Genomic DNA, 230,686 nt, shown 5'->3' with positions numbered 1-230,686 from the left:
TTTCCTTTTACCACCGAATTATTCGCCTATGATTTACAAAAACATCAACGGTTTGTATAATCATGCTGGTCTGCTTTTGAAGCGAATAATTTCCGAGGTAACGGCAGAATCTAAAGAGAAAACTCGTGCGATCCAGAGGTCCTACCGGCAATTGACGGCCCACCTGGAAAAGACAAATCAGCTTTCTCAATATCAAAGAGAAGAGTGGAAATACCATCGTCACTCAGAAGAAGCGATGGTCGCTTTTCAACTCTCGCAACGAAAACTGGCGGCTTTCCAACAAATTGCTTATCATCTTGGAAACTTGCAGTATGTACAAACAAAAGCCTCTGATTTCACTAACGAAGAAAAAGAACTTTTGCTTGCACTTACGGAGGAATTCACGCATGTACTTAGTGACCCAACCCACTCGATTAACGAAAGACAGTTCGAGATGGTCCATAAGCTGGATGATGCATTCTGGAAATGGAAAGAAGACCATGTGGTAAAGCAGACGGGTTACCGGCATCACTTACCACCACAGACGATCTTAATTTACGAATTGCTTTGTTTTCATGACGTATTGGAAGAATTGCAAAATTTGTCGCAAAAACAAGATCAGCTCGTGAGGAAATGTTATCTGCCAGATCAGTCATAATGTGGTAAAGAAATTTTAAAATTAGGAGGGAAGTCAGTAATGAATCAAGTAACTAAAGTATTTTACATTTCAGTAGTTGTCGCATTCTTATTCATCGGCTGGGGAGTTATCCCTGAAAGTGTTCTACCGACTTGGAACTTACAAAACGTAACATCTAACATTCAAGGTTTCCTGACAGAAAAATTTGGATGGTTCTATTTATTATCAGCTACAGGCTTCTTAATTTTTGTTATCTTCTTGGTATTCTCGAAATATGGAAATTTAAAATTAGGAAAACCGGATGACGAACCGGAATATCCATACATTACATGGTTCGCCATGCTCTTTAGTGCGGGTATGGGAATTGGACTAGTTTTCTGGGGCTCTGCAGAACCCCTTTCTCACTTCCATACACCACCAATTCCGGGACAAGAGCCTATGAGTGAAGAAGCAGCTCAGTCCGCTATGAAGTACACCTTCTTCCACTGGGGACTTCATCCATGGGCCTTTTATTCTGTATTGGCTCTCGCTCTTGCTTACTTTAAATTCCGAAAAGATGCTCCTGGTGTAATTAGTGCCGCTCTCACACCTGTACTGGGTGAAAAGAGAGTGAAAGGTCCACTTGGTACACTAATAGACTTTATCGCTGTTTTTGCAACGATCTTTGGTGTAGCGACCTCTCTAGGTCTGGGTGCATTACAAATATCAAGTGGTCTGGCCTTTACCATTGACGGTTTAGAAGATACGTTCACATTGCAGCTTACCATTATTGCTATCGTAACTGTCCTTTTCATGGTTTCTGCTATGACTGGTTTGAACAAAGGGATTAAATACCTTAGTAACACAAACGTTGTGCTCGCCATCGGTTTGATGGTATTCATGCTATTTGCAGGACCAACAAACTTTATCATGGATTACTTCACGACATCATTCGGGTCTTATATCCGCGACCTGCCTTATATGAGCTTTCGGATGACACCTTTTGCGGAAGATAGTTCATGGGTCCAAAACTGGACCATTTTCTACTGGGCTTGGTGGATTTCCTGGGCTCCATTCGTAGGAACATTCATCGCCCGTGTATCCCGCGGACGTACGGTTCGTGAGTTCATTCTAGGTGTTCTATTAGTACCTACAATCTTTGGAGCTCTATGGTTCTCAGTGTTCGGTGGAACAGCAATTTCACTTGAATTCTTCAATGATGTAGATATCTATTCCGATGTTAGTGAACTCGGTTCAGAAGTCGCTCTCTTCTCTATGATGGAAAATGTACCATTAGGCTCAATCATGTCTTTCGTAGGGCTATTACTTATTAGTACATTCTTCGTTACATCTGCCGATTCCGCAACGTTTGTCCTGGGGATGCAAACAACGAACGGTAGCTTGAATCCTAAAAATCAGGTGAAATTCACTTGGGGAATTATCCAAGCAGGAGCAGCAGCCGTACTGCTTTGGCAAGGTGGATTAGGTGCTCTCCAAACAGCAGCGATCATCGCCGCCTTCCCGTTCACCTTTATTATGATACTCATCTGCTTCTCCTTGTTTAAGACCTTCCAGGAGGAAGGGAAAGTAGTTGATCTTAAGAAGAAAAAGAAATAATCAAACCTTCAGGAACCCAGAATATAATTTCTGGGTTCCTTTTTTATTCTACATGCTCCCATTCCTTACTAGATGCACGTCTAGCATACATTTCCTCTCCGAGCACCCTTTCCCCTCTTTCTGTTTTTCACATCCTTACACAAGCTGTTGCACGATTCTATATAGGCGTCTACAAGGTCACTCGGGTAATAAACGGTTTTACAGCAGATGTCACAATACAACATAAGACTATCAATTCCATGACAAAACGATAACATCAAAAAAATCTCTCTCATTCCTTGTTACACTGAGAATGGATTAAAGACAAGGGAGTGGGTCGGACCATGATGAATCGTATATTCCTATCTTTCTTAGCTATATTCTTACTCGCGGGATGTCTACAGAAAGGCGAAACCATTCAAGTACTTAAGGCTACACCTGAGAATTACGAATTATACTTATACACCGAAGCGGACCAACAGGAATCCGCACAAGATTACTTAAGCGCCCTCCTTGATTGGAAATTGAAACAGGATGACGGTGCTGAATTGCAATTCGAACAAACCGAAAAGGATCTAAATGACCTGAACATCCCAACAGATGATTTACCCGTACTCGTAGTTAAAGAAGAAGGAAAAACGGTGACCACGATATCTGGAAACAACCCACGTGAAAAGATTTTAATGACATTGGAAAATCATATAGCCATGGTTAGATAAAATCGAGCCTTCCTTATCCTCAGGGAAGGCTTTTTTATATAAAAACAGCTTACAGAGATCTGTTAATCCTGCGCTTAAAAGTCATGAACCCTTCTTTCCTATAAAAAAAAGCCCGCCAGACTCACGTGAGTCTGGCGGGCTTTCTAAATAGTATTATTTAACGATGTGGATCGGTTGATCGATCGCAACTTCAGCTGCTTCCATCGTGATCTCCCCTAGTGTCGGGTGAGCGTGGATGGTAAGTGCTAAGTCTTCAGCTGTCATGCCGGATTCGATAGCTAAGCCAAGCTCAGCAATCATGTCACTAGCATTCGCACCAGCGATTTGAGCACCGATGACAAGACCGTCTTCTTTACGTGTCACGAGTTTCAGGAAGCCGTCACTTTCGTTAAGAGACAGTGCACGTCCGTTTGCTGCAAATGGGAATTTGGATGCTTTGACCTCGTAACCAGCATCTTTTGCTTCCTGCTCTGTGTATCCAACAGAAGCTAGTTCTGGATCAGAGAATACAACGGCTGGAATTCCAAGGTAGTCGATCTCAGACTTCTCACCAGAGATCGCTTCTGCAGCGATTTTACCTTCATAAGAAGCTTTGTGAGCAAGTGGTGGTCCATCAACGATATCTCCGATAGCATAGATGTTATCAATGCTTGTACGGCACTGTTTATCGATTTCGATGATTCCTTTATCGGACATCTTGATTCCAAGATCCTCAAGACCGATTTCGTCTGTGTTCGGACGACGGCCAACGGTTACAAGTACGTAATCAGCATCAATGGATTTTTCTTCACCTTTAGCTTCATACTTCACGGTAACTCCGTTTTCCGTCTCTTCTACACCTTGAGCCATGGCTTCAGTCACCACGTCTACGCCTTTTTTCTTCAGACGCTTCTTAACGATGGAAGACATTTGCTTCTCGAAGCCACCAAGGATGTCTTTAGTACCTTCAAGAATCGTTACTTTTGTACCGAAGTTTGCATACGCTGTACCAAGTTCAGTACCGATGTAACCTCCGCCGATAACGACCATTTTCTCTGGGATTTCATCCAGATTCAAAGCACCTGTAGAATCCAGAACACGATCAGAGAATTTGAAAGAAGGAATCTCAATCGGACGGGAACCAGTTGCAATGATGCAATTGTTGAACGTGTATGTTTGAGAGTTCTTTTCATCCATAACACGAACCGTGTTTTTATCTACGAAGTATACTTCGCCTTTAACGATGTCTACTTTGTTTCCTTTAAGAAGACCTTCAACACCGCCAGTCAGTTTGTTAACAACGCCGCCTTTCCACTCTTGTACTTTAGAGAAGTCGACGGTTGTGTTTTCTGACTTGATACCCATGTCCTCAGCACCTTGAGCGTGTTCATAACGGTGACCTGCTTGGATCAACGCTTTAGAAGGAACACATCCGACGTTCAAACAAACGCCACCCAGGTTACCTTTATCGACAATGGTTACATTTTGACCGGATTGTGCAGCACGGATAGCGGCTACATAACCGCCAGGACCCGCACCAACAACTAACGTATCTAGTTCAATTGGGAAATCTCCTACTACCATACTTTACGCCTCCATCATGATTAGTTGTGGATCGTTCAGTAAACGCTTGATGTTGTTCATTGCGTGCTGAGCTGTCGCACCATCGATGATACGGTGGTCGAAGCTTAGGGAAATCGCAAGAACGGGAGCTACTTCAACTTCACCATCGCGTACGATTGGCTTGTCTGCAATACGTCCGATACCTAGGATCGCTACTTCTGGGTGGTTGATGACTGGTGTAAACCACTGGCCACCGGCAGATCCGATATTCGTAATTGTAGTGGAAGCACCTTTCATTTCTTCAGATGATAGTTTACCGTCACGAGCTTTCACAGCTAGTTCGTTGATTTCGCTTGAGATTGAGAAGACGGACTTGCGGTCTGCATCTTTTACGACTGGAACCATTAGGCCTTTCTCTGTATCAGCAGCGATACCAATATTATAATAGTGTTTCTGAATAATTTCATCCGTATTGTCGTCAATTGACGTATTAAGGACAGGATATTTCTTCAGAGTAGATACAAGAGACTTCACAACATATGGAAGGTAAGTCAACTTGATGTCCTGCTCAGCTGCAACTGCTTTGAACTTCTTACGGTGGGCAACTAGTTCAGATACATCCACTTCGTCCATCAAAGTTACGTGAGGAGCTGTATGCTTGGAGTTCACCATAGCTTTGGAGATCGCTTTACGGATTCCGCTCATCTTCTCACGAGTTTCTGGGTAAGCTTCGCCTGCAGCTGGAGCTGCTTGTTGTGTAGAAGCTGCTTCTTCCTGCTTCTCTTCTGCTGGAGCTTCAGATGCTGCTTCCGCTTGTCCGCCGTTCATGAAGCTTTCAACGTCTTCTTTTAGAACGCGGCCGTTTTTGCCGGATCCTTGAACTTTACGGATGTCGACATCATTATCACGAGCAAATTTACGCACAGAAGGCATCGCTACAACGCGACGGTCTTCATCAACGTCACCTTCGTCTGCAGATGCAGCTGGTTGTTCAGCTTTTTCTTCTTTGCTTTCTTCTTTAGATGCTTCTTCTTTTTCTTCCTTCGGCTCTTCTTTAGGCTCTTCAGAAGCAGGAGCATCTTCAGATCCATCATCGATTGTGATGATGACTGTTCCGACTGTAGTCGTTTCACCTTCATCCACATGGATGTCTTTGACCGTTCCATCTACTTGGGAAGGGATTTCTACAACAGCTTTATCGTTTTGTACTTCACAAAGTACATCGTCTTCTTTTACTTCGTCGCCAGGCTTGACGAACCACTTCGCAATTTCACCTTCGTGGATACCTTCACCGATATCAGGCAGTTTAAATTCGAATGCCACGGTTATTACCTCCTAGTATTAGAGATGATTAAAAGTTCATAACGTCGTTGACTTTTTCAACGATCGTGTTGTGATTTGGCAACCATACTTCTTCTGCTTGTGTGAATGCATAGACAGTGTCTGGTGCAGCTACACGCAATACAGGCGCTTCAAGGTGAAGGATGGCTTTTTCTTGAATTTCAGAAACAACGTTCGCTGCGATACCCGCTTGCTTTTGAGCTTCCTGGACAACAACAGCACGGTTTGTCTTCTTAACAGATTCAAGGATTGTTTCGTAATCTACTGGAGATACAGTACGAAGGTCAATGACTTCTGCACTGATTCCGTCTTTCTCAAGCTCTTCTGCAGCTTTAAGAGAAGAGTGAACCATTGCACCGTAAGCAACAAGGGTAACGTCTGTACCTTCACGCTTAACAGCGGCTTTATCAAGATCCACTGTATATTCTTCTTCCGGCACTTCTTCACGGAAAGAACGGTAAAGCTTCATGTGCTCAAGGAAGATGACAGGATCGTTATTACGGATGGAAGAGATCAAAAGACCTTTTGCATCGTATGGATTAGATGGGATAACCACACGAAGACCAGGCTGCTGAGCCATTAGACCTTCAAGGCTGTCTGCGTGAAGTTCTGGTGTGTGTACGCCACCGCCGAATGGAGAGCGAACAGTAATCGGCATTGGACGAGTACCACCAGAGCGGTAACGATAGCGAGCCATTTGACCGCTGATTGCGTCCATGACTTCGTATACGAAACCGAAGAATTGAATTTCAGGTACCGGACGGAAGCCTGTAAGAGCAAGCCCGATGGACATACCGCCGATTCCGGATTCAGCTAGTGGTGTATCAAATACACGATCTTCGCCGAATTCTTTTTGAAGACCTTCAGTCGCACGGAATACTCCGCCGTTTTGACCAACGTCTTCACCGAAAACAAGCACGTTTTCATCATTTTTAAGTTCTGTGCGCATCGCGTCTGTGATGGCTTGGATCATTGTCATTTGTGCCATGATTTACTTCGACTCCTTTTCCTTGTATTCTTCCATCTGCTCTTTCAAGTTAGAAGGAAGTTCCTCATGCATGATACCGATTAAGTCGGTAACCGTTTGTTTTGGAGTATTGTCAGCTTCTTTTACTGCTGCTTTAATTTCTTCTTTTGTCTTTTCGATCAATTCGTTTTCTTCCTCTTCAGACCATAGGCCTTTCGCTTCAAGGAACTTACGGAAACGAACGATTGGATCTTTCTTCTCCCACTCGCTGTCTTCATCTTCCGTACGGTAACGAGTTGGGTCGTCTCCGGCCATTGTGTGTGGGCCGTAACGATAAGTAAGTGTCTCGATCAATGTCGGACCTTCACCGTTTACAGCACGCTCACGAGCATCTTTCGTTGCGGCATAAACAGCAAGTACGTCCATACCGTCTACTTGAATGCCTTCGATTCCGGCAGCCACTGCTTTTTGAGCAATTGTTTGCGCTGCAGACTGCTTTTCAACAGGTACAGAAATCGCGAAACGGTTGTTTTGAACAACGAAAATCGCTTGGGCACCGAAAGCACCAGCAAAGTTGATACCTTCATAGAAGTCACCCTGGGATGCACCGCCATCACCTGTATATGTGATTGCTACAGCATTTTCACCACGTTTTTTATAACCAAGACCAACACCGGCTGTCTGCGTGATTTGTGCACCGATGATGATTTGCGGGCTCACTGCGTTCACACCTTCAGGCATTTGGTTTCCTTTATGGTGTCCGCGGGAGAATAGGAATGCCTGGTAAAGCGGCAGACCGTGCCAGATCAACTGTGGTACATCACGGTATCCTGGAAGAATAAAGTCTTCCTTCTCCAATGCAAATTGGCTTCCAAGCTGAGATGCTTCCTGTCCAGCAGTTGGAGCGTAGAAACCAAGACGTCCCTGGCGGTTAAGCGCGATAGAACGCTGGTCAAGGATACGCGTATAAACCATACGGCGCATAATTTCTTTCAGATCTTCATCAGATAGGTCAGGCATAAAATCTTCGTTTACGATTTCGCCTTCTTCGTTAAGGATTTGAAACGTTTCGAACTGATTTTCAATGTTCTCAAGAGTTCGTTTCAAAGTCATTCACCCTTTCCTTTCGTATTTTAAAATGGATGCTGTGAGTAGCTTTCCCAATTATGAAAAAAAACTGTACCGATTTGCTCTTTACGTTTTACCCTGAACACTTCTTTATTAATCATGCAGGGACGTTTATAGAAACTGTTACATTCTTCAAGTAAGATTCAATGGTACAATGTCAATCCATTATGTAGTTTAGCTCAAATCGTCATCATTCGTCAATCACTTCGCTACATAATATCTATACATAGTCTTAGAGGCTTCTGACAGCAGTCGGAAAATGACTTATTTTGTTATTTCATAACACAATACTGTATCACCACAAAATTAAGCCTGTATTAATCTTACGTTTTTTCTTCCATACAATCAACTGAATTGTTTGACCCAGGGGACTTCATGTGTCTATCCTGCGTTTCCTTCATTAATAAAAGAAAGGATGGAAAGTAAGTAAATGATTGACCACCTTCCTGGTTAACGGAGGTAAGTGATTGAGCCTGTCCAATGTTTGATGAGCATCGCTTCATATAAAAAGCCGCTGACGAATAGTCGTCAACGGCTTACCCTCTACTCTTCTGAAGTTGAGGATTCTTCTTGCTGTTCATAAGTAACATCAAGTTCCATGGCTTCATAAAGTTCTTTTTTCAATGCATTATACTCTTCTGTATGTTTGTTGAACGTCTCATTCTGTTCAATCACTTCATTATACTTTTGATTAATTTTATCGATTTGCTCCTGAAGCTTTTCTTCTTTCAAATCCTCATTCTGCATCATCTCATAGAGTTTGGCATCCAAAGTCAATGCTTCGTCATAAGCTGAATATAAATCCTGGTAAGAATCGTACCGGGCATTCATCGTTTCGACTAATTGCTCCGCTTTTTCTTTGGCCTCTGCGTTCTCTTCATCAAGATCCTCAATTAAAGGTTCAATTTCATCAAATTCCTCTTTTGCGGAATCGATGCTCTCTTTTTCAAGTTCAAGCTTTTCTCTTCGCTTTTCAACAATGGAAGCCGCCTGCTTGGACTTCTCCTCGATTTCATCAAATTGATCCATGTTCAAATTGATGATTTCCTCATATAATTGTTGTTCTTCTGTCTCAAGATCAACCATCGGCTGCTGCTGTTCGCGGAAAGCATCTTCTAACGTTACCGCTTTTTCAAGATGTTCATAAATCTGTTCTTCTGCTGACTGACCTGTACAGGCAGACAAGAAAGCTGCTACTGCCAGGAGCATCACTAGCTTATGTAATCGCACACCTTTTCCCCCTCGAATTCCGTGAAACATTATTGTAATCTAAACGTATCTACAATAGTATAATAAATGATATCAAATTGAAAGGACCATTTTCACATATGTTACCATTGACATAGAGATGAAAAAGGTCTATTTGAGAGAGCTCATTATTCCATTCATTATAAATACTGAAATCAATGAGGTAGAGCTTTTTTTTGAAAAATGTTTAGTCTGAAAGGATGTTGCTTAATGATCACAATGGACGATATTGTTCGTGAAGGTCACCCGGCTTTGCGTCAAGTGACAGAGGAAGTGCCCCTCCCCCCTTCTGAGGAGGATAAAGAAACGTTAGAAGAAATGATTCAATACTTGAAAAATAGTCAGGATGAGCAAGTTTGTAACCGTTACGGACTACGTCCAGGTGTCGGCTTAGCTGCACCGCAAATCAATGTAAATAAGCGGATGCTTGCGGTCCATTTCACGGATTTGAAAGATAAGTTGTACAGCTACGGTTTATTTAATCCTCGCATTGTCAGTCATTCAGTGGAAAAAACGTATCTTTCTACAGGTGAAGGATGTCTGTCGGTCGATCGCGAAGTGCCTGGATATGTTCCTCGCTATCGTCGTATTACTGTAAAAGCTACAGATCTTGAAGGTAATGATGTGAAGCTGCGCTTGAGAGATTATGCTGCTATCGTATTCCAGCATGAAATCGATCATCTTCATGGAATCATGTTTTATGATCACATTGATCAGGAGAATCCTTTTAAAGAGCCTGATAACGCCACACCTGCCGATCGATAAAACCAAAAGCTCCACCGTCGTTGACGGTGGAGCTTTTTTATACTCTCAACTTCCATACAAGCTAATTGCTTTTAAAGATTCTGTTTCGAAACGATCATGTGGTTCTAGGGGCTCCGGGAAAGGGCTCGCTTTCCATGGGGCGGGCGGTGAGCCTCCTCAGGCTACGCCTTCCGGGGTCTCACCTGTCCCACACGTCCCATAGGAGTCTCACCATTTCCCTACGCCCCTTTTCCATAGAAGAATCTCGAAACCACTTCTATTAAGGTTAATGGATGATTAAACCATCTCCACTACACGTAAGCTTGAACCGGAGCGCTATCCAACTTAGTAAAAGAGATCGTAACCACCCTACATAGAATGGAATGGTTGGGAAGCTGGGAGACTCCAGTAAGATAAAGAGTATAGGCGAGACCCCTAAGCGATGGAGCTCGACGAGTAGATTCCTACCCCTTGCCGCTCAACAGTAATAAGCCCCGGAGACATCTTGAAACTGTCCCTTCAAGAATCCTGCCAGTTAGTAGAAAAAAGGTTACTTCAACAATCCTAGTTCATAAATGGCATGGGAGAGACCGTCTTCCCCTACATCTTTAGTCACGAAATCGCTGACGGCTTTCGTTTCAGGAACGGCATTTCCCATCGCGACTCCTGTTCCAACTTCACGAATCATTTCGATATCGTTCAAGCCGTCGCCAAAGGCGTAGGTGTCCTCCATATGAAGACCTGCTGCTTCAATCATCTTTTTAATTCCTTCTGCTTTTGAACCACCTTTAGGAAGGACATCGCAGGAAACGGGATGCCAACGGATGTAATCGAAGGAATCATAAGCTTCTCTGTATTCTTCGATTTCTTCACCTTCACAGAATAAAAGGGACTGATAAATGTTTCTCCCTTTGAAAAAAGAGGCATCAGCACTAGGGTGCTCGATATATAGCGTACCCAGGCTCTCTTCAATATGATCGTGATCGGGAACGGAAGCTTTCATTTCTTCATGGTTCATGAAGACCATCGGATGATTATTGTGCTCTGCGTGCTTATGAAGGCGCTCCAGCTCTGGTTCAGACAGTGGATTCGTGTAGATTTCTTTTCCTTCGAAAACGACATACTGCCCATTGAAACTTACAAAGGAATCGATTCCAAGTTCTTCTCTCAGCTTCTTATACATAAAAGGAGCCCGTCCGGTTGCAATGGCGCAGTAAACCCCTTCATCTTTGAGTGCCTGGATCGCTGCCTTTGTTTTCTCCGGGAGTTTTTTATCGTGATCCAGTAGTGTTCCATCAATATCAAAAAAAGCAATTTTTTTCGTCATTTCTTTGTTCCTCCTCGTCGGCCTGCGTACAATTTCTCCTATGTATCATAGCATACCCCACTCTTTGGCTATACTGTAGCATGAGTGGATAGGTTTGAGAAGAAAAACACACGATATATACAAAATCTAATATGTAAATGTTTCATTCTTCCACAAACCGTATTATACTAGAGATAACAGGGATTGGGCGGTTTAACGTTTTTTTGTTTTCTTCTTTAAGTATGAAAGGGGATAGATGCAGATGATGAAGCGTCTACGAAGGAAGCTTAGAAAACGTTGGAAAGATTTCATGAAACGAAAAACATACGCGTAAACCATTGTTTTTGGGTGTACCGAGCACCCGCACATACCATTATCATTCCCATATAGGAAACAATCGTGCTATGATGATGACAGGACAAGAATGTGGAAATTATATCTAGTTAGGAGCGATAGAGTAATGATATTTAAAGTACTTTATCAGGAACTGGCGAGCGAAGTTCCTGTCCGTGAACGTACAGACAGCATGTACGTGGAAGCGGAAACAGAAAGACAAGTTCGTGAAAAGTTAAAAAATGAAGGATTCAATATCGAATATATTCAGGTGCTTGATGAGGATCATCTTGAATATGAAAAGCAATCCGAAGATTTCAAAGTGGAGAATTTTTAACTTATGAAATTCGTAAAAAATGACCAGACAGCCGTATTCGCCCTTGGCGGACTCGGTGAAATTGGTAAAAACACGTACGGAGTACAATTCCAAGACGAAATCATCCTCATTGACGCTGGTATTAAATTCCCGGAAGACGAGCTGCTCGGTATCGACTATGTTATTCCGGATTATACGTACCTCGTCCAAAATCAAGACAAGATCAAAGGGCTGTTCATTACGCACGGTCACGAAGACCACATTGGTGGAATTCCTTACTTGCTGCGTGAAATCAACATTCCAATTTATGCGGGCAAACTGGCGCTCGGCCTGATCCGCAATAAGTTGGATGAACACGGTCTCTTGCGGAATGCGAAACTGAATCCTATTCAGGAAGACGATGTCATCAAATTCCGTAAAACATCCGTATCGTTCTTCCGTACGACGCACAGTATCCCTGATTCCTACGGTGTGGTAGTTAAAACTCCACCAGGAAACGTCGTACACACAGGGGACTTTAAATTCGACTTCACCCCTGTAGGAGAACCAGCTGATCTTGCTAAGATGGCTGAAATCGGTAAAGAAGGCGTGCTTGCCCTATTATCCGATAGTACCAATGCAGAAGTTCCTGGTTTTACTAAGTCCGAACGAATCGTAGGACAAAGTATCGATGACATCTTTTCGCGTATGGATGATGGTCGATTAATCTTTGCAACCTTTGCATCAAACATCCACCGTCTTCAACAAGTGGTGGAATCTGCCGTTAAGAAAGGCCGTAAAGTGGCTGTTTTCGGACGAAGTATGGAATCTTCCATCCGAATCGGTCAGGAACTTGGATATATCCGTGCCCCTAAGGATACATTCATTGATGCCCAGCAGATCAACCGACTTCCAGCAAATGAAGTCGTGATCCTTTGTACAGGCTCACAAGGTGAACCAATGGCTGCCCTGTCACGTATCGCCAACGGAACTCACCGTCAAATTCAAATTCAACCTGGCGATACCGTCGTGTTCTCTTCTTCCCCAATCCCTGGAAACACGATCAGTGTCAGCCGTACGATTAATAAACTCTACCGCGCCGGTGCTGATGTCATCCACGGCCCATTGAATGACATCCACACATCCGGTCACGGTAGCCAGGAAGAAATGAAGCTGATGCTTCGTTTGATCCAACCGAAATTCTTTATGCCGATTCACGGGGAATACCGTATGCTTAAGGAGCACACGAAGCTCAGTCACGATTGTGGCGTCGAGCCTGAGAACTGCTTCGTCATGGATAATGGTGACGTCCTTGCTCTTGGTAAAGAAGAAGCAAGTGTCGCAGGTAAAATCCCGTCCGGGTCTGTCTATGTCGACGGAAGCGGAATTGGTGACATCGGTAACATCGTCCTTCGTGATCGTAGAATTCTTTCTGAAGAAGGTCTTGTCATCGTAGTCGTCAGTATCAACATGAAAGAATTCAAGATCGCATCAGGTCCTGATATCATCTCGCGTGGATTCGTCTACATGAGAGAATCAGAAGACTTGATCAAAGAAGCACAGAATCTCGTCAGCTCCCATGTTGAAAAAGTGATGGAGCGTCGTACGACTCAATGGTCTGAGATCAAAAATGAAATCACAGATACCATTGCTCCATTCTTATTTGAAAAGACGAAGCGTCGTCCGATGATCCTTCCAATCATTATGGAAGTGTGACCTTAAAAAAATCCCCGCTGGATTTCCAGCGGGGATTTCTTTTTATGTCAGTCGTTTCAATGCTTTTTTCATGTCCGGTAAGTCGAGGTTTCCGGATTCAAAAAATTCTTTGACGATATACTTGGAAAAGTTAACGGCTGACTGATAATCAATCTTCCCAGGGAGTGGCGCCTGGTCTTCAATGACGACATCAATCAGTACAGGTTTTTCGGAAACGAAGGCCTGCTTCATTTTTGTAGAGAGCTCTTCAAAGGACTCCACTCGATAGCCTTCTCCCCCACAAGCTTCCGCAAACTTAGCGAAGTCCACTTCTCCCAAGTTTGTCGCATAATTCAAATGCCCCATCTGTTCTTGTTCGTACTTAATCATCCCGATTTTACTATTGTTCAGCACGATCATCTTGATTGGCAGCTCATATTTGACGGCCGTCACAAAATCATGCATCACCATGGAGAATCCACCATCACCGGAAACTCCGATTACCTGCTTGTCCGGATACGCTTTTTTCGCAGCAATCGCTCCAGGAAGTCCACTTCCCATCGTTGCCAACCAGCCAGACAAAACGAACTTTTGGTTCACAAGATGCAGGAAGCGGGAAAGCCATACGGTCACGTTGCCTACGTCGCCAGAGATAATAGCCCCCGGTTCCATATGTTTTTCAAGTTCGTACATCACCTGAGGCGCATGTAATGGGTTCTCTGTGGATCTTTTCTCCTCTTGAAGAGCGATTCTCCAGTCATTCATTTTTTCCTGGTAATATTCGAGGTACTCTCTCTTCTCGACAGGAGCCGTAAGCTTGGCAAGAGCGGACATTGTTTCTTTACTGTCCCCAGCAAGCCCGACTTCAATGGGATAATACTTCCCAAGGTTTTCAGGCTTATTGTCGATTTGAATGGCTGCGACATCATCAGGCAGGAAATAACGGTATGGAAACTGTGTGCCTACGAGAATCAGCAGGTCCGTTTCCTTCATGGCATGGTAAGCCGGCTTTGTACCGATTTGACCATGCTGTCCGAGGCAGTAGGGATGATTATCAGGAATCACTCCTTTTGCAAGCAGACTTAAAATAATGGGAGCTTTAATCGACTCGGCAAAATCGATCAGTTCATTCGGGGCATTTCTCGTTCCCTGCCCTGCCAAAATGATCGGTTTTTCTGCTTTTTCAATAAGTTGCCTTGCTTCGTTTAATTGTTTTTGTGAAGGGAAAATTTCTGGTCTATAATAATCTCCGGAAGTGAGGCGGACCTCATCTGTCTGCTTGGCCGCGAATAAATCATCAGGGACAATCAGGACAGATACCCCTTTATGTGCGTAGGCTTCTTTAATAGCCTGGTCAAGCAGGTCTGGGAGCTGTGCTTCCGTCTCTGCCCGGCGGTTGAATACCGCGACATCATCGAACATTCTCTCCAGGTTGATTTCCTGGAATGCCCCTGTCCCTACTTCTTCACTATGCACTTGTCCAACAATCGCAAGAACAGGCGCGCTGTCCGCTTTGGCATCATAAAGGCCGTTAAGTAAGTGAACCGCTCCAGGTCCAGCGATAGCGGCTGTAACTCCGATTTTTCCTGTCAGTTTAGCATAAGCAGCTGCTGACAGGGCTCCGGTTTCCTCGTGGCGGACTTGGACGAATTCAATTTCATCCTGCCTTTTCCTTAAATCATCGATTAACTCGTTGATCGAATCTCCCGGCATACCATATATGTGATCGACACCCCAATTAATGAGTTGTTGTGTCATAACTTCACCTGTTCGTTTATTGAACATCCAAATCATCCTTTCAAGCTCCATATTATCTTCTATAACCTTTCTTATTTCCTTTTCCCGCTTTTCTTAAACAAAAAGATGGATGAGCAAACCTAATCACCCATGTACTGCCTATCTGCTCTTATCGTTTCTCATTTTCGATCTATGTACTGATGAAATAAAAGAAGCGCTTCGAATGATCATTCGAAGCGCTTTCTGAACTACTTTTTATTCTCCTTGTCTTCCAGTTCGAGTATTTCATTTCCCAGCTGATCAATTTTCTCCTCCAGAGACTTCATAAATAGAATTTTCGAATCCAGTTCTTCTTCGTATTCGAAAGTCTGACCAAGGATCTTTTTCATTTGCTCATCTAAAAAGGTTATCATATCTTCGGAAGCATCCCCTGTTTCATTTGAAAAAGCATGCAAGTATTTTTGATTGAGTTTCACCAGTTTTTCATTCTCAGCCTTCCATTGATGCAAAGACTGTTCTTTTTGCTCCAGTTCCGAGCGGGCGGCAGATAATTTCTTTTCTAACTGCCCTTTCGTCCGCTCCCATTCTTCCTCTTTCTTCTTCCATTGCTGACATTCTTTTTCGTAAACCTGATTGTTCGTCTCGAACTGCTCTTTTTCTTTTTTTAACTGTTGAAGCAATTGGTCATTTGCTTTTTGCTGACCCATTAATTTGTCTTTTTCCTGCTTCAATTTTTGAATCGAGTCTTGTAAAGTCGGCAATTTCTGCTCAAACGCTTTACTCGTGGCCCTTCGTTTTTCAAGCTCATTTTTTAAATGTCGAATCGTGGCCTGCTGTTCGGACTTTTCTTCTAAAGAATTCTTTAACCTGCTTGCCTGCGATTCATTTTTAGCAAGGAGTTTATTGAATTTTCTATCCTTATCTTCATAGGCAGCTTTCAGTTTTGTATACTCTTCTTTCTCTTTCTCCTGTTTATTCATCAATTCAGCATAGGTTTCTTCTGCCTGATGTAAGGATTTTTTGTACGTATCCATTTGTTTGTCTCTTTCCACTTGTTGAGACTCTAACCCCTGGACCTTTCCATTTAATTCTTCTTTTTCTTGAAGGATCATTTCCATGCTTTCTTTCAACGATTGGTTTTCTCCGGATAGATCAGCCAAGCGTGCCGCATGTGCAGATGCTTTTTCTTCATACTCCTGGATGGATTTTTTCCACTCTATTTTTATCTCATCCAGTTCTTTTTCTTTCTTATGGAGCCGATACTCGACTTGAGTGATCTCTTTTTTAGCTGAGGAAAGGTGTTGGGAAATCTCCGAGAAATTTTTTTGATACCGTTCCGCTTTTTCCCTCCACACAGCCGCTTCCTCTTGTAACGCTTCTTGACGCTTCTGGCTATTGGACAATTGGGATTCTATTCCTTGAATCCTGCGATGGGCTTCCTCTGTGGCTACGCCTTTTTCTTTAATCAGTTCTTCATTCTCCTGCAATAGTTCAGCATTTTCCTTCTTTAATTTACTTAATAAAGCATAATGGTAGTTTTCCTGATAATCCTTGACTTTCTCTTTGTATTTGGCGAGTTCTGACTTAAAATGAATGATTTTCTGTTGAAGAACGATTGTGTCTTTTTCCATTTTCATTCCTCCCATCAACAAATCCACTTACTCCTCCAACAAATCAAGAATGTCCTTGAGCTTTTTTTCTTGTTCTTCCATAAGGGACTCCCATTTTTCATCATCTAGAGGAGCGGAAGCCACAGGTTTATTCCAGGAATGTCCTTGATGGAACATCATCATTATAAATAGCATTTGAATGGTCTCCCCATCCAAAAACATGAAACTCTTGCTTGTATCGCCTTCCTTTACTTCTCCCAATTTACGAACCATCCATTGTTTTAGATACTTTTTCATTAAAATTTGGAGTTCCAGGTCATCCACCTCAGCCTTCCCCCTCCCTCACATTCGTTCCACTAACATGAATTTGATTCAAAGAAGCGATGCCATTTTCAAATCCATCCCCATACGTAAAACCTTTTATGCTCTCTGTATAATTCTCTTGAGGTGACCATTTCATTTGGAAATTATTAAACGATAAGAGGTTGCCAGGTTCTATCTGATTCACCTCTATTGGCTTCAACCAAAACTCTTCTTTATCGGATTTTTCATTCATCCTTTCCCAGGCTCCCGGCATGCGCATTTTCATGGTTGAGTCCTTGTAAACATATTTTCCGGAAAAGCGAAGGATGGAAGCTTCTTTAAGCTTCAGACAGATGTAGGGGTTACGGAAGGGTTCCATTTGATGATTATAGATATGAAAACTTCCAATAAGCATGCTTTCTTGAGCTGGGTCGTGGGAAAAATGAATAGAATATGTAAAATAACAGTACGTGGATGGAGCCTGGTGTTTTTTTAGTGCTTGAATCTTCGCTTTAATGGATTGAAGATACTGGTCATTCTTCCTCTTCCATTGTGAGATGTTGTCCTCCACATTGACCACCTCCTCTAGTCTCCATGACTTCCTATTAATGGAGGACCCGCCGTTTGAGGGTTCACCATTTTTTGCAAAAATAAAAAGAGAGGATCAGATCCTCTCTTTTAATCTATGCTTAATACTTAAGCATCATCACCATTGTCGCCATCAACATTTGGGAACAATACAGGGCATTGTGGTGGAATTGTAGGAGTCGGGCAAGGCGGGATAGGAAGAATATCACGCGGTTGGCAGAACTCTGCTACGATTTCAAGTGTGACATCGTATGTGGACTGAATGCTTTGGCATAGACGTACAGTCACATCAACATCAAGCTCGTCGACTTCTGTTCCGTTTTCTACACAGGAAGCTGTGCAAACGAAGCAGCTCAAGTCCGTATAATCCACATCAATGTCTGTTCCTTCTGGTGCGCAAAGAAGGACCTGCTCACAGCGTGTGAATGTAGCGCTTCCAACCTCAACGGTTCCTCCACCTAATTCAGGTGTAAGTTCAACAGAAATGGTCACTTCAAAGTTTTTACGGATGTTGACAAGCTGCAAAGTCAGCAACGTACCATCGACAACAAGTTCCTGATCGACTCGGCCAAGAACCTCGACATCCACAGGCTCCACTTCACATGTTACTGAATCGATGACGATATCGTCACATGTCAACTGAGCCCCATCTGGACCGACCGGTAGTTCAAGTCCATCGACACTCAAATCGAAAGTCGCTTCATTGATAATCCAATCATAAACTTTTTCTGTGTTGATACATAGGAGCTCCTGGCCCCCAGTAAGATTTTTTGCTTGCATGGTATGCAAACACCTCCGAATAAGATTTTTCTTTCATTCGTAGCATATGAACGGATGTACCGATGGGTCTAGTGCAAATGCTGATATTTCGTACGTTTTAGCATTTTGTGCGAACACCTATAGTAGATTCATGGACATGGATGGCTGTGACTGTCCTTATAAAAAGAAAAATCTAAAATAATCCTTTTTTCAAGGCATACAATGATTAGTACACGAATACAATTGCGGAATTTACGAAATAACCGGCACATATGTCACGTATTGGAAACACAAAAATAGTATATTAATGTGCTTGAAAAGGGTGATGAGTGATGGATCAAAAACGTCCGAACAACTCAAAAGAACTAGAATCTAAACTGGAAAAATTGTCGCTTTATAAAGAGATGCTGCAATCACTACAGAAAACCAATGTCATCGATGACTACCTTCTTATCAAACAAGAATCTCATGATTCTAAGAATCAAACAGAAGGAGTTTTAAAGAAAATGGATGAATACCATTACAACGCCGAGCAGAGATCCCAACAACTCGCTGCTCAAATACAATCCGTGAAGGAAACGGTGAACGGATTGCAAAAAGACATCGACTTTATTAAAGAGAAAATGGACCGTCTTCAAGTTCATGATTTAATGGAGAAAATGAATCGTTTCATGGATAATCAAGGGTCTGCTAAAAAAGCAGAGGAAGTGAACGAAGTCACTCGTTTGACTCAGGAAATCCAGCAGTTGAAGCAGCAAATGCAAACCGTTGAGCATCAGAAAGAAATCCCTGTTGCTGAACACCCTGTGAAGCAAAAAGGAAAAGTTCAAACCTCCGATTTTCGGAAGCTTCAAAATATGCTTCAATCAAAGAGGATCTCACCACAACGAAATGATTACCATCAGCCAATGAGTCACCAACATCCCTATACGTCCTACCAGCAAAACTACTCTGGCAATACACAGGGCTTCCAAGGCCCCTCATCGTTTCCTAAACCGACGAGAGCCAAAGCTGGAAAATCAAAAACTTACGTCAACCCTCAGTTCGACTTCAACCAGCAGACAACGATAAAGGCAAACTCAAAAAAAAACGATAAAGAAACCGCCCACGTCGGAATAAACAAAGAGAAGACCACAAAGAAAACGAATATACAATTTCAATTGATGAAACCTGAATCTGCACAAATGGCCATTTACCATGCAGAAGCACAGAAACCACGTATAATGAGAAATGAATCGAACAGTGAAAATAATCAAATAGAAACCAAGGATCATTCAAACCTTCCTTCCAGTAATGAATCCATGAAGAAAAAGGAACGATCCCTGCTTTCTATTTTCCAGCGGTGGAACAGCTGATATGAAAATCCTGAAGGACTTATATGATCAGATGATTCGCCAAGGTTCTGAAGCTCTCCCGTATGAAACGTGTGGTCTACTCAGTGGTGAAGTTCCCAGCGATATTCAAAAGTTATGGCCGTTAGAAAATGAATGGAAGTCGCCTCATCGCTTTTATGTGAGTAAGAAGGTCGTCGAAGAGACATTAGAGAGAATAACAGCAATCAATCAGACGGTGCTGGGCGTTTATCACTCTCACCCAACCACAGCACCAGTTCCTTCCTTTTATGATCTAAAGAATCATCCGGATGAGGAGGTTAAAATGCTGATTATCTCCTATAAAACCAGCCCTCCAACGATAAAATGTTATTCCATTAAAAATTTTACTTATGACGAACACCCTTTTTCCATAGAATAAACACCTGCCCTTCCCATTCAACCTTTTTTGATTATAATAAACTATCAAGGTTAAGGAGAGGTAAACGTGAAAGCCAGAAATGTGAAAAGACAAGTTCAAAACAAGCCTTTTATGAGAGCTTCCAACCAACCCATTGTCATTAACACATCTTCCAGTAAAACCGTTCGTCCACGTGGCGGATGCTGTGGTAAAAAGAGAACCTAATCCACTCGCCTCCGAATGAGAGGAATTGAGCGTTCTTATTTTATGTATCATAATCCAAAGAGACTCTTTCTCATCTCATGGGATTAAGACATCCCTGGGAATAAGAAGTCTATATGAATAATCCAAATGAATTCTCCATATAAGATGATAAAAAAAGGAAGAAGACGCCATCGGTACACTGCGTCCTCTTCCTTTTCTTTGTCTATTGATTTTGGCAGGAGCCACGGCCTAATCCTCCAATACCAGGTTCTTTTCAAAACGACTGATATCTTTATCCGCACCAATGACGATCAGCACATCACTTTCTTTAATTTCTTCCGTTGCCATTGGGGAGACAATTACATCCTTGTCCCGTTTAATCGCAACGACGTTACATCCATACTCTGCACGGATATCAAGATCCACCAGGGTTTGACCACCCATTTTGCTTCCAGCTTTCACCTCCACGACACTATGGTCATCAGAAAGCTCGATGTAGTCAAGAATGTTATTCGAGATGATGTTATGAGCGATTCGTTTCCCCATATCACGTTCCGGGTGAACGACTTGATCGGCTCCTATTTTATTGAGAATTTTTTCATGGTAATCATTTTGGGCCTTTACCGTAATCATTTTGATGCCCATTTCCTTTAGAATCAATGTCGTCAGCATGCTGGCCTGGATATTGTCCCCTATGGCTACAATGACATGATCGATGTTACGGAACCCAAGCTCCTTCAGTACATACTCATCGGTTGAATCAGCTATGACGGCATGTGAAGCAATATCCCGATATTCGTTTACTTTATCTTCATCAAGGTCAAGAGCAAGTACTTCCATGCCCTCACGGCTCAATTCACGGCAGATGCTGCCCCCGAACCGGCCGAGACCGATGACGGCGAATTCTTTTTTCATACGTCTACCCCCAACTGTCTCGCAAATTCTATGCTTTATTTTATCACATTCACCCTATCACAACATATGAAATCTCTATATTCTTATGAGATCACCCAAGGATGCCGCTATTCCTTAAAGATCGATCCCTGCCCTTTCTCATGAGGACCTGAAATCGATGGGGTCACCCGTTCATTTTTCTTTCAGAGCTTTTCATTTTTGCTCCTATTATAAAAGATGGGAGAGCATAAATGATGAAAAAGAAACCAAGAATGCCATAGACTGCGCCTTCAAAGCCCCTTATGTTAACATAACCGTGATAAAAAAGTATGGCAGCAGCAATTGTTAACAAGCTTCCGGGTAACATCCTGCCCCATAGGGAAAAGCCCTTTTTACTGAACAACCACGAGAGTGTTAATCCTATGATTCCTGGTACTAAAGATATGAGGAAAGGTCCATAAAGCATCATAAGAGCATCTCCTTTTCATTAGGATTTGAGTTCTCTACTAAAACCGGTTATAGGAACCTTATACGATACGAAATCGATTTTGTTTCAAAAGAACACTTTTTTTAAAACAAAAAGCATAGAGTCCGTAGACTCTACGCTTTTCATATCGTACGTTTATTTTTTCCCTTTTATATAGTCTGCATCGAAAAGGAAAAGTCTCATTAACAGGAAGAGTGATGGGATCAACAATAACAGTCCTGCAATAAAAACGATCACTAAAGCGATAGCCATAGAATCGTTGGTTACGCCACTGGTAATGGTAACGTAAGGATAAAGCAAATACGGTAAATGAGAGGCTCCATATCCGAAGAAGGCGATGAAAAATTGAATCATAACAGCAATAAAGGCCCATCCATAATACTTCCCTTGATAGACGAGAAAGACAGCAATCATGAAAAAGGCTACCGAGATTCCGAATACCCACCATAATTCAATGGCTCTTTGAAAATGATCCATATTCTGCTGACTGAGTGCTATGAATGTCGTAAGACTGGCAATGATCGTTGGAGAACTCCAGAATAACGCGTATTTTCTAAGGATTTCAAGCGCCGGTTGATCTCCTGCCCGGTTGGCATAGTAGGCAAGAAACATGGCGCTGATATAAAGGACACTGACAATAGCTAGAAAAACAACACTCCAGGAATATGGACTTGAGATTAATTCTCCATAAAGGAGTTGGACACCATTAGCCGTCTCTTCAATATATCCACCTTCGGATATCGTTAACGCCGTAGAAAGAGATGCCGGGATGAGCAAACCTGTCGCTCCATACAGGAACATATAAAGAGAATTATCTTTCGAGCCATAGTTTTCAAATGCATAAAAGGATCCTCTGATCGCGAGCAGGACAATAGCGATACTGCCAGGAATCAAAAGCGTTTGTCCAAAATAGTAGGCCATATCCGGAAAAAACCCAACGAGTCCTACAAAAAAGAAGACAAAGAAGACGTTGGTCACTTCCCACACAGGGGATAAATACCGGGAAATCAGCTGATTGATCAAATGGTCTTTCTTCGTCAATCGTGCATAATAGGCAAAGAAACCAGCACCGAAGTCAACGGAAGCAACGATCAAATATCCATAAAGAAAGAGCCAGAGAACGGTAATTCCTATCAATTCATAACTCATGAGTCACCCTCCCTGCTTGCAGCGGCTGTCTGAGGATAACGGTGTTCCAATTCCAATTCAGCCGGTTTTCCTTTGAAGATTTTCCGTAAAGTCATAAGACATCCCATAGCGAGTACGAGGTACACCGCCGCGAAAAGAATGAACATCGAAAATACATACGGAGAGGTTGTCGCACCTTCTGCAACGGTCATGAATCCACGTAAAATCCATGGTTGGCGACCTACTTCTGCATAAATCCAGCCAAACTCAATCGCAAACATGGTCAGAGGACCTGTAGCTACAATGCCCCATAAAAGGAGCGGGTTGTATTCGTTCCATCTTTTAAACTTCCAAAAAATGAGGAATAGAAGTGAAATGCCGAGTGTGTAGAATCCGATGCTGACCATGAGGTCGAACATGTAGTGGATCCATAGAGGCGGCCGTTCCTCTTCCGGTGTTTCATTTAACCCTTCAACCTCTGCATTAAAGTCGCCGTGAGCAAGGAAACTCAACGCATTCGGGATCCGAATCGCATTTTCTACTTCATTGTTCTCATTCAGCGTACCAAAGACAACTAGGTCCGCCCCTTCCTCTGTTTCAAAATGCCACTCCCCTGCTGCCAATTTTTCCGGCTGGTATTCAGCAAGGAATTTAGCAGAAAAGTCGCCGGCAACAGCTGTCAGAATCGCAAATAGAAACGTCATCGTAACCGTAAGCTTCAACGCTTTTTTATGATATAACGACCCTTTTTTCACGAGAATAATGAAGGCCGCAATACCTGCAAGTACAGCAGCGGCTGTTAAATAGGAAGAGGATATCACGTGAAACACTTTCGTCGGGGTGGCAGGGTTGAACATTGCTGCTATTGGGTCAACCGCTGTAAAGCGTCCATCCTCCATTTCGAAACCCTGAGGTGTGTTCATAAAAGAATTGACTGTGGTAATGAAAAAAGCGGACAACGTCCCACCGATGACCACAGGTATAGATAAGATCCAATGATAGATTGGTTTCTTAAACCGGTCCCACGTATATAAATAAATGCCAAGGAAAATCGCTTCAAAGAAAAACGCGAACGTTTCCATGAAAAGCGGCAACGCAATGACATTCCCTGCCAACTGCATAAAACTTGGCCAAATTAATGATAACTGCAGGCCGATCGCGGTACCTGTTACTACTCCGACAGCTACAGTAATCGTATAGCCGCGGGCCCACCTGCGGGCAAGCAATGTATAGTGTGGATCTTTTTTCTTAATTCCGATGAGCTCGGCAATCGATATGAGTACAGGAACACCGACACCAAGCGTCGCAAAAATCGCATGGAAAAGCAGTGTCATAGCTGTAAGCGCCCGGCTCAATTCAACGGTTTCAAAACCAAACATCTTTCTTCCCCCTAACTAAAATCGGTCATACTACCGTTAGTATAAAGCTTGAAAACGGTTCATGGTCAGATGGTTGTTGACGATTTTGTGACATCCTTCACAAAGTGTCTATTATATGAAAATATTACCCTAACATCTTCCTAGTGTCGAACATTATGCCTATTTCCCCTCTTCCCCATTGCTACATCCATGTAACTTAAGAATAGCAATTACAAACACACTCCTTCTTACTATAGCTCCCTTTAGTTGAAGACTCAGTTTCGAGACTTCTGGTGGGTGGAAGGGGGCTGCGGGGAATAGCTCGCTTTCCGCGGGAGCGCGGTGAGCCTCCTCGGACTGCGTCCTGTGGGGTCTCACCCTGCCCTTTTTTCCCGCAGGAGTCTCGCCATTCCCCTCCGCCCCTTTGCCAAGGAAGATTCTCGAAAACACTACTTAGAAAATTAGCTTATATGTTTATAGGAAATGGATAATATGTACTCTATCCAATGGACGTTTAGAATGCGTAATCGCTTGATACTAAGCCCTTTTTGCCTGCCTATAGGTGGGAAGGATTAGAACCTTATTTATAAGTGCAGGGGTTCTATAATCTGCCTATCAAAATCATAAGAGCTGCCCTTTTAGTGTTGGTTTCGAGAATCTATTCCGTGGCAAAGGGGCGGAGGGAAACGGTGAGACTCCTATGGGACGTGTGGGACAGGTGAGACCCCGGAAGGCGTAGCCTGAGGAGGCTCACCGCCCGCCCCATGGAAAGCGAACCTTTTCCCGGAGCTCCTAGAACCACACAAAAGTCTCGAAACTGAGTCTTCAACAATCCTGCCATTTAGTTGAACAAAAAAAGACACCGCTAACCGGTGTCTTTTTGAAGTATTATATAGCATCAAGCATTTGGAACTGGGCTTTTACAAGGTCGTAGTACTCACCTTCCTGATCCATCAGTTCATCATGTGAACCTTGTTCCAGGATGCGTCCATTTTCAAGGACGAAAATGTTGTCTGCTTCTCGTATCGTGGACAAGCGGTGGGCAATCATGATTGCTGTTCGTCCTTTCAGCAGTTTGCGAAGCGCCTGCTGAATTTTAAGTTCGGTTTCTGTATCGATACTTGCCGTTGCCTCATCCAAAATGAGAATTCTTGGGTTGGCAAGCAGCGCACGGGCAAAGGACAGGAGCTGTCGCTCACCGGCAGAAAGGATATTTCCCCGCTCTTCGACTTCTGTTTCATAACCGTTATTAAGACGTTGGATAAAATCATCGGCTCCAACCACTTTTGCCGCTTCCATGACATCTTCATCAGAAGCATCCGGGCGTCCGAAACGGATGTTTTCCATAATTGTACCTGAGAAGATGAACGTATCCTGCAGAACCACACTAATCTGCTGACGGACACTATCAATCGTAGCATTCTTCAGGTCGACCCCGTCGATTTTGACTGCTCCCTTGGTCGGATCGTAGAAACGACTGATTAAGTTCGCGATTGTCGACTTTCCGGACCCTGTATGACCGACAAGAGCGACGGTCTCCCCTTCTTTCATTTCGAGGTTGATGTCATGAAGGGCGATGCGTTTAGAATCGTAGGCGAATTGGACATGATCAAATTCAATATGGCCCCTCATGTCTTTCAGCTCAATGGCATCTTTCTTCTCCTCCACATTTGGTTCCTCATCCAGGAATTCAAAAATCCTCTCAGAAGCAGCCATAGCCATCAGGAGCTGGTTATACATCTGTCCTAAACGGGAAATCGGCTCCCAGAACATACCAAGGAAGAAAGCGAACATGACGAAGTCCCCTACCAGGATACTGGACTCCAGGATTAAGTGAGCACCATACGCGACTAGGATGACCGTTCCAACCGCATTGCTCATTTCTACAAATGGACGGAACATGGCACTTTTCCTTGATGCTGTGTTCCAGGATTCGAAGTTATCGGTATTCACACCATTAAAGTACTCTATGTTTTCTTTTTCCTGAGAAAAAGATTGAGTTATGCGAATCCCCTGGAGGCTCTCATTCAAATGTGAATTCAGCCTCGATTGTTGAATCCGTACATTCTGCCAGGAGCGGCGAATGTTACGACGCAGCTTCGTCGAGATATAGAACATGATCGGCAGAATGACTAGAATTGCCAGGGCAAGTTTTGGACTGAAGACTAAAAGAATGACGACAATTCCTGTCAACATGACCACGTCCATCAGCAGGTTGATGATCCCATTCGTGAACAATTCCTGCAGGGAGTTAATGTCGTTCATGATCCGGACGAGGATGGAACCTGCGGACCTTGAGTCAAAAAACTTATGCGAAAGTCGTTGGACGTGGGAAAATAAATGCTGCCTCAAGTCATAGATCACATTCTGACCGAGAATGTTCACATATTTAATTCTAAGTGCATTGCCGATATAGCTGAGTAAATACATGATGGCAATTCCAACCACAAGTTGGATCAATAGATTGGTGTTCCCATCAGCAATCGCCATGTTGATGGCTACTTGACCAATTAAAACGGGAACAACCAGTCTCACGATCGTGGATACGAGCATCGCAATGATCGCAACAGGCAGCAATGTTTTGGCATAGGGCTTCAAGTACTTGAGCAGCCGCCACATTTGAGCCCAGTTGAACGGCTTCTCAATCGCCTGGTCCTGCGTATATTTAAATCGATTCAAATGGGTGCTCGTTTCTGGTTCATGCTTGGGTTTGCGAGCCATGGTCTCCCTCCTTTTATGAAATATTAGATGTCTTTAAAATTTTCTCTTTGTCCTGATATTGAATATCGTAAATTCGTTGATAAGGTCCTCCATTTGTAAGAAGGTCTTCATGCACGCCACGTTCCTTGACGGCACCGTCTTCAAGTACGATGATTTCATCAGCATGTTTCAATGAAGAAATACGGTGGGCAATGATGAATGTCGTCCGACCTCTCATCACTTCCTGCAACGCTTTTTGAATCTTGAACTCTGTTTCCATATCAACAGCAGACGTTGCATCATCCAACACGAGGATCGCTGGATCAATAAGAATTGCCCGGGCTATGGCAATCCGTTGCTTTTGACCTCCGGAAAGACCCATGCCACGCTCCCCTAAAAGGGTGTCATAGCCTTCAGGCATCTCCATGATAAACTCATGAGCCTGGGCCCTCTTGGCGGCATCGATGACATCTTCAATCGTCGCGTCGGGATTTCCATAAGCGATGTTTTCTTTAATGGTCGTTGAGAAAAGGAAAGACTCCTGTAAGACAAAGCCGATATTCTTGCGCAGACTTTTCAAGCCATACTCCTGGACCGGGCGCCCATCGACGAGAACTTCCCCTTTTTCCGGTTCGTAAAAACGGGTGATCAATTGAGTGATACTCGTTTTTCCTGATCCCGTAGCTCCGATCAGTCCGATCGTTTTGCCAGGAGGTGCATCAAAACTTATATCCTTCAATGCAGAATCGTCATCTTCAACGTACGTGAGAGTGACATCATTGAATGTCACATGACCTTGTAAACGATCTTGATGAATCGCTGTATCCTTCTCACTAATTTCTTCTTCTGCCTCTAAAATTTCCAGTAACCGTTCCCCAGAAGCTTTTGCCTGTGAGAAAAGGTTAATGACGAAACCTAAGTTCATCAAAGGACCAAGGATATACCAGACAAGACTAAAGAAGGCGACCAGTTCACCTAACTGCATCGTATTGTTCATAACCATGGAGCCCCCGTAAGCCAGCAGAGCTACAACGGATACGTTGCCGATAAACTCCATCAATGGGAAGTAGCGGGCCCATATGTTGGATGTTGTAATGAACTTGGTACGGTAATCTTCACTTCTGTTCGAAAAGCGTCCGATCTCAAACTCCTCTCTCGAAAGAGATTTAACCGTATTCATCCCGCTGATATTTTCCTGCACTCTTGTATTCAGCTTCCCGAAGGATTTCCGAATCTTCCGGAAGGCCGGGTGGACTTTACGATCGAACCGGTACACCACAAGGGCTAAAAACGGCATGGCGGCCATTGTGACAAGGGCGAGGGGTACGGAGAAATAAAACATCACGCTCAAGCTGATCACAATCAAAAGGAAGATGCGGATCAGTTCCGAAAATCCAAAGGAAAGGAAGAAACGGAATCCTTCCACATCTGCCGTAAGTCTCGACATCAAATCTCCTGTCTTCGCATTGTCATAATAGCGGAAAGGAAGACGCTGCAGCTTTTTGTACAACTCGTCACGCATCGTAAATACGGAACGGATTCCGAAGAAGTCCCCTAAATACTGATGGTAATATGTAGCGAACCCTTTGATGATCATGAGTGCGATAAATGCGGTACATATATAAGGAATGAGACTGTACTCTTCAGCGAGAACGACATCATCGATGGTCACCTTCAACACGATTGGATAGACGACAGTAATGATGGTCACGAAGAATAATGAAAACAAGGACCAAAAGAAATATTTTCGATACGGCCAGTAAAAGGCCTTTAGTTTTTTAAACGTATCCAAAGGTTTCCCTCCTTCTTATTTTTTAACGTAATATTAAATATATCGGGTTCCGAAATAAATATCTACCCATTTGCAATAATTTTTAAAATTTTCTATCTAGGGGATGATTTTCTCTCCTTCTAAAGTTGTAGAACAGGTTATATTGAAAAAACTACAGGATGGTGTAAGACTCAAAATTACCACAAGAACGATAGGTCAGCCGCTTGATGATATCATCGAACCTGTTTTCTTAAGAAGCAGACTAAACAACTAACAGACAAGGCATATAGGTCTCCTTTTTGACGGCCGACTCCAATCATTTATCCGAGGGTTTTAAGCTTTTATCGGTGACTTTCACACGTTTATCAGTGACTTCTAGACTTTTATCGGTCATTTTCATACTTTTATCAGTAAGTGAAATATTTTGATCTGGGAAAGCGATGGATTCCCCCTGATTTTTCCATACTAAATCACAACTCTTCCACTCTTATGGAAATGGATCACCTTCTATACCTTCATCCTTCCTATGCACCTTACCTCTATACACCATGCTGCTTTGGTATCCCAGTAAAAATTTCGTGTCTTTAATTGTAAAACGTTGAATTTTAATGTCGGATTCCGATATTCTATTAGAGGAGACCGGAAGATGGAAAGGAGTTTATTCATGAACTTATTTGAAGAAGGATTAAGTTTTAATTTTGATGTACTGATTGAATGGCTGATCACAGGAGGACTGAAAATCGCGGTCATTCTGATTGCCTTTGCGATTATCAAACCTGTAGGTACGAAAGCGATTGAGGCAGCGATCAACCGCATGAGTCAGCAGCGCAATATTGCAGAAGGAAGAAATAAGACGTTACAGAAGATTTCTGTGAACCTGTTTTCTTATACGTTGCTTTTTATTCTGGTGATGATGCTTCTCAGTGCCGTGAATATTGAAATTGGGCCGTTGCTTGCTGGAGCAGGAATCCTTGGTTTAGCGATCGGTTTCGGAGCCCAGGGGCTTGTTTCTGATATCGTAACTGGGTTCTTCCTGCTGATTGAACGCCAGATTGAGGTGGATGATTACGTCACAGCCGGTGGATATGACGGAGTGGTGGAAGAAGTGGGTATTCGTACGACGAAGATCCGCAGCTTTGATGGGACATTGAACTTTGTACCGAACCGCAACATTGTCGGTGTCGCCAACCATTCCCGCGGCAACATGAGAGCCCTTGTGGACATTGGCATCGGTTATGATGAAAATATCGATGAAGCGCTGGCTGTCCTTCAGAAAGTCGCCGATCAATTCGCAGAGGACGAGCGTTTTGTGGAAGGACCGAACGTGCTAGGTGTTCAGAGTCTTGGGTCATCCGATGTCGTGATTCGTATTCTTGGTAAAACGGAAAATATGGAACAATGGGCCGTTGAACGCGATATGAGAAAAGCCATGAAAGAAGCCTTGGATGCTGCGGATATTGAAATTCCATTCCCACACCAAGTATTTGTTCAAAAAGAATCCTAAATACAAAAAATAACCCGACCTTGAGAGGTCGGGTTATTTTGATTCTTCTTTCCACATTTCCACTTTCTTAATCTGCCCTTTCACTAAATCAACGATCTTAAATCGATACCCTTCCCCTTCGACGATGGTTCCCTCTTTTGCTTCAAAGTCTTTCGTGTACATCCATCCTGAGATCGTATCAATATCCATATGATCCAATTGGATATCAAAGAAATCATTGATGTCCTGGATGGCCGTCTTCCCTTCGATCAGAAAGTGTCCGTTTTTCAGCCGCTTAATATCCCGTTCTTCTTCTGCATCGAATTCATCCCTTATTTCCCCGACAATTTCCTCAAGGATATCTTCCACCGTCACAATGCCGGATGTCCCTCCATACTCATCAATAAGCACGGCCATATGCGTGTGGTCTTTCTGCATTTTGACAAGCAGATCGTGGATGGGGATATTCTCAAAGACTTTCATGACCGGGCGTAAAAACGGACGGAGCGTACTCTGATTTTCTGCATCATCGTAGAGCAGTTCTTTCATATGAATGATGCCGATGATTTCATCTTTGCTTTTTTCAATGACCGGATACCGGGTATAGCGGTTATGCTTCACTTCCCTTACAGCATTCGTCACCGACTGTCTGGCATCGAGGACGGCCATTTCTGTACGCGGGATCATGATTTCTTTCGCTGTTCGATTATCGAATTCAAAGATACGATCGACATACGTGTACTCGGAGCGGTTGATCTCCCCTTTTTGATAGCTTTTCGTAAGGATGTGTCTCAATTCTTCTTCTGAATGGACTTCATCCGATTCCCGAGCGGTCTGAAAACCGAGCATGCGCACAAAGATATTGGCAGATCCGTTCAACAGCCAAATGAGCGGATACATCAATTTGCTGTATAGCATGAGCGGTCTCGATAAAAGCAGGGTGATACTTTCTGCCTTCTGGATCGCCATCGTTTTAGGCGCAAGCTCTCCGAGGACGACGTGTAAGAAGGTAATGACAAAGAAGGCGATTGCAAAGGAAAGCGTGTGGGTGATGCCCTCCGGTAAAGCGATTCTATCAAACAAAGGTCTCAACAATACTTCCAGTGTGGGCTCACCTAACCAACCAAGCCCAAGCGCAGTAATCGTAATTCCTAGCTGACAAGCACTGAGGTAATAATCGAGGTCATTGACAACACGGATTGCATTCTCGGCTTTTTTGTGACCTTCCGCTGCCTTTGCTTCGAGCCTTGTTTTTCTAACCTTTACGATGGCAAATTCACTGGCTACAAAAAAAGCAGTGAGTAGAATCAAAATGGCTACGGCGGTCAATTTAATTGTTGTTTCCATCAAGGCCACTCCTTATAAAAAAGAAGGAGGAATTCTCCTCCTTCTCTCATCTACCTTCTATTGTTAACTGGAATGGCCAACCTATGCGCGGTTTAAAGTTCCCGCAGGGTTTTTTCAACGATATGGACACCTACTGGAAGTGCTTCCTCCTTAGGTTTCAACGTCGATTGATGAAGACCTGCTTTAGATTCGACGCCAAGCCAGAACATAAACCCTGGAATCTCTTTAACCATATAGCCGAAATCTTCACCGGTCATCGCCATGTTGGCTTCCTTGTACTGATATTCCGTCTCTTTCACCAGCTTCTCAAACCGATGCACTTGCTCCGCATCGTTGAACACCTGGTGATAATTGGCTCCGTAATCGATGTGGATGCCACAGTCATTAGCGATCTCAAAACCGCGGGCTACCTTCTCGATCTCCCCTTTAACCTTTTGCATCGCTTCTGGAGACAAAGTCCGGATCGTGCCTTCTAAACGAGCAGCCTGTGCAATTATATTCTGTACCGTTCCCGCTTCAATTTTTCCGATTGTGATCACTGCACTATCCAATGGATCGACTCGGCGTGCGACGATCTGCTGCAAGTGGGAAACGAATGAACTGGCTGTGACGACCATATCGTGAGTCAAATGAGGAAAGGCGGCGTGCCCTCCTACACCTTTGAAATCGATGAACAGTTCACTCGTATTCGCAAACAATAATCCTGGCTTGGAAGAAACAGAACCGACCGGAAGATCCGGCGCCACGTGCAATCCGAAGATCACGTCAGGCCGGTACCTTTCCATGGCTTCCGATTGCAGCATCGGTTCGGCCCCGCCCGGACCTTCTTCTGCGGGTTGAAATAGGAAGATGATATCATCATCGGCCGGATCTTCAGCAAGCCTCGTCAAAGCTCCAAGCGCGATGGTCATGTGAAAATCATGACCACAGGCATGCATACGTCCATCATGGGTCGATTGGAACTCATATCCTGTCTCTTCCGTCAGGGGAAGTCCATCGATATCAGCACGGTAGCCAATCGTTTTTTTGCCGACTTTCCCTTTGACCCGTACAAAAATTCCTGTACGCCACGTTTCGATCGTCAAAGCTTTTTGAGGCAGCTTGTTGATATAATCCAATAAATACTGCTGGGTTTTGTATTCTCTAAAGCCGAGTTCAGGAATCTGATGCAGCTCTCTCCGGATTTCACTCAATGTTTCCTGATTCAAAAAAATCCCTCCCTATACGAAAGGCCCTGCTCCAGGAGCAAGGCCCTTCCTTCTATTGTTGTGTTGAGAAAATTAGTTATCCAGTTTACGAAGGGCCTGCATGATTTCAGTCTTCGACTTCGTCTGATCGTCGATTTTTTTGATCTGTTTCGCAGGTGTTCCGGCAACAAGAGTGTTGGCTGGAACATCTTCTGTTACAATCGCTCCAGCAGCGACGACTGCTCCTTCACCGACGGTTACCCCTTCAAGAACGACAGCGTTCGCACCGATGACGACACCATCCTCAATGACAACCGGCTTTGCGGAAGGTGGCTCGATCACTCCTGCAAGGACTGCGCCTGCTCCGATGTGGCAGTTCTTACCGACCGTTGCACGGCCGCCAAGAACAACGTTCATATCGATCATCGTTCCTTCACCGACGACAGAACCGATGTTGATCATCGCTCCGAGCATGATCACCGCTCCGTCTCCGATTTCAACCTGATCACGAATGACAGCACCCGGCTCAATGCGGGCATTGACTTTTTTCAAGTCAAGCAAAGGAATGGCTGAATTACGGCGGTCGTTCTCAAGCACATAGTCTTCGATTTCGTTTTCATATTTTTCGAGAATCGGCTGGATCACTTTCCATTCCCCGAAGATAACACCAGATTGGCCTGTGATGAAATCCTGCACTTGTTCACCAAACTCGATTTTTTCTAAATTTTCACCTTTCAAGTAAACTTTGACAGGTGTTGATTTTTCACTATTTGAAATGAATGAAATGATTTCATTTGCGTCCATTTGTTTCATGAGTAATTCCTCCTTTATGTATCTTTCATCCTTTACTTTATCAAAGGGTCCATGACTTTTTCAATCTTCTTTTTTTGGAATTCTGAGAATTAGTAGAAAACTAATAACTGCAAGTATGAGCAATCCCATATAGACGAAGTGTAACCCTGAAGTCAGGCCATCCTGCAAAACAAGGAGAGCTTCCTTGCTCAACTGCTCCCTCGTTTCCTCTCTAAGCAGCGAATTGGCTGAATCAACACTGAAAGAAGCGGGAAGACTTGAATTCTCAATCGCATCCGCCACCTGACTGTTCAAGATTCCTCCAAGCAAAGCCGCTCCCACAGCACTCCCAATCGTACGCATGAACATATTGGTGGCTGTCGCAATGCCACGTTTTTTCCAATCGACACTGTTCTGAATCGATACGATAAAAGAGGTCGAAGATAGCCCCATGCCAATCCCGATGAATAACGATCCCATGGCGGCAAACCAGGGACCTTTCTCCGGACTGAGCAGGGAGAAGATGACCCCTCCGACGATGAGTGATACTCCACCAAGGATCGAGGTTGGGCGAAAGCCGATTTTCAAGATCAAGCGCCCCGCGACGGTTGCTGCGATCGGCCACCCGATCGACATTGTTGTCAACGTAAAGCCGGCAACGGTCGCCGATTGCTCCATCACTCCCTGTACGAAGGCTGGTAAATAGCTGCTCACCCCGATAAGGATCATTCCGGTCGTTAGAGAGGTGAGGTTGGCATAGCGGATGGACCGGATGTGCCATAAATCCATCGGCATCATAGGATCATCCGTTTTTCTTTCATGAAAGAAAAACGCCAGTGCTCCAATCGACGCAACGACAATCATGGAGAACATCGACCAGGACTTCCACTCAATTCCTACCCCGCCTTCTACAAGGATGATCATCAATGTACTAACCGTGAGTACCACCCACATAGAACCGGCCACATCCACATTCCTCTTTTCTTTAGAAACCTCTTCCTTAAAGAAAAAGAGAATCCCGAAAAGGGCAAGAAGGCCGAGCGGGACGTTCATCCAAAACACATACGGCCAGGAGAGAAAATCCACAAAGAAACCACCCAGCGCAGGCCCTGTTACCGCTGATATTCCCCAGACGCTCGATAAATACCCCTGAATCTTTGCGCGCTCTTCTTTTGTATAAATATCACCGACAATCGTTGTCGCAATCGGCATCAAAGCTCCAGCCCCGAGCCCCTGAACGAGTCTTGCCCCGATCAGAACATTCATAGAAGGAGCAAGAGCGCAAAGAACAGCCCCACATAGAAACAGGCTGATTCCGAGCATGAAGATCGGTTTCCGACCGAAGACATCCGCTAATCGTCCGAAAAGCAGGACGGTCGCGGCATTCGTTAGCAGATAGGCAGAAAACACCCAGCTGTATAAGCTGAACCCTCCAAGATCTGCTACGATACTTGGCATCGCCGTTGAAACGATAGTCGCTTCAATGGCCGCGAGGAACATGGCAAGCATGATCGATGCGAGCACCAGCCCCCGATTTTGTTTATCGTTCTTCATATGTACATTCACCTTCAATACAAAAATAGATGACATCTCAGATGCCATCTATTCTATCATAATCGTTTTATTTACCTGCTTCTACCATTGTATGTTTAAAGGTTTCATGATAGTGCTTGCTGAATTGTTTAAGGATTGTCCGACGTGTCACAATCCCATCGAATTCACCCTGAGGGTTCGTCACACAGACAAAAGGATAGTCAATAAGCTTGTGCATCGCATCAATCATATTGTCACTAAGCTGTAAACAAGGCACTTCATCATCCATCACTTCACTGACTGTCATTTCAGATAATCGGTTTAATTCAAATTGTTCAATTCCCAACGTTTCTTCCAAGATTTTTGTTTTGCTGATGACCCCTTGAAATTTAAAGGTAGGATCCAGTACAGGCACCGCAGAATAACCAGACTTTACTAAGACCAAAAGCGCATGTTCAAGCGGGTTACCAATTTGCACATGAGCTACTTTCTCAGCTGGAATCATAAGTTCTGAAACGAGTGGGATCCTCAATGCTTCTTTTTCTAAACTAACCATGTTCTTGTTCACTCCTCTTTTTCCTGAACATTGAAGGAGCAGAAAGAGACGCTCTTAAGACCATTACATATTCTAACACAATTTCTCCCAAAGCACGAACGCAATATCCGACAATTCTCTCTCTAGCATTCTTCCGACTATCTAGTACCCTCATTTCTATTCTGGATAAACCTGTTTAAGCGTCCAGTCTTTATAAAAAAAGGAAACCGTCGTATAATGAAGACAGTTCACTACATTGGAGTTGAAAAAATTTGCTCACACACACTTTTACAAAGCGTGAAGAAATCGCGAATGCCATCACCCATGGCATCGGCGCCATCTTAAGCATCGCGATGCTCGTCCTGCTCATCGTGTTCGCAAGTATCGGCGGTAATGCCTGGCATATCACCAGTGTGACGATCTACGGGGTCACGATGCTCATCTTGTACGTATCGTCCACTCTCGTCCACAGTTTTCCACCGGGCCGTGCCAAGGATTTGTTTGAGATCTTCGACCATTCCGCCATCTATCTCTTTATTGCCGGAACATACACACCGATCATGCTCGTCCCGTTACGAAGCACGCTCGGATGGACATTATTCGGCATCGTTTGGGGAATGGCCATCCTTGGAATCATTTTCAAGGTGTTTTTCGTCAAAAGGTTTGTCGTGATGTCCACAGTATTCTATGTACTGATGGGCTGGTTGATTGTTCTTGCCTGGGGTCCATTGACAGCGGAAATCCCTGCAGCAGGGATCACGTATCTCGTCGTCGGGGGCGTCATGTATTCCATCGGATCGATTTTTTACGTCTGGCGAAGCTTTAAATATCATCACATGGTCTGGCATTTGTTTGTGCTCGGCGGTTCGATCCTACACTTTTTCTCGATTTTCTTCTATATTATCGGCTGATTCAAGACTCGCAGGTCCCTCCTGCGAGTCTTTTTTTGCAGAAACCCTCGTTTTCACCAACTTACAAGCAATAAAAATAGAACTCCAATGGCTTCCCATAGGAGTTCTATTTTTCACGAAACGGTTTCCCCATCTTCTACAATCTTCTTCCAGTTCTCTCCTCCATCTTCACTAACAAAGGCGGAACCATTAAAGGTGTAAATGGCCATTTTGTTGTCCGTTTCTGTAAAATACATAACCGCATCCTCTTTCATGTCTGGAAGTGGAACATCCGAGGTGCCGGATTCACCGATTAAATAAGAGGTCATCGTGGCTTCGCCGTTGTATAACCCATAAAATAATTCGTCTTCGTTAAAGTATAAGCCGCCAGCTTGTCCAGTCTCAGAAATCTTTTCAAAGCTCTGCCCACCATTTTCACTAAGGAACACTCCGGAATCTGTAGCAATAGCGACGGTCTCACCATTCGTAGGATGGACGGCCATTTGGAAAACACCGCCCTCGATGCCCTCTGCTAGAATAGACTCCCATGTGGCCCCAAGATCTTTACTCCTGTAAAATCCTTGATCCAGCTGAGAATTCGGCTGCTCATTAAACACGTAAACCGTCTCATTGGCAAATCCTGCTCCCATCACGTGAAAATCACTTTCTCCATTAAATGCAAGAGCTTCTAAACTCTCTTCCGAAACTTTGCCTTTTTGAAGACCCAGTGGATTCTCAAGATCACTGGAAGGGATCGGGTGTCCGGAAGAAAGGAAGCCGTCCTCTCTCACCTGGAAGCCCATGTAATCATGAGGATGATAAACCGCTTCTTTCCATTCCCCCTGCTGATAAATCTTGATGCCTGTGTGTGCCGCAAATGCGAATCCTTCTTCCATTACACCAAGGCCGTGGACATGGCCGAGGTTTCCTTGAAAGGATTGTAAGTATTCCAGATTCTCTACTTTATCTTCTTTGCTATCTTTAGGGTCTGCAGCTTCCTCTTCCACTTCCTGACTGCAGGCACTAAGAAAAGTGGAAGCTAAAAGTAAACTCAGTGCTGTTTTTTTAACGTTTCCCATGTCCGCTCACCTCTTTTTAAAAATACCCCCAGGCAGCTTTATACCTGGGGGTTCTATGTGCTATACCACGTCATAACCCTGTTCTTCGATGGCTTCTCTCATTTCCACTTTATTAGCGGTTTCTGAATGAGATACTTTTACATCTCCCGTGTCAAGATCGACGTCAACATCACTTACGCCATCCACTTCTTTCAACGCTCCTTCAACGGCACTCTTGCAGTGTCCACATGTCATTCCTTCTACTTTCAAAGTTGTTTCCATTTTCAACACCCTTTCATTTTTTGTAGGATTTCCTGCTTTAAATTGCAATAAAGCCTATATTTTAGCCCGCTTCAATCTTAATGAGTTCGTCACGACACTTACAGAACTGAAGGCCATAGCTGCCCCGGCTACCCATGGAGCGAGAAGCCCGATGGCAGCGACTGGAATACCTGCAGAGTTATAGGCAAGCGCCCAGAAAAGATTTTGACGGATGTTGCGCATCGTCTTTCTGCTCAATCGAATGGCCTGACTCAAATGAGCAAGGTCTCCACCGACAAGGGTAATATCTGCTGTTTCAATCGCAACATCCGACCCAGTCCCGATGGCGATGCCGATATCAGCCGTAGCAAGAGAAGGAGCATCATTGATTCCGTCTCCAACCATGGCCACCTTTTCTCCCTGTTTCTGCAGTTCTTTCACTTTTTCAGCCTTCTGCTCAGGAAGAACCTCCGCAAAGACTCCATCAATTCCGACTTCTTTAGCAATCGCATCGGCCGTACGTTTATTGTCTCCTGTGACCATATAAACGCTCAGACCAATATTTTTCAAATCGGCAATCGCTTGTCTGGAGGTTTCCTTGACTGTATCTGCGACAGCAATGTAGCCTTTCAATTCACCTTCAACAGCGATGAACATTGCGGTTTTCCCTTGTTGTTCCAGTGTAACCAAGGGCTCTTCATACATACCATAATCGATGTTTTCACGCTGCATTAATTTTCTTGTTCCAATATAGACCCGGTCGTCATCCACGACGGCTTTAATTCCATGGCCTGGAATCGCTTCAAACTCCACGGCGGCTGGCTTAGTCACACCCTGCTCTTCTCCGTATTGGACAATGGCTTCTGCCAATGGGTGCTCAGAAGATTTTTCTGCAGCCACGACGAGAGGCAGTAACTTTTCCTTCTCTTCAAAGGCTACAAAGTCGGTCACTTCCGGCTTCCCTTTGGTGACAGTACCTGTTTTGTCTAACAAAATCGTCGTCAAGCGGTGGGTGCCTTCGAGATATTCCCCACCCTTGAACAAAATCCCCTGTTCAGCTCCTTTGCCTGTACCGACCATGATTGAAGTCGGTGTAGCCAGACCAAGCGCACATGGGCAGGCAATGACCAGCACGGCAATGGCAGCTTCCAAGGCAGGTGGCCACTCTCCTGGAGAGACGATCAAGAACCACACAAGGAATGTCAAGAATGCAATACCGACGACAATCGGGACGAAAATGCCGGATATCTGATCGGCAGTTCTTTGAATCGGCGCTTTCGATCCTTGCGCCTCTTCTACAATTTTAACGATGCCGGATAGAGCCGTATCTTTTCCTACCTTTTCCGCTTTCATTGTAATAGTTCCATTTTTGTTGATCGTTGAGCCAATGACAGGTTCGCCTTCTTGTTTATCGACAGGGATCGATTCTCCTGTGATCATCGATTCATCAACAGAGGTAATGCCGTTGACAACCGTACCGTCGACAGGGATTTTCTCCCCTGGTTTGACGAGGATGTCATCGCCGACCTGTACCTCATCAACAGGAACTTTTTCTTCTTTTCCTTCGCGAATGACAGTCGCTTCTTTCGCCTGAAGATTTAACAATTTCGTCAGGGCAGCTGTCGTCCGGCCTTTAGCGAGTGCTTCAAAAAGTTTCCCTACGAGGATGAGGGTGATCAGGACGGCACTCGTTTCAAAATAAAGTTCAGGCGTGATTGATGGATTCAACTGCCAGCGGATCGCTTCAACCAAACTGTAAAAATAGGCGGCCGAAGTTCCAAGCGCAACAAGGACATCCATGTTGGCGCTTTTATTAGAAAGCGCCCGGTAAGCTCCTTTATAAAACTGGCCGCCGATATAAAATTGGACAGGTGTGGCAAGCAGGAATTGGAACCAAGGATTCATCAGCCACATGGGCACAGGAAGACCAATATCCCATGGGAGGTGACCGACCATCGTGTAAAGGAGAGGGAATGATAACAGGGCTGATATCCAAAGCTTCCGTTTTTTCGCTTGGATTTCCTCTTCCTTCTGCTCTTTTTGCTCTTCCCGGTTCTGCTTCGTCACCGCATGGTAGCCGAGCTTCTCCACTTTCCCAATAATGTCATCGACGGTCAGGGTGTTGGGATTGTATTCAATAACCCCCGCTTCTGTCGCTAAGTTAATGTTCGCTTCACTTACCCCACTCGTTTTGGACAATACTTTCTGGATCCTTGTAGAACAGGCAGAACAGGTCATCCCTTGAATATCCAGCTCTACACGTTCTTTCTGAACGCCATAGCCAAGTTTTTCGATCTTGGCTTCGATATCCTCCGGCTGTACTTTTGAATCATCATAGTGTACATTCGCCTTTTCCATCGCAAGGTTGACGTTGGCCTCCACTCCATCCATTTTGTTGAGGACTTTTTCAATTCGGGTGGAGCAGGCAGAACAGGTCATTCCAGTGACTCCTATATTCATCTGCTTCTGATCAGCCATCTTTACACCCCCTTATTTTGAAAACTGTTGGACGACTTTCATCAATTCATCAATCGCTTCATCGCCATTGCCTTTTTGAATGGCATCTTTGACGCAATGATGGGTATGACGCTCCAGCAAGTTGTATCCGACTTTATTCAAAGCGTTATTAATCGCTGATATCTGTACCAGAATGTCTACACAGTAACGATCATCTTCCACCATTTTCTGAATGCCGCGAACCTGGCCTTCGATTCGTTTCAAACGATTCAACACGGCTACCTTTTCATCTTCTGTTCTCGGCTTTGCCGGCTGTTTACCGCTGTCCTCGGGGAGAATACTCTCTGACATATCCACCGCCTCCTTTTGTCAATATTATATACCGGGTATAGGTATAGTAGTCAACAAATTAAGCTTATCAATCCTAAATATTTTTCGCGTTTATTTATTTACTACCTGAGGGTATAGATATTTAAACGTAAAAAAGTACAGAGGTGATTGGAATGTTGTCTACGATTTCTGTAATCGCTCTTGCGATTGGACTTTTATGTTCTCTTATTATTACCATCGATGTCCTGCGACACCCGCAAATGATGAAGATCATGAATGTTGTCTGGCCAATTAATGGATGGTTCATGGGCCCATTAGCCTTATGGACTTACTTTAAGTGGGGACGCTTGAAAAGTAAGGATAATGATAAAGAGGACCACCGCGGCAGACCCGCCAAAGTGTTCGTCTCCACGAGCCACTGTTCAGCAGGCTGCACGCTCGGGGATGCGGTCGGTGTACCGATCGTCGCTTTGACGGGCATGATGATTGCGGGGTCCACCCTGTTCGCTCACTACACCGTTGAATTTATCCTGGCTTACTTATTCGGCATCCTTTTTCAGTTTTATGCGATCTATCCGATGAATAAAGATCTCGGAAAAAAAGGAGCCGTCTGGGCTGCCATCAAAGCCGACTCGTTATCATTGATTGCTTTTGAAGTGGGGATGTTCGGGTGGATGGCTATCGTCCACTTCGTCCTTTTCCAGGAGCCGCCCAAGCCTAATGAAGCTACCTATTGGTTCATGATGCAGATTGCCATGATCCTTGGTTTCCTTACTAGTTATCCGGCAAACTGGCTATTGGTGAGAAAAGGAATTAAAGAAGAAATGTAAAAGAAAAAATAAGAACGGATGAAGGACATTTCTTCACCCGTTCTTATCCATTAAAAGAACCTACACCCTTTAACCGCTCATTTATAAACTTTACTGAACAAATACGCCTCTCTTAAGTTTTTATTTGCTGCTTCCGGTAAAACCCCACGTAAACTTTCTATGTAACAATACCCTCTCTTCTTAAAGTCAGCTTAAAAGCGTGTTTTTTCAAAGGGAATTTTCCTCGTTAACATTTGTGATATTTTCAAAACAAGTAGTGAATCGCCCCTTATTCCTTTCACATCCTAATCAGAAATAGTCGCATTTCACCTACGCTTCCAACTCCACACCCAAGATGATAGGACATATCACAATTTGGCATTTCCTTACTCCCACCATCGTAAGATATACGATGAGGGGGAGGTTGGAATGAGCAAACGCGTAGATCTTCACAGTTACGGAGAATTAAGTTATCCGAAAGACATGCTTTCTATTATTCAGGATGGATTGCCTGTTTTGAATGGGCCGCCCAAAAAAGTGGTCATTGTCGGTGCCGGCATGGCCGGATTGGTTTGTGCTTCCCTACTGAAACAAGCGGGCCATACGGTAAAGATCATTGAAGGCAGTGATCGGGTCGGTGGAAGAATCTACACGTTAAGGAAACCTTTTTCAGAAGGGCAGTACCTGGATGTCGGCGCTATGCGATTTCCGAACATCCATGAGCTGATCTTCGCTTACATTCGCAAGTTCGATTTACCCATCAATGCATTCAATAACGAGAATGACCTCTATTTCGTCAATGGTGTCCAGAGCACAAGTACGACATACACCCAAAACCCCAATGTTCTTAAATTTCCATTGGCGCCTGAAGAGCAAGGAAAAACAGCGAAAGAATTGCTTTCGCTCGCTGTTCAGCCTTACCTCGATTTATATGAGAGCGCCTCCCCCGCAGAAAAAGAACGCTTAAGAAGAAAGTTTGACCGGTATTCATTTGAAGGATTTCTCCGCTTTAATCCCTTAGGGGTTTCCTTATCTGAAGGAGCGATAAGAAAGGTCAAAGTCTTGTTGGGAATTGAAGGTTTTCCTGAACTGTCCTTCGTCGATATCTTGTTGGATATTGTCCGGACCGTGTTTAATCCAGATCTGAAATTCTATGAAATTACAGGAGGAAATGATTTGCTTCCTGAAGCGTTCCTCCCTGATTTAAGTCCCAATATCCTATACAAAAGGAAAGTGCAGCAAATCTTTCAGGAAAACGATGGAATCAGAGTTGTCGCTATCAACCGGAACACGTATGAATATGAAAATTACAAAGGAGATTATGTGATCGTCACCGTCCCTTATTCCGTCATGCAGTTCATCGATATCATTCCATACGACTCCATTTCTTTTGAGAAGTGGAAAGCAATCAAGGAGTTGTCCTACGTTTCATCAGTAAAAATCGGACTTGAATTCAAAACAAGGTTTTGGGAAGAGTTGAAGATTGCGAATGTCTTAACTGATATTCCTTTAAGGTACACCTACTCGCCCAGCCCAGGCCGTCAGGTGATGCTTGGAAGCTATAGTTGGGGTGCCAATGCAAATTTATGGAACAGTTTGCCTGAGAGAGAAAGGATTAATGAGGCTCTCTATGGGTTATCAAAAGTTTTCGGAAAAATAGTGTACGAGGAGTTCACGAGAGGGGCTTCGTACAGTTGGAGCCAAAATGAATTCTCAGCCGGATGTTTCACCTTGTTTGCACCAAACCAGGCGACTGACTTTGCCGACCGCCTTTATACACCAGAAGGACGAATCCATTTCGCAGGTGAACATACTTCCACGTTCCATGGATGGGTGGAAGGTGCCATCGAATCTGCCATTCGGGCTGCGAATGAAGTAAACAAAAGATGAAAGTATATTTCCACATAAAAAGGTTCCTGCCTATGCAAGACTGTGGCAGGAACCCATTTCAAAAGACCAGATCGGTCTATCTCAAAAACTTATCGTGTGAATCGATCATATCCGGATGGAGTCCGGTGCTTGTCTGCGCGTCTTTCTGCATCGATTGATTACAAGACTTGCACACATAGGACGCTTGAGGGTTTTTACTAATTTTCATATATTGTGGATCAGAGCGGTCTAATTTGTACGTCTTTTTACAAAAGAAACATTTCTTTTCCATGCGCGCTCTCCCCTTTTTTAAAAAGGAAATTTGTTCAGCCATTGTCCTCCATCAAGGGTGACGACTTCACCGTTCATATAAGATCCTTCTTCAGAAAGAATGAATTTCGCAAGTCCTGCGATTTCCTCCGGCTTTCCTAAACGGCCGAGAGGTACGGAAGCAAGCGTACGCTGCGCCGCTTTTTCCGATTGAAACAGTTTCTCTGCTCCACCCGTCCGTTCGATTGGTCCGGGAGCGATGGCATTCGCACGGATGCCGTATTTTGTTCCCCATTCCACTGCGAGTGTACGTGTCATTGTAAGCACGCCAGACTTAGCAGAAGCGGAATGGATGACACCAGCTCCGGCATTCCAGGCGTAAGTGGCTACGATATTCAGAATCGATCCTTTGATTTCATTTTCAATCCAATACTTTCCAACGGCCTGACTGCAGTAAAAGGTGCCATTCAAAACAATGTTGATGACGGAATTCCATCCGTTCGGAGACAACTCTTCTGCGGGTGCAATGAAATTGCCCGCAGCGTTATTGACGAGATGATCGATCCTCCCGAAAGCCTCCACGGTTTCTTTGACCATCCGCTCGGTATCTTCGACTTCACGGACGTCCATCTGAACGGTTAGGACATGATCTTCCTTTCCAGCGGCGATCTGCTTCTTCGCTTCTTCCAGCCTTTCCACATTCCGACCGGTAATCGCGACCTTCGCCCCTTCCTGTACAAACCTTTCTGCCATATGCAGTCCCATTCCACTGGAACCACCGGTAACGATAACGACTTGATTTTCCATATGTACAAACCTCCTCTTCTTGACTACTTATGTAATTCAACAAGAACAAACTGAATACCTGTTCATTTTCAAAAGAAAGTATAAAAATTCGACGTTATCTTTCCGTCACGCATGTTATAATGGCGGAAGAATTCAGAGGAGAGACGTCATGAAAATAACGAGAAGAACCTTCATCAAACGTACATTAGCAGGTGCTGCAGCTTTGATCGGCCTCAATGCGTTCGGCTATACGTATGCCCGTTACATGGAACCGAATATGCTCGCCATCCGCAGGCACGAAATCGAGCACGGGAAAATCCCCCGTCATTTTCATAATTTCAAAGTCCTCCAGTTTTCGGACACGCATGTCGGCTTTCATTATGAATTGGATGATTTAGAGCGCCTTGTTGAAAAAATTAATAAAGAGCAAGCGGACCTCATTTTATTTACAGGAGATCTTGTAGACGAACCACACACCTACTCTTTTCCACCACGCCTGATTCAAATACTGAAGAAACTGGAAGCGAAGCACGGAAAGTATTGGATCTATGGAAATCATGATCATGGCGGCTATGGAACAGAAAAAATTCGTGAGGTTATGGAACAGAGCGGTTTTCAACTTTTACAAAACGAACATACCCTCATTAAAAACGGATCCGCCTCCTTCACGCTTGCCGGTGTCGACGACGTCATGCTCGGTCAGCCTGACTTAGAACGAACACTTGAAAATGTTCCTAATGATTCTTTCACCTTATTAATGGTCCATGAGCCGGATGTGGCGCTTGAATACCAACACTATCCTGTAGATGTCCAATTGTCGGGTCACAGTCACGGTGGGCAGGTACAAGTCCCTTTTATAGGCTATCTGGTCACACCCCCTTTTGCTGAACATTTCGTTGAAGGTCACTATCCATTAGTGAACGATTTTAACCTATATGTAAGCCGGGGCATCGGCACGACAAGACTTCCTTACCGATTCATGTGCCGCCCTGAATTTTCAGTGTTTCATTTAATATCAACGCAATGAAACCAGTAGAACTCTTACATTTCTGTGACAGATGGAAAACATGTCTGTCCTTTTTCCTTTGGAGTGATAAACTAAAGACATTTAGAAAGTTGGAGGCTCTTATGAAACTAAGATTATGGATGAGCATCATTTTCCTTCTATCCATTACGGTGGCCTGTGCGTCAAAGGACGTCGGAGAATTATCAGCCGTCAATCAAAACGGGGAAGAGATATCCGTACCACAAGCCTATGCCGGAGAATACTGGGTCGCGGATTTCATTTTCACCAATTGTGAAACCGTCTGTCCTCCGATGACAGGAAATATGTCCAGACTCCAAGCTCAGTTGGAACAGGAGAATTTAGACGTTCAGCTCGTCTCGGTAAGTGTAGATCCTGAAAATGACACCCAGGATGAACTGCTTTCTTTTGCCGAGAACTATCAACCGAATTACGAGCAGTGGGACTTTCTTACAGGTTATTCCTTTAAGGAAGTGAAAGAATGGTCGATCAAATCATTCCACTCACCCGTCAAAAAAATGGAAGATTCCAATCAGGTCGCCCATGGAACAAGCTTTTTCCTCGTCGATCCTGATGGAAACATCGCAGAGACTTACAGTGGAACAAAAGCCGAATCTGTCGAAAAAATCGTCGAAGATTTAAAAAGATATAAAAACGAATCCTAATATTGTAAAATGTTGTAAATAAACAAAAAGAGAGCTATACTTGGATGGAAAGGAGATCATAGATGAAAGACAATCAAATATCCAACCGTGAAATAGCCGAATCCCTATTCATCGTCAATCGACATGCCAAAACAGCGCCCGAACCGAGGCATCTGTATGACATTAAGAAACATACAATTGACAAACTCCTAAATGAAAACCGCGCCAAAAAGGTCGGACTCCATTTCTCCGACCATCCGAAATTCAGCCAGCAGCACTCGACCCTCCTCATTGAAGTTGGTGGTTACTATTTCCATGTTCCTGCAACAAAGAAAGACTTTCAAGATTTGGAGCATTTAGGAAAAGTCGACCAGTCCTACCGGAACCCGAAACCCAAATTATCACTGTCGAGAGCCAAACGAACGCTTTATCATTACTTGAATTGGAAGCAGCCGAAAAAGCCTGCGTATTCCCTCCAAACTTCTTCTCAACCAAGTATGCTCGGCCAGCCGACAGGCAGTCCATGGAACCAGCGCAGACGAAGGCGCCCGTAAACCCTTTCCGAGGTTTCATTTCTTGAAAAATAAGGAATGGACAAGGAGAGGAGGATGATAAAAATGGCTGTAAGTGAAGTCGAAGATTTTTTATATCATTTAAAGAAGTATATGGAATACACAACAGAAATGCGTGCCTCCTATGAGCACCTTTCAGATCATCACAAAAATATCGTTGTAGAGTCATCACCAACAAAAGCGGGACCGGAAACATTGTCCAAGCATGCGTATGATTGGCATGATGAGTTGTTCGAGCGATTAAAAAACGAATAAAAAAAATCCGCCCAGGAGCGGATTTTTTTTATTCCTTCTTTTATATACCTCTCATTCATATGCAACAAAAGCTTTAGTTGAAGACTCAGTTTCGAGATGTTTCTGGGTTCGTTCCCTGGGTTGAGCGTCAGGGGTGGCTGGGAAGCAACTCGCTTTCCTGTGGGGGAGCGCCGAGCTTCCTCGGACTGCGTCCTGCGGGATCTCGCCTATCTCCTTCTCCCACGGGAGTCTCGCAGCTTCCCAACCACCCCATTCCATATGAGGAGTGAAACGAACCCCTATACCGAGAGAGTGTGTCTCTTACTCCTCTCTCCTAAGTAGGCATAAAGCTCTCTTTATCAAGCTTTAAGTTTTGGTGGGAAGATTTATATGATTATTTCGCTTCATCATTCAAGTTGATCTTTTAGAAGTGGTTTCGATAATGATCCTTGGTAAAGGGGCGAAGGGGAATGGCGAGACTCCTGCGGGAAAAAAGTGCTTGGTGAGACCCCACAGGACGCAGTCCGAGGAGGCTCACCGCGCTCCCGCGGAAAGCGAGCTATTCCCCGCAGCCCCCATCCACTTAACAAAAGTCTCGAAACTGAGTCTTCCACAATCCTGCCATTTACTTTAATAACAGAACACAGGTTCATTAATAGAACCTGGTTCTTAAAGAATTAAAGAATGTGATGATCGATGATTTTTACGAGTTCCACGATTTCTGGTTTGGACACTTGTCCATCAGCTCCAACGATTTCGCCTTTGTGTCGAAGGTCATCTGTGATCAGTGAAGAGAAAATGACGACAGGAAGTCTGTTCATATCGCTATGACCCTTCAACAGGCGAGTAAAATGGTGGCCGTCCATGCGCGGCATTTCAATATCAGTGATGATCAACTGATATTCTTCTTCGATCGTTTTCCCTTCTTCCAATAAATCTTCCAAATGTTCATAGGCTTCTTTTCCGTCCTCAAAGGTAATCGTATTTTCATAACCTGCTTCACTTAACGTTTCCTGAAGCATGGCACGAAGCATAGCGGAATCTTCAGCAATCAGAATTTTCTTTTGTGAACGTTCCCTTTGGCCAAGTTCGCGCAACTGATCAGCATGAATACTGGATTCTGGATTGATATCAGCGACCACTTTTTCAAAATCAAGCAGCAACAGCATGTCTTCATTCATTTTAATGACACCTGTAATCTGCGTTTCCAGCCCCTGGTACATTTTATTCGGCTTTTCAATCTGCTCCCACGAGATCCGGTGAATCTGCGTGACGGTGTGTACGTGAAAAACGATTTTCGTCTTATTGAATTCCGTCAGAATAAATTTATCCTGCCTCGGATTCTCAGATGGTGAAAATCTGAGGGCATGTGCTACATCGACGACCGGGACGACTTCCCCACGGATTTCAATGATCCCTTCCACTGATTTATGGGAATGAGGAATTTTCGTGACAGGTTGAGGGTTCAGAATTTCTTTTACTTTTATAACGTTTATGCCGAAACGATTATTCCCGATTCCGAATTCGACGATTTCTAATTCATTGGTGCCGCTTTCGAGTAATATGCCTTGGTCCTGCTTCATGAAGCATCGTCCTTCCTTTGATAGAATCCACTCTTTATATCGTCTATCAACGGCTAAATATAAAGCAGTTGTCCTATATTACTGAATGCCTCACACTTTTTCAATAGAAGCTCCCTTTAGTTGAAGACTCAGTTTCGAGACTTCTGTTGGGTGGATGGGGGCTGCGGGGAATAGCTCGCTTTCCGCGGGAGCGCGGTGAGCCTCCTCGGACCGCGTCCTGTGGGGTCTCACCCTGCACTTTTTTCCCGCAGGAGTCTCGACATTCCCCTCCGCCCCTTTATCATAAAAGGTTCTCGAAACCACTACTATAAGGACAGCTCGTATGATTATTAGGAATGGGTGAAAGAACACCTCCCCTAGCACAAAAAAGCCTAACCCAGAGCGCTTCCCCCCCTAACAGTTGGATAGTAGAAGACCATCAAACTTGGTAGAGGGGTTCGTTACACTCATACATCGAATGGGGTGGTTGGGAAGCTGCGAGACTCCCGCGGGAATGGATTGGCTGGCTGCGAAGCACGAGGAGGCTTGCCGTCATCCCCTCAGGAAAGCGAGTAGCTATCCCAGCCATCCCTGACGCTCAACCCGGGCAACGAACCCCGGAAAGTCTCGAAACTGAGTCTTCTGAGTCTTCCACAATCCTGCCATTTAGTTTAATAACGAAGAGCGCAAAAAAAGAGCGGGAGGCCCGCTCTTTTTTTAATCATTTCTTATGATAAGATAAACAATCAGCCCGACTAAGGGGAAGAATAATGTTGCGATAAGGACAACGAGACTGTAGGCGGTGCTTCTTCCTTTGCGGACAGAATCACGATACGCCCATACACTCGTTAGAATATTCAGGACCAGCAACCCGCCACCAAAGATCAGAAAAATGAGAAATAAGATGCCAATTTCCATGATGTTCCTCCTCTATTCCCGTTTCTCACCTATTCTACGATTCAGGAAAGAGAAAGTTTCAAAATCAAGCTGCTTTTCTTTTGCTTCGTTTCGATAAACGTACGTAGAGCTTACGCATCCACGTAATGGTAACGTAAACCAAACCGAAGCTGCTGATGGCGAGCAGACAGACCGACCAGTAGGAAGCGGGCAGCGTTGAAGTCGTATCAGACATGGCGTATCGATCGACAAGCTGAAGGAAGACCACTGCGAGAAGACTACTAGTCACATAGCTGGATAGAGTCTTCCAATGATTCAGCATCATCCATTCGATGACCGGCTTGACCACCCACATCAGGGACAGCATGAACAAAAAAACGAGCGAGAATTGAACATACTCAGGCTTCAGGCCAAAAACACCCAATAGATCATGATCAAGCCAGCTAATGGTCTCTTTTAAAAACGAGGGATCGAACCAATCCATAATATTCATCTTCTTCCGCTCCTTGTTCTTTTTGTACCATTATGAACAAGGTTCGAAAGGATTAAACTTCACCTTTCTAAAAGCTCTGGATGTTTGCTTTTCAGCCATTTCAATCCTTCTCTTCGGCTCAAAGGGCGCACTTCATTCCGTTCGAGGTAATCCATAACCGCCCGTGCATCCGTTTTGCTGTATTCACGAAGGGCCCATCCGATTGCTTTTTCAATAAAAAACTCTTTTTCATGCTTGAGGGCATCGATCGTTTCGAAAAGGAGTGGAGCATCTGTCTTTTCCTTATATTTCAACTGATGCAGGACGCTGGAACGTCTGACCCATAGGTGATCGGACTGTCTCCACTCTTCTGTGTATGGGCGAAGTTTATCTTCGTATCGAAGGAAGTAGCCCCCGCACAAAGTGGAAGCGATCATATCGACCGTGTCCCACCAAGGTTTCGTCATAAGCAGTTGCTTGTAAGTATCAATACTGTTTTCCGGTGCTTTTTTGATCCCTTTTTCAAGTAAAGCGAGAGCCGCGTAGTGACATTCTCTTTCCGGTTTCTCAAAAAGCAGAACCGCTGTTTCCAGACGCTCCTCTTCCGTGATATCTTTGTAGTTCTTCAACAATGGTGCGAGGATTTGTTTTCGCTCGGGGGCTTTAATTCCGAAGAAAGGGTAGTGATTCTTCATGTAGTTCTCCATAGGGATGCGTTGATCTTCATCTTTATGTTTTTCTAATTCTGACGTGACACTTTCACATATTTCAACAGGTCTGTTCATTCCCTCTCCTCCGTTTCTTTAAAAGGTGCACGTCTACGAGCAAGCACCCATCCATAAGGGCGCTTGTCATTTTTCCCCTCATCAAAAGAATGATGAGGGTACAAGCCATGAAGGTAACGGCAACCATGCCTATCAGCATCGTTCCCGCCTCCCTTTCAAACCATAAAGCCATCATCGTACTTGCAGGAAACGTTCCATTCTTGCAGCATGGGCTTCCGCTTCTTCATACCCTTGAGCATAAAGATTATGCAGACGATCACGGTTCCTTTCGATTCTGCTCACTTTCAAAGGCTTTAACGGTCGTATGACGAACGCCTCTCCATTTTGTTCTGCTTCCTTCACTTTCTGCAGCTGCTGATTATAACGAATATGCCTTTCCAGTAAAGCTTTGGCAAACAAAGGGAATTGCTTGTACTTACGGTTGAAGTACCAGCCGGCTTTCATCCTTCCCTTGGTGTATCCATCGTTTCGAGTAAGAACGACGACATGCTTTTTGTTCCCGTCCCGTTTGGAAGCCTCCATGGGAATGGGGTCGGCTATACCTCCATCCATTAATTCCCGACCGTCGTACTGAATGCTTGGGGCAACCATCGGCAAGGAGCTTGAAGCGCGTATGACTTTCAGAAGACTCTCCCTGTCAGGGAATTGGTCGTAAAAGACAGGTTCTCCTGTTTTCATATCTGTCGTCCCGACGACAAAACGCGTTTTTTGTTGAAGGAACGTGTCATAGTCGAACGGGACCAGTTGATTCGGAAGTTTATCAAATATGAAATCCATCCCAAACAACTGTCGTTTCGTAATCATCCTTTTGTACGATATGTATTCTGGATGCGCCCCGTATTCGACAATCACTTCATAATTCCTTCCCCTCTGTTTGGCAACATAAGAGCTGCCATTGCATGCGCCGGCAGATGCTCCGACCACATAGGGGACATGAATGTCTTCATCAAGGAAGAAATCGAGCACGCCCGCCGTATATGCGCCTCTCATCCCTCCGCCTTCAAGTACTAAACCGACATCATCCATAGGATTTAAACACCTTCCTTTTTTTCATTTTTTCCTTTCTCTATATTCTGCCATTTTCTATATGAAAAGTAAAAAAAGCAACCCGTTCTATGCGGTTGCTTTTTGGTGTGATATCATCAGTTTACATAAGCATCGGAATCGTTTTTTCTTGTATGTTTTTCATCTATTTGACGTTCGATTTTTTCGATTGCTTCCTGATCGTTCAACAATTGTCGCTTGTTACGATCCACTAAGTCTTCAAAGGAAATTCGTTTGTGACTTCTCATTATACAACTCCTTTCATGGGCTTATTTTAAATTATAACAAAATTCAACAAATTACACGCAATAATTGTTTGAACATTTTGTTAACTTTATGTAAAGAAGGAGAATACGTATTGGAAAACTTCATCAATCCCAAAGTGAAGCAAATTGAAATATCAGGAATCCGCCGTTTTTTTAATATGGTATCCCACTATGAAGACATTGTGTCATTAACTATTGGACAGCCTGACTTCCCTACACCTCCCGCAGTGAAAGAAGCAGGGATTCAGGCTATCAAGGATAATCGAACGACCTATACGCATAATGCCGGAATGCTCTCACTTAGAGAAGCCATCCAGCAGCACGTGAAAAATTCTTATGGACTCAATTATGAAGCAGAAAATGAAATCATCGTCACCATAGGGGCTTCCCAGGCTTTGGATATTTCCCTTAGGACCATCATCCAGCCTGGAGATGAAGTGCTGTTGCCCGGACCGGTTTATCCGGGATATGAGCCGCTCATCCGCCTGGCAGGCGGAAAACCTGTGTTCATCGATACAAGTGAGAGCGACTTCAAATTGACGGGAGATCAGATTAAAGAAAAGATCAGTCCAAAAACAAAAGCTGTTATTCTGCCTTATCCATCCAATCCGACGGGAGTTTCTTTAACAGAAGCAGAGCTTGCCGGAATTGCGGATGTGATCAAAGAGCACCACCTCTTCTTGTTAGCCGATGAAATTTACAGTGAACTTGTATATGACCGTCCGCACACCTCGATTGCAAGCTTTTCCGATGTTCGCGACCAGGTGATTGTGATAAACGGGGTTTCGAAATCCCACAGTATGACCGGGTGGAGGATCGGGTACCTGCTTGCCCCTTCCTGGTTATGCCGTCATTTATTGAAAGTTCATCAGTACAACGTCTCCTGCGCAACTTCGATCAGCCAGTACGCGGCCCTTGAGGCTTTGACAAATGGAAAGAAAGAGGCTGAATCGATGCGTGATGCATATAAGAAAAGAAGAGCATTCGTCATCAGCCGTCTCAAAGAAATGAACCTCTCATTTGCTCAGCCAGACGGAGCCTTCTATGTTTTCCTCGACTTTCCGCTGAATGGAAAATCCACGTTCGAGCGTGCCGTGCAGCTCGTGGAGGAAGCAGGAGTAGCTCTTGTACCAGGGGATGCTTTTTCAGAACATGGAAAAGGTTATATGCGCATGTCCTACGCCTACAGTATGGCTACATTGGAAGAAGGGCTGAAACGTTTGGAAGACTTCATCTCAAAAGAGAGATTTAAAAGGGAAACGTAATCAGCTTTCCGTAAGGGTCCTTGAAATACACCCATAAAAAGAACTCATGGATGCAGGTCCCATGAGTTCTTCTAATTCGGCTTATTTTTTTGTACTTCGTTCAAAAGGGCATCGAGTTGTTGACTGACCTTGACAGACTCGGGACTGGATAACCCTTTTTCAAACGCCACTCTTGTCATTTTCTTTCGCAAATACTCTAATTCAGCAATACGAGGATCCTTGTCGGCCACTTGCATCATCGACTACCTCCTGACTTGTTCTTCCTTCTTATTGTACACGATTTATAAGAAATGGAAAAGAATGTGTGTTCGTATCCAGATCTTGCACGGAAGAAATTATCTCAATTTTCTATACTTTTGTAAAGATAATCGGCAAAGGTTCTAATATTTCGACAGAGAAGGATAAAATAGGAGCAAGCCTATATAGAAAGTTTACAATTTCGTAAAAGCCTCCCCTCGTACCTTTTCTTTCCGTAGCGATATGGTAAAATTAAGGATGAGATATTCTATGTTCATCTAGAAAGGAAGATGAGTTTGTCTGAGCAATCCAAAAAAGAATGGTTGGAATGGTTGAAGGCTATCGCTGTTGCCATTACTCTCGCATTTATATTACGAACATTTTTCTTTGCCACATCCATTGTTGAAGGGGCCAGCATGGACCCGACTTTGAAAAACGGGGAACGCGTCATGTTTAATAAGATCATTTATTATGTAGATGAACCTGAACGCGGGGATATCGTCATCATTGAAAGACCAGTCAAAAGTTATGTGAAACGAGTCATCGGCCAGCCGGGAGATACGGTGGAGATCAGTAATCATGAATTGTATGTAAACGGTGAGGAGCAGACCCAGGAGTACTTGACGGAAGACGCTGCGTCATCCACGAGAGATTTCGGACCCATCGAAGTTCCAAAAGGGAAATATTTCGTTATGGGAGATAACCGTTCCATCAGTAAAGACAGCCGAAATGGACTCGGTTTTGTCGAAGAAGAAGAAATCATTGGACGTACAGAATTAATCATCTATCCATTCAATGAATGGGGACTAACAAAATAAACACAAGAACGACCCGCCAGTCATGACTGGCGGGTCGTATGTTCTTCTCGTTTAAGTTTCATTTAGTCGGCACGATTTTCTCCGGCAGTTGATGTAGTGTTTCAATCAGTTGATCAAGCTTCCCTTCTACCCGGTGCAGCAAGTAAAACGTCACCGCTACAGGGAAACCAACATCCGCTAAAATCGAAATCCACGCATCCATCCCCATCCTTTCACCTCTTCTCCTGTATTTTAGATAAGCTCCTTTTCTTGAAGACTCAGTTTCGAGCCGATTGTGTGGTTTTAGTGGCTCCGGGAAAAGGTTCGCTCCTTTGCCATAGGAGATTCTCGAAACCACTACTAAAAGTCAGCTCATTTGATAATGGAAAGTGGATAATCATCTCCACAGTACGTAATAGCTTGAATGCAGAGCGTTTTACACCTCTAACAGTTGAATAGTGGAAGGCCACCCAACTTGGTAAAGGGATTCGTTTCCCCCTTCCATCGAAAGGTATGTTTGGGAAGCTGCGAGACTCTCGTGGGAGATAGGACGGTGAGACCCCATAGAACGTAGTCCGAGAACGCACTCCCGCGGAAAGCGAGTTATTCCCTGCAGCCCCATCCACTCCATAAAAGTCTCGAAACGGAGTCTCCCAGATCCTGCCACACCCATGAATAACTGATCATGGGTGTTTTTGCTAAAAAGAGCCGCTACTTTTGGATAGCGGCTCTTTCATTTAGATGGTAATATCGAAGACGTTGCGTTCGACGATACGTGCTTCTTTCTTCTCAACAAGGTCTCCCCCGTTAGAATAGAAGCAATTCTGGGCAAGAATGGCGTCCATCGCTGCATTGACCTGGGCAGGATCGACAGGCTCTACTGGATCATCCAGGCTGATCGTTATGGTTTTGCCTTCTTCATTTAAAAATTTCAACTCCAGCTTTTTCATTTACTCTCCTCCTTCGAAATTATGATTCCGTCAAAACTGAGCGGTCATCACGAGCGATATCAACTAAAATGTGCTGCTGTAACGGAGATACAGCGATCGATACTTCATGCAATTGTTCATCAGTGGCATCTGTTTTAATGTTGTTGAATGATTTTCGTTTGAGCATCATGTTTCCGTCTTCATCTGTTCCTGTTGAAAAGACAAGCTGCAAGCGACTATCTACTTTTAAAGTATTTACGGCCATCTGCTTCACCTCCTCTCACTTCTATAATCGAAGGAGAAGAGAAAAAAGTGTCAATGGTTCGCGTTTTTTATAATAGAAGTCTCTGATTAAAAAAAGCGTCAGGGGAAGGAACCTGAAGTGGCTCCTTCCCCTGACGCTTTTTTCATTAAGTATCAACCGTTATCAAAAATCGTTAATCCTATGAGTCCTAACATTACAATAATACTTACAAAAAACATGACAATCTCCATCTCTGTTCCACCCCTCTTTCCTCTCTATCATAGCAAATATTTAAAGCGTTTGCTTTGGTAGTTCCCTAATCCTTGAATATTTTTATCTTTCCCTGAAAAGTAAATAGAAACACTCCACTTTTCACATTCCTGACATAACAAATTGAACAGATTGTGAAATAGTGAACAATGTATGGATAAACTTACCTCCTACACTTATACTTGAATTGTAAGAAAGAAACCTTCTTACATGACATCATGTGAAATGGTGAACAATCTTTTAATAAGGAGTGATTAACATGTTGAATGAATTATTACGAAACAACAAGATCGTTGCTATGATCCTGACCGTCTTCCGCGTTTATCTGGGGTACACCTGGCTGACCGCCGGCATCGGAAAAATCACAGGCGGATTTGAAGTGAGTGGTTTTCTGAATGGAGCGATTGCGAAAGCAGAAGGAGCACATCCGGCTGTCCAAGGCTGGTGGGCCGCGTTCCTTGAACAATTCGCCTTACCAAACCATGAGTTTTTCGCTTTCCTTGTCATGTGGGGAGAAGTTCTCGTAGGGATTGCACTTATCTTAGGATTATTCACGAACGTAGCTGCTTTCGGTGGCATTCTCATGAACTTCGCTTTCTTATTCAGCGGAACGGTCAGCACAAACCCGCAAATGGTTCTGCTCACGATCTTCCTCCTCGTTGCCGGGGCCAATGCCGGTCGCTATGGATTAGACCGCTGGGTTGTACCAATGCTTAAAAAACAAGGAACCAAACTCCCTCACAGAAGAGGAAGGCTTGCCCATCAATAATACACCAAGCCCTATGGATCGCTCATAGGGCTTTTTTCGTTTATTTTACTTTCGGATGAGGTATGATGATTTTATACATAAGTTTCAAAGATCGTATTGGAAAGAGGTGTCCTATGGCAACGTATATCTTCCGTTTTTTTATTTTTTGGTACATATGCGGAGTGTTTTTAGTAACGTTCGACTGGCTTCCCCCTTGGCTTGAATGGGCGAACAGCGTTTTTTTGATAACCGCCGGGGTCGTGGCTGGGATTTATTTTATGAAGATGTACGGCGTTTGGCGTGGAATCATCTACAGCCTGATCATTATTGTCGTTAGTATCTATGTGGAACACTTGGGTGTGAAATACAATTTCTTATTCGGAGCCTACCATTACACAGAAAACTTCGGATTGAAAATTGCGGATACACCGATTACCATCGGATTCGCCTGGCTTTTAATCATCGGATGTTCCCATGAGTTGGCAAGGGTGTTGTCGAGTGGGTGGAATCCTTGGACGAGCCGGTTCATTTTCGTTGTTACCGGTGCGTTAGCTGCGGTGACCATGGACCTTATTCTTGATCCGGTTTCTTTCAAAGTGAAAGAATATTGGATTTGGGAAGATCCTGGCTTTTATTACGATATCCCGTTTTCCAACTTCTTTGGCTGGTTTGTCCTGGCTGCCCTGTTTCACCTCATTTTCCTGTTCATGCATCGGGACATGGAAAATCGAAGCGTTCCCCCTTGGCCAGGGAGGATGGTCCTGACGTTCGGCCTAATCATCTTCCTGTTTCTGTGCATTGCGTTTACCGGCCGATTATACGGGGCGATTATGTTCGTGAGTGCTCTTACCCTATTATGGTATGGCTTGTATTTTTGGAGGAGATCAAATGTTTCAACCCGCACGTAAAACGTCATGGATCGAGTGGGGATTCACCCGCTTCAATCGGTTGTTTTTAAACTATCATTTCAACCACATTAAAATTCAACATCCATCTTCTGTACCTGATGAGAAGACTCTGTTTCTTATCAATCATTCAACATGGTGGGATCCCCTTTTCATCTTTTATATCAACGATCGACTTGTGAAATCAGACGGCTATGGCATGATGCATGAAGAAGGCATCGAACGCTTTCCATTTTTCAGGAGAATTGGAGCATTTTCTGTGAATGGCGAGGATCGCCGTCACCTCGTGCAATCCTTGCAATACAGTACCCGTTTGCTTGATGAGGGGAGAACGGTGTGGATCTTTCCTCAGGGGAATGAACAGCCCCTCGAGAAAAGACCGCTTGAATTTTTTTCAGGCGTCAGTTACCTCACCCAGCGCTGCCCGGACATCAATGTCGTGCCTGTTTCCCTATACTATGCCCTTGAGCACACGAAAAAGCCGAATGCCTACATACGGCTGGGAGAAGCCCTCCCTAGAGAGGACTACGAGACACTCTCCAGAAAAGAAAGAACACAGTATTTTGAAAACAGGGCCACCCAACAGCTGGATGAATTACGCAAGGACGTCATAGAAGAAAATCTTCACGCCTTTAAAAAGTTGTAAGAGAAAGGAGGATACGTCATGTCATTCTTTTTTATCGTCTTCATCATCACGATCGTTTTGAATGTGTGGACCATTTTTAACAGCTTCTTCCTCTACCCATTATCAGCCAATAGAAAGCTCGGAGAAACGCCCTCCGTTTCGCTGCTCGTACCGTTAAGAAATGAAGCAGACAATGTGGAAGGATTGATCCATTCCCTCCGCGCGCTTACCTATCCTGATGTGGAAGTGATCCTGCTGGATGATCATTCGGAAGATGGCACCTTCGAAAAACTGAACGAACAGGTCAGAGATGATGGACGCTTCACGATCATTCAGGGCAAGGAGCTGCCTGAAGATTGGAACGGCAAAGTCCATGCCTGTCACCAGCTCTCTCAGGCTGCCAATGGGGAGTATTATTTATTCCTGGATGCTGATGCGCGTGTCGCCCCTGGCATCATTCAACAAACGCTCGCCATGATGCAGGAGAAAAAGGCGAGCATGTTAAGCGGATTTCCGAATTACCCGAATGCCAACTTTCTTAGTCATATGCTCGTCCCGCTTCAGCATATGGTTGTGCTGCTTCACCTTCCTCTATTCGTTGCTAACCGGACGACGAAGCCGATGTTCACCGCTGCGTGCGGGATTTTTATTATGATTGATCGGAAAGCATATGAAGCCATCGGAGGTCATGAATCTGTCAAAAGCTCTCTTGTCGAAGACGTACATATTGCTAGAGAAGTGAAAAAACACGGATACAAGATGATTCTCGCTAACATTACAGAATCGGTCCTTTCCTACATGTACGATTCAGGTAAAGAGACATGGGAAGGCTTTAAAAAGAATGTGTACACAGGGATCGGTCGATCTGCTGGCATGGTCGTATTTTTGACCATATTCTATGCGGTTGTGTTCTTAACTCCCGCCGCCTTCGCAATCGCTGGACTCGTCACCGGAGATTACGCCTTGGTTCTCCCCTATCTTTTAACGGTAGCATTCAAAATGTATGTGGATGCAAGGACGGGGCATCCCTTGTGGCTGTCCTTCCTTTTACCAGTAGCTGTGGTGCTGTTGATAGCCATCATGGTGGCATCGATGTTCGTTCATAAACGAGGAGAAAAATACCAATGGAAAGGGAGGTTCTATCAATGAAAGTGGCCATCATCGGAGGTGGACTCGGCGGATTATCGGCTGCGGTCACCCTCGCTAAGCACGGAGCTGATGTACGGCTGTTCGAAAAAAACGATCATTTTGGCGGGAAAATGATGAGCGTCGATGAGGGGGATTTCCATTTTGATTTTGGTCCCAATACGATTACGATGCCTGAAGTATTTCAGGACGTCATCCGGCAGGGAGGACTCGATCCGCGGGAAGAGCTTCCTTTTGCGAAAATCGTCACACATACGAGAAATGAGTTTCACGATGGGACGACCTTTGATTTTTCCACAGACCAGGGATATATGAAACAGCAGCTTGGACAGGTAGATCCCAAAGGGCATGTGATGTATGAAGATTTCCTTATAGAAATCGAGCGGTTGTACAACCTGTCCCGAAAGCACTTTTTACACCGGACCTTCAATGGATGGACCGACTACCTTTCCCCCACCCTTGCGAAAAGCATGACGAAGGTACGTCCGCTTGAGTCGATGGATCACTTTTTCAGGCGGTATTTTTCAAACCCGAAAGTGATTCAGGCCTTGAACCGCTATTCTACCTATATCGGCTCCAATCCTTATCAAGCACCAGCCACGTTCAGTATGATCGCCCATCTTGAGTGGAATGATGGGGTTTACTTTGTACGTGGGGGCAACACAAGGATTGCGGATCGGTTCGTTAAAGCGGCTGAGAATGTCGGGGTACGGCTGTACAGTGGAACCAAAGTCACTCGTATCCTTCACGAAAATGAAAGAGTGACGGGTGTAGAAACGGGTGACGGCGAGCGTTTCGAAGCGGACCATGTGATCTTGAATGGCGACCTGCTCCATGCTGTACCAGAGTTGGTCGATCCAGAAGCGAGACGGTCAATGAGCGATCGAAAGCTGAAAGGCTACGACCCGTCTATTTCAGCTTTTGTCATTATGGCAGGCCTGGATACGAAACTCAGCCGTTTGAAGCACCATCATTTGTTTTTCTCAAGCGACTATAAAAAAGAGTTCCGTGTGCTAAAGAATGGCTATTACGCCGATGATCCGACGATTTATATCTGTACTTCGTCCAAATCCGATTACTCTGTCTCCACTCAAGGGGATAACTGTTTCATCCTCGTCAACGCTCCCGCTCTCAATCAAAAAGGCGGCTATGACAAGCATGCCTATAAAAACCACATCTATGATCGACTAGAGGACGCGGGCGTACCCGTCAAGAGTCATCTCCAGGTCGAAAAAGTGTGGGATCCCGCTGACATCCAGAATCATTTCGGCGCCTATCGCGGATCCCTGTATGGACCTTCTTCCAACCGAAGGTCCCAGGCCTTCATGAGGCCGTTCAACAAATCCCAGGACCTTGATGGTCTCTGGTTTTGCGGAGGTAGTACGCACCCGGGCGGTGGATCTCCGATGGTCGTCCTGAGTGGTCAGAACGTGGCCAACGAAATTCTCGGAAAGATTGTCCAAGTAGAATAACACCTCCCCTTTTCAGGCAAGCTAAAACAGGAGGTGTCGGAATGGAGAAGAATACCAAACGCAACAAACCGCGGAAAGAAGAAAAGCAGCCGAGGAATCCCATTACGAACGACCTGGGTGTCGATCAGGATGAACAGGCGATGAACGGCGATTACGGGATGCTTGAAACGGAAGAAGAAGATCGTCTGCATGACCGTAAAAAATAAAAAAAGAGGAAAGCATAGCGTCGCGTCTATGCTTTCCTCTTTTTTATTCCTTAAGATGTAAGGTTTCGTCCATTCTGAATAGGGATAGGATTCCAGATAAAATCGGGAGCGTACCTACCAACCCGATGGCCCATGGAACAGATAAGACATCCGCAAAGACTCCTGCAAGAATCGCTCCGAACGCATATCCGCTGTCACGCCAAAAGCGATAGATCCCCATGGAAGTGGCCCTCCATTCCGGACGCGCAACATCACTGATTGAAGCAAGGATCGTTGGATAAACCATCGCCGTACCGATACCTAAGAAAAGGGCACCGGCCAGCCACATGGCGTATGTTTGGACGATGAGAATAAACCATAAAGAAAGCCCTTGAAGGAACATTCCTGAAACAATCAGTTTCTTCCTGCCTATTTTGTCACTCCAAATGCCTGTGAACAGTTGAAAGAATCCCCAGGCCGCCGGATATATGGCTACCACTGTGCCTACCTGTCCGACACTGAGACCACCAGCACTCAAGAAAATAGGAAACAGCCCCCACGCCATGCCATCCTTCAAGTTCGTCGTAAGACCAGCAAGACTGTTGCTGGATAAGTTTTTATTCTTCCAAGTCGTTTGCTGGAAGACTTCTTTTGTAGATGAAGCATCCGTTGTATTTTTCTTCACTCGTTGGCTTTGGACATACTTTCCTGTGTCCTCAGCGAACCATGATAGGCATAAACCTGCGATAACGATGACAATCCCGATATAGAAAGGTTCCGGTGTGAGTGAATATTGAGAAGCCACGTACCCTGAAACAGCAGCCATGACGGCGACACCAATGTACCCGGCAAATTCATTAAAACCGACGGCCAAGCCTCTTTGTTCCGGTTTTGCAAGGTCTACTTTCATATTGACGGTCATCGACCACGTCAGGGCCTGGTTCACCCCAAGAAAGATGTTTGCCACGACGATCATCCACCAGGCTTCTGCGAAGATGACAAGCAAAGGGACAACCAGACCGATCGCCCAACCACCTAATAGTACGTGTTTCCTCCCCCACCGATCTGCCATGGTTCCGGCGAAAAAGTTCATGATTGCTTTCGAAAAACCGAAGCTTACGATAAAAGAAAGCGCAGCACTTGTGGAAGCTATTCCGTAAACTTCTTCACCAAGAGTGGGCAGGATTGTGCGTTCTAACCCAACCATGGAGCCCACAAAGAAATTCACGAGTACGAGGAGGGAAAAAGAAAAGATATTTTCCTTTACGCCTGTCTTTATGATTGGTTTCATTTTATTCACCTGCTTACTTCTCTACTGATTCTACCATGTTACCATGAGGGGTATTAATATGAAAATATTCCTTTGAAGGAGTTTCGAGTTTTCTATTCTTTTTTCAAAAAAAGCATGCCTCGTGAGAGGCATGCTTTTAGAACGACCGAATATTCACTTTCATTTCTTCCTTCTTCTTTTTTCTTTCGGATGGGTCGACGACTGTATTATCATACAAGTGACAGGCGACTTGATGACCTTCCCCGACTTCCTGCCATACAGGAGCTTGATCGCTGCAAACATCCATCGCGAAAGGACAGCGCGTCCGGAATACACAGCCACTAGGAGGGTCGATCGGGCTTGGTATTTCTCCCTCAATAATCACTTGTTCCCTTTGATCTTCGATATCCGGGTCCGGGATAGGAATGGCGGATAGAAGAGCTTGGGTATAGGGATGAAGAGGATGATCATACAACCGGTCACTGCTCGTTAACTCGACTAAGTGACCAAGGTACATGACACCAATCCGATCCGAGATATGCTGCACCATAGAAAGATCATGGGCAATGAACAGATACGTCAGGCCTTTTTCTTCCTGAAGCCGCTCCAGTAAATTGACCACCTGCGCTTGGACCGATACATCCAGGGCAGAAATCGGCTCATCTGCGATAATGATCTCAGGGTCGAGTGCCAATGCGCGCGCGATGCCAATCCGCTGTCGCTGTCCCCCACTGAATTCGTGAGGATAACGATTGGCATGGTCACGATTCAATCCCACTTCTTCAAGCAGTTCATAAACACGTTCCATTCTTTCTTTATCAGAAGAAAAGAGACCGTGTATTTCCATCGGTTCAAGGATAATTTCGGATACGGTTGAACGGGGGTTCAAGGATGCATAAGGGTCCTGAAAAATCATTTGCATCTGTCGTTTTAAATGAAATTGTTCTTTCGGTGTACGATCGTGGACACTCTTCCCTTCAAAAAGGACTTCTCCACTTGTTTTTTCGTAGAGGTTCATGATCGTGCGCCCTGTTGTCGACTTCCCACAACCGGACTCTCCGACAAGTCCTAGCGTCTCTCCTTTGTACAAGTCAAAACTGACACCATCGACAGCTTTCAATGATTTTCCTTTCCCCATCTTAAAATGCTTTTTCAAATCTTTCACTTCAAGGGTCTTGTGCAGGCTCATGAGGTTCCCTCCGTCTCGCTCCAGTATCTTCTTGCGACACATAACTCTTTTTCGTATACGGTTCCTTCCAAATCAATGATTTCAATACTCTTTCCAACGTTGGGTGAATGAAGCATCTTGTTGTCCCCATAGTAAAAACCGACGTGATGGATGCTCCCTTTTCCTTCTTCGTAAGCAAAGAACAGGAGATCCCCCATTTGAAGATCGTTCAATGGCACGTTTTTACCACCTTTGGCTTGATCTGTCGCATCTCTTGGAATTTCGTAGTGAAAGGCTTTATGGATGTTATAGGCAAAGCCTGAGCAGTCGTATCCGAAAGCACTCATTCCTCCCCAAAAGTAAGGAAGACCGACGAATGCTTCTCCTGAACGGATGAGGTCTTTCCCGCTTCCTTTTGCTTTTTTATCCTCTTTCTTTTGTACCAGGACGTCTTCTGAAACAAAATACCCGACCCCATCCGGATAAAGAACTTTGACTAAGGTATCGTTTTCCTCGATGACTGGTAGGGACGTTAGATAACTGACTTCCATAAGCGCTTCTTCTGCTCCATTGTAAAGCCACGCTTGCTTCTTATGTACAACCGCCCACTTTTCAGAATGCCAGTCCGCTTCCTTTGGTTTGACCAGCTGACTTACAGGAATATATCCAGGATAGCCCCGTTTGTCTTTCTTGGAAGCCTGAGAGGGAACGACGACTTTTGCCCAGTCAGCCTCCCTCTCGTCAATCCAGACTTCTTCGCCTAACAGCAGTTGGGATTGGACAAGGTTCTCATCACACAGTTCCCGCTTTTGATCGTCATCCAATACCTTCAGCCAATCTTTCATAGAAGCTGATGCCTGGAGTGAAATTTGATCCGCTTCCCTGGGAGAATCAGGTGCTGTCCAAAGAGTAGCTACAGGAACGCGCACCACTCTCTTCTCATGGTTTTGATTTGTATGTGTCATCCATTGACCTCCTTGGATAGATTTGTTTTTATATGTTCACCGTCTGTTCGGTATTTACGTTGACCAGCCCCAACCCGTCACCTTCCGAAAACGTAAGCCAGGCTTTATCATACTGGACTCCTCCTACAATCGGGTCTTCTGTCAGCATCAACGGGGCATCAAAGTCAATCCTCGTGACATTGTTTTGACTTGCTGCAAAATGAGCGGCTGCCGTGATTCCGAGCTTTGTCTCAATCATGCTGCCGACCATGCATTCCACTCCATAGGTTTCAGCCAGATGATTGATTTTCACGGCTTCATGAATACCCCCGGATTTCATTAGCTTGATATTAATCAAATCCGCGCTCCGTGTTTCCAATATCCGCTTTGCATCTATTGGACTAAAGACACTCTCATCAGCCATGATCGGTGTGTACGTATGATCCGTGACTTGTTTCAAACCTTCGATGTCATGAGCATGGACAGGCTGTTCCACCAATTCTATAGGAAGATGACAGTCTTCCATTCTCCGGATGGCTTGGATGGCTTCTTTCGGCGACCACCCTTGATTCGCATCCAGTCTGATCCGTACACCTCCACCTAGCCGTTCGTGAATGGTCTGTATCCGTTCCACATCTTTTTCTATCGTATCTTTTCCTACTTTCACCTTTAAGACCTTAAACCCGTTGCTGACATATCGGGCAGCGTCGTCCGCCATTTCTTCGGGCTCATTGACACTGACCGTATAATCGGTTTCCAAATCGCGCTTCGATCCACCAAGCAATTGATAGAGTGGGAGTTGATAGATTTTGCCTAAAAGGTCATGGATAGCTATATCCACCGCAGCTTTAGCACTGGTATTCCCAATACAGCAGCCGTGGAGTTTTTTGAAAATATCCTCTCTATACGTGATGTCCTCACCCAGAAGAGCCGGTGTGATGATTTTATTTATTGTGTGAGCAATGCTTGTTAAACTCTCTCCGGTAATGACAACCGTTGGCGGAGCTTCTCCCCACCCTGTAGTCCCATCCTCCCCCGTCACTTTCACGTAAATGGACTCTGCTACGGTGACCGTGCGTAAAGCCGTTTTGAACGGGGTATGTAAAGGAACCGCTACCGGATACGTTTCCATTGACTGTATTTTCATGCTCCTCCACCTTTCTTAGTAGACACCGGATTGGATCAACAGGGATTTCTTATGACTGGATAACACGGCTTCTGTTCCCAATGGAATACTGTAATGGGGCAGACAGTGGCCAATCTTAAAACCGGCCAGCACCGGTTTATTCAATCTGGAAAAGTAGTCCTCATAAACCTGCACCAAAGATAAACTGTCTTCGGATTCTTCTGTTTTTGTCCCACTAAAGTCTCCTAGGATAATTCCGGCCGCATCTTCGAATTTGCCTGCCAATTTCAATTGATTGAAAAAAGAATCCAAGCGATAGGGTTGCTCTCCAACGTCTTCCATAAACAGTAATTTCCCTTTTGTATCAATCTCGTATGGGGTGCCCATTGTATTGACAAGTAACGAAAGGTTTCCACCCACTACTTCGCCTGATGCTTCCCCTTCTGTAATCACCTCTAAAGGAGAAAGACGCTCGTTGTAATGAATCACTTCAGGTTCAAACAACTGCTGAAACATTTTTTTTGATTCTTCATCAAAATCTTCTTTTCCTACATCCGAACAAAGCATAGGCCCATGAAAAGTGACCAGTCCTGTCTCCTGTCGAATAGCGGTATGTAAACATGTGATATCACTATAGCCCCAGAAAATTTTAGGGTTATCTTTCACCAGTGCGTAATCAATCGTTGAAACAATCCTTCCTGTTCCGTAACCGCCACCTGCACAAAAAATGGCGGAAACCTCTGGGTCTTGAAACATGTGATGGAAGTCTTCCAACCTTTCTTCATCATTTCCTGCTAGATAGCCGTGTTTTTTCTTCATGTGAGCTCCCAGTTTCACTTTCAAGCCTAAGCTTTCCAGAAAAGAAAGGGCTTTGTCTAAGTTTTTAAGATCCGGAGGACTTGCCGGGGCTATGACTCCGACCGTGTCCCCCGGGTTCAACCGTCCCGGTTTTATCATCTTCATTCCTCCAATGAAGGAAAAGAGGCGAAAGAATCGCCTCTTTTCAAAGAAAGTCTATTGCTTGTCTGCCCACTTCAACTCAAGGTACCCAACAGGGTGACGAACGATATCAGATACGTTGTCTTTCTCAAGAACGACTTGGTTATAGAAATGAACAGGGAAAATCGGCATCTCTTCAAAAAGAAGCTTCTCTGCTTCATACATCAATTCCCAGCGCTGTTCTTCATCCGCTTCATTTTTAGCATCGGCAATCAGCTGATCGTACTCTTCATTGGACCAGCCTGTACGGTTCATGGAGGAATCCGTCGTGAAGCTCTCAAGGAAGTTGATTGGATCGGCATAATCAGCTAAGAAAGAACTTCTGGAAAGTTGGTGTTCCAATGCTTTTTGCGCTTCAAGGAAGACGTTCCATTCCGCATTCTCAAGCGTAACTTCCACTTCGAGATTTTCTTTGAACATTTGCTGGATGGCTTCTGCAATTTTCTTGTTGTCCTCGCTCGTGTTATAAGAAAGGGTGATGGCTGGAAGTTCGTCATACCCTTCTTCCTCCATGCCCTCCTCAAGCAATTGTTTCGCTTCTTCTACATTCGTTTCCACAAGCTTACCATTGTGTTCACGGAAATCTTCCCCGGATGGACTCTCAAATCCATAAGAGACAAAGCCATACGCGGGTTCTTCTTTATTCTTCGTCACATACTCAACGATTTCCTGTTGATTCACACTCATAGCCAGAGCTTTTCTGATTTTCTTATTCTGAAAAGGCTCTTCATTCACGTTAAAACGGTAAAAAGCTGTACCTGCCTGATCCTGGATCGATAATTCTTCACTATCTAACAGCTGCTCAGCCATGTCAGACGGAATATTGGAAGTATCAAGCTCCCCGCTTTCATACATTTGGTATTCTGTATTGGTATCATTCACCATCGCCCAGTGAACTTCATCCAGCTTCACCGTCTCGTGATCCCAGTATTCTTCATTCTTTTTCATGAGCATTTCACTGTCGTGCTTCCATTCTGCCAAAGCGAATGGTCCGTTTCCTACAAAGCTGTCCGCTTCAGCAAACCACTCCGGGTTTTCTTTAGCTACAGACTCATTGATCGGGAAAAACGCCGGGTTGGAAATAATATTCAGGAAATAGCCAGTCGGTGCTTTCAACGTCACTTTCAACTCTTTATCACTGACCGCTTCCACCATCACATCATCAGCAGAGCCTTCTCCATTGTTGAAGGCTTCTCCCCCTTCAATAAAATAACCGAGGAAAGCGGCTGGTGAGGCCGTTTCAGGATCGAGCAGACGTTTCCAGGCAAACGCGTAGTCCCCTGCTGTCACGTCATCTCCATTCGACCATTTGGCATTTTCACGGATGAAGAAGGTATATTCCTTCCCATCTTCAGAGATATCCCATTTCTCAGCAGTGGCCGGTTCTGGCGTGTGGTCTTTACCAAGACGCGTCAGACCTTCCATTAAATTGTTCAGCGCATTCCAGGAAACCGCATCAAACCCTTGCGAGGGATCGAAGGATGTCGGCTCCTCTCCGTTATTCAATAGCAAGGTGTTTGTTCCAGAGTCACTTTCCCCTTCAGAATCTCCCTCATCACCTTCTCCTGAACTTTCTGACGCTGTACATGCAGCTAACACTAAGACAAGTAAAACCCCCATAAAGATTGTCCACCATTTTTTCATACTCGTTCTCCTCTCTATATGTTTAATAAGTTGACGCCATATATTTCTTTGCCCGCTCATCCTGCAGCCAGCAGTCCACGTCATGTGTTCTGCTCAACTCCGACTGAAACGGATACACCTTTGTGCATACCTCCATGACCATTGGACACCTGGCAGCAAATGGACAGCCTTCCGGTGGTGAAAACAAATCCGGAGGAGTCCCATCTATAGGCACTAATTTCTCTCCTTTTTGATCCATCCGCGGCACTGAGTGAAGCAGTCCTCTTGTGTAAGGGTGCTGCGGTGTATAAAAGATTTCTTTCCGTGTCCCTGTTTCAATGACTTTGCCGGCATACATAACCGCAATGCGATCAGCGATTTTAGCCACAACCCCTAAATCATGTGTGATGAGGATGATGGAAACGCCGGTCTGTTTCTGTATTTTTTGAAACAGCTGAAGGATTTGGGCCTGAATGGTTACATCCAAAGCTGTTGTCGGTTCATCGGCAATCAGAAGTTCAGGATCACAAATCAGCGCCATCGCAATTACGATTCGCTGCCGCATGCCCCCACTGAATTCGTGAGGATACTGTTTCATACGTTCGACAGGATTGGGGATGCCGACAAGCGTGAGCATGTCCATCGCCTGCTTATCCGCTTCCTTTCTTGAAATGGACCGATGCTGACGGAGTCCTTCCGTCAATTGGTCCCCAACCGTCAAGGTGGGGTTCAAGGCTGTCATTGGATCCTGGAAAATCATCGAAATATCAACCCCACGGATTTTCCTTACTTCTTTGTCCGAAAGCTGAGTCATGTCCTGTCCCTTGAAAAGTATCGATCCGTCTTTGATCTCCCCTGGAGGTGTTGGAATGAGACGCATCATGCTGTTCGCCGTCACGCTCTTCCCACAACCGGACTCGCCGACAATGGCAAGAGTTTCCCCGCGATATAGTTCTAAATTTACGCCGCGCACTGCCTGTACCTCTCCCCCGAAAGTTTTGAAAGACACATGCAGGTCACGGATGTCCAAGATTTTTTCCATTGATGTTTACCTCCTGAGCTTAGGATCGAGTGCATCCTGGAGACCATCTCCAAGCACGTTAAATGCGAACATGGTGGCTGAAATGAAAAAGGCAGGAAAGAAAAGACGCCACCAGTCGCCGGATAAGATGACACCCAGCGCATCATTGGCCATCATTCCCCAGCTTGCGTATGGTGATTGAATACCTAGCCCCAAAAAGCTTAGAAAAGCTTCGGCAAATATCGCTGTAGGAACAGTCAGTGTCATCTGTACGATGATCGGCCCCATCGTATTCGGGAGCAGATTTTTTTGTATGATCCGCTTCGTTTTCGCACCGAACGACTGGGAAGCCATCACAAATTCATTGTGTTTCAGCTGAAGAACCTGCCCTCTGACAATTCGCGCCATACCCACCCAGCCGGTAACTGTTAAAGCAATGATAATCGTTAAAAGACTTGGCCCCATGACTACGAGCAGCAGGATGACAACAAGAAGGTAAGGCAGTCCATAAAGAATTTCGATGATCCGCATCATGATATTATCGGTTCTTCCACCCTTATATCCGGAAAGCCCTCCATAAGCGACTCCTATAAAAAAGTCGATCAAAGCAGCCATCAACCCTACAAACAAAGAGATTCTAGCCCCGTACCAAGTTCTCGTGAACACATCGCGTCCTAATTCATCTGTACCGAACCAATGGGTGAAGGACGGGGCCTGGTTTTGGTTTGGCAGGTTTTGAGTATCCACATCGTGTGGGGAAATCCAAGGTCCGATGACAGCCATGACACCTAAAAGAATAAGAAAAATCAGACCGAACATGGCCAATTTATTCTGGCGGAGTCTTCTCCAGGCATCTTCCCAGTAAGAAAGAGAAGGACGGACAACCGATTCGGCATCTTCGCTATTCTGCTCTTTTGGTTTGAACCATTCATCGGGAATGGTTGAATGAGGCGTTTCTTCCTTCTGTTTTTTTGCTGGAATCACTTTACCTGCCCCCTTCTTTATGCAACTTGATTCTAGGATCGAGTATTCCATAAGCAATATCCACCAGGAACAGCATCAATACAAGGAAAGCACTGTAAAAAACGGTGGTTCCCATAATGACCGGGTAGTCCCGCTGGTTGATGCCCTCTACGAAATATTTGCCCATGCCGGGGATCGCGAAGATCTTTTCGATGACAAACGTCCCTGTTAAGACCCCTGCAATCAACGTACCTAAAATGGTGACCACAGGCATGAGTGCATTTTTCAAGGCATGCTTCACAATGATTTTGACAGGGGATAATCCTTTGGCCCGTGCGGTTTTTATGTAATCCTGTGTTAACGTCTCAAGCATACTTGATCTTGTTAAACGGGCAATAATGGCCATCGGTCCGGTGGCCAGCGCAATGATCGGAAGCACCATATGCTGCGGGCTGCTCCATGTGGCAGCAGGGAGCACCCCGAGGTTGACGGCCAGCTGCTGAATTAACAAGGTAGCTAATACGAAGTTAGGAATCGATATGCCGAGTACAGCAATGGTCATCGCTATGTAATCAATGATTCCATTGTGCTTCAATGCCGCGAATACACCGAGAGCAACTCCAGATACGAGGGCAATAAGAATCGTCCATATGCCCAACTCCGCGGATATAGGAAAACCTCTGCCTAATAAACCATTGACCGTCTCAGTTGGTTGTTTAATCGAAGGACCGAAATCCAGGGTCACAATGGATTTCAAATACAACACATACTGCACAACTAACGGTTCGTCCAGGTGGTAGTGAGCCTCTAAATTCCGCTGTACGGCTTCGTTGGTTGTCCGCTCTTCATTGAACGGGGAACCCGGTAGTAGATTCATCAAGAAAAACGTAAGCGTGGCAATGATAAAAACCGTAACAATCATGTAAATGAATCGTTTCAATATGTATTTCGCCATGACTCTTCCCCCTAGCTGGATGTTGTCTGCATGGCAAGCTCTGTCATGACAAGCATGGCTTGGTATGCTTCCACTATGTTTTTGGCTTTAAATCTTACTGTCGTTGAATTTGGTTCGATTTCCGTACCAGGCATAAGACTTGCCCATTCGGCCTGGCCATAATTCATAAATTCAATCCTCAGAGTGGGGTGTGCTGGAGGAACGAGCGGTTCTATTCGATTTCGATTATGTATCGCTTCCTCCGTGCGTTTTTGCAAAAGCTCCCCAGCCTTTTTCGGTGTTAAACTTTTCACAGCCGATCGAGAAATCGTTTCTTTCACCGGGGCTGTAATGATGTTCGGAATGAGCGATTCCGCTTCCATCGCTGCACAGTCATCTCCGGCAACCATTAATACAGGAACGCCGTAATAACCGGCCACATATGCATTAAACCCAAGCTCTCCTACCGCCACATCATTTATGTAGAAATTACGCACCCCGAAAATCATCGAGTGTGAGAGCACGCCTCTTTGAGCTGCCCTGGCATGGTACCCTACAAAGATCGCTCCAGCATACGATTCATCCAAGCCTTGAATCATTGATAATGGTTTGACACTTCCGGTAATTAATGTGGCATCCGGATGAATCTCATCAATCAATAGATTGTTCATCTTGGAATGGCTGTCATTGACCAATACTTCTTCCGCATGGTTTTGAAACGCGGCTTCGATGACATGGTTCGTTTCCTGTGTCATGATTCTCCTCGACCGTTCATAATTGTGCTCCGAAGAATCAACGAAGGTGTAATCAGGTATTCCTGTTATTCCCTCCATGTCAACGGAGAGGTACAATTTCATGCAAATCATCTCCTTTTTTGGTAATTTTGTTAATTTTCATAAAATTTTACCATTTGATGACAAATTACGCAATAGGTCTCATATTTTATTTCCATTTAAAGCATGAAAGCAGAAGGGTGGTTTACGTAAAATAAAAAAAACCTGGAGATAGGACTCCAGGTTTTACACAGGCTTTTTAATACGTGGTTGGTTTTCAAAGTAGGCATCAAGGACTTGAAGTTCTGAATAGGGGACCTTTTCATCTCCAATGATCTGGTAACCTCCGAACCCAATACCAGTCAGTAATACTACATCCCCTGCCCTGGCCAGATCGAGCGCTAAGTGGATGCCTTCCTCTCGATACAAACGTGTATGAACATGCGGGGAGGATGCCTGATTGAATCCACGACAGACATCATTGACCACTTCCTGTCGATCCGCATGCCCAGGCTGATCCACGCTTACGATGATCTGATCCGCCACACTCTCAGCCACTTTTCCCATGAGCGGCCGTTTTTTAGGATCTCGCAATCCGATTCCAGTAATCATCACAATCAGCTGCTGGTGCGGGATTTTCTTGACGGATTCTAAGACATGAGAGAGTGCATCCGGGGTATGGGCATAGTCCAAAATGATCTGATAAGGGACTTCCTTTTCTACCATTTGAAAACGCCCTTCCGGTTTCCGTATGTGATGAATGACAGAAAGGATGGAGGCTATGGAAAAACCTACCTGATGACAGGCCGCAATAGCTGCCAGTAAGTTCGATACATTGTACTCACCGAAGACCGGGGCCTGGACCGTATATTTCGTTCCGAATGCATCCAATTCAAAGGTGGTCCCCTGCCTGGTGGTCTGAATATGAGAGGCTTGAAGGTCGGCGGGCTGACGAATACCATAGGTTACGATTGAACCTTTGAACGTTTGGATGAGATCATCCGCCATCATCGGGTCGTCCACATTGATGACGGCTTGTTCTGCCTGTTGAAACAACTTCATTTTTGCCTTTTTGTAGGCATCCATGGTCTCATGGAATTCTAAATGTTCCGGGGTGAGATTGGTGTGGACGGCTACATTGAAGTGGATGGTTTCCAACCGCTTTTGCTCAAGAGCGATGGAAGTAGATTCAATAACAGCTGCTTGCATCTTTTTCTCACAAAAATATTCTAATACTTTATGAATATCCGGGGCTTCCGGGGTTGTCGGCACTGTCTGCTTGAAATCTGTCTTTTGACGGTCATCCCAGATCCCCGCTGTACCTAGCGAACCTGTCCGGAATGAAAGGCTGTTCAATATGGAATGTGTAAATGACGCGACCGTTGTTTTCCCGTTTGTTCCCGTCACGCCAATGGTATGTAAAGATTCTGAAGGAGAACCACAAACGATGGAAGACAAAACAGCAAGCGCAGATCGACTGTCTTTCACACAAACAAAGCTGAGCTGTGAGTGTTGGATGGCAAAAGCATGCAGCTCATATTCATCTGTTCCAACAATCGTCTGTGCCCCTGCTGCTATTGCCTGCTTTATGAATAAATGGCCATCATGGTGCTCCCCTTGAATACAAATAAAAGCATCTCCCGGCTCGACATCCCTGGAATCATAAGTTACAGAACGAATTTCCTGCTGCTTAGGGCCCATAATCAAACCGTTCAAAAGTCCCTCCAGGAGGAACGTCTTCTTTTTCATATCATCATCCTCTGTTCGTTAAAATCCGCTTTATTTCGATAAAGCACTATATGATTTGCCTTTCCCACATTCGAGAATATTGAAACCTAACTTCTCGAATTCGATATTTTTTTATAAAAAAAAAACAGCCGCCGGACCGGCGCTGCCTTTTTTCTTATAAAAGACGAATATGCGTGATTTTTGCCTGCGGGTTACTTTTCAAGTGACTTTCCCGGGCCTTTTCTTTATGCGATGCGTACACAGGGACCTGTTTGACGACGCCTGATTTCGCCTGGTAATAGATTAGATATTTTTCTGCCATTGTAATCTACCTTTCCTTATTCATGGTTGCTACAAGTATTCGCCCGTTTGGATTGTAATATACATGATGTTGGGTCTTGCGCGCGGTCCTGGGGTTCTTGCGCGCGTTCTGGCGTTCTTGCGCGCGTCCTGGCGGTCTTACGCGCGTTCCGGCGGTCTTGGTCGCGCTCCGGCGGTCTTGCGCGCGTTCCAGGCGGTCTTGCGCGCGTTCCAACGTTCTTGCGCGCGGTCCGGCTTTCTTGCGCGCGCTCCGGCGGTCTTGCGCGCGGTCCAGGCGGTCTTGCGCGCGGTCCGGCTTTCTTGCGCGCGCTCCGGCGGTCTTGCGCGCGTTCCAACGTTCTTGCGCGCGTTCCGGCGTGTCTTGCGCGCGTTCCAACGTTCTTGCGCGCGCTCCGGCGGTCTTGCGCGCGTTCCAGGCGGTCTTGCGCGCGTTCCAGGCGGTCTTGCGCGCGCTCCGGCGGTCTTGCGCGCGTTCCGGCGTGTCTTGCGCGCGTTACCACCTTTCTTGCGCGCGAGTCACGACCGAAAACATAATTCGCGCACAAAAAAGAAGCAGTATCACTGCATGTCTGCAATGATCTGCTTCTTCTCTTGATCGGTAACGTAATTGCGATGGTTGAATACATGATAGCCGTTTTTCCTTACGGTCGGAAGGATGGCCCGATACATTTTCGCGGCTCCTCCTACCGGTGTCCGTGAGTACAATGGGTAATCGGGTAACGTTTTCATCGCTTTGTCGTAGTAAGCTTCAGCATCCGCGGCCAATTCTTCCCACATGTTGATGAACGCTCGATTTACCTTTTTCTCTTTCAGGTCAAAAAACGTATAGCCATGACGATCCATCACTTCTTGCGGTAAGTAAATCCGGTCGATTTCCATATCTTCGCCAATATCCCTTAGTATGTTGGTGATCTGCATGGCGTAACCAAGCTCAATGGCTCCTTGCCGGAGGGCACCGACCTTTCCTGGAGCGATGACTGGGAGGAGCATCAGACCGACGGTACTTGCTACATGATAGCAATATTCTAATAAATCTTCTTTCGTATGGATGGTGGTGGGGTAAAGATCCATGCGTTGTCCTTTGATCATGTCATAATAGGGCTCGGGATCGATGGTAAATTGTCTGAACACATCATCGAGTGCAAGCCAGGAAGGATCTTTAAGCTCAAGCTTCCCCTCCATGAATTGATCAAATTGTTGCGCAAAAGTTTCTAGTTCTGCTTTTGGGTTAAGTCCTTCATCTACGATGTCATCGACGCGACGGCAAAAGGCATAAATCGCCCAAACCGCTCTTTTTTGCTGTTTGGGCAGCATAGCGAATGCTTTGGAGAACGTTTTGGAATGCTTTTCAATGATTTTGCGACAATGATCGTATGCTTGGTTCAAGTCCGTCATCACTAAACACCTCGCTTGTAATTATGCCTTTCTTTGACCCCATATTGCAAATAATCTGCCAACAATTTTGCTCCCTGCATGACGATTGGAACGCCACCACCCGGGTGAATCGAGGCTCCAACTGCATACACATTGCTTAATGCGTAGGGCTGAAGCTGGGGCCGGAAGACTCCGGATTGGAAAAGGGTGGGTGCAATCCCGAAGCTTCCGCCTGCATACAAGCCTTCTCGTTCAGCATCTTCAGGCGTTCGTACATGCATCCATTCCACATGTTTTCTCAATTCCGGAAAACCGCGTGACTCCATTTGATCGATCACGCTCTCAATCAACTGATCTTTCTTCTCCAAATTCACTGACTCTCCTGTCGGTACAGGAATCAATGTATAGAGCACCCCTTTGCCTTCAGGAGCGAGAGAAGAATCCACTAAGGATGGATGAAAGGTATAAAAGGACGGATCATCCGGCAATTGTTTTTCAACAAACACTTGGCGCATATGTCTGTCAAAGTCATCGGACATGAAAAACTGGTGGATGGAGTCGCTCTCATAGGTACGGTCCAGTCCCATATAGAGTAAGAGGCAGCCTGAGGAAGGCGTATATTTCCTTTGAAGCTGCTTGTCAGCGGGCATCATTTTGTCCATGAGAGGGAAATCTCCGTTTAAGATCAACTCATCAAAACGGATCTTTTCTCCTCCAGCGGTTATCGATACAGCTCTATCCTTTTCTGTTTCTACATCTTCCACAGGCATTCCTTTAAAAATTTCGACCCCTCTTTTTTCCAACTCCTGCTCGATGATTTCCACAAGGTGAGCATAACCGCCTTTCATGTACCAGATCCCGTGCTCATGTTCGCTGTAGGACACGAGCGAGTACATCGCCGGAGACTGTTCGGGATGGCCTCCGATGTACAACGTTTGTAACGTATAGGCCTCAACAAGCCGCTCATCGTCAAAATAACTGCGCATCATTTTCTTTACATTCTGGTACGCTTTTAACTTGATCAATGTTTTCAAGTTTTTACGAGAGAAAAAGGTTCGTTTTTCTACGAATGATTTTTCTAAAAATTGAGCTTTCCCCTGCAAGAAGCGGGCCCGCATATCACTTAAAAACCGGTCGAAATGAATCTCATTTCCAGGGAACTTTTCCTGCAGTTCCGTTTTTTGTTTTTCGGCATCTGGATATTTGTTGAACGTCGTCCCGTCAGAAAAATGGATATGGTAGAGAGGGTCACAAGGGATCAATGGAATACGATCCCTGGGAATGCCGGCATCTTCTAAAATACCAAGGAGCATATCAGGAAGCAGAACAATGGTTGGCCCCTGGTCGATCTTGAACTCCCCATGCCGCTCGTAAGTAAGCCTGCCCCCGAGTACGTCTTTCTTCTCATATAAGGAGATACTCCGGTCAGGATCTTTGGATAATAAAAGGGCTGTTACGAGGCCTCCGATCCCTCCACCGACGATTGTCGTCTTTGTCATATTGGCTGTACCTCCTCTTCCCTGATCCATCCTGTAGTGATCCTGGCAGATTCCAGAATGGTCGGCAACCCGCTTCCGGGATGGGTTCCACCACCGACCAGCCAGCAATGATCGAGCTCCTGGAACCTGTTGTGCGGACGAAAATACATCATCTGTGAGAGCTGGTGACCGAGGCTGAACGTTGCACCCTGATGGACAAAATGATCGGTCTCCCACTGTTTAGGTGTCAGGACTTTTTCCTCAACCACGTGACTGCGGATATCGGAGAACCCTGTTTTCCTTTCGATTTCGTCATAAATCAGCGATTTGAATGTTTCCTGTTTATCGTCCCAGTCAATTTCCGAGTAATTGTTCGGGACTGGGGCTAGGATATAAACCGCTGAATGCCCCTCAGGTGCGAGTGTCGGATCGGTCACACTCGCGTTATGGATATAGATGGACGGCTCGTCGGACAACACGAGGTCTTTCGTCATCTCGTTCACATTCTTCTGATAATCCTCCGCAAAAAGAATGGTGTGGTGCGGCATGTCGTACACCTTATCAAGACCGACATAGATCATAAATGTCGAACATGAAAACTTTTTCTTCTGGAGTTTTTCTTTAGAGTGTCGGCGCAGAACACCGTCATCAACTAAACGAGTCATCGCTTCTGCGAAATCTGCATTGATAATATATTCATCTGCATGCACCGTTTCACCCGAGTCCAGAACTAGCCCTGTAATCTCCTTACCTGAAACGTTTATTTTCTTGACGCCTTCATTCAGATGGATCTGTCCACCATGTTCTTCTGTGACTTTAGCCATCGCTTTTGAGAGTTGATTCACTCCTCCAATCGGATGAAAGACTCCCCATTCATGCTCCATATAGGAAAGAATTGAAAAAGCTCCCGGGCACTCCCATGGGGACATGCCCAAATACTTCGCCTGGAACGTAAAAGCGATTTTCAGACGTTCATCGGTAAAGTAATCGGAAAGAACATCATAGACGGATTTACCAAGCGAAAGCTTCGGTAAAGCCTTGAGCGCCCGTTTACTCATATAATCCGTCAACTTGTTATGTTTGGTTTGCAAAAGAGGCATGAGCGCCTGCATTTTTTCACGTGTATCCTTCATGAAGTTTTCGTATCCGGTTTCATTGCCTGGGAAATGCTCCGAAATGACGTCCAGCATTTTCTCCCTTTCCCGGTACATCGGTACTCTCTTTCCGTCGAACTGAAGTTCATACATGGGGGAAAGTTCTTTCATGTCCATGTAATCGTGAACATTCCTCCCGGACATTTCAAAAATTTCCTCCATGATTTGAGGCATACTTAGAAATGTCGGGCCGATATCGAATGTATAATCCCCGAGAGAAAAATGTCCGTTCCTTCCGCCCACATAGGATTGTTTTTCATAGACCTGTACATCATAGCCTTTAGCTGCAAGAATCATCGCTGAGGCTAAGCCGCCAGGCCCCGCTCCGATTATGGCGATTTTCTTCATAACCATCCACCTTCTCTCCTGAACTTCTACTGTACAATCATTATACAAAATATGTACAAAGGCAGCCATTGATCCAACTCAGCCAATGTGCTCTGCCTATTTTTCCATTTCTTTATACTCATTTTTTACCCTTCGAGCGTATGTTATAACCCTCTACTTCAGTAAAGTACTACTTTCGCTTCTGTTTTTGAAATTCCTCCTTTCTTATCTGTGTGTATTTTTGACAAGGATAATAAAGGGAACCGAGGGGATAATATGGGGGAAGGAGGCATGGTTATGTATTCAAATCAAAGGATTTCCGGACCTTATTACCCTTCCCATTCGACTCATCACCCCCCGCACAACCAATACAGCAATGAGCAATTGAACCATTGGTGTGAAGAACTGGATCAGTGTGATCATCACCAGGAACAACAAGCGGACAGTATGCACCAGAAGAGTAAAATCACAAAACTTTCGCCCCCGACCTTCATGAATTGATGAAGGTGGGTAGATGACCATACACAGTCCCTCCTTCGTGCATAGGCTACGAATGTAACTATAGGAGGTGAGCTTATGTACGGAGGCTATCCTTACGGAGGAAGACAGTGCTATAGACCACGGCGTTGCGGCAATAACTTCGCCTTGATCGTCGTATTGTTCATCCTATTGATCATCGTAGGTGCAGCATTTTACTGCTAACCACTGATTTGTGCTTGAATAGGAAATCATCAAGCATAAGACAAGGGACGGGAGAATGTACTTTCCCCCTCACTTGTCCAGCGTCTTATGGAGAAAGTAGAGATAGACGCTGAGAGAAGATGGGAGATCAGACCTTCTCCCCTCTTTAAAAGACTCATCTTTATTCTTTTTCCTAAAAAAGGACACAGCCCCAAAGGCTGTGTCCTTTTTGTTAGTGGATTGTTTTGTTCTCAAAGATCGTGATTAACTGTTCAGGGGGCAGCGGTTTGCTGTAAAAATACCCTTGAATTTCATCACATTTCTCGTTTTTCAGGAAATCCCATTGTTCAGCGGTCTCTACGCCTTCGGCAATGACTTTCATATTCAACGAATGGACGTAAAATGCGATCTCCGTGTGGATAAGGATGGGCGAGCACTTCGATATAAAATGAAGCCCCGCCTTTTCTGATCGCCTTCAGCACATAGGGCTGTTCAGGATAGCTGAGAAAAAGCTGATGCAGGGCTTCGTGTTCTCCCTCTTCCGTAAGGGTGAATGCGTCCTGATTCATCATTTCTTCTTTCTCGTAGCCGAACATGAGCGAGTGTGTCATCACAATCCATGGAAGAGCGGTCATTCATTTGTTGAAAAATCCAATCATCTATAGGTTAGGCATGCTCTCTCAAAAGCTCCGACATATGTGCGCCCCCTAAACAGCTGTGTTCTAACCAATAATGATTCTTTCTCTAGGATAATGATACTTCCCTTGCGCTTTGTCATGTTTCTTAAAGGAGAACAAGAACGTCAATAACCCGATCCTTCCTAAAAACATGAGTAGCATGAGCACGATTTTCCCGAAGGATGACAGCCCTGGCGTAATGCCGAGAGATAACCCGACCGTTCCGAACGCCGAACAGACCTCAAAAACGAGTTCATTCAGTGTGAAAGGTTCCGTGATGGTCAATGTAATGACAGCGCTGAAGCAGACGAATAAGGCAACAATCGTGACAACAACCGCTTTATTCAAATCTTCCGGATGAATTTCTCTTCTGAACAACCGAATATTGTTTCCTCCCCTGGCAAAGGTCAGCACAAAGATGACCACAAGGGCAAATGTCGTCGTCCTGATTCCGCCTCCCACACTACTCGGGGATGCGCCGATGAACATCAAGGAAGACATGAACAACTGCGTTTGTTCCGTAAATTGGTTAATATCCATCGTGGCAAGGCCGCCACTTCTCGTCGTGACAGACTGGAACAGAGCATAAAAGAAAATTTCATGCCAGGACTTGTCTGTAAAGAAATGATTGCTTTCTAAAATGATGATCATGATGGTCCCAAGTATGACTAAAGCGAAGAAAGTGAACGTCGTCAGTTTGGCAAACAAGGAAAAACGAATCGATTTTTCTTCATGGTTCTGCATCAAATACTGTTTAACCTCGATCAACACCGGGAAGCCGATGGCTCCGGCGATGATGAGAATGATATTGATGAACTGGACAAAGTAATCGTGACGGAACGGAATCAAGGATTGACCCGTAATGTCGAAGCCACCGTTCGTCATCGCACTGATGGTACCGAAGAAGCCCTGTAAATAAGCTTCGCCGGGTTCATAGTATTGAAGAAAATACGTACCCAGAACAAGAAACCCGACGAGTTCGATCATGAGTACAACTAATACGATTTGCTTCACTAGTCGGACCATCCCGGCGAAGGACGTCTGGTTGTGGTCGGTCATAATCAAACGCCGTTCTTTCAAACCGATTTTCTTTCCGAGCATCAACCAGACCAGCGTACCTAAGGTCATGACACCGATCCCACCGAATTGAAGAACGATCGCGAGGATAAAATAGCCCGTCGTACTGAACGTTTCAGCCGTCGGCAGAGTGGTCAAACCTGTGACACTGACCGCACTGACCGCCGTGAATAAAACATCGATGAATTCGATTTTCACACCCTCCCGATGAGCCACAGGAAGGGCGATTAATATGGAAGATATGGTGACTGCGACCATATAGTATAATGCGATTAATTGGAATGGCGATAAGTCATTCAGCCATCGCAGGCTCTTTCTTCTCACCCACATAAAGTAAAACTCCTTTGATGTTGCCAGGTCTCATGGATGTCTCTCTATCACCACTAATAGTATAGCAGTATATTCGACAAATTACTTCCGTTTTTTAAATATTCTAAGACATTTGAACTAATACACACGTCGGAGGCGTCTGAAAATCAGACGCCTCCAACCGTATGCTTATGCTTTTGATTCCTGGCCACGCTTTTTGAATTCTTCTAAGAGGTCTTCTCCCTGGTAGCCTTCATCCATCAATTGCTTTAACACCCATTCCACTTGTTCCTGATGCCGATCGATAATCGTGCCCATAAAAATAACGTTCATCCGGTCGCCGATCATGTTGACGTCAATCGGTTTGACAAGGAAAGTCGCTGGACGGTTGCTTTGTTTCGTAATTTTCACTTGAATGATGATTTCTTCCTCTTTTTCTTTCATCGTTTCAAAGAAATCCCGATAGCTCTCATCGACGTAAGCCTCAATGACCCAACGGCCTCGGTCATCTTCTCTATTGATAATCAAACCGTCTTCCAGCTTGATGCGCCTTTGAGTGATATCCTCGTGCTTTTCTTCCACGATATCCAATGAAATCAGTTTAAAGGTTTTCATTCGAATGACCTCCGAGAATGATAATTATCTCTATTATAGAACACGGAGAGGACTGGAGCAAAGACTGAATTCGACCTTTTTTATCCTCCGATGTACGACATTTCGATTTTGTTCTCTTTCATCGGCTTGCCCTGGGCTCTGTCGACCGAATATTGATCGGTACGGCCCGTCCAGATCGCAAGCAGGTAATCTGTGATTGCTTCATCGTTCTCCCCTTCACGGAGCATGGTTTTTAAATCATACCCGGAAGAAGCAAACAGGCAGGTAAAGAGGTTCCCATCAGCAGACAAACGTGCCCTCGTACAGCTCGAGCAGAAGGCTTCGGTGACAGATGAGATCACTCCGATTTCTCCTGCACCATCTTCATAACGGTAGCGGGAAGCCACTTCTCCAAAATAATTCGGCTCTGTTGCCACGAGTGGCATTTCCCGATCAATTTGTTCGATGATCCATTTTTTAGAGACGACCGCATCCATGTTCCAGCCGTTATGGTTGCCCACTTCCATGAATTCAATGAAACGGAGCGTATCACCGGTTCCTTTGAAGTAACGAGCCATCGGCAGGATCTGGTCTTCGTTCATCCCTTTTTTTACGACCATGTTGATTTTTATTTTCAACCCCGCTTCTCTTGCCGCTTCGATGCCTTTTAATACGGGTTTCGTTTTGATTCCACGTCCATTCGTTTCCTTGAAAACGTGGTCTTCAATCGCATCCAGACTGATGTTCACTCGATCCAGGCCCGCGTCCTTCAGTTTTTGAGCCTGTCTTACGAGAAAGACCGCATTGGTTGTGACGGCGATATCCTCGATGCCATCAATTTCTTTTAACCGGCGCACGAGATCCGCGAGATCTTTCCTCATCAGCGGCTCCCCCCCGGTCAGGCGGATTTTTTCCACTCCGAACTTGGCGAAGATTTCCGCAAGCCGGACGATTTCGTCAAAACTCAGGAGCTCTTCTTTAGGTAGAAAAGCATAATCCGGACCGAAGATTTCCGCCGGCATGCAGTACGTACAGCGGAAATTGCATTGATCGATGACGGATATTCTTAAATCTTTAATGGGACGACCAAGTTGATCAATGATGTGTGAATCGATAAGATCACCCCTCCTCGAAATATTCTTGTCCACGTTGATCTTCTAAAAGGATCGCTTCTACGGCATCTCCTTTTTCAAACCCTCTTGTTCCACCAGGCAGCACAAGAAAGGCATCTGTCTTAGCTAAGGATGTCACGACATTTGATTTATCCTTTCCTGCTGGAGACACCATCACCCGGCCTTCTTCGTAGTGAAGTTTTCCACGCACAAACCGCGTGAAAGGGTTGGGCTTCGGGAAGTCCTCCCCAAGGGTTGCCTTGATGCGTGTATGGAAAGGCCTTGGATCTCCAAGCAGCTTTTGAATAATAGGATAGGTGAACAATTCAAAACCGACATAACAGGCGGATGGGTTTCCGCTTAATCCATAAAGCAGTTGGCCATCATGCTCAGCTACGGTGGTCACGCTGCCCGGGCGCATCGCGACTTTATTGAAAAGCACCTGAGCTCCCAGTTCTTCATAAATGTCGGGCATGAGGTCATAATCCCCGACAGACACGCCCCCTGTTGTAATCAACAAATCATAATCATGCAGAGAACGGGAAACGGCCTCAAAGCAAGCATCGAAGTCATCCACCAGTTTCCCTAAATAATGACCTTCTGCGCCTGCGCGTTCGATTTGGGATAGGATCATCGCAGCATTGGAGTTGCGGATCTTACCAGGTTGAAGGGGTTCATCAACATCAAGCAGCTCGGATCCTGTTGCAAATACACCGATCTTCGGCTTTCGATAAACCTTCACCTCTGGATATCCAAAGGTAGCGAGGAGCGCTTTTACACCAGGATTGATGCGCGTTCCCGCTTCGACAAGAACGGTCCCTTTTTCTGTCTCTGAACCTTTTCCAATAATGTTCTGGTTTTTATCCATCGATCGCTTCAAAGACATGTATGAGGAACCATGCTCTTCATACGTTTGACAGATCTCAAACATCGCAACACAATCCGCGCCTGCAGGAATTTCTGCACCTGTCATGATCCGCACAGCTTCCCCTTTTTCTACCGGTTTACTTGCAAGCTCACCGGCCCCGATCGTTTCCGTCACATGAAAGTGACCGGAATTCGTTCTGGATAAACCCTCCGTATCTTCCGAGCGCAGGGCAAATCCGTCGTAAGGAGATTTGTTGAAAGGAGGCACAGGATGTGTGGCCAGTAAGTCTTCCGCTAACCGGCGCCCATCCGATTGCTCAAGCAGAACGGTTTCCATTCTTCCATCTTTTTTATAGGTCATGACCCTGTCGACCGCTTCCGGTACAGGGAGTGGCGTTCTATGTAAGTTCATTTTCGATCCTTCCTTTAAAAAACGTCTTTCTTTGAACATATAGGAATGTTCATATTATTTCAAAGATTGTCTATGTAAGATTATGTACAATTCCCTCATCGCATGGAAAATAAACACCATTCTTACAGAGATATCCTGTTTTGAAAATAAAAAAGCCCGAAGCAATGGCTCCGGGCTCTGTCTTCTTTAAATGGGGTCGTAAACATTGACGACATGGTTGATCGCTGTCTCATCCTGCTGCTTTTTGCCACGTCTTTCTTCTTTACGCGCATGCTTTTTCTCATTACGCTTGGTGATTTTCTTATTTCCTGATGCCATGTTCATTCACTCCCCTCCTTCCTATTGTTCCAAGGGAAGGAGGATTTTATGATAAAACCTCTGCCTGTTCAGCAGAGGTTTTGAGGGTTATATGTGCGCGTATTTACTCTTCACATCATTGATTTTCTGTTCGATCTGCCGGCTGCGTCGTTTCGATTTCTCGACGGAGGCGGCATTCGCCCGTTCAATCACGATGGTAAAAAGAATCATGTGGATTCTCATGTTATTTCCTCCTCTTTGGACTGAGGCTAAGCGGTATCCTTCTCAACATTCAACCAGTTCATAAAAGCTATTCTTAGCAATTCTCCCATTGTCATCATCTCCTTTTATTTTGTACATGTTACACATAACGGCTGAATGCGGACTTCCGGTCAAGCCACTGCTCTTTAGCTGTCGGTCGGTACCCTGGTAACGGCTGACAACTTTTTTGTTTGTTTCTTGCAACTGTAATCGTAAAAATAAAGAATTGGATCGTCATGAAAATCACCTCTTTCTATAGTGTAATTTTTATATCTAAAGAGTAAAATTACTCTTAGATGACATAAGAAAAAGCCGCAGGGCATACTGCGGCTTTTAAAGATTTCTCTCCATTAAAAAAGCCACAGGAATACATTATGCATCTCCTGCGGCTGGTATGAGTGCTTTTGATAAAAATAGTCGTTAATCTCAGAAACAGATTTCTGCGCAGGTCGACGATATGAAGTTGGTTTGATTTTGTGTCATCCAGTTTTTCATGTTTTCCGACCTCGCTTTCTGAGAATTTTTTCTTACACTGGAAATTATATCGGACGTAATCCAGGAAGTAAAGCCTATTTCCAAAATATTCTTGACTTTTTTAGGAGGGCAGAGAAACCCTGCCCCAAAACGCCCCTGCTCTGATCCATTGTATGAAAGGCTTGCGAACCTTATGCCAGCTCATCATCACTTTCCAGGAATTCTTCGATTTTCAGATCCAATTCGTGCAATCGTTTCAGCGCTTCGCTTCGATCCATCTGTTTGTAATGATGAAGCCCCATCGGTTGTTCATCCTTTTCATCGGCTTTCGCAACAACATGCTGAAGCGCCGTTCTTTTTTCATCCAAACCGAAGGGTAGGTAACTGTCCGTGTGAAGAAGAACTGCCACTGACACTTCCTTTGCGACGAGACGGCTCTCACCAAGACGGATCAGAAGCTTATGGGCCCGTTCCGCCCCTTTGATCGCATGAATATCGGATTTCCGATATTCATCATAATCCCATTTCCCATCCCGGTACCACTCATAATGCCCCATGTCATGAAGCAAAGCTGACTTTGTAGCAAGATCAGGGTCCACTCCCTTTTTCACTGCCATATCATATGCGTAGCCTGCAACGGTGACCGCGTGGTTGATGCCTGAGCGCTGCAAATACTTTTGTGTAATGCGGTGTTTGAACACATCGACAAGTGTCACTCTGTTCATACGATCACCTCCGATTTTTAAAAAAGATCATATCATGATTCGTCATTCAGAACAAGATTCCACCCGTGGGCGGTTAACTTATAGGGAGTCACTCATTTCACATTCCTATGGAAGTTTACCCTATAATAGAAAAAGGAAACGATTCCGAGGAGGGATAAACATGACAAAAAACAATGAAACGGTACTGATTACAGGTATCGCTCAAGGCATTGGACGTGGATTAGCTATAGCTTATGCGGAAAAAGGATACCGGGTGATTGGCTGTGATGTGAATGAAGAAAAGGGCCGGATGACGATGAAAGAAGTGGGTGGGACCTTCCTTAGATGTGATGTCAGTGATCCAAAAGAAGTCGACGCTCTATTTCAAAATATAAAGGAACCTTTCTCTATTTTAATCAACAACGCGGGTGTCAGTGAGTTTAAATCCATGTTCGAACTGGATGTAGATGAATGGGACCACGTGCTGAACACGAACTTGCGGAGCTGCTTTCTTTTTTCAAAATATGCGGCTGAACGATGGAAGCAAGCGGATATTCCAGGACGAATCGTCAATATGGCGTCTACAAGGGCGTTTATGTCTGAGCCTGACTCGGAAGCTTATGCAGCGAGTAAAGGAGGCATTTTCTCGCTTACCCATGCGTTGGCGGCTTCTTTATCTCCCTATAACATTCGGGTGAACAGCATCAGCCCTGGTTGGATCCATACCGGCAATCCTGATGAATTAAGGGACAAGGACCATGACCAGCACTTATCCAACCGTGTCGGTACGGTCGAGGATATCGCGAAAGCCTGCTTTTATCTGACGGATCAGGAGAATACCTTTGTGAATGGAGAAAACGTAACCATTGATGGGGGAATGACTCGAAAGATGATTTATGAACATTGAAAATGGCGAAATGTTTAGTACAAGATTTGGAAGGGTAGTGATATAGCAACAAAACATTACGGAGGTGACGACAGTGAGTGAGCTGTCTTCTTACCAAATCACATTGAACCGCCCGTTGAAAACCAACCAGATTATGAAAGTTTACAAAACGATTTCGAAAACTGGGTGTGACTTATATTTACATCAAAATCAGCTGATTGCTGATGCCGGGCACCTTCCGAAATTATTATCATTTTTCCTATTCATGGACAAGGATGAATCGTTCGTCATGATTATCGACGGTGAATGTGTCGACGATGTTTACGACCAAATTGAAGGCGAGTGGCAGGATCACATTGCAGAAAGTACGTGCCGCAGGAAATACGATGATGCGATGGTTGAGAACGAAACTTCTATTTTAGTATAACTTTTGCGCAATTATTATCATATCTTTTGTATGAAACAGATGTCGAATGATCATGAACCTTCTTTTCAGCGAAGGAGTGATCCTCAATGTGTTATCAGCCTATCCAGAGACTCCTTCGCTTTCATCATTCTACATAAGACGAAAACCCGCTCCTTTTTACAAGGAAGCGGGTTTTTTCTGGGCATATGTCTGTTCTTTTTTATAAAAATTCAGCCGGAACTGCAGAAATCCTAAGACGATGATAAGGGCGAACGCAAGAAAAATGTTGCTGTAAACGGCTGTCGTACCTTCAAACCCGAACCAGTTGAACGGCTGGTTTGGATCAAATACGTCAAGCGCTCTTCCGATCAAGGCCCCACTCAGAGCACCAGATACAAAGTTAAGCAGGTTGAAGACTCCCATTCCGACCCCTGTTTCATTTTTGTGCAAAATGTTCGCAAGAATGTCCGCAGATGACGCCTGCACGAGCGGGAAACTCATGTAAGCCATAATGATCGCTCCACTCACGATATACGGATGAGCTCCGACAAGTGTAGACAACACGACAAACCCGGTTCCTAATAAACCAAGAGCCAAATAGAGAACGAACGTGTTCCCTTTTGAATCGACGAGGTTTCCCCCTTTTTGACCCATCAAGGCTGCACTCAACGCGCCGGGAAAAAGGACGAGACCGATCATCATCGTACCAAGCCCATACGCATCACGGAACATGATTGGAAGCATGAACATCATGCCGAACAAACAGACGACACCGAGAAAACTTGTAATGATGGTGGCTCTGTACTGATTGCTTTTGAATAGATGAGCTGGAATGAATGGCTCGTCAATGGACTTCATCCGCCATAAATTCAAGGCAAAGAACAGTACCGTAAACACGAACAGCCATGTGATCCCTAGTGTAATCCCAAGCATAAGTGTAGAAATCACCCCGGCAATCAAAGCGGCCCCAAGATAATCGATGTACCCTTTTTTCGACTCTTCCTGTGGTAGATTTTTACGTAAGAATGGCAGCGTAATGATTATCAACGCGGACGTTAAAAATAAATACCGCCAATCGAGAAAACCTGCAATGAACCCGCCGGCAATCGGACCGACACCTGAGGCAAAAGCCATCACAGAAGAAACGATGCCGAGTACTTTCCCTCGTTCATTCGGAAAGTAACGGATCGGAGCCAGAAACACAAGCGCTGGGATCATGGCCCCACCGACAGCCTGTATGACCCTCGCCATCAGCACCATTCCGTAATTTTGCGCGAAAAATCCGAACAAGGATCCGGCACAAAAAATGCTGAGTCCAAACGTAATCAACGTTCGATAAGGATAGTAGTCAGCCAGTTTCCCGTAGGTGAGAGCACCGACGGCATAGACCATGATATATCCCGTCATGACCCAGCTGACTTCCGACGGCATCAATTGATACGTTTTCGCTATATCAGGAACAGCGATGTTGAACATCGTTCCATTCATCACTGACATCATCATAACCGCACAAAGAGAGATCAATAATCCCTTTGGGTTACGTACCTGTTGTTCTTCCTCCATGTTTGATCTCCCCTTCTTTATTTCGTTACCCGAAATGATTCTACACGACATCCTTATCAAAAGCAACGGTCAAACGTTGGATATGGAAATTTTACTTTGCCTTCATATTTATTTCATATAAGCTCCTGATTGTTGAAGACTCAGTTTCGAGATGTTTGTGCAGTGGTTGGGGCTACGGGGGATGACTCGCTTTCCGCGGGAGCGCGGTGAGCCTCCTCGGACTGCGTCCTGTGGGGTCTCACCAAGCACTTTTTTCCCGCAGGAGTCTCGCCATCCCCCTCCGCCCCTTTGCTATATAACTATCTCGAAACCACTTTCCAATCTTCAGCTTTTCAGTTTAATGGGAGTATAAGGATGAAACTCCCATGCTGAGGGGATTAAACTCTGAAAGCTTGATACAGAGCATTTCCTAAAACAATTGGGATAAAGGAAGACCTTCCAAATTGGCGAAGGGGTTCGTTATCCTCCTTGTCGAATGGGGTGGTTGGGAAGCTGCGAGACTCCCGTGGGAGAAAGGAGATAGGTGAGATCCCGCAGGACGTAAGTCCGAGGAAGCTCACCACTCCCCCACAGGAAAGCGAGTAGCTTCCCAGCCACCCCTGACGCTCATACCAAGCAACGAACCCCGAAAACATCTCGAAACTGAGTCTTCAAGAAACCTGCCCGATTGTCTAATAAGCATTCATTACCTTGCTGCCAAAATTTAAAAAGGCGGAAGATTCAGATATAATGGAAGAGAGATTTCAAAAAAGGAGTGGTTGGATGTACGATGTAGCGATTATCGGTGCCGGGCCTGCTGGTGCCAGTGCCGGACTTTTCACTGCAAAAGCCGGAAAGAAAACGATTCTTTTTGATAACGGGAAAAGCATTACTGCAAAAGCCTGGGTTGAAAACCACTACGGCGTCAACCCTATCGAAGGTCCGAAGTTGTTGGAGCAGGGCCAGAAACAGGCCCAGAAATTCGGAGCGGAAATCGTTCAGGATGATGTCGTTTCCATTGAAGAAAAAGGAGAACTCTATGTCATTCAAACATCCGAAGGCAGTTATGAAGCCTCGCACGTCATTTTTGCGACAGGGATGTCAGTCAAGGCAGCTGAATCATTCGGGCTGGATGTCGTTGAAGGAATCGAACCACGTGTGGCGAAGATCATACAGACCGACGAGCATGGACGTACATCGAAGCCAAAAGTGTGGGCTGCCGGAACCGTTGCTGGTGTTAGTGTCCATACCATTGTCACATCGGGGGACGGAGCGAAAGTCGCCATCAACGTCATCAGTGAATTGAACGGCAAGCGTTATGTAGATCATGATGTGCTGGGTAAATAAGAAGAAAACAAAGCCCCCGGAATTTTTTCAGACCGGGGGCTTGCTTTATGATTTTTCATCATCTGGCGGGTTGAACCGTCCGACACCGAGTTCTCTCCCCTCTTTGTAAATCGCCTTAACAAAACTGATGACCATCATCAACATGATGATCGAAAATGGCAGGGCTGCGATGATCATCGTATTCTGCAACGCCTGCAGTCCACCTGTGTAAAGAAGAGCCAGGGCTGTTGCCGATAACAATCCTCCCCACGTCAGCTTGATCGATGTTCCCGGCGTTTCAGAACCACCGGTTGTCATCATCCCGAGGACAAAGGTCCCGGAATCTGCCGATGTGATGAAGAAGGTGGCAATCAGCGTCATCGCGACAATGGAAGCCAGCCATCCGAGCGGCACGTTCGAGAATACACCAAACAATGATTCTTCTGTAGCAAGAGAGGAAATCGTATCAATGGCATTGTGCTCCAGTTGAATAGCGGTACCACCGAAGGTTGCAAACCATAAGAATCCAATGATTGAAGGTACAACCAGGACCGTGAAAACGAACTCACGAATACTCCTGCCTCTTGAAACGCGGGCAATAAATACACCGACAAACGGTGACCACGCAATCCACCACGCCCAGTAAAAGATCGTCCACGCATTAATCCACTCTCTTGTTTCCTGATTGAGTGGAGCGATCCGGAAGCTCATGGTAGGCAGGTATTGAAAATAGGCGCCGATGGAACTTGTGAAGATATTCAAAATGAACATCGTCGGACCTACAATGAATACCAGAAGGAATAGAAGACCGGCAAGCGCCATGTTCGCATTACTGAGGATTTTGATTCCTTTTCCTAAACCTGTCCACGCAGAGATCATGAACAAAACGGTGACGATGGCGACGATAATGAATTGAACGACAATACCGGTCGGAATATCAAAAAGATAAGAAAGTCCTCCATTGATCTGCACGGCGCCAAATCCAAGGGTTGTCGCAACACCGATTACAGTCGCGATGACGGCAAGAATATCGATCACCTTCCCAAATACCCCTTCTGCCGCTTTTTCCCCAATCAACGGTTTCAACGTGGCACTGATAAGACCAGCATGGCCGTGGCGGAAGTTGAAATAAGCAAGCACGAGGGCAACGATGCCGTAAATCGCCCATGCATGGATGCCCCAGTGGAAGAAAGTGAACCGCATCGCGTCTTTAATGGCCTGATCGGTTCCAGTCTCCCCTGTGGGTGAACTGAGGGCATAGTGACTGATCGGTTCTGCCGTGCCCCAGAACACGATCCCGATTCCCATGCCTGCACTGAAGAGCATCGCAATCCATGTTGGACGCGAAAACTCAGGCTTCTCCCCTTTTTTCCCTAACTTGATTCTCCCAAGCGGGGTAAAAAGGAACGTAAGACAGACGAGCACAAAGAGAGTGACGACGATCAAATAATACCAGCCCAGCTTGTTGGCGATGAAGCCTTTGACGGTTGTGGTCGACTGTTCCAAACCTTCCGGCCAGACCACACCGATGATCACAAGCACAAGCATGATTCCAGCTGAGATTTTGAAAACGGTATTGAATTTTTTCATCTGTAAGCGATCCCTTCCAAAAAAGATTGTTAGAGATAGTATCTTTCCCCCTGCTTTTCCTATTCTCGTGGAGGAAACTGAAAAATAAGAAAGTTGCTTTCCCTTGCCATACCTGTCAGACTTGAATAGTTAAAGATAGTAAAGATACTCCGTATGAACGGACCGCTTTTATAGAAGAAAAAATCATGGAGGTGAAGACGATGATTGAAGTACGTACGTCTACACTTGAAAACGAAGAATTGAACCGCGGTATTTTCGCGCAAAGGGATATTGCCAAAAACGAACTCATCCACCAGGCTCCTGTGATTCCTTATCCGAATGAAGAACACGTGCACATTGAAAAAACCCGCCTGGCTGATTATGCGTTTGAATATGGCGAGAACCACACCGCTTTCGTGCTCGGATACGGTATGATGTTCAACCACTCCTATGAGCCTAATGCTAACTATGTCATCAATTTCGAAACACACACGTTTGACTTTTATGCTTACAAAGACATCAAAGCAGATGAGGAAGTGTACATCAACTACAATGGATTTGTTGATGAACAAGAACTTCTTTGGTTCGACCAGGACGAAGAAGAATCATAATGAATCATATCAAAAAAGGTCGTGACTAGTGTCACGACCTTTTTTATTAGCGAGGGCGGCGCTCCTGGATATCAACAGAGATTTCAAAGATATTAATCATTCCGGTCATCTCCTTTGTTTTGTTGTTACTTTAAGTATAGAGCGCTTTCCATTTCTTTCTAACGGCCGTTGGTGTGATTTCCCTTCATCCTCTGGTCTGAAAAAGGACGGAGGGTAAAGAATGGAGAAGCTTCATCCTCTTTCCTCAGAGGGTAGATACTGATAAATGCTTTAAACCCACCGATAAACGTGCAAAAGTTACCGATAAAGCCTGAAAAGTTACTGATAAATTCTAGAACCATCAACAAGTAGTTCCTTTGTATATGCGTTCAACAAAGAAAACGCTCGCGACCGAGGTCACGAGCGTTTCATCCTATACATTCAGCGGGGGCGGCGCTCCTGGATATCTGTTGAGACTTCAAAGACGTTGATCATTCCGGTCATCTCCTTCGTTTTTGTTGTTACTCTAAGTATAGACCGCCCCGCTTCTCTTTCTAACGGCCCTTGGTGTGATATCCCCTCATCCTCTGGACCGAAAAAAGACGGAAGCCAACCGCCTTGGTGGCTTCCGTCTTACGTCTCTTCATTCAATCAAACCAGCCTTTGTTTCTGAACCAGATGAACATCGCAACCGCTACAGCAATCATAATCCCCCATACGACAAAATAGCCGTATTCCGTTTGCAGCTCCGGCATGTTGGCGAAGTTCATGCCATACACACCAACAATGAATGTCAGCGGCATGAAGATGACACTGATGACGGTGAGAATCTGCATCGTCCGGTTCGTTTCATGGGAGTTTAAGGAAAGGTAGCTGTCCCGGATATCCTGGGTCATTTCCCTGTTTGATGCGACCATGTCGGCCACTTTGATCAGGTGGTCATGAATATCCGCAAAGTACTCTCTCCGATCGAAAACCCCGTCCAAATGCCGGGTGTTCAATATTCGGTACAACAGATCCCTCATCGGGTGGATCGTCTGCCTCAACGTCAGCAGTTCACTGCGGCGATCGAACAATTCCTCAAGCAGCCTTTCCATAGACAAGTCTTTCGTATTATCTTCAATTTCGTTGATATGGTCCTCAATTTTATAAATGATCGGGAAGTAATGATCGACGACTTTATCGAGGATCTGATGAAAGACATAATATTCGTCGACATCCTGATGCAGTCTCGTATTTCTGACAATCTTTTTCGCTTGTTCCAAGGGTTCATTCTTTTCCTTGTGAAAAGTGACGAGCGAACACTCACCGAGAAACACATCGATTTCCTCCCGCTCAAGCGTCTGCGGATTTACGGAATGAACGACGATGAAGCTGTGATCATCATAATAATCGAGCTTCGGGCGCTGCAGTCCGTGCAGGCAGTCTTCCACCGCCAAGGGGTGAAACTCGAACGTTTTCTCTAATAGTGTCACTTCCCCTTCAGAAGGCTGATTGAAGTCGACCCAGTACCAGTCCCAGTCCCCACTGGAAAGTTCTTCGATGGAAAGATTATCTTGCAGTCCTCGTTCTTTGCTATAAGCCATAACCTCAATCATGCGTTTCACCTACCTATGTACGTCTTATTCTTTTATAACCGTAAACGAAAATATTCAAACAACCATTCTCACTTATGGTACGATGAAAGAAAAGCCGGAACGGAGGCACGCGGATGCTGCAACGATTAAAAAGTGATGAACAATTGAACGGACAACGAGTGACATTGCGGGCAATCACCGAGAAGGATATCCCCGTCTTGTACCAGTTGATCTACAACGGCGACCAACCGGAATGGAAGAAATGGGATGCCCCCTACTATCCGCTGGAGCCTCATACACTCGAAAGCTACCGCAGTCATGAAAAAGCCCGTATCCACAGGCTCGGGCCAAACGAACCCGATTCACGACTCATCATCGAAGTGGATGGAAAAACCATCGGTACCGTCACGTATTACTGGGAACACAAACCTTCCCTATGGCTTGAAGTCGGGATCGGCATCTATGACCCTGACTATTGGAACGGCGGCTACGGATCGGAAGCGCTTGAGATTTGGGTGGACTATCTTTTTCGCACGCTCCCTCTCGCCCGTGTCGGTTTGACGACATGGTCCAAAAACGAGCGGATGATGCGTGTCGGTGAAAAACTCGGCATGAAAGTCGAAGGCCGGTTAAGGAAATGCCGCATTTACGAAGGGCAGTTTTATGATTCGATCCGCATGGGAGTCCTTAGAGAAGAATGGATGAAACGCGCGTAAAAAAAACGCTTGGCCCGCACAGCCAGGCGTTATCTTTTTTTCTGCCGCTCTAAACGACTGATTGTGTTTTCCCTTTCACATCGTAATACCTCATTCCCCTCGGTACACCTCTCATTTGAAATTCCCCATGAAGAACAAGTTCACGAACACGATACTCAAAAAAACTGTCCCCGACGACTTGGGACAAATGCCCCAGTACCTCTCCGATTAAACGAGCGGCTTTTATGTAGTCACCATCCTCACTCTCGCGCTGAAGCTTTTCCAACGATTGGATGAGGACTCCATCAAAATGGTTTTCAGATGTCGAGTGTATGCCGTTCTCAAAGATCCGAAGATTTGTATTTTCATTTGATAACGTCCGCCACTCTTCCTGATAGGCTTCCATGCTCTCTTTAGACACAGGATTCCTTGAAGGCAACAAACTCACAAAACGGTCCGGGGACAATTCTCCTGTGTGAAGCGGAAAATCTAAAGCATCCGTTACTTGAACAAGATCGATCGGGTTGGTTTTACTCTTCAAAAGGTGCATCACAAAACATAGACCTGTCTGTTCATGCGCATTGGCCCCGACCCATATCGTGACAGGCACATTCGCTGGAATGGATGTTAATTCATCCATGATTCTCAATAAATCCTCTTCCATATGGATACACTCTTCATCATCCATAATCAGATGGGAAAACAGCCACTCTTTCCGCTTCTTGATCCCCTCTTCTTTGTCCAAGTGCTGTATCGGCCCAATGGAAAACATCGGAGAAAGAGCCAGAACTTCTTCCTTTGTCTCTCTTTGTCTCAGAGCAATCTGCAATGAACCTTTCGCAGATTCACTAAAGACGATATGAACGCGTTCGATGGTTTTGCCCTCTTCTGTTTGGAAAGGATGCAAACGTTCATCACAGACCTGTTCCGTTCTATTCTTCATTTCTTTTACCTGACTGAGCCACTCACTTTCAGAAATCTTCCCTTCTTCTACATAAGAAAAGAGCGACCACTGATGGAGTAAAATGGCGCGGAGTTCATCCTCCTTTAATGCTTCCAGTTTTCTTTTGATCGATGCATTCATCATTCCCTCTCCTTATCCATTGAAATTCCTTTCATGACCTCCCCTTCCTACGGATAAAGAAATAGAAAAGTTTCATTCCATAAAAAAACGAACACCTCTGTAGGTGTCCGTTTAATTCATGGATACACTGCTCATAAGACCAAGATATAAAGACCATACAACCATGGCACTGACAAAAAAAGTACCTGCCAGCGAATTCCGCCTGATCATCACACCGGTAAATAAAAGGAAAATAACAGCTAAAGCGAGAGAGGATAGACCGATCAGGTTCGGAGCGAAGGTCAATGGGCCGGCCCCTTCCACTGTCGTGAATACACGGAAAAGGGCAGAAGGTTCCTGGTGCTCCAACGTTTGCGCAATATTATGCGGGGTTTCCTGTTCGGTCATATATCCTGTAATCGTATAGATGAAAACAATGAGAAGACTCTCCGCTTTCCACCAGCGCTTGGGCGAGAAGTCAGCATTCTCTGCTACTAGACGCTTCATGAGAAAACCATTGATGAAAGCAAACAGCAGGAGGACCACAAACAGGAGGTGTTTGATCAACAGCGCCTGGCCATAAGATAGCATCCACGAATCCAGGATACTTTCTGATAGAAGAAAACTCATAGCGACACCTGTCAACACAATCCATACGATGCACGCGATGGCTGTCTTTGTAAACCAGCCAACAAAAGACTCCCAGTGGTTTTCCCTCTCAGAAAAAAAGCTGACAACGAGTAGTATACCGGACCATACGCCGACAGCGATGAAATGAATCGCATGAAAAAGTGCTCCTTGAACAGACGCGGTGCTCGCAGCGTGACCCGTTATGCTTTGAGTGAGGATCATCCCGACGAGGATGAATAAACTGAATGAGTAGGCGACCTTTGGGCTTTTGATCATGTTCAGGACGATGGCATGAAGGACAGCCAGGGACAATAATAGCAGCCAGGCCTGTCCCCCTTTTAACTGGGTAAGAACATGAAATAAACTCTCCCATAAGCCCCCTTCTCGATATTCCTGCAGCATGGCTGCCAGCTGCATGACTGGATAGACAGCTAAAACAGGTACAGACAGAGTGATCGTAGTCCATGTTTTTCTACGTTGGGCAAGCTTTTCATCAGTAAAAGACAAGAGGCTTGCACCGATGAGAATGGAGAGGCAAGCATAGAAAGCTCCATTCGTTAACGCATGAATCATGATTTTTTCCTGATCCCCAGGAATACGAGCACAGCAGTAATTAGAAGGCCAAATCCAAGTACCGGTACAATCCAGACCATTGATTCATTCCCTTGTTCAGATGCCGCCACCTGCTGATCTTCAGACTCTTCTCCTGAAGCTGCTTCCGGTTCCTCTGTTTCAGATGCTTCAGGTTCAAACGCCTTGTCGTTCACTGTATATTGAAACGTCAACTGATTTTCCATGACATGCCCGTCCTCGCCGATGATGCTGTAAAAGACCTCAATGTCTCCACCAGCTGCTTCTTCGGGAATGTTGAATGCGATCACGTTATCCGGGGAATGGGTATAGTTGTCTATTTGGAGTTCTTCTCCATTCTCCCCCGTCACCGTTAAGGCTGTAGGCTCCTGAACTTTGGAATCGAAGGTCAGTGTGACACCAGGGTTTTCTGATGATAACGCACCTCCTGATTCAGGTTCTGAGCTTTCAAGATGTGTATGTGCCTCGACCGTCACCGGCAGGGCAAGTACGACTAGTAAACTTAACAGGGATATATATTTCATGATTTCTGCTCCTTTACTCTTTTATAATGGTTACGTACAAAAAGGGATTTTGGTTCACTCCCCCTCTAATTTATATCAGAGCAAAGGTAGTTATTCCAGAAGAAAAAACGGACAATTTGGTGAACAAAAATCTTGGTAAAAGGATGAAAAATCTGTTTCAAAGGTTATTCGATTGACGTTTTCGTGCCTTCTTGAAGAGTATAATTATTACCGCTGATCCTTATCATGCGACCATTAGTAACGAGTACAGACCCCCCATCTTCCATTGCAAGGATTCGACTACTCTCTTTGTCGCTCAAAAAAGAGCTTTTCCCCTCCATTTCAGCTTTGTAGTGACACCATATCCTGTAATTTTCTACAAGATTCAGACCTTCATGTAATCCTGCTCTATCATTTCCTAAAAGGATAGCTCCTGCACTTTGCCCGAAAATGATGCCGCCTCGTTTGTAAAACTCAGAGAGAGCACTGTAGAAACCACTTTCGCTCACCAATCTTCGCAGCTTCAAGGAACACCCTCCGCTGATATAAATACCTGCGAACGTCTGAATATCCACGACTGAATGATTATTAAGATCAGTCCACATCTCAAACTGAGTCACACCATATGGAATCAGACATCTTTTTATGTAACAGAAACTTTCCTCATGCGGCCTCCGCACAGGATCACCAGCTACAGGAATATACAAAAGAGGTTTGTCCTTGTCCATTCTTTCTGCGAGCGTTTTATGAGCTTCCTTGTTCTGCTTCGCGCTTCCTCCACCTGAAAGAATTAAAGTTCCCATTCCACCACACCTCTACTTTTATGAAACATGTTCGACAGAAAAACAGTCCAATCACTTACGCTGCGTCATACAAAGAGTTACGACATATCGTACTGGAATCGCAAACCTGAATTCTCACTCACTTATTTCCAATTATTTCAAACCTTCACGAAATACTCAATTCTTTATGTAAACATGCAGACGTTCTACATGATACGATACGAGTAATGAAGGATAGCAAAAAGGAGCCCGTTACCTATGTACAAAATTCTTACAGGAATCTTCTTACTTACCAGCATCGTTTTCGCTTATCTCTGGTTCGATACAACCAGGTCCTCGGAAATCGATACGTTTACGAGAGATGCCGCCACTTCCGCTGTGTCCGAACTTCCTTTTCGTATTGAAGACGTCATCCTATCTTTTGAGTCGTATCATAGCGAAGAAGATGAAAAAGCGAATTTCTACGCAGAGACATTACTCACCCGCAGCCTCCAGCAACTCACTGGCAATCAAAGACTATTGAATGCAGCTGAAAGATCGAGTGAATTGGAAAAAGGGTATTTCCGAGATTATTCGAATGAGTTGTTCAAGCTTCGATCGGTGATTACTAAGGAATCATTTACAAATGAGGAATCAGACAAGGTAGAGGAGATTACGGCTGCTTTAAAAGAAATCCATTCCGATGTGCAATACATTATTGAAAAAGAATCGTTCACAGTATCGGACAAGGAAAAAATGCAGGCCCTGACAGAAACGATCCGCACATTTAATGATCAGTTTCTTTCGTAGGTATCACCGCCGTCTATAAAACTATATGGCAGGTTTCTTGAAGACTCAGTTTCGAGATTTTTGTTAAGTGGATGGGGGCTGCGGGGAATAACTCGCTTTCCGCGGGAGCGCGGTGAGCCTCCTCGGACTGCGTCCTGTGGGGTCTCACCCTGCACTTCTTTCCCGCAGGAGTCTCGCCATTCCCCTTCGCCCTTTACCTAGGTTGATTCTCGAAACCACTTCTAAAAGGTCACCTTGAATAATGAAACGAAATGAATCATATAAAATTTTCTACTGCGGGCTGACAGAACTTAAGGCTTGATATAGAGCGTTTTATGCCTACTTAGGATAGAGGAATAAGAGACACTCACTCTCGGTATAGGGGTTCGTTCCACTTCTCCACAAATGGGGTGGTTGGGAAGCTGCGAGACTCCCGTGGGAGAACGAGATAGGCGAGATCCCGCAGGACGCAGTCCGAGGAAGCTCGGCGCTCCCCCACAGGAAAGCGAGTTGCTTCCCAGCCACCCCTAACGCTTAACTAGGCAACGAACCCTGAAAACATCTCGAAACTGAGTCTTCAAGAATATAGTGAGCTTATATGGAAGAGAATGAATGCTATAAAAAAAGCGAACGCCTCACAAGGAGGGTTCGCTTTTATTCTTATCCGAAATAAGTATTCAATGGAGGGACGATTTGCTTCTTACGGGAGACGACACCTTTCAAGACCGCCTGATTACCATCAAGCTCCGTTTCGAAAGCTTTCGCCACGGCTTCTGTTTCGTTACCGACTGCTACGACTGTCGAGTCGCTTTCAAGAATGTCTGTAACTACAAGCAGGAACAGGTCCAAACCTTTTTCAGAAACGTTCTTTTCAATGGCTGCTTCAAGCTCGCTCTTACGGGAAAGAACATCATCTGTATCCACTGTATTCACCTGGGCGATTTCTACTTTTTTATCTCCCATGTTGAACCCTTTTGCATCAAGGGTGATCAGCTCTTCAGCTGTCTTGTCACTGATATCCGCGCCTGCTTTCAACATCTTCAGGCCATATTCTTCAGCATCAACACCGGCCATCGCTGCAAGTTCTTCGGCAGCTTTACGATCTTCGTCTGTGCATGTCGGTGATTTGAAAAGAAGCGAATCAGAAATAATCGCTGACAGCATTAACCCTGCCATTGGCTTCGAAACCTGCTGTCCTTTTTCCTTATACAACTTGTTCAAAATCGTTGCCGTACAGCCGACTGGCTCCGCACGGTAGTAAAGCGGTCCTTTTGTTTCGAAGTTTGCAATACGGTGGTGGTCGATGACCTCAAGCACCTGCACTTCATCAATATCCTCTGCACTCTGCTGGCGCTCGTTATGGTCGACAAGGATGACCTGTTCGACTTCATCAGATACACGCTCAACCAGGCGTGGCGCATCGACATTGAACTGATCCAAGGCAAATTGAGTTTCTCCATTTACTTCTCCAAGACGAACCGCTTCTACCTCTTCGCCAAGGGCTTTTTTCAATTCAGCATACACAAGTGCTGAAGTAATCGTATCCGTATCCGGGTTCTTGTGCCCGAAAATCAATGTTTTACTCACAAAAATCTTCCTTTCTTTATCAAGGGTATGTAGGATGTCTTGTCCGTCTCGATTATAAAATAGATTGCATCCATAGTCCATCTTCTCCTATCATTCCCCTTAATATGGAAGGAAAACTATTCTTTTTCGAATCCTTTTACCAAAAAGTACCCACAGAGAACCTGAATCACCGAACTCACAGAAGGATTCGTAATCAATAGATTCGGTAAAATAGAATCGACAGGAATGACATAGGGTACAAGCAATACATATAAAGAAGGAAAAAGAAAGAAAAGGCCATATCTTTTCTTCCATTTCCATTGTCCTTCTCCTCCCCATTGTTTAAGGAAAGCTGGCAGTGCGAGCAAAATTCCTACAGGGACATATACAAATTGTGAGAAAATAATATAAAAATAAAAATTTTCTGTCACAAGAGCGGTGCCCTGTACTTTCACAGTCACGAGTGAGATGAAAACCAGGTAACCAAAAATAGCCACAGACTGCATGAATACAAGGTTTTTACTGTTCATACAACACCTCCGTTATCCTTATAATCTACCTTATGTTGAAGGACGAATTTTTTTACTAAATCATAGGTTTAGGGGAAAAAAATAAGGGAATTTAAATAAAAGAGATTTGAGATTTGTCTACACTATGTGTTAGAATTCCTTACATAAGAAAAAGTGAGGTACATATCCAGCACTATTCCGGATACAAATCTCATAATAAAATTGTAAAAGAGAGGGTAATGTATGACTTACACAAAAGAGCAAATTATTCAGGAAGTAAAAGAAAACAACGTTGAATTCCTACTATTAGAATTCACAGATATGTATGGGGATACGAAAAATGTTGAACTACCGGCTGAAGAACTAGAAATGGTTTTAGATAATGAAGCGATGTTCGACAGTTCTTCCATTTCCGGTTTTTCCGATATCCAAGAAAGTGACATGTATCTCGTACCAGACTTAGATACATTCCTACTACTTCCTTCTTTGGTCGATGAAGATCGCAGTGCGCGCTTCATTTGTGATATCTACAAGCCAGATGGCACTCCATTCGAAGGAGACCCTCGTTACATCCTTAAGCGAGCAATGAAAGAAGCTGAAGACATGGGATACACAGTAAACGTCGGTCCAGAACCTGAATTCTTCCTATTCAAATTGGATAAAGACGGTTACCCGATCCGCGAAATGAACGACCGCGGTGGATATTTCGATGCTTCTCCGAAAGATAAAGGAGATAAAGTACGTCGTGACATCGTTCGTACACTTAAGAAATTCGGTTTCGAAATGGAAGCTTCCCACCACGAAGTTGCGATGGGGCAGCACGAAATCAACTTCCGTTTTGACAACATGCTGAAAACAGCTGATAACATCCAGACGTTCAAAAATGTCGTAAAAGATATCGCAACAAACCACGATTATCATGCGACATTCATGCCTAAGCCAATTGCAGGCGAAAACGGTTCTGGAATGCACGCACACCTTTCCCTATTCAGAGATGGCGACAGTGCTTTCTATGATGAAGATGCGAAAGATGGCGTTTCTAAAACGATGAAACAATTCATCGCTGGTATTCTTCACCACGCCCGCGCCATTGCAGCAATCACGAACCCGAACGTGAACTCTTATAAGCGTCTTGTTCCTGGTTATGAAGCACCTGTAAGTATCGCTTGGTCACACTCCAACCGTAGCTGTATGGTCCGTGTACCAACAACACGTGGACAAGGTACTCGTTTCGAAGTCCGTAACCCGGACCCGACAGCGAACCCTTACCTGACACTTGCGGTATTGATCCAAGCTGGTCTTGAAGGTATCCGTAACGAATATGATGCAGGTGAAGCAGAAAGCCGTAACCTGTACGAAGTTGAGGACGACAGCGTACCAACACTTCCTACAAACTTGAAAGAAGCTCTTTCTGCACTTAAGAAAGACGAAGTTCTTCTTAAAGCTCTTGGTGATCACACAGCCAATGCTTATATCGAAGACAAAGAAGATGAGTGGACTCAATACTCCTTGCAAGTAAGCAAGTGGGAAATCGACAAATATATGAACAAGTAAGAATTAGAAAAGCAGCGCCCCTCCGATGGGGCGCTGCTTTTTTGTGTGCTCTTCTCTTATCTTGCGCGCGTTTCTCTCTTCTTGCGCGCGTTTCTCTCTTCCTGCGCGCGACTCACTCTTCCTGCGCGCGACTCACTCTTCCTGCGCGCGACTCACTCTTCCTGCGCGAAAGGTCATCCTCAATTCGGATGACTTTTCGCTTCATTTATTCATTAAATAACGATACGACAGAACCAAGCCTCCAACATAAAAAGACAAGGCGATGTAAGCAGGCAGCAAGTGAATGAATGTCGTATAGCCGATCATGATATGTACAAAAATCCCTGCGGCAAAGGCAGGCACTCCTCCAATCAGGAACATCCACCAGAACCAGCGTTTGCCCTCGTGATACCCCCACAGAGCGCTCATCAAAACTAGCGAGCCCACACTGAACAGGGCGCTCCCGAAGCCGGCGCGGTCGTGAGCGATGACGGGAATCAATCGCTCGTTGAAATTCTGAATCAATTCAGGAGGCATGCACAGGTAGGTAATATCGGTCGGGATAAAAACCCCTGTCACTCCGATATAAGATATGATGATCCCCCCGAGAACAAAAGAGAATCCGAGGAAAACAAAGCAAAACTGCCCATAGACGCCAAGGAGCCAAACTCTATGATTTCTACGATTCTTGGAAGCTGGCTTTCCGGAGAGGCCCCGGGATTTGAACCATCCTGTAACATATAATGGCAGGAGGATCATCCAGAACAACAGGTGCAGCCAGTCAAAATATCCATAACCAATAAAGAAGAGAATCCCTAAAAAGCCTGCAATCGCAGCAAAGTCAATCGATTGTTTAGCCCATTTCTCTCCTTTTGAAACAGAAAATCTCGCCAGCCACATGTAAAGCAGTCCGCCTGAGATCATCGTTCCAGCGAGAGTCATCCGGTCATGGGCCATAAACCAGAGAATCCGTTCATTAAACAACAGCAGTTCCTGGCGGGATATTCCTAAAAAAGCTTCATCATAAGGAAGGATCACCGAAGTCAAGCTGAACACCAACGCGAGGATGCCTCCGAGGAAAACTGCCAGCCCGAACAGAAAATACCACATCCAGCCGGTTTCCTCATCGTGTGTTTTTGTTTTTTCGTCCAACAGCGCCTCGTGAATCCGCTTCGGTAATCCAGGACCTGCATCAACGTATTCAGCAGAGAGGAACACCATGCTCGCACCGGAAGAAAAGAGGGAGAGCGCATCTTCCGGTTCTTTCACCCCACCGATCGTAATCACATCGCAGCCTCTCAACATTTCCAATGCCTTCTTATGTTCTTCTAAATTCCCTTCATTAAAAGATTCTTCTAAAATAATGCCCGTGGCTCCTGGAAATCGATCATTGTCAGACACGTTTTTGCTTGGCACTCTTAAAAAAACGGGTTTCCATACTGCTAGTCTTTCAACTAAATTCGGCTCCCATTCCTGATGCGCAATACTGAATACCCCGTTAAATTGTTGGAGTGCTTTGGCCATAGTCACTATTTCATCCTGCGATCCTTGCAGATGGAAAAGGAAAGGAACGTCTCTCTCCACCTTTTTCAAACGACGCACCGTTTCTTCAAGACCAATCGACTCCCCTTGATGCGGAAGCAGGATACGCCCTTCTTTCCGTTCGGGAAAGTCCCCCTTCTGCGGTTCCATTGTCACCGGTCCAATTTCAATCATGCTGAATCCTAAGTTGCTGAAAGCCTTCGTACCCGTTAACCGCGGATCGATTTTCCCCGATAATCCGACAGGTCCACGGACATACTCGTTCCCAATATAAACGGATAATCTTTCAGAGATCTCCTCCCTGCCTAGAAAATCGATGATATGGCTGCCTCCAGGTAGAGACGCGATCCGGTTCATATTTTTATGTATAAATTCCCTTGAAGTTACAGGGGATATCTTTGAAAGCCATGGTTTGAACAACACATGATACGACCAATCCGGCATACAATCTTCCTTTACTATAAAATCAAAAACTATATAAGAAAAGAGGCACCGGACCCGGCACCTCTCATTTCTACTTGATTGCGTTCGGTCCGTGCAGCATCCGGTTTGTGCGATGCGTCCCGTACCGATCTTTCAGCTCGAGCCGCTTCAGCTCCCGTTTCAACTTGTTGTAGCTTTTCAGACGTGCCGCTTCAAGCTCTCCTGTTTCTATTGCCTGCTTCACTGCACATCCTGGTTCTTGTTCATGCTTGCAGTCTCTGAACTTACAGGACGTGCTCAAACGATCGATGTCAGAGAAGGTTTGATCCACCCCTTCTTCATCTCCACCCCATAGCTGCAATTCCCGCATACCTGGAGTGTCGATGATATAGGTTCCGTTCGGCAGTTCAAACAGCTCTCTGTGAGTCGTCGTATGCCTTCCGCGCTGATCCTCTTCACGCACACCTTGGGTCACTTGTTTTTCCATGCCGAGCAGGTGATTGATGAGTGTCGATTTTCCAACACCTGAGGATCCTACAAGAGATATCGTTTCGCCCACACGTATTTCAGTGCCAAGCTCATCCATTCCTTCCCCTGTCAAACTATCGACCGCATAGACAGGAACACCAGGTGCTACACTTTCGACTTCTGTGATGTGATCAGGAACCGTGGCGCATAAGTCCCTTTTTGTTAAAACTACGACAGGGCTTGCGCCGCTTTCATAGATCTGCTGCACATAACGTTCGATTCTTCTCACGTTAAATTCCTGGGTCAAAGCGGTGACGATAAATACGGTATCCACGTTCGCCGCAATGATTTGCTCCTGATGACTTTCTCCCGCTTTTTTCCTGGACAATGTTGTCCTTCGATTCAGGACGCGGTGGATCTTTGCACGTGCTCCATCATCATAGGGTTCAAAAACCACCCAATCCCCGACGGCCGGGTAATCTTTGTCGAGCTGGACGGTATGATGAAACCTTCCGGATACTTCACCGTGTCGCTCCTGTTCATCATCCACGACGGTGTATAAGCCGTGGGTCAGACGGGTGATTCTTCCGATTTGTTCTCCTTCAATCATCTGCGCTTTAAAAAATTCTGTACAATCGTTTCGTTTCATTCGATTCCTCCTGAGTATTTGGAGGACGTTACGAGTGATGTCCTCCGTGATTTGATTGATTTGCATGGATTAGAATGGTTACGTTTGCCATAAAACATCACTCCTAACTTTTTAATTAGTTCTATTATATCAGAATTTTTTGCCAGTGATCAGATTTATCCACGGGAAACCGCTTTTTTCGCAGAAATGGCTGCAAAGGTAATCGTGATGGTGCACACAATGACGATCGCGAATACCCCCTGCATCAAGTCCCAGAACACCCAGCCATCAATAAGGGCCGTCCGCATACTTTCGAAAATGTAGGTGGTCGGGTTGATGGTGGCCGCGATTTTCAGCCATTGGGCTTCGATCAGTTCATACGGAACAAACGTCGTGCTTAGAAAAATAAGCGGGAAAAAGATGAACGTTCCGGCCTGAGCCGCCTGAGCATTCCCTGTACGAAGGGCAACTCCAGCTGAATATCCGGCGAATGCAAGCCCCCATCCGACCGCAATAAGCAGTACGAACAGGATGCCGCCAAAGCCTGTCACCACTTCTAATCCAAGCAGAAAGGCGATGCCTATAATAAGCAACGTCTGCACAACGAGCTGAAGCATCCCGGCAATAATTGGTCCAAGGACAATCGCCAGTCTTGAGGCAGGCGTCAGCAGCAGCCGTGAGAAAAAACCATTCTCAATGTCTTTCACAATGCTCTGCCCGGCCCCACCTGCTCCACCAATGGCAGCCGAAACGATAGATACAGGAAGAATGAATGCCAAATAATTCGCTCCTTCAAAAGTCGGGAGCTGGGAAATCCCGCTCAACCCACCTTCATAAACGAGGAGGAAAAAAGCAGAGATAATCAGGTTCGGGATAAAAGAAAACGGATTACGCAGCGTTGTTTTTATGTTTCTTACAGTCATGAGCCATGTGTCTTTCCATAAGTTATTGCCCATCTGCTCTCACTCCTTCCTTTTTCTCACTCGTAATTTTCAGGAAGATATCATCCAAGGTTGGTGATGAGAGCTGGATATCTTCGATTTCATAGCCTTCCTGGTCAAACAGGCGGACGACTTCAAGCAGCTGCTTCGTCCCTTCTTCCACGTAAATGAGCACCTTATTCTGACGACTGATCACGTCCACGTCCGCCATTTGCCCACGTAAGTACTCGACAGCCTCGGGTTGCTGGTTTTCATCTTTCAATGTAAGTGTGATCAGATCACTCCCGATTTGAGCTTTCAACTCTTTCGGAGTCCCCGTCGCAACAATTTCTCCATCATTAATGATGCTGATGCGGTGGGCAAGTGAATCGGCTTCCTCTAGATACTGGGTAGTAAGGAAAATGGTCGTGCCGACTTCTTCATTCAGTCGACGCAGTTCCTCCCAGATCGCCATTCGGTTGGAAGGGTCGAGACCTGTGGTCGGTTCATCCAGGAAAAGGATTTTCGGTTCATTGACGAGTGTCAGAGCGAGGTCAAGACGCCTGCGCATCCCACCTGAATAATTGCCAATTCTACGTTCTGCCGCTTCCGTCAACTGCACAATCTCCAACAGCTCCTGCGCCCTCTTCTTTCCGTCTTCTTTACGGAATCCGAAAATGTTCGCTTGAAGTTCAATCATTTCCCTGCCGGTCAGGTCAGGATCGACACCTGTTTCCTGCAGGGCTACCCCGATATAGCGCCTCACTTTCTCCGGGTCTTGAATGACGTCATGACCAGCCACTTCTGCTTTTCCAGAAGTTGCGTTGATGAGTGTGGTCAAAATTTGAACAGTTGTTGATTTGCCTGCACCGTTCGGTCCAAGAAATGCAAAGAATTCTCCTTCCTCCACTTCAAAGGAGACATCTTTTACCGCTTGGACATTTCCTTTTTTAAAAGTCTTGGTTAAATGTTCTACAACGATTTTTCCGTTCACTACAATCCCTCCAGTCACCATTTCTTACCTTAACTATATACATAAGTCCCACTATAATCACTTTTACAAACGAATATCAACACACACGCATACACGACTACATGTTCGAATGTTCCCTGTAGGGGTTTGACCCTGGAAAAATTTCATCCATTCGGAAGCAGAAAGGGAATCTTCGTGAATCCAGCCTTTTCAAAATTGACAGAATTTTAGGAATTTAGACTCATAGGTTTGAAACTGTTTCAAGCGGGGAATCTTTATTTTTACGTCGACAAGGAAAACCGCCAAAACTAGACGGTTTTCACGGTTGAAACAGTGTTTCAAAACGTGATAGAATCTTCAATAATAAGAATTTTCAGAATATATTTCAGGAGGTGAATACCATGGAACTCACTCAATTGTATCCCTGGTTGATGCCGGCCCTTTTGATCATCAGTATCGGTACGTTGTTTGCTTCATACTTAGCGTTTAGAGCAGAAAAATACATGATGTTAGTGGCGATCGGGATGGTACAGACGCTGGTTAGTACGATGCTCGCGACGAGTGTCGGGCCGCTTTTGTTTGGAATTGGGTTGACGCAATTTTATGTAGGAATCGTCAACATGAAAAAGGTGAAAGGCTATGAGACATGAGAAATCATCGTCTTATAGGTCTTTCACCTTTTTTTCTATATATAAACAAAGATCACCGAGGGTTATGAATTGGGCTAATTCTTCATAGGGAGGCAGCTCCTGATGAGTGTTCAGAGGGAGGTCCCAATGTTGAATGAGGGCGGCCAAGGCATCCAGGAATGCAGCCCGGTCATTATTAAAAATGGCGGCAAGTTGAATATTCGTCGTTAAATGCTCCAGCGGATGTTCGTAGGTTTCCTCGCTGTACAAGTGAACATAGTAAACAACGCTTCGATAAATCGCTACCGTTGTTCTCGGGTCTTGGACCTTCTTCTTTTCCTTCTTTGACTGAAAAGCTTTGAAGCTGTAGATTTCTCCCATTACCCCCACCTCATTCTTTTTCCTATGAGAATATATTTCTTTTCTTCGATCCCTTATTCCTTTAAGAATGCGGATAAATTTTTGTAAAAGTTTCATCCTCATGAGTGAGTGCCTGTTGTGGTATCCTGTAGAAAAGAGGTTTTTTAAGTGAGGGAATTGCCTATGATAGAGAAAAACGTGTGGTGGATCGTCTTCCTCCTCCTTTTGATGGTCGGATGCAGCTCGAATGCTGAAGCAGAAGACTCGTTGAATAATAAGCCATTTGAAGGAGACGCCCCCCTCATAGAAGAAGCAGAAGCTGAAAATAGCAGCGACAACATGCAGCTCACTCTCGATGGATCTTCCTACCCATTCACGGCCAAAGACTATCCCATTCTATCTCAATATGTACATAATTTTGATCAACCAGACCAAAAACTGCAAGAGCTTCCTTTTTCTAAAATAGCAGAGAATCAGTATTTGGTGGAGTTTGCCTGTCACGAACAGCGCTGCTCGCATTTGATGATTGATTTCGAACAGAAGCACTCCTTTTTAATGAGTGATTTGAGCAAACTTGTCTCAAGTCACGTTTCTCCTGACGAGCGGTATGTGGCTTACCTTTTCGAACGTACGTATGAGGAGCAGGCGAAGCATCAGCTTGTCGTGATGGATCGTGAGACACTTGAGCCGATTGATCTTGAAGCCGGAGAAGATCACCTCCTGCCGAAACCGAATCAGTATCAATACACTATTCATTCTGTTACTTTTATGGATGAAGAACAATTGCAAATCACCAGTAGCGATCCAATGGCCGGTTCTGAGACCGAGGATTCGGTTCAGACACATTGGATTTACAAATAGGAGGACTCGATGATGAATGAAACGATTGAAACATTATTAAATCACCGGTCGATTCGGAAATTCAAAGATACCCCGGTCACTGACGAGCAGCTGAGCACCATTTTATCAGCGGCCCAGCAAGCGTCTACTTCGAGCTATATGATGGCTTATACCATCATCGGGGTGACAGATGAAAAGAAAAAAGCCCAACTCGCTGAAATCACCGGTCAAGGATATGTGAAAGATAACGGCCATCTGATGATTTTCTGTGCCGATCTTTACCGGCATACTCTTAACGCTTCTTCAGAGCAGTATGAAGAGATGCTTACAAACCTTGAAAACAGTGAACATTTCCTCGTTTCTGCCATTGACGCAGCACTTGCTGCCCAGAACGCGGCCATTGCTGCGGAATCGATGGGGCTCGGGATTTGCTATATCGGAAGCATCCGAAACCAGCTCGATAAAGTCGATGAAATCCTTGGACTGCCTAAACACGTTCTTCCGCTTTTCGGCATGGTCCTTGGTGAACCTGATCACCAGCCTGACAAAAAGCCGCGGCTACCGAAAGAAGCGGTTTACTTTGAAAATGAATACAGGCGCGATCACAAAGATGAACTTGGAGCCTTTGATGAGAAAATCGCCGCCTACTATCAGTCGCGTCAGACGAACACAAGGAATGACTCCTGGACCGATCAAATGCTGCGACGGTTTACAAAACCGATGCGTATGGATGTGACCAGTATCGTCAAAAAGAAAGGCTTTAACAAACAGTAAGAGGAGCTTTCGTCTATGCATGAAACCATTGCTCTCCATATAAAATCTGCAGAACAGATCGCCGTTCTCACGGGTGCCGGGGTATCGACCGCAAGCGGTATCCCTGATTTCCGTTCAAGTGAAGGATTATGGACAGAAAATCATGATCGCGAGTTTTACATGTCCACGGATTACTTTTTCCATGATCCTGAAGACTTCTGGAAAAAATATAAAGCGATCTTCCGGATGAAACTGTTGAAAAACTACAAGCCGAACCTTGTCCATCACTTCATCAAGGAACTGGAAACTGATGAACGGGAAGTATCCGTCATTACGCAAAACGTCGATGGGCTTCATTCGCTCGCCGGCAGCTCCCGTGTCCTTGAATATCATGGGACATTGAACCGGTCGAGCTGTCCGGACTGCAGCCGCTCCTATTCTTTGGATGATATCATGAGAGAAGCTGTACCGGTATGCAAGGACTGCGGCACGGTTTTGAAACCGGATGTCCTTCTGTTTGGCGACATGATCACGGCTCATGATGAGGCTGAGGCGATCATCGAGAAAGCGGACCTTTTGCTCGTCATGGGCACATCGCTTTTCGTGACGCCATTCAACCTGCTGCCGTATCTTGCCTATGAACAGGAAAACACGACGACCGTGCTCATCAACAATGAACCAACAGAAAAGGACCGTCTTTTTGACTATGTCCTCCATGAAGATTTATCAAAAGCACTCTCAAAAATCAAAGAAAAAATGTAAAAAAAGCCTCCTTCGACGATTCGTCGAAGGAGGCTTTTTTCCATTATCTGTATGACCTGGTACACCAAAATTTGGATGCTAAGCAAGGCCGAGTTTTTTGATGACGGGTTTCAGGGTCAGTCCCTGGACGATCAATGAGAAAAGGACGACGGAGAAGGTGAGCAACAGCACTTGTTCGCGTCCGTCAAAATCCATAGGCAGACTTAAAGCGAGAGCGATGGAGAGACTCCCTCTCAAGCCACCCCAGTTGATGAGAATTCTTTCTTTCGAAGACAGTTCTTTGATCCATCCTGTCCCGATGTACACGGCGATGGTACGTCCCACCAGTACAATGGCAATCGCTCCCACGATATATCCCCAGTTGCCGGCAAGATCGATGTTCCGTATCTCAAGGCCGACCATCAGGAAGATCAAGGCATTCGCAAGCAAAGTGATACTGTCCCAGAAAGTATTCAAGTTTGTTTTCGTTTCTTCTGACATCCCAATCTTTGCGCCGTAATCGCCGAAGACGAATCCACCGACGACAACAGCGATGACCCCTGATGTATGGAAATGCTCAGCAATAAAATAACTTCCGAAAAACAGCAGAGCACTGAAGGCAACTTCCAACGGGTAATCATCAAAGACACGGATGACTTGAGAAAACACATAACCCAAGATCAGACCGATAACAGCACCACCGACCGCGAATTTCAAGAACATGTATACCCCGCTGCCGAGCCCCGCCCAGCCCATTTCAATGTAGGTGAGCAGGTAGATGCTGGCGATTTTGAAGAGTACGACGGCTATGCCATCATTGAATAGTGACTCGCCTTCCATAACCGTCGACATTTTTTGTTTCACTCCAAGAGACTTGAAAATGGAAAGCACGCTGATCGGATCGGTCGCACTCATCAGTGCAGCAAATGTAAAGGCGACCGCAAGGGGCAGGTCCAATAAGAAATAAGCCGCGGCCCCGATCGTGAGCGAGGATATGAACGTCCCCAAAAAGGCGAGTCCCATGACCGTTTTCTTTTGTGAAAATAGATGGTGAAAAGGAAGCTTCAGTGTCGCATCCCCAAGCAGGATCGGAAGAAACAGTGAAATGACGGTCGCTTGGAACACTTCCGATTGTGTAATATAGCTTTCCGCTTCCTCAATGAACGGGAGCTGCGTCAACCCGAGCACGAGGCCAACCAGAACAAGAGCGATCGAGTCCGGTTCTTTCAAAAGCTTGGCGATAGCGATAACGGTGACAGAGATGGCGAGTAACAGTAGAATTTGAATAAAAACATCATGAAATCCGTGCATGAGAAACCTCCCGGTAAGAAATGAGCTACAGTTAGTCTTTCCCTTCTTAACCGGCCCTTACCCATAAAAAACGGGCGTAAGGAATGCCGGCGCTTTGTTATTCTTTCACTGACAGCACATGCTCCGAAAGGATGATTGCTAATTGGTCTTCGATCTCGTCCACATCTTCCGCCAAGAAATGATTGAACACCATCGCAAAAATCAAAGGCTCCCCATCCTTTGTAGTGACATACCCGGAAAGGGAAGAAACACCTGTCAACGTCCCTGTTTTCGCACGGACATTCCCTTCCGCCCCGGTTTCCTGCATTCTCTCACGCAAGGTGCCTCCTTCAAATCTCTCTTCATTCCCGGCCACAGGCAGCGAATGTCGGAATACAGAGAACCACTCTCTTTGTTGAACCTGGAAGAGCAGCTGGGAGATTTCATGCGCGGGAATGAAATTGGTCGCAGACATTCCTGATCCATCATTCAGCTGTACGGTATCCATGTTCACCCCTAAACGACGCATTTCCGCTTCAACCACATCCAGTCCCTTTTCCCAACTCCCTTCACCATGGACGACTCTGCCCATTTCCTTCACTAATACTTCCGCATGACCGTTGTTGCTCAATTTCATGAACGGAATAAACAACTCTTTTAGAGGCATGGACGCATGCTCATACAAGCGCGTGGCGTGTTCAGGCGTTTCTGCTATTTTAGTGGAAGAACCCTTTACCCGTATGCCTTCTTTCACTAACGATTGATGAAAAAGTTCATCCACGAGCCCTGTCGGTTCAAAAACGGCAATCCAGGAATTAGAAACAGGATCATCGATGTCCATCGCTCCCTCAATGATGATGGTGTTGGTCCCGTGATCTCTCTCAATCATTAATTCCTCTTCTGTTTCTGTCTTTCCGGTCGTTGTCCTGTTCACGATCTTTACATATTCATTATCCGGGGTGACTTTGACGTTCGCCGGCTGTCCTTCTTTGTTTGCAGGGGAGACGGTGATCAACACGGTCCCTGCATCATAATCATCATCCGGGGACACAGTCAGAGCAGACACCTGAGCCGCGTAGTATTCACTTTCCTCTGACCATTGAATGCCATCAGATAAACGGATGTTGTCATACCACGTATCATCCACCAGAACGTCTCCTGTAATTTCCCGGACTCCCTTTTCCTGCAAAAAAGAAACCATAGCCCTCAAGTCTTTCTCCAATAGGGTCGGATCCCCTTTTCCTTTCAAGTACAGGTTTCCATTCAACCGGCCATCCTCGATTTCCCCATCCGTCCACAATTCTGTAGTAAACGTGTACGCAGGTCCGAGCGTTTCCAAGGCGGCAGCTCCTGTAAACAATTTTGTATTCGAGGCGGGCGTCAGACGCAAATGCGCGTTTTTCTCATAAACCACCTCGCCTGACTCGGCATGGCGAATGCTCACTCCAGCCACCGCCCCATGAAGAACTTCATTCTCTAACACATGATCGATTTTTTCTTTCAATGTCGTCTCCCCTTCCGAGACCTCCTTTTCCTGTTCCGCTGAATGGAAAAACAACATCATAAGAACGGTAAGAAAAGGAATGACCAGCTGCATTCTCTTTGATGTAGACATCTTTATGTACAGGCCTCCTAAAAATCTTGACTACATTCATAGTAGCAGAGCAGTAAGAATTTGTAACTTTCTCTCCTCTTCTATCGTGCCACATGCTCCATGCGTTTATGATGCTTTCCCTAACAAGCAGATCTAGCCAGGCCTTTGTTTGACCCGTAACCTGTCTGTCTTACTTACCCACCCAATAAAATTCCCCTTCATTTCCTTTCTTTATGAAGCATATTGTTATCCATATGCCTTCATCATTGATAGAGTACCTTTAGAAGGAAGAGGTGTAGAGATGAAGCTGAAACTCGCCCTGGCCGTGGCTGTTTCGATTGCAGCGGTGCTATGGTTCTTAAATGAGGGAAAAGAAGAGAAATCAAAAATGACGGAAGACGACTGTTCCGGGGATCGGTTCTGTTCATTTGAAGAATTGAAGGAAGTCTATAATGAAGGGGAAGACTGGGGCATTGCCACGAGTTCCTTAGGTAATCAACAATGGCTGGTCAGCGCCATCCACGGCGGTGGGATTGAAGAAACGACCTCTTCCCTTGCCGAGGCGATTGCCGGAGATGATTATCCCTATTACGCATTCAAAGGAAGGTTAGCGTCTCATAATTTCAGGAACTTACATATTACTTCCACAAACTTTGATGAACCCCGAGCACTGGAAATGGTTGGGAAGGCCGATTATCACATTTCCATTCATGGGGCAGGTGGTGATGAACCCATGACTCTCATCGGTGGCCGGGATCAAAAGTTGATGAAAATCGTAGAGCGTCATTTAGAGGAAAAGGGTTTTTCCGTTGAAATAGCTCCTGAACACCTGGACGGTGACCACCCCGACAACTACGTCAACAAGACCAGGACAGAGAAAGGCGTACAGCTTGAGATAACGCGTGCGCAAAGGAAGGCGTTTTATAAGGACGGAGATATCAGTTACTCCTCAAGGAAAGAAACATCTAATGAGACGGAAGACTTTAAAGCCTATGTTGAAGCCATTCAGGAAGCGATGGAAGAATACCAGGAATAACAACCGCCACATACAAACGCTCCACCATCACGTGGAGCGTTTCTTTGCTTATAGCCTATGCTCTTTGCTGAAAGCCCTTCACTTCAACCTTCCTTCCAGTCTAACTCTCCATTTTCGATCACTTGCAATAGCCTATTCCCGCCTTCTATTTCATACTCACCGCCCACATCCTCACCGTCGATATTCCCCAAAATACGAATAGCCTCTTGTCCGACAATGATCTGAACCTCGTCTTCATAAGAATCCCCCTGAATCCAAATGGAATAGAGGTGTTGGGAGAGACCTTCATCTGTGGTCACCAGTGTCATAGTCGAGGGCTTTTGTAAAATTCTCTTCCTCTCATCTGGGTTTTCCAACGTGACGGATTTGAACGGCCGCCCCCTTTCACTATAGATCTTCATTTCCGAAATGACTTCTGCTGAGATTATTTCATCCGGGAGCGCTGCACCAAATGATGTCGTCGTCGGCTTGTTTACAAAATAAAATAAAACAGGAACCGCAAGAACAAAAACCAGCACGATTCCTGTCACCCCTTTTGCTTTTTTCCTGAAGAGCAAGGATAAAAAAGTTAAAAGAGCCGCTCCTATCAAGCTAATCAATAGAAAGATATTCCCTACTTCCACATCATCTTTGAAATACATCCCTGACAAACCAACACCCATCAGTGTCACCACTATCAAAATCGGAAGCACGATGAGCAATGCTTTGCGCAAACGTTCGTCGACCAAAAAAAGAATCCTCCCTTCTTTCATCCGCTGAGATGAAGACCATGGGCTGCTCTCCAATTCCTTCGTAACAAATCACTACTGGAAAATTAAACGAGAAGCTTCAGAAAAGCCCCTCTGATTGGAAAGCACGATGAGGGCCAAATCATTGAAGGAATGCTCCCTGGATGTTCCTTCGCTTATTTTTTCATCTTTTTAAATCCACCGATAGCAATGAAAATGATAAAGAACAAAATGATCCACGAGCCAATCCCCATCTTTTTCTCCCTCCCCCAAGTATTCATTGACTTTTTTTACGTTCAAGGAGCTCGAAAGGTTTCAACTTCTTGCCCATTCCCTGATAGAACAGTAGTGCCTATGTAAAGGTTGAATGACTGGGGGGACCACTTTCGTCTGACGATGACTAATAGAGGGTACCCTCCAAAATTTCTTGAATATCGCGCAAGTGGCGGATCAGTGATAATCCTGATACAAAAACATAAAAACCACTGAGAACAAGCACTTTCTTCAATGATTGACCTTTCCGGACCTCCATCCCGAGCCAGAAAACCGCTACCATGATCGAAGTGAAAAAGAGATGGTACTCCATAGGTTGTCTCTCAATGCGATCGACCAGCGCTTTCGCTTTCCATTCATCCTCTTCAGGCGCTTGATAGGTGATCCTCTCTTCTGCAATGCCCCACGTATTCAAAGACTTTACCACGACCGTATTGTCATGGTTTTTCACGACTTCATAACCGAGCGGAGAATACCCGAGCGGATAAGCGAGAATATAGGAAAAGAAAAAGGCAGCCATCAAAAATGCAATGTAAAGGAGAATTCGTCTGACTTTATTCAGTAACTCTTCACTCAAGGTCATCCCTCCTTTTCTTCCTTTCCATACGATTGAAAGAAATAATCGTTTCATACACTCACACAAAGATACAATTTTCACATGTTTCTTCTCGCTCCTACTCATACTAACTTCAGGAGGAATCAGGAATGAAAATTGCCATCTTATCCCTTTGCTTATTCATCACTGCACCGTTCATTCAGGAAGAGCATCTAACCATCACGCACGACGGGAAAAAATTGATGACCGTGAATCGAAAAGAATTCCAGGATGAGATGTTGGGAAAGCCTTTTGTCAATCAGGAAAAAACCGCGCAGTTGATCGGACAATTGGAAGATAAAATCAACCGTGAGCCCGTTCCTGCGAAGATCGGACAAGCGGATGAAATCATCCCGGGCAAACCTGGATCCAAAGTGGATGTGCGTACATTTACCGAAGAGTTGCACCGCTACCTGCACGCAACCGGGCCATCTTCGATCCACGTACCTACACTACCTGCTCATCCAAGAGTCGATAGTGAACTGCTCGCAACAATACGCACAAAACAGATCGGCCAGTATGTGACCTATTTCAATAAAAATAATCAAGAACGCTCCCACAATATCCGACTGGCTGCAGAGGCCCTGGACAGTCATGTCGTCTTTCCTGGCGAGGTTTTTTCCTTCAATAAAGTGGTAGGAAAAAGGACGGTGGAAAAGGGATATAAGAAAGCACCGGTCATCGTCAAAGGAGAAGTGTCGGAAGGCATCGGAGGAGGCATCTGTCAATTATCTTCCACTCTGTTTAACTCCGTAGACAAAGCGGGCGTGAAGATCATGGAACGCTATTCACACAGCAAGCGCGTCCCTTATGTTCCGGAAGGGCGAGATGCGACGGTGAGCTGGTATGGTCCGGATTTCACATTTAAAAACCCTTATAATCAGCCAATATTGATCCGGTCTAAGGTGTATGGAGGACAGATGATTGTCAAAGTGTATTCTTCTGATGTGATCAATATTGAACCGAATGACGTGCCTGATGCGAGCAAGCAGCTTCCGGAAGAGATGTATCAATAACGGAAACCCCCTATCGAAAAAGCCAACCCCTCCTTTATATCAGCGGAGGGGCTGGCTTTTTTCAATAAACAATTAGACAAGCAATGAACCCCGGAAGCCTCTCGCCTTATAGTAGGACTCTGCTCCGTTGTGGTACAAAAAGACATGATCGTAGCGGCGATCGCAGAAAAGCGCCCCGCCAAGTTCTCTGACCTTCTCAGGCGTGGAGACCCAGCTCGAGGTTTTTAAATCGAATTCCCCGAGTTCCTGCAGCGTTCGGTACTGTTCTTCGGTCAATAGGTCGATGCCCATCGACGTAGCGAGATCCATCGCGCTGGTTTCAGGTTTATATTTCTTGCGGGATTCCAAGGCGGCACGATCGTAACACACACTTCTCCGGCCTTTCGGACTTTCCTTGGAACAATCATAAAAAATATAAGCGTCTTTTTCTTGATCGTAACCGACGACGTCCGGTTCGCCGCCGGTTCTTTCCATTTCGTTAAGGGACCAAAGTTTCCCTGGTTGTTCCTCAAGTTTAGCCATGACTTCCGACCATTTCATCCCCTCATGTCGTCCCTCATTCTCTTCAAAGCGTGCTTGTAAAACGTTGAGCAACGCTTCCTTCTCTTCAAGCGGTAACACCTCTTTATTCCGAGTCTCCGTTTCCTTTGTCATGATGGTTCCTCCCTTTTTTCAATCAGATATGGTATGTATCTTTTATCTTACTATAAAATAACAATCGCTTCTTCCTTCATGTTATACACCGGAAGAATCCCTGAGGAAGTCATCACCCCAGCTTTTAAATCCATACCAAGTCAAACGAGCCATTCACTGAATTTACATATTTTACCCAACATACCCGTTTTGGTATATGAGAAATCGGTTATGAAACTACTGTGTACTTAAAAATCGCTAAAAGGAGTGTTGGTATGGAACAAGAAAATCAGGTACAGGAACAAACCTACAGTTTACCTAGAATCGGTGAAAAAGCACCAGCCTTCACCGCACAAACGACCCACGGGGAAATCTCATTGAACGACTATGAAGGAAAATGGGTGGTTCTCTTCTCCCACCCTTCTGATTTCACACCCGTGTGTACAACCGAGTTCGTGGGCTTCCAGGGTGTTTATGATCAACTGCGCGAGCTGGATACGGAATTGATCGGCTTGAGTGTCGACAGTGTGACCTCACACATTGCCTGGATCCGGAACATTGAAGAAAATTTCCAAACGACCATTGATTTCCCCGTCATTGCTGATTTGGATAAGCAGGTCGCGACAAAGTTCGGGATGATTATGCCGGAAAGCAACGGAACAGAAACCTCAAGAGCTGTCTTTGTCATCGATGATAAAGGGACCGTCCGTTCTGTCATCTATTATCCACTCACAACAGGACGGAACATGGGAGAGATCGTACGCCTTGTCGAAGCACTGAAAACGACGGATGAACACGGCGTATCCACCCCGGCTGATTGGAAAAAAGGAGAAAAAGTCATTGCCTCTCCTCCAAAAACGACGGAAGACGCCAAAGCACGGATGGATAACCCTGATTATGATTGTGTCGACTGGTACTTCTGTAAAAAGGACCTGAACTCCTAATCGAGGGATGAAACAAAAAAGATCTGTCTCGCGCTTCATCAAAGCGCGAGACAGATCTTTTTTCATAGATAGGAGAATTATAAAAATACAAAGTACATAATAAAGAGTCCGCCAAGCGTGTACATAATCGGGTGTACCTGTTTCCAGTCCCGTTTCGCAATCATAGCGAATGGATAAAGAATAAAACCAAGTGCAATACCTGTAGCGACACTGAACGTGAGCGGCATCATGATGATCGTAACGAACGCCGGCACAACGATTTCAAATCGGCTCCAGTCGATTTCTTTCACTTCTGTCGCCATGAGTGCACCGACGATGATGAGTGCAGGTGCTGTCACTTCGGGTGTGATGACACCAAGGATAGGTGAAAAGAACAACGCAATGAAGAAACAGATGGAAATGACGACACTCGTAAACCCTGTACGGCCGCCAACAGCAACTCCCGCGGACGATTCAACGAAGGAAGCGGTCGTCGACGTCCCGAAGATCGCTCCTGCCACTCCGGACGTAGAGTCAGCCAATAGCGCACGGCCAGCGTTTGGAATTTTGTTGTCTTTCATAATTCCTGCCTGACTGGCTACCGCAATCAGAGCTCCTGCCGTATCAAAGAATGCAACAAATAAGAAGGTGAAAATAACGGCTAAGACTTCCGGTCTGAAGATATCCCCCAGATGCTGAAAAACAACGCCGAAAGTTGGCTCAAGGCTTGGGATATTCCCGACAACCGATTGAGGCACATCCACCAGGCCAACAATCATACCGATGATGCTGGTGATGACAATTCCGTAAAAAATGCCCCCGCGGATCCCACGGACAAGCATCATCAGCGTAACGATAAAGCCGAACGCAGCAAGAGCCGTCGTTGGAGAAGTCAGTTGTCCGATGGATACGAATGTCTCTTCGTTCCCAACGACGATGCCGGCATTTTTCAAGCCAATGAACGCGATGAAAAAGCCGATGCCTCCCGCTATCGCATGTTTTAAATCTTTCGGAATCACATTGATGATTTTTTCCCGGATCTTCAGAAGACTTAGAATCATAAAGATAATACCCGCAATAAAGACACCGGTTAAAGCGACCTGCCACTCAATCCCCATTCCAATCACGACCGAAAAGGTGAAGAAAGAGTTCAACCCCATACTCGGCGCAATCCCTACAGGGAAGTTGGCAAGGAGTCCAATCAACAGCGAGCCGACAATCGCGGATAAAGCGGTCGCTGTGAAAAGCGCCCCCTTGTCCATCCCTGCCTGACTTAAGATGATCGGATTGACGACTAGTATATAAGCCATGGAAAGAAACGTCGTTACTCCTGCGAGTGTTTCTTTTTGAAAGTTCGTTTCACGTTCTTTGAATTGAAAAAAGTTTCTCATGATGTTCCCTCCTATAAAACGAAAAAAGCACCGGCCATCTACCGGTGCTTATACCTAAGGAAAGGAACATAGACGTTCCCTCCCTTGTAGACGAGCCATTTCCGGTAGCTGGTAGAAACGTCCAGGCCATATTCCTGAACTTATACAAGGTGCTGTATTTGTATGAAATGATAGGGAGAATCATAACAATCGAAACGGGTGAGGTCAATGAATATAATTAATGTTCGGGAATTCACTTTTTTCTGATTTGTGCCATAATTTCTTTATCTTCCACGTTGCAGGTACGAGCAGGAAATCTACGTTCGTCCATTTGTTTCGATTCAACGTTCATAGATTGATTACGGATGAAAGACTTAAGTAGGAGGGCCAAACATCACCCCTAAAAGGAGAGGGAACGTAGAAAATCTCCCTCTCCTTTTTCATTCTTAACGATCTCCGTTTACTTCTTTCCTTGAATAAAATATACACTTAACGCTTGCTGTAAAGTAGCCAGGGTCTTCGTTTGCTTATGGAAGTTTACACCCGTATTTGTAATCTCTCTTACCGTTTCCTTCCTCAGCCCCGTGATGACCGTTTTACATCCCATCATCGCTATACCATCAATGATTTTCATTAATTCAACCGTACTTTCTTTATCCATGGATGCGATGCCGGACAAATCAATGATCAATGTCTCAATCCTCAATTCAGATACTCTGACTAACACTTGATCTTTCAGAATTTCTATACGGTTGGTATCCATCGCCCCTATGAGTGGAAGTACACAGATCGAGGAATCGATGGGAATGATCGGAACAGAAAGGTTCTTCACCAATTCTTGTTGAGCGGTAAGGAGAGAATCTTTGTATGTAGAATAATTAATGAAGAACGAATTTAAGAATTCATCGAGGCGGTTATTGATGGCATGTTCCATTTGAAAAAAATCACAGACTTGCTTATTTTCATTCATCTCATAAAATTTTTCAATCATGATCCACAGTGTTCTCCGGATGGCCTGCACCCATTCCAATTTGAATGAAAGGTCAATAGCATGTGTCGCCCAGGCAATTCCTTCTTTTTTGGCAAATTCCCTCAAGGCTACATCTTCCCCATCAATCATATAAAAAACGAGGTGATGGGCATTGTTCACAAGGTCGATGTTCCCTACAGTAAGAATATCATCAATCTTGTCTTTAACATTCACGGCTTCGTTTAATAGAATTTGTTCAAAAATTTGATTGTTTTTCTCGAAAAACCCTTTCAATTGATTGGAGTAATCATAAGTGACTTCCATGCTTTCACCCTTCCTCAAGTTGTAGTTTTTCCCCTTATATTTGGGAATTACTTTTTCATCTCCAATAAGCGACGGTAGATAAGAAAGAAAATTCCTTATTTTCTAATAATATTTTATCATTTCTTATTTTCGTTTGAGAAGTGAAATAGGTATCTCGTCCGTGACTTCTAGGACAAGAAAGGGGACAGCGAGGAAGGAATTTCCATAATTGTGTTTTTCATGCCAAATTAAGGGAATATCCTAACCATTGTCTCAATCACTCATAGTTTAGGTATCGTGACCTTATCGTTTGGTTTTGAATTTCCCTTGAGGAGGAGAAAAATGACAAATAACCGAGCTGTAGCGTACACAGGAAATGGTGGAGTGACGGTAAAAGAGATTGATTTTCCAGAATTGGTCCTGAGAGACGGGCCAGGTGTAAACCCGCAGAATGTCGGGAGGAAATGTGAACACGGGGTCATTTTGAAGGTCGTATCGACGAATATCTGCGGCAGTGACCAGCATATGGTACGCGGAAGAACGACAGCTCCAGAAGGTCTTGTTCTCGGCCATGAGATTACAGGCGAAGTCATTGAAACCGGAAGGGATGTTGAATTTGTCAAAAAAGGGGACCTTGTTTCTGTTCCTTTCAACATTGCCTGCGGACGCTGCCGGAACTGTATCGAAGGAAAAACCCACATCTGCCTGAACGTTAATCCCGACAGACCGGGTTCAGCTTATGGTTATGTGGATATGGGAGGCTGGGTCGGCGGTCAGGCCGAATATGTGATGGTTCCTTATGCTGACTTTCAGGTGCTCAAATTTCCAGACAAAGACGAAGCGATGGAGAAGATGCTCGATCTTACCATGCTGTCGGACATCTTCCCTACCGGATTTCACGGTGCCTACACAGCCGGAGTGAAAATGGGATCGACCGTTTACATTGCAGGAGCCGGCCCCGTAGGCCTTGCCGCTGCCCACTCCGCCCAATTGCTCGGTGCGTCTGCCGTCATTGTAGGGGATTTGATCGAAGAACGGTTGGCCCAGGCCCGCAGCTTTGGCTGTGAAACAATCAACATCAGCGAGCATGATGATCTTACAGAACAGATTGACCAGATCCTGGGTGTTCCTGAGGTGGATGCGGCGGTCGACTGTGTCGGTTTCGAAGCCCATGGACATAATCACCAGGAGGCTCCTGCTGCTGTCCTGAATGACATCATGGACGCAACAAAAGCTGGCGGAGGCTTAGGGATTCCCGGTCTTTACGTAACCGAAGACCCCGGCGCTTCCGATGAGGATGCAAGGCGCGGGTCACTGAAACTGGACTTTGGTCTTGGATGGGCAAAGGCTCAATCGTTCGCGACTGGGCAGACACCCGTTATGCAGTATCACCGCGGCTTGATGATGTCGATTTTAAAAGGAAAAGCCAACATCGCACACGCCGTTAACGCAACCGTGATTGGTTTAGAAGACGCTCCCCGTGGTTATGAAGAGTTTGATAGCGGAGCAGCGAAAAAGTTTGTCCTCGATCCCCATAACTTAATCCGGAGTTAAAGAAATAGCGTCTTCATCCTCTAAGGATGGAGGCGTTTTTGTGTGCGGTCGGGAAATTTAAAAAAAGCTGACCAGTACCTCCAGTCAGCTTTCTTCGTTTCATTTACTTAGCTGCCTTGTCTTTCAAGGCTTTCACTGTACCAGTGTGCACACCTTCATGATAGATCGTGAAGTTAAGGATTTCACCAACGGTTGGCAGAGATAGGAAAGGTTGAGCTGCTTCGTCATCGAGCTGTCCACTCAGTACTTCCTTCAGTTTCAACGGCTGCTCTTCAAGCTCTTGCTTCAGCTCATCTAGCGACGGGATGTCCCCCTCCCAGTCGGCTGGCTTTGTTCCTGGTGCGAACAACTCTATGTAGCGGGATGGAGTTGCGACCGGTTTGCCTCCGAATTTCGCAAGGAGTGAGTTTTGCACAACGTATATGTGGCCGATATTCCAGCGGATGGTGTTTCTGAATCCTTCCGGCTGCTCGTCTGCCTGTGCTTCTGTGACACTTTCCAGTTGTTTTAATGTGGCTTGTCTTACAAGACTAATCTGTTTAAACAGCTGTTCTTCGTTCATATGAATCTCTCCCTTCTTCTCTATTATTCTAGCTTTCTCTGCATTTGTACACAACTCCCCTGCTCGTTGCCCAGGCCACTCTCATCCGGCTGCATACCATCGACTTACGTTTTATTACAAAAAAACGAGGGGGAAATCTCCTGTGCATATATACAGTAGATTTCCCCTCCGTTAAAAGTGCCTGAGCTATAAATTAAGTGTGCAGATACCCAACGAGCGAGCTTTTCGGTTGGTAACAGCCCATTGGGATTTGAATAAGTGTCGTTTCTCCCGTTTTCTTCAACAGATAAAGATCATCACATGCCTTCCCGTCATACCCCAGCAGCGGATGACCATTCATACCGAGGGCACTGGCTGTCAACAACAACCGTTGCAGAAGTATGCCCGCTTCCATCTGCTGAATCCGGTAACCCCTGTACCCGAGCTCTTCTTTATAGTGCGTCCGTTCACCGATGATATGAAGACAGATCGGTACTTGATGGAGATTGACGTTATCGACCTTCATCGCCTTCTGTAGCGGGAGACGGAAGTCCCCTTGACGGATCTCAAGCAATGAGTGCGAGTCAGCATCATAGCAGTAGGCGCCGTCAGACAATCCTTCGACACCATGAAAACATCCATAGATCGTCAGGGCGCTTCGACCGTCTTTTTCATAAAGGTCTGTACCGGACGGTTGCATCGTCTCTTTCAACAGCAAAGCGAGCTGCTTTAAAGAAATGGGGCGGTTTATAAAATTCAATTCTGGCGAATGCCTCTTCCGGCACGCCTCAGCAAGGTCATAGACCAATGGTTCACCGTCCGGCAGCGGGTGGGCCGGCCCCATTTTCACATGAGCCTCTTTGGGTTTGATTTCCCCGAACTGTGCGGGTGAGTCAAACATGGCCTGTTGATTGATTTTTTTAATGTACGGGAAACCGAGAACGTTTATGGAACGTTGATAGTGACTGGTTTCGACTTCCGGGATGTCTCTGTTCCATGATGAGCCAGCCAGGTTTTCCAGTTGATCCTGCAGACTTTCTGCAAACGGCACAACGGCGTATGTGCTCTCCTCTTCGTCATTCAATCCAAGCAAATGATTGATGGGTCGGTCGAGGAATTGAAAATATATCCTTGTATAAAGGGAAGCACGTGAACTTACTTTCTGCCATTGACCGAGGAGCGCTCCTGCATCCAGCCCCTGAAGACGATAGGCGAAGTGATTGTATTTGAAAAAGTTTTTCCAAAACATCGTCGTCACGAAAAGCACTCCCTGCGCTTCAGACACATCACAGCGATTTCCAAGTGCTCCCGTTAGAAAAGTATCGAAATTCCCCTCCCGGATCAGATGCAGACGGTGGTGAGCCGCATCATAATGGTAGATCCCGTCTGGAACACCTTCCATTTTTAAATAGATATACAATTCACTTGGATACAATCCTCCACCCGAAGGGACGTAGCGGCGGAACGTATGGATGGTTTCTTCACCGGGCCCGTCTGGCAGCGGCATGGTTGTTTCACTGTATCCTGTCTGTCCGTAAACATACCAGAGTAAATGACTGAGCTTCTTAAGTCCAGTTGTTGTATCCTCGTTTAACGAATGCGGAATATCACAGTCGAGCAGGATTTCGTGTAGAGACTGATAGAGTTTATAAGGAAGTGGAGCGTCCTCCCATGCGACTTTCCAATCCGCCGGAATGACCCGTTCACTTTGGAATTGCAGGTGATATAAGAAACGGTCAAGATCCATTTCACGCCTCCTTCAGCCATCAAGGGAATGGATGCGGATAAGGGTTGAGTTCACCGGGTGTAAGGTGACGATCTGTGTACCCGAGCTTCTTAGGAACTTCCAGGACTCTGTTCAGCCCCTCGAGACGTCTCAGGTGATGTCCGAAAGTCATAGGCAGCATCCCCGGGATCAACACTTTGACGCAGTGCAATCCATTCCTTGCCAACTCGCTGGATGTCTGGTCTACAGCGATGACATCCATATTCAATTCCCGGAAAACCTCCAATAGACCTTTTACATCCTCTGTGAGATCAGGATGGGTTCGCTTCATTTGAAAAGCTTCTTCGAACGTTTGCAGAGGCTGGTCCTGATTCAACAGAAAGCCAAACCGTTCCTCCGCCTCCGGAAGTCCGTACACCATCCCATGATCATCCATTTTTTTCACGAGGGAAGAATCGCGCAGCATCTTCACATAGGTCTCTTTGTTCTTATTGAACTCTTTGTTTAATGGTTCAATCATGCCGACACTTTCAAACACCGCACTTTTTACAGCTTTTACAGGATCCAGGTGAGCCCCGGCTGCACAGATCATATTCAAATCTCCGGTATCCGCTATACTTTTCTTGATGATAGTCAGGATACAAGGGATGCCATGTTCCATCGTGGCATTGTATAAATAAAGGTCGTAACCTGCGATCTCTTTCATCCGATCGATCATCATATGCAGCTCTTGATCACCGGAAGAGCGGGGGTCTATACGAGGAAGAGGAAGTTCTGCATACCAGGACATAAGAAAAGAATCCCGTTCCAGGACTTCCAGCATGCCGTGGAAAATTGCTTCTTCTCCGCTCCCCCCAATGGCACATCCGTTGGAGGTTTCAAAAATGTACCCGCCTCCACAGCCCATGCTGTAGTAGGCAAGCCTTTCCGGTACTAAGATCGGAGTATTTTTCAATAACGAGTACCCCCACACCCAGTTCATTTTCTTATCGGGATGATAAGGGGTGAAAGGAAAACCTTTCTCCGCATACTGTTCAGCAGAATGAACGCCGACATCCAGAGGATTAAGAGCTGACTCGAGGTTGCTGTAACAGTCATACACCTTCGTCCTTTTGCCTTTTGGATCCATGCCGCAGAATCGTTCCAACCCTTCCAGGATAGCGGTTTTTTCACTGACAGCGTAGGAATTCGTCCGCCCTGCCGACCCTTCATTACCGTTCATGAGTGGAAGATTCACGATCACATCCGCGAATGGAGTTTCAAAATCAATCATTTTATGATTGAGAAGCCCCGTACGAGGATCGAGATAATCTTTCGTCAGAAATGTGCTCAACTCTTCCATCGACCTTGAGCGGAAGCTGTCTTCACTGATTTTCATACTCGGCTTCAGAGGCATCTCAGCAAGGAGAGGGGAATCGTCTACCAGACTGCTGCACATCGGACACTGGGAATCTGGCAAAAAAAGATGCCGGGAGTTTTCCAGTGTCCTCATATTGACAAGATGGACCGCCTGATCTGTCCGGACACGTTTCCCTTCGCTCCAAAGGTTGACCTCGTGACAGATGACACACGCCATCTGCTGGATTCCGTTCCGGGATACCCACTCATCCTGTCTTGCCTGTGCCCCTTCCAGCAGTGTGTGTTGAATGTTCCAAAGATCCTCGCGATCGCTTCCTGTCATGATCCTCCTCACATCCGCACACTGCGAACATCCTGCGCTATCCGGGGTGACGAACGGCCCAATGACGCCTTCACCAAAAGCAACAAAACCTCTCAGCCAACCGATCCCATATTCCCGGGCAATCTTTTCTCCCATGATCGAGGAGGCTGGATTCCAGCCGTCCTCCAACACGAGAAGCAGATCCGTGTTTTCTGGAACCGGCATTTCCAAACTGCGTATCCAGGTGACTTCATAATGCGCCTTCAGTTCCTTGACCACATGTTCAAGCAGAACGCCCTCACCTACAGCTGTTATGAAAGTGCTCATCGATGTTCCTCCCTTTCCACCCACACCCCGCAAAGGTCGATCACCCCGTCGCCATGGAAAGGTTCCATGTAGATCTTGGCAAAGGAAGGTTTGTGCTGTCGTTTTTCCAACTGGGTAATAGCATGACGAAGGACCTCTTTGTCGTCTGTCGCTTCCAGAGAAGGAAGGTCCAAAGAGTCCACAGACTCTTTTTCAAAAGAAAGATGGGAACAAGAAAGGAATGAATAGCCGGAAGGAAGGTGTTTATTTTGCTGCTCCAAGAGGAGAAGAAATAACGCTTTGCGGACAGCCAGTGTCTCATGCAGAGCCACCGCTCCCCTCCACTTGCTGTAGCGTGTTTTTACCCACACCACAGGAAAACCGAAACGATCCTTTGAAAGAGCAAGCTCAGGATTCGTATCCATCGTCTTGAGAACCTGCCAATAATAACGGCAAGATTCATCTTCAATCTTGTTTAACGTGATCTTTCTTGCTTTGTGTTGTTTTTGAACCGTCCATTGGTTTTCGACCGCTTTTTGCAGAGCTCTTAAGCAGGCTTCGCTTAGATTTTCACCGGCCCCGATGAAGAAGGCGTCATCAGACACCGCATGAGAATCAGGACTTTGTAAGATGTCACGTTTCAGCGGCTTCACATATGCCTCCACACCTATGAAGCCCGCTTCCTGTCTTGCCTCTTCATGTGTTTTTCCTCCGGCAATGATCGCTGGGTTCAATTCCTGGGACTTCACATGAACCACTTGTACGCTACATTGGGAAAGAGGCAGCTGTTCCAGATCACCTTCTTCCCATTCATGAAAGATGCCGATAGGGCTCGCCGTTAACTCACCAAAGTAATAGAGCCATTCCTTCTCGTCTTTTTTCCTGTGCGGAATTTCTCCGCCAGGGTCTATCCTTTCCATTGAGAATTTCTTTTCAGTGAGGGGATGGCGTTTAAAAGGATGCCACCCTCCCTCCAGGGTTTCCAAGTTCATCAAATAGACGTGATTACTCCGGTGAGACTCCAGTACTCCTGTCATTTTTTTGAACAATTCAAATGTCATAACCGTTGCGAACATCGCTTGAGCGGGGCCTGAGGCCAGGAAGGATGGCGATCCGCTTTTCATAGGCTCAGGCAGGCTGCGCCAGGCCGATTCCCAACCATTATGTGCAGCCTCATCGATGTAAGGCCCTGCGATTCCATAAGTCCCCATCAGGACGCCCGGAAAGAAGTCTTTTTTCTTTTCCAGGCAGCCGTTCATGATGCTCTGAAGTTCTTCCATCTTCTCTTCCCGGCAAACATATAGGACCGCATCATAAGGATCGATGATCTCGGACCAGGAAAAGGACTCCTTTTCAAAATAAATCTCCACCGATGCGTCATCGTCTATTTTTCTGGCTGCTGTTTCTAATTCCGACAGCCTGTGGATGTTTGTCTTCTTCACATCTGTCAGGAACACAGAAACATTCGACAACCCAGATTGAAACATAGCCGATACAAGTCCGGTCAACATGGTCCCCTCGCCAATCGCCAACACTTTTTTCGTCCGAAACTGTTGGAAACGCCAGGCAGGAGATTCCACGAAACTTTCTAAATATTCGATTTGTGAAGCGAATGCTTCCACTACCTGAGGGTCCAACTGGTGAGGCCGTTGCTGACTGACATCTGAAAGGAACCCATTCTGATAAAGGGTGTCTGTAATTTCATACAGCCGCTTGCGATAAGGATCCTGCAAACCATCCGTCAGGCTCTCTAATGAATGGCTTCCATCCAGCATAGGAATCAGCTTTTCAATCCATTGTTGAATCATCGGACCTTCCATTCGGAAAGAACCCGCATTGTTTCTGAAATAAACCCGGTCGGTCTCCGGCATAAAAAACGTACCCTTTTTAACTTTCAGACACATGGAAGGTTTGACCTTTGTCATAACATTCCTCCTTGCCCTCTAAGGTGACTTCCTAACCGATTTTATGTAATCCAACACTAGGGTTATGCGTGGACAACATACAAGACCCCCTGTCGGAATATCCAACAGGGGGGATTTTTTTGGTTCATATTGAATGTCTTGATCGATGGATCAACGGCCTCCGCAACGTCCGCAGCGGCCACAGCCTCCACAACGCGCACAGCCGGCGCAACGAGCACATCCTCCGCAGCCTGCACAGCGGGCACAACCGCCACAACCGCCGCAACGCGCGCAGCCTCCGCATCCCCCACATCCGAAGCAGCTGAAACAGCCGAAACAGCCACCGATTCCAAACCCGCCCAAGCCAAGCCCTACACATAACCGAGCATCATTTGAATAAACTTCTCCCTGCTGACTCGGGACTAGTTGTTGAGCATGAAATTCACCGACATCTAAGTTCTGAATTTGATTTTGAAATTCATTCAACTTGTTTCCCCTCCATTGGTCCAGCCTCTGTGCTCTGACAGCACTAAGCACTGCGTTCACAACAACGTATGAGGAAAGCCTAAGGATTGTTACTGTTCTCGTAAGAGATGATAAGAAGGGGGTGATGGAAAACGGCGGCGTCAAGCCCGACCTTCACGTCAAAAAACATCGCAAGGGACGCTCAGAAAGCCTTATTCATCCAACATAGAAGCAGCTTTTTCAAATTCACGCTGGCTCTCCTGGACCTTCTTTTCCTTTGGAGGAAACGATTGATCAAACTTATCGACTTCCTCTTCATCAACCTCCAGCGCATTAGAAAAAACGACATAACCGGATAGATCCTCAAGAGCCCCTTCGTAAAGCGGCAGGACAAGCAAGCCTTTATAGAACTTTCCATCAGGCATGGAGATGTTGTATTTCTTCCCGCCCAGGAAACCATATGGTTCATAATGATAGGGAAAGCCCAGAGTCAGGATGGCACGGTATCCCTTTTCTTTAGCTGCTTGAATGGAATACGTGATCAACTTTCTTCCGAGCCCTTGTCTATGATAGTCAGGAGAGATGAAAACCGGACCAAAACTGATCGTTTGATATTCTGTCTGATCTTCGGCCACTACTTTTGAATGGGTATAGAAAATCCCACCGACGATCTCACCATCAACCTCGATCACAAAGGAGAGATCCTTAATAAAGTCTGCGTGGTCCCTCATTTTGTGGATGACGAAGTGTTCATGACATCCAGGGAAATATAAATTCCAAAAGGCTTCTCGCGCTAATTCTTCCACTCTTCTGTAATCATGAGGTTTTTCGTTTCTAATGTTCAGTTGCATAGATCGTCTCCTTACACAATTAATAGGCTCATTTTTATCATTCTCTAGTTTCAGGAGTATAAACACAACCGTCCCCATACTTCACGGCATCAATGTAACCCAAACTCCCAATCAAACCACCGGCCATGACCATCCGTATCACCGATTGTCTTCGTCTTAAAACGGCCACTGACAACAGAATCCATATGAAGCTTTCGATCATTCATATTGTTGTAGATATGATAGACGTCTCTTTTCTCTCCAATCCTAGCCACTTGACGAAGAAGATCATCTTTTATGCTTTCCGGCATCTGGTTGGCGACATGGGTATGGAAGATACATAGAGTCGTATCCTCTGGAATTCCATCAGCAATTTCAGGAAGCATGGTTACTCCATCCCCTTCTTTTAAAACGGGGGGATGGAGTCTCAGTTGTTGGACGGCTGTTTCAAAATTCTTTCTCCGCTCCTCATGCTCCGGCCATATGAGCGCCTTCAGACAATGAACATCCTCTTCTTTAGTTAAATCACTGACATGTAAGTCGATCCCTATTCGTTCTTTCACCGGCGGGATCTGTTCAAGAGCATCTAAAGGAAGCTCACCTTTTCTCACCTTTGATGTGAGATGAACAAAGGAGTCCGGGTTTCCATAGGATCCATCGTCTCCATAAGAATAGCTGTACTGATCCCAAAGTAGTTGCAGCCCGGCACTTGTACCAATTTCAATAAGCGATAAAGGTTTTTCTGTTTGTTGATGAATGGAACAGAATACAGGATAAAGATACGCACACCGGCGGACCTCGTTCGTCTGGACACGTTTCGTCTGCAGACGATGAATGACAGCCTCTTCATTCTCCATACAAAACGCCTTAAAGATAGGAAAAGGATTGCGCTCTTTTTCAGGTTTGTCCGTTACACTCGGGTAGAAACTTCTAAGCTCATGGTCGGTCCCTCTCAATAATAAATCATGGACAGCAGCGAAGAGCAAGTTAGGTACAGGCTGCCCTTCTTTTGCTTTCAGACAAAGGTGCAAGACATAAGCGTCTTCAGCGATTTGCAGCGACAACTGTTTGTAAAGGTCACTGGAACCTTCACATTCTTCCCTTGCAAAATCAATGAATCTTTCAGCCAATCTTTGTATTTTCATCCGTTTCCTCCTTCATCTATGTCTCTTATCTTTTCAGGACCATCGAATCAATCACTTCTCGATCTCCATTATGTATAAGTTCAATTTCAAGATGTGATTGCAAGTTTTTTTCAATGTACCAGATGTACAACCCCTTCCATTGGTGCTCTATCGACTTATTTTCAGGAAGCACGGCTGTTACATCCAGCATCGCAGCTCTTTCATTCCCCACCTTCACCGTTCGCTCGTCTCCTCTGCGGACCACACCATAAAGGAGGTCGTCACCATGAACGAACATACGATTCAACTTCTCCCCTGTTCTCTCCCTTTCCCAGGGGTTGACGGACACTAGTCCAGCCTTCCAGCCAAAGATACTTTTTTTAACTTTAGCAGCCCCTATATGCTGGTCATCTTTGATGAAAAAGAATAAAGCTGCTTCATTGATTTGTTTAACCGGAATGAGCGTGAGCCCCTCTTCAACAGCGTGAAGGGCTTCTTCTGGTTCCTCATAGGAATTTGATTTTCCTACCATCACCCCTACAACCGTGATCAGGAGCACCGTTATAAGGATGGAGAGAACTCCTCTGCTTTTCAACATCATCACCTGCTTCAAGCGTTTTTATTGGCTTATATCCCTTCTGGAAACAATCTCCATCAAAACATAACATACCACTAGACTCCTGCAAAGATATCCCCGATCTCCTAAAGAAAAAACCTGGAGGGAACCCTCCAGGTTTTGTACAGTCTTCATGCCTTTCTTTGATGGCCCTTTCAGCGAAGAAGCCTTCATAAAAATGTTGCTGTTCTTATTTATTGGACACCTACCGCATCGTAGGCACTCGCAACAGATGCTGCTTCTTGAGAAGATTCTCCATATAGATCCACAGCTGATTGAATCGCGGCTTCTCTCATCATGCTGAAGTCGGAAGACTCTGTTAAATATTTCGTCAGGGCGCGGTAATAGATTTGTTCTGTCGCTTCCCTGCCGACTCCCTCTACGTTGACTTCATAATGAGTGCCACCCTCAGACAGTAAGTAAGCAGCTTTGTTGTTGATACTGGAATTGATGTGCACTCCGCCATTATCTAAATCCCCCGTGTACAATTCACTATAATGATCCGGGTATCCACGATCCGGATAGAATGGGTGCGGAATTGAGGAAGGATCTTTCAAGGAGCGGAGTCCATCCCCTTCTTTTCCTGGAGTATAAATATCTTCACCCATCAGCCAATCATCCCGATCCACCATAGCGCCTAAAATATCGGACAGCGACTCATTCAAGGCTCCTGGTTCATCTTCATAAATAAGATCGGCACTTCGATCTGTCACCGCGTGAGTCAATTCATGACCGATGACATCAAGGGCGCCTGAGAGTGGAAGGAAGGTTTCTCCGTCTCCATCTCCATACATCATCTGTACGCCATTCCATGCGGCGTTGTTCCAATTTTCACCGACATGGACAGAAGAAATCATTCGTGCCCCCGCATCGTCAAAGGAGTTACGATCAAAGGTCTCCTTGAAATAGTCATAGACTTCACCTGCATGAACGTGGGCATCGACGGCTGCAGGATCTGAGAAGAATTTATGACCGTTCACCACTTCTTCCCCGTGGTATCCTAACAATTGGGAGAAAAGGTTGAACAAAAACGGATCCATGTTCAGGGCATCAAATGTGTGGATCCCATCTCCACGGGTTCCATCAAACATGTAATACTGCCCTTCTTCTTTCGTAACTTCAAAGATTTCCTTGTTTCCGAGGACTCCTTCACCGAAACCTGTCACATGATCAATGGCATTATAGCCCTTGACCACATCCCCATCCACAGCATCAACAAAGTAATGCCAATAACCAGGGGCAGGTTTTGAGGTGGATGCTTTCACAAGGTACGTTAAGTGAAACTCACCTTCATGCTCATAAAGGAACAATTCACTGGAAGGCGGAGCATCAAAGTCCTCCACTTTCCCGATTTCAGACTCAATGGATTTTGTCGCAACAGCAATCGCTTCTTCCCCTTTAATGGAAGCGTCTGTATTCAAGTCTTTCTTTTCAAGTTCAGGAACGACTTGTCCAAAGAAAGCTTTCACCTGGTTTTCCTCATTTAACGTCACCGTTTGGGAGGACCCGTAAATAGGGACACCTTCGAACTGTTCAACAAGACGGACATGAGTGGTTCCTTCTTTCTCATCCTTCTGTGTTTCCACCACTTCAAAATAGTCATTGATGTTTCCCTTCAACTTGAACTTGTCCTTCTGGTAGTTCAAGTAAGACAACGCAATCTCCTCTTCCGACACCTTTTGCTTGGTAATGGATGGGAATTTAGGCATTTCCCATTTTTCAATAATATAGGACGGGGTGTCGTACTTTTCATTCATCTTCACTTTGTCCTCATCTGCATGTACACTTGAAGCGCTCACCCCAAGGCCGCTTAATGCGACCGTCAGCGCTATGGAAGACGTAAATAATGTCTTCTTCATAAAATCTCCCTCCTAATATCGTTTATATGAACTCTGAAGGTAAGGCTGGTTTTACTCGTAATCTTCGCCTTCAGTTTGTTCCGCATTGAACGTCCACTCTAAGTTCAGACTGTCACCCTGAAAGGCGTTTTGGTCTTCATCATTATCGACGAACTCAAATTGAACCCACAGCGTATCCTCGTCTCCCACATCCAAACCTCCACGCTTCTTCCATAGAGGATCGAAGATATCTTTTGCTACGACATCCGGATCTTCGGACTGCAATTCAGCCAGCGTCGTCTGAAAGACTGGTTCGCTTTCCTTATCCCAGTTCCACATGAAGTTGACGCGGATATGCTCTCCTAAATCCATGCCATCATTATCTCCCTGTGCATCTGTGACACTGTAGTTCGTCAATAGATTGATAGACTTAATATCCAGCGTTCCTTCATTCCCCAGTTTGAATTCTCGCAGAACCGTATCCCCTGGCTTTAAGTTGTCAATATCAACGATGACTTCTGGATCCAGGGACATATCAAGCGTCCCCATACCGAACGTATTATTCGATGTTTCGGTATCGCTGAAGTAGGCATATGTCCCGCCCCCCATTAGCGACAACCCTAAGGATGCTGTCACGACTCCTACACTCACTTTTTTGAATAAACCCATTTTGAACTCCTCCTTTTTATATTTGGACTCCTATGTAAGATAAACATAAGAAGTGTCTCACGATTGATCAGATGCTGGAGCGGTGTGCTCTTTCTTAAAGTCCTCCACGGCTTTCCTAAAATAGAAAATCGAATAGAAGAATAAAACAGCCCCTGGAATAAATAACAGGAGCGCAGCACCCGTTTTGGAACTTGCATAATTTATAAGAAAACCAATGTAGGGGACCGTAAATCCTGTGTATTCCCCGACCACATTTTGTGACAGGACAGGATCCACATCTGATCCATCATTGTTATCTCCTTTTGTTGTGTAAATCGTATCCTTTTTTGTTTCCTCTACCTCGATAATGCGGTGGGTCACCAGATTCTCATTTTTATCGATGAACGTGATGACATCCCCTTTACCATATCCTTTTCCGTCATCTGTCAGCTCGATAGTGATGATAGAACCGGTTTTAAAGGTAGGCTCCATCGATCCGGATAAAACGGATTTGAATTGATGATTGAAAACCGTGGGTTCTCCTCCGCTGGCTTTGACGGATAACACCAAAACCGCCAAGCAAAGAATGAATCCGACAACGATGACAGAAACCGTCTTTCTTATAATGTTAAAGATCTTCTTCATCGTCTTGCCCCCCTTGAGATTCATGATCTGATTCCTTATCAGTCATTGATACACCCTTGCCATCCGGCTGCTTTTCAGTTTCTTCATCAACTGGACGTTCATCGGAATCCTCCGATGCAGCATTGGTTTGTTGCGTTCTTTCTTCCTCTTCACTCTTTTCTGCTGGTTGCTCCTTTTTTTGCTTCGTTTTATCTTCAGAAGGGGAAGCATTTTTTTCGCTTTTCTTACTGGTCGATTTCACCGAATCTGCATTTTCTTCATTCTGCTGCTTCTCAGATCCCTTCGTTTGTTCCGCTTCATCTGTCCCCTCTGACGAATTCTCTGCTTCTTCTGTTGCTATATCCTTTGTTTCATCCGATGCTTTTTCTGCTTCTTCTGTTGTTGTTTCCTCGGCTTCATCCGATGCTTCTTCTGCTGCTTCAGCTTCTTCCATTTTCACCTCTACATCATCTGCCTCTTTCTCTGCTTCTTCCTCAGATTGATCAGCCTCCTCTTGGATCTTTTCCTCTTCGCCTTCTTGGGAAGGAGACTCCTTATCTTTTTTCATCCTATTTTCTTTCTTGACTTTTAGATGTTCAATGGTCTCCTCGATCCTTTGAGATGATAATCTTTCGAACTTTTTATTTACTTCTTTAACCTTGTCAACTTCGTGAAGCAAGAATGGATACTTGCTGAAATCATACTTATGGAAGAACTTCATCGCTTCATTATGTACGGTGTGATAACTCTCCGTCTGCTCTTTAAAAACGATTCTTTTTTCAGCCGCCTCTTCTAAAGCTTTCTCGATGTCCTTTAATGATTCTTCATTTCCAGAGAGGTCAATCAGCTTGGCGTATGTTTGACTTACAGAGTGAAAGGCCTTTTCAACTTTTGCTGTGTAATCTTCAGCAGTGCCTGGAAATATAGGCGCAGTCGTGATCTTCATGGACCGCTGCTCATGATCCATAAAAGATGCTTTGGTTTGAGATACCAGCTGCGATGAAAGAAATATGACTACACACAGGATACAGACGCTTAGGATTACTTGAGTCAAAAACTTGCGACGTTTCATCATGACCTCCCTTGTTTTGACATACTCCTATCATCCATTATTTTGAATATTCTTTGAATTGGCTAAGCGTACTAATCTGTTAGACCATTTGATTGAGTTTTAGGTATACACCAAAAGTATTAGATTCGTTTAAAATTAAAAAAAGCCAAAAAAAAAAGCCCCCATACCGGGGACTACTCAGCGTATGAATGGACATCTGATGGATTGAACCACTGCTGTTGAACCGCATAAAGCAAAGCCTGTGAACGGCTTTTCACCTTCAATTTTTTATAGATGTTACTTATATGAATCTTGACTGTCTTATCACTGATAAAAAGCATATGGGCGATTTCTTTATTACTGAGCCCTTTCGCCAGCTCTCTTAAAACCTCGAATTCGCGCTGTGTAAGTGTTTTACTTCGGATATCCTCTTTCTTATTTTGATTATGAAGCAAGGCTTTTGTCATAGAAGGAGGAATGACACAATTTCCTTTCTCTACGCTTTTAATCCCATAGATCAGCTCTTCAATAGACATTTCCTTAAGTAAATACCCGTCCGCCCCGGCATCCATAGCGGCTTGCAGATAATGATCCTGGTCAGTGAAAGTAAGGATCAAAACCTTGCACTCAGGATATTCTTTTTTCACGAACTGTGTCAGTTCAATCCCGCTTACATCTTGTAAATGGATATCTAAAATGATGACATCAGCCATGCAAGTCTTTAAGTTCTTTCGAAGTTCCTCGCCGCTGCTTGCTTCACTAACGACCTCCATCCCTTTCTCTAAACGGATAACGTGTGTGATTCCATCTCTTAAAACCACATGATCATCAACTACCATGACTCGAATCATTACCTTCTCTACCTCCCGTTTAACCAAACAAAGATTTAGTAAGACGATGTTTAGAAACACCCAGGTGTTCGCTCAACGACAACATTCGACATAACGAACAATACTACAAAAAAACTCTTGTAAACATTAACACCTGGCACTAGAAGGTATGTTCTCTTTTTGCCTTCCCTATCGCACTTTCAGGGACCCCTATCCTATATGTATAGTTCATATAGTAACACACAATTATTTCCACATGCTACCATTTCAACAGAATCCGTTCTTAATGAAGGATAAAGAAAAATATAGAAACCTACATTCACCAACAAAAAACCTGGAGGGGAAATCCTCCAGGCTTCATCCATAGATACTAACAGGTTGTTGAGGTTCGGTTTCTTTCTCCTGCCCAATCAAATCATACGTAATCAATGCCGGGCGATGGGTGCGAGGGTCCGTTACAATGGCAGCATCGATATTGAAGACCCGCCTAAGGACTGCCGAAGTCATCACTTCATGTGCCGTCCCTTCCTTGACAATCTTCCCGCCATTCAAAGCGACTAAATGGTCGGCGAAGCGAGCTGCATGGTTTAAGTCGTGAAGCACCATGACAATCGTTCGGCCTTCTTCTTTGTTCAACTTTTCCAAAAGGGTGAGGACTTCAAGCTGATGAGCAAGATCAAGATAAGTGGTCGGTTCATCCAACAGCAGCAAATCCGTCCCCTGCGCTAAGGCCATCGCGATCCACACTTTTTGACGCTGACCGCCGGACAAAGCATCGATTTCACGTTCAGAAAATTGCTGAACACCGGTTACCTCAAGAGCCCACTCGATGATGTCACGGTCTTCCTTCGTCAATTTACCGAATCCGCGCTGATGGGGAAAACGTCCATAAGAAACAAGCTCATAAACCGTCAAACCGCTGGGTGCCTGAGGGGTCTGGGGAAGAACGGCCATTTTCTTAGCGATTTCCTTCGTCGATTCTTTATGTATCGCTTTGCCATCTAAATAGACGGTACCAGACTTCGGTTCAAGCAGGCGCGACATCGTTTTCAAGATCGTTGATTTCCCACAGCCGTTCGGCCCGATGATCGTCGTGATTTCTCCTTCAGGGATATGCAGGTTCAAATCTTCGACAATTTTCACTTCACCATAGGCTATCCCTAAGTCCTGCATGGACATTCTCACCATTGTTGAGCACCTCACCTTATATTTGCAAAAATGATATCCGTTCAATGTAGATAGTAATAATCATTCTCAATTAATCGTATACGCAATTTTATTTTTCGTCAAGGTAGAATAAAAAAGAAGCCACCTTTACAGCAAAGATGGCCTCTAGGAAAGTTGACTACGATTGGGGGCAAGCGACGGTCATCCTTCTTTAATACTGTGGACCGCGTTGAGCTGTAGAGAAATATTGAAACCAAAACCGGAATTCATCAAAGAAGACTTCCTTTGTCAATTCGATGTTGTCAAAGAAATCCTCAAGCACCTCTTCTTCCACATCATCTAAAAGCCCTGTTACATACAAGGGGGTTTGAAAACGGCTGTAGACCTCTCCATATCCGTATGTTTCAAAAACATCTTTCATTTGTTCTTCCCTCATGAGCGCACACTCCTTTTCTCTAGGGTGGCACGATTCCCTCTCTCGTATTCCATTTAGCTTTTAAACTGTTTAAGAATAAGGCAGGAGTGTTAAAGGACTTGTTTCGAAATTTTTATGAAGCGAATGGGGCTCGCTTTCCCGGAGCACCTAAACCCACCCCTTTGTCTCAAAACAGTGTCTTCCACTACCCGGAGCTTATCTAGAAGATCGGAAGTGCGGTATAATGATAGGCAAGTGAAGATGGAAGGAGTGGTGAATGGTGCCGGTGATTAATCATCGTATATTTATAAAAGCACCCGCTCATATTTGTTTTGATCTCGCGAGAAATGTAGATGTCCATAAACAAACCACGAGCAAGACAAACGAAAAAGCGGTGGCTGGTGTGACGGAAGGCTGGATGGAAGAAGGAGACGAAGTGACTTGGGAAGCGACACACTTCGGCATCCGCCAACGACTGACGGCCCGGATTATAGAAATGGATCGGCCGCACCGCTTCGTGGATGTGATGGTCAAAGGAGCCTTCGATTCGTTCACCCACACCCACGAGTTCTTTGAAGAATCAGGAGGCACGATGATGGTGGATACATTCGCCTATCAATCACCACTCGGCCTCCTTGGTCGTATGGCCGACCGTCTTTTTCTGGAGAACTATATGAAAAGCTTTATCAAATTTCGTGCCCATGAACTAAAAAAGATGGCAGAAAATGAAAAAGACTCAGAGTTAAACTCTGAGCCTTAAATAATCACGGTTGAAGAGTCAGGACTTCCCCCTCCACTTCATCCGTAGAGGTCAGGTGATACTCCCCTTCCACCCAATCTTCCAGTTGATCGTGATACCAGTCGCTTCTAAAATGACCGGATTGCCCAGGGCCGACGACATGGTATGCTCCGGTCGGGTCTTCCATGTCGATGACAAATCGCCACGATGCTCCGTGATTGACGAGGCCTTCACTGTTGAAACCAGCGGCACGGACCGTTACTCGACTGCCACTCACCGGAAGAGGATCGCCCGGATTCAGGAACCTCTCCAGAAATCCGATACTAGAAAGAGGATGGGTGAATTCAACCGCATGCGCTTCTCCCCATTCCCATTCTGAAGGGTCTTCTCCAAACTCTTCCTTCACCTCATTCAGCGTCGCTTGAAAAGCTTCAGAGATCACTGATCCCATCCCTCCTGCTTTTTGCATCCATCGGGATTCATCGCCCATCCGCAACAATTCATCTGTTGTCTGTCCGGACCCTTTGAAAAATTGTTGCATGTCTCCTGACAGATCCACATTGTAAAGTTGATCCTCGATGTTCGCCATCCAACGATGGAAAATCAACGGCTGCGCAAGTGTACGATCATCTTCCCTGTTCCACTCTTCCATCAGAGCCATCGTTTCTTTTTCAAGGGCCGTTACAGCCTCAACCTGCTCCAAAAGAAGGGGTAAGAATTCTTCCGCCTGAAGGTTTTTCACATCCATCTGCATCGCTTGGAATTGCTCCGGCGTCAGTTCGTTTTCTCCCTCGAGCATCTCACTGATGCGTGCGTACCGATAAGGCTGTGCCCAATTGTGGCTGATATGGTAAGGATAGTCCTCCGTCGTAATTTTATTGTTCGCCGTTGCAATGAATCCTTCTTCCGGGTTTACCACCCTCGGCAGTTCATCAAAAGGGACGAACCCCTGCCACTCATCCTCAGACTCCCAGCCGCGCATCGGAAGCAAGGCATCCTCCGGTTCATTGTAGATCGGCACCTGGCCATTCGCCTTGTAGGCAATTGTTCCGTCTTTACTTGCAAAAACGAAATTCTGCGCCGGGGCCAGGAACTTCTCCAACCCTTTCTCGAAAGACTCCCAATCATCGGCACGGTTCATCTCAAGCACCGCTTCCAGTTCTGTCGTCGCATCAAGGGCAGTCCAACGTAACGAGAGCAGCGTATCTTTCCCAGACTCCCCTGCATAATCACTGATCACAGGCCCATGGCGGGTCTCTACAACCTCAAGTTCCACATCATCGCCGTCTTTCACATCGATCGTTTCTGTGAACACTTCCGCTTCTTCCCATTCATCTTCGTATAAAAATTCGTGCGGATTCTCAGGGTTCCTTTTTTCTAAGTACAATTGCTGCACATCAGGTCCAACGTTCGTCACACCCCAGGCGATGTTGTCGTTATGTCCAAGGATGATGCCGGGAATACCTGCGAAAATAACCCCTGAAACGTTGTAACCTGGCGCTTCCAAGTGCATTTGATACCAGATGGACGGTGTCGCCATGCCTAAATGCGGATCATCGGCGAGCATCGGTGATCCAGAGGCCGTACGCTCTCCACTCACAACCCAGTTGTTACTCCCGTTAAATTCGTTCGGAATGATGACGTTGGCAAAACTTTTCTCGATATCAACAGCGTCGGCTTCGGCAAGGACGGTCGGGGCATCTTCAGGGTATGCCGGGAAAAGTTCGTACGCCTCCTCTTCAGAAAAATTCTGCAGCAAGTAGTAGTTGAACGCCTGGCGCTCCCAGTGGCCGCCAAGGTCGAACGCCATGTATTTTCCTATCGTTAATGAATCAAGCGGTGTCCACGGTTCGGGATCGATGTTCATCATCGCAAACTCCGGGGGCAGCGGTTCGTTTTCCATGAAGGCATTGACTCCCTCCGCAAACGCCTCCAGACGTTCGGTCGCTTCGTCTGAATAAACAGCCAGAGACTTTTCTGCCGCCCGTCTAAGACCGAGGGTCCGGAAATAACGGTCCTGATCAACCGTGGCCTTCCCGACCACTTCACTCAACCGGCCGGATGCCTGCCTGCGTGCAAGCTCCATTTGAAAAAGACGGTCCTGCGCCTGTACATAGCCCTGGGCACGAAAGACATCGAGTTCATTTTCGGCCTGAATATGAGGCACCCCCTGATCATCTCTCGTCACGGTCACGGATGCTTCCAGTCCAGAAAGAGATGCCTCCCCGTCCGTCTCCGGCAGGCTCCTTAAAGTGTAAGCGTTTACAAAAACAACAGCACTAACCAGCAAGATCATGACGATTCCGAGCGTCAGCCAGGTCGCCTTTTTCCAGCGTGGTCTTTTCTTTTTTTGTGGATCGATCTGTCTAGCTGTCTCCATTCCCCCACCTCCTGAACTTTCCTTCATTATATCTCATTTTCGAGAAAATAGATTAAAGAATTTCCGAAACGGGTATGGAACGAGTGTGCTTGACTTTGGAGGTGTAATAATGGAAAAAATCAAAATTAGTGATACATCCATGGAAGCGAGCCGCATCGGCCTTGGCACATGGGCGATCGGCGGCTGGATGTGGGGAGGCACGGATGAAGAACAATCCGTAAAAACCATCCACTCCGCGCTTGATCAGGGCATCAACTTGATCGATACCGCACCTGCTTATGGGTTCGGACGCTCAGAAGAAATCATCGGAAAAGCTGTAGAACAATATGGACGGCGTGAAGACCTTCTGCTTGCTACGAAAGCGGGCATCGATTGGAACGAAGACTCCGTTTTCCGTAATGCCAGCAAAGAGCGCATCCATAAAGAAGTCGAAGATTCGTTGAAACGCTTAAAAACTGATTACATTGATATTTATCAGGTCCACTGGCCGGATCCGATGACACCGATTCACGAGACGGCTGAAGCTCTTTCGTACCTGTACAAACAAGGAAAGATCCGCGCCATCGGTGTCAGCAACTTTTCACCAGAACAAATGGACACTTTCCGCGAAGCAGCGCCGCTGCACACGTTGCAGCCTCCATACAACATGTTCGAACGGGACATCGAGTCGAAGACGCTGCCTTACGTTCAGGATCATAACATCACGACCATCTCTTACGGATCGTTATGCCGTGGACTGTTGTCAGGAAAAATGTCCTCAAATCGTGAGTTTGAAGGCGACGACTTAAGAAACAATGATCCCAAATTCCAACAACCGCGATTCAAGCAGTACTTGAATGCCGTGAGCGAACTCGAACAGCTCGCCGAAAACCGTTTCGGCAAGAGCGTGCTGCAGCTCGCCATCCGCTGGGTGCTTGACCAGCCGGGATCCGGCATCGCTCTCATGGGAGGGCGCCGACCGGATCAGCTCAATCCGATTGAAGGTGTCGACAGCTTCACCATCGATGAAGAAACACGTCACGACATTGATGAGATTCTGCTGAAACACGTCAATGATCCAGTGGGACCGGAGTTTATGGCTCCCCCTGACCGTCAGGAATTAGGATTAAAATAACTGATGGACGGACCCTCTCGTATGAGGGTCCTTTTTTATGTAGGAAGAAATTCGAACCCAGTTAAAGAACATGAAAAAGGTTGAGCGAGCCAAGCACTAGAAACCAATAAAAGTTTAGAAACTTTTATTCTCGTCAATCGTATAAAAGAAAGAATCAGAAACTCAGGAGGTACGCGTTTATGGATATACTTATTTGGGTGATCATCATCGCCTGTTTCATCGCAAGTTTTGCAAGCGTCATTTTTCCAATCATACCGGCGCCGCTCGTGCTGTGGATCGGATTCCTGGCTTATGCGTTCTTCATCAACGGCAGCGGACTATCGGTCTTCTTCTGGATCGGAGCCGTCGTCTTGACCATACTGCTCATCGTCTCTGATATCATCGCCAACAGCTACTTCGTGAAAAAGTACGGAGGAAGCAAATGGGGCGAGCGTTCTGCGGCGATCGGTGTCATCATCGGGTCGTTCATTATCCCGCCGTTCGGCATCATCGTCATTCCATTTGTGCTGGTCATCATTGTGGAACTTGTCCAGAAACGATCATCGGAAGAGGCGTTCAAAGCAGCCATCGGCTCTCTGTTCGGTTTTCTCAGCGGGACAGTGGCCAAGATCATTATCCAGGCGATTCTCATCATCTGGTTTTTCTTTGACATTTAAACAGGATAGAGAAAATCTCAGAGTTGAAGGCTCTGAGATTTTTTCTTTGTTTATGCGTTGAGTTCATCCAATTCAGAGCGTTCACGGTCATTGGGCGCATCCTTCGTCACGTAGGTTCCGCCGATAAAATCATGGATCCCTCTTTTATCTTCCCTTAAACCAACCATAAAGGCGCTGACGATGAGAGCGACCCCGAACGTCACAAAGTACACTAAACCGCCGACAAGCTCACGTAAGACGATATGGATAAAAGTAACATCTGAGCCATCGGTTTGGACAATTCTATTTCCCAAAGCTCTTCGGCCAAGCGTATAGCCATACCAAACCGGCGGCAGGAGAAGGGCATAAAAGATCGACAATACATCGACCACCGTGAAACTCTCCTGAACAATGAACTCCCCAGTAATGACTCCGAAAAAACCCGCTAAAATGAACCCATCTACAAATCTCGCTCCCACTCTATTCCAAAAACCAGCCGGATTTTCCATACACCATCCCCCATATGTGTAACATAGATTCGCTCTAGTTACTTCTTTAGTCCCACCTATGTATATGTACTCATTATCATGGATGGTATTGGCATTTTCAACCAGGGAGGATTTTTTAAAATAAGAGACGAGAGATTGATAATAAAAAATCTCAGAGTTTAAGGCTCTGAGATTTTCTCACTTTCGCGCTTCATTTTTTTCTCGTTGTTGTTCTTTAATCAAGACCATCAGTAAAGACTTGATTTCCTGTACGTCTGTTCGTTGTTTTTTCAACATCTTCTCCATATAGCTCACTTGAAAAAAGAGATATAAAATGAACACCATACCTATAATCACCCATACCGCTTCCATGTTTCCCCTCCTGAATCGATCTCGTTCATAGCCCATATGAGTATATCAGCCAAGTTCCAGAAGGGACAATAATTCCGCGGAGGTAAATCATTTCTTTTACGAAGCATTCTCTGCAGCAGAGTTGTTGGGACTCTTTTCTTTGGATAAAAACCAACCGCCGACAGCAATCAACAATAGAACTGACCAGAATGTGATTTTCCATGGAGCGCTTTTTGCAAAACCCTCGGATAAGATTGCGATCTCCGGGTGGGCCATCGTATATACCGCAAGCTTTACACCTACCCAGCCGACGATCAGGTAAGCGGCTGTTTCAATACCAGGGCGGCGATCAAGCAAGACGACAAAATAACTGGCCGCAAATCTCATGATGACGAGCCCGATGATACCTCCTGCGAGGATGACAGCAAAGTGGCCACCATCCAAACCGCCCACTTGCGGGAGACTGGTGAGTGGTAAGGTTACGGCTAGAGCAACCGCAGCTAAAATAGAATCGACCGCAAAAGCAATATCCGCAAGCTCCACTTTTATGACCGTAGCCCAGAAACCTGAGCCCTTTTTAACTGGCGATTTCTTCGCTTTCACTTTTGGCTTCAGCACATGCTTTTTCAACAAATGGTAAGCAGCAATACCGATCAGGTAAATCGCCCCGATTGCCTGGACCTGCCAAATGTTGACGAGATAGGAAATGAGGAACAAAGAAGCGAAGCGGAACAAAAAGGCCCCTGCCAAACCGTAAAACAAGGCTTTCTTTCTCTTCTCCTCAGGAAGGTGTTTGACCATCGTCGCGATAACGAGCGCATTATCCGCAGCAAGAATCCCCTCAAGACCAATCAAAATCAACAACACCCAGCTGTATTCCAAAACTAAAGCGAAGTCCATTTTTCTTTACTCCTTATAATCAATTTTTTAATTAACGATGAGCTCATCATGGTCAAAACTTTTAGCATTGTTTTCATAAACCAGGCGCGTCTGCAGTTTATAAGACCTTCCCTCAGATAATGGAGGAAGGGTTCGAGGTAATTCATAACGGAAAGGATATTCATCATATCCACCTGCTTCCATTGTCCGTGTCATGAGGACAGTGGTGACCGGTTGGACCAATAAGGGCTTCTTCCCTCGTTCTACGACGACCAAATCACATTCCAAACGCTTGATGTTCTGTTTTCTCCAACTCCCGGATAGTTGAAAGACTCCGGACAATACATAAGGATCTTCTCCTTTAGGATCAAGAACAAGATCCACCTTCGGCTTACCGATTCTTAATCCATTCATCCATTTGGTTAACAATGAAAATCCCTCCTATGAATATAAAAAAACCTTTACCAACAGATGGTAAAGGTTTTTGAGAGTTTTCATTTAATCCCTTTACCATTATGGCAAAGGTCTCGCGAACAACGTTACGTTGCCAGGTATGCCGGAGGCCGGATGGGCCACGTAATGACGACATAACTGTAAGCTACTCCCCTTTGGAGTTATATAAGCTCTTATGAGCACAGTTTTCACTCGCTGACTGTAACTAAATCATAATAAGTTTTCAGAAAAATGTCAATTCTTTTTTCTGCTTTTTAGCAGCTTTTTAATATTAAAGTATATGGCAGGTTTCTTGAAGACTCAGTTTCGAGACGTTTGTTGAGTGGATGGGGCTACGGGGAATAACTCGCTTTCCGCGGGAGCGCGGTGAGCCTCCTCGGACTGCGTCCTGTGGGGTCTCACCCTGCACTTTTTTCCCGCAGGAGTCTCGCCATTCCCCTCCGCCCCTTTGCCAAGGAAGATTCTCGAAAACACTACTTAGAAAATCAGCCTATATGTTTATAGGAAATAGATAATATGCACTCTATCCAATGGACGTCTAGAAAGCGTGATTGCTTGATACAAAGCCCTTTATGGCTGCCTAAGTGGGAAGGATTAGAACCTTACTTATAAGTGCAGGTGTTCTAAAATCAGCCTATCAAAATCATAAGAGCTGCCCTTTTAGTGTGGGTTTCGAGAATCTGTTCCATGGTAAAGGGGCGGAGGGAAACGGTGAGACTCCTATGGGACGTGTGGGACAGGTGAGACCCCGGAAGGCGTAGCCTGAGGAGGCTCACCGCCCGCCCCATGGAAAGCGAACCTTTTCCCGGAGCCCCTAAAACCACAAAATCGTCTCGAAACTGAGCCTTCAACTAAAGGGAGCTTTTCTGAAACAAAGAGAAGGGATAGGACAAATAAAAAGAGGATGAAGCCATAATGGCTTCATCCTCTAGGATTGTTACCTTCCCATGCCCTTCAAAAAGTGCAGGAGCATCGTGATGCTTCGGTTGATTTCTGGATCTTTAAGCGCTTTGGCAAGATCGAGGAAGGACGTCTTATCTGTCGTCCCTTCCCCTTCCATCGCTTCAAGACCGTGATTGAGTCGGGAACTCAAGTCACGTATACCTGTCACATTAATCTCTCCCAAGAGGAAGACGAGTTCAGGCAGGTTGCGCAGCAAAGGTTCATATTGATCCTTATCGATTTCTTTCACAACGTTTGCCAAGGCCTCATCCTTCGCCTTTACAAAAGCAGTAACGGAGTCCAGAGTACCGCCGTTGTCGAGCGCCTTCAACAAATCAATGCCTTTGAGGATGGAATCTTTGTTGTCGGCAACGGCTTCTTTCACTTCCTTAACGTCCTGTTCGACTTGGTCTTCCCTTGATACTTCATACCTTTTGATTTTCGTAATGGCTTTTGCCATCATCGTCCCCCCTTGCCTGGGAATATATAATCCTGACGTTTCCATTTTTCCTGTACTTGGACACCTTTTTGCGGAACCGGGTTCCCACGGCGGTGGTTGTTGTGCGGAATCGGTGATTTACCTTTCTTTTTCAACACTTTCATCTTCACCGCGATTTCCTTGTACGCCGGCGTGTTCGTATCTTTATCGACACGGTTATCGGTCAGGAAGTTGATCGCTGACTTTCCGTTGTCGTTGAGGGGAAGGAAAATCTCCTTGCCGCGTACGCGGTCGGTAACGGTAACGACGCCGGTCGCTTCTCCTGATTCTGAGATCAGCTTCACTTCTGCGCCCTCTTCAATGCCGCGCTCTTTCGCAAGCTCTTTCGACACTTCGATAAAGGCGTTCGGCGTTTTACGGCGTATACCTTCCGACTTATACGTCATGTTCCCTTCATGGAAGTGTTCGAGCAAACGACCGTTATTGACATGCAGGTCGTATTCTTCATTCGTATCGTACTTCAGCTCATATGTCAGTGGATACAGCTTCGCTTTGTTATCTTCAAAAGGGAATCCTTCTGTAAATAACAGCGGCTGATCGGATCCATCTTCTGCGACCGGCCATTGCAGGGATTTATAGCCTTCAAGGCGATCATAATGAACGCCTGCGAACAACGGCGCAAGCCCTGCCGCTTCGTGCATGATTTCAGAAGGGTGCTGGTAATTCCAGTCACGGCCGAGTTCTTTGGCGATCAGTTGAATGATCTGCCAGTCCGGCTTCGTTCCTTCAAGCGGCTCAAAGCTCTGATACAAACGCTGGATGCGGCGTTCCGTGTTTGTGAATGTCCCTTCTTTTTCAAGGCTTGGCGATGCCGGCAGCACAACATCTGCGTATTCAGCCGTCTTCGTTAGGAAAAGGTCCTGAACGATGAACAGGTCTAATTTTTCAAATGCGTCTGTGACATAGTTAATGTTGGCATCGACGATTCCTGTGTCCTCACCCATGACGTACATCATGGAGAGCTCACCATTATGAATCGCCTCGATCATTTCGTGGTTATCCATGCCCGGTTCTTTCGGAATCGTGGCATCCCACGCTTTTTCATAACGGGCACGCACCTCATCGTCAGCGGTCTTTTCATAACCAGGGAAGAAGTTCGGCATGCTTCCGAAGTCACTGCATCCCTGCACGTTGTTGTGGCCGCGGAGTGGATAAGCACCTGTACCCGGCTTGCCGTAGTTCCCTGTAATAAGAAGCAGGTTACTGATGGCCGTACTCGTATCACTTCCGAGCATATGCTGGGTGACACCCATCGCCCAGCAGACGGCTACGGATTCTGAATGGGCGATTTCCTTCGCGACATCCTTCAGTTCCTGCTCAGGGATTCCGGTCAGGTTCGAAGCATAGTCCATCGTGAACGGTTCCAGACTGTCTCGGTATGCATCAAAATCGTTGACCCATTCCTCAAGGAAATTCTTATCTTCCCAGCCCTGATCAAGAATGTACTTCGCAACAGCGGATAACCAGACAAGGTCCGTTCCTGTCTTCGGCTGATAAAAGCGGTCAGCGCGCTTCGCCATTTCGTGTTTTCTCAAATCAAAGACGAAGAGTTTCTGCCCGAACAGCTTTTGGGAACGCTTGATCCGGGATGCGAGTACCGGGTGGGATTCGGCTGTATTCGACCCGATCGTCAACACTAGTTTACTTGCTGCGATATCATCGATGGATCCGGAGTCGCCCCCATATCCTACGGTCCGGAACAAACCTTTTGTAGCCGGGGCCTGGCAGTAACGGGAACAGTTGTCCACATTGTTCGTACCAATGACCTGGCGGGCCAATTTCTGCATCACGTAAGATTCTTCGTTCGTCGCTTTCGAAGAAGAAATGAAAGCCAGGTGATCGGCGCCTTTTTCTTCCTTAATCTCCGTCATACGATCCGCAACGTGAGCGATGGCTTCGTCCCATTCGACTTCTTCAAAATGGTCGCCGCGGCGGATGAGCGGCTTCTGCAGACGCTCTTCACTATTGACATAATCCCAGCCGAACTTTCCTTTTACGCATGTAGAAATGCCGTTCGCCGGAGATTCAGCACTCGGTTCGACTTTGAGGATTTCCCGTCCTTTTGTCCATACATCGAAGGAACAGCCGACGCCACAGTAGGTGCAGACCGTTTTTTCCTTTTGGATGACTTCTTCACGCATCGCTGCTTCCGTATCCGATACAGCGAAAAGCGGACCGTAACCTGTTTCCACTTTCTTCGTTAGATTGATCATCGACTTCAAAAGGCCCGGCTCCGTGTCGGTCAAAAATCCGGCATCGCCTTCCATCCCTTTTTCCATCATTGCGTTACAAGGACAGACGGTGGAACACTGCCCACAGTTGACGCAGGACGATTCATCGATCGGCACATCATTGTCCCAGATGACACGTGGTTCCATGCGATCCCAGTCAATCGTCAGCGTCTCGTTTACCTGGACATCCTGACAGACCTCCACACATCGTCCGCAAAGGATACATTGATCAGGGTCATAGCGGTAAAATGAGCCGGAATCATCCTTATCGTAACTGGTCGGCTGGAACGGACGCGACTGATGTTCCAGTCCGAACTCCGCCATTGTATTGTGAATCTCACAAGAGCCGTTGTTGTAATCACAAACGGTGCAGTACAACTCGTGTTTTTCCAGAATGCGGTCCAACGACTCCTTTTGTGCTTTATGTACATGAGGTAGTTTCGTTTGGACCTTCATACCCGCGGTCACACTCGTGCCACACGCCCGCGTCAATTCACCATCCACCTGGACGATACACGTATCACACGTCTGGATCGGTCCAAGCGACTCGTTGTAGCAGATTTGCGGCACCTGTTCTTCTGCCTGATTCATCAGTTGCAGCAGGTTCTGACCCGGTTCCGCCAGAAATTCTTTTCCATTGATCGTCACTACTGTGTGTTCATTCAATCGTTACTCCTCCTCCATGGGCTGCAGCAATACGCCTCGGATGAGTGTACACATTCATCCTCTCCCCCCGTAAAAATCCGACAGCCGTTATGTTCAAATCGTCCGCAAGCTGAAGGGCTAAATCTGTCGGTGCCGATTTGGATAGCAGGACACCGAATCCCATTTTCGATATTTTCAAAAGGACTTCGGAAGAAATCCTGCCTGTAAATAAAATGATCTTCCCTTTTCTGCTTAGCTTTTCTTTTAATAAAAACCCATACAATTTGTCCAGCGCGTTATGACGGCCGATATCCGCATACGCTTTCACAATTCCATCTGACGTAGCGATGGCTGCCTGGTGCACCCCGCCCGTCCGCTGGAATAGGCCCGCCTGGGACTGGAACTCTTCCATCAACCGAAAGCACACTTCCGGATCGAAGGTACTCTCATCCATAGCCGTCCGGGCCGTCGCCGCATCGCTTTGAAAATAAAATGCCCGACTCTTCCCACAGCAGGACCCGAGCCACCTTTTCTGCCCGCTTTGCACCTGAGGAAGGCTACTCACCGTTTCCACATAAGCGAACCCGCGGTCTTCATCGATGGTCATCTCCTTGATCTCCTTCACACTCCGAATCAAACCCTCGGATGCAAGGAATCCGATGACCATTTCCTCTTTGTCCGTCGGAGTACAGACCATCGTTGCGAATTCTTCTCCGTTGACGGTCACCGTGAGTGGATACTCGATAGCGACTTCATCTTCTTCTGAGGTCCATTCTCTCTCTCGGAATCTATGAATCTGCCACGACCTCGTCCCCAATTTTTTACCCCCTTACCAATCGTTCCCTAACTTATTCCCGTTCTTTCGACAAAACAAACACCTGCCCTTTTGAAAGTTGGACAGGTGTCTCGTTGAGGATGTTCTCTATTTATAATCTTCTCTTTTTCTATCCGTTTCCCTTTATTTTCAGGTGTTTACTTTTACCTTTCACAGAATCATTTTTTCATTTATCGAATCAATGGCACAGACCTCGGTGTCTTCTAAAAACCCTCTTTCCCATCTTTCTGTTGTGGGTCGCGGCCGGTTTCCAGACTACCCTTGTCCAATGAGGATTCTGCCTCTACCTTTTTCTTAAATAGGAAATAGAACCCTAGCAGCAAGACACCTCCAGCGATCCCGATTCCCCCTCCCCACAAACCAAGGGTCCGGGCACTATAAACATCCAGAAACCAACCAGAGGACAACATCATGAGTCCGAGCTGGACGTTGGCCCATGATTCCATCCAGCCTAAAACCCGCCCCTGTTCTTCAGCTTTCGTATGTTTCATAAGAAAAGCATCCAGCAAAGTCCCCATTATGCCGCCGGTCAAGGCGATCGTTACAAAAGTGAACCACAGTCCCGGAAAAATGGTCATGCGGCTTGCGAGCAGATGGAGCCCTCCTTCGATGATGAGGAGAGCGAGGCATAAGGGCAGTCGATAGCTTTTGATTTTGCTGGAGAAAAAGAAACTGGCCACCAACCCTGTGCCGAGAGCCCCATATAAGAAACCGACGCCAAGTTCACCAAGTGGAAATGTTTCAGCACCATAAACACTAATCAAGACATTAAACGCCCCATCCATCGTGGCTCCAACCAACTGGATGGCAAGAATAAACATCATCCACCCTTTCCATTCGATGCGTCTTCTCCTGTGTTCTTTTTCAAAATGGCTATTATATGTGCCCCCCTTCAAAGCAAGAAGCAGGACAGCCGCTGTGATAAAGGAAAGACCGTTCAGCCAGAAGGCAAAGGAAGTACCGAAGACATAAGCCACGACGCCACCCGTAATGGATCCTGCGATCAAAACCACTCCTTGCAGCAGCTGCTCCCATCCATTCACCTTCACCAAATCCTCTTTCTCAACAATTGAAGCAATAAAGCTTTTACGGACAGGTTGATAAACAGCTTCTCCACATGCAAGAATGAACATCGCAGTAAAAACGAGCCACACCATCTCCTTCGTATCGACAAGCAGAAAACTGAGAGCAAACGGAAGCCTGAACACGTCGGTCAGCATGAGTATCCACTTTTTGTTCAAACGATCAGCAAGCCTTCCCCCCAGTGGAGATAGCAGTAAGTATGGAATGACTCTTAATCCAAGGGCCGCTCCTACCGCCACTCCCGAACCGGTCAGTTGTAAAAGAAGCGTCAGGACAGCCACCTGGCTGAACCGGTCACCGATTCCATTGACGATCCCTGAATAAAACAAATAGCGGTATGAATGATGGCGGATCATATCATCCACAACCAGTTAGATATACATCTAATTAGGTGTTCAAAAAAAGAAGCCATGTCGTCACCTTTGGACGACGACCGGCCACATTTCTACGGGGTTCAGCTCATACTGATTGTTTTCCCGGTACATGAACTGCTGCATGATCCATTCCCGTCTGACAGTCGCAAAATCATCAAAGAATGTCTTGATATATTCATTGACCTCTTTCTCGTCATACGTTTTTCCATGCTCAAACCATTGGACAAAGTAAGAAAGAATGACGTTCTTCTTCTTCAGCTGGCTCGGCATCTGCTTCAATGTACCTTCGACCGTGACGAAATTTTTTATGATCTTCGCCTGATCTTTCGCATCGACTTTCAATTCTTCGGCTACCACTCGTTCATCATCTCCAATCCTTAAGATCGCGGTCGTCATGAATTCCAAATTCTGTTCATTCAAATAAAAATAAATCGTATTTTTATCCCTTCTCGAGTAGACCGCCCCTGTATCTTTCAACTTCTTCAAATGGTGGGTAATCGTCGGCGGACGCAGTCCTAACTTTCCGGCAATCGCCTGTCCGTGCAGCGGACCCTTCCGGAGAAGCGCAATGATCCGCAGTCTTGTCGGATCTCCCACCGCTTTATGAAACGCGACCATTTTCTCTAATTGCATCTTTCCACCCCACTAATTAAATGTATATCTAATTAAACAATAATCTAATTAGATGAAACTGTCAATCATGATTTCTGATTCCAGTACCACGGAATGAGAGATTCCTCTCTTAATGATTTGTATAATTTTTCTAGTTCTGAAATAATGGAGCCAAGCTTGATTTTTCATAAATGAAGATATCGTTCATTTGTGCAGGAGAGGGGGATCTTATGAAAAAGCTGTTTTTCCTGTTTCTATTATTCGTGAACGTCTTTTATATCGCGCATGCCCTTTTTGATTTCGGACTGAGGATGTCCCTGCCATGGAACGTTCTGTTCGGTTTTTTATTCATCACGAGCCTTCTCTATTCCAGCATCCATCTCTTACGCTCCAAAAAGTACGCTCTATTGAGCGTGACCGTCCTATCCCTCAGTTTAGCCTCACTTGGCTGGTTTACGTTCATCAACTATCTCTCTCTGATCATGGGGTAAGGCAAGCAGGAAATGCATTGAGCAAGACACAAAAAAAGCACCCGTACCGGGTGCTTTTTCGTTAGGGGCATCCTTATAAATCATCAACCAGAATATAGGTCGCTTTCACAGGTCCGTGCACCCCGACAATCAAGTTCATTTCAATATCCGCACTGTTACTTGGTCCTGTAATGAAACTGACGCACGACGAGACAGGATTTCCTTTCTGTTCCTGCTCATGAATCACACGGGCCGCCTGCGTCATTCTCGGTACGAGTGTACTTTTCGGAATGATGGCGATGAACGTTTCAGGGAGCAGACTGATCGATCTGCCATTATACGAATCATTAAAAAGGGTCACCGTTCCGGATTCGGCAAGGGTGATATCACTAAAGACAATGCCGAGGCCTGCCTGCTCGGCGAAAGCAACGTCACCTTCCTGGTCATTCCAGATACGAAGGTCGAAGTCATCTTCCGCAAGCTCTTCATAAATCCCCCGCACGCCGAAATCATCCAACCTCGGACCTCCTGCGCTGATGACTTTTTTCGAACCCTCAAACGAAGCGAGAACCTTATTTAAGGTGTCAGCAAGGCCTGATTGTGTCGTCCGTTCGAAGGAAGTATGAATGACGCGGCATTGGGCTTCCAGCATTTCGATCAGTTCGTCCTGAGTGGCTCCCTGGAAAACACGGTCCTGCGGTTGGACAGAATACACAGGAGGTTTCACTTCTGTCCGCCGCTCTCTTCCAAGATTCTCAGCGACACGATCCAGAAACGATGTCCGGTTATGAACCGTCATGCTTCCCCCCTCCTTTTTTCTCGTTGTTTATACCATTCGCGGAAGTTTTTCTTCGCAGGTGCAGGAAAATCCCTGCTCTGTGTCCATCCTTTCAGCGGCCCTGGTCCATTTTCAATCTGTTCGTCTTTCGTCCATGGCTTCATGGCAGTCCTCGCCATTTTCGTACTTAATTTATAGGCAGCTGGCGTAGAGGCCCATTTGGCGAATCCTTTCATCATCCATTCCTCTGACTTCGCTCCCATTTGCTCCCGCTCGACGATAATTTCACGGTGGCGGATCAAATGTTCATGAAGGGGAATTTTCACAGGACAAGCCTCTGTACAGGCGGCGCATAACGTGGACGCATAAGGCAGGTCTTTATGGTCTTCGTACCCGTCAAGGAGCGGGGTCAGGACGGCACCGATCGGACCTGGATAAATCGATCCGTACGAGTGGCCGCCCACATGACGGTACACCGGACAGGCGTTTATACAGGCGGCACAGCGGATGCAATGGAGGGCCGACTGGAATTCCGTCCCTAAAATTTTCGAACGGCCATTATCGACGATGACCAGATGGAAATCCTCCGGGCCGTCCGTTTCGTCATCTAAACGCGTACCCGTGAGTGCCGTAATGTAGCTCGTCAGTTTTTGGCCGACGGCTGCTCTCGTAAGTAGGCTGACGACGACTTCAAGCTCTTCCCAAGTAGGAACGACGCGTTCCATTCCCATAACAGCAATGTGAGTATCAGGAAGAGAGGTTACCATACGGGCATTTCCTTCATTCGTGACAAGCGTGACCGCGCCGGATTCCGCAACAGCAAAATTACAGCCCGTCACACCTAAATCCGCTTCTAGGAAATCTTTCCGGAGCTGTTCGCGGGCAAAAGCGGCCAGTTCCTCGGGCCGATCGGTTTTCGTGTACCCTTTCTTATTCGCAAACGTTTCCCGGATCTGCTCTTTATTTTTGTGAAGGGCAGGTGTGACGATGTGGGATGGCGGATCTTCATCGAGCTGCAGGATCCACTCTCCCAAGTCCGATTCCACTACTTCACAGCCGCTTTGTTCCAATGCTTCATTCAAGCCGATTTCTTCTGTGACCATCGACTTCGATTTCACCACTTTGCGGGCCTGCTTTTTCTTCGCGACTTCCTTGACGTACGCGTTCGCTTCCTCAGCGGTTTCCGCAAAAAACACCGTTCCGCCCCGTTTTTCCACCTGCTCACTGAGCTGATGCAGGTAGTAGTCCAGGTTTTCCATCGTATGATGACGGATTTCTTCACCAAGCGTCCGCCAGTCTTCCCAATCGCCGAGTTCTTCAGCCGCTTTCAGGCGTCCGGTTCGGAAGCGGCCCTGCGCCGAAGATACGGCCTGTCTCATGAAGCTGTTCTCAATTCCGGCCTGAATCCGTTCGGCATACGGCTTGTCCCCAATTCTTATTCCCATGTGACCTCTCCTTTCTTATTGGCTGTTCAGCACTTGAGCAATGTGCAGCACTTTCACATCCTGTTTGTTGCGTCGCATGCAGCCCCCCATGTTCATCAGGCAGCCCATATCCCCACCAATGAGATATTCCGCTCCAGTTTCGTCGATATGCTGGGCTTTTTCTTCCACCATCTGTCCGGACACGGCCGCATTCTTAACGGCGAACGTTCCTCCGAACCCACAGCAGTCTTCCTTCATGGGCAGTTCGATCAAATTCAAGCCTTCCACGTTTTGCAGTAAAATTCTCGGCGCATCACTCACTCCCAAGAGACGAGTCATATGACAGGACGGATGATACGTCGCTGTCCCCTGAAACGTCGACTTCACATCCTCCACTTGCAGCACTTCCACTAAAAATTGCGTCAGTTCATACGTTTTTTCCGCGACAGCCTGGGCCCGTGCACTCCATTCCGGCTCCTCTTTCAACGCATGAGGATACTCCTTGATCATCTGCACACAGGAGCCAGATGGACCGACCACGTATGGAGATGCTTCAAAAGCTGTAATCATCTGCTTCATCGCTTGCATCGACTCTTGTTTATACCCACTGTTGAAAGCCGGTTGACCGCAGCACGTCTGATTCTCTGGAAAATCCACCTCACAGCCGAAGCGTTCAAGAAGTTGGACGGTGTCTTTCCCGACGTCCGGGGTGAACGTGTCGCACAGACAAGTAATAAATAATGATACTTTCAAGGTTATGTCCTCCCTTTTAAACATAAGGTCATCAGATGACCTAATTTTTGAGAAAGGATACTGACAACAGAATCCTTTTTATGATAAATATTCAGCTAAATGTTCTTCCACACTTTGCAAGTGACGGACCATCGCTTCTTGAGCCAGGGCTTCATCCTGAGCTTTGACGGCCTCAAGAATTTGTTTATGCTGCTTCAGCAGACGATTCGTTCCTTCCGGCGTATGCAAAAGTTTGCGGGTTTCCCTCATGGCCTGCATCATGATTTCTGACACGCTGTTCATCAAATTGATCAAAATCTGATTTTGTGTCGCCTGGACAAGAGCAATATGAAATTCGAGATCTGCCTTTTCGCCAAGCTCCCCGTTTCCTTTCGCTTCTTCCATATCGGCCAAGGCTCTCTCCATCGCGCGGAGATCCTCTTCACTTCTCGTCCGTGCAGCTGCCCCAGCGGCACCGACCTCGAGGATATGCCTTACTTCCATCAAATCTTTCATGTCGTCTTTTTTCATCAAAAAGGCGACGGAAACAGGCAATGAAAAACGGGAAGGATCGAAAGCTTTTACATACGTTCCTTCTCCCTGCCTCATTTCAAGAATACCCATCGCTCTAAGTGCGCTCAACGCCTCACGGATCGCCGATCTTCCAACGCTGAAGCTGCCCGCAAGACTCTCGACACTGTCCAGTTTGTCCCCCGGCTTCAATTCCCCTTTTTTCAATGAATCCAAAAGCGAATCGGCGACTTGTTCGTATATTTTTTTCGTACGGATCGGTTTATAATTCACGCTGTTTTCCTCCAAAGTTTCGCTCTTCTCTTCCATCTATTCTAATCCAAAACCATAACCTTTAAAAGAGAAAGCGATTTTTATGCAAAGAAGAGATAAACAACAGCAGCGGTCCCGACAAGCAGACCATACAACAAGGCAGGGCCAATCGTTTTTCTTATGATATCCCCTTCTTTTCCTGCAAGTCCTACGACCGCACCCGCAGCTACGACATTGTGCACACAAATCATATTGCCGGCCGCTGACCCAAGGACCTGCAAAGACAACACCGTATCTTTAGCAAGAGCTGTTTCCTGTGCAATGCTGTACTGAACAGGTGAAAAGGTCAGGGTGGAAACCGTGGCGCTTCCGGTAATGAACGCTCCGAGCTGCCCTAGAAAAGGCGCAACCATGACCCACATGGAACCAAATCCGGCAGCAAGAGTCTGAGCGATGTATTGAGGCATGCTCACAAGGTCCTGTGCGTTCATTCCTGAATTCGTAAACACCTGGACAAGCGCAAGTGTCGCGACTAAAGCCAAAGCCGCATCTTTCATGGAGAGCACAGATTCTTTCGCTGCCTTCGTAAACCGGTCCAAAGACTTTCTCTGCACAACGACAGCCATAATCGCAGCAAAGACTAAAACGGATCCCGGGGAATAAAGCACCTGCCAGGAAGACGTAATGCCCTCCACACCTAAAATATCCGCCCAGGAAAGATCAACCCAGGTCAATGTGAAAGTTTTGACCGCTGGAACGATTCTCGTGACAAGGAGGAGCAGGACAATGATCACATAAGGAGCCCAGGCTGCCCACAAACTCATGGAAACAGGTTTATCGGCTTCTTTTTCCTCTTGAAGTGCTTCCTGCCAAGGTTCTTCAGGAAGTAGAAAACCTTTCTTCGCCGTCAGCGTAGCCACAAGCAGGCCGGTCAAAGAAGCTAAGATCGCCACGAACTCGTAACCGAACAGATTGGCATAAAGATAAGCGGACAAGGTATAGGTAAATCCAATCAAGAGTGTCCAGGGAATCATCACCTTTATATCTGTGAGCTTTCGCTGCTTCCCAAAGAAAACGGTAAGAATGATCACAAGAATCAGTGGAATGAAACTCCCTGCAAACAGATCAAAAAAAGCGACCTGCACCCCGATTTCTTTGTAAAAAGAAAGATCAGCACCTGGAATATTACTCAACCCGACCTGAATCGGTGTGCCCACTGCTCCATAAGAGACGGCTGAACTATCCGCTACCAGCGCAATGGATGCAGCAGCGAGCGGTGAAAATCCTAAAGCCACCATCAACGGCCCTGTCACTGCCGCCGGTGTCCCGAACCCTGCAGCCCCTTCAATCAAGGCACCAAACAGGAAGGCCACAATGACGATCTGTACCCTCATATCCTTGGAGATGCTCCGGAATCCTTGATTGATGCGGTCTACGGCACCGGTGTTTCTTAACGTGTTTAACAGCACAATCGCTCCGAATAAAATAAAAAGGATCGTTAAAGTCTTATGCGCCCCCTCCATTATTGAGGCGGCGATCACCCTTTCCCCTACACCCCAGACGAAGTAAGCAAGACCAATGACAATCAACGCGCTGTACAACATGCCTTTCTTCGCCGGCATCCGTAAAAGGACCAGGAAAATAAAAGGAGCAAGTATCGCACTTAAAGCCACGAGTAAAATCATAAGAATCCTCCCCCAACACATAATTTGTCAACGCTTTCATAACATGTATAAAAGTAAGGTCATCAGATGACCTGCTTTAATTATATTTTATACCTGGAAGGTCGTTTTTGCAATCGCTTTTATAGATTTCATTAAAAAAAGACCAGGCCTTTGGCAGCCCTGGTCTTCTCCTTTGTTGAGGAGCGTTTACTCCGCCTTGTTTCCTTCAGCCGGAATCGGATGTTCTCTTAACATGCGTGCAAAATGGAGGGTGTTATAAGCGAGCATTTCCACATGCTTTTTAGTAAATTCATTGTTTTGACCATCACCCTCTAAATAGGAAGGACCTGGTCCCGCTTCGCCCACCCAGTACGCATCGACGTTCGGCGGAACGGTAAAACCTATGTGTGACATTCCGTAAAGTACAGAAGATGCAGCATGTTTGGCACCATCTTCGTTTCCGGTAATAATGACGCCACCGACTTTATTGTAAAAGATCGACTGTCCTTTTTCGTTCGTTTCCCCACTGCTGCCGTATAAGCGCTCCATCGCTACCGTAGCCAGGCTGCTTTTCTCTCCAAGCCACAGGGGCGTTCCGAACAGAACGATGTCGGCTTCTTTCACTTTTTCAAAGATTTGCGGCCACATGTCTCCGCCACCAAGATCTCCACTGATGCCATAAGGAATATGATAATCCGCCAGACGGACAATTTCTGTTTCGACCCCTTCTTTTTCAAGGATATCGAGAACTTCACGGCTCAGGCCTTCGGTATGGGAAGGTTCCTCTGCCTTCGTTTTCTTCAAAGATGCATTCAGAACGATCGCTTTCAATTGTGTCATGTCATCAACCTCCTATCCTGGCTCTTTCCCCTTCATAAAATCTTTCAATCAAAAAGCCGCACATCTGGGATGTACGGCTTATCTCTATTATTGATTTTTCATGTAATCCAGAACTTTCAAGTCGATTTTCCCGCGCTTTTGCTCACGGCTCTCAAAGTTCTCCGTATGCAAGTAAGTCGTCAGCGCTTCGTAAAAACCATCCGGAGTCACATTCTCTTTGGGTAGGTAATCGAGACGCTGCAAATGATGTTCGACCTCTTTTTTCACGTCCCCTTCCACTTCCACCACTTCCTCAGGCTTCGATGCTCCGAAATAGAGTTGGTGAAGCTGATAAATGCGGTCCAGTTCTTCAATCGGTTCCGGGTGGTCATCCACACGGAGATCGACGGCGACATCACTGAGTTCTCCATAACCTGCTTTATCTTTGACGACGAGGATAGCTGCCGATTGCTTGCCACGGCTGTCTCCCCCTGCACGCTGAGCGGCTTTGATCGCAATCATCAAACGATCGGCAAGAGACCCTTCCGCCTGTTCAAAAGCTTCCCCCATATCTGTCACCGTTTCTTCATTTACAAGGATGTTCCCTTGAGCGGCGTAGTGTCTGCCAACTTTACCACCCGCCCACTCGTAGCACTCTTTTCCTGTAAATGTAGCCCCGTTGCCTTTCGCATCCACGATTCCGACTTGGCGGTCCTCTTTTTGTGGGTCATCAGCAGTCAAACGCTCGATTACTTCTTCCGCGGAATATTCTTGTTCAAGCAGGCTCAGTCCATCCGGTCCATACTGCGGGTTGCCGAAGGCTTGAGTTGCAATCGCCCCGACACCGGCTTTCGCCCAGGGGACAATCGACCCGACGCCTAAAAATTTAGACTGTACAGCCACGCCCCACTCACCTGTTTCAGGGTCGTGCGCACAAATAGAAAACGTAGCAATGATTTTTGATTTCATTTTTTCCCCTCCAATCTTTTATGTAATTCGAGATGGTTGGACAAAATCCTGCAATATTTCGTCTGCGGTTGAGTGCTGAGAAGATTAATTGATATCTCTTGATTTTAATTGATATATTAAAAATTTAATTGATATATTCAAAAACTAATTGATATATCCATTTATTCGTTGATATTTTTACGTCTTGATTGATATCCTTCTCCGTTCGTCTAAACAACCATGACCCATTCAGAAGTTTATCCCACTTCCATGCGGGTACATTCCATACCGTAGCAGCTATAAAAAAAGGAGCGATCTAATATGAAACCAACGGTAAGAGAATACACAAATGACGAAAGACTGATGGAAGATGTGAAGCGTTTAAAAGATGAAGGCATCGACAACAAAGATATTTACATCCTGTCGCACGATGACGACCGCACAGATCGTATCGCCAAGAACGTCAATGCCAATACCATCGGCCTTTCCGAGCAGGACATCAAACATGTGATCAGCAATCTCTTCAGTAAACAGGGCGATGAACTACGAACAAAACTGCAGGAGATTGGATTTTCTGAACAGGAAGCAGAAGAATACGAAGAAGATTTGGATGAAGGGAAAGTTCTTTTGATTGTTACGAACCCTTCCAAAGCAGAAACCTTATTATAAGAAGAAGAATACAAAAGGAGCGCACATTCCGTGCGCTCCTTTCTTATATCAATAGGTTGTGAACCATGTCCATTTTTGCAGATAATAGGTGGCATAGCGAATGAAAGTCAAGTTGTCCTGAAACTCTTTGTAGTCCGCCGTGTAGTGGCCCTCTTCATTATTCCAAATCCGGGTGAAGTAGTCATTCACTTCCGTAAACACCTGTTCTTCCCCATTTCCTTTAATGACAACATCGGCTTCCAAGTTTAAGTTTGAGAGGTTACGGCGCGTATAGTTCGCTGACCCCGCAATGATGACATCTTCCTCGGGATGGTCAATATACAGCATCTTCGTATGATACTGCTCAATATTGACATCATACCATCGCAAATTGATATTTTCGTTACCCAGACGCTTTAACTCAGCAGCCACCGGTAAATTAGGTATGCCAGTCTTCTCGTGACCAAATGCCTTTTTGTTAGGGTCCATAACAATGTTCACCGTAGCCCCACGGTTGGCTGCATCATCAAGCGAGCTCGTAATTTTTTTATCAGCCAAATAGTACATTCCGAGCCAGACGGTGTCCCCTTCACCAGCAGCCGACAATTCATCAAGAATGGATCGGTAAATTTTCCCTTCCGTCACGAATTGGGTCGTCAGAGGACCTTCCTGCTCTTCCCAAGTGCGATCTTCATAGTCAGGAAAATCAGCTTCTCCTGAATAGTTGACGACCGCTTCTTCTGCTTCTAAAATATCTTTGATGATCGGCCCTTTCATCTTGAACGCCACGTTTTCATGATATCCACTCGCATCATGAGGATTGGCTGTCGAGACAATCGCAGATTTCTCTGTGACAAGTATTTTCCTGTGGTTCGCCTTGATGTTCAGCAGTTTCATGTAGGACCTCAAGGTCACATCCGGAGCTTCTTTGGCCATCGGATTACTGATCCAGCCGTTTTCTCCGGTGCCCATCCAGGAAAACAACAGCCGCCAGACACTGGAGTATAAAGGATTCGAGTCTCTTAATTTATTCAAGTTTGTCAAAACAACATCCACACCGCCATCTTCCAGGCGCTTGATCGTCTCAGACTCATACGATCCATACACGGTGTTGATCTGATCGGTTATGAAAACCGCCTTCAAATCAGGGACTTCCTCTTTTCGTTTTAATATGGCGTCAACCAGGTTACTGGATATATCAGGGAACTCGTTTTTTCCATTTGTGTAGCCATTGAATAGAAACATATCGGCCACAATAAAGTCTTCAGCCTCCCCTATCGTCCGGTTGATCTCTTCAAAAACCTGAAGATCATGCACCGTTTTCCCTGCTTCATCTTCATATGTTAAATCACGGAAAAACTCGATGTTTTCCATCTGGTGCTTCTCTCCTTCATAAGAGATCCCCTCAGGAAGAGCTTTCCATGAAGTATGATAAGCAATGGTGACACTTAAAATAGCAATAATAGCGACAATGATCCAAAACCATTTACTTTTTCCAATCCGTTTCAAACGGTCCATTATGTAGCCTCCTCAACTAGAGTGCTTATTCTATTTTCACTATAATGCCCTGTCTCAAACCTTAATAGAAGAAAAAAAATAAAAACATAAAATATTGAACGATATGGCGGGATCGTGGAAGAGTATTGGAAATTCATAGAAGGAAGAACTATTAAAAATCCCCCGTACGATGTCCGAACATCGTACGGGGGGGTTTGATTTAATGGCTTAATAGTTTTGGTCGTTTTACAAATAGGAGACTGACAACAATACTGCTTAAGATAAACGCCGGGAGCATGTACCCACCATTATAGATGAGGGAATACAACCAGACAGGCTGTCCCTCAGGAGCGAATTCGCCGTAAAAGACGATCCCTGCAAAAAAGTGTCCGAAAAAGCGGAGCACGCTTCCAATCAGGCAGCCGACAACAATCCATCCGATCAATCGACGGGACTCTTTCGATTGGATCGCCTTCCATAGCGGTTTCGCTACCAACCCGGCCGCTCCGATTACTGCAAAGGCGACGATATAATCGAGAAACGCCTGAAGTAGTGTCATAATATAAGCGCCGGTCATAATTTGATAGATTCCTAACAGAAGACCGGTGGTGACGCCTCCTTTCAAGCCCCAGCGGAAAGCCATGATGAATACGGGGACCATGGCAAAGGAAACCGAACCTCCCTGCGCCCACAGTTTAAATGATAAAAACGGGATGATATCCAACAATAATGCGAGTGCTGAAAAGATCGCAACTTCTACGAGAAATAAAACGCGACGATTTCTCATTTCAACATTCCTCCTAAAAAAAGACACAAAAAAAGCAACGCCTAATAGGGAAGCTTCCTGATGGAGGAGTCCCAATTCTGCATTGCACCATCAAAAAAGCCGCCATCCCTACGCCAGTGCTAACTGACAGGTTCGAAGGGTCAGAACGAAATGTTCACTCTCAGCCGGAGGCTCCCCTTGAAGGCTTTATACCGTTTACTTTTCTTGATTTGTCTCTATTATAATAAACTTTTTACTAGATTACAAAACCTTTTGTATTTCCCGGGCAATCACTTCGTATTCGTGTACATTTGGAAAAATTCCAAGGTGCGCTCGATGATCATATCCTTGTCATGATCAAGGGTCGCCACATGATAACTATTTTCCAGATGGATAATCTCCTTGTGTTCAGAAAACACCGATTCGAAAATGACTTCCGAGTTGTGCGGAGGTACAACATGATCCTCATCCGATACGAAGATCATGATCGGGCAGTGGATTTCATCCAGTCTATCCTTGACCATGCCCATCAATCCAACCAGCTCTCCGATCGATTTCACCGGCGTGCGGTCATACGCAAGTTCGACCGTCTCCGGATCTTTAATATCGGAACCGATCGCATTTAAAAAGCGTTCATCCGAACCCTGGCTGCTTTCCAGTGCAGGGATATCGATGGCCGCATTAATTGGAATGACTCCCTCAATGTCCCGATACTGACTCGCCATATACAACGCAAGCGTCCCACCCATCGATAAACCGACGACAAATATTTTGGAACACCTGTCTTTTAACCAGGAATAAGCTTCTTCCACTGATTGCACCCAGTCCATATGTGAGGTGGATTCCATATCCTCAGGACTTGTTCCATGACCCTTTAATCTCGGACAATAAACGGTGTAACCAGCTCTGGCATAGGCTTCAGCTAAAGGCTGCATACTTTGTGTCGTACCTGTAAACCCATGAGAGATGAGGATACCGACTTCATTACCCTCGAAGCGCATCTCCTCTGCTCCATGCATCACGTTTTCCATTCAATCCCACTCCTTTGGCTTTCTCTTTTCCAAGTATTTTTTGTAACACTGTATTTTCCAACCACTTCCAAGGAAGCAAGCGCTTGAACCACACATTCGCTCTCACACCGGCACCGATGGGATAGCGGAGTTTCACCAGGGTTTCTTTTTCCATCAATCCGGTCATCAGATCTGATACATCCTGAGGATTGCCATGGGATTCACTGTTCAAGGCATTCCACAACCCCTTTATGTATTCGGCATAAGGTGACTCAGGGTCCTGGGCGGCTTCCGGCATAACAAGACCGGACGACCAAATATTGGTCTGATAAGAGCCCGGCTCAATGAGAGCGACATCAATTCCGAATGGTTTCACTTCGAAACGAAGACTTTCAGATAAGCCTTCCAAGGCGTGTTTGGATGAGACATAAGCGGATAAGCCTGGAAAACCGATCAACCCGCTCACACTGCTGACATTCAAAATCTTCCCACTACCCTGGGCACGCATCAGGGGCAGAACTGCTTTCGTAACGGCAATCACACCAAAAACATTGGTATCAAATTGTTTCCGGTACGTTTCAAGCGGCACCTGTTCAAGAAATCCACCTACCGCATAACCGGCGTTATTCACAAGCACGTCCAAGCGATCCAGCGTATTTACTTTTTCTGAAAATCGCGCGATCGATTGTTCATCCGTCACATCCAATGACCACACTTCAATGCGGTCACGGACCTCCTCGTCCAATGTTTCGTACGCTACGGCTTTTTCTATATTTCTCATCGTGGCGATGACACGAAAACCTTTTTCTGCACATTTCACAGCTGTATGGAAACCGAATCCACTGGATGCTCCTGTAATGAGTACGGTTTGTTTCATGATCTGACTCCCCCTTGTGCTAGTCGTTACCCCATATCATTCGATGTCACACCCTTATTCTCCTCTTTCCATAAAACATGAACAGGTGCATAGGAGTAGATCCCGGCACAATTCCGATACATATTGTATGGTTTTAGGCATATTAATGATAGAATGGTAAAGGTTATCGACCGAAATAAATTTGAATAGAAAGGAAGTTTCATAACTTATGAGTACGAACATGAAGCTTCAGGCGCTTACCCCTTCTTACGATCCGTGGGAAGCATATATGGACGTGGAAGAACACGGAAAAATTACCTTATCGAACATTGAATTTACGACCACAACTCTTTGCAACATGCGTTGTGAACACTGCGCGGTCGGATATACGTTAGGTGCGAAGGATCCGGAAGCTTTGCCGATGGACTTGCTCCGGAAACGGCTTGATGAAATTCCTCACCTGCGTACACTGAGCATTACGGGCGGAGAGCCGATGATGTCGAAGAAATCGGTGGAAAATTATGTGGTGCCCCTCTTGAAATACGCCCATGAGCGCGGCGTGCGCACGCAAATCAATTCCAACTTGACGCTTCCTTATGAGCGTTACATCCCGATCATTCCTTACTTGGACGTTTTACATATATCCCACAACTGGGGAACGATTGAGGAATTCATTCATACCGGATTCGCCAGGATGGAACGAAAACCATCGGAAGAAAACCGGAAGAAATTTTTTGACCGGATGGTGGAAAATTCGCAGCGGCTTTCTGAAGAAGGGGTCATGGTTTCAGCTGAAACGATGCTGAATCGCCGTACGTTCCCATATCTTGAGTCCATTCACGATCATGTCAAAGAAATGAAGTGTGCCCGCCACGAGATTCACCCGATGTATCCCGTGGATTTCGCCAGCAGTTTAGAGACATTAAGTCTTGAACAAATGCGCGAAGGCATCAATCGTCTTCTTGATCATCGTAATGACGATATGTGGATGTTATTCGGGACGCTGCCCTACTATCCATGCAGCTCTTCCCAAGACGACCTCGATATGCTGAAGCGTCTTTACAGCGAAAAGAATGTGACGGTAAGAAACGATCCAGACGGACGTTCCCGCCTGAACGTGAATATTTTCTCAGGGGATATTATCGTGACAGACTTCGGTGACGAGCCAGGGCTTGGGAACATTCAAGACACCAATCTTTCCGATGCCTATGAGAACTGGCTTTCTACGAATACAGCGAAGAGCTTGAACTGCCATTGTCCGGCCGTGAAATGCCTCGGTCCGAACGTGCTGGTGAAGAACACGTATTATGAAGGTGTCGACTTCCAAAAACGAAAAACGAACATTACGTTGTAAGTCAGAAAGGAGACATCAATGCCTATCGTTACTTACGCAGAAAAAACCATTGCTTATACAGTAGAAAAGCAGGACGTCTCTTTTATTAAAATCTACCTCGATGATTTGAATGGAGTAAAAGTGACCGTCTCCCCTCATAAAGAAGAGGCAAAAATTCAGGCTTTTGTTGAAAAGAAAGCGGACTGGATTTTGGAAAAATGGCAGAAGACGCACGACGATCTATACGCAATCGATGCCCTAACTGCTTCCGATAACGTTAAGATTTCTTACCTTGGCCGCTCCTATCGTCTAAGGACCGACCATCAGGAAAAGGCCCGTTTTGCTTTTCAAAAAGGCACCTTCCATTTCGCTTATCCTGAAAATTGGACGGAAGAAGAAGCGAACGAACAACTCCGAGCAGAAGTGAACCATTGGCTTTTCCGTAAAGCAGGTGAAAAATTCCCGACACTTTCCGAGTGGGAAATAAAGGCGGACGAAGACCATTGGAAGCTTGGAAGAAAAGAAACGGACCACATCCACCTTAACTGGCGACTGATTCAGAGATCCAAACAAAAGATTCAGCAGACCATCGAAGATCTGATCCAGGAAAAAACGTGTTAACAAAAAATGCCCAGCAGGCCATCGACCTGCTGGGCATTTTTTATATGAACAAGAGAAGACTCAAAGCCATGACGGCCATACCGGCAACGACTCCATAAATCGATAAATGCGCTTCCCCGTACCTTCTTGATGCAGGAAGCAGTTCATCAAGGGAAATGAATACCATGATCCCTGCCACCCCTGCGAATAAAATACCGAACATCATGTCGTTCAAGAACGGCATCAGTAGAAGATAGGCGAGAATGGCACCGACCGGTTCAGACAAACCACTCAGAAAAGAAAGTTTGAATGCTTTTTTCTTATCTCCTGTCGCATAGTAGACGGGCACAGATACAGCAATACCCTCGGGGATGTTATGAATGGCAATCGCAGCAGCAATGGCTAATCCCAGCGCCGGGTCATTCAAGGCTGCAGTAAACGTCGCGATGCCTTCCGGAAAGTTGTGAATCGCAATCGCCAAAGCTGTGAACGTTCCCATCTTCAATAAATCAGGATCTTTCACGGCTGTGTCCCGTTTCGTCATATCTTCCACTTTTTTCACTTCGTGAGGGTTCCCTGATTTAGGAATGAATTTATCAATCAGTGCGATGACAAGCATACCTCCGAAAAAGGCGCCGACCGTCGTCCACTGCCCTGCCTCGTTCCCCATCGCATCGACGAGTGAATCCTGAGCTTTAAAAAAGATTTCCACCATCGATACATAGATCATAACCCCCGCCGAAAAACCGAGCGCAAGGGAAAGGAACTTCGTGTTCGTCGTCTTTGCGAAAAAAGCGATCAAACTTCCTACACCTGTGGCTAATCCCGCAAGCAAGGTTAGCCCGAAAGCCAATAACAAGTTTTCCATGGTACCTCTCCTTCAATTCGACCATTTTCTCTAAGCATATTGTAACGAAGGTTTTTCCTTAGAGCAACTTTTTTAGTTTCAGTTATATTTTATGAGCCCATAAAATAAGTGCTACACATTATTCTCAACTTTTATATTCATATTTAGAACCTCCCGTGCATAATCTATCCTTTTTTGCCCATAAAAAAACCACCTTCCGGATTGGAAAGTGGCGGATTACGGGAAATATTGAAAATGTGCTTCCACTTTTGCGACCGTTTCAAGTGTACCCGGTTCAATCGGAGTGGTGGCTGCTCCAAGAGCTTCTGCTTTTTGAAAACTTTGGACAGGTGCAACAGGCGCTGTTCCTAATTCCATGATCTTGACAGGGGTCTGATCCAGGTTCAACCCCATCGTATTTGCGATGGTCTGCGCATTGGCAAGCGCGTTTCCGAGAGCGATTCTTAACGCCTCTTGATAATTCTGATAGGGGTCACTCACTGTAAATGCAATACTGGATATCCGGTTCGCCCCGGCCGTTACCGCTGTATCAATGACATAACCGGTCTGACTCACATCGTCGATGGTGACTTTCAGCGTGTGGGTCACCTGATAGCCACGGAACTCCTGCTTGCCATCGACATAATCATACTCAGGAAAAATAAAGTAGTCCGCGGTTTGAATGTTTTCTTCCGGTATGCCGGCAGCAACCAATTGATTGCGTACGCTTTCCATTATCCGGGCATTATCCTGCTGTGCTTTTTCCAAGTTTTCATCCTGTGTCACGACGCCAATATTTACATTCGCCACATCCGGACGCACCTGCACTTTTCCGACCCCATTGACCTTGAGAAGTCTTCCCTCTCCTTCTCTTCCGATCTGCCTCATACCAGGATAATACATCTCGCATCTCCCCCTTTTACATTTAATGAAGAAGAACGAAGGATTATGTCCTTTCTCGAGATAAGGATTTTTCCCCATACTTTTATTTCCATTTTTTGAATACATAGTAAAAGGGGGGTGGTGTCGATGCATCGTGTATATGAAGAAAGCGTAGAAGAATTTAAATCTTATATTCTCGAGGGTTTACCCATGTACGGACGAAGGAAGCGTATTCTTATTTTAGGTGCGGGTATGGCCGGTCTTGTTGCCGGATCCCTTTTGAAAAAAGCCGGACATGATGTTGTTATTTTAGAAGGAAACGACCGCGTCGGTGGAAGGGTCCATACCATACGCGAACCTTTTTCAAATGGAAACTACATCGATGCCGGCGCCATGAGAATCCCAAAGAATCACCAATACGTCCAAACCTATATCGATCAGTTCGGCCTCTCGACCAACTCCTTCATTAACTCTAAACCCAACGACCTTTTTATGATCAATGGTCAAAGGGTGTTCCGATCGCAATATGAAGAAAACCCTGACCTCTTACAGTTCCATCTCCTCCCGCAAGAACGAGGAAAGACAGCCCGGCAATTGTTTCTGGACGCTGTCCAGCCGTTTCTAGACCTCTATCAGAATAGTTCGGATGAGGAGAAAAAGAAATTGGAAGATCAATTTTCTAATTTTTCCATGGGGGAATATTTGAGAAACAACCCTTACGGCCCCTCGATGTCCAGGAATGCTGTCCGTATGATCAAAGTGGTGCTTGGGATTGAAGGGTTTCCTGAGTTTTCCTTTCTTGATATCTTAATTGACATTACGTTTCCCATTTTCAATGGTCAAACGGAATTCGTTGAAATTCAGGGTGGCAATGACCGGCTTCCCCATGCTTTTCTACCTCAATTGATTGATAATATCTATTTCGAACAAAAAGTGACGAAAATCATTCACAACCATGACCATGTCACTGTCCATACAGAAGACCAGCGCTTTGCCAAACCATCGTGTTGGAAAGGTGACTTATTACTGACGACCATTCCTTTCAGCGCTTTTCAGTTCATCGACGTTCTACCCTTCGGTTGCTTATCTCAGAAGAAGTGGCAGGCAATTCGAGAGGTCATTAATGTCCCTGCCGTTAAGATCGGCATCGAATTCAAGACCCGTTTCTGGGAAAAGTATCCGATCGGAAATCTCATTTCTGACTTACCGATCCGTTTTGCTTACCAACCCAGTCACCACCAGGGCATGTCAGGACCAGGCATTCTACTAGCCAGTTACACGTGGGGACAGAATGCCCTTCTCTTTAACAGTCTCAGCCAGGAAGAAGCGACCAAAGAAGTACTTGAAAATCTCGCTCGTATCTACGGAAACATCGTTTATGAAGAATACATGCAGAGTGTCGTTTACAATTGGAGCCAAAATCCATTCTCCGCCGGATGCTTCACTTTGTTTACCCCGGGACAGAGCCGTGATTTGGAAGAAGTGATGCCGCTGCCGGAAGGTCGGATCCACTTCGCTGGTGAACAAACATCCTCCTACCATGGCTGGATTGAAGGCGCTATCGAATCCGGTATCCGTGCTGCGAAAGAAATGAATGAACAGTGAATGTGTGGGCTGGTCGTGAGGTGCCTGGCACCACATCACATGAAAGATACAAAAAACCCCTCTCCATTATTCAAAACGGAAAGGGGTTTTCATTTTATGAAGCTTCTTTTTGTTCGGCACTCAGCTCTTCGCCGGAGCCGCTCCAAATTTTAACGGATTGGTTCTCTTTTTTGACGGGATACACGACTTTGTATTTCTTCATCTGCACTTCCCCATCCACCGTTTCTTCGGCTGTGAGGAAAGCAGTCACTTCCATGTGGTCACCCTTCGGATCGACAACGAGGTTATCCACTTTCACGCTGAGGGTATTGTTGTAGCCGGAACGGAAGTCTTCAAAAGAAATGTCTTCCTGCCAGCTGGCACTGAGTAAAGAATACGCGGTGACGAAATCCCCTTGATTGATGCTGTCATAAAAATACTGCACCATATAACTCGCCTGCTCGGCATCTGTTCCTGTCACGGGAGAGTATACCTCGCCCGTAAGCTCTGGAAATTCCGGAAGCGATCGCATCGGCGATTCACTCCAGCGCTTCACCATAGGAAGTACATCAGCAACCGGGATGCTGAATCCGATCGTTTCGTCATTCATTTTGGCAGTATTGATCCCGATGACCTCACCGGTTTCCCTGTCAAGAAGGGGGCCGCCGCTGTTTCCTGGCGAAATTGGTGCGGAAATCTGGTATAAGTTTTTGTAATGGAAAGGCTCGATATCGAGCGTCCGCTCAAGGCCGCTGATTTCCCCGCGCGTAACGGTGTTTTGCAGCCCTAGTGGACTACCCAGCGCCAGGACTTCATCAAGAAGTTCCGCTGTATTCTCTTCTCTAATTGGCAGCGGGTCTTTTCCTTTCAAACCTGGTACCCGAACGACAGCAACATCAATATCACGGCTGACGCCGATCACATCACCGGGCATTTTTTTCCCATCCGATGTAATGATATTAACCTTCTCTGTATTTGCAACCACGTGTGCATTCGTTATGATATCTCCCTGCTCATTGTACAAAAACCCTGAACCGACCGAACCATCTTCGAGTTCTAACTGCACGACAAGCTTCTGCGATTCAAAAATGATCTCCTGTGTTTCCTTAGGTACTTCTCCCTCTTCGTCATCTTCAGCGGGTGGTTCATTTAAAACAGCCGAAACTGTGACGTCTTTTTGAACGGTGTCCATCACGTAGAAAACGCCCGCAATCCCGCCACCAAGAATCAAAAGAGTGGCGAGAAGGCTGATGATCCAAGAGCGTTTCATCTTCCATCCCCCTATTCTACGAGCCACTCCATCTCTGTCATTTCAACGGAGTATTCTCCTTCTTCTAATTCATAATGTACTTTTTCAAAAGTCCCCTGATCGCCAGGGTTCATATAGTTCGGGAACACTTTCACAGATTCTGAACGGACGACCTTTCCATCTTTATCGAGGATGTCGTATTTGACGGTAACCGTGCTGATGATCTGTGTGGCTACACTTTTCAGTGATCCCTTCACTTTATAATCACCGAACTCATCTTTCGTTATTGAGAGATCGACAACTTCCAGTGCCTGCGTCTGGTTGCGCAATTCATCCTGGGCTGCCTGCTGCATGGCACTTTCAAGCCTCTGCTGTTCCGCTTGTTCGAAGGCTGACTTCTCCTGTTGGATCCGTTCCTTCAACTGAATCAGCTTTTCATCATTGGACACATATTGCAACCCTTGATCGATGGTGGCAATCGCTTCTGCATAGCGTTTTTCACCGGCTGCTGCTTCCGCTTTTTTCGTCGACTGGTTCACGATTTTTTCAAAAATTTTATCCCGGACTTTGGAGGCTTCTTCCAGGTTAAGGCCGGATAATGTATTCAATTTCCCTGCCAGTTCATCCACGTTCGTCAACTTTGAAAGCTCCTGATTGACTTCCTTTAACGTCAATCTGGAATCCATTTCATTCATTTTGGGCACAAGGGTGACAAGCAGGCGGCTGTCTTCCTGACGCAAAGCCTCTTGGATGGCCGTAAGCTTCTCATTCGCCTTTTTCAAAGAACCTTCTTCAATCCACTGACCGACTGTCTCCAGTTCCTTATCCCAAGTCAATGCTTCCTGAACAGAGCCGAGTTCCTGCTTGAGAGCCTCGATCTCCGGTCGGCGGTCAATCGCTCCGACGAGCAGATTTTCAGCTTTCCGGTATTCGCCGGCGAGAGCTTCCTGCTCGGCCTCTTTTTTCATCGCAACCACTTCGGAATTCACATCTTTTTGATAGTCATAAACAAAATAAAGGGCTACCCCCATTACGACAAGCATGATGATAGGCGTAATGATTGGCAACCACGATCGTTTAGCCGTGCTATTCTGTTCAGGTGTTCCTATTAAGTTCTTTCCACATTGAGAACAAAAACGGGCACCGTCATCCATCTTATGCTGGCAATGAGGACATTCAGTCATGGTCCCGTCCTCCTTTTCTATCACTTTCATAATTCTGGAATCTCAAAGAATCCTTATCTATTATAGCATGCCATCCGATGGATTAGTAAACGACATAGGTCCCTTTTTTTCAAAAAAATTCCCTCATGCAGGATAAGCGCACGGCCCGTTCTTATTTGTCCGCATAAAATGATGTATCTGAAACCCGAGAGGAGGGTCCTCATGTCAAATCGCCCTAATGAAAACAAGCCGAGCAGAAAGCCCTCAAAACCGTGCTGTGGACGCAAACGTAAAGGGACATCACGCTGAAAATAACTGGAGCCGCAGAATAAAAGCGGCTCTTTTTCAAAAAGGTGTCATTTGTCACAGGAATGTAATCTATTTGTAGGTATTTTGTCTTTGTAAGGGCATCCGGCAGTTGTTACAATGGGCTAAGTGAAATATTGAAAGGGGACATGCATAATGAACAAACGTCTACTATCCCTTCTTCTTTTGCCTATGGTCATCTTCGGTCTTACACTTCCGGTAGCTGCCGATGAAGTGGACAAGCCCGCTCAAAATATTGAAACGAAATCCCTCTCTTTAGATAAAAAAACCAAAGATCTCGAACGTTTTCCAGATAAAGAAAAGAAAGCCGTCACAGCATCCACGAAGAAAGATGATGTCAAACGCACCGTTGCTGTGGAAGCAACGGCCTACACGGCCTTTTGTGAAGGATGCAGCGGAGTCACTTACACAGGGATTGACCTTCGTGCCAATCCGGATCAAAAAGTGATCGCCGTCGATCCGAACGTCATCCCTCTAGGATCTAAAGTACGCGTACCCGGCTATGGTGTAGCCGTCGCTGGTGACATTGGTGGAGACATTGAAGGTCACCGCATCGATCTCTTTATGGCACAGGAAAATGACGCCTTCGACTACGGACGCCGTCAAGTCGAAGTGGAAATTCTGAATTAAACTCTTCCTTTAAGGGAGAGTTTTTTTATTTTTGCAGCAGCATTTTGAAACTTGCTCTTACCGAAATACGTATCCCATAAGAACGACACATACACATCGAGACAGTTTTCACGTTCAGATCCTAATGAAAGGGAATGATTCAGATTGAGTATCATCATGTACATCGGCCTATTTATCGCTCAAATTATTGGCGTAACACTCGCCGCCATAATTTTCATCTCTATATTTTCAAAAAGCAGAAAAAAAGGATGGATCATTCTTTCTTTCCTAAGCGCATTACTCGTGTTTCAACTCATTCAAGGGTTCAATATCTCTATAGCGATGGGCACGGGCATGGTCATCATTGACCTCTTTGTCATAGTTGCCGCATTCCTGACCCTTAAACAAAAAAAACTCTAAAAAAAGCGCCGCTTCCTTTTCACAGGAAAGCCGCGCTTTTTTAATCTCTGCTGAACCTTGTTTTCTTTGCACACTTGTCTAAATAAAAACTTTCAACCCCGCTCGTATGAAGTGCGACGCCATCTTCTAAGAACCACCATGTCCCTTTGTCCAGCTGCTTCGTGATGAACTCAGAGGCTTCGCGTTCATTCATTTCTTCGCTCAACTCCAGGTCATGCGTCACAACGCGCTTACTATCCAACAGGAAAATCACGTGCCACTCTTTTTTTGATGCCATGTTAACCACTCCTTTTCCTATATGTAACTTACTATTACTTACCCACCTGCTTTTTAGTTTAATCTTAAAATTAAAACTCATACATCTTTTACAACAGACATAGGTATGGGCGTCTGTGCCTTTCCGTATTTTTATCGGTATCTTTGATGGTTAAGTTCTGCCGCTTGTTATTTATTAGCAGGTTTAGTGAATATATTAGCGACTTTCCTGCATTTATTAGCAGGTTCAGTAAATAGAAGCCATTTTCTCCTTCAATAGCAGCTACAACAACCCTGAAAACAACAAAAAAGCCACGCCGGCAGCGTCGCTTTCGATCTCAGTCTTTATGTAGGGGGAGGTGCGCCAGATGTACGCCAAGAAGTTCTTCGATTTGCTTTCCCACAAACAAAGAAAAACCAGCGAGTGACATATGAGCGAGCGACAGGTATAAGACATCCCTCCAATAAGTGTTTTAGGTCGTCCTGTCTACACATTTATTGTACCACTTGTCCACGTTGAATCATGTTAATTCTACGTAAAGACTGAGCTTTGTTCTCTTTGTACAACCATTGTATGCAACATGATTTACAAATAGACGAGTCTTCGTTACAATATCAAAAGTTCTGTTAATACTAAGTAAACAAATCGGATTTAGGAGGAATAAAACATGCAACAACAGACTGCCCAGCAGACGGTCGAAGAAAACAATCGTTCGACCGTTGTCGCTCCGTTAGATCCGGTACAAAAGCCATTCGTATGGATCGGAGCGATCGTATCGCTGCTTTTATTTATAACGATTATATCTGTCACCACCTTCACGCAGGGCGTGCTGTTCTTGATTGGCCTTGCTTTCGGACTCGTGCTTCTGCATGCACGGTTCGGCTTCACTTCTGCATTCAGACGGCTGATTTCGGTCGGAAATGTGCAGGGGCTTCAAGCACATATGCTCATGCTCGCTGTTGCGACAACCCTATTTGCTATCATCCTTGGTACAGGATTCAGTTTCACAGGTAACGCGCCTCAAGGGTATGTGTTCCCTGTCGGCATCAGCGTTGTCTTCGGTTCCTTTATTTTCGGAATCGGCATGCAGCTCGGGTCCGGCTGTGCATCCGGAACGCTTTACACTGTCGGTGGAGGTAAATCTTCCATGATCCTCACGCTGCTCGGTTTCATCGGAGGGTCCGTACTTGGTGCTTACCACATCGGATTCTGGCGTGAAACGCCTACACTTCCAGCTATTTCATTAGCGGAGTCCACCGGCTTCGGTTATTTCGGCGGCTGGATTCTGCAGCTGGCGATTTTCTTAGGCATCTATGGCATTACGGTTAAAGTGGCTCGGAAAAAGAATCCGCCGAAAATGGCGCCGCTTAAAACGACGACCGGTTTGAAAAAACTTTGGCGTGGCGCCTGGCCGCTGCTTCTTGCTGCTGTGATCCTAGGCGTATTGAATGCCATCACCCTTGCGGTACGCGGCAATCCTTGGGGAATCACTTCCGCCTTTGCACTTTGGGGCTCGAAGTTCATCCAGATGTTCGGTGTCGATGTTGCGGGCTGGACGTATTGGTCCAATGATCCGGCACCACTCAATCAAACCGTCCTTGCCGACTCCACAAGTGTCATGAACTTCGGCATCATCCTTGGCGCGTTCATCGCGGCAAGCTTTCAAGGCAACTTCAAGCCAGGAAAAATCAAACCCGGCATCGGGGCTGCGTCCATCATTGGTGGTGTTCTGATGGGATACGGCGCACGCCTTGCCTTCGGATGTAACATCGGCGCGTATTTCGGCGGCATCGCCTCCTTCAGTCTTCATGGCTGGGTATGGATGATCATGGCGCTCGCCGGCACCTACCTTGCTCTGTTCCTGCGTCCGATTTTCGGCATGAAAAACCCAAACCCAAAAGATTCCATTTGTTAAAAGAAAACCCTCCAGCTTCCCGGCTGGAGGGTTTTTGGATAGGTTGATATATAGAATATTCAGCCGATATTTACCTGCTTTTCATTGATATATTGGTGATTTAACCGATATATTTTAAATTCAACCGATATAATCGAAATTTAATTGATACCTGTCCAAACCACCCACCTGTTTCTTTTTCAAAAAATGTGGTATGATAAGAGCAGATATAGGATACACATAAGAAAAGGACCACAGCTGGCACTGTGGTCCTCCCGGATCAGCGCTTCAGCCAAAGGGCGCAGCCTTAAAATAGACTCACCCGCATTCACGTCAGAATAGGGAGTCTATTTTTTTATGCGTAAAATCGCGACAACTAAGCCGAGAACGGAAACGATGAACGAACTGAACGCGATCATCACCATCAACGATTCATACATACTCAGAGGCATCACCCCCTTTGCGGTGGGGTTAGCCGACACCCTATTCAATTGGCATAAAGCGTGATCCACTTTAAATTATACCATGTCCTTCCATGGAAAAAGACAGGCTTTTTGGACTATCCCATTAAAAAGGGAAGGCACCGACGACGGGCCTTCCCTTCTCTCTTATAACAACTTCGCTACAAACTTCCGGCTTCTCGGTCCGTCAAACTCACAAAAGTAAAGCCCCTGCCAGGTTCCAAGCACAAGCCTGCCATCTTCCACAAGCAGTGTCTGAGCATGTCCGACCGTGCTCGTTTTCATATGAGCAGCCGTGTTTCCTTCAGCATGGCGGTCTTCCGGGTGATCCCATGGATACACTTCACGGAAGCGGTTCAGCATATCTGTTTTCACATCAGGATCGGCATTTTCATTTACTGTAAGACCTGCCGTCGTGTGCATCGATTGTACAACGACAACACCGTCCTTGACGCCTTCCTCACGGATCCAGTCCTGGACCTGGCTGGTCACATCAATCATTTGATCATGGTGATCGGTTTTAACATGAAACGTCTTCAACATATCATCAACCTCCGATTTCTGAAGCGGCAAACGCTTCTAGTTTTTCATAGGTCGCATTTTCTTCTTCAAAAAATTGCTTTTCGGAAACTTCAAAGGTGTGGGCTTCCAAATCGACGTCGACCTCTGCTTGATAGACATTGGTTCCATTCCCGCGCAGCTGGATAGAGAAACGTCCCTCTTCTTTTTCCACGACACAGTTAACGAGCCCGCCTTTGTTGATGACCACGATCGGTGTATCCAAATCATTCGGTCCTAGAATCGTCGATACTAACGAAGAGGCACTCATCGCGGTGCCGCAGGCATTCGTCAAGCCTACGCCGCGCTCGAACGTCCGGACGAAGATTTTGTTTTTCTCTAACACCTGAACATAGCTCACGTTCACACCATTCGGAAAAACTTCCGGCAAAGCATTCGCTTTTTTCCCGACCGACAGCAGCTCCTCCTGATCGACGGAATCAACTATAGTCACAATGTGCGGGTTCGGCACGCTCAAGGCTGTGAACGTGCGCGTCTCGGACAATCCTGGAATTTTCACATCGACGGCTTCTTTTCCGTCAAAAATCATCGGCAGGGACTCGACCTCGAAACTAACCGGCTCAATCATGACAGAGAACGTTTCGATCTCCGGGAAGATTTCCTCCACTTGTGAAACGGGAAGGACGGCTTTTTCTGTTTCGATCGCGATTTCCTTGTTCCCCAGTTTCTCAATCATATGTCGCGCGACACAACGCAGCCCGTTGCCGCACATTTCGGCTTCCGTGCCGTCGGAGTTGAACATCCGCATCCGACCTTCTGCTTTTTCACTCGGCATCACAAAAAGAATGCCATCCGAACCGATCCCTTTAGCTCGGTCACACAATAGTAGTGAAAGCTCCTCACGCTCGGTTTCTGAAAAACGAAAGTCTTTTTCAATCTCATCGATCAGGATGAAATCGTTCCCTGATCCGTGGCATTTGATGTATGGAATCTTCATAGTGTAACTCTCCCCTGGCGTTCATTTTTTCATTATCATAGCATACATACGCGTAAAAAAAGAAGCGTGTGACCGTTAAGTCGCACGCTTTTTCATCAACCATAAAAAGTAAGGCGCACCAATTAAGGCGACGAGAATCCCTGATGGAATTTCGTTAGGCGCAAGGAGTGTCCGACTGAACAAATCCGCAACGACCAGCAGCGCTCCGCCGATCAGCATCGTAACAGGCAGCAGCTTCTGATTAACGCTCCCCACAAGCAGCCGTGCAAGGTGCGGGGCGATCAGGCCGACGAATCCGATAGAACCGACCGCAGCGACACTACAGGCGGCAAGGAGTGTGGCGATCAACGCCATTTGAAAGCGGACGTTCACGACACGGAGTCCGAGCCCTTTGGCCGTATCGTCACCGAGCGACAGTACATCGAGCGTTTTAATATAAAAAGCAAGCAGTGGGATGAACAACAAGACCGGCCAGATCAAGTATTGCAGCAGTTCACTCCACCCTTTGGCATACGTTGTTCCAGAAAGCCACGTTAACGCGGAGGCTACGCTGATATCCGCCTGGACCACCATGATTTGAATGAGCGCCGAACCGAAGGCAGACATCCCGATTCCGAGTAACGCCAGTACCGTCGGTTGGAACTCCGCTTTAGCCCCGAGAGCCATGACAATGATGAAGAAGACCAACGCGCCGGCCATCGCACCGACGGGAATCCACACAGCCGATACACTGAACCAGTACATCGTCATCAACGCGCCCACACCAGCACCGGAAGTGATCCCGATAACAGAAGGGTCCGCCAGCGGATTTCGTAATACTCCCTGAAAAATGAGACCACTGACTGCGAGAACCGCTCCACTGAACAAAGCGACAAGCGCACGCGGCAGTCTCAAGTCTATGATCAAGTTTTGTAAGAAAGTATTCGCTTCCCCGAAGAACGCATTGTAGGTGACCAACGGCTCAAATCCGTAGTTCCCTGAAGCAAGGCTGACGAGCAGCGTAATCATGATAAGCGCCAGTAAAGCGGGCAGCAGTTTTTTCATCGAAAGGGTTGCGGAATTCTTCCCGGCCATGATCGCCCCGCTATCCTGACTGCCTGTCTGTTTCATGCGCATGACAAGCCAGATGAGCCATGGTGAACCGACAAGCGCTGTAATGGCTCCGACGGGCAGTTCATTGAAGGACGGATCAATGACTCTAGCGAGAACGTCCGCTAAAAGCAGTACGTTTCCTCCCCATAAAAACGATCCTAAGATGAGCGGCAGGTGGGCACGGTAACCGATCAGTTTGATCAAGTGCGGCGCGACAAGTCCGACGAAGCCGATTGGACCGACAATACTGACGGTCACACTCGTCAAAAGCACAGCGGCGATGATCGTCACGACTTTAACACTGCGCACATTCTGCCCGAGCGCCGTCGCGACATCGTCCCCGAGGGTAAGCGTGTCAAGTTTGCTGGAATAGCTCAGAGACACAATCACTCCCACGATGATCACCGGAAGTGAAAACGTGACGCCGCCCCAGTCGTTTTGGATCAGTGTTCCTGATCCCCACAAAAACAGCCCCTGTGTTTCATTTTCATAAAAAATCTGCAGGACCGAAGTGAGCGCTGAGAACAGGAACGTCACGATCATCCCGGCAAGCACCATCCGGACAGGTGTTGCATCCGAACCCCCTGAGAGAACGTAGACAAATAGGAACGTCAGAATACCGCCGAGAAAAGCAGTCATGATTCCATTCCCGACCATAGCGGTTGGCAGGAAAATCGTTGTTACAACGACAGCAAAATATGTTCCTGAATGAATGCCAAGCGTACTTGCAGACGACAACGGGTTTTTCGTAACGGTCTGTAGAATCACACCAGATACAGCCAGCGCCCCACCGGCAATGATCCCCATTACGGCCCGCGGCAGCCTGAGTGTTCGAACCGTATGGTGCTGGAGCGTATCCTGAGGATTGACGATTGATTCAACCACAACCCTCAATGGTATTTCCACATTCCCTTGATTGATATGTATAAATGTTAAAAGACACAACAACGCGGTCCCACCTCCAAAGGTGAGAACCGCAATCATTGTGTTCTTAAGTGTAGAATTCATAACATCCACTCACTTTATTTTTCTTCAAGTGCTGCGTTCACCACTTGTTCAGCTAAGACTTCTGCGGATAGTGGTCCACCGAATGTCCAGGCATCCCCTGGCATTTGATACGTACGATCTTCTTTTACGAACGCAAGGTTTTCCCATACCGGATTACCTGAAAGCTGTTCTTCGAAAATGTTGTCTTCTTCCTGAACGATGTAGAAGAAGTTGGAGTCCTGATAGTTTTGCAGCGCTTCGACAGTTGTTTCGGTGTAGCCGTATACTTCAAGCTTTTCAGACTCATAATCGTTCTTCATACCCATGCTGTTCATGATCTGTGCGACCATGGAGTTGTCTGTGAACAAACGAAGCGTCGGCGTGTCCTGCATCGTGAACGCTTGAGTGATCACATAGTTCATGCCATCTTTCCCTGCCTCTTCAAGGCGGGCCTGCTGCTCTTTGAATGTCTTCTCCATATCAGAAAGGACTTGTTTAGCTTTGTCCTTTTTATCGACGATTTTTGCCATCGTATTGAACTCTTCTTTCATATTCTTGAACTGATCCTGAGCCGCTTCTTCAGAGTATGGGGCGAACATCACTGTTGGTGCGATGCTTTCCAAATCCTCTTTGATCGCATTGTGGCGGAAATCAACACCAATGATTAAATCAGGATTCAAACGGGAGATTGCTTCCAGGTTCGGCTCCTGACGTGTCCCTACGTCTTCCACATCTTCGCTGAATGGAATACCGACATTAACCCAGTCTCCATACTGATCAAGACCAGCGACACCAACCGGCTCCATGCCAAGCGCCTGAAGGTTTTCCGCATAGGTCCACTCTAGAACAACGACTTTCTTCGGTGTTCCTTCAATCGTCTGCTCTCCGTTCGCGTCTTCAATCGTAACCGAACGCGTTTCCTCTTCTGTTGTTTCTTCTTCCTGATCTTCTGTTCCTTCGCTACCTGATCCTTCCTCAGAACCGCCTCCGCAGGCAGCAAGAAGGACTAGCCCAAGCATGAGGGCAAACAACCAAAACTTCTTCATAATCGACATCCTTTCACACGTTTCTATTATGTAGAATCCTTGATCAATCGCTTCATCTTTATACCCTTTTATAAAATTTCAACGAATGATAAAGATTCTCATTATCATCACAATCATTATCCTACCCTAGACACAAATTTCTGTCAATGAAAACTTTTCTCAATTACAACCAGGGCTGATGTTTAGGCCACTATTTTCTTACTAAGTAGCCATGGCGTTGAGTCAGAGCATTACTTTCACTCATTTGTTTGAGGTCGCTATCCACTACATTACGAATCCATTTCTTCCAACCAGTCATAAAAAATCAATCCTCTTCCCGCTTCAAAACCTTCCTTCCTCACAAGCTGTTTAAACACTTCCATTAGTCCTCCATAGAAATAGCGCAGCAATTCAGTACGTACCATCCCTTTTTTATAAGCAAAAACCGCCTGCCTGAACGTCTCATTGATCTTATCCATATAGTGCTCGACCGGGTGCTGCAGCTTCCATTGTTTAAACGAACTTTGAGCCGTCCTCCATGCTGGTAAAACCTGCTCCACGCCTACAAATGGCAAAGAGGTATCAATAAAAGAAGCTGGAATGAAAGAAGGCAGAAACGAAGCATCAAACGGTACTACTTTACTAATAGAAGATTTTCTCTGTTTTTTCTCTGTTTCAGGTGTGGATTTAGCTGCTTGAGGGTTGTCCTGTCGAGGGGTTTCCGTTTTTTGTGGGGTGTCATGAGGGGTGTCATCCGAGGGTAAAAAAAGATTCGGCTGCGGGAGGAACACGAGCAGGTTGCCACCCTGCCGTCCGTTCGGTTTTTTCGTTACGACTTTTTCAATCAGTTTCTCGGACACGAGGCACCTTAAAGAACGAACCACGGTGCTCTCACTCAAACCCGTCCCTTTTACGATCGTGACTCTTTTCGGAAAAGCAACACCGGGAAACTTGACGGCATGACGCCAGATGAACGTCAGTACCTTGATTGTCCCCTCTGACAAAGCTGCTTTTCTTTTATATAAAAAACTGCGCACATGCAGGTCGAGCTCTTTTTTATCTTTGAACCGCTGATGGTCCTTTAAGCTGTTCCAATCCATATTTCTTCCACTCCTATTTTACAGTCTCAAACTATAATCGATAGAAGTGACAGTTTGGTGTCTAAAAAAATGAACGTTTTCATAAAATTTAGAGTTCAGACACTTTGGATGGGCTTTAGGTCACTATCAAGCTGCGTTAAGTCACTTTACCTTAGCGTTAGGTCACTTTCCCGCAACGTTAAGTCACTTTAACTGTCTGTTCGGTCACTTTCACACAGAACGACCCATCCGAAACCTCCAAAAAACCTGTTTAAACAGGCCCCAAAACGGTAATTCTAAAATTGTCGGCCCAATTTATGAACATTTTGTGTCCAAAGTGCGAATTTTTTGTTACAATAATATCAAAGAAAACGTTTACATTAAGGAAACATCAATAAGGAGATGATTTTCATGGGTGCGATCGTAATGTTCTTGATTTTGGCGACAGTGGCTCCATTTCTATTCTTACAAGCGAAAAAGATGGCTTTCGCCGTCGCGCAATCGATTCTGCTCATCGGCATGTGGCTGTATTTCTTCCAGGTGACGATGTATTCAGATCCAGGAGTATTCTCCATCACATGGTCGATGTTCTACCTCGGTTTAATCGGCGCGCACGTCGCCTGGGTGATGTTCATCGTGTCTACGGTGAAATCCGGCCCTGGTTACAAAGAAAGTTTATCCAAAGAAAAAGAAACGCTCCTTTCCTGATTCCAGGAAAGAAGCGTTTCTTTTTTTAATCTCTCGGCTGCAGTTTGTACAGTTGGATCATCGCCTGTACGAAACTGAAGCCAGTCAGAATATATAAGATAAATTTAGGGTCATAGGAGGAATAAAGCGCTCCACCCAATGAAAAAGCCGTCAGCAGTATGCAAAGAACGAATCCAACTAAATCTTTCCACGGCCATCCGGCCTCCATCGGCATGTTTTGTTTTTGTTCCATCCTAATAACCCCCGTTTGTTTTAATGACCGCTATGGTCTTCTGAATGCTGTTCTTCGTGCTGTTGGTTCTCGCCCATATCTCCGTGGTCTCCATGGTCATGCCCGAAGGACATAACGAACAGGGAGCCTGCGACAAGGATACCAGCAAGTGCGAAGCCGTGGAACATCATGTTCCATGGCACATGTCCATTTCCGCTTGATGCTTCTGTGACGTGCATGAACATGAACAATTGAACGCCCGCCTGCAAAAGAGCCAGAATCATAATACCGATAATAACCCATGTGACAGGCAGATCAGATTGAATCGCTGCCCAGGCGGCCACCAGCGTCATGACGAGTGACAAGATGAATCCAATGACGTGATTCATCGGTACGCGTTTTTTAGAATCGGCCATATTAAATCACCATCCCAATCAGATAGACACTCGTGAAGATGAAGATCCAAATGACATCAAGGAAGTGCCAATATAAACTGATGATAAAGAATTTACGGCTTGTGACGTTCGTCAGTCCACGCTGCTTGATTTGGATCAAGAGCAGAATCGCCCAGCCGATACCAAGCGTAACGTGCAGCCCGTGTGTTCCGGCAAGGATAAAGAATGCTGACCAGAAAGCACTGGACTGGATCGTTGCTCCTTCATGCGTATAGTGAACGAATTCGTAAATCTCAAAGCCAAGGAATCCAAGACCAAGAGCTAACGTAATGACCATCCAGAGGATCAGTCCCTTGACCGATCCCCTTCTCATTTCATGAATCGCAAGTCCACATGTGAAACTACTCGTCAATAGCAGGAAGGTCATGACAAGAACGATGCCCGGTTCGAACAATTCACTTGGCAGCGGGGCATCGGCCGTACGACCGAACAGCACCGCATACGTTGCGAAAAGAGTAGCGAAGAGGACGACTTCGGCTCCAAGGAAAATCCAGAAGCCCATGATGCCCATTTGACCTTCTTGGGTGCGATATTCTAAAGGACCTGTTTTCAGTTCTTCCGCAGCCATATCATAACCCCCTCGCTTTTTTCTCTGTGCGTTTGATTTCTTCAACCGGTACATAGTATCCGTCGTCGTAATCGAAGGAACGGCGGATCATCATGAATACGGCACCGATCAATCCGAAGACCGCGACATACATCCATTCGAAGACGAGACCGAAACTGGCAAGTCCAAGCAGTGCCATCATGATGAACGGCTGTGCTGTGTAACTTGGCATGTGGATCGGCTTCACTTTGTCTTCCTCAAACGTCGTCTTGCCTTCTTCTTTCATACGGATATATGGATCGATTTCGTCCACATATGGAACCGTTGCAAAGTTGTAGTAAGGTACTGGTGTCGTTGTCGCCCATTCAAGCGTACGACCGTTTCCATTCCAGGAGTCGCCAGTTGTTTCTCGCTCACTGTAACGGTAGCTGTAGTAGACGTTGTAAACGAACACGATGAAACCAAGTCCCATTCCAAAGGCACCGACAGTTGAGATGACGTTCAATGGAAGCCACTCGGCGACGTTCGTGATGAACAAACGACGCGGCATGCCGTCAAGTCCCAGGAAGTACTGCGGGAAGAAACACACATGGAAGCCAAAGAAGAACAACCAGAATGCCCATTTACCCAAACGCTCGTTCATCTTGTGACCGAACATTTTCGGATACCAGAACACAAGACCTGCGAAGCAGGCGAAGACAGTACCTGCGATCAGCACATAGTGGAAGTGCGCGATCAGGAAGTACGAGTTGTGGAACTGATAGTCCGCTGCCGCCATACCGAGCATGACACCTGTGACACCACCAAGAATGAAACTTGGGATGAAGGCCAGGGACCAAAGCATCGGTACAGTGAACTCGATTTTCGATTTATATAAGGTCGCAAGCCAGTTGAAGATCTTCACTCCGGTCGGTACGGCGATCAACATCGTCGATATTGAGAAGACGGAGTTGACGAATGCGCCGGCACCCATCGTGAAGAAGTGGTGGACCCATACTAAGAAACTAAGCAATGCGATGACGATCATGGACCAGACCATCACATTGTAGCCAAACAGTCGTTTTTTCGCGAATGTGGCGATGACTTCGGAGAAAATACCGAAGGCCGGAAGAATAACGATGTACACTTCCGGGTGTCCCCACATCCAGAACAGGTTCGCCCACATCATCGGCAGGCCTTCCCCTGTCAAAGTAAAGAATTGTGCACCGAAAATACGGTCAATCGTAAGTAGTGCAAGAGCTACTGTCAAAATCGGGAACGCGAACACGATGATGAAACAGGTCACCAACGTCGACCATGTGAAGATCGGCATATGGAAAAGCTTCATGCCAGGAGCACGCATTTTCAAAATCGTCACCATCAGGTTGATCCCTGTTGCAAGGGTACCAATTCCTGATAGCTGCAGTCCCATCAGATAGAAGTTTTGACCAGGTCCCGGGCTCATCGCTGCACCGGATAGCGGCGTGTAACTTGTCCACCCGGCATCCGGAGATCCTCCGATGACGAAGGAAATGTTGAAAAGCGCCATTCCGAAGAAGAAGGACCAGAAACTTAGGGCGTTCAAATATGGAAACGCGAAGTCACGCGCTCCGATCTGTAATGGAACGATGATGTTCATGAGTCCAATCAAGAACGGCATCGCCATGAAAATGATCATGATCGTTCCGTGCGTTGTGAAAATTTCGTTATAGTGCTGGGAGTTCAAGAATCCCAAATCAGGAAATGCCAGCTGCACCCTCATCATCATGGCGTCGACGCCACCACGGAATAACATGAGAAGGGCACTTAAAATATACATGACACCGATTTTCTTATGGTCAACGGTCGTCAACCATTCGCTCCAAAGCCATTTCCATTTTTTGAAATACGTCAGAATGAAAAGGAGGGCAATCCCTACTAGAGCCATCGATACCATGGCACCATAGATGATCGGTTCACCGGTGACTAGAATATCTGTAATGTGCATGTCTTCACCTGCTTTCTTTACGTTCTATTGGAAGCTCTCTTGTTTTTCAATTTCATATAAATGAAGCTTCTCTTTGAATTGTTCACGGTACTTATCGACGACGTACCCCATATCCTCTCTCGTATGGTGCTTCACATAATCCAGATGTGTGTTGGAATAGGATTGTACGTCGGTCATGCCAGGTGCCAGCAGCTCATCATAACGTTCTGCTGTCAGCTCTGGTGCTTCGTTTTTGATTTCCTCTGCCCATGTATTGAATTCTTCTTCGCTCTCGGCATAAACCTTGAACGTTTGAGCAGCAAAACCTTCCCCATTGAAGTTGGAGTTACGTCCATCGTAGACCCCTTCTTCATCGGCCTCTAGATACAATGTCGTCATCATACCGGCCATGTTGTACTTTTGACCGCCGAGTGCCGGAATCCATAGTGCTGACATCGAATCTGCGGATGACAGTCTGAATTCGATCGGACGATCGGTCGGGATGTGTAAGTAGTTCACGGTTTCAATATCCTGCTCCGGATAACTGAAGAACCATTTCCAATCCGCGGTTGTCGCATAAACAACGAGCGGCTCTTTCACCTCTTCACCAGCTTCGGGCTCGGGAGGCTTTTCCAAATCGAACAGCGTCGTAACCGTCGGTATGGATAATAGGACAACAATAATAATAGGAATAATCGTCCAGATGACCTCGATCGTCGTATTTCCATGGAGATTCGGGTCATAGTCACTTTCTTTACGTCCCGGTCGGTTCTCTCGGTACTTGATGAGCATGTAGGCAAATAGAGCAAACACAACAACAATGATTCCAAGCATGAACCAAAGGGAGTATACAATCAGGTCATATTGACTTTGAGCGACCGGCCCTTTGGGATCGAGCACAGTCATTTCCAACTGCCCGCACCCGCTTAAGAAAAGAATCAAGCCGAGCGGCAGCAAACCTAACCATCTATTGCGGAGATGTTTAGCTTTCATGAATCTTAACCCTCCTATCAATCTGTTAAATTATAAGTATAAAACTCGGAAACTAGGAGCTGTTATACGTATCAGGGCTTGACTGATTATATCAGATTTTGCGGAATTTGAAGTACAAGTTCACAACTTTGTCATACATCGTTCACGAACTTTTAATAAATCCGCCACATGATAGACGCTTTCAAGGAAATTACTAACAATTTTATTAAAAATAAGGATGTGTGTTCAGGAAGGGGTTGGTATTTTATAACGTCGAATAAACAAGAACAACCGGGGATGGTGCGCTCTCCCATCTCCGTTCCCTTCCAGCAGGTGAAACAAAACCTTTTCCATACATTTGCGGCTTATATTAAATTCAACTTTTCAGAAAAAATAAAGAACCTGTTTCACTATAAAAGTGAAACAGGTTCTCAGATTTGATGAAACACCTTTTATGGAAGAAGGACGATTTTTCCTTTTTTACCCGATTCCTTGAAATACTGCTGCGCTTCCTTCGCTTCTTCTAAAGGGAAGGTACGATCGATCACAGGCTGGATTTTCTGTTCAGCGATCGCTTTTAACATCCGTTGGAATTCTTCACGTGTACCTAAAACAGAGCCATACATCGTGATGTGTTTCAAATAAAGGGTGCGGAAATCGAGTTCTGTTTTTTGACCACCGGAAGAACCGGATGTACAGAATTTCCCGCCTTTTTTAAGTACAGTCAAAGCCGTAGAGAACAAGGCATCTCCGACGACGTCAAGCACCGTATCAATCGGACCGCCGTTGGCCTCTAAAATTTCATCCGCCAGGTTCTCGGATTTATAAGACAGGACATGGGTCGCTCCAAGTTCCCTCATTCTCTCTTCCATGCTCAAATCTCCGACGAGGGCGATGACATCCGCTCCGAAGACTTTGGATGCGATTTGAATGTTAAGCGAGCCTACCCCGCCGTTGGCTCCTGTGACCATCACCGTTTCGCCCGGTTTCGGCTGCACTTGTTCAACCATATGCCATGCAGTCATTCCACTGACAGAGAATACACAGCTATCCGTATAGTCTTCAAGAGGCATATCAAAGCAGAGCTCTGCCGGCCACACCACATACTCGGCATATCCCCCATCATATTCTGAACCGATGAAGGACATGTCTTCCGAGATGTGTTCTTGTCCATCCGGTCCGCTGGACGTGAAAGGAAACAGAACGACGTCTTTGCCCATCATTGTCTCATCGACCTGGTCACCGACCTGGACCACTTTTCCGGTAATATCAGACCCCGGGGTACGCGGGAATTGAACGCCTTCCGGACGCCAGCCTGACTTGCCGCCTTGTCCATAAGCCCCTTCCCTCATCCAGATTTCTGTATTGTTAATGGCACAGGCTTTCACCTGCACGAGCACTTCGTTTTCTTTCGGTTCCGGAGTAGGGATATCCACCAGCTTTAACTGATCGACATCGCCATATCCAGTCACTTGTACGGCTTTCATCTCAAGGCACCTCTTTCCGATTCGCTTTTCTCAACTAATATGCGACATTCATCATAAGGTTATGCAATGTTTTCATCAAGTAATTCGCTCACAGGATCTATTCAAGAACCGATCACTGGCAGAAAAACCTCGACCTCTTCCCCGTTTTCCATGGGGTGATAAGTTTCTACAATATAGGAAAGCCAATCACGCGTGAGATTTTGTTCAGCTCTGCACTGGCCCACTTCCTCATAGAGGAGATCTACGTGATCGATGGACCCTTTTGCCGAGACATAGGTGCCGGAAACCTCTAAATACTCCATCCCTTTGGGAACATGGCTTGGCTTATCTCTTACCAGGATGCCTACGTAATAGTGACCTTCGAGATGATCGTCCCCCCATTTTGGCTCAAAGAGAGCGATTTCGATATTGGTATGATGTTCGATTTCCCTTGTCCGATGCAGCAGCTGCCTCGCAAATTCAGGAACTTCGGTTGCAAAATTTTCAAAAGCACCGTGACCCTTAATGCCGACAATGCGAAAGGTGTGAGTGATGGTTTGCATGGTGAAACTCTCCGTTCTGAAGGAACCGCCTTAACAAGACCTAGAGCTCCTTCATTAAATAGTAATGCTTAAAATCTCTTCCCACGTGTTCCAATACCCCAAACTCGCGATATCCATGCTTTTTGTAAAAATCCAGGGCTTGAAAACTAAGGGTGTCCACCTTGATAAAATCGCACGCTTTTTCAGTGGCCGTTCGTTCTGCTTCCATTAATAATTTTGAACCATACCCTGACCCACGAAGCTCTTCATCCACCATGAGGGTATGGATCTCGAGCCAGTTCCAGCAGATTTCAGCGAGAAGACCTCCCCGAACCGCGCCCTCATCATCTTCTACATAGAGCTGGATTTCTTCGTACCGCCCTCTTAAATCTTCAGGAAAGTGCTTTAAATTATATTCGTACAATTGGTGGTTGAGTTTGTTTTTGCTGTCGTGGCTATGTTTTTTGCTTATTTTCACTTTCATCTTTCCCCATTCCTCGAATCAATTTTAGTCGAGTTTCTTCCATTAACAGTCTTCCTGCCCATGGACCAGGATGGAAACTCTTGCGCTTTATTTAAGGGAAGCCACATCCCGCTCTTCCTGTTTTTTGCTTAACCTTTGTTTCGCTGAAGCTGTACTTGGTAGGACAGGGGTATGCTGATAAGCTTTGGCAAGCCCGAACAAAGGCATGTTTCCGTAAATGACTTCATGATCCCCATCCTTCACTTTATACGTTTCGTGGTAGATCCCGACAGCCGGATTGTTCCTCACTTTTCGGTTGAAGTTTTTCCACGCCTTCAAATGTTTCGGTGCTCTGGCATAAGCATAAAGTTCTTCTTCCGAGCGCCAGTACTGAATCATTAACGTCGTACGAAAGTTGAAGAAATTTTCCAACGAGAAGAATCCACGATCCTTTTGAGTGTAGAGCTCCTGAACCATTGCGGGCATCGCAAGGAAAACGGGGAGCCATTTATGGATGGCCAGCCACTTGTTCACCCTCATCCCAATTAAAAAGACGATCACTTCATCATCAGCTTCCGCTGTATAACGTCCCGAAAATACTTTACCGGCCATAGTTCTCCTCCTTTTTTATAAAACGTGCCATCAATAGTGTAGAATAATAGCGGCCATCGGAAAGCCGCTTATCTTTTTTCAGCTCACCTTCCACTTCAAAACCAAATCGCTTGTACATATCCATCGCTTTCTCGTTTATTTCAAGCACACGTAAGTTTATTTTCAAGATTCCATTTCTTTCAGCCCAGCGAATCGAATGCTGCAAGAGTTCTTTTCCGACACGATGTCCCCAGTAATCTTTTAGCACTCCTACACCAAAATCTACTTGATGGGAGAGCCTCTTCAAATCACTGCCCGCACATCGGCTGAAACCAATGATGGCCCCTTCCGATTCTGCGACCAGGAACAAACGGTTCGCCCCTGCTCTATCCTTATTGATGAGCTCTTTTACATCAGCCTCACTTAAATAATCCTCTCCCTGTTCCCGGTCAAGGTATTCCGTTTCACCGTCAATCTGAAATCTAACTCTAGAAAGTTCCTTCGAATCTTCCTCTCGAGCGACTCTAACTGCATACGACAGATCTCGAACCATATATGTACAGCTTTCCATCTTTTCCACACACCCTGTTAACGTCATATAATTCTAAATATTCCCTACATTATACCATGAATGATAAATCTCAAGCGGATTAATGAAAGGAAAAAAAAGTAAGACCTGGTCACCCAATTCTTGGGTGACCAGGTCTTACTTTTTCTTCCTATTTATGTGACCCATCCGAAGTCCAGGACAGTGGATCGCCATTTTCTATTCAATAACTATTCACACGATTAGAAGGTTTCACCTTTACACGAATTTTTGTAGCAGCCAAATATAAAGTAAATACCATGATTATTCCAGAGTACAACACGCCGGCTCCTTGCAGCTGAGCAAAAGAGTGGTTGAAATATCCAGCTCCTGTATGATGCTTGAAAATGGCAATGTTGGCTATAAAGATTGCGGAGAAGATGACGCCTAACAGAAAATTACCTTTTCTCTCGTTAAACATCACAGAAGCGACAAGGAACAAGACCGTCGATAAGGCAAACATCACATGGGTGGTCAAAGCTTCTGCCGCTGTATAGGACACGGGAATATCCGAAGTGATCAACCATTGATATAAGATAGCGACTCCTGCAATCAAGAAACCTAAGACTAACAAAATACTAGTAGACAAACTTCGTATCATAAAAAAACTCCCTCTTACCAAGAAATCATTACCAATTATATCAAAAGAGGTGAACCACTTCAGTAATATTCCCAATAAAAGTAAGACCTGGTCACCCATAAAATGGGTGACCAGGTCTTACAGATAATCCCATATTCACTTCCTGCGAATACCGATCGTGCGGCCGACTTGTTTGGGTTGTTCTTGGTCGGACACTTTATCATACTCCGCTTTCACATTGTTAGCCACTTCTTCCGGCAAGGGTGCCGGTCGGCCTTCGTTCTGGTCGATGCCCATCAGCATCTCCTCAAGCGTTGCGACGACTTCCCCATCAGCATTATGCATCTCCAAAAACAGATGGATGCGCTTTGCGTCATAGTCCAGGACACGTGCAGATACATCAAAGGCTCCCCCTTCGTGCATCTCTTTCAAGTAACACGTATGCGTCTCCAGTGTAAAAACCGTGTATTGAAAATACTCGCGCCCTTTTTCATCAAGCCCGATCCAATCAATAAACGCATCGGTAGCAAGACTAAATGCACGATTATACTCCGCATCGTTCATATGCCCGTTATAATCGACCCACTCACTCGGAACAGTCTGTTTGTAAGAAAAGGATGACACAAAAATCCCTCCTTTACGCTTTTGTTTTTTCTGTTTCTTTCGGCCAGTATTCCTGGACAAGGTCATACAAACGGATCAGGAATTCATTTCGGTTCTGATCGAGTTCAGACATGCTCATGCCGTTCGACTGCTCTTCACAACCGGTCACGACTCTCTCGTAAAGCTCATCGGTCAGTTCCGGCGCCTCAAGCTTCGTCCACGGTTTTTTCAATGCCGGGCCGAACTGTTTCAGCATGTGGCGCATGCCGCCTTCTCCGCCAGCCAGATGGAAGGTAAGGAACGGTCCGTACTGCGCATAACGCATACCAGCCCCGTGTGTGAAGGCTTTGTCTACTTCTTCTGTCGTTGCAATGCCTTCATTCACGATATGGAGGGATTCTCTCCATATCGCTTCGATCAGACGATCAGCGATGTGTCCTTCAATCTCATGACGAACAAGCAGGACACTCATGTTCAAGCTTTCATAAAAAGCCTTCGCTTTGTCTACGTTCTCCGTCGTCGTCTGTTTTCCTGCCACGACTTCCACAAGCGGCAGAATATACACCGGGTGGAACGGGTGGGCAACGACAACGCGTTCCGGATGCTGCAAGTTCGCCTGCAGTTCAGATGGCATGATACCTGACGTACTGGATCCGATCAGGGCATCAGGTTTCGCATGCTGATCGATGTTCTTCAGGACCGTCTGCTTCAACTCTTCCACTTCCGGTACGTTTTCCTGAATAAAGTCCGCATCCTTCACGGCATCTGCCAAATCCTTTTCAAACGTCAAACGTTCTTTGGATGCACCTTCTGCAAGTCCCAGTGCTTCCACATACGGCCAAGACTGCTCGACCGCACGGCGCATGCGCTCTTCCGCTCCTTCTGCTGGATCTGTCGCGACGACGTCATACCCCTGTGCAAGCATGCGGGCGATCCAGCCGTTTCCTATAACTCCTGTGCCGACGACGGCTATTTTTTGTACAGTCATGATTACTTCCCTCCGCGTGGATTTCTAAGATTGTAATAGTCACGTGCTTCCTGCGGCGTCATTGGCTCAAGATCAAGGCCACGCAGCATCGTCACCGCTTTGTCGACAAGCTGTTCGTTTCTGGCCACCACACCTTTAGATAGGTAGATATTATCCTCAAGACCCACACGAACATTTCCGCCAAGCATCGCTGCTTGAGACGCCATCGGCATTTGCATACGACCGATGCCGAACGCGGACCAGTGCGCATTCTCTGGAATACGGTTCTTCATGTAAAGCATCGTTTCCGCATCGGCTGCTGCTCCCCACGGGATACCCAGACAGAATTGATACATCGGATCGCCGTCGATTAATCCTTCTTCCACCAATTGATTGGCAAAACGGATGTGCCCGGTATCGAAGCATTCAAGTTCCGGCTTAACACCACTTTCCTGAATCAATTTCGCTTGATCACGAAGCCAGTCGGTCGGGCTCATATAGATCATATTGCCGAAGTTCGTGCTTCCACAGTCAAGGGTGCACATTTCTGGTAAAAGTTCTCCCACCGGTTCATGGCGTTCTGCTGGCGTTTGGATATCGGTTCCATCGCCACCAGCGGCCGGTGTATTCAAACTCGGAATAAAATCACCGCCGCCTCCGGACGTGATGTTAATGATGACATCCGTTTCTGATTCACGGATGCGATCGACGATTTCACGATAGTGCTCCAAATTATGGCTGATGCCTCCTGTTTTTGGATCACGGGCATGGACGTGAGCAACCGTCGCTCCTGCTTTAGCCGATTCAATCGCAGATTCTGCAATCTCTTTCGGCGTTACAGGGACATGTGGATTTTTCTTCATTGTATCTCCCGCTCCTGTCACGGCAGATGTCAGCAATACTTTATTTTTCATTCCAAAGGTCCTCCTTTGAATTTGTTTGTTTAATCAACCTGCACAAACTATACCATCTGGACTGTTTAGTTTCAAATGCTTTTTATGAATTTTTCTTTAAAACCTTTTTATCTTCCCCTATAGGAGGGGCATCAACGAATCAATCATTGAAGCAATTTCTACTTTTCACAGTAGATGAACAGTCATCAAAGCACAAAACATACGAAAATCAGTGAAATATAACTTCCCACCCTATCATTCCTTGAATATGGCTTTATATTCTCCCATTTGCACCCTTGTCCAGGTTTTGAAACAAAACCGTCCAGATTGTACAGTTTAAAAAGTCACAGACGTAACAACCGCATTTGAATAAAGGAGGAATAGCCATGAAGAAACAACTCATGGATTGGAAAACGTTCGGAGGCGCACTCGCCTTATTACTATTCGTATCATTGCCTCTGATCATTTTCCCTGAACAAGGAAAAGAGATTGTGCTGGCGGCGAATGAAGTCGTCACACAACGATTAGGATTCTTATTTTTATCTGTCGGATTAATCATGCTGCTCTTCTTACTGTTTGTCGGAGTAAGCCGCTATGGAGATATCAAGCTCGGAGATGCCGAAACGAAGGCGGAATTCAAAACGAGCTCCTGGGCAGCGATGCTGTTCACAAGTGGAATCGGAACAGGGATTCTATATTGGGGCGTCATTGAATGGGCCTACTATTATCAAGGACCTCCCTTCGGCGTCGAAGCAGGTTCCAATGAAGCGATCCAGTGGGCATCGACATACGGATTCTTCCACTGGGGACCGATCGCGTGGGCGATGTTCGCCATCCCCGCTTTACCGATCGGCTACATGTTTTTCGTGAAGAAAACCGATGTGTTCAAAATCAGTGAAGCCTGTCGCCCTGTGCTCGGAAAATACACCGATGGCTGGGTCGGACGCCTTGTCGACATTCTGTTCATGTTCGGTCTGTTAGGTGGAGGCGGAACAGGCCTTGCGCTTTCCGCACCGATCATTTCTGCTGGACTGAACAACTTGATTGGTATTCCCGATACAATGACGACGAAATCGATCATTCTGCTGTTCTGCACGTTGATCTTCGGCTTGAGTGCTTATTCAGGCTTACAAAAAGGGATCCGCGTCCTCAGTGATATCAACTTGTGGCTCGCGTTCATCCTGTTGATTTTCATTTTCACTGTCGGACCGACGACATTCATTACAGAATCGACGACTTCTGCGCTCGGCCGGATGATGGACAACTTCTTCCTGATGAGCTTATGGTCTGAACCGTTCAATGACCTTGCCTCCTTCACCCGAACAGGATTCCCGGAGGGCTGGACCGTTTTCTACTGGGCATGGTGGATTGTCTATGCTCCCTTTGTCGGCCTGTTCATCGCCCGGATTTCCAAAGGTCGGACGATCCGTCAAGTCGTTTTCGGAACGATCTTATTCGGAAGTTTAGGGACGATCCTTTTCTTCGGAATCCTAGGAAACTACTCCATGTATCTCGAATTGAGTGGTCAATATCCAGTCATCGAAACCTTGAACCAGCAAGGAGCACCGGCGGCGATCATCGGCACGTTGACGGAACTGCCGCTCGCAACACTCGCGATTATCGTGTTCATTCTGCTCGCCACCATTTTCTTATCGACGACTTATGACTCCGGCTCGTATGTCATTGCATCCGTTGTACAAAAACACGTCGAAGGTGAACCACTGAAATGGAACCGCCTGTTCTGGGCATTGGCTTTATCGATTCTACCGATGATCTTCATGAACATGGGTGGACTGACAACCCTTCAGACAATCAGTATCGTCGGTGGTTTCCCACTTCTGATCATCCTGCCGATTCTCGGGTGGTCGTTCATTAAAATGGTCAACGAAGACCGCGCCAAAGAAGAAAAAGAAAACAAGAAAGCATCTTAAGAAAGGAAGACACATCATGACTACTCGCTATGAAAAAGGATTGGAAACCTTAAAATCCTATACAGATGAAGAAAAAGGCACCAACCATTTTGAACTGATGAAAGCGTTGGAGGATATCGCCCCGGATCTCGGAACATACATCATCGAATTTGCCTACGGCGATATTTACAACCGCGATCATTTGAGTAAACAATCCCGTGCCCTGACCGTGCTTTCAAGCCTTGTCACCCAAGGGTCCGGCAGCCTGCCGCAGCTCGAGCTTCACATCAATACCGCTCTAAATGCCGGGCTCTCGGAAAAAGAAATCATAGAATCGATGATGCAGCTGATTCCTTACGTCGGTTTTCCATCCGTCATCAATGCTCTTACCCAGGCAAGAAAAGTATTCCAGGAACGTACGGAAAAGGCCTACGCATAAGCTTTCTACAGAAAAAAATCACCAGCTCTTTCAGAAGAGCTGGTGATTTTTATTTCGGTTTATATGTTTGTTCGTTCAATCGTTCAAGCACCTGTTTTCTGAGCGTCGGCGGCAAATTTCCGAGCCCGAAAATCTCAGACAGCCATAACCCATCAACCGCAAGACGCAGGATCGTCGCATCGACCTGGTCGAGGCCGTCATGCTCGATATGGTTCTGCCAGTCGGCATATGTATCCTGCAGAGGTTTCAACAACTTGGGATTGATCCCTTGAGCGGCGAGCATCCCAGAACTAAGCGGACGGTTTTCCGTACTTTTATCGTGCATGACGTTAATGAACGACCGTGCCCATTTCCCTGTGTCCTCTTCATCGTTTTCTACTAATTCTTCCACATTCTCCCGGTAGACATCGTTCATGTACTGAACGAGACCTTCTACAAGCGCTTCTTTTGTGGAAAAGTGATACAACAGTCCGCCCTTGCTCACTTCTGCCCGTTTAGCGACAGCGTCCAGGGTGAGCGCATCGCTTCCCTTTTCCCGGACAATGAGTGCGGCTGCTTCCAAAATCTTTTGCCGTTTCGATACTCTTGCCATGTGCTTCCCTCATTTACGTTCATTTTTCTTCATGTTATCAGTATTCATGGGGGTTTTCAATTTGATTGAGCTCCCTATCATCTCAAGTAGACTTCATTTTATCAGAATTCCCCCGATGGGAGTAGATGATAATTCTAGGGATAACCCTAGGACTACACTTTTTTTCGATATTTCTGTTTGCTTACTATGAAAACGCAAAAGGTACACACCTGCTTTTTTCAGCGAGTGTGTACCTATAATAAATCCTGGACTCACGCGTGACTCTTCACATTCTCAAGAGCCATAAAATAATTGAGCACGAACTGACGCACTTCCCATTCCGGCACTTCCTTTACGCCATCCGTAAACACCGACTGATGATAAGAATAATTTCCGAAATGACTACGTTTCCCTGAAATAAGATCGGCCATCACTTTGTTCGTCTTCTCCATGTACTGCATGCCCATCATCCTTTCTATCACTAGCATAGCCAGAATACGAGATTCTTATACTAGGACGATAGAAGCTCCGCAACTTTTGCAAGCACACCGCTGATTTCTCCCTCTTCTTCAATGGTAAAAAAGTGATCCGCTTCCTCAACAGACGGGGACGATAGAAATAGCGATTCTTCCTGCTGACGTCGCAGTACCTCATCAAATGAAGAAACGGTGCGTAAAACGGATGGATCCCGCTTTGTTTCTCTTACACGTGTTTCAAGGATGGAGTCCGGCACATTAAAATATACAAGTATCGTAGAAAAGCCTTTCCTTTTAAAGTCTTCCAACAGCGCATTCCTTGCCTTTGCATTCCTGTTCGAATTACAAATGATGAGATGCAGATCTGTTTCTACAATCGCATGGTCGACAATCATTTTCGTCATGCTGTGTTTGATCGTATTCGGACCATCTCCAGGGACGAGCCTGGAATAATGGGTATTCAAAAACGCTGCATGATTATCCTGGTCAATCACTATCGAGTTCTTCACCTTTTCCTCAAGCATTCCCGCAAATGTCGACTTTCCGCTGTGCGTCATCCCGACAGTCATCACGACAAATCTATTCACCGCGTCTCTCACCTACCCATTGTTGGATGACAGATGTATTCCACACAAGGAAACCAAGCCAGGCACCCAAAAGATTCAAAATAAAATCGTCGATATCAAAACTCCCTCTCTGCGTCAGTAATTGCGTGACTTCAGCTGTGAGGATGATCAATACGAAGGCAAGCAGGTAGGCACTCATCCGTCTCAATTTTCCAAACAAAGAAGGCAGGAAAATGCCCATCGGGATGAATACCAGCACATTCCCAAGCAGATTTTTTACAGCCGTCCACGTATTCATCGTCCCATTCTCCCAAGCTGTTATATAATTCCCGATGGTTTTGAACGGAACCAGATTGGAACGGTTTTGTATATATTCCACTAGACTCATAGACATCCCCGCCGACCCACGCGATTGAAAAAACATGTAAAACGTGAGAAACAGAAGATAGCCGATAAAACCTATACTCATGATGATTCGTTGAACCTTTGACATAAGAACCTCCACCAACTTTTTCATCTATATATTCCCTATCCTTACCCAAGAGTGGTGACAAATCAAACCCTACCGCTGACTGGGTCATGAAAATGTAACCATCCTTCATCAAAAACCGTGAGCTACACCGCTGCCTCATCCACTTCCTTCTCCTTCCCCTGCCGATTGACAAAAGCGATCCCTAACGTTACTAAAAGCATCATCCAGGACCCTCCTACAACCGCCGCTTTGACCGAAACCCATTCAGCTGCAGCTCCAATAGTGATGGTCGCAAGGATGACGAGCACACTTTCCAGTAAACCGAACACGCTCGTCACCCTGCCCATCACTCCAACAGGGATAGACTCCTGATAGAAGGTGTGAAAGCCGGTATTTGCAAAGGCAAGTGCGAACGACAGCAGAAAGAACCCGAGCGCCGCTCCTGAAAAATCCACCGAACATGCGTAAATCAAATAGCCACAGGCTACAAACAAACCACCGCCAGTGAGAAGCAGCCTCGTGGATAAATCTTTGCCGACACACGTAACGACCAGGGCCCCTACGGCAATTCCCGCACCTGCAATACTCACCAGAAAACCATACGCCGTGTCCGTAAGCCCGAGCACTTCTTTGGAAAAAGCGGCTTCCAATGAGTCGAGCGCCGCTGTCATGACCATCATCAGTCCGAATAGAAAATAAACTGTCATGATGAAGATGTGCTGTTTCGCAAACGTCCGCACAACGTTCCAATCTTTCCTGAGCAAGGCCACCGACCATGCTTCCTTTCCTGCTCCTGTTTCTTTTTCCAAACGGGGAAGCCATAGAGTAATTATTCCAGAAAGGAAAAATGTACAGGCATTAAAGTAAATCGCCAGTTCGGGCGTTCCGATGATAAACAACACGCCTGCCATCGCAGGTCCGATCAGAAATCCTCCCGAATCAATCAAACTTCTCAGTGCGTTGAATCGTTTCCGCTTCTCTCTCGGAATCAACTTGGTTACATACGTCATTGATGCAGGCTCGAAAACAGCACCCGCCATGTTCACAATCAAGACAAGCCCATACATCGCTGGAAGTGAGGACATAGCAGGGAGAAAAACGAGTAAGATAGCCCTGAACACATCAAGACCAATCATTAGATTCCGCTGATCCACCCTGTCCACGAAAGATCCTGCCCATACGTTTGTTAGAAGCGCAGCCACCGGCTTCAGCAAGTACAAAACAGCGACAGCCAGTGGCGAACCTGTCATTTCAAGCACGATAAGATTCAACGCAATCAAATAAATCCAATCTCCGATATTCGATAAGCCGATCCCTGATAATAATAGAAACGGATACTTCCACGAACGAAACATGATTCCCCCTCCTTAGAGATCATTTCAGAGCAATAAAAAACCTCGCCCCCAAGACATGTAGGTCTTGGGGGCGAGGTCTGTTTCATCCGCGGTGCCACCCCAGTTTTATGAATGTGTCGCCACACCCAGCTCAACAGGTACGCTTCATACCCTGTCTCTGTAACGGGAGCACCCGTCTCATGATCCCCCATCAGGTTCCCATGAGAAGCTCAGAGGTTTGGTTCAATAAGGGAAGTCCTGCTCCTTTTCAGCACCCGGAGCTCTCTGGAAAGACTTCTGCTTATCTACTCTTCTCTTCATTGCCGCTTTCATTTCTCTATACTATGCAAGAATGAACGCTATTTGTAAAGCGTTTACTCAATCATTTTCATCCGTCAGCCATTTCTCCTGATAATCTTTGACATACTGCTCCAATGGTATAGGCTTCGAGTTTGTGATCTTTTCGAAATCAGCGGTGACGCCTTTCGCTAATCCAAGTTTCGTTGGAAAATGAATCCCGACCACTACGTTCACAAAGTCCTCTTTTTCGCCCTTGTTTACCATGTAAGACTTGAATTCTTTTACCGAAGGGTTGGCATATTCGATTCTTTCTCCCAGTACCGCCGTCATAATCTCAGCGACCTCATAAAAATCCAAGGCTTTCTCACCGGTAATGACGGGACGCGTATACCTGAATTCATCAGGATTTAAAAAAGCCTGTATGGCCACCTCTGCAAGATCCCGGGTGTCCACGAAGCTGGTTTTCCCTTTCCCCGCCGGCACAAATATCCTTTTGTTTTCTTTGATTTCCTGACCCAGGAAATCTTGCAGATTCTGCATGAAGTAACCGGCCCTGATGAAGGTGTAGGGAACGCCTAGTTTTTTTATTAACTTCTCGTTTTTAAAATGATGAATGAACGGCAGGTATTGGACATCCTTAACAGAGAGATAGACGATGTGTTGGACACCCCTTTCCTTGATGACTTTCAGGAATTCACGAAACTCCATTTTGTCTCCCGGAGGGTAAATAAGAAAAACCTGTTCAATCCCTTCCAGCGCAGCAGCAAAAGTCTCAGGGTTGGAGAAATCCAGTTCTACGAAGGAAAATTCATCTCCAAACCGCTTCACCGCTTTTTCAACGTTCCTTACCCCACACGTAAAGGAAAAGTTTTGTTCTTTCAACTTTCTTGCGACTTCCTTCCCTACTTTTCCGTTAAAACCAGTAACAAGTACACTCAATTGAATACCCCTCCCCTTAGCTCCCCATTAATGACCTGCCTAAAACCGTAACGACTACATCAGATTATACTCCTTTTTCTTTTCCCGGGGAGGATGAACTTATTCCATCGCAAGGGATAAAATAACTCCAACTTCAAAGAATATGGAAGATTTCCTATTCAAAGGAGCGTGTTGAAGTGTCCATCAGTGTATTATTGACCCGCCTTGCCATCGCTTTTTTCACCTTACTTATTCTTACAAGGCTTATGGGAAGAAAAGAAATCTCCCAAATGACCTTCTTTAATTTCGTTTCCGCCATTTCCATCGGCACACTGGGCGCTTCCCTTGCTATTGATCCTACATTGAGTGTGAGGAACGGACTTATTGCTCTCGCCGTATGGAGTGCCTTCACCATTCTCATGGGTCTTCTCGATATTAAGTCGAGAAACGTACGTAAAAAGGTGGAAGGGGAGCCAATCATCATCATTCGTAACGGAAAGATACTGGAAAATGAAATGAAGAAGACCCGCCTTGATACAGATGAATTGAACTTACTCCTGAGAAAAAAGAATGTCTTTTCTGTAGGAGACGTTGATTATGCCATCTTCGAAACGGACGGGACCCTATCTGTACTAAAAAAACAAGGAAAACGTCCCGCCACCAAAGAAGATGTTCACACTCCATACCAAACCATGCAGGCAAGCCCCGCCTCTTCGATTGTCATTCAGGATGGAAAGGTGAACCATAACAATTTGGAAAGTCTGCAATGGAGCCTGGATAAACTGGAAGAAAAGCTTTCCGCCAATGGATTAAACGCCTTAGAGGATGTCTTTTATGCTGAGGTTAAAGAAGATGGATCGCTTTATATAGACACCTACAATGATGAAGTCCATTAACGGGTTGATGCTGGGATCAAGGCTCCAAGTCCCCTCCTTCATATGTATTAAGAAAAGTAAAATAAGAAGCTGGCATCTATAGATGTCAGCTTCTTTCTTTCGCACTATTTTCAGATCCATTCATTAAAGAGAAGCAGATTCTTCCGTGGCACTCTTCGAACTGACCCGCTTCAGCATATATTCAAGAAGGAAAAGGTAATCCTTCTCATGACCCGTCTGTTTAGCGAGCTCCGATAATTGCTCCAACATGTACAGGCAGTCATTTTCATACATACTATCGTTATCGAAACCTAAGATCGTCTGTCTTGCGAATTCCCATAAATCGTTGTGGTACCCTTCATCCACCGATTTACTCAACACTTTGATCATCGTTAACAGCTCTGTCATCACGGCGGAATTCTGGTCCGCATATTCCCTTATGGAGGCGAAGCCCTTATGAAGGTAATAGCGAAAATCTTTTCGATTCAGAATCACACGAAGCTTCTCTTCCTCATCAAACAGGTAGGGAGAGAAATCGGTAGACTGTCCGATGCTTTTCAGCAAATCGGCAATCTGATGAATGGTGTTCGTAACCGTAAGCGGATCATTATGTCCTAAGGCTTTGATCGCTACCTCCGCAAGCTTGATGAGACCATACTCCAAGTCTTGAATCTCTGTCTGCTTGACTCCGATTTCAATAGACTTGTAGTAGGTGTCGGGATTGACGGTTTTTCCACTTTCCCAATACGTGAGCAGCGGGGTTCCTTCTAAAACAAACTCTCCGATTCTGACATCGAACCGAAGGAGGATGTCGTCACTTTCCGCCTGCTTAATCAACCGGGAAAAATCGGCAACTTGAAGATAACCGGATTGGCGGGTCTTAATGACTTTCCCTTCAGATTCATGAGGAAGGTCTTCCACCACGATCTCCTTCTCCATGTGATAAGGTTTTAATTCCTTTTCGAGTGAATGCTGCACCTGCTTCGACTTGGCATTCATATTGAAACTGATGTTATGGACCTGCATCCATGTCGTAGTGTGGTTGATAAAATATATGAACGTCACGGCAGCGGTAATCGCTGTGAGAATGGATAAAACCGGTGTCGCGACAATATACTCCTCTTCTTCATGCGTCACGTATAAGAAGTTAAGCAGCACATAAATAAAACTCCCATTAAAAATACCAAGCACATGCTGGGTCGCCCGGTCACTGACAAAGTTCACAAGCATTTTGGACGAAAACTGACCACTGAACGTCGTCAGCGCAACAAGCAGGGAGTTAATCGTAAAGGCACTCAATGTCAGCACACCTCCGACAAGTGCACTCAGAAGCACTTGGAGCGTCTGGCCGCTGAAACCGATGGCGGGCGGCAGGTACAAACCGACATCCACCACATAATCAAGATAAAACGTGAAGGCGGACAACCCGACCGCACCCACGATGTACCAGAAAGGCATAAACCATAGTGTGGATTTCAATTCACTTTTACGCTGGCGTTTTGACATCTTAAAATATTTCTTTATATAGTAGAAGATCCCCATATGAACCCCATTCTTTTCTTAAGACTTTTGAATACTCCTAATTCCTACCCTGTAAAGAAGGAGAGTGAACCTGTTTTTTATATTTTTATCGAAAATTAGGGAGAAGTATCGAATCTTTCATGGGCTTTTAACCCGGTCCTCAGGGAATCCTCGATTAAATAGCAAAAGTCCCCACCATTTCCCCAAGCAGAATTTCTCATTTATCCCATTTGGAGACGGAATGTTCCATTCCACACAAAATGGTCCATGTTTAATAATTAGAAATATAAGGAAAAACCGTTAACACATTTCCAAAAACTATTGTGAAATAGCTTTAAAAAATCGGCCGCCTCTTTCGGTACTTGTGTCAATCTAAGGGAACTTACAGCGAACGGAACAATGGCATCATTACTCAAACCTTAGGAGGCAAATAGTGAGATATGCAGGAGTAGGATTAGTGATGCTCGCCGCGATCGGATGGGGCATCAGTGGAGGAATTGCTGATATTCTAATGGAAAAAGGCTGGGACCCGGTGGTCATTTCCTTTTACCGAGGCGCGGTTGGATTCCTTTGTTTTCTGGGATGGCTGCTTACAAACGGAAAACAAAACTGGACTTTTTCAAGACGCTTATACTTGTGGGCAACTTTGGCTGGTTTAGGTGTGGCGGGGAATTTCACTTCTTATTTCTTAAGTATCGAAGCTTCAAGCATAGCCGTGGCCGCTACTTTGATGTACACCGCTCCGGTATTCGTGCTTCTGATTTCCTTTTTACTAGGAATTGAACGTTCAAGCTGGTTGAAATGGGGATGCATTCTTGGTGTCCTCTTAGGGATCGTGCTGCTCACAGGGGCCAATAACCCTACTTCGGTTTCTGTCAGTTTTCTAGGGGCGGCAGGGGGCCTTGGTGCTGGGCTCTCCTATGCATTGTTCATCTTCGGTTTTAAAAAAGCCGCTTTGCTCGGAAAGCCGCAGACCATCTCAACCATCGCCTTTTTCGCATTCTGTGTCATCCTCTTCCTCTTGAGCGACAGGCATGAATTGGCTGATGTGTTGAGCTCAAGCGACATCGGGTGGTTTATTCTGCTGGGACTCGTCGGGGCTGGGATCTCCTTTATTTTTTATGTAATCGGGATACGGAAGACAGCTCCGTCAACCGCATCTATGGTCGCTATGATCGAACCCGTGACCGCTTCCTTATTCGGTCTTCTTCTTCTTGGAGATTCCCTTGGTGCTGTTCAATTCATTGGGATGGGTCTGATTCTGTTTACGATCACGTTCCTTAGTGTGAAGCAGTCGGACTGATGAAATTCTATCTTTGCGTGCTTGGCTATAAAAAAATCCCGCTCCTAGTCATAGGAGCGGGATTTTGTATTTGGATCAGGGTTTACGCAGAATCTTCTCCATCGCTTTCCCTTTGGCCAGCTCATCAATCATTTTATCCAAATAACGGATTTCCTGCATCAATGGCTCTTCAATCTCTTCCACACGAACGCCACAGATAACGCCTTTGATCATCGTCCGTGAAGGGTTCATCTCAGGAGCTTCCGCAAAGAAGGTTTCAAAGTCTGTCTTCTTTTCTAATATCTCCTCTACCTGCACCTGGTTATACCCTGTTAACCAGCGGATAATTTCATCGACTTCTTCTTTCGTACGCCCCTTTTTTTCCGCCTTGTTGACATAATGGGGATAGACACTAGCAAAACTCATCGTATAAATCTTATGTTTAGCCATGATTCACCCTGCCCTTCCTGATCTATGGTTTAAAGTATATCACGTCCAAATTTCTCAGGGTCATTCGACCGTAGAAAAGATATCTTTTATGATTGGATAAGACTTCTTCAACCGTTCTTCATGCAGAGGAAGGTCCCAGTTCTCCCACGTATAGCGGGCAGGCTGATCAAACCCGAACGACTCGACGACTTTTCCTTTTTCCGTAACAGCTGCTGTGATATTCAGTCCATCAATCGTGATCGATGATCCCAAGCCTCCTTCATCCAGATCTCCGATAAATTCCTTCTGACTAGGGTCTTTTGCATTCAACATCATCCATGGAAGGCGGAGTTCCAAAATCCCTGTTTTCGCGGAGTAATAATAATCGGCGAGAGAATCATAGTTTTCCGATTCAGGATTTCCGATTCCATAGCGCAGGACGCCTGTCTCGTAAGAATCAAAAGGAAACTCTTCCCCGGTATCCGGGCGGACGAGCCCTTTATTGAGTGCAAGACGGATAGGGTGGAAGTCTTCGTCCTTATAGGGATCCTCGGTCATCTCTTTTTCCTGGACATATTGATAGTGGAACACATCATAGTCACGTGCAACTTCGATCTTCGCGTCTTCTTCCCCTGGAATCGTCACACGGAAATCTGAAACGAGGTTTTGATTCTCCAGCCCAATCCCTTTGTCAGGTCGCACGCTGATCTGAAATTGAATCTCTTTCTCTTTCCCAAAACCTTCAGGGTCGACTTCCGCTTTGAGATATAGATACCGTTCATCGTGATCCGCCATCACAGACTGCAGCTCCTCTTTTCCATCTTCATAAAGGGTGGCTCCTTCTTCCCAATCGTCCTCTCCATCGACTTTCACTTTCAAACGATCGAAGCTTAAGAGTCCGAACTGCTGTTCATTCGTCTGTGCATTCGACCAGTACGGTCTGCGGTCGGGATTGTCGTAATCCATCGTATTCCACGTCCGCTTGAACCACTCATCCTGCCAGCTGAATACAAGACCGCCAAGCAGCTCCTCCTGCAGAATATCCTCATACAGCCGTTTGACGATCTGCCCTTGTTCTTTTTCTGAAATGAAACCCTGATTCCAGCCAAACGGGTTTTCGTGTGTCTTTCCTCTTGAAGCCGGGATGCCGAATTCAGCGATCAAAATCGGGAGTTCGTGCGACTCATGCAGGTCTTTCAGGTAGCCTGCGTAGTTGTTCTTTTCACCACGGTGATCTTCGAATTCCGTATAGGACTCCTCAAGGTTGAGAAAATCCGGATAATACGGATAGACGTGATAGGAAGCGAACATGCCGACGGCTTCCGCCTTCCCTTTTGGAAAGATATGATTCGGATCGATGCTTGCGAGATCTTCCTGTTCTAAAGGTTCCGCCGGCTGACCAAGATTGTCTGTCGTCACCCAGTTGGTGAAACTCAACGGACGCATGCTTTGGTACTGGTCGATTTCATAAGTGGTGAGAACATCCATCTGTTCCGCAAGCCAGTATTCCATCGGACTTGCTTCTTCCGTCCTCGTATAGGTGCCCTCATAGTCACCAAGATCCGGGTAATCTTTTTCCATTTGATCGACCATATACGGATACCATTCAATCCCGATGATCCATCCAGCTACATAAGGCGAGATGTCCGTCGTATAAAGTCCGGACGCATGACCGGTCTGTGCCGGTATTTTAGCTTCGCCATGAATGACATCCACAATCTTCTTCATTTCTTTTTGAAATGCGTTTGTGATGTCTGCATCAAAAGCATCTTTCGTCTCCTCTAAAGGCCCTTCATCAATCCATACGCCATGAAACACATACAGAGGCTGTTCGGCCTCTGCATTGTATTCCGCCAACGCCTCATAGAAACCCGGCGGATGCAAGGTGTACACACGAATGGCATTCGCGTCCATTTCTCCTATCTGCTCAAACCAGCGCGCGTATTCTTCTTTATCAATCGCTGCTTCCCCGGGGAAGTAACCGGGTTTTCCCATCCCGATATTGACACCTTTAACCGTCATTGACTGCCATTCGTTGTCCTGAAAAACTTCGACTTTCTGATCATGGACACGAGAAGGATGGTGGGTATCTTCCGTCAATGCTTGAGGAACAGTCACAGGTTTTTCAGCCTCTTCCTTTGCCACAGCGGAAAGAATGCTTTCCATCATCGGTTGATAGGTGCTCCAAAAGAAGCTTTCTTCAGAGTTTGGTTGAAACTTCGCGACCCATTCCCTTACTTTTGCAAAACCCTTGTACTGATAGAACGAGGGGACATCCGCCAAATCTGCGAAATCCCCTGAGAAATAATAGCGATGGCCCCCCTGGTCCTCATAGTGAGTGACCGCCGGGAATGTAGAAGGTATTCCGTGCTCATCAAGCTTTCCTGACCCTTGCTCACTTGTTTGGATTTCATACTCCGCCAGCACTTCCGCTCCTTCTTCAGCCTCAAGGATATCGAACCAGTAAAGATAAGGCGTACTCTGGTGGAGATCGAACTGCTCTTTCCCTTTCTCAGTAAAGGTCGCAAGGATAGGAGCATCTTCCAAGTCTCCTTCTTCTAAAGACAAGACGAGAACCTCGCTCGTGAATTCATGGATAAGAACCACTCCTTCCCCTTCATACGTCCAGGGCTCTCCCTTTTCTTCCCATCTGGAAACGACCCAGCCCGGGACTTCCCTGCCTTCGGTCAAATCCTGAAAATAACGGCCGATCCAACCCTGCCAATCCACTTTCAGAAAGTCGGTCACATCGTTCCGTACCGCCTCACTTGTAGGGGAAGCGAAGCTGTTGAATTCCATGACCAGGTCCTTGCCGTTCGATTGGACCTGCTGCTTCATCTGCTGCCATTCACCCATGCTTAGTCCACCATGGATCAGGGAAGGTGCTCCGCCCTCCTTCGATTCCTCTGCCCATGGCACATCTTCTTCATATACTCCGTATGTATCGGCGATATAAATCAACTCCGTATTCCCGAGGTCTTCCGGAAGCGGTTTTTCTTCAATGACCTGCGCCTCTTCGTCAGGAACGAGACCGTAGTGACTCGCAGCTTCATAGGACTTGTCTTCATTGGTTGTGTATTTATTGTGATTCAGTAGCCACATCAGGCTTTTATGTTCACGAAAACTCTCATCGGGTACCGTTTTGTCAAGAACAGTCACATCCAGTGATCTGGATGGTGAAAACAGCCAAATCAAAGAGGGTAACGCTAAGACAAAAAGTACGCCCCCTACAATCCATAGATTTTTTTTCATAAGATCCCCCTCACCTACAGGAAAATGATACTAAGGTTATGTTCCCTGTTCATTATAATAGATAAGTAGAGGGATGAATATCCTTTGTGTTTTTTATCGTTGTGCGTAGGGGGACGGTTTTAATCATGCGTCTTCCCTCGGTTGTGCAAAATAAAAGTGTCTGACACCCGTTCCGTTCACCCTTTGGCATAACGAGGTTCAGACACTTTTATTTGTCACTTTCATCCATATTTTCAAAGAGACATCTTTTCATTCAACATTAAACGATAGATTCTTTGTCTAATAGTTGCAGCGATTCAATAGCCCTGTGGAGGCTGCTGAACGTATGAATGCCCTTCATATTAATGCCCAGGCTCACCATTGTCTGCACAATGTCAGGACGGATACCACTCATGATCCCCTTCACACCCGTAAGTTTTAACGAATTGATCACTTTAAATAATTGATGAGCGACCATCGTATCAATGATACTCACCCCGGATAAATCCAAGATGATCGTCTCAAGCTCATACTCTTCCCCTTGCTTCAAGGCATTCTCCATGAGGAGCTGCGCACGGTTCGTATCGATTTCTCCTACGATCGGAATGACACCAACCGTCTCTGTGACTCGAACGATCGGAACGGAGAGTTCATCCACTGCATAATTAGCGGTTTGTATAGTATTTTCAAAATCATCCATATAGGATTGACTCATGAATTGGACGGCCTGGTCAACCGCGTGATTAAACCGAGTGAGGATATCATAAAAATCGTCAAAGGATAGATCCTGTTCTTTAGCTTCCTGCTTAATGATTGCCCCAATGACTTCCCTATACTCACTTATTTCTACGAGTGCCAGATTCAAAGGCAGCCTTAATTCTACGAGCTGTCCTGAGACGCTGTCGCTCCACTTTTCAAGATTGGAAGTAGCCTCCTTGAAATCCTGACTTAAAGAATTGGCATAAGCTTCGATTAATTCCATTCTCCAGTCAATGAGCTGCTCTGACACTCCTTTTCCTATTTCATTAGGAATAGCAACGGCGCGGGCCAACTGTTCTTTCTGCTCAAGAATGGTCGTCGTTACGGGCGTCAATGTTCCTGATTTTGCAGTCGTCATTAGTCTTCCTCCTCAAAAATCTTCTCAATGATCGGGTAACATCCATTAATATATTACAATAATAAGATAGAATTATCGAGGGGTAACCAAGATGTTATAGGATAATAAAGGTCTTAAAGAGCTACTCACTCTCTTATTCACCCTTTACCTCCCTGCTGTTTTTTCTTCTCTTATTTAAAACATAAATCACATTGCCTCCGAGTAGTAACCCATAAACCACAAAATACACTATCATAAAAGTTAGATTCAGTTCACGTTCAACGATGAAAATGGATGTGAACGTTCCAATCAACGCCGCAAAAGCCATCACACTTAATCTCCACTCAGAATGTGCCAGGTTTTCCATGAAATTTTTCCACACTTTCTTCATATAGGAAAGTCCAGCGCATGTTTCCCTTTAGAATAGAAGAAAAGGATTCTCCTTAAACTCTCACCTAGTCCTTCTTCTCTTCTTTCTTCTTCAACGTAAATTTCATTCCGGCCTCTCCCGAAAAATCCACAAACAGCTTCGTCGCTCCTCCAGAGTCAAGCGCCCCAGTTACATGCAATTCAATCGTATCCAACTCAAATCCATCGAAAGAATTGACCAGATCCGTCAGTTCATCCGGGAGAAACTCTAAATATTTTTCGCTTGAGGTATCCGAGACCGACGCCTCTTTGTGTTGGTCCGGCAACATGAACGTAATCTTCTTTTCTTCACCCATCCCCACACCTCCTTCTCTTATGATACTTTCTATAACCTACACGAAAATCCTTTATTATGGCCCCTTTCTTTAACATGGTCTGTTAGGCAATAAGCTTTGAAAACCTGCATACCATTCATGTTTTTACTGATAAATCAAAAAGAACCCCGGGCATCTATCTTTTGCCCGGGGTTACGGATAGGAAGCTGCACTAACCAAACGTGTACCCATCGAATACCTTCAGACCTTCGTCGTTTAATACTTTTTCTACGACTACAGGCTTGAGTGGGCTTTTAGCAAATACCTCTTTACAGGAAATCATAATGTTATCCCCTGCGATGCTTGCTAATTGATCATGAGTCACACTATATACCATTTTACCAAGATTAGACCAAACCATGGCACCTGAACACATCACACAAGGTTCACAGCTGGTGTATAGGGTGTATTCATTCAAATCGAAAAGCTGGTTCTCTGAACAAAAATCTCGGATCAGCCCTATTTCTGCATGATATGTGGGGTCTGAGTGGGTATGTACTTTGTTCTCAGCCACTTTTACAATATCCTTGCCTTTTACCAGGATGGCGCCAAACGGTTCGTTTCCTTCTGCTCTCGACTTTGATGCTTGTTCAATAGCTATTTTCATGAAATACTCATCGTTGTATATCATTGAAGCACTCCGTTTCCTGTTGAAGTCTCTCTCATTATAGCGGATGAACAGCTCTCTTGCCATCTGGTTTCCAGGGGGCACACGACAGAGAGATTCCTCCTCAATGTCATGATTACTCCCGCTTGTTACCTACTCAAAATTAATGTGTTACTAAAATCAGTCCCTCCTTATCATCGTCTTTTATACTTTATGGAAAACAACGAAACTTTTGAATCGTCCAATCTCTTTAAAAGCTTCTTTTCTGTTTTCTTCATAAAATTAAAAACAGACGCCCTGAAATAGGACGCCTGTTCTAACTTTAATACAGTTTTTGCAGTGCTTCTTTATTAAATGCCAACAGATCGTCCGCTCTGCCCTCATGGACTTTCTTCACCCATTCAGGATCCATCAATAACGAACGGCCAATAGCCACAAGATCGAACTCCTCACGATCAAGCTTCTCCACTAAACCGTCAAGACTTGTTGTACCGGCACCTGAGAAGTCTGTGAAGACACCATCAAGACCTACAGAACCTACGGAAATAACGGGCTTACCTGAAAGCTTCTTCGTCCAGCCGGCAAGGTTTAAGTCAGAACCTTCAAATTCAGACTCCCAGAACCTGCGCGTAGAGCAGTGGAACAGATCCACGCCTGCTTCTACAAGTGGCTGTAAGAAACGTTCCAGCTCCTCAGGTGTGTGAACCAATTTCGCCTGGAAGTCATTCATCTTCCATTGGGAGAAACGGAAAATGATCGGAAAATCTTCTCCGACTTCACGACGGCATGCTTCAACGATCTCTACGGCAAACTGCGTGCGCTCGACGAAATCGCCGCCATAACGGTCGGTACGCTTATTGGTGTTTTCCCAGAAGAACTGGTCGATCAAGTACCCATGAGCCCCGTGAATTTCAATCGCATCAAAGCCAAGGCGCTTCGCATCCGCGGCTGCTTTGGCATAGGATTTCACCAATGCCTCTACTTCTTCTGTCGTTAATGGTTCGGTCACTTGCTCTCCATCCAGGCTCAGACCTGATGGACCTACAGGCATGGTCTCCTCATTCGGAAGGTCGCCTTTGCTGCGAGTCATTCCTACGTGCCACAGCTGCGGAGCAATTTTACCGCCGGCCTCATGTACTTGCTTCACAACATCGGCCCAGCCATTCAGCGCCTTTTCTCCGTGAAACACAGGAATATTCGCGCCAGAGACGGAAGCTGGATGATCGATTCCTGTCCCTTCTGTAATAATCAACCCGACTTCATTTTCTGCACGTCTGCGGTAATACGCAGCCACTTCCTCATTAGGAATGTTGCCGGGAGAAAATCCACGTGTCATCGGGGCCATCACGGTCCGGTTCGGAAGATTTAATTTATCACTCGTAAATGTTTCGAATAAAGGTTTTGTTGTTGTTTGGTTTGTCATTGATCTGCCTCCTTTTGTAACGGTATTTTTCATTATTACAGATAAAAAATGAGAACGAAAGCAATCTGTTTCTACCCGGCACATCCATTCCTGCACAGGAGAGGCGGTAAAAGAGAAGTCCTCCCTCCATTACATAATTGGTCCTCATCGGCTCTGTACCCATGGACGATGACCTTACTTTGATTACAAGTAAATACAAAAAGGAACCTCCGCATCGGAAGTTCCTTTTTCACTGTCCATCCATATCAATGGAATAAACCGGATTCTCTTGACTTTTTCATTAATTTTCTTGATTTATCATGCAGGGGTCCTTTCAAGAAGATCCCAATGGCAAGGAATAGGCCGGCAAACGCAGATAAGCGAATCACGTCTGTTTTAACACGTGCCTCAACGATGCCTCCAACCGCTTCCCTCAATAAGTCGACCGCGTAAGAGAACGGCAGGAATGGATGAATGTTCTGGAAGAATTCCGGAAGTAAAGCGACCGGATACGTTCCCCCGGAACCGGCAATCTGCAGGACAAGGAAGACAATCGCCCCTGCTTTCCCGACATCACCAAGAACGGATACAAGTGTAAACACGATCGTCATGAAAACAAAACTAATCCCAAGGCCAAACAGCACAAAATAAAGGGATTCGGCAATACCAATCTTTAATAAGAACAGATTACCTAAAGTGACAACGAAGGTCTGCAGGAAACCAATGCTTACAAAAGTCGCCAGTTTGCCCAGGTACTGTTCGTAGGATCGGTACTCCGACGTATGGACGGGTTCCGTTGATAAAAGGGAAACCAGTAAAAGCGCGCCTACCCATAGCGCAAGCACCGTGTAAAACGGCGTCATCCCTGTTCCGTAATTTTCAATCGGAAACAGTGTATTCTTACTTAGACTCACCGGCTCTTCAAAAAAGCTTTGCTCTGCTTCAGGATCGTTTTTCAGAAGCTCGATGATTTCATTTATATCTGTTTCTCCCTGGATATCCCGAATACGATCAGCCATTTGATTGACTTTCTCGTTCACATACGGATATTCATTTAACATATATTCAAGAATATCCTGCCCTTCAGCCAGGTTGCTTTCTGTACTTCCAAGGATCTGCGAGATCTGTGGAATCGTAGATTGAGCGTCAGTCAGAATACTTCGGGCATCGGCAAGCGTCTGCTGAGCCTGATTGATTTCTTCAAGGACTCTTGGCTCAATATTTTCATTGTACTCTGTCAGAAAAGCATCGATTCGATCAGCAGTTTCGCCGGATTTCTCTTCCAGTGTCGTCAGTGTGTTATCAATCTCTCTCTGACTATCCTTAATTTGTTCTTCAAGCTGGCCGGCATCATTCTGAACATTCTGCAACCCTTCACGAATGCGCTCGACCTCTGTCAACGCTTGATTCACCGTTTCCTGAGACACTTGAGAACCAGCCTGCTGATTCTCTTCCCCGTTTTCAGGATTCTCTTCACTATTCTGTTCTTCCTGCTGTTGCTGCTGCTCCTGAATCTGCTTCAACAAGTTTTCCACTGTATTCAGCTGCTCCAGCGCCTCATTCGTCCGTTGGTTAATTCCATCTTTCAATTGCGTGATCCCTTCTAAATCAAGGTCCACAGATTGAACATCAGTTATGAAGCTGTTGACATCTTCTGCCGTCTGCTGAGCTTTTTTCAAGTCAGCTTCCACTTGAGGCGCAACCTCATTTAACCGCTGTTCTGCTTCATTTAAGAAGCTTGTGGTCTCATCAATGGTGCCAAGGCTCTCACGGGTCACTTGATCGGCCCGGGGGAGAAGTCCCTGCACATCGTTAATGATCGAAGCCGCATTTTCTGAATCATCATAAGCTCCAGAAATCAGATCATAAATTTCAGGGAGATTTTCCTCAAGCTTAAAGACATATTCTTCAAAACGTTTGATATCAGGAAGATCTTTTTCAAGTTCCAGACCCAGGTCGTTAAACAATTCTGCGACTGTGCCATTCACTTCTGAAACAAACGCATTGGTAATCTGATCGACGATCACGCTGGCACCCTTTTCCGTGATCTTAGGTGCAATAGCATTGATTTTTTCATTGACATAGTACTCGACTTTGGATTTTTCCGGCTGATCACTGACCACTGTCCCGAGTTTCTCCGAAAAGGTATCCGGAATGACGATGACGGCGTAATAATCCCCGTATTCGACTTTATCCATAGCCGTTTCCCGATCGGTAAACTGCCAGTCAAAGCTGTCATTATCTTTTAATTCTTCTACTAAATCTTTCCCTACATCAATTTCCGTATCTCTGACGATTGCCCCTTCATCCTCATTGACAACCGCAACAGGCAGCTGATCGGTCTGACTATAGGGATCCCACGAAGCCTTAATATTAAACCAGGCATATAAGGAAGGCAGAACAATCAATCCGCCAATCAAAATCATAGCCACCCAGTTTGTTGAAATACTCTTCCAATCTCTTGCGAAAATTTTCCATATCTGTTTCATACATGTTGCTCCTGTAAATAAAATAATCAGGGCTGATGCATGAAACGGGTGATCATGATCCTCCTTAGGGGCTACCCTAAGAGATTTTCATGATATACTTCCGTTCATGCATCAACCAGGAAATGAAATCTATTAAGAACCGGCCCAGACATCTTTCGCCAGACGTCCAGACTGTTCTAATTCTTCTAACCACGAAACAGCTTCCTGCTCACTGACTTCATTGAGATCACGGTAACACTCCACCAGTGTATGCGTTACTTCAGGAGCCATTTTGCTGCCATCCCCGCAAATATAGAGACGGCCTCCTTGATCTAATAGAGAAAGGATCGCTGCCGCATTTTTCTTCATCACATGCTGGACATAAACCTTTTCTCCATCCGTTTGTCTTGAAAAAGCGGTATGCAGGTCGATCAATCCGAGGCGTTCCGCTTCTTTCAATTCGTCCTCGTACAAAAAGTCCTGTTCCGGATGACGGCATCCGAAATAGAGGTGCGCTTCGCCGAGCGTTAATCCATCCTGATGCATCGCCTTACGAGCCTGGATGAAGCCTCGGAAGGGAGCGATTCCAGTTCCCGGTCCGACAAGGATCATCGGTGTTTCAGGATCTTCCGGCAGTTGGAAGTCTGATTGAGGGGTACGGACGAAACAGGCGATTTTATCTCCGGCTTCCCTTGATGCCAGATAGTTCGATGCCACGCCTTCATACTGTCCTGTTCCACTCCAGGCTTCTCCTCGAACAACACTGACCGTGACACTCGGTTGATGAGCCTCAACTCGAGGGGAACTGGAAATCGAATAATAACGCACTTTCAAAGCTGGAAGCAGGGAAATGAATTGCTCAAATTCCATCTCACAGGATGGATAGGCTTCTAACAGCTCCAGCATCGTTTGACGTTTCTTCAAAATCTCGGACTTATAGGTTTCATCCTCAACGAGCTGCTCAAGCTCGATTTTGTGAGGCGGACAAGGGTTGCTCGCTGCAAGCGCACGGATCTGCGTCCTGGTTGCAGGCTCCTGTAGTTCCACGTAGGACGACAACAACTGCAGAAGTTGAACGGGTTGTCCTGTAGGAAGATGGGAGGCGCGGCCTGTGCCTTCGCTCAAGATCACATGCTCCTCTCCTTTGAGTCCGAACCGGTCGAGCACACGGTTTACCATGGCCGGCGTATTTTCCGGTACGACACCCAAGTGATCTCCTTCCTGGAAAGTCATCCCTGCAGGAAGTTCCACCTCCACGTGACGGGTGCTGCGTTCGGCATCCTTCAACAGCTCCTTGTTTTCAAGGACTACGGCAGTGAAAGCATCATATGTGCGCGCCACTGGCGTGTAGCTCGTTCCGCTGACGAATTCCATGGAAACGGGACTTGAGGCATCCTGGCCTTCTTCCAAGTCCAGGCTGAAATGATCAGCTAAGGCCGGCCAAAGCTTCTCTTCCCATTTTTCCAGATCGCCATCAAAATCTTCGTTGGCATCTCCTTCTCCCCGCTCAAGCAGACGGAAGGCTCCTTTCGCATCGAGCTCATCATCGATCGTTGAAGGAACCCGTTGATACGTGCTCGCCCAATTCCGGTCTCCGCATCCGAAAACGGCGTAGGTTACCCCATCGAGGTCTGCTTCCTCAGTTGAGGTCAGCCACTGGACAAACGAAGTCGCATTGTCTGGTGGATGTCCGTTATAGGAAGCGGAAACGATCAATGTCGCTCCTTCTTTCGGAAGATTTCCTGTCCATTCATCAAGCGGAGCCGTTGTAACAGCAAAACCTTGATGACGGGCCGTTTCCGCAAGCTCGCGGGCCACGCCTTCGGCGGTTCCCATATTCGATCCGAACAGGACATGGAATGGCGTACCATGAGACTCGCGCGCAGGCATGTCCTTCGTTTCACTCTTTTCATCCGCCTCTGGTGTTTGAAACCCGGTGAAAGCTCTTCTGGATTTCACTTTCATCGTCAGACCATCCGGTTTGAACGTCAACGTTTCTTTGATGTCCAATTGATAATCCGTATGATCTTCAAGATCGAAATGCTGTAAAATCATGCCGAGAACGAGAGTCGCTTCATGAAGGGCAAACTGCTGTCCGATACACGCACGCTGACCATTACCAAAAGGCTTGTACGCATGATGAGGAATTCTTGCTGGATCTTCAAATCGTTCCGGGTTGAATTCCTCAGCATCCTCTCCCCAAACCGTGGTATCACGATGAAGCTCCGGAATGAGCAGTGTGAACGTGTCTCCTTTTTCCACTTCATATTCGCCATCAAGGCTTGTCTTATCTTTTGCATACACAGAAAATGCAGGAGCAGTCGGCCATAGACGTAACGCTTCATTTAAAATCATCCGTACATATTTCAGCTGTTTCACCTGTTTAAAGGAAGGGGTATCATCACCCAGCACTTCATCCACTTCCTGATAGGCTTTTTGTAACTTGTCCGGATGTTTCAATAGATAATACAGGGCAAAAGAAAGCAGTCCGCTCGTCGTTTCGTGTCCAGCGATGAGGAAGGTGATGATTTGGAAGCGGATATTCTCATCATCCAGGGCTTCGCCTGTTTCAGGATCTTTCCCTTTCAGCATGTGCCCTAGCAGATCATCCTCTCCCTGATCTCCTGCTTGTTTTCGTTCTTCGATGAGTTGGTCGACAAGATTGAACATGTAATCGATATCTTCTCTGAACTGTCGCTTGGAGCGGACCATCAGCTTATCCTGAATACCCAGGCGCTGCGTCTGACTCATGGATTCATCCAAGGCACGCACCATTTTTTCAATGAAAGGATGCGCATCTTCCCGATAGAAACTGTTGAATCGATAATTGAACCCGCACAATCCGATCGTATCAAGCGTCAGACGGGTCATGTCATCGGGAACGTCCACTTCTTCATTGGGATTGAGTCTCGCCCACTTTTGAACCAGCTGGGAAGCGAGGTCGATCATTTTGTCATGGTAGCCTTTCATCGCCTGCTGACTGAAACTCGGCAGCAGAATATTATGCGCTTTCTTCCAATTCGGCTCATCTGTTCCACTTGTGAACAAACCGTCTCCGCCAAAAGCACGCACCTTTTGGAGAGCAGGGCCTACCTTTTTATCAAAACGGGTCTCGTCACAGATCTCAGCAGCAAAACGGGCACTTGAAATAAACGTACTGGTCCGTCCTGGAAATTGGATTTGAAAGATCGGGCCTAGTTCACGGGCATGCTTCATGAACGACTGTACGGGTTTTTCCTTATCAATACTCGGCAAATTTCCGAGCGGTCCATAAGACTTAGGTTGTGGAAGATTTTCTGTATGATTCATGGTTAACCACCTCTTTGATCATAATTGTAGTTACCGGAATGAATATTCATTCCGTTTATTGTAAAGGAGACACTGTCTCCTTACTCATGATGACGCACAGCATCCCAGCAACTTTCTTCGACACCGGCTAACAATTGATCCGTCGCTTCGATCTCACCTGCACGGATCAATTTAAACAGCTCAAGAAACCCACCGAAAATAATAGCAATCAACGCTTTTGACGGAAGGTCTCTGATGATTTCTTTTTCTTTCCCCTCATCAAGGAATTCCTGGAGAATCATTAACAGATGGTTGAACTGGTCCTTGCTTGTTTCATCAAGAAAGTAGGCGGCGTTATGAGTTTTAATAAAATAAAGCGCATGCTCATGCTCATTTGTAAAACGCACCATCCCTTGAAACAAATGATGAAATTGATCACGGATCCCTGCATCCTTGGGATATCCTTCTTCAAGGGTCTCTGTGAACAAGCCTGTGTAATATTGAAACAATGTATTGACTAGAACTTCTTTGTTCTCAAAATAGCGGTAGATCGTACCCGCTCCTACTTTTGCATCGCTCGCAATCATCGGAATCGTCGTTGCATCGAAACCGCGTTCGGCGAATAGTGACAGCGCACTATGGAAGATATGATCTCTTTTATTTGTGGATGTCGGCATATAAACATCCTCCCTCCTATGCGGAATGAACATTCATTCCTATCTATTTTAGTATATATTATCTTTCCCTTCAATCAATCGAATGACTCATCATTTATATTTTTAGCATTCCTTTCCTTCATAACCCCAAAATAAAAACGGTGCCAGCCCCCGCTCTTTACTGTTGTAAAAGAGCTTAGCGCTGACACCACTTTTGAATGATCATTAGATTTGGGCATGCTGTTTTTTCGTCGTCAATGTAAAAAAGATCACCGCACCAATCGAAGCGGTCGTAAACAGGATTGCTCCCATCGGTACAGCCGTCGTCTCATCAAGGCCGACAAGGGGAGAAACGGTGGCCCCAAATAACAAGGGCAGCATCCCGAGCACCGCACTGGCACTCCCGGCCCGGTGCCCCTGATGCTCCATCGCCAAGGTGAACGTACTTGTCAGCACCATCCCCATCGCCGTCATGTAGATGAAAATCGGTATGACAATCGAATACAACGGTCCTTCAATGATGGTCATCGCCAAAAGAAAACCGGTGGCACTGACGGCAACAATAACAGCGGTCCGGAGAAGACTTCTTTCATGGAAAATCCCACCGAGGCGGCCGACTAAAAAGCTTCCGGTAATGATTGCGAGTCCGTTAATCCCGAACAGGACACTAAAGGCCTGAGGGGATACGTCGTAGATGCCCTGGTAAACGAACGGCGTTCCGGATACATAAGCGAAACTCCCGCCATGAACAAAACCGATCGTCAGCGCGTAGCCGATGAACGAGCGGTCTTTCAATAGGCGTCCGATTGTCAGGATCGATTCTTTCACAGAACTCGGAATCCTTTTTTCCACCGGAAGGGTTTCCGGTAATTTTCCTGCGACAGTCAGAACAATCGCAATACCTACGATACTTAAAAAGAAAAAGATCGTCTCCCAAGTGGCGAATGGTAAAAGTAAAATGGCTCCCCCTGTCATCGGTGCGATCATCGGAGCCGTCGCATTGATCACCATGAGTAAGGCGAAGAATTTCGTCAACTCTCTCCCTGAAAATACGTCACGCACGACAGCTCTGGAAAGGACGACGCCGGCAGAAGCTGTGAACCCCTGGATGAAACGGGCGATCACGAGCACCAGGATATTCGGCGCAAGCGCACATAGGAAGGACGCCAGTGCGAAGAGGGAAAGGAAAACGATGAGCGGTTTCTTCCTCCCCTGCGAATCACTGACGGGCCCTACGACAATTTGACCGACGGCAAGTCCGATCAGACAGGTCGTCAAACTGAGCTGAACAAGCGAGGCACTCGTCTCTAAATCGGAGGCGATCCCCGGGAAGCTCGGCAGATACATATCAATGTTCAATGGCCCTAGAATCCCGAGCATGCCAAGTAGAAACGCAAGCCCTAATCTCTCTTTACCTTTTGGATTATGTAACATATGAAACACCTTCTTCTATTCAATCTAAAATTATAACTCCTTGAATCATGTCCCCAAGTTCTTCAAGCTGTTAAACATTGATTTTATCTTCATTTCTCACGGAAGTCTATGCATAAGCAAAGAAAAACCGTCCCATAAAATATTTATGGAACGGTAGGTCGTTCAGCCACGTTCTTGATAATACTCTTTAACAAGCTCCCCCATCACCTTATTGGTGCGAAGCGCTGTTTTTCCGGTGCTTGGACACGTCCCTTTTCCGAGCAGCTCATCCACAATCGTCTGGATATGGTGCTGTTGAATATGTTTCGGACGCTCGATGTAAAAAGACTCTTCCCCGGCATCGGTGACCAGGACCACCGGTTTGTCATCGAAGGTGGAAAACTGGATCTCTCCTTTTGTTCCGACGATACGGTTATCATCCTCATTTTTATAGGAAGAGAAATTCCATACGCCTGTTCCCACCGCACCACTTTCAAATTGCCATACACCACTGACGGTGTCTTCGGCGGGATAGGAATCAGCAAGGTTGAGCCCAAATCCTCTCACATCTTTCAAAGGTCCAAGCAGATAATCGAAGAGATCCAACGTATGGGAACCAACGTCATAAAACAATCCTGCTCCACTTTTTTCAGGAATGACTCTCCACGGCCAATCTCCATTCTCATCCTTCGCGACGATCTGCTGAGTCTGCTGCATAGATGCGAAGCGTACATCCCCAATTGCGCCTTCATCAATCAGTTCCTTCACTTTCAAAAATCTCGGCAGTGATCTTCGATAATAGGCTACAAATAAAGGTACACCATGCTCTTCACATGCACGAACCATTTCTTCACATTCTTCCAAACTATTGGCCATCGGTTTTTCCACGTAGACGGGCTTTCCGGCTTTGGCTGCCATGATGGTATATTCCTTATGAGAAGAAGGTGGTGTCGCAATATATACTGCGTCCACTTCGTCATCATGGATTAATTCTTCCGCCTGGTCATACCATTGAGGCACGCCGTGACGTTCCGCGTAGTCTTTCGCCTTCTCGCCATTCCTTCTCATCACCGCTTGAAGGGAACTTTGTTCAATCAGTTGAAATGCAGGGCCGCTTTTCACTTCTGTGACGTCCCCGCATCCTATAATTCCCCACTTGATCGTTTTCATTGAAATTCCTCCCCGTCCTTCTTTTCGTAGAAGTCGATGTCTGACCCCTCGTCTGTTCCCACTTTAGCATAGGAAATGGCCTGTACCAAAAAATAGAAGTAGCATTCCGACTCATTCCGGGTGGGATATAAAAATAGGAAAAAACGACGGCGAGGACTACCTTTTCCAATTACCCTCTTTCGATTTTTTTCGACATTTTACATAAAAAGCGTTTTCAAAATAGAAAAGTTGTACTACACTACTTGTATACAAGTATACAGAGTTGAACAAAACGAGGTGAATACATGAAGGATTCTAATGAATTTTTGTATCCGTCCCAATGGTTATCGAAAGCATCCGCCGGGGAACGTGTCGCCTGCGAGCTCCGCATGCGGATTATCTCGGGCACGGTTGAAAGCGGTTCAATCCTGTCCGAGAATCAACTGGCTTCCGAATTCTCCGTCAGCCGCTCTCCTGTGCGGGATGCATTGAAAGCCCTTGCTTCGGAAAATCTCATCCGATTGGAAAGGATGGGCGCACGGGTTCTCGATATCACAGAAAAAGAAATCCAGGAAATGTACGATGTCCGGTTGCTCATTGAGAGTTTCGTATTTGAACGGCTCGTCCATATGGAGACAGAAGAACTGGTCAAAGATCTCAGCAAGATTTTTGAAATGATGAAAATAGCGATCCAATATAAGGATGCCGATGAATTTTCCAAACAGGACCTGGAGTTTCACGATACGATTATCCGTTCCATCGGTCATTCTCATATACAGATGATTTGGAACAACCTGAAACCTACACTCGAAAGCCTCGTCCTCCTTTCTATGCGGTACAGGTTTGAAGAGATGTATGAGGACTTTGAACGAATCATAGAGAACCACGAATTATATATTGAAGCGATCCATAGGAAGGATCGCGAACTTATGGTCCAATCCCTGCACAAAAATTTCGATGATGTCGCCAAAGGGCGCGTCGAAGAATTATGGATGGCACAGGAAACCTTTACTAAAGGAGTCGAAAAAGAAGATGACTAACTTCATGCTCGGTATCGACATCGGTACCACAAGTACAAAAGCCGTATTATTCAGTGAAAAAGGCGAGGTCATTCAAAAGGAAAGCCAGGGCTATCCCCTGCATACTCCGGATATCTCAACAGCCGAGCAGGATCCGGATGAAATTTTCCAGGCGGTCGTCACGGTCATGACCGCGATTATGGATGATCATAAAGACAAGAATATTTCGTTCGTGTCCTTCAGTAGTGCGATGCACAGTCTGATCGCCGTAGACAAAGACGGTCACCCTCTGACGTCCTGTATCACCTGGGCAGATAACAGAAGTGAAGCATGGACACAAAAAATCAAAGACGAATGGAACGGTCATGAGATTTATAGACGTACAGGAACACCGATCCATCCCATGTCTCCTTTGAGTAAAGTCACATGGATGGTTCAGGAGCATCCTGAAATCGATTCCATCACCAGCAAGTACATCGGGATCAAAGAATACATTTTCTATAAATTCTTTAATGACTATGTTCTTGACCATTCGCTTGCTTCTGCTACTGGAATGATGAACCTGGAGAAATTGGACTGGGATGAGGAAGCGCTTCAAGTCGCAGGGATCTCCCGTGATAAATTATCAAGGCTTGTGCCCACAACGGAAGCGTTTACTTCCTGCAACCGCTCCCTGGCAGCGAAAATCGGCATAGACCCGGAAACTCCTTTCATTATCGGTGCGAGTGATGGTGTTTTATCGAACCTCGGTGTAAACGCTATCGGTAAAGGAGAAGTCGCGGTCACCATCGGGACGAGCGGTGCGATCCGGACGATTATCAATCAGCCTAAGACCGATGAAAAAGGAAGAATCTTTTGTTACGCCCTGACCGAAGATCACTGGGTCATCGGCGGACCTGTCAACAATGGCGGGATGATTCTGCGCTGGATCAGAGACGAATTCGCGGCAGCAGAAATTGAAACAGCGAAGCGCCTCGGCATAGACCCTTATGAAGTCCTTACAAAAATTGCTGATGGTGTAAGACCAGGGGCAGAAGGGTTGATTTTCCACCCTTATTTAGCCGGGGAACGGGCACCGCTTTGGAATCCGGATGTCCGCGGATCATTCTTTGGACTGACCATGTCTCATAAAAAAGAGCACATGATCCGTGCGGCCCTGGAAGGAATCATTTACAACCTGTATACCGTCTATCTCGCCCTTGTGGAATGTATGGACACACCAGTAACCCGCATCCAGGCGACAGGAGGTTTCGCCCGTTCAGACGTATGGCGTCAGATGATGGCTGACATTTTCGAATCTGAAGTAGCTGTGCCGGAAAGCTATGAAAGCTCTTGTCTCGGGGCTTGTATTCTAGGACTCTATGCCACAGGAAAAGTAGAGTCGTTTGAAGTAGCTTCCGAGATGATCGGAAGTACCCATCAACACACACCGGTAGAGGAAGCCTCTCACGAATACCGTCAACTGCTGCCGATCTTCATCGATTTATCCAGAAGACTGAGCAGTGATTATACAAGAATTGCCGAATACCAAAGACGTTTAATTCACAAGTAAAACACACAACATGGAGGGATCATCATGCCATTAGTAATGGTTGCTATAGGAATCGTCGCCCTGCTGATCTTGATTATGGGGCTGAAACTGAATACCTTTGTTTCTTTGATTATTGTTTCATTTGGAGTAGCGATCCTGCTCGGAATGCCGCTTGAAGAGATAGTCGGAACGATTGAAACTGGATTAGGCGGGACGCTTGGACACCTGGCGCTGATCTTCGGACTTGGAGCGATGCTCGGTAAGCTGATTACCGATGCCGGCGGTGCCCAGCGTATTGCCATGACATTCGTCAACAAATTCGGTGAGAAGAACATTCAATGGGCAGTCGTTTCCGCTTCTTTCGTCATCGGAATTGCGTTGTTCTTTGAAGTAGGACTCGTCCTTCTTATCCCGATCGTTTTTGCGATTTCAAGAGAATTGAAGGTTTCTATTCTTTATTTAGGAATTCCAATGGCGGCTGCTTTGTCTGTCACCCACGGCTTCCTGCCACCACACCCGGGGCCAACGGTCATTGCCGGTGAATATGGTGCGGATCTCGGAGAAGTGCTGCTTTACGGAATCATCATCTCCATCCCGATCGTTATCGTAGCGGGACCGATTTTCACGAAAATGGCTCAAAAACTTGTACCTGATTCGTTTACAAAACAGGGGGATATCACTTCCTTAGGCGAACAAAAGAACTTCGACCTTGAAGATACACCGAAGTTCGGCATCAGTGTTTTCACAGCGATGCTTCCGGTTATTCTCATCGCTATTTCCACGATCATTACCTTGATCCAGGAAATGGCCGGTTTTGAAACAAACCTGTTCTTATCCATTATCAATCTTATCGGTAACGCCTCCACGGCTATGGTCATTTCCCTGCTTGTGGCGATGTACACCATGGGAATTGCCCGAAACATTCCAGTGAAAAACGTCATGGAATCCTGCTCGACAGCCATCTCCCAAATCGGGATGATGCTCTTGATCATCGGCGGTGGCGGTGCGTTTAAACAAGTATTGATCGACGGTGGTGTCGGCGATTACGTCGCTGAACTCTTTGAAGGGTCCACCATGTCTCCGATCGTACTCGCTTGGTTGATTGCAGCCATTCTCAGGATTTCTTTAGGCTCGGCTACGGTTGCAGCCTTGACGACTGTCGGACTAGTCATACCACTATTAGGACAGACAGACGTCAATCTTGCGCTTATGGTGCTTTCTACAGGAGCCGGCAGCCTGGTCGCCTCCCACGTCAACGACGCCGGGTTCTGGATGTTCAAGGAATACTTCGGACTTACCATGAAAGAAACATTCGCCACTTGGACACTGCTTGAAACAATCATCTCTGTCCTTGGCCTTGCCTTTACTCTATTACTGAGCCTGTTTGTATAAAAGGAAATCAAAAAAGACGGTCGAGACATTCTCGACCGTCTTTTCTATTAGAATCCTCCTCCTCTCCCCTTCTACCTCTATTCTTATGATGAGGTGACGAATGATAGGAATGCCTTCCACCCATATTCTATTAAACAGGCTATCATACAAGCACTCTTGCTAAATTTCCATAGAGTATCTATGTAAGGGACGTCTCCTGCACACATTCTTGTGATGAAGGAGGAAACATGATGAACTTCTTAAGAAACTTAGTCGCTGTGGTTATTGCTGTTTTGTTTTTGCTGGCACTTTTGGTTGCGGTTCTACTAGGATCAAGTGAGCAACGCCAGATTGTCATCTCATGTATTAATGAGATTCTTGGAACAATCAGCTAAAACATGATTTAGCTTAGAGGGCTGTGCATACCAACATAGCCCTCTCCCTATTTTAATTAGAAAGGGGATGGACATATGAAAAGAAAAAAACAACAAGAAGAAAATGGTACAAATGATACCAATATAGACTTTGACAGCCTTCTGAAGCTTGCCTCCAATTTGACTCAACAAGAAGGGTTATTGAGCCAGTGGTCACAGACGGCAGGAACGGATGAATCCAAGGACGTGGATCTATCCAGTATCATTACGAATATTTCAGAAGCATGTTCTCATACATTTGCCGGACTTGAAGAAAAGTTGAACGAAGTGATTGCAGAACTTAAAAAATTGAATAAAAACCTCGATTGCCTTCAGAATACAAAGAAAACCGATAAATAAAAAACTTTTCTAGAAAAAGTCCCCCAAACAGCCGGACGGTATATAAATGTCATCCATATCCCCACTAAAGAACCGCTGATCCACATGGACCAGCGGTTCTCATTTATGTTTATGACCAGGTTTAAAAATATGTGACGAGCTATTCACGAAGTCGATGGGAGACGTTCCCTTTCATCTCCTCCACTTCCTCACGGAGACGTTCCAATTCTTTCAATAATTCCAACACCATCTCATCGCTCTTTCGTAGTTCATTATTCAAGGCAGTGATTGCTTCTTCTTCCCAGTTGAACGGATCTCCCTGTTCAGGAGTGATCGGAATATCTTCATATACGATTCCCTCTTCTTCCTCTGTCGGCTTGAAGTAAATCGCGACTTCACAACCTCCATCTCCAAGGGCAATCCGTTTACGCAAATTCACTTTCCCATACCCCATTCTTCTGGAGGCCACTCCACCAAACACACTGGACGTCATCATACATAAGTGAGGAGCATCATGGACAGCTTCACCGAAGGGACAGGCTGTCGCCTTCACAATGACACGATCTTCATGGACTTCTGATATTTCGAAGTGGCCGCCAATTGAATTTTTCAAGTCGACAATCATACGGGCATATTGATCAGGTGTCCATTCCTGCCCTTTTTCACTATAAAAGGACTCGAGCCATTCCCCTGTCTTAATTCCTAATTGACGGATGTACTCTTCAGCTTTTGACCCGACCGTGCGGCTGTGCAAGTGAGCATATTGGGCAATTAGTTTCGACAGGAAAATCGTCCCTGAAAGATTCACAGTGTCTCTCATTGTATTCCCTTCTCTCCTATCTTATTTACTATTATTATAGAGGACTTTCAAGAAAGTTCCTACAAAAAGATAACGCTTTATATGCTGACTGCTCAAACTTTCCACACCATTGTGGAAGGAGTGTTTGTTTTAGACACCGTCGTGAACTGATACAATGAAAAGAGTCTTGTATGAAGGAAGTAAGAATAAGAGATAAATAGGAGGAGTTCCATGTCAAAACCCATTCGAATTGGAATTATTGGAGCAGGTGGAATTGCCAGAGGGGCCCATATTCCCAGCTACCAAAGTTACGGCAGAGACGTAGAGGTCGTTTCTGTATCCAACCATAATAAAGAAAAAGCGGTGGAATGTGCCGAACAGTTCTCCATCCCCCATGCCTACGAAAATGAACAGCAGATGCTCGATGAGATGGACCTGGATGCCGTCAGTATTTGTACCCCCAACAAATTTCATGCTGCTCAAGCGATTGCCGCTCTGAAAGCGGGTTGTCATGTCCTTTGTGAAAAACCGCCGGCTATGACGGCGGAAGAAGCCGAAACCATGGCCTGGGAAGCAGAAAAAGCAGGCAGGATTCTTACCTATGGGTTCCATTTTCGTTTTCAACCAGAAGTAGAGTCACTGAAGAAATACATTGACGGCCATGAATTAGGAGAGATTTATGCAGCCAAGACCCACTATAACCGAAGACGAGGCATTCCAGGATGGGGTGTGTTCACGAACAAAGAGCTTCAAGGCGGCGGCACGCTGATTGATAATGGTGTTCATATGCTGGACACCGCTTTATATTTAATGGGCTACCCCAAACCCAAAACCGTTTTAGGGGCGACCTATCAAAAGATCGGTCATCGACCGGGCGTAGGATTAATGGGCGAATGGGATGATGAGAACTTTTCTGTCGAAGATATGGCTAGAGGAATGATCACCTTTGAAAATGGCTCTTCCCTTATGTTCGAATCCACGTTTGCAGCGAATATAGAGGAGCTGAGCAGTAAAAAAGTGTCCATAGTTGGTGACCAGGGTGGCGCCGAACTTTTCCCATTGAAAATCTTTCAGGAAAAATACGATACGCTCGTGGATACAACCCCTGCCTATGTTGAAAAACGTGATGTCCACGAATCCCTCGTACACGATTTTATCGAGTGCATGCTTCACGACAAACAACCGGTAAGTACTCCATCTGAAGGAGTGCTCATCCAACAGATCATCCAGGCTCTTTATGAATCGGCGAAGACAGGAGAAGCGGTGAATATATAAGAAATTCAACAAACAATCATACAGGGGGCGAAACTTTTTATTAAAGTTTCGCCCCCTTTATTTAAGACTTGTTTTCAAGATAGGTGAGGCAGTCCTTTTCCTATTCCTCCTATCACCTTAAAAGATTGTTCACAGTTTTTTCTCTAGATCATCAATCTTCTTCTCAAGGTCTTTTATGTTTTTACTATTACTCATAGCTGTCGTAAAGGCAGTAAGACCAAAAGTGAAAGACAAAGTTCCGAACACAAAAGCCATAATTACAAAAGTATCCATCATATCCCTCCATTAAGAAAAAGAATCAGGCTGCCAATTTATAAAAACAATAGTTCGATCCACTTTCCTGAAGCTGCCCGTTCTTAAAAGTACCATATTTTTCAATTTCTCGTTGATAAAAAGTTTCCTCCCTGCTACACTTAGACAAAATTACTAATTATTTCCATATTCAAGGATATCAAGTTTCCGGTACCTCCTTTGTTTAATGGAAAGCATCTAAGTATTCCTATAAAGATCAGCTACACCCATAAGGGATCAGAAAGGCAGCCGATGCCCCCTTTTCAAGTCTCAGATATGACTATCCGCCAATTCAAACAAATGTAAGATAAAGTAACAAATACCATTTATGCCTTCTAAAGAACATACCTTTTAATTAGGAAATTACAGAAGATGGTTTGGCCCTTAAGCTTCCATTATCAACAAGACCCATTCAGATTTCTTAAAAAGGGATTAATCTTTGGAGTAATTTTTAGGAGGCATACAAATGATGAGATCTGTAGGTGTAAGCTTAGTTATTGTTGCCGCTATATGCTGGGGTTTTAGTGGAGGAATCGCGAATATTTTAATGAATAACGGCTGGGATCCTATTGTGATTTCTCTTTACCGAGGAGCTATCGGCTTCGTATGCTTTTTTACTTGGTTTCTTTTACGTTTTAAACAAAATTGGGCCTCCTCTCCTCATATATACATTTGGTCTTCATTAGCTGGTGTAGGTGTTGCTGGAAATTTCATTTTTTATTTTTTCACTATCCAGGCCTCAAGCGTGGCTGTTGCTTCTACTTTAATGTACACAGCACCAGTTTTCGTCCAGGTCATCTCATTCTTATTACGAATCGAGCGTCCGACCTGGTTTAAAGGGGCATGCATATTCGGTGTACTTATCGGGATTGTCATGCTCACAGGTGCCTACAATACTAAGTCGCTTTCAGTAGGTTTCCTAGGGGTTGCCTCCGGGCTTGCTGCAGGACTTTCCTATGCATTGTTTATCTTCGGTTTTAAAAACGCCTCCTCCATCGCTAAGCCGCAGACCACGTTGACCATCGCTTTCTTCACATTTTGTCTTATCCTTTTGTTTATGGCAGACATGGATAAAGTCACTAGCGCAATGACCTCAAACGACATCGGCTTGTTCCTTTTATTGGGGATCCTGGGCGCTGGAATTTCGTTTATATTTTATGTCATTGGCATTCAGTGGACTGCTCCGACTACAGCTTCAATGGTCGCTATGGTTGAGCCGGTAACAGCTTCATTATTCGGCTTTCTCCTTATCGGGGATCACTTAACCCTTATTCAACTTCTTGGAATAGCAATCATCCTGGTTACCGTTATCGTACTTAGTGTGAAACCTTCCTCATCCTCCATAAAAAGCAAAGATAAAAGGAAAAAGAAGGCTGTGTAACCTAAGGTTCTGTTAAGGTTTAGTGTTTATATTACTAACAAAAAATAGTTCAACTAAAGGCCACCGTTTATTCCTTTGTAAAAACTAACGAGAAGTATGTGGATCATCGTTAAAAACAATGTTTCCTGCATATTGAACAGCATTACTTCCATCCTTAAATATAGCTTCTAAGAAGTCATTCCTTTCTTCTGTCGGGAACCGAAATTCTCTATACTCTTTGTTATCGATTTTGGATAAACACCCACGTTTGTTTAAAACTTGAAACCGAGGTGGTTTACAATTTATCTTTACGCCCCATCTTGTTTATTTTAGGAATAATGAAATACCAGGATATAAAACCGCCTATCATTAATCCTATTACAGTTGACCATATGATTTCCCCGTATATAAAGTATCCAAAGAGAATAGCAACGACTGCAAAGACAATAGCAGAGATCATACCATCTTTTGTTCTTTTACTCATTTTGCAATCCTCCTTCCCCTCCTTATATTTTAAATTATATCTTTAATCTTTTAGTGTTTGTCTTGCAGAATAGCCGTTACTGCAAGACTTGAATTCGAGATATCTAATAATCCCGCCACTCATAATTCAATTTATTATGCTGATCAAATCCAATCTCTTCCATGCTCACGAATGAATTCAATCTCCTTTTCATAATGGTCAAGGTGTCCCTCATCTATCATTTTTTGAAATGCGATCTCTCCTTCACGGGCCTTTCTTTTCATATATTTACATAACCCTTCTAATCGCAATATCACCATTTCTAAATAACCTTCTTCTATTCCTTCTATACCGTAAGAATCAAAAAACAACTTAACTCTTGTTTGACTCCGAGCAGCATCTTGTGAAGCATCATAATAGACACGCTCACCTGCTTCAGTATGATAAAACCTACTTAAAGGAACGCAAGTGTAAAGGGTGTAAGCTATGTCCCAAAGTCTTGGACCAGGAGCCGCAACATCAAAGTCAATAATGCCTACTGGCTGTTCATGATTAAAAATAATATTGTACACAGCAAAATCATTATGGCATAGAACTTCTCTATTACTCGGAGTATTGTCAATTGGACTCCACTCATCTATCAACGGAAAGTCACTAACTGCGTCATGATAAAGACGAAGCATTTGTGCTATTTCTTTTAATACATCATTTGACCACATATATCTTTTCAGAGGGTAATTTCCAGCTTCTCCTTCAATGAAGGATAATATCTCCCTATTGTTTTCATCAATTCCTAAAAACTTTGGGGCATAATTAAAACCTTTACTCTCTAAATGTTGTAATAATCTATGTATTTTCAAACTGCCAGGCTTTATTTCTCGTCGAACAGTATCTTCAAATCGATATACATTTGAAACATTCCCTCCAGCTAGCTTTTCTTCTTTTTCAGAA

The 230,686-nt window shown here is 45.6% G+C and carries 232 protein-coding genes, 1 pseudogene, 2 riboswitches and 1 other annotated feature (2 of these 236 running past the window's edge); of the genes and pseudogenes, 65 read left to right on the top strand and 168 right to left on the bottom strand.

The features are described from left to right. The 3 genes from GLW00_RS08115 to GLW00_RS08105 all read left to right on the top strand — a co-directional run. Positions 1-637, top strand: partial view of an FUSC family protein gene (locus GLW00_RS08115; RefSeq protein ID WP_160912945.1) — the 3' portion only. Its footprint begins 440 nt before the window's first position; 637 of the gene's 1,077 nt are visible here — the last part of the coding sequence; its start codon lies beyond the left edge, outside the window; its stop codon occupies positions 635-637. 39 nt (positions 638-676) lie between these two features. After that, the gene (locus GLW00_RS08110) at positions 677-2,212 is read left to right on the top strand and encodes a glycine betaine uptake BCCT transporter (protein WP_160912943.1); all 1,536 of its coding nucleotides are present in this window, start codon (positions 677-679) and stop codon (positions 2,210-2,212) included. A 323-nt stretch (positions 2,213-2,535) separates the two neighbouring features. Then, positions 2,536-2,910: a hypothetical protein gene (locus GLW00_RS08105; RefSeq protein WP_160912941.1), complete on the top strand. Its 375-nt coding sequence runs from the start codon at positions 2,536-2,538 to the stop codon at positions 2,908-2,910. Between the two features lie 153 nt (positions 2,911-3,063). Here the strand turns inward: GLW00_RS08105 and lpdA are convergent, their stop codons facing one another. The 5 genes from lpdA to GLW00_RS08080 form a co-directional block, all read right to left on the bottom strand. Further along, positions 3,064-4,473 (bottom strand): dihydrolipoyl dehydrogenase, encoded by a 1,410-nt coding sequence (gene lpdA, locus GLW00_RS08100; protein WP_160912939.1) that lies wholly within the window; start codon positions 4,471-4,473, stop codon positions 3,064-3,066. A 3-nt stretch (positions 4,474-4,476) separates the two neighbouring features. Next, entirely contained in the window at positions 4,477-5,775 is a 1,299-nt protein-coding gene (locus tag GLW00_RS08095) for a dihydrolipoamide acetyltransferase family protein (RefSeq protein WP_160912937.1), read from the bottom strand. A 28-nt stretch (positions 5,776-5,803) separates the two neighbouring features. Further along, positions 5,804-6,781, bottom strand: a complete 978-nt coding sequence (locus tag GLW00_RS08090; protein ID WP_089652751.1) for an alpha-ketoacid dehydrogenase subunit beta — start codon at positions 6,779-6,781, stop codon at positions 5,804-5,806. Positions 6,782-6,784: 3 nt separating this feature from the next. Then, entirely contained in the window at positions 6,785-7,867 is a 1,083-nt protein-coding gene (pdhA, locus tag GLW00_RS08085; protein WP_160913788.1) for a pyruvate dehydrogenase (acetyl-transferring) E1 component subunit alpha, read from the bottom strand. Positions 7,868-8,431: 564 nt separating this feature from the next. Then, the gene (locus GLW00_RS08080) at positions 8,432-9,118 is read right to left on the bottom strand and encodes a YkyA family protein (protein WP_335808453.1); all 687 of its coding nucleotides are present in this window, start codon (positions 9,116-9,118) and stop codon (positions 8,432-8,434) included. 228 nt (positions 9,119-9,346) lie between these two features. On the opposite strand from GLW00_RS08080, the gene def reads away from it, so the two are divergent. After that, positions 9,347-9,901: a peptide deformylase gene (def, locus tag GLW00_RS08075; protein ID WP_160912935.1), complete on the top strand. Its 555-nt coding sequence runs from the start codon at positions 9,347-9,349 to the stop codon at positions 9,899-9,901. Positions 9,902-10,430: 529 nt separating this feature from the next. Here def and GLW00_RS08070 read toward each other — a convergent pair. Beyond that, complete coding sequence (locus tag GLW00_RS08070; RefSeq protein ID WP_160912933.1) at positions 10,431-11,207, bottom strand: Cof-type HAD-IIB family hydrolase; 777 nt, start codon at positions 11,205-11,207, stop codon at positions 10,431-10,433. Positions 11,208-11,646: 439 nt separating this feature from the next. Here GLW00_RS08070 and GLW00_RS08065 point away from each other — a divergent pair, with 439 nt between their 5' ends. Both GLW00_RS08065 and rnjA read left to right on the top strand, forming a co-directional pair. Continuing rightward, positions 11,647-11,856 carry a DNA-dependent RNA polymerase subunit epsilon gene (locus tag GLW00_RS08065; RefSeq protein WP_160912697.1) on the top strand — a complete coding sequence of 70 codons (210 nt, stop codon included), beginning with the start codon at positions 11,647-11,649 and terminating at the stop codon, positions 11,854-11,856. 3 nt (positions 11,857-11,859) lie between these two features. Next, positions 11,860-13,530 (top strand): ribonuclease J1, encoded by a 1,671-nt coding sequence (gene rnjA / locus GLW00_RS08060; RefSeq protein WP_160912931.1) that lies wholly within the window; start codon positions 11,860-11,862, stop codon positions 13,528-13,530. A 42-nt stretch (positions 13,531-13,572) separates the two neighbouring features. On the opposite strand, the gene GLW00_RS08055 is transcribed toward rnjA, so the two are convergent. The 5 genes from GLW00_RS08055 to GLW00_RS08035 form a co-directional block, all read right to left on the bottom strand. Further along, positions 13,573-15,294 carry a pyruvate oxidase gene (locus GLW00_RS08055; RefSeq protein WP_160912929.1) on the bottom strand — a complete coding sequence of 574 codons (1,722 nt, stop codon included), beginning with the start codon at positions 15,292-15,294 and terminating at the stop codon, positions 13,573-13,575. Between the two features lie 200 nt (positions 15,295-15,494). Next, entirely contained in the window at positions 15,495-16,877 is a 1,383-nt protein-coding gene (locus GLW00_RS08050) for a coiled-coil domain-containing protein (RefSeq protein ID WP_160912928.1), read from the bottom strand. Positions 16,878-16,904: 27 nt separating this feature from the next. Continuing rightward, positions 16,905-17,180 carry a hypothetical protein gene (locus tag GLW00_RS08045; RefSeq protein ID WP_160912926.1) on the bottom strand — a complete coding sequence of 92 codons (276 nt, stop codon included), beginning with the start codon at positions 17,178-17,180 and terminating at the stop codon, positions 16,905-16,907. A 1-nt stretch (position 17,181) separates the two neighbouring features. After that, positions 17,182-17,730 (bottom strand): hypothetical protein, encoded by a 549-nt coding sequence (locus GLW00_RS08040; RefSeq protein ID WP_160912924.1) that lies wholly within the window; start codon positions 17,728-17,730, stop codon positions 17,182-17,184. 125 nt (positions 17,731-17,855) lie between these two features. Then, the gene (locus GLW00_RS08035) at positions 17,856-18,527 is read right to left on the bottom strand and encodes a BMQ_0737 family morphogenetic spore coat protein (RefSeq protein ID WP_160912922.1); all 672 of its coding nucleotides are present in this window, start codon (positions 18,525-18,527) and stop codon (positions 17,856-17,858) included. A 311-nt stretch (positions 18,528-18,838) separates the two neighbouring features. Between GLW00_RS08035 and GLW00_RS08030 the strand changes: the two genes are divergently transcribed. From GLW00_RS08030 to GLW00_RS08020, 3 genes are all read left to right on the top strand, one after another. Next, complete coding sequence (locus GLW00_RS08030; RefSeq protein ID WP_160912920.1) at positions 18,839-19,861, top strand: hypothetical protein; 1,023 nt, start codon at positions 18,839-18,841, stop codon at positions 19,859-19,861. Between the two features lies 1 nt (position 19,862). Beyond that, the gene (locus GLW00_RS08025; RefSeq protein WP_160912919.1) at positions 19,863-20,258 is read left to right on the top strand and encodes a M67 family metallopeptidase; all 396 of its coding nucleotides are present in this window, start codon (positions 19,863-19,865) and stop codon (positions 20,256-20,258) included. A 66-nt stretch (positions 20,259-20,324) separates the two neighbouring features. Continuing rightward, entirely contained in the window at positions 20,325-20,462 is a 138-nt protein-coding gene (locus GLW00_RS08020) for a hypothetical protein (protein WP_160912917.1), read from the top strand. A 228-nt stretch (positions 20,463-20,690) separates the two neighbouring features. On the opposite strand, the gene GLW00_RS08015 is transcribed toward GLW00_RS08020, so the two are convergent. The 6 genes from GLW00_RS08015 to GLW00_RS07990 form a co-directional block, all read right to left on the bottom strand. After that, positions 20,691-21,356 carry a potassium channel family protein gene (locus GLW00_RS08015; RefSeq protein ID WP_160912914.1) on the bottom strand — a complete coding sequence of 222 codons (666 nt, stop codon included), beginning with the start codon at positions 21,354-21,356 and terminating at the stop codon, positions 20,691-20,693. 163 nt (positions 21,357-21,519) lie between these two features. Further along, positions 21,520-21,804 (bottom strand): YesK family protein, encoded by a 285-nt coding sequence (locus GLW00_RS08010; RefSeq protein WP_160912912.1) that lies wholly within the window; start codon positions 21,802-21,804, stop codon positions 21,520-21,522. A 153-nt stretch (positions 21,805-21,957) separates the two neighbouring features. After that, complete coding sequence (locus GLW00_RS08005) at positions 21,958-22,971, bottom strand: cytochrome d ubiquinol oxidase subunit II (protein ID WP_160912910.1); 1,014 nt, start codon at positions 22,969-22,971, stop codon at positions 21,958-21,960. Beyond that, positions 22,968-24,329: a cytochrome ubiquinol oxidase subunit I gene (locus GLW00_RS08000; protein WP_160912908.1), complete on the bottom strand. Its 1,362-nt coding sequence runs from the start codon at positions 24,327-24,329 to the stop codon at positions 22,968-22,970. Before GLW00_RS08000 ends, GLW00_RS08005 begins: the two co-directional genes overlap by 4 nt. An 867-nt stretch (positions 24,330-25,196) precedes the next feature. Continuing rightward, positions 25,197-27,029: an ABC transporter ATP-binding protein gene (locus GLW00_RS07995; RefSeq protein ID WP_160912906.1), complete on the bottom strand. Its 1,833-nt coding sequence runs from the start codon at positions 27,027-27,029 to the stop codon at positions 25,197-25,199. A 13-nt stretch (positions 27,030-27,042) separates the two neighbouring features. Beyond that, the gene (locus tag GLW00_RS07990; protein WP_160912904.1) at positions 27,043-28,800 is read right to left on the bottom strand and encodes an ABC transporter ATP-binding protein; all 1,758 of its coding nucleotides are present in this window, start codon (positions 28,798-28,800) and stop codon (positions 27,043-27,045) included. Positions 28,801-29,443: 643 nt separating this feature from the next. Between GLW00_RS07990 and GLW00_RS07985 the strand changes: the two genes are divergently transcribed. Then, positions 29,444-30,283, top strand: coding sequence for a mechanosensitive ion channel family protein (locus GLW00_RS07985; RefSeq protein WP_160912902.1), 840 nt, complete (start codon positions 29,444-29,446; stop codon positions 30,281-30,283). Positions 30,284-30,316: 33 nt separating this feature from the next. On the opposite strand, the gene GLW00_RS07980 is transcribed toward GLW00_RS07985, so the two are convergent. The 5 genes from GLW00_RS07980 to cbpB all read right to left on the bottom strand — a co-directional run bounded on the left by GLW00_RS07980 (position 30,317) and on the right by cbpB (position 35,677). After that, positions 30,317-31,609, bottom strand: a complete 1,293-nt coding sequence (locus GLW00_RS07980) for a hemolysin family protein (RefSeq protein WP_160912900.1) — start codon at positions 31,607-31,609, stop codon at positions 30,317-30,319. A 92-nt stretch (positions 31,610-31,701) separates the two neighbouring features. Continuing rightward, complete coding sequence (locus GLW00_RS07975) at positions 31,702-32,817, bottom strand: N-acetyldiaminopimelate deacetylase (protein WP_160912898.1); 1,116 nt, start codon at positions 32,815-32,817, stop codon at positions 31,702-31,704. A gap of 72 nt (positions 32,818-32,889) precedes the next feature. After that, the gene (gene dapD, locus GLW00_RS07970; RefSeq protein ID WP_160912896.1) at positions 32,890-33,609 is read right to left on the bottom strand and encodes a 2,3,4,5-tetrahydropyridine-2,6-dicarboxylate N-acetyltransferase; all 720 of its coding nucleotides are present in this window, start codon (positions 33,607-33,609) and stop codon (positions 32,890-32,892) included. A gap of 60 nt (positions 33,610-33,669) precedes the next feature. Then, on the bottom strand, positions 33,670-35,142 hold the full coding sequence (locus GLW00_RS07965; RefSeq protein WP_160912894.1) for an MDR family MFS transporter: 1,473 nt from the start codon (positions 35,140-35,142) through the stop codon (positions 33,670-33,672). Between the two features lie 67 nt (positions 35,143-35,209). After that, positions 35,210-35,677, bottom strand: coding sequence for a cyclic-di-AMP-binding protein CbpB (gene cbpB, locus GLW00_RS07960; RefSeq protein ID WP_160912893.1), 468 nt, complete (start codon positions 35,675-35,677; stop codon positions 35,210-35,212). 251 nt (positions 35,678-35,928) lie between these two features. On the opposite strand from cbpB, the gene trhA reads away from it, so the two are divergent. Beyond that, positions 35,929-36,567: a PAQR family membrane homeostasis protein TrhA gene (trhA, locus tag GLW00_RS07955; RefSeq protein WP_160912891.1), complete on the top strand. Its 639-nt coding sequence runs from the start codon at positions 35,929-35,931 to the stop codon at positions 36,565-36,567. Positions 36,568-36,680: 113 nt separating this feature from the next. On the opposite strand, the gene GLW00_RS07950 is transcribed toward trhA, so the two are convergent. The 4 genes from GLW00_RS07950 to GLW00_RS07935 are packed head-to-tail and all read right to left on the bottom strand — an operon-like array spanning position 36,681 to position 40,673. Continuing rightward, entirely contained in the window at positions 36,681-37,625 is a 945-nt protein-coding gene (locus GLW00_RS07950) for a F510_1955 family glycosylhydrolase (protein WP_160912889.1), read from the bottom strand. Between the two features lie 60 nt (positions 37,626-37,685). Further along, complete coding sequence (gene copZ, locus GLW00_RS07945) at positions 37,686-37,886, bottom strand: copper chaperone CopZ (RefSeq protein ID WP_160912887.1); 201 nt, start codon at positions 37,884-37,886, stop codon at positions 37,686-37,688. 54 nt (positions 37,887-37,940) lie between these two features. Continuing rightward, positions 37,941-40,343: a heavy metal translocating P-type ATPase gene (locus tag GLW00_RS07940; RefSeq protein ID WP_160912885.1), complete on the bottom strand. Its 2,403-nt coding sequence runs from the start codon at positions 40,341-40,343 to the stop codon at positions 37,941-37,943. A 12-nt stretch (positions 40,344-40,355) separates the two neighbouring features. Beyond that, complete coding sequence (locus GLW00_RS07935) at positions 40,356-40,673, bottom strand: metal-sensing transcriptional repressor (protein ID WP_160912883.1); 318 nt, start codon at positions 40,671-40,673, stop codon at positions 40,356-40,358. Positions 40,674-40,825: 152 nt separating this feature from the next. Between GLW00_RS07935 and GLW00_RS07930 the strand changes: the two genes are divergently transcribed. Beyond that, positions 40,826-41,482 (top strand): DUF4396 domain-containing protein, encoded by a 657-nt coding sequence (locus GLW00_RS07930; RefSeq protein WP_160912881.1) that lies wholly within the window; start codon positions 40,826-40,828, stop codon positions 41,480-41,482. Between the two features lie 408 nt (positions 41,483-41,890). After that, entirely contained in the window at positions 41,891-43,351 is a 1,461-nt protein-coding gene (locus tag GLW00_RS07925; protein WP_160912879.1) for a flavin monoamine oxidase family protein, read from the top strand. Positions 43,352-43,427: 76 nt separating this feature from the next. Here GLW00_RS07925 and GLW00_RS07920 read toward each other — a convergent pair whose 3' ends face one another. Both GLW00_RS07920 and fadH read right to left on the bottom strand, forming a co-directional pair. Then, a complete protein-coding gene (locus GLW00_RS07920) occupies positions 43,428-43,622 on the bottom strand; it encodes a DUF2197 domain-containing protein (RefSeq protein ID WP_160912877.1) in 195 nt (64 codons plus the stop codon). Positions 43,623-43,639: 17 nt separating this feature from the next. After that, positions 43,640-44,407, bottom strand: a complete 768-nt coding sequence (gene fadH, locus GLW00_RS07915; RefSeq protein WP_160912875.1) for a 2,4-dienoyl-CoA reductase — start codon at positions 44,405-44,407, stop codon at positions 43,640-43,642. A gap of 148 nt (positions 44,408-44,555) precedes the next feature. Between fadH and GLW00_RS07910 the strand changes: the two genes are divergently transcribed. The 4 genes from GLW00_RS07910 to GLW00_RS07895 all read left to right on the top strand — a co-directional run bounded on the left by GLW00_RS07910 (position 44,556) and on the right by GLW00_RS07895 (position 46,881). Then, positions 44,556-45,413 (top strand): metallophosphoesterase, encoded by an 858-nt coding sequence (locus GLW00_RS07910; RefSeq protein ID WP_160912873.1) that lies wholly within the window; start codon positions 44,556-44,558, stop codon positions 45,411-45,413. A gap of 101 nt (positions 45,414-45,514) precedes the next feature. Beyond that, positions 45,515-46,075, top strand: coding sequence for an SCO family protein (locus tag GLW00_RS07905; protein WP_160912871.1), 561 nt, complete (start codon positions 45,515-45,517; stop codon positions 46,073-46,075). Positions 46,076-46,137: 62 nt separating this feature from the next. After that, positions 46,138-46,608 carry a YkyB family protein gene (locus GLW00_RS07900; protein ID WP_160912869.1) on the top strand — a complete coding sequence of 157 codons (471 nt, stop codon included), beginning with the start codon at positions 46,138-46,140 and terminating at the stop codon, positions 46,606-46,608. A 63-nt stretch (positions 46,609-46,671) separates the two neighbouring features. Then, a complete protein-coding gene (locus tag GLW00_RS07895) occupies positions 46,672-46,881 on the top strand; it encodes a hypothetical protein (RefSeq protein WP_206945927.1) in 210 nt (69 codons plus the stop codon). A gap of 656 nt (positions 46,882-47,537) precedes the next feature. Here the strand turns inward: GLW00_RS07895 and GLW00_RS07890 are convergent. The 6 genes from GLW00_RS07890 to GLW00_RS07865 all read right to left on the bottom strand — a co-directional run bounded on the left by GLW00_RS07890 (position 47,538) and on the right by GLW00_RS07865 (position 51,868). After that, positions 47,538-48,443, bottom strand: coding sequence for a chemotaxis protein (locus tag GLW00_RS07890; RefSeq protein WP_160912866.1), 906 nt, complete (start codon positions 48,441-48,443; stop codon positions 47,538-47,540). Positions 48,444-49,139: 696 nt separating this feature from the next. Next, entirely contained in the window at positions 49,140-49,340 is a 201-nt protein-coding gene (locus GLW00_RS07885) for a PLDc N-terminal domain-containing protein (RefSeq protein WP_160912864.1), read from the bottom strand. A gap of 64 nt (positions 49,341-49,404) precedes the next feature. Then, on the bottom strand, positions 49,405-49,812 hold the full coding sequence (locus GLW00_RS07880) for a hypothetical protein (RefSeq protein ID WP_160912862.1): 408 nt from the start codon (positions 49,810-49,812) through the stop codon (positions 49,405-49,407). Positions 49,813-49,871: 59 nt separating this feature from the next. Then, positions 49,872-50,576 (bottom strand): DNA alkylation repair protein, encoded by a 705-nt coding sequence (locus GLW00_RS07875; protein WP_160912860.1) that lies wholly within the window; start codon positions 50,574-50,576, stop codon positions 49,872-49,874. A gap of 171 nt (positions 50,577-50,747) precedes the next feature. After that, positions 50,748-51,602: a patatin-like phospholipase family protein gene (locus GLW00_RS07870; RefSeq protein ID WP_160912858.1), complete on the bottom strand. Its 855-nt coding sequence runs from the start codon at positions 51,600-51,602 to the stop codon at positions 50,748-50,750. A 116-nt stretch (positions 51,603-51,718) separates the two neighbouring features. Further along, entirely contained in the window at positions 51,719-51,868 is a 150-nt protein-coding gene (locus GLW00_RS07865; RefSeq protein WP_089654755.1) for an FbpB family small basic protein, read from the bottom strand. Between the two features lie 110 nt (positions 51,869-51,978). Between GLW00_RS07865 and GLW00_RS07860 the strand changes: the two genes are divergently transcribed. After that, on the top strand, positions 51,979-53,151 hold the full coding sequence (locus tag GLW00_RS07860) for an aminotransferase A (RefSeq protein WP_160912857.1): 1,173 nt from the start codon (positions 51,979-51,981) through the stop codon (positions 53,149-53,151). A gap of 71 nt (positions 53,152-53,222) precedes the next feature. Here the strand turns inward: GLW00_RS07860 and GLW00_RS07855 are convergent, their stop codons facing one another. Further along, positions 53,223-53,390: an aspartyl-phosphate phosphatase Spo0E family protein gene (locus tag GLW00_RS07855; protein WP_335808452.1), complete on the bottom strand. Its 168-nt coding sequence runs from the start codon at positions 53,388-53,390 to the stop codon at positions 53,223-53,225. 294 nt (positions 53,391-53,684) lie between these two features. On the opposite strand from GLW00_RS07855, the gene lepB reads away from it, so the two are divergent. Continuing rightward, positions 53,685-54,206, top strand: a complete 522-nt coding sequence (lepB, locus tag GLW00_RS07850; RefSeq protein ID WP_160912855.1) for a signal peptidase I — start codon at positions 53,685-53,687, stop codon at positions 54,204-54,206. Between the two features lie 58 nt (positions 54,207-54,264). Here the strand turns inward: lepB and GLW00_RS07845 are convergent, their stop codons facing one another. The 3 genes from GLW00_RS07845 to GLW00_RS07835 all read right to left on the bottom strand — a co-directional run bounded on the left by GLW00_RS07845 (position 54,265) and on the right by GLW00_RS07835 (position 55,379). Further along, the gene (locus GLW00_RS07845) at positions 54,265-54,408 is read right to left on the bottom strand and encodes a YvrJ family protein (protein WP_160913782.1); all 144 of its coding nucleotides are present in this window, start codon (positions 54,406-54,408) and stop codon (positions 54,265-54,267) included. A 514-nt stretch (positions 54,409-54,922) separates the two neighbouring features. Beyond that, entirely contained in the window at positions 54,923-55,135 is a 213-nt protein-coding gene (locus GLW00_RS07840; protein ID WP_160912853.1) for a DUF2922 domain-containing protein, read from the bottom strand. A 19-nt stretch (positions 55,136-55,154) separates the two neighbouring features. Further along, positions 55,155-55,379, bottom strand: a complete 225-nt coding sequence (locus GLW00_RS07835) for a DUF1659 domain-containing protein (protein WP_160912851.1) — start codon at positions 55,377-55,379, stop codon at positions 55,155-55,157. 508 nt (positions 55,380-55,887) lie between these two features. Here GLW00_RS07835 and GLW00_RS07830 point away from each other — a divergent pair. The 6 genes from GLW00_RS07830 to GLW00_RS07805 all read left to right on the top strand — a co-directional run bounded on the left by GLW00_RS07830 (position 55,888) and on the right by GLW00_RS07805 (position 60,730). Then, entirely contained in the window at positions 55,888-56,397 is a 510-nt protein-coding gene (locus GLW00_RS07830; protein WP_160912849.1) for a DoxX family protein, read from the top strand. Between the two features lie 113 nt (positions 56,398-56,510). Further along, the gene (locus GLW00_RS07825; RefSeq protein WP_160912847.1) at positions 56,511-57,284 is read left to right on the top strand and encodes a carotenoid biosynthesis protein; all 774 of its coding nucleotides are present in this window, start codon (positions 56,511-56,513) and stop codon (positions 57,282-57,284) included. Further along, positions 57,265-57,927, top strand: a complete 663-nt coding sequence (locus GLW00_RS07820; protein ID WP_160912845.1) for a lysophospholipid acyltransferase family protein — start codon at positions 57,265-57,267, stop codon at positions 57,925-57,927. Before GLW00_RS07825 ends, GLW00_RS07820 begins: the two co-directional genes overlap by 20 nt. Positions 57,928-57,945: 18 nt before the next feature. Continuing rightward, positions 57,946-59,055 (top strand): glycosyltransferase family 2 protein, encoded by a 1,110-nt coding sequence (locus GLW00_RS07815; RefSeq protein ID WP_160912843.1) that lies wholly within the window; start codon positions 57,946-57,948, stop codon positions 59,053-59,055. Further along, on the top strand, positions 59,052-60,524 hold the full coding sequence (locus GLW00_RS07810; protein ID WP_160912841.1) for a phytoene desaturase family protein: 1,473 nt from the start codon (positions 59,052-59,054) through the stop codon (positions 60,522-60,524). Before GLW00_RS07815 ends, GLW00_RS07810 begins: the two co-directional genes overlap by 4 nt. A 41-nt stretch (positions 60,525-60,565) precedes the next feature. Beyond that, positions 60,566-60,730 carry a DUF4021 domain-containing protein gene (locus GLW00_RS07805; RefSeq protein WP_160912839.1) on the top strand — a complete coding sequence of 55 codons (165 nt, stop codon included), beginning with the start codon at positions 60,566-60,568 and terminating at the stop codon, positions 60,728-60,730. 43 nt (positions 60,731-60,773) lie between these two features. Here the strand turns inward: GLW00_RS07805 and GLW00_RS07800 are convergent, their stop codons facing one another. The 15 genes from GLW00_RS07800 to GLW00_RS07735 all read right to left on the bottom strand — a co-directional run bounded on the left by GLW00_RS07800 (position 60,774) and on the right by GLW00_RS07735 (position 77,933). Further along, positions 60,774-62,000, bottom strand: a complete 1,227-nt coding sequence (locus GLW00_RS07800) for an MFS transporter (RefSeq protein ID WP_160912838.1) — start codon at positions 61,998-62,000, stop codon at positions 60,774-60,776. Positions 62,001-62,136: 136 nt separating this feature from the next. After that, positions 62,137-63,168: an ABC transporter ATP-binding protein gene (locus tag GLW00_RS07795; protein ID WP_160912836.1), complete on the bottom strand. Its 1,032-nt coding sequence runs from the start codon at positions 63,166-63,168 to the stop codon at positions 62,137-62,139. Next, a complete protein-coding gene (locus tag GLW00_RS07790) occupies positions 63,165-64,112 on the bottom strand; it encodes a C40 family peptidase (RefSeq protein WP_160912834.1) in 948 nt (315 codons plus the stop codon). Before GLW00_RS07790 ends, GLW00_RS07795 begins: the two co-directional genes overlap by 4 nt. Before the next feature lie 28 nt (positions 64,113-64,140). Then, positions 64,141-65,238 carry a dipeptide epimerase gene (locus GLW00_RS07785; protein ID WP_160912832.1) on the bottom strand — a complete coding sequence of 366 codons (1,098 nt, stop codon included), beginning with the start codon at positions 65,236-65,238 and terminating at the stop codon, positions 64,141-64,143. Between the two features lie 15 nt (positions 65,239-65,253). Continuing rightward, on the bottom strand, positions 65,254-66,174 hold the full coding sequence (locus GLW00_RS07780; protein ID WP_160912830.1) for a S66 peptidase family protein: 921 nt from the start codon (positions 66,172-66,174) through the stop codon (positions 65,254-65,256). 57 nt (positions 66,175-66,231) lie between these two features. Then, the gene (locus GLW00_RS07775; RefSeq protein ID WP_160912828.1) at positions 66,232-67,860 is read right to left on the bottom strand and encodes a peptide ABC transporter substrate-binding protein; all 1,629 of its coding nucleotides are present in this window, start codon (positions 67,858-67,860) and stop codon (positions 66,232-66,234) included. 22 nt (positions 67,861-67,882) lie between these two features. Next, entirely contained in the window at positions 67,883-68,881 is a 999-nt protein-coding gene (locus GLW00_RS07770; RefSeq protein WP_160912827.1) for an ABC transporter ATP-binding protein, read from the bottom strand. A gap of 6 nt (positions 68,882-68,887) precedes the next feature. After that, the gene (locus GLW00_RS07765) at positions 68,888-69,844 is read right to left on the bottom strand and encodes an ABC transporter permease (protein ID WP_439108891.1); all 957 of its coding nucleotides are present in this window, start codon (positions 69,842-69,844) and stop codon (positions 68,888-68,890) included. A gap of 1 nt (position 69,845) precedes the next feature. Further along, positions 69,846-70,778, bottom strand: a complete 933-nt coding sequence (locus tag GLW00_RS07760) for an ABC transporter permease (RefSeq protein WP_160912823.1) — start codon at positions 70,776-70,778, stop codon at positions 69,846-69,848. Positions 70,779-70,789: 11 nt separating this feature from the next. After that, positions 70,790-71,614, bottom strand: a complete 825-nt coding sequence (gene dppA / locus GLW00_RS07755) for a D-aminopeptidase DppA (protein WP_160912821.1) — start codon at positions 71,612-71,614, stop codon at positions 70,790-70,792. Between the two features lie 162 nt (positions 71,615-71,776). Then, entirely contained in the window at positions 71,777-73,279 is a 1,503-nt protein-coding gene (locus GLW00_RS07750) for a UDP-N-acetylmuramoyl-L-alanyl-D-glutamate--2,6-diaminopimelate ligase (RefSeq protein ID WP_160912820.1), read from the bottom strand. 154 nt (positions 73,280-73,433) lie between these two features. Further along, on the bottom strand, positions 73,434-73,580 hold the full coding sequence (locus tag GLW00_RS20495) for a hypothetical protein (RefSeq protein ID WP_167449425.1): 147 nt from the start codon (positions 73,578-73,580) through the stop codon (positions 73,434-73,436). A gap of 557 nt (positions 73,581-74,137) precedes the next feature. Then, positions 74,138-74,974, bottom strand: coding sequence for a phytoene/squalene synthase family protein (locus GLW00_RS07745; RefSeq protein WP_160912818.1), 837 nt, complete (start codon positions 74,972-74,974; stop codon positions 74,138-74,140). 2 nt (positions 74,975-74,976) lie between these two features. Continuing rightward, the gene (locus GLW00_RS07740) at positions 74,977-76,452 is read right to left on the bottom strand and encodes a phytoene desaturase family protein (protein WP_160912816.1); all 1,476 of its coding nucleotides are present in this window, start codon (positions 76,450-76,452) and stop codon (positions 74,977-74,979) included. Further along, positions 76,449-77,933, bottom strand: a complete 1,485-nt coding sequence (locus GLW00_RS07735; protein ID WP_160912814.1) for a phytoene desaturase family protein — start codon at positions 77,931-77,933, stop codon at positions 76,449-76,451. The genes GLW00_RS07740 and GLW00_RS07735 overlap by 4 nt, the downstream gene beginning before the upstream one ends. 276 nt (positions 77,934-78,209) lie before the next feature. On the opposite strand from GLW00_RS07735, the gene GLW00_RS07730 reads away from it, so the two are divergent. Further along, positions 78,210-78,413: a hypothetical protein gene (locus GLW00_RS07730; protein WP_160912812.1), complete on the top strand. Its 204-nt coding sequence runs from the start codon at positions 78,210-78,212 to the stop codon at positions 78,411-78,413. A 75-nt stretch (positions 78,414-78,488) separates the two neighbouring features. Further along, positions 78,489-78,614, top strand: a complete 126-nt coding sequence (locus tag GLW00_RS07725) for a YjcZ family sporulation protein (protein ID WP_160912810.1) — start codon at positions 78,489-78,491, stop codon at positions 78,612-78,614. 211 nt (positions 78,615-78,825) lie between these two features. Here GLW00_RS07725 and GLW00_RS07720 read toward each other — a convergent pair. From GLW00_RS07720 to GLW00_RS07680, 10 genes and pseudogenes are all read right to left on the bottom strand, one after another. Continuing rightward, positions 78,826-78,987 (bottom strand): annotated as a pseudogene (locus tag GLW00_RS07720) (EAL domain-containing protein); the annotation flags it as partial. After that, positions 78,941-79,165, bottom strand: a complete 225-nt coding sequence (locus GLW00_RS07715) for a hypothetical protein (RefSeq protein WP_160912807.1) — start codon at positions 79,163-79,165, stop codon at positions 78,941-78,943. The pseudogene GLW00_RS07720 and the gene GLW00_RS07715, both read right to left, overlap by 47 nt. Before the next feature lie 150 nt (positions 79,166-79,315). Continuing rightward, complete coding sequence (locus tag GLW00_RS07710; RefSeq protein ID WP_160912805.1) at positions 79,316-80,677, bottom strand: TrkH family potassium uptake protein; 1,362 nt, start codon at positions 80,675-80,677, stop codon at positions 79,316-79,318. 168 nt (positions 80,678-80,845) lie between these two features. Continuing rightward, complete coding sequence (locus GLW00_RS07705; protein ID WP_160912803.1) at positions 80,846-81,271, bottom strand: YwpF-like family protein; 426 nt, start codon at positions 81,269-81,271, stop codon at positions 80,846-80,848. Positions 81,272-81,351: 80 nt separating this feature from the next. Further along, complete coding sequence (gene moaA, locus GLW00_RS07700; protein WP_439108890.1) at positions 81,352-82,398, bottom strand: GTP 3',8-cyclase MoaA; 1,047 nt, start codon at positions 82,396-82,398, stop codon at positions 81,352-81,354. Next, complete coding sequence (locus GLW00_RS07695; RefSeq protein ID WP_160912801.1) at positions 82,370-83,641, bottom strand: molybdopterin molybdotransferase MoeA; 1,272 nt, start codon at positions 83,639-83,641, stop codon at positions 82,370-82,372. Before GLW00_RS07695 ends, moaA begins: the two co-directional genes overlap by 29 nt. 186 nt (positions 83,642-83,827) lie before the next feature. Then, a complete protein-coding gene (locus GLW00_RS07690; RefSeq protein WP_160912799.1) occupies positions 83,828-83,965 on the bottom strand; it encodes a hypothetical protein in 138 nt (45 codons plus the stop codon). 81 nt (positions 83,966-84,046) lie between these two features. Then, positions 84,047-84,181 (bottom strand): hypothetical protein, encoded by a 135-nt coding sequence (locus GLW00_RS20800; RefSeq protein WP_255534870.1) that lies wholly within the window; start codon positions 84,179-84,181, stop codon positions 84,047-84,049. Between the two features lie 118 nt (positions 84,182-84,299). Beyond that, entirely contained in the window at positions 84,300-84,437 is a 138-nt protein-coding gene (locus tag GLW00_RS07685; RefSeq protein WP_160912798.1) for a hypothetical protein, read from the bottom strand. A 427-nt stretch (positions 84,438-84,864) separates the two neighbouring features. Continuing rightward, a complete protein-coding gene (locus GLW00_RS07680) occupies positions 84,865-85,398 on the bottom strand; it encodes an HD domain-containing protein (protein WP_160912796.1) in 534 nt (177 codons plus the stop codon). A 160-nt stretch (positions 85,399-85,558) separates the two neighbouring features. On the opposite strand from GLW00_RS07680, the gene GLW00_RS07675 reads away from it, so the two are divergent. Together GLW00_RS07675 and GLW00_RS07670 are read left to right on the top strand one after the other, a co-directional pair. Beyond that, positions 85,559-86,284, top strand: a complete 726-nt coding sequence (locus GLW00_RS07675; RefSeq protein ID WP_160912794.1) for an SDR family NAD(P)-dependent oxidoreductase — start codon at positions 85,559-85,561, stop codon at positions 86,282-86,284. 73 nt (positions 86,285-86,357) lie between these two features. Then, positions 86,358-86,690, top strand: coding sequence for a hypothetical protein (locus GLW00_RS07670; protein ID WP_160912792.1), 333 nt, complete (start codon positions 86,358-86,360; stop codon positions 86,688-86,690). Positions 86,691-86,846: 156 nt separating this feature from the next. Here GLW00_RS07670 and GLW00_RS07665 read toward each other — a convergent pair whose 3' ends face one another. After that, positions 86,847-88,232, bottom strand: coding sequence for an MFS transporter (locus GLW00_RS07665; protein ID WP_160912790.1), 1,386 nt, complete (start codon positions 88,230-88,232; stop codon positions 86,847-86,849). Positions 88,233-88,994: 762 nt separating this feature from the next. Between GLW00_RS07665 and GLW00_RS07660 the strand changes: the two genes are divergently transcribed. After that, entirely contained in the window at positions 88,995-89,558 is a 564-nt protein-coding gene (locus GLW00_RS07660) for an FAD-dependent oxidoreductase (protein ID WP_160912788.1), read from the top strand. Between the two features lie 45 nt (positions 89,559-89,603). On the opposite strand, the gene GLW00_RS07655 is transcribed toward GLW00_RS07660, so the two are convergent. Next, positions 89,604-91,127, bottom strand: coding sequence for a BCCT family transporter (locus GLW00_RS07655; RefSeq protein ID WP_160912786.1), 1,524 nt, complete (start codon positions 91,125-91,127; stop codon positions 89,604-89,606). Between the two features lie 200 nt (positions 91,128-91,327). On the opposite strand from GLW00_RS07655, the gene GLW00_RS07650 reads away from it, so the two are divergent. After that, a complete protein-coding gene (locus GLW00_RS07650) occupies positions 91,328-91,717 on the top strand; it encodes an SET domain-containing protein (protein WP_160912784.1) in 390 nt (129 codons plus the stop codon). A gap of 626 nt (positions 91,718-92,343) precedes the next feature. Here the strand turns inward: GLW00_RS07650 and corA are convergent. After that, positions 92,344-93,294 (bottom strand): magnesium/cobalt transporter CorA, encoded by a 951-nt coding sequence (gene corA, locus GLW00_RS07645; RefSeq protein ID WP_160912783.1) that lies wholly within the window; start codon positions 93,292-93,294, stop codon positions 92,344-92,346. Between the two features lie 113 nt (positions 93,295-93,407). On the opposite strand from corA, the gene GLW00_RS07640 reads away from it, so the two are divergent. Next, positions 93,408-93,989: a GNAT family N-acetyltransferase gene (locus GLW00_RS07640; RefSeq protein ID WP_160912781.1), complete on the top strand. Its 582-nt coding sequence runs from the start codon at positions 93,408-93,410 to the stop codon at positions 93,987-93,989. A gap of 49 nt (positions 93,990-94,038) precedes the next feature. Here GLW00_RS07640 and GLW00_RS07635 read toward each other — a convergent pair whose 3' ends face one another. The 4 genes from GLW00_RS07635 to GLW00_RS07620 form a co-directional block, all read right to left on the bottom strand. Further along, the gene (locus GLW00_RS07635) at positions 94,039-95,052 is read right to left on the bottom strand and encodes a DUF1835 domain-containing protein (RefSeq protein WP_160912779.1); all 1,014 of its coding nucleotides are present in this window, start codon (positions 95,050-95,052) and stop codon (positions 94,039-94,041) included. Between the two features lie 111 nt (positions 95,053-95,163). Then, complete coding sequence (locus GLW00_RS07630) at positions 95,164-96,234, bottom strand: CopD family protein (protein ID WP_160912777.1); 1,071 nt, start codon at positions 96,232-96,234, stop codon at positions 95,164-95,166. After that, complete coding sequence (locus GLW00_RS07625; protein ID WP_160912776.1) at positions 96,231-96,776, bottom strand: copper resistance CopC family protein; 546 nt, start codon at positions 96,774-96,776, stop codon at positions 96,231-96,233. The genes GLW00_RS07630 and GLW00_RS07625 overlap by 4 nt, the downstream gene beginning before the upstream one ends. Before the next feature lie 164 nt (positions 96,777-96,940). Then, positions 96,941-97,558, bottom strand: coding sequence for a Type 1 glutamine amidotransferase-like domain-containing protein (locus GLW00_RS07620; RefSeq protein WP_160912774.1), 618 nt, complete (start codon positions 97,556-97,558; stop codon positions 96,941-96,943). A gap of 237 nt (positions 97,559-97,795) precedes the next feature. Here GLW00_RS07620 and GLW00_RS07615 point away from each other — a divergent pair, with 237 nt between their 5' ends. Continuing rightward, positions 97,796-98,326: a hypothetical protein gene (locus tag GLW00_RS07615; protein WP_160912772.1), complete on the top strand. Its 531-nt coding sequence runs from the start codon at positions 97,796-97,798 to the stop codon at positions 98,324-98,326. Between the two features lie 639 nt (positions 98,327-98,965). On the opposite strand, the gene GLW00_RS07610 is transcribed toward GLW00_RS07615, so the two are convergent. Further along, on the bottom strand, positions 98,966-99,892 hold the full coding sequence (locus tag GLW00_RS07610) for a manganese-dependent inorganic pyrophosphatase (protein WP_160912770.1): 927 nt from the start codon (positions 99,890-99,892) through the stop codon (positions 98,966-98,968). A 116-nt stretch (positions 99,893-100,008) separates the two neighbouring features. After that, the gene (locus GLW00_RS07605; RefSeq protein WP_160912769.1) at positions 100,009-100,401 is read right to left on the bottom strand and encodes a hypothetical protein; all 393 of its coding nucleotides are present in this window, start codon (positions 100,399-100,401) and stop codon (positions 100,009-100,011) included. 222 nt (positions 100,402-100,623) lie between these two features. Here GLW00_RS07605 and GLW00_RS07600 point away from each other — a divergent pair, with 222 nt between their 5' ends. After that, positions 100,624-101,934: a glutamine synthetase family protein gene (locus tag GLW00_RS07600; RefSeq protein ID WP_160912767.1), complete on the top strand. Its 1,311-nt coding sequence runs from the start codon at positions 100,624-100,626 to the stop codon at positions 101,932-101,934. A gap of 201 nt (positions 101,935-102,135) precedes the next feature. Here the strand turns inward: GLW00_RS07600 and GLW00_RS07595 are convergent, their stop codons facing one another. From GLW00_RS07595 to GLW00_RS07580, 4 genes are all read right to left on the bottom strand, one after another. After that, the gene (locus GLW00_RS07595; RefSeq protein WP_160912765.1) at positions 102,136-103,899 is read right to left on the bottom strand and encodes a beta/alpha barrel domain-containing protein; all 1,764 of its coding nucleotides are present in this window, start codon (positions 103,897-103,899) and stop codon (positions 102,136-102,138) included. Positions 103,900-103,969: 70 nt separating this feature from the next. Further along, positions 103,970-104,995, bottom strand: coding sequence for a ribosome small subunit-dependent GTPase A (gene rsgA, locus GLW00_RS07590; RefSeq protein ID WP_160912763.1), 1,026 nt, complete (start codon positions 104,993-104,995; stop codon positions 103,970-103,972). A gap of 155 nt (positions 104,996-105,150) precedes the next feature. After that, positions 105,151-105,930 carry an ABC transporter permease gene (locus GLW00_RS07585; RefSeq protein WP_115822165.1) on the bottom strand — a complete coding sequence of 260 codons (780 nt, stop codon included), beginning with the start codon at positions 105,928-105,930 and terminating at the stop codon, positions 105,151-105,153. Next, a complete protein-coding gene (locus GLW00_RS07580) occupies positions 105,920-106,888 on the bottom strand; it encodes an ATP-binding cassette domain-containing protein (protein ID WP_160912762.1) in 969 nt (322 codons plus the stop codon). The genes GLW00_RS07585 and GLW00_RS07580 overlap by 11 nt, the downstream gene beginning before the upstream one ends. A 380-nt stretch (positions 106,889-107,268) precedes the next feature. On the opposite strand from GLW00_RS07580, the gene GLW00_RS07575 reads away from it, so the two are divergent. Continuing rightward, complete coding sequence (locus GLW00_RS07575) at positions 107,269-107,517, top strand: hypothetical protein (RefSeq protein ID WP_160912760.1); 249 nt, start codon at positions 107,269-107,271, stop codon at positions 107,515-107,517. A 12-nt stretch (positions 107,518-107,529) separates the two neighbouring features. Here the strand turns inward: GLW00_RS07575 and GLW00_RS07570 are convergent, their stop codons facing one another. Then, entirely contained in the window at positions 107,530-107,877 is a 348-nt protein-coding gene (locus GLW00_RS07570) for a hypothetical protein (RefSeq protein ID WP_160912758.1), read from the bottom strand. 147 nt (positions 107,878-108,024) lie between these two features. Between GLW00_RS07570 and GLW00_RS07565 the strand changes: the two genes are divergently transcribed. From GLW00_RS07565 to GLW00_RS07555, 3 genes are read left to right on the top strand one after another with little or no spacing between them, the layout of a single operon-like run. Then, positions 108,025-108,717, top strand: a complete 693-nt coding sequence (locus GLW00_RS07565; protein WP_160912756.1) for a hypothetical protein — start codon at positions 108,025-108,027, stop codon at positions 108,715-108,717. Between the two features lie 12 nt (positions 108,718-108,729). Further along, positions 108,730-109,470 (top strand): oxygen-insensitive NADPH nitroreductase, encoded by a 741-nt coding sequence (gene nfsA, locus GLW00_RS07560; protein ID WP_160912754.1) that lies wholly within the window; start codon positions 108,730-108,732, stop codon positions 109,468-109,470. A gap of 15 nt (positions 109,471-109,485) precedes the next feature. Next, complete coding sequence (locus GLW00_RS07555) at positions 109,486-110,211, top strand: NAD-dependent protein deacylase (RefSeq protein WP_160912752.1); 726 nt, start codon at positions 109,486-109,488, stop codon at positions 110,209-110,211. A 78-nt stretch (positions 110,212-110,289) separates the two neighbouring features. On the opposite strand, the gene GLW00_RS07550 is transcribed toward GLW00_RS07555, so the two are convergent. Both GLW00_RS07550 and dacB read right to left on the bottom strand, forming a co-directional pair. Further along, positions 110,290-111,501: a cation:proton antiporter gene (locus GLW00_RS07550; RefSeq protein WP_160912750.1), complete on the bottom strand. Its 1,212-nt coding sequence runs from the start codon at positions 111,499-111,501 to the stop codon at positions 110,290-110,292. Positions 111,502-111,598: 97 nt separating this feature from the next. Next, positions 111,599-113,095 (bottom strand): D-alanyl-D-alanine carboxypeptidase/D-alanyl-D-alanine endopeptidase, encoded by a 1,497-nt coding sequence (gene dacB / locus GLW00_RS07545; protein WP_160912748.1) that lies wholly within the window; start codon positions 113,093-113,095, stop codon positions 111,599-111,601. A 280-nt stretch (positions 113,096-113,375) separates the two neighbouring features. Here dacB and GLW00_RS07540 point away from each other — a divergent pair, with 280 nt between their 5' ends. After that, positions 113,376-114,110 carry a poly-gamma-glutamate hydrolase family protein gene (locus GLW00_RS07540; protein ID WP_160912746.1) on the top strand — a complete coding sequence of 245 codons (735 nt, stop codon included), beginning with the start codon at positions 113,376-113,378 and terminating at the stop codon, positions 114,108-114,110. Between the two features lie 83 nt (positions 114,111-114,193). Here the strand turns inward: GLW00_RS07540 and GLW00_RS07535 are convergent, their stop codons facing one another. Together GLW00_RS07535 and GLW00_RS07530 are read right to left on the bottom strand one after the other, a co-directional pair. Next, positions 114,194-114,838, bottom strand: a complete 645-nt coding sequence (locus GLW00_RS07535; RefSeq protein WP_160912744.1) for a hypothetical protein — start codon at positions 114,836-114,838, stop codon at positions 114,194-114,196. A 400-nt stretch (positions 114,839-115,238) separates the two neighbouring features. After that, on the bottom strand, positions 115,239-115,688 hold the full coding sequence (locus GLW00_RS07530; protein WP_160912742.1) for a hypothetical protein: 450 nt from the start codon (positions 115,686-115,688) through the stop codon (positions 115,239-115,241). Positions 115,689-115,816: 128 nt separating this feature from the next. On the opposite strand from GLW00_RS07530, the gene GLW00_RS07525 reads away from it, so the two are divergent. Then, positions 115,817-116,722, top strand: coding sequence for a VanW family protein (locus GLW00_RS07525; RefSeq protein ID WP_160912740.1), 906 nt, complete (start codon positions 115,817-115,819; stop codon positions 116,720-116,722). 72 nt (positions 116,723-116,794) lie between these two features. Here the strand turns inward: GLW00_RS07525 and GLW00_RS07520 are convergent, their stop codons facing one another. Continuing rightward, the gene (locus tag GLW00_RS07520; RefSeq protein WP_160912738.1) at positions 116,795-117,376 is read right to left on the bottom strand and encodes a DUF4256 domain-containing protein; all 582 of its coding nucleotides are present in this window, start codon (positions 117,374-117,376) and stop codon (positions 116,795-116,797) included. Between the two features lie 254 nt (positions 117,377-117,630). On the opposite strand from GLW00_RS07520, the gene GLW00_RS07515 reads away from it, so the two are divergent. Further along, complete coding sequence (locus GLW00_RS07515; RefSeq protein WP_160912736.1) at positions 117,631-118,299, top strand: peroxiredoxin; 669 nt, start codon at positions 117,631-117,633, stop codon at positions 118,297-118,299. A 77-nt stretch (positions 118,300-118,376) separates the two neighbouring features. On the opposite strand, the gene GLW00_RS07510 is transcribed toward GLW00_RS07515, so the two are convergent. After that, positions 118,377-119,669 carry an NCS2 family permease gene (locus GLW00_RS07510; RefSeq protein ID WP_160912734.1) on the bottom strand — a complete coding sequence of 431 codons (1,293 nt, stop codon included), beginning with the start codon at positions 119,667-119,669 and terminating at the stop codon, positions 118,377-118,379. Between the two features lie 67 nt (positions 119,670-119,736). Further along, a riboswitch (purine riboswitch) is annotated at positions 119,737-119,837 on the bottom strand. 271 nt (positions 119,838-120,108) lie between these two features. Then, positions 120,109-120,942, bottom strand: coding sequence for an STAS domain-containing protein (locus tag GLW00_RS07505; RefSeq protein ID WP_160912732.1), 834 nt, complete (start codon positions 120,940-120,942; stop codon positions 120,109-120,111). 321 nt (positions 120,943-121,263) lie between these two features. On the opposite strand from GLW00_RS07505, the gene fdhA reads away from it, so the two are divergent. Further along, positions 121,264-122,475, top strand: a complete 1,212-nt coding sequence (fdhA, locus tag GLW00_RS07500) for a formaldehyde dehydrogenase, glutathione-independent (protein WP_160912730.1) — start codon at positions 121,264-121,266, stop codon at positions 122,473-122,475. 103 nt (positions 122,476-122,578) lie between these two features. On the opposite strand, the gene GLW00_RS07495 is transcribed toward fdhA, so the two are convergent. From GLW00_RS07495 to GLW00_RS07425, 15 genes are all read right to left on the bottom strand, one after another. Further along, positions 122,579-123,037 (bottom strand): DinB family protein, encoded by a 459-nt coding sequence (locus GLW00_RS07495; protein WP_160912728.1) that lies wholly within the window; start codon positions 123,035-123,037, stop codon positions 122,579-122,581. A gap of 193 nt (positions 123,038-123,230) precedes the next feature. After that, positions 123,231-124,763: a SagB/ThcOx family dehydrogenase gene (locus tag GLW00_RS07490; protein ID WP_160912726.1), complete on the bottom strand. Its 1,533-nt coding sequence runs from the start codon at positions 124,761-124,763 to the stop codon at positions 123,231-123,233. Between the two features lie 19 nt (positions 124,764-124,782). Further along, the gene (locus GLW00_RS07485) at positions 124,783-126,729 is read right to left on the bottom strand and encodes a TOMM precursor leader peptide-binding protein (protein WP_160912724.1); all 1,947 of its coding nucleotides are present in this window, start codon (positions 126,727-126,729) and stop codon (positions 124,783-124,785) included. Beyond that, positions 126,726-128,633 carry a bacteriocin maturation protein gene (locus tag GLW00_RS07480; protein WP_160912722.1) on the bottom strand — a complete coding sequence of 636 codons (1,908 nt, stop codon included), beginning with the start codon at positions 128,631-128,633 and terminating at the stop codon, positions 126,726-126,728. Before GLW00_RS07480 ends, GLW00_RS07485 begins: the two co-directional genes overlap by 4 nt. A gap of 150 nt (positions 128,634-128,783) precedes the next feature. Beyond that, on the bottom strand, positions 128,784-129,098 hold the full coding sequence (locus tag GLW00_RS07475; RefSeq protein WP_202412409.1) for a heterocycloanthracin/sonorensin family bacteriocin: 315 nt from the start codon (positions 129,096-129,098) through the stop codon (positions 128,784-128,786). A 191-nt stretch (positions 129,099-129,289) separates the two neighbouring features. After that, positions 129,290-129,928, bottom strand: coding sequence for a GNAT family N-acetyltransferase (locus GLW00_RS07470; protein WP_160912720.1), 639 nt, complete (start codon positions 129,926-129,928; stop codon positions 129,290-129,292). 89 nt (positions 129,929-130,017) lie between these two features. Further along, positions 130,018-131,052, bottom strand: a complete 1,035-nt coding sequence (locus tag GLW00_RS07465) for a DUF2332 domain-containing protein (protein ID WP_160912718.1) — start codon at positions 131,050-131,052, stop codon at positions 130,018-130,020. Positions 131,053-131,077: 25 nt separating this feature from the next. Next, a complete protein-coding gene (locus GLW00_RS07460) occupies positions 131,078-131,629 on the bottom strand; it encodes an aspartyl-tRNA synthetase (RefSeq protein ID WP_160912716.1) in 552 nt (183 codons plus the stop codon). A gap of 212 nt (positions 131,630-131,841) precedes the next feature. Then, positions 131,842-133,506 carry a M4 family metallopeptidase gene (locus GLW00_RS07455; RefSeq protein WP_160912715.1) on the bottom strand — a complete coding sequence of 555 codons (1,665 nt, stop codon included), beginning with the start codon at positions 133,504-133,506 and terminating at the stop codon, positions 131,842-131,844. A 51-nt stretch (positions 133,507-133,557) separates the two neighbouring features. Then, positions 133,558-134,154 carry a CalY family protein gene (locus tag GLW00_RS07450; protein WP_160912713.1) on the bottom strand — a complete coding sequence of 199 codons (597 nt, stop codon included), beginning with the start codon at positions 134,152-134,154 and terminating at the stop codon, positions 133,558-133,560. A 57-nt stretch (positions 134,155-134,211) separates the two neighbouring features. After that, positions 134,212-134,778 (bottom strand): signal peptidase I SipW, encoded by a 567-nt coding sequence (gene sipW, locus GLW00_RS07445; protein ID WP_160912711.1) that lies wholly within the window; start codon positions 134,776-134,778, stop codon positions 134,212-134,214. Continuing rightward, positions 134,762-135,829 carry a hypothetical protein gene (locus GLW00_RS07440; RefSeq protein ID WP_160912709.1) on the bottom strand — a complete coding sequence of 356 codons (1,068 nt, stop codon included), beginning with the start codon at positions 135,827-135,829 and terminating at the stop codon, positions 134,762-134,764. The genes sipW and GLW00_RS07440 overlap by 17 nt, the downstream gene beginning before the upstream one ends. A gap of 173 nt (positions 135,830-136,002) precedes the next feature. Next, positions 136,003-136,659: a response regulator gene (locus GLW00_RS07435; protein ID WP_160912707.1), complete on the bottom strand. Its 657-nt coding sequence runs from the start codon at positions 136,657-136,659 to the stop codon at positions 136,003-136,005. A 336-nt stretch (positions 136,660-136,995) separates the two neighbouring features. Next, positions 136,996-137,826, bottom strand: a complete 831-nt coding sequence (locus GLW00_RS07430; protein WP_160912705.1) for an ABC transporter ATP-binding protein — start codon at positions 137,824-137,826, stop codon at positions 136,996-136,998. Positions 137,827-138,016: 190 nt separating this feature from the next. After that, complete coding sequence (locus GLW00_RS07425) at positions 138,017-138,241, bottom strand: hypothetical protein (RefSeq protein WP_160912703.1); 225 nt, start codon at positions 138,239-138,241, stop codon at positions 138,017-138,019. 259 nt (positions 138,242-138,500) lie between these two features. On the opposite strand from GLW00_RS07425, the gene GLW00_RS07420 reads away from it, so the two are divergent. After that, positions 138,501-138,980, top strand: coding sequence for an SRPBCC family protein (locus tag GLW00_RS07420; protein WP_160913776.1), 480 nt, complete (start codon positions 138,501-138,503; stop codon positions 138,978-138,980). 4 nt (positions 138,981-138,984) lie between these two features. Here the strand turns inward: GLW00_RS07420 and GLW00_RS07415 are convergent, their stop codons facing one another. Continuing rightward, positions 138,985-141,339, bottom strand: coding sequence for a penicillin acylase family protein (locus tag GLW00_RS07415; RefSeq protein ID WP_160912701.1), 2,355 nt, complete (start codon positions 141,337-141,339; stop codon positions 138,985-138,987). A gap of 109 nt (positions 141,340-141,448) precedes the next feature. On the opposite strand from GLW00_RS07415, the gene GLW00_RS07410 reads away from it, so the two are divergent. Next, positions 141,449-142,453, top strand: coding sequence for an aldo/keto reductase (locus GLW00_RS07410; RefSeq protein ID WP_160912699.1), 1,005 nt, complete (start codon positions 141,449-141,451; stop codon positions 142,451-142,453). Between the two features lie 179 nt (positions 142,454-142,632). Further along, complete coding sequence (locus GLW00_RS07405) at positions 142,633-143,109, top strand: DUF456 domain-containing protein (RefSeq protein WP_160912698.1); 477 nt, start codon at positions 142,633-142,635, stop codon at positions 143,107-143,109. 50 nt (positions 143,110-143,159) lie between these two features. Here the strand turns inward: GLW00_RS07405 and GLW00_RS07400 are convergent, their stop codons facing one another. From GLW00_RS07400 to GLW00_RS07360, 9 genes are all read right to left on the bottom strand, one after another. Beyond that, positions 143,160-143,597, bottom strand: a complete 438-nt coding sequence (locus GLW00_RS07400; RefSeq protein WP_160912696.1) for an RDD family protein — start codon at positions 143,595-143,597, stop codon at positions 143,160-143,162. 177 nt (positions 143,598-143,774) lie between these two features. Then, positions 143,775-143,948, bottom strand: coding sequence for a hypothetical protein (locus GLW00_RS07395; protein ID WP_160912694.1), 174 nt, complete (start codon positions 143,946-143,948; stop codon positions 143,775-143,777). A 96-nt stretch (positions 143,949-144,044) separates the two neighbouring features. Beyond that, positions 144,045-144,827, bottom strand: a complete 783-nt coding sequence (locus GLW00_RS07390; RefSeq protein ID WP_160912692.1) for a TerC family protein — start codon at positions 144,825-144,827, stop codon at positions 144,045-144,047. 27 nt (positions 144,828-144,854) lie between these two features. Beyond that, positions 144,855-145,235: a sporulation protein gene (locus tag GLW00_RS07385; RefSeq protein WP_160912690.1), complete on the bottom strand. Its 381-nt coding sequence runs from the start codon at positions 145,233-145,235 to the stop codon at positions 144,855-144,857. Between the two features lie 961 nt (positions 145,236-146,196). After that, a complete protein-coding gene (locus tag GLW00_RS07380; protein ID WP_160912688.1) occupies positions 146,197-146,661 on the bottom strand; it encodes a helical membrane plugin domain-containing protein in 465 nt (154 codons plus the stop codon). Further along, a complete protein-coding gene (fdhF, locus tag GLW00_RS07375; RefSeq protein WP_160912686.1) occupies positions 146,661-149,597 on the bottom strand; it encodes a formate dehydrogenase subunit alpha in 2,937 nt (978 codons plus the stop codon). Before fdhF ends, GLW00_RS07380 begins: the two co-directional genes overlap by 1 nt. Beyond that, complete coding sequence (fdhD, locus tag GLW00_RS07370) at positions 149,590-150,393, bottom strand: formate dehydrogenase accessory sulfurtransferase FdhD (RefSeq protein WP_160912684.1); 804 nt, start codon at positions 150,391-150,393, stop codon at positions 149,590-149,592. Before fdhD ends, fdhF begins: the two co-directional genes overlap by 8 nt. 221 nt (positions 150,394-150,614) lie before the next feature. Next, positions 150,615-151,850, bottom strand: a complete 1,236-nt coding sequence (locus GLW00_RS07365; RefSeq protein ID WP_160912682.1) for an MFS transporter — start codon at positions 151,848-151,850, stop codon at positions 150,615-150,617. 60 nt (positions 151,851-151,910) lie between these two features. Further along, on the bottom strand, positions 151,911-152,501 hold the full coding sequence (locus GLW00_RS07360) for a DUF2087 domain-containing protein (protein WP_160912680.1): 591 nt from the start codon (positions 152,499-152,501) through the stop codon (positions 151,911-151,913). Positions 152,502-152,710: 209 nt separating this feature from the next. On the opposite strand from GLW00_RS07360, the gene GLW00_RS07355 reads away from it, so the two are divergent. Continuing rightward, positions 152,711-152,971, top strand: a complete 261-nt coding sequence (locus GLW00_RS07355) for a hypothetical protein (protein WP_160912678.1) — start codon at positions 152,711-152,713, stop codon at positions 152,969-152,971. A gap of 73 nt (positions 152,972-153,044) precedes the next feature. On the opposite strand, the gene GLW00_RS07350 is transcribed toward GLW00_RS07355, so the two are convergent. The 7 genes from GLW00_RS07350 to GLW00_RS07320 form a co-directional block, all read right to left on the bottom strand. Then, positions 153,045-153,749: a LutC/YkgG family protein gene (locus GLW00_RS07350; protein WP_160912677.1), complete on the bottom strand. Its 705-nt coding sequence runs from the start codon at positions 153,747-153,749 to the stop codon at positions 153,045-153,047. Next, positions 153,746-155,173 carry a LutB/LldF family L-lactate oxidation iron-sulfur protein gene (locus GLW00_RS07345; protein ID WP_160912675.1) on the bottom strand — a complete coding sequence of 476 codons (1,428 nt, stop codon included), beginning with the start codon at positions 155,171-155,173 and terminating at the stop codon, positions 153,746-153,748. Before GLW00_RS07345 ends, GLW00_RS07350 begins: the two co-directional genes overlap by 4 nt. A 15-nt stretch (positions 155,174-155,188) precedes the next feature. Beyond that, positions 155,189-155,905: a (Fe-S)-binding protein gene (locus GLW00_RS07340; RefSeq protein ID WP_160912673.1), complete on the bottom strand. Its 717-nt coding sequence runs from the start codon at positions 155,903-155,905 to the stop codon at positions 155,189-155,191. A 78-nt stretch (positions 155,906-155,983) separates the two neighbouring features. Further along, on the bottom strand, positions 155,984-156,688 hold the full coding sequence (locus GLW00_RS07335; RefSeq protein ID WP_160912671.1) for a FadR/GntR family transcriptional regulator: 705 nt from the start codon (positions 156,686-156,688) through the stop codon (positions 155,984-155,986). An 80-nt stretch (positions 156,689-156,768) separates the two neighbouring features. Next, positions 156,769-158,352, bottom strand: a complete 1,584-nt coding sequence (locus tag GLW00_RS07330) for an L-lactate permease (protein ID WP_160912669.1) — start codon at positions 158,350-158,352, stop codon at positions 156,769-156,771. 186 nt (positions 158,353-158,538) lie between these two features. Beyond that, on the bottom strand, positions 158,539-159,171 hold the full coding sequence (locus GLW00_RS07325; RefSeq protein ID WP_160912667.1) for a flavodoxin family protein: 633 nt from the start codon (positions 159,169-159,171) through the stop codon (positions 158,539-158,541). An 87-nt stretch (positions 159,172-159,258) separates the two neighbouring features. Then, positions 159,259-160,119, bottom strand: coding sequence for a DUF1028 domain-containing protein (locus GLW00_RS07320; RefSeq protein WP_160912665.1), 861 nt, complete (start codon positions 160,117-160,119; stop codon positions 159,259-159,261). A gap of 300 nt (positions 160,120-160,419) precedes the next feature. Between GLW00_RS07320 and GLW00_RS07315 the strand changes: the two genes are divergently transcribed. Next, positions 160,420-160,767, top strand: coding sequence for a YflT domain-containing protein (locus GLW00_RS07315; protein WP_160912663.1), 348 nt, complete (start codon positions 160,420-160,422; stop codon positions 160,765-160,767). A 48-nt stretch (positions 160,768-160,815) separates the two neighbouring features. Here the strand turns inward: GLW00_RS07315 and GLW00_RS07310 are convergent, their stop codons facing one another. From GLW00_RS07310 to GLW00_RS07295, 4 genes are all read right to left on the bottom strand, one after another. Further along, entirely contained in the window at positions 160,816-162,264 is a 1,449-nt protein-coding gene (locus tag GLW00_RS07310; protein WP_160912661.1) for a phospholipase D family protein, read from the bottom strand. Positions 162,265-162,463: 199 nt separating this feature from the next. Continuing rightward, positions 162,464-163,030, bottom strand: coding sequence for an energy-coupled thiamine transporter ThiT (thiT, locus tag GLW00_RS07305; RefSeq protein WP_160912659.1), 567 nt, complete (start codon positions 163,028-163,030; stop codon positions 162,464-162,466). 88 nt (positions 163,031-163,118) lie between these two features. After that, positions 163,119-163,218, bottom strand: a riboswitch (TPP riboswitch). 81 nt (positions 163,219-163,299) lie between these two features. Then, positions 163,300-164,040 carry an alpha/beta hydrolase gene (locus tag GLW00_RS07300; RefSeq protein WP_160912657.1) on the bottom strand — a complete coding sequence of 247 codons (741 nt, stop codon included), beginning with the start codon at positions 164,038-164,040 and terminating at the stop codon, positions 163,300-163,302. Continuing rightward, complete coding sequence (locus GLW00_RS07295) at positions 163,994-164,899, bottom strand: SDR family oxidoreductase (RefSeq protein WP_326314672.1); 906 nt, start codon at positions 164,897-164,899, stop codon at positions 163,994-163,996. The genes GLW00_RS07300 and GLW00_RS07295 overlap by 47 nt, the downstream gene beginning before the upstream one ends. Before the next feature lie 205 nt (positions 164,900-165,104). Between GLW00_RS07295 and yfkAB the strand changes: the two genes are divergently transcribed. Together yfkAB and GLW00_RS07285 are read left to right on the top strand one after the other, a co-directional pair. After that, complete coding sequence (yfkAB, locus tag GLW00_RS07290) at positions 165,105-166,229, top strand: radical SAM/CxCxxxxC motif protein YfkAB (RefSeq protein WP_160912653.1); 1,125 nt, start codon at positions 165,105-165,107, stop codon at positions 166,227-166,229. An 18-nt stretch (positions 166,230-166,247) separates the two neighbouring features. After that, positions 166,248-166,829 carry a YgjP-like metallopeptidase domain-containing protein gene (locus tag GLW00_RS07285; protein WP_160912652.1) on the top strand — a complete coding sequence of 194 codons (582 nt, stop codon included), beginning with the start codon at positions 166,248-166,250 and terminating at the stop codon, positions 166,827-166,829. Between the two features lie 40 nt (positions 166,830-166,869). On the opposite strand, the gene zupT is transcribed toward GLW00_RS07285, so the two are convergent. Further along, positions 166,870-167,676 (bottom strand): zinc transporter ZupT, encoded by an 807-nt coding sequence (gene zupT / locus GLW00_RS07280; protein ID WP_160912650.1) that lies wholly within the window; start codon positions 167,674-167,676, stop codon positions 166,870-166,872. Positions 167,677-167,892: 216 nt separating this feature from the next. Further along, positions 167,893-168,558, bottom strand: coding sequence for an SIMPL domain-containing protein (locus tag GLW00_RS07275; protein WP_160912648.1), 666 nt, complete (start codon positions 168,556-168,558; stop codon positions 167,893-167,895). 126 nt (positions 168,559-168,684) lie between these two features. Here GLW00_RS07275 and GLW00_RS07270 point away from each other — a divergent pair, with 126 nt between their 5' ends. Then, a complete protein-coding gene (locus GLW00_RS07270) occupies positions 168,685-170,142 on the top strand; it encodes a flavin monoamine oxidase family protein (protein WP_160912646.1) in 1,458 nt (485 codons plus the stop codon). Between the two features lie 94 nt (positions 170,143-170,236). Here the strand turns inward: GLW00_RS07270 and GLW00_RS07265 are convergent, their stop codons facing one another. Further along, on the bottom strand, positions 170,237-171,391 hold the full coding sequence (locus tag GLW00_RS07265; RefSeq protein WP_160912645.1) for a S1C family serine protease: 1,155 nt from the start codon (positions 171,389-171,391) through the stop codon (positions 170,237-170,239). 11 nt (positions 171,392-171,402) lie between these two features. Beyond that, a complete protein-coding gene (locus GLW00_RS07260; protein ID WP_160912643.1) occupies positions 171,403-172,554 on the bottom strand; it encodes a zinc-ribbon domain-containing protein in 1,152 nt (383 codons plus the stop codon). Between the two features lie 441 nt (positions 172,555-172,995). On the opposite strand from GLW00_RS07260, the gene GLW00_RS20960 reads away from it, so the two are divergent. Then, positions 172,996-173,490, top strand: a complete 495-nt coding sequence (locus GLW00_RS20960; protein WP_160912641.1) for a 3D domain-containing protein — start codon at positions 172,996-172,998, stop codon at positions 173,488-173,490. A 144-nt stretch (positions 173,491-173,634) separates the two neighbouring features. Further along, on the top strand, positions 173,635-173,889 hold the full coding sequence (locus GLW00_RS07250; protein WP_160912639.1) for a hypothetical protein: 255 nt from the start codon (positions 173,635-173,637) through the stop codon (positions 173,887-173,889). 40 nt (positions 173,890-173,929) lie between these two features. Here the strand turns inward: GLW00_RS07250 and GLW00_RS07245 are convergent, their stop codons facing one another. Next, positions 173,930-174,166: a hypothetical protein gene (locus GLW00_RS07245; RefSeq protein WP_160912637.1), complete on the bottom strand. Its 237-nt coding sequence runs from the start codon at positions 174,164-174,166 to the stop codon at positions 173,930-173,932. Between the two features lie 646 nt (positions 174,167-174,812). Here GLW00_RS07245 and GLW00_RS07240 point away from each other — a divergent pair. Continuing rightward, positions 174,813-176,060: a YeeE/YedE family protein gene (locus GLW00_RS07240; RefSeq protein WP_160912635.1), complete on the top strand. Its 1,248-nt coding sequence runs from the start codon at positions 174,813-174,815 to the stop codon at positions 176,058-176,060. 326 nt (positions 176,061-176,386) lie between these two features. Here GLW00_RS07240 and GLW00_RS20665 read toward each other — a convergent pair whose 3' ends face one another. The 6 genes from GLW00_RS20665 to GLW00_RS07215 form a co-directional block, all read right to left on the bottom strand. Beyond that, positions 176,387-176,491: a putative holin-like toxin gene (locus GLW00_RS20665; protein WP_146813494.1), complete on the bottom strand. Its 105-nt coding sequence runs from the start codon at positions 176,489-176,491 to the stop codon at positions 176,387-176,389. Between the two features lie 156 nt (positions 176,492-176,647). After that, the gene (locus GLW00_RS07235; RefSeq protein ID WP_160912633.1) at positions 176,648-177,043 is read right to left on the bottom strand and encodes a secondary thiamine-phosphate synthase enzyme YjbQ; all 396 of its coding nucleotides are present in this window, start codon (positions 177,041-177,043) and stop codon (positions 176,648-176,650) included. Between the two features lie 4 nt (positions 177,044-177,047). Then, complete coding sequence (gene dapF, locus GLW00_RS07230; RefSeq protein ID WP_160912632.1) at positions 177,048-178,016, bottom strand: diaminopimelate epimerase; 969 nt, start codon at positions 178,014-178,016, stop codon at positions 177,048-177,050. 75 nt (positions 178,017-178,091) lie between these two features. After that, the gene (locus tag GLW00_RS07225) at positions 178,092-180,116 is read right to left on the bottom strand and encodes an iron ABC transporter permease (protein WP_160912630.1); all 2,025 of its coding nucleotides are present in this window, start codon (positions 180,114-180,116) and stop codon (positions 178,092-178,094) included. 14 nt (positions 180,117-180,130) lie between these two features. Then, positions 180,131-181,141 (bottom strand): ABC transporter substrate-binding protein, encoded by a 1,011-nt coding sequence (locus tag GLW00_RS07220; RefSeq protein ID WP_202412406.1) that lies wholly within the window; start codon positions 181,139-181,141, stop codon positions 180,131-180,133. Positions 181,142-181,410: 269 nt separating this feature from the next. Further along, entirely contained in the window at positions 181,411-182,220 is an 810-nt protein-coding gene (locus GLW00_RS07215; protein ID WP_160912628.1) for a helix-turn-helix domain-containing protein, read from the bottom strand. A 390-nt stretch (positions 182,221-182,610) separates the two neighbouring features. Between GLW00_RS07215 and GLW00_RS07210 the strand changes: the two genes are divergently transcribed. Beyond that, positions 182,611-182,907, top strand: coding sequence for a spore morphogenesis/germination protein YwcE (locus GLW00_RS07210; RefSeq protein ID WP_160912626.1), 297 nt, complete (start codon positions 182,611-182,613; stop codon positions 182,905-182,907). Positions 182,908-182,932: 25 nt separating this feature from the next. On the opposite strand, the gene GLW00_RS07205 is transcribed toward GLW00_RS07210, so the two are convergent. The 14 genes from GLW00_RS07205 to GLW00_RS07140 form a co-directional block, all read right to left on the bottom strand. Next, entirely contained in the window at positions 182,933-183,139 is a 207-nt protein-coding gene (locus GLW00_RS07205) for a cytochrome C oxidase subunit IV family protein (RefSeq protein WP_160912624.1), read from the bottom strand. Positions 183,140-183,159: 20 nt separating this feature from the next. After that, positions 183,160-183,534, bottom strand: coding sequence for a cytochrome aa3 quinol oxidase subunit IV (gene qoxD, locus GLW00_RS07200; protein WP_146813508.1), 375 nt, complete (start codon positions 183,532-183,534; stop codon positions 183,160-183,162). Between the two features lies 1 nt (position 183,535). Continuing rightward, entirely contained in the window at positions 183,536-184,141 is a 606-nt protein-coding gene (gene qoxC / locus GLW00_RS07195) for a cytochrome aa3 quinol oxidase subunit III (protein WP_160912622.1), read from the bottom strand. Position 184,142: 1 nt separating this feature from the next. After that, complete coding sequence (gene qoxB, locus GLW00_RS07190) at positions 184,143-186,086, bottom strand: cytochrome aa3 quinol oxidase subunit I (RefSeq protein ID WP_160912620.1); 1,944 nt, start codon at positions 186,084-186,086, stop codon at positions 184,143-184,145. A gap of 24 nt (positions 186,087-186,110) precedes the next feature. Beyond that, positions 186,111-187,058 carry a cytochrome aa3 quinol oxidase subunit II gene (qoxA, locus tag GLW00_RS07185; RefSeq protein WP_160912618.1) on the bottom strand — a complete coding sequence of 316 codons (948 nt, stop codon included), beginning with the start codon at positions 187,056-187,058 and terminating at the stop codon, positions 186,111-186,113. Between the two features lie 431 nt (positions 187,059-187,489). Continuing rightward, the gene (locus tag GLW00_RS07180) at positions 187,490-188,524 is read right to left on the bottom strand and encodes a zinc-binding dehydrogenase (RefSeq protein ID WP_160912616.1); all 1,035 of its coding nucleotides are present in this window, start codon (positions 188,522-188,524) and stop codon (positions 187,490-187,492) included. A 101-nt stretch (positions 188,525-188,625) separates the two neighbouring features. After that, positions 188,626-189,066 (bottom strand): GyrI-like domain-containing protein, encoded by a 441-nt coding sequence (locus tag GLW00_RS07175; protein ID WP_160912614.1) that lies wholly within the window; start codon positions 189,064-189,066, stop codon positions 188,626-188,628. A gap of 40 nt (positions 189,067-189,106) precedes the next feature. Then, a complete protein-coding gene (locus GLW00_RS07170; protein WP_160912612.1) occupies positions 189,107-189,529 on the bottom strand; it encodes a GNAT family N-acetyltransferase in 423 nt (140 codons plus the stop codon). An 87-nt stretch (positions 189,530-189,616) separates the two neighbouring features. Beyond that, positions 189,617-190,120, bottom strand: coding sequence for a DUF4188 domain-containing protein (locus GLW00_RS07165; RefSeq protein ID WP_160912610.1), 504 nt, complete (start codon positions 190,118-190,120; stop codon positions 189,617-189,619). Continuing rightward, the gene (locus GLW00_RS07160) at positions 190,110-190,670 is read right to left on the bottom strand and encodes a GNAT family N-acetyltransferase (protein ID WP_160912608.1); all 561 of its coding nucleotides are present in this window, start codon (positions 190,668-190,670) and stop codon (positions 190,110-190,112) included. The genes GLW00_RS07165 and GLW00_RS07160 overlap by 11 nt, the downstream gene beginning before the upstream one ends. Before the next feature lie 199 nt (positions 190,671-190,869). Beyond that, positions 190,870-191,286, bottom strand: a complete 417-nt coding sequence (locus GLW00_RS07155; RefSeq protein ID WP_160912606.1) for a hypothetical protein — start codon at positions 191,284-191,286, stop codon at positions 190,870-190,872. 135 nt (positions 191,287-191,421) lie between these two features. Continuing rightward, positions 191,422-191,889: a thioesterase family protein gene (locus GLW00_RS07150; RefSeq protein ID WP_335808451.1), complete on the bottom strand. Its 468-nt coding sequence runs from the start codon at positions 191,887-191,889 to the stop codon at positions 191,422-191,424. A gap of 13 nt (positions 191,890-191,902) precedes the next feature. Continuing rightward, positions 191,903-192,856 carry a 3-hydroxyacyl-CoA dehydrogenase NAD-binding domain-containing protein gene (locus GLW00_RS07145; protein ID WP_160912603.1) on the bottom strand — a complete coding sequence of 318 codons (954 nt, stop codon included), beginning with the start codon at positions 192,854-192,856 and terminating at the stop codon, positions 191,903-191,905. A 2-nt stretch (positions 192,857-192,858) separates the two neighbouring features. Next, the gene (locus GLW00_RS07140; RefSeq protein ID WP_160912601.1) at positions 192,859-193,749 is read right to left on the bottom strand and encodes a beta-keto acid cleavage family enzyme; all 891 of its coding nucleotides are present in this window, start codon (positions 193,747-193,749) and stop codon (positions 192,859-192,861) included. 365 nt (positions 193,750-194,114) lie between these two features. Here GLW00_RS07140 and GLW00_RS07135 point away from each other — a divergent pair, with 365 nt between their 5' ends. After that, complete coding sequence (locus GLW00_RS07135) at positions 194,115-195,659, top strand: BCCT family transporter (protein ID WP_160912599.1); 1,545 nt, start codon at positions 194,115-194,117, stop codon at positions 195,657-195,659. 13 nt (positions 195,660-195,672) lie between these two features. After that, entirely contained in the window at positions 195,673-196,077 is a 405-nt protein-coding gene (locus GLW00_RS07130) for a carboxymuconolactone decarboxylase family protein (protein WP_326314673.1), read from the top strand. Positions 196,078-196,126: 49 nt separating this feature from the next. Here GLW00_RS07130 and GLW00_RS07125 read toward each other — a convergent pair whose 3' ends face one another. The 6 genes from GLW00_RS07125 to GLW00_RS07100 form a co-directional block, all read right to left on the bottom strand. Further along, the gene (locus tag GLW00_RS07125; RefSeq protein ID WP_160912595.1) at positions 196,127-196,669 is read right to left on the bottom strand and encodes a TetR/AcrR family transcriptional regulator; all 543 of its coding nucleotides are present in this window, start codon (positions 196,667-196,669) and stop codon (positions 196,127-196,129) included. Positions 196,670-196,920: 251 nt separating this feature from the next. Continuing rightward, the gene (locus GLW00_RS07120) at positions 196,921-197,109 is read right to left on the bottom strand and encodes a hypothetical protein (RefSeq protein ID WP_160912593.1); all 189 of its coding nucleotides are present in this window, start codon (positions 197,107-197,109) and stop codon (positions 196,921-196,923) included. Positions 197,110-197,159: 50 nt separating this feature from the next. Beyond that, positions 197,160-197,711 (bottom strand): AAA family ATPase, encoded by a 552-nt coding sequence (locus GLW00_RS07115; RefSeq protein ID WP_160912591.1) that lies wholly within the window; start codon positions 197,709-197,711, stop codon positions 197,160-197,162. Beyond that, positions 197,704-198,183: a VanZ family protein gene (locus GLW00_RS07110; protein WP_160912589.1), complete on the bottom strand. Its 480-nt coding sequence runs from the start codon at positions 198,181-198,183 to the stop codon at positions 197,704-197,706. The genes GLW00_RS07115 and GLW00_RS07110 overlap by 8 nt, the downstream gene beginning before the upstream one ends. Positions 198,184-198,305: 122 nt before the next feature. Continuing rightward, a complete protein-coding gene (locus tag GLW00_RS07105) occupies positions 198,306-199,517 on the bottom strand; it encodes an MFS transporter (protein WP_160912587.1) in 1,212 nt (403 codons plus the stop codon). A 63-nt stretch (positions 199,518-199,580) separates the two neighbouring features. Beyond that, positions 199,581-199,826 (bottom strand) — a binding site (T-box leader). 48 nt (positions 199,827-199,874) lie between these two features. Next, complete coding sequence (locus GLW00_RS07100; RefSeq protein ID WP_160912585.1) at positions 199,875-200,735, bottom strand: SDR family oxidoreductase; 861 nt, start codon at positions 200,733-200,735, stop codon at positions 199,875-199,877. Positions 200,736-200,911: 176 nt separating this feature from the next. On the opposite strand from GLW00_RS07100, the gene GLW00_RS07095 reads away from it, so the two are divergent. Next, complete coding sequence (locus GLW00_RS07095; RefSeq protein ID WP_160912583.1) at positions 200,912-201,610, top strand: YetF domain-containing protein; 699 nt, start codon at positions 200,912-200,914, stop codon at positions 201,608-201,610. Positions 201,611-201,733: 123 nt separating this feature from the next. Here the strand turns inward: GLW00_RS07095 and GLW00_RS07090 are convergent, their stop codons facing one another. Next, positions 201,734-203,095 carry a DUF2254 domain-containing protein gene (locus GLW00_RS07090; protein ID WP_160912581.1) on the bottom strand — a complete coding sequence of 454 codons (1,362 nt, stop codon included), beginning with the start codon at positions 203,093-203,095 and terminating at the stop codon, positions 201,734-201,736. 448 nt (positions 203,096-203,543) lie between these two features. On the opposite strand from GLW00_RS07090, the gene GLW00_RS07085 reads away from it, so the two are divergent. After that, on the top strand, positions 203,544-204,413 hold the full coding sequence (locus tag GLW00_RS07085; RefSeq protein WP_160912579.1) for a DMT family transporter: 870 nt from the start codon (positions 203,544-203,546) through the stop codon (positions 204,411-204,413). A gap of 75 nt (positions 204,414-204,488) precedes the next feature. On the opposite strand, the gene GLW00_RS07080 is transcribed toward GLW00_RS07085, so the two are convergent. The 12 genes from GLW00_RS07080 to GLW00_RS07025 form a co-directional block, all read right to left on the bottom strand. Further along, the gene (locus GLW00_RS07080; protein WP_160912577.1) at positions 204,489-204,842 is read right to left on the bottom strand and encodes a DUF2200 domain-containing protein; all 354 of its coding nucleotides are present in this window, start codon (positions 204,840-204,842) and stop codon (positions 204,489-204,491) included. Between the two features lie 60 nt (positions 204,843-204,902). Further along, the gene (locus GLW00_RS07075; RefSeq protein ID WP_160912575.1) at positions 204,903-208,073 is read right to left on the bottom strand and encodes a hypothetical protein; all 3,171 of its coding nucleotides are present in this window, start codon (positions 208,071-208,073) and stop codon (positions 204,903-204,905) included. A 259-nt stretch (positions 208,074-208,332) separates the two neighbouring features. Continuing rightward, positions 208,333-209,169, bottom strand: a complete 837-nt coding sequence (locus tag GLW00_RS07070) for an STAS domain-containing protein (RefSeq protein ID WP_160912573.1) — start codon at positions 209,167-209,169, stop codon at positions 208,333-208,335. A 133-nt stretch (positions 209,170-209,302) separates the two neighbouring features. Further along, positions 209,303-209,539, bottom strand: coding sequence for a hypothetical protein (locus tag GLW00_RS07065; RefSeq protein ID WP_160912571.1), 237 nt, complete (start codon positions 209,537-209,539; stop codon positions 209,303-209,305). Positions 209,540-209,603: 64 nt separating this feature from the next. After that, positions 209,604-209,873 (bottom strand): hypothetical protein, encoded by a 270-nt coding sequence (locus tag GLW00_RS07060; protein WP_160912569.1) that lies wholly within the window; start codon positions 209,871-209,873, stop codon positions 209,604-209,606. A 190-nt stretch (positions 209,874-210,063) separates the two neighbouring features. Then, entirely contained in the window at positions 210,064-210,522 is a 459-nt protein-coding gene (locus GLW00_RS07055) for a nucleoside deaminase (protein WP_160913772.1), read from the bottom strand. Positions 210,523-210,820: 298 nt separating this feature from the next. Further along, positions 210,821-211,921, bottom strand: a complete 1,101-nt coding sequence (locus GLW00_RS07050) for an NADH:flavin oxidoreductase (RefSeq protein WP_160912567.1) — start codon at positions 211,919-211,921, stop codon at positions 210,821-210,823. Positions 211,922-212,166: 245 nt separating this feature from the next. After that, complete coding sequence (locus GLW00_RS07045) at positions 212,167-214,389, bottom strand: YhgE/Pip domain-containing protein (protein WP_202412405.1); 2,223 nt, start codon at positions 214,387-214,389, stop codon at positions 212,167-212,169. Between the two features lie 132 nt (positions 214,390-214,521). Then, complete coding sequence (locus GLW00_RS07040; RefSeq protein WP_160912565.1) at positions 214,522-217,677, bottom strand: bifunctional cytochrome P450/NADPH--P450 reductase; 3,156 nt, start codon at positions 217,675-217,677, stop codon at positions 214,522-214,524. Positions 217,678-217,757: 80 nt separating this feature from the next. Continuing rightward, positions 217,758-218,333 carry a TetR/AcrR family transcriptional regulator gene (locus tag GLW00_RS07035; protein WP_160912563.1) on the bottom strand — a complete coding sequence of 192 codons (576 nt, stop codon included), beginning with the start codon at positions 218,331-218,333 and terminating at the stop codon, positions 217,758-217,760. Positions 218,334-218,537: 204 nt separating this feature from the next. Further along, positions 218,538-219,746, bottom strand: coding sequence for a Bcr/CflA family efflux MFS transporter (locus tag GLW00_RS07030; RefSeq protein ID WP_160912561.1), 1,209 nt, complete (start codon positions 219,744-219,746; stop codon positions 218,538-218,540). Positions 219,747-219,908: 162 nt separating this feature from the next. Further along, positions 219,909-220,895 (bottom strand): Gfo/Idh/MocA family protein, encoded by a 987-nt coding sequence (locus tag GLW00_RS07025; RefSeq protein WP_160912560.1) that lies wholly within the window; start codon positions 220,893-220,895, stop codon positions 219,909-219,911. 284 nt (positions 220,896-221,179) lie between these two features. Here GLW00_RS07025 and GLW00_RS07020 point away from each other — a divergent pair, with 284 nt between their 5' ends. The 5 genes from GLW00_RS07020 (at position 221,180) to GLW00_RS07005 (ending at position 225,568) form a co-directional block, all read left to right on the top strand. Beyond that, positions 221,180-221,914 carry a GntR family transcriptional regulator gene (locus tag GLW00_RS07020; RefSeq protein ID WP_160912558.1) on the top strand — a complete coding sequence of 245 codons (735 nt, stop codon included), beginning with the start codon at positions 221,180-221,182 and terminating at the stop codon, positions 221,912-221,914. Next, entirely contained in the window at positions 221,907-223,445 is a 1,539-nt protein-coding gene (gene gntK, locus GLW00_RS07015; RefSeq protein WP_160912556.1) for a gluconokinase, read from the top strand. Before GLW00_RS07020 ends, gntK begins: the two co-directional genes overlap by 8 nt. A gap of 24 nt (positions 223,446-223,469) precedes the next feature. Further along, positions 223,470-224,816 (top strand): GntP family permease, encoded by a 1,347-nt coding sequence (locus tag GLW00_RS07010; protein ID WP_160912554.1) that lies wholly within the window; start codon positions 223,470-223,472, stop codon positions 224,814-224,816. A 230-nt stretch (positions 224,817-225,046) separates the two neighbouring features. Continuing rightward, positions 225,047-225,190: a hypothetical protein gene (locus tag GLW00_RS20490; RefSeq protein WP_167355989.1), complete on the top strand. Its 144-nt coding sequence runs from the start codon at positions 225,047-225,049 to the stop codon at positions 225,188-225,190. 75 nt (positions 225,191-225,265) lie between these two features. Beyond that, positions 225,266-225,568 carry a hypothetical protein gene (locus tag GLW00_RS07005; RefSeq protein WP_160912552.1) on the top strand — a complete coding sequence of 101 codons (303 nt, stop codon included), beginning with the start codon at positions 225,266-225,268 and terminating at the stop codon, positions 225,566-225,568. A gap of 139 nt (positions 225,569-225,707) precedes the next feature. On the opposite strand, the gene GLW00_RS07000 is transcribed toward GLW00_RS07005, so the two are convergent. Then, positions 225,708-226,367, bottom strand: coding sequence for a methanogen output domain 1-containing protein (locus GLW00_RS07000; protein WP_160912550.1), 660 nt, complete (start codon positions 226,365-226,367; stop codon positions 225,708-225,710). Between the two features lie 210 nt (positions 226,368-226,577). On the opposite strand from GLW00_RS07000, the gene GLW00_RS06995 reads away from it, so the two are divergent. After that, positions 226,578-227,621 carry a Gfo/Idh/MocA family protein gene (locus GLW00_RS06995; RefSeq protein WP_160912548.1) on the top strand — a complete coding sequence of 348 codons (1,044 nt, stop codon included), beginning with the start codon at positions 226,578-226,580 and terminating at the stop codon, positions 227,619-227,621. A gap of 129 nt (positions 227,622-227,750) precedes the next feature. Here the strand turns inward: GLW00_RS06995 and GLW00_RS20485 are convergent, their stop codons facing one another. Then, positions 227,751-227,894 (bottom strand): hypothetical protein, encoded by a 144-nt coding sequence (locus GLW00_RS20485; protein ID WP_202412404.1) that lies wholly within the window; start codon positions 227,892-227,894, stop codon positions 227,751-227,753. Between the two features lie 487 nt (positions 227,895-228,381). Between GLW00_RS20485 and GLW00_RS06990 the strand changes: the two genes are divergently transcribed. After that, positions 228,382-229,293 carry a DMT family transporter gene (locus GLW00_RS06990; RefSeq protein WP_160913769.1) on the top strand — a complete coding sequence of 304 codons (912 nt, stop codon included), beginning with the start codon at positions 228,382-228,384 and terminating at the stop codon, positions 229,291-229,293. Positions 229,294-229,567: 274 nt separating this feature from the next. On the opposite strand, the gene GLW00_RS06985 is transcribed toward GLW00_RS06990, so the two are convergent. After that, positions 229,568-229,756, bottom strand: coding sequence for a hypothetical protein (locus GLW00_RS06985; RefSeq protein WP_160912546.1), 189 nt, complete (start codon positions 229,754-229,756; stop codon positions 229,568-229,570). A 143-nt stretch (positions 229,757-229,899) separates the two neighbouring features. Continuing rightward, a protein-coding gene (locus GLW00_RS06980; RefSeq protein WP_160912544.1) for a phosphotransferase crosses the window boundary here: on the bottom strand, positions 229,900-230,686 show its 3' portion. The gene runs 8 nt beyond the window's last position; 787 of the gene's 795 nt are visible here — the last part of the coding sequence; its start codon lies off the right edge, out of view; its stop codon occupies positions 229,900-229,902.

Source organism: Halobacillus litoralis, from assembly GCF_009856445.1.
Classification (GTDB): domain Bacteria; phylum Bacillota; class Bacilli; order Bacillales; family Halobacillaceae; genus Halobacillus; species Halobacillus litoralis.
Note: the sequence above shows the minus strand (reverse complement) of the source record. Positions and strands in the feature narration are given on the sequence as shown.

Bases quoted from the DNA above. Each gene is read 5' to 3' on its own strand.
- GLW00_RS07135 (WP_160912599.1), top strand. From the start codon at position 194,115: ATGAAGAAACAACTCATGGATTGGAAAACGTTCGGAGGCGCACTCGCC.
- GLW00_RS07310 (WP_160912661.1), bottom strand. From the start codon at position 162,264: ATGGACCGTTTGAAACGGATTGGAAAAAGTAAATGGTTTTGGATCATT.
- GLW00_RS07920 (WP_160912877.1), bottom strand. From the start codon at position 43,622: ATGGAAAAGAAATGTTTCTTTTGTAAAAAGACGTACAAATTAGACCGC.
- GLW00_RS07400 (WP_160912696.1), bottom strand. From the start codon at position 143,597: ATGGAAAATCCGGCTGGTTTTTGGAATAGAGTGGGAGCGAGATTTGTA.
- GLW00_RS07465 (WP_160912718.1), bottom strand. From the start codon at position 131,052: ATGAAAATACAAAGATTGGCTGAAAGATTCATTGATTTTGCAAGGGAA.
- GLW00_RS07240 (WP_160912635.1), top strand. From the start codon at position 174,813: ATGCAACAACAGACTGCCCAGCAGACGGTCGAAGAAAACAATCGTTCG.
- dppA (WP_160912821.1), bottom strand. From the start codon at position 71,614: ATGAAATTGTACCTCTCCGTTGACATGGAGGGAATAACAGGAATACCT.
- GLW00_RS07635 (WP_160912779.1), bottom strand. From the start codon at position 95,052: ATGAATGCATCGATCAAAAGAAAACTGGAAGCATTAAAGGAGGATGAA.
- GLW00_RS07430 (WP_160912705.1), bottom strand. From the start codon at position 137,826: ATGGTGAGAATGTCCATGCAGGACTTAGGGATAGCCTATGGTGAAGTG.
- GLW00_RS07265 (WP_160912645.1), bottom strand. From the start codon at position 171,391: ATGAAACGCTCTTGGATCATCAGCCTTCTCGCCACTCTTTTGATTCTT.
- GLW00_RS07730 (WP_160912812.1), top strand. From the start codon at position 78,210: ATGTATTCAAATCAAAGGATTTCCGGACCTTATTACCCTTCCCATTCG.
- GLW00_RS07380 (WP_160912688.1), bottom strand. From the start codon at position 146,661: ATGGCAAAAGCCATTACGAAAATCAAAAGGTATGAAGTATCAAGGGAA.
- GLW00_RS08105 (WP_160912941.1), top strand. From the start codon at position 2,536: ATGATGAATCGTATATTCCTATCTTTCTTAGCTATATTCTTACTCGCG.
- GLW00_RS07950 (WP_160912889.1), bottom strand. From the start codon at position 37,625: ATGGGAAACGTTAAAAAAACAGCACTGAGTTTACTTTTAGCTTCCACT.
- yfkAB (WP_160912653.1), top strand. From the start codon at position 165,105: ATGAGTACGAACATGAAGCTTCAGGCGCTTACCCCTTCTTACGATCCG.
- GLW00_RS07695 (WP_160912801.1), bottom strand. From the start codon at position 83,641: ATGAACTTACATAGAACGCCACTCCCTGTACCGGAAGCGGTCGACAGG.
- GLW00_RS07795 (WP_160912836.1), bottom strand. From the start codon at position 63,168: ATGAGCCTGCACAAGACCCTTGAAGTGAAAGATTTGAAAAAGCATTTT.
- cbpB (WP_160912893.1), bottom strand. From the start codon at position 35,677: ATGGTTAGTTTAGAAAAAGAAGCATTGAGGATCCCACTCGTTTCAGAA.
- GLW00_RS07540 (WP_160912746.1), top strand. From the start codon at position 113,376: ATGAAGCTGAAACTCGCCCTGGCCGTGGCTGTTTCGATTGCAGCGGTG.
- GLW00_RS07750 (WP_160912820.1), bottom strand. From the start codon at position 73,279: ATGAAAAAGAAGACGTTCCTCCTGGAGGGACTTTTGAACGGTTTGATT.
- GLW00_RS07325 (WP_160912667.1), bottom strand. From the start codon at position 159,171: ATGACACAATTGAAAGCGATCGTTCTGAATGCATCTTTGAAGAAAACG.
- GLW00_RS07450 (WP_160912713.1), bottom strand. From the start codon at position 134,154: ATGGGTTTATTCAAAAAAGTGAGTGTAGGAGTCGTGACAGCATCCTTA.
- GLW00_RS07585 (WP_115822165.1), bottom strand. From the start codon at position 105,930: ATGGGCAATAACTTATGGAAAGACACATGGCTCATGACTGTAAGAAAC.
- GLW00_RS07285 (WP_160912652.1), top strand. From the start codon at position 166,248: ATGCCTATCGTTACTTACGCAGAAAAAACCATTGCTTATACAGTAGAA.
- rnjA (WP_160912931.1), top strand. From the start codon at position 11,860: ATGAAATTCGTAAAAAATGACCAGACAGCCGTATTCGCCCTTGGCGGA.
- GLW00_RS07705 (WP_160912803.1), bottom strand. From the start codon at position 81,271: ATGAAAACCTTTAAACTGATTTCATTGGATATCGTGGAAGAAAAGCAC.
- GLW00_RS07405 (WP_160912698.1), top strand. From the start codon at position 142,633: ATGGATATACTTATTTGGGTGATCATCATCGCCTGTTTCATCGCAAGT.
- fdhA (WP_160912730.1), top strand. From the start codon at position 121,264: ATGACAAATAACCGAGCTGTAGCGTACACAGGAAATGGTGGAGTGACG.
- qoxA (WP_160912618.1), bottom strand. From the start codon at position 187,058: ATGAAAGCTAAACATCTCCGCAATAGATGGTTAGGTTTGCTGCCGCTC.
- GLW00_RS07650 (WP_160912784.1), top strand. From the start codon at position 91,328: ATGATTGAAGTACGTACGTCTACACTTGAAAACGAAGAATTGAACCGC.
- GLW00_RS07605 (WP_160912769.1), bottom strand. From the start codon at position 100,401: ATGAACAGTAAAAACCTTGTATTCATGCAGTCTGTGGCTATTTTTGGT.
- GLW00_RS07525 (WP_160912740.1), top strand. From the start codon at position 115,817: ATGAAAATTGCCATCTTATCCCTTTGCTTATTCATCACTGCACCGTTC.
- GLW00_RS07020 (WP_160912558.1), top strand. From the start codon at position 221,180: ATGAAGGATTCTAATGAATTTTTGTATCCGTCCCAATGGTTATCGAAA.
- GLW00_RS07395 (WP_160912694.1), bottom strand. From the start codon at position 143,948: ATGGAAGCGGTATGGGTGATTATAGGTATGGTGTTCATTTTATATCTC.
- GLW00_RS07845 (WP_160913782.1), bottom strand. From the start codon at position 54,408: ATGGATGCGTGGATTTCGATTTTAGCGGATGTTGGTTTCCCTGTAGCG.
- GLW00_RS07275 (WP_160912648.1), bottom strand. From the start codon at position 168,558: ATGTATTATCCTGGTATGAGGCAGATCGGAAGAGAAGGAGAGGGAAGA.
- GLW00_RS07075 (WP_160912575.1), bottom strand. From the start codon at position 208,073: ATGAAAAAAAATCTATGGATTGTAGGGGGCGTACTTTTTGTCTTAGCG.
- GLW00_RS07800 (WP_160912838.1), bottom strand. From the start codon at position 62,000: ATGAAACCAATCATAAAGACAGGCGTAAAGGAAAATATCTTTTCTTTT.
- GLW00_RS08015 (WP_160912914.1), bottom strand. From the start codon at position 21,356: ATGAAAAAAGAATTCGCCGTCATCGGTCTCGGCCGGTTCGGGGGCAGC.
- GLW00_RS07270 (WP_160912646.1), top strand. From the start codon at position 168,685: ATGCATCGTGTATATGAAGAAAGCGTAGAAGAATTTAAATCTTATATT.
- GLW00_RS07740 (WP_160912816.1), bottom strand. From the start codon at position 76,452: ATGACAAAGACGACAATCGTCGGTGGAGGGATCGGAGGCCTCGTAACA.
- GLW00_RS07345 (WP_160912675.1), bottom strand. From the start codon at position 155,173: ATGGGAATAAGAATTGGGGACAAGCCGTATGCCGAACGGATTCAGGCC.
- zupT (WP_160912650.1), bottom strand. From the start codon at position 167,676: ATGGAAAACTTGTTATTGGCTTTCGGGCTAACCTTGCTTGCGGGATTA.
- GLW00_RS07485 (WP_160912724.1), bottom strand. From the start codon at position 126,729: ATGAGCACTTTCATAACAGCTGTAGGTGAGGGCGTTCTGCTTGAACAT.
- GLW00_RS07870 (WP_160912858.1), bottom strand. From the start codon at position 51,602: ATGGATGATGTCGGTTTAGTACTTGAAGGCGGAGGGATGAGAGGCGCA.
- GLW00_RS07490 (WP_160912726.1), bottom strand. From the start codon at position 124,763: ATGGATCTTGACCGTTTCTTATATCACCTGCAATTCCAAAGTGAACGG.
- GLW00_RS06995 (WP_160912548.1), top strand. From the start codon at position 226,578: ATGTCAAAACCCATTCGAATTGGAATTATTGGAGCAGGTGGAATTGCC.
- GLW00_RS07935 (WP_160912883.1), bottom strand. From the start codon at position 40,673: ATGTCAGAGAGTATTCTCCCCGAGGACAGCGGTAAACAGCCGGCAAAG.
- GLW00_RS20665 (WP_146813494.1), bottom strand. From the start codon at position 176,491: ATGCCTCTGAGTATGTATGAATCGTTGATGGTGATGATCGCGTTCAGT.
- GLW00_RS07045 (WP_202412405.1), bottom strand. From the start codon at position 214,389: ATGAAACAGATATGGAAAATTTTCGCAAGAGATTGGAAGAGTATTTCA.
- GLW00_RS07690 (WP_160912799.1), bottom strand. From the start codon at position 83,965: ATGAACATGGCATCAGGAAATAAGAAAATCACCAAGCGTAATGAGAAA.
- GLW00_RS07710 (WP_160912805.1), bottom strand. From the start codon at position 80,677: ATGTGGGTGAGAAGAAAGAGCCTGCGATGGCTGAATGACTTATCGCCA.
- GLW00_RS07520 (WP_160912738.1), bottom strand. From the start codon at position 117,376: ATGACAAAGGAAACGGAGACTCGGAATAAAGAGGTGTTACCGCTTGAA.
- fadH (WP_160912875.1), bottom strand. From the start codon at position 44,407: ATGGAAAATCAAGTCGTTATCGTTACCGGTGGTTCCAGTGGAATGGGA.
- GLW00_RS07140 (WP_160912601.1), bottom strand. From the start codon at position 193,749: ATGAAAAATAAAGTATTGCTGACATCTGCCGTGACAGGAGCGGGAGAT.
- GLW00_RS07010 (WP_160912554.1), top strand. From the start codon at position 223,470: ATGCCATTAGTAATGGTTGCTATAGGAATCGTCGCCCTGCTGATCTTG.
- GLW00_RS07225 (WP_160912630.1), bottom strand. From the start codon at position 180,116: ATGAATTCTACACTTAAGAACACAATGATTGCGGTTCTCACCTTTGGA.
- GLW00_RS07895 (WP_206945927.1), top strand. From the start codon at position 46,672: ATGGCTGTAAGTGAAGTCGAAGATTTTTTATATCATTTAAAGAAGTAT.
- GLW00_RS07110 (WP_160912589.1), bottom strand. From the start codon at position 198,183: ATGTCAAAGGTTCAACGAATCATCATGAGTATAGGTTTTATCGGCTAT.
- GLW00_RS07805 (WP_160912839.1), top strand. From the start codon at position 60,566: ATGGAGAAGAATACCAAACGCAACAAACCGCGGAAAGAAGAAAAGCAG.
- GLW00_RS07350 (WP_160912677.1), bottom strand. From the start codon at position 153,749: ATGACGGTTCATAACCGGACATCGTTTCTGGATCGTGTCGCTGAGAAT.
- GLW00_RS07910 (WP_160912873.1), top strand. From the start codon at position 44,556: ATGAAAATAACGAGAAGAACCTTCATCAAACGTACATTAGCAGGTGCT.
- GLW00_RS07570 (WP_160912758.1), bottom strand. From the start codon at position 107,877: ATGGGAGAAATCTACAGCTTCAAAGCTTTTCAGTCAAAGAAGGAAAAG.
- def (WP_160912935.1), top strand. From the start codon at position 9,347: ATGATCACAATGGACGATATTGTTCGTGAAGGTCACCCGGCTTTGCGT.
- GLW00_RS20490 (WP_167355989.1), top strand. From the start codon at position 225,047: ATGAACTTCTTAAGAAACTTAGTCGCTGTGGTTATTGCTGTTTTGTTT.
- GLW00_RS07745 (WP_160912818.1), bottom strand. From the start codon at position 74,974: ATGACGGACTTGAACCAAGCATACGATCATTGTCGCAAAATCATTGAA.
- GLW00_RS07480 (WP_160912722.1), bottom strand. From the start codon at position 128,633: ATGACAAAGGTCAAACCTTCCATGTGTCTGAAAGTTAAAAAGGGTACG.
- GLW00_RS08025 (WP_160912919.1), top strand. From the start codon at position 19,863: ATGAAAATCCTGAAGGACTTATATGATCAGATGATTCGCCAAGGTTCT.
- GLW00_RS07775 (WP_160912828.1), bottom strand. From the start codon at position 67,860: ATGAAAAAATGGTGGACAATCTTTATGGGGGTTTTACTTGTCTTAGTG.
- GLW00_RS07435 (WP_160912707.1), bottom strand. From the start codon at position 136,659: ATGATTCGAGTCATGGTAGTTGATGATCATGTGGTTTTAAGAGATGGA.
- GLW00_RS07770 (WP_160912827.1), bottom strand. From the start codon at position 68,881: ATGGAAAAAATCTTGGACATCCGTGACCTGCATGTGTCTTTCAAAACT.
- qoxD (WP_146813508.1), bottom strand. From the start codon at position 183,534: ATGGCCGATTCTAAAAAACGCGTACCGATGAATCACGTCATTGGATTC.
- qoxC (WP_160912622.1), bottom strand. From the start codon at position 184,141: ATGGCTGCGGAAGAACTGAAAACAGGTCCTTTAGAATATCGCACCCAA.
- GLW00_RS08035 (WP_160912922.1), bottom strand. From the start codon at position 18,527: ATGCAAGCAAAAAATCTTACTGGGGGCCAGGAGCTCCTATGTATCAAC.
- GLW00_RS07030 (WP_160912561.1), bottom strand. From the start codon at position 219,746: ATGTTACATAATCCAAAAGGTAAAGAGAGATTAGGGCTTGCGTTTCTA.
- GLW00_RS07180 (WP_160912616.1), bottom strand. From the start codon at position 188,524: ATGAAAGCCGTACAAGTGACTGGATATGGCGATGTCGATCAGTTAAAG.
- GLW00_RS07145 (WP_160912603.1), bottom strand. From the start codon at position 192,856: ATGACTGTACAAAAAATAGCCGTCGTCGGCACAGGAGTTATAGGAAAC.
- GLW00_RS20960 (WP_160912641.1), top strand. From the start codon at position 172,996: ATGAACAAACGTCTACTATCCCTTCTTCTTTTGCCTATGGTCATCTTC.
- GLW00_RS08090 (WP_089652751.1), bottom strand. From the start codon at position 6,781: ATGGCACAAATGACAATGATCCAAGCCATCACAGACGCGATGCGCACA.
- GLW00_RS20485 (WP_202412404.1), bottom strand. From the start codon at position 227,894: ATGGATACTTTTGTAATTATGGCTTTTGTGTTCGGAACTTTGTCTTTC.
- GLW00_RS07715 (WP_160912807.1), bottom strand. From the start codon at position 79,165: ATGATGAATCAGGACGCATTCACCCTTACGGAAGAGGGAGAACACGAA.
- GLW00_RS07415 (WP_160912701.1), bottom strand. From the start codon at position 141,339: ATGGAGACAGCTAGACAGATCGATCCACAAAAAAAGAAAAGACCACGC.
- GLW00_RS07170 (WP_160912612.1), bottom strand. From the start codon at position 189,529: ATGAAAGTGAAAATAAGCAAAAAACATAGCCACGACAGCAAAAACAAA.
- GLW00_RS07875 (WP_160912860.1), bottom strand. From the start codon at position 50,576: ATGAACAGACCTGTTGAAATATGTGAAAGTGTCACGTCAGAATTAGAA.
- GLW00_RS07940 (WP_160912885.1), bottom strand. From the start codon at position 40,343: ATGGCTGATCAGAAGCAGATGAATATAGGAGTCACTGGAATGACCTGT.
- GLW00_RS07890 (WP_160912866.1), bottom strand. From the start codon at position 48,443: ATGAAGCAGGACCAAGGCATATTACTCGAAAGCGGCACCAATGAATTA.
- GLW00_RS07815 (WP_160912843.1), top strand. From the start codon at position 57,946: ATGTCATTCTTTTTTATCGTCTTCATCATCACGATCGTTTTGAATGTG.
- GLW00_RS08055 (WP_160912929.1), bottom strand. From the start codon at position 15,294: ATGTTCAATAAACGAACAGGTGAAGTTATGACACAACAACTCATTAAT.
- dapD (WP_160912896.1), bottom strand. From the start codon at position 33,609: ATGAAACAAATGGACGCAAATGAAATCATTTCATTCATTTCAAATAGT.
- GLW00_RS08050 (WP_160912928.1), bottom strand. From the start codon at position 16,877: ATGGAAAAAGACACAATCGTTCTTCAACAGAAAATCATTCATTTTAAG.
- GLW00_RS07065 (WP_160912571.1), bottom strand. From the start codon at position 209,539: ATGAAGAAAGTGTGGAAAAATTTCATGGAAAACCTGGCACATTCTGAG.
- GLW00_RS07655 (WP_160912786.1), bottom strand. From the start codon at position 91,127: ATGAAAAAATTCAATACCGTTTTCAAAATCTCAGCTGGAATCATGCTT.
- GLW00_RS07835 (WP_160912851.1), bottom strand. From the start codon at position 55,379: ATGGCCGTAAATACTTTAAAAGTAGATAGTCGCTTGCAGCTTGTCTTT.
- GLW00_RS07260 (WP_160912643.1), bottom strand. From the start codon at position 172,554: ATGACTGAATGTCCTCATTGCCAGCATAAGATGGATGACGGTGCCCGT.
- GLW00_RS07090 (WP_160912581.1), bottom strand. From the start codon at position 203,095: ATGTCAAAACGCCAGCGTAAAAGTGAATTGAAATCCACACTATGGTTT.
- GLW00_RS07595 (WP_160912765.1), bottom strand. From the start codon at position 103,899: ATGCCGGATTGGTCGTATCATGTGTTGTTCAAACCATGGCTTTCAAAG.
- GLW00_RS07725 (WP_160912810.1), top strand. From the start codon at position 78,489: ATGTACGGAGGCTATCCTTACGGAGGAAGACAGTGCTATAGACCACGG.
- GLW00_RS07930 (WP_160912881.1), top strand. From the start codon at position 40,826: ATGTTGTCTACGATTTCTGTAATCGCTCTTGCGATTGGACTTTTATGT.
- GLW00_RS07820 (WP_160912845.1), top strand. From the start codon at position 57,265: ATGTTTCAACCCGCACGTAAAACGTCATGGATCGAGTGGGGATTCACC.
- GLW00_RS08030 (WP_160912920.1), top strand. From the start codon at position 18,839: ATGGATCAAAAACGTCCGAACAACTCAAAAGAACTAGAATCTAAACTG.
- gntK (WP_160912556.1), top strand. From the start codon at position 221,907: ATGACTAACTTCATGCTCGGTATCGACATCGGTACCACAAGTACAAAA.
- GLW00_RS07155 (WP_160912606.1), bottom strand. From the start codon at position 191,286: ATGATACGAAGTTTGTCTACTAGTATTTTGTTAGTCTTAGGTTTCTTG.
- lpdA (WP_160912939.1), bottom strand. From the start codon at position 4,473: ATGGTAGTAGGAGATTTCCCAATTGAACTAGATACGTTAGTTGTTGGT.
- GLW00_RS07510 (WP_160912734.1), bottom strand. From the start codon at position 119,669: ATGAGAAACTTTTTTCAATTCAAAGAACGTGAAACGAACTTTCAAAAA.
- GLW00_RS07365 (WP_160912682.1), bottom strand. From the start codon at position 151,850: ATGATCCGCCATCATTCATACCGCTATTTGTTTTATTCAGGGATCGTC.
- GLW00_RS07735 (WP_160912814.1), bottom strand. From the start codon at position 77,933: ATGAAGAAAATCGCCATAATCGGAGCGGGGCCTGGCGGCTTAGCCTCA.
- GLW00_RS08000 (WP_160912908.1), bottom strand. From the start codon at position 24,329: ATGTTTGGTTTTGAAACCGTTGAATTGAGCCGGGCGCTTACAGCTATG.
- corA (WP_160912783.1), bottom strand. From the start codon at position 93,294: ATGATTGAGGTTATGGCTTATAGCAAAGAACGAGGACTGCAAGATAAT.
- GLW00_RS07825 (WP_160912847.1), top strand. From the start codon at position 56,511: ATGGCAACGTATATCTTCCGTTTTTTTATTTTTTGGTACATATGCGGA.
- GLW00_RS07035 (WP_160912563.1), bottom strand. From the start codon at position 218,333: ATGCCGACATCCACAAATAAAAGAGATCATATCTTCCATAGTGCGCTG.
- rsgA (WP_160912763.1), bottom strand. From the start codon at position 104,995: ATGAAACGAAACGATTGTACAGAATTTTTTAAAGCGCAGATGATTGAA.
- GLW00_RS07505 (WP_160912732.1), bottom strand. From the start codon at position 120,942: ATGGAAGTCACTTATGATTACTCCAATCAATTGAAAGGGTTTTTCGAG.
- GLW00_RS07165 (WP_160912610.1), bottom strand. From the start codon at position 190,120: ATGGCCGGTAAAGTATTTTCGGGACGTTATACAGCGGAAGCTGATGAT.
- GLW00_RS07630 (WP_160912777.1), bottom strand. From the start codon at position 96,234: ATGATTCATGCGTTAACGAATGGAGCTTTCTATGCTTGCCTCTCCATT.
- GLW00_RS07840 (WP_160912853.1), bottom strand. From the start codon at position 55,135: ATGAAAAAGCTGGAGTTGAAATTTTTAAATGAAGAAGGCAAAACCATA.
- GLW00_RS07025 (WP_160912560.1), bottom strand. From the start codon at position 220,895: ATGAAAACGATCAAGTGGGGAATTATAGGATGCGGGGACGTCACAGAA.
- sipW (WP_160912711.1), bottom strand. From the start codon at position 134,778: ATGAAGAAGATCTTTAACATTATAAGAAAGACGGTTTCTGTCATCGTT.
- GLW00_RS07300 (WP_160912657.1), bottom strand. From the start codon at position 164,040: ATGGAAAACGTGATGCATGGAGCAGAGGAGATGCGCTTCGAGGGTAAT.
- GLW00_RS07080 (WP_160912577.1), bottom strand. From the start codon at position 204,842: ATGGCTAAACATAAGATTTATACGATGAGTTTTGCTAGTGTCTATCCC.
- GLW00_RS07965 (WP_160912894.1), bottom strand. From the start codon at position 35,142: ATGAAGAACGATAAACAAAATCGGGGGCTGGTGCTCGCATCGATCATG.
- GLW00_RS07760 (WP_160912823.1), bottom strand. From the start codon at position 70,778: ATGGCGAAATACATATTGAAACGATTCATTTACATGATTGTTACGGTT.
- GLW00_RS07900 (WP_160912869.1), top strand. From the start codon at position 46,138: ATGAAAGACAATCAAATATCCAACCGTGAAATAGCCGAATCCCTATTC.
- GLW00_RS20800 (WP_255534870.1), bottom strand. From the start codon at position 84,181: ATGAGAATCCACATGATTCTTTTTACCATCGTGATTGAACGGGCGAAT.
- GLW00_RS07995 (WP_160912906.1), bottom strand. From the start codon at position 27,029: ATGGCTCGCAAACCCAAGCATGAACCAGAAACGAGCACCCATTTGAAT.
- GLW00_RS07620 (WP_160912774.1), bottom strand. From the start codon at position 97,558: ATGGGAACTTTAATTCTTTCAGGTGGAGGAAGCGCGAAGCAGAACAAG.
- GLW00_RS07105 (WP_160912587.1), bottom strand. From the start codon at position 199,517: ATGTTTCGTTCGTGGAAGTATCCGTTTCTATTATTATCAGGGATCGGC.
- GLW00_RS20495 (WP_167449425.1), bottom strand. From the start codon at position 73,580: ATGGCAGAAAAATATCTAATCTATTACCAGGCGAAATCAGGCGTCGTC.
- GLW00_RS07000 (WP_160912550.1), bottom strand. From the start codon at position 226,367: ATGAGAGACACTGTGAATCTTTCAGGGACGATTTTCCTGTCGAAACTA.
- GLW00_RS07985 (WP_160912902.1), top strand. From the start codon at position 29,444: ATGAACTTATTTGAAGAAGGATTAAGTTTTAATTTTGATGTACTGATT.
- GLW00_RS07355 (WP_160912678.1), top strand. From the start codon at position 152,711: ATGAAAAAGCTGTTTTTCCTGTTTCTATTATTCGTGAACGTCTTTTAT.
- GLW00_RS07390 (WP_160912692.1), bottom strand. From the start codon at position 144,827: ATGGACTTCGCTTTAGTTTTGGAATACAGCTGGGTGTTGTTGATTTTG.
- GLW00_RS07060 (WP_160912569.1), bottom strand. From the start codon at position 209,873: ATGGGTGAAGAAAAGAAGATTACGTTCATGTTGCCGGACCAACACAAA.
- dacB (WP_160912748.1), bottom strand. From the start codon at position 113,095: ATGTCTACATCAAAGAGAATGCAGCTGGTCATTCCTTTTCTTACCGTT.
- GLW00_RS07460 (WP_160912716.1), bottom strand. From the start codon at position 131,629: ATGTTGAAAAGCAGAGGAGTTCTCTCCATCCTTATAACGGTGCTCCTG.
- GLW00_RS07455 (WP_160912715.1), bottom strand. From the start codon at position 133,506: ATGAAGAAGACATTATTTACGTCTTCCATAGCGCTGACGGTCGCATTA.
- GLW00_RS07125 (WP_160912595.1), bottom strand. From the start codon at position 196,669: ATGGCAAGAGTATCGAAACGGCAAAAGATTTTGGAAGCAGCCGCACTC.
- GLW00_RS07885 (WP_160912864.1), bottom strand. From the start codon at position 49,340: ATGGAAATTGGCATCTTATTTCTCATTTTTCTGATCTTTGGTGGCGGG.
- GLW00_RS07810 (WP_160912841.1), top strand. From the start codon at position 59,052: ATGAAAGTGGCCATCATCGGAGGTGGACTCGGCGGATTATCGGCTGCG.
- GLW00_RS07220 (WP_202412406.1), bottom strand. From the start codon at position 181,141: ATGAAGAAGTTTTGGTTGTTTGCCCTCATGCTTGGGCTAGTCCTTCTT.
- nfsA (WP_160912754.1), top strand. From the start codon at position 108,730: ATGAATGAAACGATTGAAACATTATTAAATCACCGGTCGATTCGGAAA.
- GLW00_RS07625 (WP_160912776.1), bottom strand. From the start codon at position 96,776: ATGAAATATATATCCCTGTTAAGTTTACTAGTCGTACTTGCCCTGCCG.
- GLW00_RS07615 (WP_160912772.1), top strand. From the start codon at position 97,796: ATGTACAAAATTCTTACAGGAATCTTCTTACTTACCAGCATCGTTTTC.
- GLW00_RS07550 (WP_160912750.1), bottom strand. From the start codon at position 111,501: ATGCACGGATTTCATGATGTTTTTATTCAAATTCTACTGTTACTCGCC.
- GLW00_RS07005 (WP_160912552.1), top strand. From the start codon at position 225,266: ATGAAAAGAAAAAAACAACAAGAAGAAAATGGTACAAATGATACCAAT.
- GLW00_RS07245 (WP_160912637.1), bottom strand. From the start codon at position 174,166: ATGGCATCAAAAAAAGAGTGGCACGTGATTTTCCTGTTGGATAGTAAG.
- GLW00_RS07555 (WP_160912752.1), top strand. From the start codon at position 109,486: ATGCATGAAACCATTGCTCTCCATATAAAATCTGCAGAACAGATCGCC.
- copZ (WP_160912887.1), bottom strand. From the start codon at position 37,886: ATGGAAACAACTTTGAAAGTAGAAGGAATGACATGTGGACACTGCAAG.
- qoxB (WP_160912620.1), bottom strand. From the start codon at position 186,086: ATGCACATTACAGATATTCTAGTCACCGGTGAACCGATCATCTATGGT.
- GLW00_RS07640 (WP_160912781.1), top strand. From the start codon at position 93,408: ATGCTGCAACGATTAAAAAGTGATGAACAATTGAACGGACAACGAGTG.
- GLW00_RS07665 (WP_160912790.1), bottom strand. From the start codon at position 88,232: ATGGAGGAAGAACAACAGGTACGTAACCCAAAGGGATTATTGATCTCT.
- GLW00_RS07210 (WP_160912626.1), top strand. From the start codon at position 182,611: ATGGGTGCGATCGTAATGTTCTTGATTTTGGCGACAGTGGCTCCATTT.
- GLW00_RS07410 (WP_160912699.1), top strand. From the start codon at position 141,449: ATGGAAAAAATCAAAATTAGTGATACATCCATGGAAGCGAGCCGCATC.
- GLW00_RS07495 (WP_160912728.1), bottom strand. From the start codon at position 123,037: ATGAACGAAGAACAGCTGTTTAAACAGATTAGTCTTGTAAGACAAGCC.
- GLW00_RS07925 (WP_160912879.1), top strand. From the start codon at position 41,891: ATGAGCAAACGCGTAGATCTTCACAGTTACGGAGAATTAAGTTATCCG.
- thiT (WP_160912659.1), bottom strand. From the start codon at position 163,030: ATGAGAAATCGTCGCGTTTTATTTCTCGTAGAAGTTGCGATCTTTTCA.
- GLW00_RS07425 (WP_160912703.1), bottom strand. From the start codon at position 138,241: ATGAGGGAAGAACAAATGAAAGATGTTTTTGAAACATACGGATATGGA.
- GLW00_RS07205 (WP_160912624.1), bottom strand. From the start codon at position 183,139: ATGGAACAAAAACAAAACATGCCGATGGAGGCCGGATGGCCGTGGAAA.
- GLW00_RS07600 (WP_160912767.1), top strand. From the start codon at position 100,624: ATGACTTACACAAAAGAGCAAATTATTCAGGAAGTAAAAGAAAACAAC.
- GLW00_RS08110 (WP_160912943.1), top strand. From the start codon at position 677: ATGAATCAAGTAACTAAAGTATTTTACATTTCAGTAGTTGTCGCATTC.
- GLW00_RS07320 (WP_160912665.1), bottom strand. From the start codon at position 160,119: ATGAAATCAAAAATCATTGCTACGTTTTCTATTTGTGCGCACGACCCT.
- GLW00_RS08010 (WP_160912912.1), bottom strand. From the start codon at position 21,804: ATGATGCTTTATGGACCTTTCCTCATATCTTTAGTACCAGGAATCATA.
- GLW00_RS07680 (WP_160912796.1), bottom strand. From the start codon at position 85,398: ATGAACAGAGTGACACTTGTCGATGTGTTCAAACACCGCATTACACAA.
- GLW00_RS07440 (WP_160912709.1), bottom strand. From the start codon at position 135,829: ATGAAACGTCGCAAGTTTTTGACTCAAGTAATCCTAAGCGTCTGTATC.
- GLW00_RS07470 (WP_160912720.1), bottom strand. From the start codon at position 129,928: ATGCAACTGAACATTAGAAACGAAAAACCTCATGATTACAGAAGAGTG.
- GLW00_RS07360 (WP_160912680.1), bottom strand. From the start codon at position 152,501: ATGCAATTAGAGAAAATGGTCGCGTTTCATAAAGCGGTGGGAGATCCG.
- GLW00_RS07575 (WP_160912760.1), top strand. From the start codon at position 107,269: ATGGAACTCACTCAATTGTATCCCTGGTTGATGCCGGCCCTTTTGATC.
- GLW00_RS07160 (WP_160912608.1), bottom strand. From the start codon at position 190,670: ATGGAAAGCTGTACATATATGGTTCGAGATCTGTCGTATGCAGTTAGA.
- GLW00_RS07790 (WP_160912834.1), bottom strand. From the start codon at position 64,112: ATGACACATACAAATCAAAACCATGAGAAGAGAGTGGTGCGCGTTCCT.
- GLW00_RS07780 (WP_160912830.1), bottom strand. From the start codon at position 66,174: ATGATAAAACCGGGACGGTTGAACCCGGGGGACACGGTCGGAGTCATA.
- GLW00_RS07330 (WP_160912669.1), bottom strand. From the start codon at position 158,352: ATGATTTTACTCGTGGCTTTAAGTGCGATACTTGCTCCTTTTATTTTC.
- GLW00_RS08070 (WP_160912933.1), bottom strand. From the start codon at position 11,207: ATGACGAAAAAAATTGCTTTTTTTGATATTGATGGAACACTACTGGAT.
- GLW00_RS07830 (WP_160912849.1), top strand. From the start codon at position 55,888: ATGTTGAATGAATTATTACGAAACAACAAGATCGTTGCTATGATCCTG.
- GLW00_RS07120 (WP_160912593.1), bottom strand. From the start codon at position 197,109: ATGCAGTACATGGAGAAGACGAACAAAGTGATGGCCGATCTTATTTCA.
- GLW00_RS07905 (WP_160912871.1), top strand. From the start codon at position 45,515: ATGAAACTAAGATTATGGATGAGCATCATTTTCCTTCTATCCATTACG.
- GLW00_RS07675 (WP_160912794.1), top strand. From the start codon at position 85,559: ATGACAAAAAACAATGAAACGGTACTGATTACAGGTATCGCTCAAGGC.
- GLW00_RS08005 (WP_160912910.1), bottom strand. From the start codon at position 22,971: ATGAGTTATGAATTGATAGGAATTACCGTTCTCTGGCTCTTTCTTTAT.
- GLW00_RS07235 (WP_160912633.1), bottom strand. From the start codon at position 177,043: ATGTTGAAGACGTTTCATGTTAAAACCGATCACCATGATCAAATGATT.
- GLW00_RS07880 (WP_160912862.1), bottom strand. From the start codon at position 49,812: ATGAATATTATGGATTGGTTCGATCCCTCGTTTTTAAAAGAGACCATT.
- dapF (WP_160912632.1), bottom strand. From the start codon at position 178,016: ATGAAGATTCCATACATCAAATGCCACGGATCAGGGAACGATTTCATC.
- GLW00_RS07215 (WP_160912628.1), bottom strand. From the start codon at position 182,220: ATGGATTGGAACAGCTTAAAGGACCATCAGCGGTTCAAAGATAAAAAA.
- GLW00_RS06985 (WP_160912546.1), bottom strand. From the start codon at position 229,756: ATGAGTAAAAGAACAAAAGATGGTATGATCTCTGCTATTGTCTTTGCA.
- GLW00_RS07315 (WP_160912663.1), top strand. From the start codon at position 160,420: ATGAAACCAACGGTAAGAGAATACACAAATGACGAAAGACTGATGGAA.
- GLW00_RS07070 (WP_160912573.1), bottom strand. From the start codon at position 209,169: ATGACGACTGCAAAATCAGGAACATTGACGCCCGTAACGACGACCATT.
- GLW00_RS07515 (WP_160912736.1), top strand. From the start codon at position 117,631: ATGGAACAAGAAAATCAGGTACAGGAACAAACCTACAGTTTACCTAGA.
- GLW00_RS06990 (WP_160913769.1), top strand. From the start codon at position 228,382: ATGAGATCTGTAGGTGTAAGCTTAGTTATTGTTGCCGCTATATGCTGG.
- GLW00_RS07175 (WP_160912614.1), bottom strand. From the start codon at position 189,066: ATGCAAACCATCACTCACACCTTTCGCATTGTCGGCATTAAGGGTCAC.
- GLW00_RS07855 (WP_335808452.1), bottom strand. From the start codon at position 53,390: ATGATGCAAGTGGCCGACAAGGATCCTCGTATTGCTGAATTAGAGTAT.
- GLW00_RS08065 (WP_160912697.1), top strand. From the start codon at position 11,647: ATGATATTTAAAGTACTTTATCAGGAACTGGCGAGCGAAGTTCCTGTC.
- GLW00_RS07865 (WP_089654755.1), bottom strand. From the start codon at position 51,868: ATGAGAAGTCACAAACGAATTTCCTTTGAAGACTTAGTGGATCGTAAC.
- GLW00_RS07050 (WP_160912567.1), bottom strand. From the start codon at position 211,921: ATGACAAACCAAACAACAACAAAACCTTTATTCGAAACATTTACGAGT.
- GLW00_RS07040 (WP_160912565.1), bottom strand. From the start codon at position 217,677: ATGAATCATACAGAAAATCTTCCACAACCTAAGTCTTATGGACCGCTC.
- GLW00_RS07980 (WP_160912900.1), bottom strand. From the start codon at position 31,609: ATGGAAACAACAATTAAATTGACCGCCGTAGCCATTTTGATTCTACTC.
- GLW00_RS07660 (WP_160912788.1), top strand. From the start codon at position 88,995: ATGTACGATGTAGCGATTATCGGTGCCGGGCCTGCTGGTGCCAGTGCC.
- GLW00_RS07685 (WP_160912798.1), bottom strand. From the start codon at position 84,437: ATGACGATCCAATTCTTTATTTTTACGATTACAGTTGCAAGAAACAAA.
- GLW00_RS07785 (WP_160912832.1), bottom strand. From the start codon at position 65,238: ATGAAAATACAGTCAATGGAAACGTATCCGGTAGCGGTTCCTTTACAT.
- GLW00_RS07055 (WP_160913772.1), bottom strand. From the start codon at position 210,522: ATGATATACAACGATGAGTATTTCATGAAAATAGCTATTGAACAAGCA.